The sequence below is a fragment of the Pseudomonas sp. R4-35-07 genome, from assembly GCF_003852235.1.
Taxonomy (GTDB): domain Bacteria; phylum Pseudomonadota; class Gammaproteobacteria; order Pseudomonadales; family Pseudomonadaceae; genus Aquipseudomonas.
Map to the genome: position 1 here is coordinate 631828 of NZ_CP027732.1, position 230686 is coordinate 862513.

199 protein-coding genes, 6 tRNA genes, 3 rRNA genes and 4 pseudogenes (1 of these 212 cut by a window edge) are annotated in these 230686 nt (G+C 61.1%); 99 read left to right on the forward strand and 113 right to left on the reverse strand.

Features of this window, described 5'->3' with window-relative positions:
- From hflC to C4J89_RS27370, 5 genes and pseudogenes are all read left to right on the forward strand, one after another.
- Positions 1-829, forward strand: partial view of a protease modulator HflC gene (gene hflC / locus C4J89_RS02680; RefSeq protein WP_003188064.1) — the 3' portion only. The gene continues 38 nt to the left of window position 1, outside the view; the window shows 829 of its 867 coding nt (coding positions 39-867); the start codon falls outside the window, past its left edge; the stop codon is at positions 827-829.
- A gap of 293 nt (positions 830-1122) precedes the next feature.
- Positions 1123-2310, forward strand: a complete 1188-nt coding sequence (locus C4J89_RS02685) for an ATP phosphoribosyltransferase regulatory subunit (RefSeq protein WP_124369391.1) — start codon at positions 1123-1125, stop codon at positions 2308-2310.
- Between the two features lie 54 nt (positions 2311-2364).
- Entirely contained in the window at positions 2365-3654 is a 1290-nt protein-coding gene (locus tag C4J89_RS02690; RefSeq protein ID WP_124413686.1) for an adenylosuccinate synthase, read from the forward strand.
- Positions 3655-4769: 1115 nt separating this feature from the next.
- Positions 4770-4823 (forward strand): annotated as a pseudogene (locus tag C4J89_RS27365) (hypothetical protein); the annotation flags it as partial.
- 201 nt (positions 4824-5024) lie between these two features.
- On the forward strand, positions 5025-5729 hold the full coding sequence (locus tag C4J89_RS27370; RefSeq protein WP_372238008.1) for a methyl-accepting chemotaxis protein: 705 nt from the start codon (positions 5025-5027) through the stop codon (positions 5727-5729).
- Positions 5730-5822: 93 nt separating this feature from the next.
- Here the strand turns inward: C4J89_RS27370 and C4J89_RS02700 are convergent, their stop codons facing one another.
- From C4J89_RS02700 to C4J89_RS02715, 4 genes are all read right to left on the reverse strand, one after another.
- Positions 5823-7376 carry an iron ABC transporter permease gene (locus C4J89_RS02700; RefSeq protein ID WP_124361028.1) on the reverse strand — a complete coding sequence of 518 codons (1554 nt, stop codon included), beginning with the start codon at positions 7374-7376 and terminating at the stop codon, positions 5823-5825.
- Positions 7376-8401, reverse strand: coding sequence for an iron ABC transporter substrate-binding protein (locus C4J89_RS02705; protein WP_124369395.1), 1026 nt, complete (start codon positions 8399-8401; stop codon positions 7376-7378). The genes C4J89_RS02700 and C4J89_RS02705 overlap by 1 nt, the downstream gene beginning before the upstream one ends.
- A gap of 141 nt (positions 8402-8542) precedes the next feature.
- Positions 8543-8629 (reverse strand) — tRNA-Leu (locus tag C4J89_RS02710).
- Positions 8630-8782: 153 nt separating this feature from the next.
- Positions 8783-8869: transfer RNA gene (locus C4J89_RS02715), tRNA-Leu, on the reverse strand.
- Between the two features lie 225 nt (positions 8870-9094).
- Between C4J89_RS02715 and rnr the strand changes: the two genes are divergently transcribed.
- From rnr to dnaB, 7 genes are all read left to right on the forward strand, one after another.
- Positions 9095-11728: a ribonuclease R gene (gene rnr / locus C4J89_RS02720; RefSeq protein WP_124413687.1), complete on the forward strand. Its 2634-nt coding sequence runs from the start codon at positions 9095-9097 to the stop codon at positions 11726-11728.
- The gene (rlmB, locus tag C4J89_RS02725; RefSeq protein WP_124365632.1) at positions 11725-12486 is read left to right on the forward strand and encodes a 23S rRNA (guanosine(2251)-2'-O)-methyltransferase RlmB; all 762 of its coding nucleotides are present in this window, start codon (positions 11725-11727) and stop codon (positions 12484-12486) included. The genes rnr and rlmB overlap by 4 nt, the downstream gene beginning before the upstream one ends.
- Positions 12487-12793: 307 nt before the next feature.
- Positions 12794-13216, forward strand: a complete 423-nt coding sequence (gene rpsF / locus C4J89_RS02730) for a 30S ribosomal protein S6 (protein ID WP_003236224.1) — start codon at positions 12794-12796, stop codon at positions 13214-13216.
- Between the two features lie 28 nt (positions 13217-13244).
- Positions 13245-13475, forward strand: coding sequence for a 30S ribosomal protein S18 (gene rpsR, locus C4J89_RS02735; RefSeq protein WP_002551829.1), 231 nt, complete (start codon positions 13245-13247; stop codon positions 13473-13475).
- 36 nt (positions 13476-13511) lie between these two features.
- On the forward strand, positions 13512-14405 hold the full coding sequence (locus tag C4J89_RS02740; protein ID WP_124361031.1) for a hypothetical protein: 894 nt from the start codon (positions 13512-13514) through the stop codon (positions 14403-14405).
- Between the two features lie 18 nt (positions 14406-14423).
- Positions 14424-14870, forward strand: a complete 447-nt coding sequence (gene rplI, locus C4J89_RS02745) for a 50S ribosomal protein L9 (protein WP_003171376.1) — start codon at positions 14424-14426, stop codon at positions 14868-14870.
- A gap of 111 nt (positions 14871-14981) precedes the next feature.
- Positions 14982-16379 carry a replicative DNA helicase gene (gene dnaB / locus C4J89_RS02750; protein ID WP_003188079.1) on the forward strand — a complete coding sequence of 466 codons (1398 nt, stop codon included), beginning with the start codon at positions 14982-14984 and terminating at the stop codon, positions 16377-16379.
- Positions 16380-16385: 6 nt separating this feature from the next.
- Here the strand turns inward: dnaB and C4J89_RS02755 are convergent, their stop codons facing one another.
- Positions 16386-20192 (reverse strand): dermonecrotic toxin domain-containing protein, encoded by a 3807-nt coding sequence (locus C4J89_RS02755; protein ID WP_256681772.1) that lies wholly within the window; start codon positions 20190-20192, stop codon positions 16386-16388.
- Positions 20193-20558: 366 nt separating this feature from the next.
- Here C4J89_RS02755 and C4J89_RS02760 point away from each other — a divergent pair, with 366 nt between their 5' ends.
- The 8 genes from C4J89_RS02760 (at position 20559) to C4J89_RS02795 (ending at position 33130) form a co-directional block, all read left to right on the forward strand.
- Positions 20559-22862 (forward strand): YgiQ family radical SAM protein, encoded by a 2304-nt coding sequence (locus C4J89_RS02760; protein WP_012721927.1) that lies wholly within the window; start codon positions 20559-20561, stop codon positions 22860-22862.
- A 209-nt stretch (positions 22863-23071) separates the two neighbouring features.
- The gene (locus C4J89_RS02765) at positions 23072-24004 is read left to right on the forward strand and encodes an NAD synthetase (protein WP_124413689.1); all 933 of its coding nucleotides are present in this window, start codon (positions 23072-23074) and stop codon (positions 24002-24004) included.
- Positions 24001-24450 carry a hypothetical protein gene (locus C4J89_RS02770; protein ID WP_124413690.1) on the forward strand — a complete coding sequence of 150 codons (450 nt, stop codon included), beginning with the start codon at positions 24001-24003 and terminating at the stop codon, positions 24448-24450. The genes C4J89_RS02765 and C4J89_RS02770 overlap by 4 nt, the downstream gene beginning before the upstream one ends.
- 300 nt (positions 24451-24750) lie before the next feature.
- A complete protein-coding gene (locus tag C4J89_RS02775; protein ID WP_124413691.1) occupies positions 24751-25680 on the forward strand; it encodes an NAD synthetase in 930 nt (309 codons plus the stop codon).
- The gene (locus C4J89_RS02780; protein WP_124413692.1) at positions 25668-26117 is read left to right on the forward strand and encodes a hypothetical protein; all 450 of its coding nucleotides are present in this window, start codon (positions 25668-25670) and stop codon (positions 26115-26117) included. Before C4J89_RS02775 ends, C4J89_RS02780 begins: the two co-directional genes overlap by 13 nt.
- 187 nt (positions 26118-26304) lie before the next feature.
- On the forward strand, positions 26305-29595 hold the full coding sequence (locus C4J89_RS02785) for a DUF2126 domain-containing protein (protein ID WP_124413693.1): 3291 nt from the start codon (positions 26305-26307) through the stop codon (positions 29593-29595).
- Positions 29596-29753: 158 nt separating this feature from the next.
- Complete coding sequence (locus C4J89_RS02790; RefSeq protein ID WP_124413694.1) at positions 29754-32240, forward strand: circularly permuted type 2 ATP-grasp protein; 2487 nt, start codon at positions 29754-29756, stop codon at positions 32238-32240.
- The gene (locus tag C4J89_RS02795; protein WP_124413695.1) at positions 32240-33130 is read left to right on the forward strand and encodes a transglutaminase family protein; all 891 of its coding nucleotides are present in this window, start codon (positions 32240-32242) and stop codon (positions 33128-33130) included. Before C4J89_RS02790 ends, C4J89_RS02795 begins: the two co-directional genes overlap by 1 nt.
- A 115-nt stretch (positions 33131-33245) precedes the next feature.
- Here C4J89_RS02795 and C4J89_RS02800 read toward each other — a convergent pair whose 3' ends face one another.
- Positions 33246-33428, reverse strand: a complete 183-nt coding sequence (locus C4J89_RS02800) for a hypothetical protein (protein ID WP_057724239.1) — start codon at positions 33426-33428, stop codon at positions 33246-33248.
- A 333-nt stretch (positions 33429-33761) separates the two neighbouring features.
- Here C4J89_RS02800 and azu point away from each other — a divergent pair, with 333 nt between their 5' ends.
- Positions 33762-34208 carry an azurin gene (azu, locus tag C4J89_RS02805; RefSeq protein WP_124413696.1) on the forward strand — a complete coding sequence of 149 codons (447 nt, stop codon included), beginning with the start codon at positions 33762-33764 and terminating at the stop codon, positions 34206-34208.
- A gap of 126 nt (positions 34209-34334) precedes the next feature.
- Here azu and nadE read toward each other — a convergent pair whose 3' ends face one another.
- From nadE to C4J89_RS02820, 3 genes are all read right to left on the reverse strand, one after another.
- On the reverse strand, positions 34335-35162 hold the full coding sequence (nadE, locus tag C4J89_RS02810) for an ammonia-dependent NAD(+) synthetase (protein WP_124413697.1): 828 nt from the start codon (positions 35160-35162) through the stop codon (positions 34335-34337).
- A 3-nt stretch (positions 35163-35165) separates the two neighbouring features.
- Complete coding sequence (gene pncB / locus C4J89_RS02815) at positions 35166-36380, reverse strand: nicotinate phosphoribosyltransferase (protein ID WP_124413698.1); 1215 nt, start codon at positions 36378-36380, stop codon at positions 35166-35168.
- A 208-nt stretch (positions 36381-36588) separates the two neighbouring features.
- Positions 36589-37479, reverse strand: coding sequence for a LysR family transcriptional regulator (locus C4J89_RS02820; protein WP_124413699.1), 891 nt, complete (start codon positions 37477-37479; stop codon positions 36589-36591).
- 154 nt (positions 37480-37633) lie between these two features.
- Here C4J89_RS02820 and C4J89_RS02825 point away from each other — a divergent pair, with 154 nt between their 5' ends.
- The 9 genes from C4J89_RS02825 (at position 37634) to C4J89_RS02870 (ending at position 48707) form a co-directional block, all read left to right on the forward strand.
- On the forward strand, positions 37634-39124 hold the full coding sequence (locus C4J89_RS02825) for an aldehyde dehydrogenase family protein (RefSeq protein WP_124361044.1): 1491 nt from the start codon (positions 37634-37636) through the stop codon (positions 39122-39124).
- A gap of 176 nt (positions 39125-39300) precedes the next feature.
- Positions 39301-40584 carry an FAD-binding oxidoreductase gene (locus tag C4J89_RS02830; protein ID WP_124413700.1) on the forward strand — a complete coding sequence of 428 codons (1284 nt, stop codon included), beginning with the start codon at positions 39301-39303 and terminating at the stop codon, positions 40582-40584.
- Between the two features lie 374 nt (positions 40585-40958).
- Positions 40959-42095 carry a branched-chain amino acid ABC transporter substrate-binding protein gene (locus C4J89_RS02835; protein ID WP_124361046.1) on the forward strand — a complete coding sequence of 379 codons (1137 nt, stop codon included), beginning with the start codon at positions 40959-40961 and terminating at the stop codon, positions 42093-42095.
- 201 nt (positions 42096-42296) lie between these two features.
- The gene (locus tag C4J89_RS02840; protein WP_048727385.1) at positions 42297-43211 is read left to right on the forward strand and encodes a branched-chain amino acid ABC transporter permease; all 915 of its coding nucleotides are present in this window, start codon (positions 42297-42299) and stop codon (positions 43209-43211) included.
- Positions 43212-43213: 2 nt separating this feature from the next.
- On the forward strand, positions 43214-44491 hold the full coding sequence (gene livM, locus C4J89_RS02845) for a high-affinity branched-chain amino acid ABC transporter permease LivM (RefSeq protein WP_124361047.1): 1278 nt from the start codon (positions 43214-43216) through the stop codon (positions 44489-44491).
- Positions 44488-45363 carry an ABC transporter ATP-binding protein gene (locus C4J89_RS02850; protein WP_124413701.1) on the forward strand — a complete coding sequence of 292 codons (876 nt, stop codon included), beginning with the start codon at positions 44488-44490 and terminating at the stop codon, positions 45361-45363. Before livM ends, C4J89_RS02850 begins: the two co-directional genes overlap by 4 nt.
- Positions 45360-46076 carry an ABC transporter ATP-binding protein gene (locus C4J89_RS02855; RefSeq protein WP_124361049.1) on the forward strand — a complete coding sequence of 239 codons (717 nt, stop codon included), beginning with the start codon at positions 45360-45362 and terminating at the stop codon, positions 46074-46076. The genes C4J89_RS02850 and C4J89_RS02855 overlap by 4 nt, the downstream gene beginning before the upstream one ends.
- Positions 46077-46850: 774 nt before the next feature.
- Positions 46851-47615, forward strand: a complete 765-nt coding sequence (locus tag C4J89_RS02865; RefSeq protein ID WP_124413703.1) for an SDR family oxidoreductase — start codon at positions 46851-46853, stop codon at positions 47613-47615.
- A gap of 186 nt (positions 47616-47801) precedes the next feature.
- Positions 47802-48707: a cation diffusion facilitator family transporter gene (locus C4J89_RS02870; RefSeq protein WP_124365650.1), complete on the forward strand. Its 906-nt coding sequence runs from the start codon at positions 47802-47804 to the stop codon at positions 48705-48707.
- A gap of 109 nt (positions 48708-48816) precedes the next feature.
- Here the strand turns inward: C4J89_RS02870 and C4J89_RS02875 are convergent, their stop codons facing one another.
- From C4J89_RS02875 to ureE, 5 genes are all read right to left on the reverse strand, one after another.
- The gene (locus C4J89_RS02875) at positions 48817-49917 is read right to left on the reverse strand and encodes an AGE family epimerase/isomerase (protein WP_124413704.1); all 1101 of its coding nucleotides are present in this window, start codon (positions 49915-49917) and stop codon (positions 48817-48819) included.
- Between the two features lie 155 nt (positions 49918-50072).
- On the reverse strand, positions 50073-50645 hold the full coding sequence (locus C4J89_RS02880) for a HupE/UreJ family protein (protein WP_124413705.1): 573 nt from the start codon (positions 50643-50645) through the stop codon (positions 50073-50075).
- 20 nt (positions 50646-50665) lie between these two features.
- Complete coding sequence (gene ureG / locus C4J89_RS02885) at positions 50666-51280, reverse strand: urease accessory protein UreG (protein ID WP_017849719.1); 615 nt, start codon at positions 51278-51280, stop codon at positions 50666-50668.
- A 22-nt stretch (positions 51281-51302) separates the two neighbouring features.
- Positions 51303-51977, reverse strand: a complete 675-nt coding sequence (locus C4J89_RS02890; RefSeq protein WP_124413706.1) for an urease accessory protein UreF — start codon at positions 51975-51977, stop codon at positions 51303-51305.
- Positions 51974-52474: an urease accessory protein UreE gene (gene ureE, locus C4J89_RS02895; RefSeq protein WP_124365654.1), complete on the reverse strand. Its 501-nt coding sequence runs from the start codon at positions 52472-52474 to the stop codon at positions 51974-51976. The genes C4J89_RS02890 and ureE overlap by 4 nt, the downstream gene beginning before the upstream one ends.
- Positions 52475-52813: 339 nt before the next feature.
- Here ureE and C4J89_RS02900 point away from each other — a divergent pair, with 339 nt between their 5' ends.
- Positions 52814-53311, forward strand: a complete 498-nt coding sequence (locus C4J89_RS02900) for a C40 family peptidase (protein WP_124413707.1) — start codon at positions 52814-52816, stop codon at positions 53309-53311.
- Between the two features lie 4 nt (positions 53312-53315).
- On the opposite strand, the gene C4J89_RS02905 is transcribed toward C4J89_RS02900, so the two are convergent.
- Positions 53316-53948 (reverse strand): TetR family transcriptional regulator, encoded by a 633-nt coding sequence (locus tag C4J89_RS02905; RefSeq protein ID WP_124361057.1) that lies wholly within the window; start codon positions 53946-53948, stop codon positions 53316-53318.
- 151 nt (positions 53949-54099) lie between these two features.
- Complete coding sequence (locus C4J89_RS02910; protein ID WP_124361058.1) at positions 54100-54471, reverse strand: hypothetical protein; 372 nt, start codon at positions 54469-54471, stop codon at positions 54100-54102.
- Positions 54472-54829: 358 nt separating this feature from the next.
- Here C4J89_RS02910 and C4J89_RS02915 point away from each other — a divergent pair, with 358 nt between their 5' ends.
- A complete protein-coding gene (locus tag C4J89_RS02915) occupies positions 54830-56896 on the forward strand; it encodes an AsmA family protein (protein ID WP_124413708.1) in 2067 nt (688 codons plus the stop codon).
- Between the two features lie 134 nt (positions 56897-57030).
- Here C4J89_RS02915 and C4J89_RS02920 read toward each other — a convergent pair whose 3' ends face one another.
- On the reverse strand, positions 57031-57561 hold the full coding sequence (locus tag C4J89_RS02920) for a bacterioferritin (protein ID WP_124361060.1): 531 nt from the start codon (positions 57559-57561) through the stop codon (positions 57031-57033).
- Positions 57562-57794: 233 nt separating this feature from the next.
- Between C4J89_RS02920 and C4J89_RS02925 the strand changes: the two genes are divergently transcribed.
- Both C4J89_RS02925 and C4J89_RS02930 read left to right on the forward strand, forming a co-directional pair.
- Positions 57795-58094 (forward strand): PsiF family protein, encoded by a 300-nt coding sequence (locus tag C4J89_RS02925; protein WP_124361061.1) that lies wholly within the window; start codon positions 57795-57797, stop codon positions 58092-58094.
- Between the two features lie 176 nt (positions 58095-58270).
- Positions 58271-59284 carry an AI-2E family transporter gene (locus C4J89_RS02930; protein WP_124361062.1) on the forward strand — a complete coding sequence of 338 codons (1014 nt, stop codon included), beginning with the start codon at positions 58271-58273 and terminating at the stop codon, positions 59282-59284.
- Between the two features lie 126 nt (positions 59285-59410).
- On the opposite strand, the gene C4J89_RS02935 is transcribed toward C4J89_RS02930, so the two are convergent.
- Positions 59411-60679 (reverse strand): Hsp70 family protein, encoded by a 1269-nt coding sequence (locus tag C4J89_RS02935; RefSeq protein ID WP_124365657.1) that lies wholly within the window; start codon positions 60677-60679, stop codon positions 59411-59413.
- Between the two features lie 236 nt (positions 60680-60915).
- Here C4J89_RS02935 and C4J89_RS02940 point away from each other — a divergent pair, with 236 nt between their 5' ends.
- Positions 60916-61854 (forward strand): DnaJ C-terminal domain-containing protein, encoded by a 939-nt coding sequence (locus C4J89_RS02940; protein ID WP_124413709.1) that lies wholly within the window; start codon positions 60916-60918, stop codon positions 61852-61854.
- A gap of 128 nt (positions 61855-61982) precedes the next feature.
- Here the strand turns inward: C4J89_RS02940 and ureC are convergent, their stop codons facing one another.
- The 18 genes from ureC to C4J89_RS03030 form a co-directional block, all read right to left on the reverse strand.
- Complete coding sequence (ureC, locus tag C4J89_RS02945; protein ID WP_124413710.1) at positions 61983-63683, reverse strand: urease subunit alpha; 1701 nt, start codon at positions 63681-63683, stop codon at positions 61983-61985.
- Positions 63684-63806: 123 nt separating this feature from the next.
- A complete protein-coding gene (locus tag C4J89_RS02950) occupies positions 63807-64115 on the reverse strand; it encodes an urease subunit beta (RefSeq protein WP_124413711.1) in 309 nt (102 codons plus the stop codon).
- A complete protein-coding gene (locus C4J89_RS02955) occupies positions 64112-64645 on the reverse strand; it encodes a GNAT family N-acetyltransferase (RefSeq protein WP_124361067.1) in 534 nt (177 codons plus the stop codon). Before C4J89_RS02955 ends, C4J89_RS02950 begins: the two co-directional genes overlap by 4 nt.
- Before the next feature lie 5 nt (positions 64646-64650).
- Positions 64651-65163 carry a GNAT family N-acetyltransferase gene (locus C4J89_RS02960; RefSeq protein ID WP_124413712.1) on the reverse strand — a complete coding sequence of 171 codons (513 nt, stop codon included), beginning with the start codon at positions 65161-65163 and terminating at the stop codon, positions 64651-64653.
- A 9-nt stretch (positions 65164-65172) separates the two neighbouring features.
- Positions 65173-65475, reverse strand: coding sequence for an urease subunit gamma (gene ureA, locus C4J89_RS02965; protein WP_003171437.1), 303 nt, complete (start codon positions 65473-65475; stop codon positions 65173-65175).
- A gap of 144 nt (positions 65476-65619) precedes the next feature.
- Positions 65620-66459 (reverse strand): urease accessory protein UreD, encoded by an 840-nt coding sequence (locus C4J89_RS02970; protein WP_124413713.1) that lies wholly within the window; start codon positions 66457-66459, stop codon positions 65620-65622.
- Between the two features lie 31 nt (positions 66460-66490).
- Complete coding sequence (gene urtE, locus C4J89_RS02975) at positions 66491-67189, reverse strand: urea ABC transporter ATP-binding subunit UrtE (RefSeq protein ID WP_124413714.1); 699 nt, start codon at positions 67187-67189, stop codon at positions 66491-66493.
- 77 nt (positions 67190-67266) lie between these two features.
- Complete coding sequence (gene urtD, locus C4J89_RS02980) at positions 67267-68100, reverse strand: urea ABC transporter ATP-binding protein UrtD (RefSeq protein WP_164487586.1); 834 nt, start codon at positions 68098-68100, stop codon at positions 67267-67269.
- Positions 68097-69164: an urea ABC transporter permease subunit UrtC gene (urtC, locus tag C4J89_RS02985; RefSeq protein WP_124413716.1), complete on the reverse strand. Its 1068-nt coding sequence runs from the start codon at positions 69162-69164 to the stop codon at positions 68097-68099. The genes urtD and urtC overlap by 4 nt, the downstream gene beginning before the upstream one ends.
- Positions 69164-70666 (reverse strand): urea ABC transporter permease subunit UrtB, encoded by a 1503-nt coding sequence (gene urtB / locus C4J89_RS02990; RefSeq protein ID WP_124413717.1) that lies wholly within the window; start codon positions 70664-70666, stop codon positions 69164-69166. The genes urtC and urtB overlap by 1 nt, the downstream gene beginning before the upstream one ends.
- 136 nt (positions 70667-70802) lie before the next feature.
- A complete protein-coding gene (gene urtA / locus C4J89_RS02995; protein WP_124361074.1) occupies positions 70803-72068 on the reverse strand; it encodes an urea ABC transporter substrate-binding protein in 1266 nt (421 codons plus the stop codon).
- A gap of 196 nt (positions 72069-72264) precedes the next feature.
- On the reverse strand, positions 72265-73626 hold the full coding sequence (locus tag C4J89_RS03000) for a PepSY domain-containing protein (protein ID WP_124413718.1): 1362 nt from the start codon (positions 73624-73626) through the stop codon (positions 72265-72267).
- 155 nt (positions 73627-73781) lie between these two features.
- Positions 73782-75842, reverse strand: a complete 2061-nt coding sequence (locus tag C4J89_RS03005) for a TonB-dependent copper receptor (protein ID WP_124413719.1) — start codon at positions 75840-75842, stop codon at positions 73782-73784.
- A 93-nt stretch (positions 75843-75935) separates the two neighbouring features.
- Positions 75936-76325 carry a DUF2946 domain-containing protein gene (locus C4J89_RS03010; RefSeq protein WP_124413720.1) on the reverse strand — a complete coding sequence of 130 codons (390 nt, stop codon included), beginning with the start codon at positions 76323-76325 and terminating at the stop codon, positions 75936-75938.
- Positions 76326-76335: 10 nt separating this feature from the next.
- On the reverse strand, positions 76336-76818 hold the full coding sequence (locus C4J89_RS03015) for a copper chaperone PCu(A)C (RefSeq protein ID WP_124413721.1): 483 nt from the start codon (positions 76816-76818) through the stop codon (positions 76336-76338).
- Between the two features lie 47 nt (positions 76819-76865).
- Positions 76866-77258, reverse strand: a complete 393-nt coding sequence (locus C4J89_RS03020; RefSeq protein ID WP_124413722.1) for a DUF2946 domain-containing protein — start codon at positions 77256-77258, stop codon at positions 76866-76868.
- A 97-nt stretch (positions 77259-77355) separates the two neighbouring features.
- A complete protein-coding gene (locus C4J89_RS03025; protein ID WP_124413723.1) occupies positions 77356-77643 on the reverse strand; it encodes an addiction module antidote protein in 288 nt (95 codons plus the stop codon).
- Between the two features lie 3 nt (positions 77644-77646).
- Positions 77647-77949 carry a type II toxin-antitoxin system RelE/ParE family toxin gene (locus C4J89_RS03030; RefSeq protein WP_124415989.1) on the reverse strand — a complete coding sequence of 101 codons (303 nt, stop codon included), beginning with the start codon at positions 77947-77949 and terminating at the stop codon, positions 77647-77649.
- 570 nt (positions 77950-78519) lie between these two features.
- Here C4J89_RS03030 and C4J89_RS03035 point away from each other — a divergent pair.
- Positions 78520-78768, forward strand: a complete 249-nt coding sequence (locus C4J89_RS03035) for a DUF6124 family protein (RefSeq protein WP_124361082.1) — start codon at positions 78520-78522, stop codon at positions 78766-78768.
- Between the two features lie 118 nt (positions 78769-78886).
- Here the strand turns inward: C4J89_RS03035 and C4J89_RS03040 are convergent, their stop codons facing one another.
- Complete coding sequence (locus C4J89_RS03040) at positions 78887-79606, reverse strand: cobalt-precorrin-6A reductase (RefSeq protein ID WP_124413724.1); 720 nt, start codon at positions 79604-79606, stop codon at positions 78887-78889.
- Positions 79603-80808 carry a precorrin-6y C5,15-methyltransferase (decarboxylating) subunit CbiE gene (gene cbiE, locus C4J89_RS03045; protein ID WP_124413725.1) on the reverse strand — a complete coding sequence of 402 codons (1206 nt, stop codon included), beginning with the start codon at positions 80806-80808 and terminating at the stop codon, positions 79603-79605. Before cbiE ends, C4J89_RS03040 begins: the two co-directional genes overlap by 4 nt.
- A gap of 38 nt (positions 80809-80846) precedes the next feature.
- Between cbiE and cobG the strand changes: the two genes are divergently transcribed.
- The 5 genes from cobG (at position 80847) to C4J89_RS03070 (ending at position 86197) form a co-directional block, all read left to right on the forward strand.
- Positions 80847-82193 carry a precorrin-3B synthase gene (cobG, locus tag C4J89_RS03050; protein WP_124413726.1) on the forward strand — a complete coding sequence of 449 codons (1347 nt, stop codon included), beginning with the start codon at positions 80847-80849 and terminating at the stop codon, positions 82191-82193.
- The gene (locus C4J89_RS03055) at positions 82186-82812 is read left to right on the forward strand and encodes a precorrin-8X methylmutase (protein ID WP_124361086.1); all 627 of its coding nucleotides are present in this window, start codon (positions 82186-82188) and stop codon (positions 82810-82812) included. The genes cobG and C4J89_RS03055 overlap by 8 nt, the downstream gene beginning before the upstream one ends.
- Positions 82812-83543: a precorrin-2 C(20)-methyltransferase gene (locus C4J89_RS03060; protein WP_124361087.1), complete on the forward strand. Its 732-nt coding sequence runs from the start codon at positions 82812-82814 to the stop codon at positions 83541-83543. The genes C4J89_RS03055 and C4J89_RS03060 overlap by 1 nt, the downstream gene beginning before the upstream one ends.
- On the forward strand, positions 83543-85180 hold the full coding sequence (gene cobJ, locus C4J89_RS03065) for a precorrin-3B C(17)-methyltransferase (protein WP_124413727.1): 1638 nt from the start codon (positions 83543-83545) through the stop codon (positions 85178-85180). The genes C4J89_RS03060 and cobJ overlap by 1 nt, the downstream gene beginning before the upstream one ends.
- Positions 85181-85417: 237 nt before the next feature.
- Positions 85418-86197, forward strand: a complete 780-nt coding sequence (locus C4J89_RS03070; RefSeq protein WP_124413728.1) for a hypothetical protein — start codon at positions 85418-85420, stop codon at positions 86195-86197.
- On the opposite strand, the gene C4J89_RS03075 is transcribed toward C4J89_RS03070, so the two are convergent.
- The 13 genes from C4J89_RS03075 to C4J89_RS03140 form a co-directional block, all read right to left on the reverse strand.
- Positions 86194-86790 (reverse strand): MarC family protein, encoded by a 597-nt coding sequence (locus C4J89_RS03075; RefSeq protein WP_065883442.1) that lies wholly within the window; start codon positions 86788-86790, stop codon positions 86194-86196. The two genes, C4J89_RS03070 and C4J89_RS03075, sit on opposite strands and share 4 nt — an antisense overlap.
- A 203-nt stretch (positions 86791-86993) precedes the next feature.
- Positions 86994-89765, reverse strand: coding sequence for a hybrid sensor histidine kinase/response regulator (locus tag C4J89_RS03080; protein WP_124413729.1), 2772 nt, complete (start codon positions 89763-89765; stop codon positions 86994-86996).
- A 100-nt stretch (positions 89766-89865) separates the two neighbouring features.
- Positions 89866-91158, reverse strand: coding sequence for a phosphoribosylamine--glycine ligase (gene purD / locus C4J89_RS03085; RefSeq protein WP_124413730.1), 1293 nt, complete (start codon positions 91156-91158; stop codon positions 89866-89868).
- A 129-nt stretch (positions 91159-91287) separates the two neighbouring features.
- Positions 91288-92895 (reverse strand): bifunctional phosphoribosylaminoimidazolecarboxamide formyltransferase/IMP cyclohydrolase, encoded by a 1608-nt coding sequence (gene purH / locus C4J89_RS03090; protein ID WP_124408966.1) that lies wholly within the window; start codon positions 92893-92895, stop codon positions 91288-91290.
- Between the two features lie 81 nt (positions 92896-92976).
- Entirely contained in the window at positions 92977-93297 is a 321-nt protein-coding gene (gene fis, locus C4J89_RS03095) for a DNA-binding transcriptional regulator Fis (RefSeq protein WP_003221275.1), read from the reverse strand.
- Complete coding sequence (gene dusB, locus C4J89_RS03100) at positions 93294-94307, reverse strand: tRNA dihydrouridine synthase DusB (protein ID WP_124413731.1); 1014 nt, start codon at positions 94305-94307, stop codon at positions 93294-93296. Before dusB ends, fis begins: the two co-directional genes overlap by 4 nt.
- Positions 94308-94492: 185 nt before the next feature.
- Positions 94493-95713: a DUF3426 domain-containing protein gene (locus tag C4J89_RS03110; RefSeq protein WP_124413732.1), complete on the reverse strand. Its 1221-nt coding sequence runs from the start codon at positions 95711-95713 to the stop codon at positions 94493-94495.
- A 30-nt stretch (positions 95714-95743) separates the two neighbouring features.
- Positions 95744-96622, reverse strand: coding sequence for a 50S ribosomal protein L11 methyltransferase (gene prmA / locus C4J89_RS03115; protein ID WP_124413733.1), 879 nt, complete (start codon positions 96620-96622; stop codon positions 95744-95746).
- 282 nt (positions 96623-96904) lie between these two features.
- Positions 96905-98266 carry an acetyl-CoA carboxylase biotin carboxylase subunit gene (gene accC / locus C4J89_RS03120; RefSeq protein ID WP_124361096.1) on the reverse strand — a complete coding sequence of 454 codons (1362 nt, stop codon included), beginning with the start codon at positions 98264-98266 and terminating at the stop codon, positions 96905-96907.
- Positions 98267-98283: 17 nt separating this feature from the next.
- Complete coding sequence (gene accB / locus C4J89_RS03125) at positions 98284-98745, reverse strand: acetyl-CoA carboxylase biotin carboxyl carrier protein (protein ID WP_012721998.1); 462 nt, start codon at positions 98743-98745, stop codon at positions 98284-98286.
- Between the two features lie 24 nt (positions 98746-98769).
- Entirely contained in the window at positions 98770-99225 is a 456-nt protein-coding gene (gene aroQ / locus C4J89_RS03130) for a type II 3-dehydroquinate dehydratase (protein ID WP_065951442.1), read from the reverse strand.
- 282 nt (positions 99226-99507) lie between these two features.
- On the reverse strand, positions 99508-101469 hold the full coding sequence (locus C4J89_RS03135) for a methyl-accepting chemotaxis protein (RefSeq protein WP_124413734.1): 1962 nt from the start codon (positions 101467-101469) through the stop codon (positions 99508-99510).
- Between the two features lie 53 nt (positions 101470-101522).
- A complete protein-coding gene (locus C4J89_RS03140) occupies positions 101523-103193 on the reverse strand; it encodes a PleD family two-component system response regulator (protein ID WP_124361098.1) in 1671 nt (556 codons plus the stop codon).
- A gap of 297 nt (positions 103194-103490) precedes the next feature.
- On the opposite strand from C4J89_RS03140, the gene C4J89_RS03145 reads away from it, so the two are divergent.
- From C4J89_RS03145 to speA, 4 genes are all read left to right on the forward strand, one after another.
- A complete protein-coding gene (locus C4J89_RS03145; RefSeq protein ID WP_124361099.1) occupies positions 103491-104558 on the forward strand; it encodes a DUF2333 family protein in 1068 nt (355 codons plus the stop codon).
- A gap of 2 nt (positions 104559-104560) precedes the next feature.
- The gene (locus C4J89_RS03150) at positions 104561-105097 is read left to right on the forward strand and encodes an NUDIX hydrolase (protein WP_124361100.1); all 537 of its coding nucleotides are present in this window, start codon (positions 104561-104563) and stop codon (positions 105095-105097) included.
- Positions 105098-105185: 88 nt separating this feature from the next.
- Positions 105186-105557: a translation initiation factor Sui1 gene (locus tag C4J89_RS03155; protein WP_124361101.1), complete on the forward strand. Its 372-nt coding sequence runs from the start codon at positions 105186-105188 to the stop codon at positions 105555-105557.
- Between the two features lie 142 nt (positions 105558-105699).
- Positions 105700-107613: an arginine decarboxylase gene (gene speA, locus C4J89_RS03160; RefSeq protein ID WP_124361102.1), complete on the forward strand. Its 1914-nt coding sequence runs from the start codon at positions 105700-105702 to the stop codon at positions 107611-107613.
- A gap of 129 nt (positions 107614-107742) precedes the next feature.
- Here speA and C4J89_RS03165 read toward each other — a convergent pair whose 3' ends face one another.
- Complete coding sequence (locus C4J89_RS03165) at positions 107743-109086, reverse strand: MATE family efflux transporter (RefSeq protein ID WP_124413735.1); 1344 nt, start codon at positions 109084-109086, stop codon at positions 107743-107745.
- Positions 109087-109383: 297 nt separating this feature from the next.
- Here C4J89_RS03165 and C4J89_RS03170 point away from each other — a divergent pair, with 297 nt between their 5' ends.
- On the forward strand, positions 109384-114279 hold the full coding sequence (locus tag C4J89_RS03170) for an alpha-2-macroglobulin (protein ID WP_124413736.1): 4896 nt from the start codon (positions 109384-109386) through the stop codon (positions 114277-114279).
- 138 nt (positions 114280-114417) lie between these two features.
- On the opposite strand, the gene C4J89_RS03175 is transcribed toward C4J89_RS03170, so the two are convergent.
- Positions 114418-114711, reverse strand: a complete 294-nt coding sequence (locus C4J89_RS03175; RefSeq protein ID WP_124413737.1) for a hypothetical protein — start codon at positions 114709-114711, stop codon at positions 114418-114420.
- Positions 114712-114801: 90 nt separating this feature from the next.
- Between C4J89_RS03175 and pbpC the strand changes: the two genes are divergently transcribed.
- The 6 genes from pbpC (at position 114802) to C4J89_RS03205 (ending at position 121600) form a co-directional block, all read left to right on the forward strand.
- Positions 114802-117132, forward strand: a complete 2331-nt coding sequence (pbpC, locus tag C4J89_RS03180) for a peptidoglycan glycosyltransferase PbpC (RefSeq protein ID WP_124413738.1) — start codon at positions 114802-114804, stop codon at positions 117130-117132.
- A 106-nt stretch (positions 117133-117238) separates the two neighbouring features.
- Complete coding sequence (locus C4J89_RS03185; protein ID WP_048723087.1) at positions 117239-117547, forward strand: MazG-like family protein; 309 nt, start codon at positions 117239-117241, stop codon at positions 117545-117547.
- Positions 117540-118289: a methyltransferase gene (locus tag C4J89_RS03190; protein ID WP_124413739.1), complete on the forward strand. Its 750-nt coding sequence runs from the start codon at positions 117540-117542 to the stop codon at positions 118287-118289. The genes C4J89_RS03185 and C4J89_RS03190 overlap by 8 nt, the downstream gene beginning before the upstream one ends.
- A 24-nt stretch (positions 118290-118313) precedes the next feature.
- Positions 118314-118916: a DUF4136 domain-containing protein gene (locus tag C4J89_RS03195; protein WP_124369448.1), complete on the forward strand. Its 603-nt coding sequence runs from the start codon at positions 118314-118316 to the stop codon at positions 118914-118916.
- A 45-nt stretch (positions 118917-118961) separates the two neighbouring features.
- Positions 118962-119519, forward strand: a complete 558-nt coding sequence (locus C4J89_RS03200) for a DUF4136 domain-containing protein (protein ID WP_124413740.1) — start codon at positions 118962-118964, stop codon at positions 119517-119519.
- 98 nt (positions 119520-119617) lie between these two features.
- Positions 119618-121600 carry a pilus assembly protein TadG-related protein gene (locus C4J89_RS03205; RefSeq protein WP_124413741.1) on the forward strand — a complete coding sequence of 661 codons (1983 nt, stop codon included), beginning with the start codon at positions 119618-119620 and terminating at the stop codon, positions 121598-121600.
- On the opposite strand, the gene C4J89_RS03210 is transcribed toward C4J89_RS03205, so the two are convergent.
- Both C4J89_RS03210 and C4J89_RS03215 read right to left on the reverse strand, forming a co-directional pair.
- On the reverse strand, positions 121597-124329 hold the full coding sequence (locus C4J89_RS03210; protein WP_124413742.1) for an ATP-binding protein: 2733 nt from the start codon (positions 124327-124329) through the stop codon (positions 121597-121599). The genes C4J89_RS03205 and C4J89_RS03210 overlap by 4 nt on opposite strands.
- Positions 124326-124766: a TadE/TadG family type IV pilus assembly protein gene (locus tag C4J89_RS03215; protein ID WP_124413743.1), complete on the reverse strand. Its 441-nt coding sequence runs from the start codon at positions 124764-124766 to the stop codon at positions 124326-124328. Before C4J89_RS03215 ends, C4J89_RS03210 begins: the two co-directional genes overlap by 4 nt.
- 75 nt (positions 124767-124841) lie before the next feature.
- Here C4J89_RS03215 and C4J89_RS03220 point away from each other — a divergent pair, with 75 nt between their 5' ends.
- Positions 124842-125312: a prepilin peptidase gene (locus C4J89_RS03220; RefSeq protein ID WP_177413022.1), complete on the forward strand. Its 471-nt coding sequence runs from the start codon at positions 124842-124844 to the stop codon at positions 125310-125312.
- A gap of 125 nt (positions 125313-125437) precedes the next feature.
- Positions 125438-126211, forward strand: coding sequence for a response regulator transcription factor (locus C4J89_RS03225; RefSeq protein ID WP_124413745.1), 774 nt, complete (start codon positions 125438-125440; stop codon positions 126209-126211).
- Positions 126212-126360: 149 nt separating this feature from the next.
- Here the strand turns inward: C4J89_RS03225 and C4J89_RS03230 are convergent, their stop codons facing one another.
- The 8 genes from C4J89_RS03230 to cpaB are packed head-to-tail and all read right to left on the reverse strand — an operon-like array spanning position 126361 to position 133776.
- On the reverse strand, positions 126361-126630 hold the full coding sequence (locus tag C4J89_RS03230; protein ID WP_124413746.1) for a DUF3613 domain-containing protein: 270 nt from the start codon (positions 126628-126630) through the stop codon (positions 126361-126363).
- Positions 126631-126632: 2 nt separating this feature from the next.
- Positions 126633-127355 (reverse strand): tetratricopeptide repeat protein, encoded by a 723-nt coding sequence (locus C4J89_RS03235; protein ID WP_124413747.1) that lies wholly within the window; start codon positions 127353-127355, stop codon positions 126633-126635.
- A gap of 10 nt (positions 127356-127365) precedes the next feature.
- Complete coding sequence (locus C4J89_RS03240; RefSeq protein WP_124413748.1) at positions 127366-128259, reverse strand: type II secretion system F family protein; 894 nt, start codon at positions 128257-128259, stop codon at positions 127366-127368.
- 1 nt (position 128260) lies between these two features.
- Complete coding sequence (locus C4J89_RS03245; RefSeq protein ID WP_124413749.1) at positions 128261-129142, reverse strand: type II secretion system F family protein; 882 nt, start codon at positions 129140-129142, stop codon at positions 128261-128263.
- A gap of 19 nt (positions 129143-129161) precedes the next feature.
- Positions 129162-130424: a CpaF family protein gene (locus C4J89_RS03250; protein WP_124361119.1), complete on the reverse strand. Its 1263-nt coding sequence runs from the start codon at positions 130422-130424 to the stop codon at positions 129162-129164.
- Complete coding sequence (locus C4J89_RS03255; RefSeq protein ID WP_124413750.1) at positions 130421-131617, reverse strand: pilus assembly protein; 1197 nt, start codon at positions 131615-131617, stop codon at positions 130421-130423. Before C4J89_RS03255 ends, C4J89_RS03250 begins: the two co-directional genes overlap by 4 nt.
- Positions 131614-132834 carry a type II and III secretion system protein family protein gene (locus tag C4J89_RS03260; protein WP_124413751.1) on the reverse strand — a complete coding sequence of 407 codons (1221 nt, stop codon included), beginning with the start codon at positions 132832-132834 and terminating at the stop codon, positions 131614-131616. The genes C4J89_RS03255 and C4J89_RS03260 overlap by 4 nt, the downstream gene beginning before the upstream one ends.
- Before the next feature lie 15 nt (positions 132835-132849).
- Positions 132850-133776: a Flp pilus assembly protein CpaB gene (gene cpaB / locus C4J89_RS03265; RefSeq protein WP_124413752.1), complete on the reverse strand. Its 927-nt coding sequence runs from the start codon at positions 133774-133776 to the stop codon at positions 132850-132852.
- A 325-nt stretch (positions 133777-134101) separates the two neighbouring features.
- Here cpaB and C4J89_RS03270 point away from each other — a divergent pair, with 325 nt between their 5' ends.
- Positions 134102-134293 carry a Flp family type IVb pilin gene (locus tag C4J89_RS03270; RefSeq protein ID WP_124361123.1) on the forward strand — a complete coding sequence of 64 codons (192 nt, stop codon included), beginning with the start codon at positions 134102-134104 and terminating at the stop codon, positions 134291-134293.
- A gap of 31 nt (positions 134294-134324) precedes the next feature.
- A complete protein-coding gene (locus tag C4J89_RS03275) occupies positions 134325-134738 on the forward strand; it encodes a response regulator (RefSeq protein ID WP_124415990.1) in 414 nt (137 codons plus the stop codon).
- Positions 134739-134797: 59 nt separating this feature from the next.
- Here the strand turns inward: C4J89_RS03275 and C4J89_RS03280 are convergent, their stop codons facing one another.
- The 4 genes from C4J89_RS03280 to C4J89_RS03295 form a co-directional block, all read right to left on the reverse strand.
- Positions 134798-136480 (reverse strand): ShlB/FhaC/HecB family hemolysin secretion/activation protein, encoded by a 1683-nt coding sequence (locus C4J89_RS03280; RefSeq protein WP_124413753.1) that lies wholly within the window; start codon positions 136478-136480, stop codon positions 134798-134800.
- Between the two features lie 186 nt (positions 136481-136666).
- Positions 136667-138415 (reverse strand): collagen-like triple helix repeat-containing protein, encoded by a 1749-nt coding sequence (locus tag C4J89_RS03285; RefSeq protein ID WP_124413754.1) that lies wholly within the window; start codon positions 138413-138415, stop codon positions 136667-136669.
- 299 nt (positions 138416-138714) lie between these two features.
- Positions 138715-139563, reverse strand: a complete 849-nt coding sequence (locus C4J89_RS03290) for a MaoC/PaaZ C-terminal domain-containing protein (RefSeq protein WP_124413755.1) — start codon at positions 139561-139563, stop codon at positions 138715-138717.
- A 2-nt stretch (positions 139564-139565) separates the two neighbouring features.
- Positions 139566-140918 (reverse strand): 3-oxoacyl-ACP reductase, encoded by a 1353-nt coding sequence (locus tag C4J89_RS03295; protein ID WP_124413756.1) that lies wholly within the window; start codon positions 140916-140918, stop codon positions 139566-139568.
- A 105-nt stretch (positions 140919-141023) separates the two neighbouring features.
- Here C4J89_RS03295 and C4J89_RS03300 point away from each other — a divergent pair.
- A pseudogene (locus tag C4J89_RS03300) lies at positions 141024-142300 on the forward strand (acetyl-CoA C-acetyltransferase).
- A 135-nt stretch (positions 142301-142435) separates the two neighbouring features.
- Positions 142436-143332: a PA4780 family RIO1-like protein kinase gene (locus C4J89_RS03305; protein ID WP_124361130.1), complete on the forward strand. Its 897-nt coding sequence runs from the start codon at positions 142436-142438 to the stop codon at positions 143330-143332.
- A 163-nt stretch (positions 143333-143495) separates the two neighbouring features.
- On the opposite strand, the gene cueR is transcribed toward C4J89_RS03305, so the two are convergent.
- The 3 genes from cueR to C4J89_RS03325 form a co-directional block, all read right to left on the reverse strand.
- Positions 143496-143897 (reverse strand): Cu(I)-responsive transcriptional regulator, encoded by a 402-nt coding sequence (gene cueR, locus C4J89_RS03310; RefSeq protein ID WP_124413757.1) that lies wholly within the window; start codon positions 143895-143897, stop codon positions 143496-143498.
- Entirely contained in the window at positions 143894-146086 is a 2193-nt protein-coding gene (locus C4J89_RS03315) for a cation-translocating P-type ATPase (protein WP_124413758.1), read from the reverse strand. Before C4J89_RS03315 ends, cueR begins: the two co-directional genes overlap by 4 nt.
- A 202-nt stretch (positions 146087-146288) precedes the next feature.
- Positions 146289-146660, reverse strand: a complete 372-nt coding sequence (locus C4J89_RS03325) for a hypothetical protein (RefSeq protein ID WP_124361134.1) — start codon at positions 146658-146660, stop codon at positions 146289-146291.
- Between the two features lie 147 nt (positions 146661-146807).
- On the opposite strand from C4J89_RS03325, the gene C4J89_RS03330 reads away from it, so the two are divergent.
- Together C4J89_RS03330 and C4J89_RS03335 are read left to right on the forward strand one after the other, a co-directional pair.
- Positions 146808-146999 carry a heavy-metal-associated domain-containing protein gene (locus C4J89_RS03330; protein ID WP_124361135.1) on the forward strand — a complete coding sequence of 64 codons (192 nt, stop codon included), beginning with the start codon at positions 146808-146810 and terminating at the stop codon, positions 146997-146999.
- 85 nt (positions 147000-147084) lie between these two features.
- Positions 147085-148278 carry a multidrug effflux MFS transporter gene (locus C4J89_RS03335; RefSeq protein WP_124413760.1) on the forward strand — a complete coding sequence of 398 codons (1194 nt, stop codon included), beginning with the start codon at positions 147085-147087 and terminating at the stop codon, positions 148276-148278.
- An 8-nt stretch (positions 148279-148286) separates the two neighbouring features.
- Here C4J89_RS03335 and C4J89_RS26865 read toward each other — a convergent pair whose 3' ends face one another.
- The 3 genes from C4J89_RS26865 to C4J89_RS03345 all read right to left on the reverse strand — a co-directional run bounded on the left by C4J89_RS26865 (position 148287) and on the right by C4J89_RS03345 (position 149938).
- Positions 148287-148460: a hypothetical protein gene (locus C4J89_RS26865; RefSeq protein WP_164484509.1), complete on the reverse strand. Its 174-nt coding sequence runs from the start codon at positions 148458-148460 to the stop codon at positions 148287-148289.
- A 144-nt stretch (positions 148461-148604) separates the two neighbouring features.
- Positions 148605-149618, reverse strand: a complete 1014-nt coding sequence (locus C4J89_RS03340; RefSeq protein ID WP_124413761.1) for a zinc-binding alcohol dehydrogenase family protein — start codon at positions 149616-149618, stop codon at positions 148605-148607.
- Between the two features lie 26 nt (positions 149619-149644).
- Positions 149645-149938 (reverse strand): putative quinol monooxygenase, encoded by a 294-nt coding sequence (locus C4J89_RS03345; protein ID WP_124365704.1) that lies wholly within the window; start codon positions 149936-149938, stop codon positions 149645-149647.
- Between the two features lie 118 nt (positions 149939-150056).
- Between C4J89_RS03345 and C4J89_RS03350 the strand changes: the two genes are divergently transcribed.
- From C4J89_RS03350 to C4J89_RS03360, 3 genes are all read left to right on the forward strand, one after another.
- A complete protein-coding gene (locus tag C4J89_RS03350; RefSeq protein WP_124413762.1) occupies positions 150057-150983 on the forward strand; it encodes a LysR family transcriptional regulator in 927 nt (308 codons plus the stop codon).
- Positions 150984-151120: 137 nt separating this feature from the next.
- Complete coding sequence (locus C4J89_RS03355; RefSeq protein WP_124413763.1) at positions 151121-151807, forward strand: helix-turn-helix transcriptional regulator; 687 nt, start codon at positions 151121-151123, stop codon at positions 151805-151807.
- A 99-nt stretch (positions 151808-151906) separates the two neighbouring features.
- On the forward strand, positions 151907-153277 hold the full coding sequence (locus tag C4J89_RS03360) for an MFS transporter (RefSeq protein WP_124413764.1): 1371 nt from the start codon (positions 151907-151909) through the stop codon (positions 153275-153277).
- A 128-nt stretch (positions 153278-153405) separates the two neighbouring features.
- Here C4J89_RS03360 and C4J89_RS03365 read toward each other — a convergent pair whose 3' ends face one another.
- Entirely contained in the window at positions 153406-154359 is a 954-nt protein-coding gene (locus tag C4J89_RS03365; protein ID WP_043051475.1) for an adenosine deaminase, read from the reverse strand.
- A gap of 194 nt (positions 154360-154553) precedes the next feature.
- Here C4J89_RS03365 and C4J89_RS03370 point away from each other — a divergent pair, with 194 nt between their 5' ends.
- Positions 154554-155645, forward strand: a complete 1092-nt coding sequence (locus C4J89_RS03370; protein ID WP_124361142.1) for a calcium:proton antiporter — start codon at positions 154554-154556, stop codon at positions 155643-155645.
- A gap of 136 nt (positions 155646-155781) precedes the next feature.
- On the opposite strand, the gene C4J89_RS03375 is transcribed toward C4J89_RS03370, so the two are convergent.
- From C4J89_RS03375 to C4J89_RS03400, 6 genes are all read right to left on the reverse strand, one after another.
- A complete protein-coding gene (locus C4J89_RS03375; protein ID WP_124413765.1) occupies positions 155782-157140 on the reverse strand; it encodes an 8-oxoguanine deaminase in 1359 nt (452 codons plus the stop codon).
- A 238-nt stretch (positions 157141-157378) separates the two neighbouring features.
- On the reverse strand, positions 157379-158065 hold the full coding sequence (locus tag C4J89_RS03380) for an SDR family oxidoreductase (RefSeq protein ID WP_124361145.1): 687 nt from the start codon (positions 158063-158065) through the stop codon (positions 157379-157381).
- Between the two features lie 58 nt (positions 158066-158123).
- The gene (locus C4J89_RS03385) at positions 158124-158705 is read right to left on the reverse strand and encodes a YigZ family protein (RefSeq protein ID WP_124361146.1); all 582 of its coding nucleotides are present in this window, start codon (positions 158703-158705) and stop codon (positions 158124-158126) included.
- A 12-nt stretch (positions 158706-158717) separates the two neighbouring features.
- Entirely contained in the window at positions 158718-159377 is a 660-nt protein-coding gene (locus C4J89_RS03390) for a TetR/AcrR family transcriptional regulator (protein ID WP_124361147.1), read from the reverse strand.
- 87 nt (positions 159378-159464) lie between these two features.
- Positions 159465-160859 (reverse strand): uracil-xanthine permease family protein, encoded by a 1395-nt coding sequence (locus C4J89_RS03395; RefSeq protein WP_124413766.1) that lies wholly within the window; start codon positions 160857-160859, stop codon positions 159465-159467.
- Positions 160860-160946: 87 nt separating this feature from the next.
- Entirely contained in the window at positions 160947-161864 is a 918-nt protein-coding gene (locus C4J89_RS03400) for a LysR family transcriptional regulator (protein ID WP_124413767.1), read from the reverse strand.
- A 126-nt stretch (positions 161865-161990) separates the two neighbouring features.
- Here C4J89_RS03400 and C4J89_RS03405 point away from each other — a divergent pair, with 126 nt between their 5' ends.
- The 10 genes from C4J89_RS03405 (at position 161991) to C4J89_RS03455 (ending at position 174401) form a co-directional block, all read left to right on the forward strand.
- Entirely contained in the window at positions 161991-163340 is a 1350-nt protein-coding gene (locus C4J89_RS03405) for an aspartate aminotransferase family protein (protein ID WP_124413768.1), read from the forward strand.
- Positions 163341-163379: 39 nt separating this feature from the next.
- Positions 163380-164873, forward strand: a complete 1494-nt coding sequence (locus tag C4J89_RS03410; protein ID WP_124413769.1) for a CoA-acylating methylmalonate-semialdehyde dehydrogenase — start codon at positions 163380-163382, stop codon at positions 164871-164873.
- A gap of 571 nt (positions 164874-165444) precedes the next feature.
- Positions 165445-166981 (forward strand): 16S ribosomal RNA (locus C4J89_RS03420).
- A gap of 82 nt (positions 166982-167063) precedes the next feature.
- Positions 167064-167140: transfer RNA gene (locus tag C4J89_RS03425), tRNA-Ile, on the forward strand.
- Positions 167141-167170: 30 nt separating this feature from the next.
- Positions 167171-167246: transfer RNA gene (locus tag C4J89_RS03430), tRNA-Ala, on the forward strand.
- A 249-nt stretch (positions 167247-167495) separates the two neighbouring features.
- Positions 167496-170387 (forward strand): 23S ribosomal RNA (locus C4J89_RS03435).
- A 171-nt stretch (positions 170388-170558) separates the two neighbouring features.
- A 5S ribosomal RNA gene (gene rrf / locus C4J89_RS03440) occupies positions 170559-170674 on the forward strand.
- Together the 16S, 23S and 5S rRNA genes with 2 tRNA genes alongside form the textbook arrangement of a ribosomal RNA operon.
- 161 nt (positions 170675-170835) lie before the next feature.
- The gene (locus tag C4J89_RS03445) at positions 170836-171495 is read left to right on the forward strand and encodes a paraquat-inducible protein A (RefSeq protein ID WP_124361152.1); all 660 of its coding nucleotides are present in this window, start codon (positions 170836-170838) and stop codon (positions 171493-171495) included.
- Entirely contained in the window at positions 171482-172105 is a 624-nt protein-coding gene (locus C4J89_RS03450) for a paraquat-inducible protein A (RefSeq protein ID WP_124361153.1), read from the forward strand. Before C4J89_RS03445 ends, C4J89_RS03450 begins: the two co-directional genes overlap by 14 nt.
- Positions 172098-174401 (forward strand): PqiB family protein, encoded by a 2304-nt coding sequence (locus C4J89_RS03455; protein ID WP_124413770.1) that lies wholly within the window; start codon positions 172098-172100, stop codon positions 174399-174401. Before C4J89_RS03450 ends, C4J89_RS03455 begins: the two co-directional genes overlap by 8 nt.
- A gap of 169 nt (positions 174402-174570) precedes the next feature.
- Here C4J89_RS03455 and mksF read toward each other — a convergent pair whose 3' ends face one another.
- From mksF to mksB, 3 genes are read right to left on the reverse strand one after another with little or no spacing between them, the layout of a single operon-like run.
- Complete coding sequence (gene mksF / locus C4J89_RS03460) at positions 174571-177411, reverse strand: Mks condensin complex protein MksF (RefSeq protein ID WP_124413771.1); 2841 nt, start codon at positions 177409-177411, stop codon at positions 174571-174573.
- Positions 177408-178115: an Mks condensin complex protein MksE gene (mksE, locus tag C4J89_RS03465; RefSeq protein WP_124361156.1), complete on the reverse strand. Its 708-nt coding sequence runs from the start codon at positions 178113-178115 to the stop codon at positions 177408-177410. Before mksE ends, mksF begins: the two co-directional genes overlap by 4 nt.
- Positions 178105-179382, reverse strand: a complete 1278-nt coding sequence (gene mksB / locus C4J89_RS03470; RefSeq protein ID WP_124361157.1) for an Mks condensin complex protein MksB — start codon at positions 179380-179382, stop codon at positions 178105-178107. The genes mksE and mksB overlap by 11 nt, the downstream gene beginning before the upstream one ends.
- 187 nt (positions 179383-179569) lie before the next feature.
- On the opposite strand from mksB, the gene C4J89_RS03475 reads away from it, so the two are divergent.
- Both C4J89_RS03475 and rimI read left to right on the forward strand, forming a co-directional pair.
- Positions 179570-180313: an energy transducer TonB gene (locus tag C4J89_RS03475; protein WP_124415991.1), complete on the forward strand. Its 744-nt coding sequence runs from the start codon at positions 179570-179572 to the stop codon at positions 180311-180313.
- On the forward strand, positions 180306-180758 hold the full coding sequence (gene rimI / locus C4J89_RS03480; protein ID WP_003188286.1) for a ribosomal protein S18-alanine N-acetyltransferase: 453 nt from the start codon (positions 180306-180308) through the stop codon (positions 180756-180758). The genes C4J89_RS03475 and rimI overlap by 8 nt, the downstream gene beginning before the upstream one ends.
- A gap of 56 nt (positions 180759-180814) precedes the next feature.
- Here the strand turns inward: rimI and C4J89_RS03485 are convergent, their stop codons facing one another.
- Positions 180815-181219 carry a serine kinase/phosphatase gene (locus C4J89_RS03485; protein ID WP_124413772.1) on the reverse strand — a complete coding sequence of 135 codons (405 nt, stop codon included), beginning with the start codon at positions 181217-181219 and terminating at the stop codon, positions 180815-180817.
- Between the two features lie 139 nt (positions 181220-181358).
- Between C4J89_RS03485 and can the strand changes: the two genes are divergently transcribed.
- Positions 181359-182003 (forward strand): carbonate dehydratase, encoded by a 645-nt coding sequence (gene can / locus C4J89_RS03490; RefSeq protein WP_124361159.1) that lies wholly within the window; start codon positions 181359-181361, stop codon positions 182001-182003.
- On the opposite strand, the gene C4J89_RS03495 is transcribed toward can, so the two are convergent.
- From C4J89_RS03495 to acpA, 3 genes are all read right to left on the reverse strand, one after another.
- Positions 182000-182524, reverse strand: coding sequence for an SET domain-containing protein-lysine N-methyltransferase (locus C4J89_RS03495; RefSeq protein WP_124413773.1), 525 nt, complete (start codon positions 182522-182524; stop codon positions 182000-182002). The two genes, can and C4J89_RS03495, sit on opposite strands and share 4 nt — an antisense overlap.
- A gap of 139 nt (positions 182525-182663) precedes the next feature.
- Entirely contained in the window at positions 182664-183833 is a 1170-nt protein-coding gene (locus C4J89_RS03500; RefSeq protein WP_124413774.1) for a hypothetical protein, read from the reverse strand.
- 122 nt (positions 183834-183955) lie between these two features.
- Positions 183956-185656, reverse strand: a complete 1701-nt coding sequence (gene acpA / locus C4J89_RS03505; RefSeq protein ID WP_124413775.1) for an acid phosphatase — start codon at positions 185654-185656, stop codon at positions 183956-183958.
- A gap of 156 nt (positions 185657-185812) precedes the next feature.
- On the opposite strand from acpA, the gene C4J89_RS03510 reads away from it, so the two are divergent.
- Positions 185813-186103: a nucleotidyltransferase family protein gene (locus C4J89_RS03510; protein ID WP_124361163.1), complete on the forward strand. Its 291-nt coding sequence runs from the start codon at positions 185813-185815 to the stop codon at positions 186101-186103.
- On the forward strand, positions 186100-186441 hold the full coding sequence (locus tag C4J89_RS03515; protein ID WP_124413776.1) for a DUF86 domain-containing protein: 342 nt from the start codon (positions 186100-186102) through the stop codon (positions 186439-186441). The genes C4J89_RS03510 and C4J89_RS03515 overlap by 4 nt, the downstream gene beginning before the upstream one ends.
- Before the next feature lie 38 nt (positions 186442-186479).
- On the opposite strand, the gene C4J89_RS03520 is transcribed toward C4J89_RS03515, so the two are convergent.
- The gene (locus C4J89_RS03520; RefSeq protein ID WP_124365724.1) at positions 186480-187898 is read right to left on the reverse strand and encodes a short-chain fatty acid transporter; all 1419 of its coding nucleotides are present in this window, start codon (positions 187896-187898) and stop codon (positions 186480-186482) included.
- 185 nt (positions 187899-188083) lie between these two features.
- Here C4J89_RS03520 and C4J89_RS03525 point away from each other — a divergent pair, with 185 nt between their 5' ends.
- Positions 188084-189373, forward strand: coding sequence for an MFS transporter (locus C4J89_RS03525; RefSeq protein ID WP_124413777.1), 1290 nt, complete (start codon positions 188084-188086; stop codon positions 189371-189373).
- 147 nt (positions 189374-189520) lie between these two features.
- Positions 189521-190837 carry a PAS domain-containing methyl-accepting chemotaxis protein gene (locus tag C4J89_RS03530; RefSeq protein WP_124361167.1) on the forward strand — a complete coding sequence of 439 codons (1317 nt, stop codon included), beginning with the start codon at positions 189521-189523 and terminating at the stop codon, positions 190835-190837.
- Positions 190838-191011: 174 nt separating this feature from the next.
- Here C4J89_RS03530 and C4J89_RS03535 read toward each other — a convergent pair.
- From C4J89_RS03535 to ggt, 3 genes and pseudogenes are all read right to left on the reverse strand, one after another.
- Positions 191012-191247, reverse strand: a pseudogene (locus C4J89_RS03535) (hypothetical protein).
- Positions 191248-191712: 465 nt separating this feature from the next.
- Positions 191713-192522: an AraC family transcriptional regulator gene (locus C4J89_RS03540; protein ID WP_124361169.1), complete on the reverse strand. Its 810-nt coding sequence runs from the start codon at positions 192520-192522 to the stop codon at positions 191713-191715.
- A 141-nt stretch (positions 192523-192663) separates the two neighbouring features.
- The gene (gene ggt, locus C4J89_RS03545; RefSeq protein ID WP_372238968.1) at positions 192664-194475 is read right to left on the reverse strand and encodes a gamma-glutamyltransferase; all 1812 of its coding nucleotides are present in this window, start codon (positions 194473-194475) and stop codon (positions 192664-192666) included.
- Between the two features lie 197 nt (positions 194476-194672).
- On the opposite strand from ggt, the gene C4J89_RS03550 reads away from it, so the two are divergent.
- Complete coding sequence (locus C4J89_RS03550) at positions 194673-198989, forward strand: AvrE-family type 3 secretion system effector (RefSeq protein WP_124413779.1); 4317 nt, start codon at positions 194673-194675, stop codon at positions 198987-198989.
- A gap of 58 nt (positions 198990-199047) precedes the next feature.
- Here C4J89_RS03550 and C4J89_RS03555 read toward each other — a convergent pair.
- Positions 199048-199124: transfer RNA gene (locus C4J89_RS03555), tRNA-Met, on the reverse strand.
- Between the two features lie 212 nt (positions 199125-199336).
- On the reverse strand, positions 199337-199885 hold the full coding sequence (locus tag C4J89_RS03560) for an RNA polymerase sigma factor (protein ID WP_124361172.1): 549 nt from the start codon (positions 199883-199885) through the stop codon (positions 199337-199339).
- A gap of 264 nt (positions 199886-200149) precedes the next feature.
- Between C4J89_RS03560 and C4J89_RS03565 the strand changes: the two genes are divergently transcribed.
- The 11 genes and pseudogenes from C4J89_RS03565 to sctU all read left to right on the forward strand — a co-directional run bounded on the left by C4J89_RS03565 (position 200150) and on the right by sctU (position 210291).
- Positions 200150-201214 (forward strand): HrpJ domain-containing protein, encoded by a 1065-nt coding sequence (locus C4J89_RS03565; protein WP_124413780.1) that lies wholly within the window; start codon positions 200150-200152, stop codon positions 201212-201214.
- Entirely contained in the window at positions 201211-203304 is a 2094-nt protein-coding gene (sctV, locus tag C4J89_RS03570; RefSeq protein ID WP_124413781.1) for a type III secretion system export apparatus subunit SctV, read from the forward strand. The genes C4J89_RS03565 and sctV overlap by 4 nt, the downstream gene beginning before the upstream one ends.
- A gap of 37 nt (positions 203305-203341) precedes the next feature.
- On the forward strand, positions 203342-204241 hold the full coding sequence (locus tag C4J89_RS03575) for an FHA domain-containing protein (RefSeq protein ID WP_164484576.1): 900 nt from the start codon (positions 203342-203344) through the stop codon (positions 204239-204241).
- Complete coding sequence (locus C4J89_RS03580; protein ID WP_124403009.1) at positions 204238-205596, forward strand: FliI/YscN family ATPase; 1359 nt, start codon at positions 204238-204240, stop codon at positions 205594-205596. The genes C4J89_RS03575 and C4J89_RS03580 overlap by 4 nt, the downstream gene beginning before the upstream one ends.
- Positions 205583-206011, forward strand: a complete 429-nt coding sequence (locus C4J89_RS03585; protein ID WP_124413782.1) for a YscO family type III secretion system apparatus protein — start codon at positions 205583-205585, stop codon at positions 206009-206011. The genes C4J89_RS03580 and C4J89_RS03585 overlap by 14 nt, the downstream gene beginning before the upstream one ends.
- Positions 206008-206466, forward strand: coding sequence for a type III secretion system HrpP C-terminal domain-containing protein (locus C4J89_RS03590; protein ID WP_124413783.1), 459 nt, complete (start codon positions 206008-206010; stop codon positions 206464-206466). Before C4J89_RS03585 ends, C4J89_RS03590 begins: the two co-directional genes overlap by 4 nt.
- Complete coding sequence (locus tag C4J89_RS03595) at positions 206463-207476, forward strand: FliM/FliN family flagellar motor switch protein (protein WP_124413784.1); 1014 nt, start codon at positions 206463-206465, stop codon at positions 207474-207476. Before C4J89_RS03590 ends, C4J89_RS03595 begins: the two co-directional genes overlap by 4 nt.
- A pseudogene (gene sctR / locus C4J89_RS03600) lies at positions 207473-208127 on the forward strand (type III secretion system export apparatus subunit SctR). Before C4J89_RS03595 ends, sctR begins: the two are co-directional and overlap by 4 nt.
- Positions 208128-208134: 7 nt before the next feature.
- Positions 208135-208398 carry a type III secretion system export apparatus subunit SctS gene (gene sctS, locus C4J89_RS03605; protein WP_124361181.1) on the forward strand — a complete coding sequence of 88 codons (264 nt, stop codon included), beginning with the start codon at positions 208135-208137 and terminating at the stop codon, positions 208396-208398.
- A 10-nt stretch (positions 208399-208408) separates the two neighbouring features.
- On the forward strand, positions 208409-209197 hold the full coding sequence (sctT, locus tag C4J89_RS03610; RefSeq protein WP_124361182.1) for a type III secretion system export apparatus subunit SctT: 789 nt from the start codon (positions 208409-208411) through the stop codon (positions 209195-209197).
- Positions 209194-210291, forward strand: a complete 1098-nt coding sequence (gene sctU, locus C4J89_RS03615) for a type III secretion system export apparatus subunit SctU (RefSeq protein WP_124413785.1) — start codon at positions 209194-209196, stop codon at positions 210289-210291. The genes sctT and sctU overlap by 4 nt, the downstream gene beginning before the upstream one ends.
- Here sctU and C4J89_RS03620 read toward each other — a convergent pair whose 3' ends face one another.
- From C4J89_RS03620 to C4J89_RS03710, 19 genes are all read right to left on the reverse strand, one after another.
- Positions 210292-210657, reverse strand: coding sequence for a transcriptional regulator (locus C4J89_RS03620; protein WP_256658910.1), 366 nt, complete (start codon positions 210655-210657; stop codon positions 210292-210294).
- Between the two features lie 2 nt (positions 210658-210659).
- Positions 210660-210863 (reverse strand): HrpT family type III secretion system protein, encoded by a 204-nt coding sequence (gene hrpT, locus C4J89_RS03625; RefSeq protein ID WP_124361185.1) that lies wholly within the window; start codon positions 210861-210863, stop codon positions 210660-210662.
- Positions 210860-212992 (reverse strand): type III secretion system outer membrane ring subunit SctC, encoded by a 2133-nt coding sequence (gene sctC, locus C4J89_RS03630; RefSeq protein ID WP_124413786.1) that lies wholly within the window; start codon positions 212990-212992, stop codon positions 210860-210862. The genes hrpT and sctC overlap by 4 nt, the downstream gene beginning before the upstream one ends.
- 14 nt (positions 212993-213006) lie before the next feature.
- Positions 213007-213399, reverse strand: a complete 393-nt coding sequence (locus C4J89_RS03635; protein WP_124361187.1) for a type III secretion protein — start codon at positions 213397-213399, stop codon at positions 213007-213009.
- Position 213400: 1 nt separating this feature from the next.
- Complete coding sequence (locus C4J89_RS03640; protein ID WP_124361188.1) at positions 213401-213619, reverse strand: type III secretion protein; 219 nt, start codon at positions 213617-213619, stop codon at positions 213401-213403.
- 87 nt (positions 213620-213706) lie between these two features.
- The gene (gene sctL, locus C4J89_RS03645; protein ID WP_124413787.1) at positions 213707-214300 is read right to left on the reverse strand and encodes a type III secretion system stator protein SctL; all 594 of its coding nucleotides are present in this window, start codon (positions 214298-214300) and stop codon (positions 213707-213709) included.
- An 11-nt stretch (positions 214301-214311) separates the two neighbouring features.
- Positions 214312-214884, reverse strand: a complete 573-nt coding sequence (locus C4J89_RS03650) for a type III secretion protein (protein ID WP_256681773.1) — start codon at positions 214882-214884, stop codon at positions 214312-214314.
- Entirely contained in the window at positions 214874-215674 is an 801-nt protein-coding gene (gene sctJ / locus C4J89_RS03655) for a type III secretion system inner membrane ring lipoprotein SctJ (protein WP_124361190.1), read from the reverse strand. Before sctJ ends, C4J89_RS03650 begins: the two co-directional genes overlap by 11 nt.
- Before the next feature lie 5 nt (positions 215675-215679).
- Complete coding sequence (locus C4J89_RS27075; protein ID WP_256681774.1) at positions 215680-216045, reverse strand: EscI/YscI/HrpB family type III secretion system inner rod protein; 366 nt, start codon at positions 216043-216045, stop codon at positions 215680-215682.
- Between the two features lie 114 nt (positions 216046-216159).
- Entirely contained in the window at positions 216160-216357 is a 198-nt protein-coding gene (locus C4J89_RS03665; RefSeq protein ID WP_124361191.1) for a hypothetical protein, read from the reverse strand.
- Between the two features lie 181 nt (positions 216358-216538).
- The gene (locus tag C4J89_RS03670) at positions 216539-217471 is read right to left on the reverse strand and encodes a sigma 54-interacting transcriptional regulator (protein ID WP_124361192.1); all 933 of its coding nucleotides are present in this window, start codon (positions 217469-217471) and stop codon (positions 216539-216541) included.
- A gap of 303 nt (positions 217472-217774) precedes the next feature.
- Positions 217775-218875, reverse strand: a complete 1101-nt coding sequence (gene ychF, locus C4J89_RS03675) for a redox-regulated ATPase YchF (RefSeq protein WP_057725888.1) — start codon at positions 218873-218875, stop codon at positions 217775-217777.
- 21 nt (positions 218876-218896) lie between these two features.
- Positions 218897-219481, reverse strand: coding sequence for an aminoacyl-tRNA hydrolase (gene pth / locus C4J89_RS03680; RefSeq protein WP_003188350.1), 585 nt, complete (start codon positions 219479-219481; stop codon positions 218897-218899).
- Between the two features lie 168 nt (positions 219482-219649).
- Positions 219650-220255 (reverse strand): 50S ribosomal protein L25/general stress protein Ctc, encoded by a 606-nt coding sequence (locus tag C4J89_RS03685; RefSeq protein ID WP_124361194.1) that lies wholly within the window; start codon positions 220253-220255, stop codon positions 219650-219652.
- A 138-nt stretch (positions 220256-220393) separates the two neighbouring features.
- On the reverse strand, positions 220394-221335 hold the full coding sequence (locus tag C4J89_RS03690) for a ribose-phosphate pyrophosphokinase (protein WP_003208392.1): 942 nt from the start codon (positions 221333-221335) through the stop codon (positions 220394-220396).
- 46 nt (positions 221336-221381) lie between these two features.
- A tRNA-Gln gene (locus C4J89_RS03695) sits at positions 221382-221456 on the reverse strand.
- A gap of 37 nt (positions 221457-221493) precedes the next feature.
- On the reverse strand, positions 221494-222297 hold the full coding sequence (gene ispE / locus C4J89_RS03700) for a 4-(cytidine 5'-diphospho)-2-C-methyl-D-erythritol kinase (protein ID WP_256681682.1): 804 nt from the start codon (positions 222295-222297) through the stop codon (positions 221494-221496).
- 49 nt (positions 222298-222346) lie between these two features.
- Positions 222347-222964 carry a lipoprotein insertase outer membrane protein LolB gene (lolB, locus tag C4J89_RS03705; RefSeq protein WP_124361196.1) on the reverse strand — a complete coding sequence of 206 codons (618 nt, stop codon included), beginning with the start codon at positions 222962-222964 and terminating at the stop codon, positions 222347-222349.
- 4 nt (positions 222965-222968) lie between these two features.
- Positions 222969-224693 (reverse strand): tetratricopeptide repeat protein, encoded by a 1725-nt coding sequence (locus C4J89_RS03710; protein ID WP_124413788.1) that lies wholly within the window; start codon positions 224691-224693, stop codon positions 222969-222971.
- A 182-nt stretch (positions 224694-224875) separates the two neighbouring features.
- Between C4J89_RS03710 and hemA the strand changes: the two genes are divergently transcribed.
- From hemA to C4J89_RS03740, 6 genes are all read left to right on the forward strand, one after another.
- A complete protein-coding gene (hemA, locus tag C4J89_RS03715) occupies positions 224876-226165 on the forward strand; it encodes a glutamyl-tRNA reductase (protein ID WP_124361198.1) in 1290 nt (429 codons plus the stop codon).
- The gene (prfA, locus tag C4J89_RS03720; RefSeq protein ID WP_124361199.1) at positions 226162-227244 is read left to right on the forward strand and encodes a peptide chain release factor 1; all 1083 of its coding nucleotides are present in this window, start codon (positions 226162-226164) and stop codon (positions 227242-227244) included. Before hemA ends, prfA begins: the two co-directional genes overlap by 4 nt.
- Positions 227245-228075: a peptide chain release factor N(5)-glutamine methyltransferase gene (gene prmC / locus C4J89_RS03725; RefSeq protein ID WP_124413789.1), complete on the forward strand. Its 831-nt coding sequence runs from the start codon at positions 227245-227247 to the stop codon at positions 228073-228075.
- A complete protein-coding gene (locus C4J89_RS03730) occupies positions 228069-228824 on the forward strand; it encodes a molybdopterin-synthase adenylyltransferase MoeB (RefSeq protein ID WP_124413790.1) in 756 nt (251 codons plus the stop codon). Before prmC ends, C4J89_RS03730 begins: the two co-directional genes overlap by 7 nt.
- Positions 228817-229611, forward strand: coding sequence for a glutamate racemase (gene murI, locus C4J89_RS03735; protein ID WP_124413791.1), 795 nt, complete (start codon positions 228817-228819; stop codon positions 229609-229611). The genes C4J89_RS03730 and murI overlap by 8 nt, the downstream gene beginning before the upstream one ends.
- Positions 229612-229710: 99 nt before the next feature.
- Positions 229711-230229 (forward strand): acyloxyacyl hydrolase, encoded by a 519-nt coding sequence (locus C4J89_RS03740; protein ID WP_065891717.1) that lies wholly within the window; start codon positions 229711-229713, stop codon positions 230227-230229.
- A 137-nt stretch (positions 230230-230366) separates the two neighbouring features.
- Here the strand turns inward: C4J89_RS03740 and C4J89_RS03745 are convergent, their stop codons facing one another.
- On the reverse strand, positions 230367-230672 hold the full coding sequence (locus C4J89_RS03745) for a YkgJ family cysteine cluster protein (protein ID WP_124361204.1): 306 nt from the start codon (positions 230670-230672) through the stop codon (positions 230367-230369).
- Between the last annotated feature and the right edge of the window lie 14 nt (positions 230673-230686).

A 230686-nucleotide genomic window follows, 5' to 3' on the forward strand; every position in this document is an offset into this window, starting at 1 on the left:
CGTCGTGGTCATCGCTGCCTGGAACTGCTTCTACATCGTGGCTCAGACCGAGCGTGCGGTGCTGCTGCAATTCGGTCGCGTGGTCCAGGCGGATGTCCAGCCGGGCCTGCATGTGAAAGTCCCCTACGTCAACCAGGTGCGCAAGTTCGACGCCCGCCTGATGACCCTGGATGCACCGACACAGCGCTTCCTGACCCTGGAAAAGAAAGCCGTGATGGTTGACGCCTACGCCAAGTGGCGCGTCAAGGACGCCGAGCGCTTCTACACCGCGACTTCCGGCCTCAAGCAGATTGCCGACGAGCGTTTGTCGCGCCGTCTGGAATCGGGCCTGCGCGACCAGTTTGGTAAGCGCACCCTGCATGAGGTGGTATCCGGTGAACGTGATGCGCTGATGGCTGACATCACCCGTTCGCTGAACACCATGGCGGAGAAAGAGCTGGGTATCGAAGTGGTCGATGTGCGGGTCAAGGCCATTGACCTGCCGAAGGAAGTGAACCGCAGCGTGTTCGAACGCATGAGCACTGAGCGTGAGCGTGAGGCCCGTGAGCACCGCGCCAAGGGTAACGAGCTGGCCGAAGGTATCCGTGCGGATGCCGATCGTCAGCGCCGTGTACTGCTGGCAGAAGCCTATCGCGAGTCTGAAGAGGCCCGTGGTGATGGTGATGCTCAAGCCGCGGCGATCTACGCCAAGGCTTACGGCCAGGACCAGGAGTTCTACGCGTTCTACCGTAGCCTGCGTGCCTACCGTGAAAGCTTCGCGAACAAGACCGACGTGCTGGTGCTGGACCCAAGCAGCGACTTCTTCCGCTACCTGGAAAAGTCCAAGTAACAGGCCTGTGATTCGGTAGGAACCACTCCGTCGGGCGGCTAAAATGCCTGGCGGGGTGATCCTTTCAGAAAACGGGTGTATGATGCGGCAGCCGGGAAATTCCCGGCTTTTTTGCGTCTGCATGTTCGATTCGGCAGGCGTGACAGGTTTTTCGAGGAAAGTGCCCGACGAGGCCGGTTACAGGTCGTTCGTCACGTCGCTCTTGCGCGTGGTTTATGCAGGCGGCGGGTATTTTCTGCTTCACTCAAGGCTCGGCCGAGGGCTGGCCGCCCGGATCATAGGGGAATGGCGTAATGGCAACGGTAGACCGCTGGCTGCTGCCAGATGGCATCGAAGAAGTACTGCCACCAGAAGCTGCGCGCATTGAAATAGCGCGTCGCCAGGTGTTGGATCTGTTCCAGAGCTGGGGTTACGAGTTTGTCGTGACTCCCCATATCGAGTACCTGGAATCCCTGCTGACCGGCGCGGGCCAGGACCTGGATCTGCGCACCTTCAAGGTTATCGACCCACAATCGGGCCGGCAGATGGGGTTCCGTGCCGACATCACGCCGCAAGTGGCGCGTATCGATGCGCACACCCTGCGCCGCGAAGGCCCGAGCCGCCTGTGCTACGCCGGCAGCGTGCTGCACGCCCAGCCGCGAGCCTTGTCATCGTCCCGCAGCCCGATCCAGTTGGGCGCCGAGCTGTATGGCGATGCGAGCCCGAGCAGCGACGTCGAAGTGATCAGCCTGATGCTGGCCATGCTGCAACTGGCTGACGTGCCGGATGTGCACATGGACCTGGGCCACGTCGGTATCTACCGTGGCCTCGCTCGTGCCGCTGGTTTGTCCGGTGAAGCCGAGCAACAGCTGTTCGACGCCCTGCAACGCAAGGCGATTGACGAAGTGATCGCCCTCACCGAAGGCGTGCCGGCTGACCTCGCGCAGATGTTGCGCGCGTTGGTCAACCTGTGCGGCGGCCGTGAAGTGCTGGTGGCTGCGCGTGAGCGCCTGGCCAATGCGCCAGCGCCGGTGTTGGCGGCGTTGGACGATGTGCTGGCGATTGCCGAGCAGTTGTCGGCGCGCTTCCCGCAATTGCCGCTGTATTTTGACCTAGGCGAGCTGCGCGGCTACCACTACCACACCGGTGTGGTGTTCGCGGTGTTCGTTCCGGGTGTTGGCCAGGCCATCGCCCAGGGCGGTCGCTACGACGATATCGGCGCCGACTTCGGTCGCGCCCGTCCGGCCACTGGCTTTTCCACCGATTTGAAAACCCTGGTGACCCTGGGGCGTGCTGAGGTCGAGCTGCCGTCTGGTGGCATCTGGATGCCCGACAGTACGGACGCGGCACTCTGGCAGCAGGTTTGCCAGTTGCGCAGTGAGGGTCAGCGTGTCGTCCAGGCCTTGCCTGGGCAGCCATTGGCCGCCGCCCGTGAAGCGGACTGCGACCGGCAATTGATTCAGCAGAACGGGCTTTGGCAAGTATCGCCACTGGCTTCTTGAGTTTTCCTGCCGGCCATCGCCGGCACCAAGTTTGCGTGAATGAGGACAAGTGTTATGGGTAAGAATGTCGTAGTCCTGGGCACCCAATGGGGTGATGAGGGCAAAGGCAAGATCGTTGATCTGCTGACCGAACATGCTGCCGCCGTAGTGCGCTACCAAGGTGGCCACAACGCGGGTCACACCCTGGTCATCGATGGCGAAAAAACCGTCTTGCACCTGATCCCGTCGGGCGTCCTGCGCGAAGGCGTGCAGTGCCTGATCGGCAACGGCGTGGTGGTTGCACCGGACGCCCTGTTGCGCGAGATCACCAAGCTGGAAGAGAAAGGCGTACCGGTGCGTGAGCGCCTGCGTATCAGCCCATCCTGCCCGCTGATCCTGTCCTTCCACGTGGCGCTGGACCAGGCCCGTGAAAAGGCCCGTGGCGAGCTGAAGATCGGCACCACCGGTCGCGGCATCGGTCCGGCCTACGAAGACAAGGTGGCGCGCCGTGGCCTGCGTGTGGGCGACCTGCTCAACATGCCGCGCTTTGAAGACAAGCTGCGTGAACTGGTGGATTACCACAACTTCATGCTGGTGGGTTACTACAAAGAACCGGCCATCGAGTTCGAAAAGACGCTGGCCGAGTGCAAGGAATACGCTGAGCTGCTCAAGCCGCTGATGCTGGATGTGACGGCCGAGCTGCACGACCTGCGTCGCGCCGGCAAAGACATCATGTTCGAAGGCGCCCAGGGTTCGTTGCTCGACATCGACCACGGCACCTACCCGTACGTGACCAGTTCCAACACCACCGCTGGTGGCGTTGCTACCGGTTCGGGCGTTGGCCCGATGTTCCTGGACTACATCCTGGGCATCACCAAGGCTTACACCACCCGTGTAGGTTCGGGCCCGTTCCCGACTGAGCTGTTCGACGCAGTCGGCGCGCACCTGGCCAAGCAAGGCCACGAGTTCGGCGCAACCACCGGCCGTGCCCGTCGTTGTGGCTGGTTCGATGCCGTTATCCTGCGTCGCGCTATCGATGTGAACAGCATCTCGGGCATCTGCCTGACCAAGCTGGACGTACTCGACGGTCTGGAAGTCATCAACATCTGCACCGGTTACAAAGACGCCGCAGGTAATGACGTCGCTCCAACGGACGCCGACAGCTACGTGGGCCTGCAGCCTGTGTACGAAGAAGTGCCGGGCTGGACCGAGTCGACCGTGGGCGCCAAGACCCTGGAAGAGCTGCCAGCCAATGCCCGTGCTTACATCAAGCGCGTTGAAGAGCTGATTGGCGCGCCGATCGACATTATTTCGACGGGCCCGGACCGCAACGAGACCATCGTTCTGCGTCATCCGTTCGCTTAATAAGCTGTTGATGTAAAAAGCAAAGGGCTCCTTCGGGAGCCCTTTGTCGTTTGTGTCTGGCAAGCGGCACGACCCTTGCTGTGTTTCCTTCTTTCCGAGGTGCTATCAATTTAATGGCACCCGTGGTGGAGGGATTCCCAGTGTCTGCCGTTCTCTCGTTGTTACAAAGTCGTCTGTTGCGGCCAGTGTTCGTTACCCTAGGTATCGCTCTTTTGGTGCAAGTGCTGGTCGCCGTCGCGCTGACGCGGAGCACTGTCACCGCCCTGGAGGCAGATTTGGGTAATCGCCTGGGCATCGACAGCCAGAAACTATCCGGCGAATTGGCCCAGGCCGGCAAGGAAGTCACGTCCAGCCTGGACAGTTTGTCCACCAGCACCCGTCAGCGTCTGACCGCAGGGCTTTCCACGCGCCTTCAGCAAGAGCAGAAGCAATTGCGTGCGACCCTGGAAAAAGATCTGCAGGACTCTGCCAATGACATGGCGCAGTTGCTGGCGTCGGTGGCGCCGCGAGCCATGTGGGACAGCGATGTGCCGACCTTGTCGGAGTTCGCCCGGCGAGCGCAGCGTAATCCCAACGTGCTGTTCGTGGTGTATGACGACGCGGCGGGCGAGCACCTGACCCGTTACCTGAACCGTGAAAACCCGATCAACCAGGCCCTGTTGGCAAAGGGCGCGGGGGAGCGGGCCTTGGATAAAGTGTTGGACGCGGCCAAGACTGATCCTGCGGTGTATTACGTCGAAGCCTCGATCAGCCCCAACGGCGTGGAGATCGGCAAGGTCCGCATGGGGGTTTCCACCGCGTCGGTCGAGGCCGATCTGCAAGCACTGGACAAGCGTTTTGCCGCGCTGATTGCCAGCGGTGATCAACTGGTCGGTGACAGCCTCAAAGGCGCAGCGGCGGATAGCGCTGCGGCCATGGGCGCGCGCCTGCAATCAGCGCAAGCCACGGCCACCCAGATGACCGCCAACACCACCAGCGCGGTTCAAGAGGCCGCCGGCACCCTGCGCTGGCGCATCGGCATGGGCTTGGCGCTGGTCGGTCTTGGCGTATTACTGCTGATCGCCATCGTGCTCGGTCGCCGCGTCGTCAACCGCTTGAAGCTGCTGATCGCTGCCATGGATGATTTGGCGGCGGGCGAGGGCGACCTTACCAAGCGGGTGCAAATCAGCAGCAAGGATGAGATCGGCGACATGGCGTCGGCGGTCAATCGCTTTGTGGATAAGTTGCAGCCCATCGTGCGCGAAGCGGGCGAGGTGGCCCAGCGCACCGGTGTGGAAATCGGCGCGATGACCTTACGCAATGCCGGCGCCGACAAGGCTGCCGGTTTGCAGCGTGATGAAGTCGCCGAGAGCCTGCGCGCACTGTCGCAGATGGCCGATGAGGCCCAGGCCGAAAGCCATGCCATGCAGGCGGCGCTGCAACAGGTGGTGGAGATTCGCCAGGCGACGGATGAGAACTCACGCACGTCGGCCGAAGTCGGCAGTTTGATCGAGGCGTTGGCGGGGCAGGTGCAGGCGGGGTCCCAGGTTATTGAGCGTCTGGCCCAACAGAGTGAGCAGATTGAAGTGGTGCTGACGGTGATCCATGGTATCGCCGAGCAAACCAACCTGCTCGCCCTGAACGCCGCCATCGAAGCGGCGCGCGCCGGTGAAACGGGGCGCGGTTTTGCGGTGGTTGCAGACGAGGTGCGCGCACTGGCCAGTAAAACCCAAAGCTCCACCGGTGATATCCAGGCGCATATCGTGGCGTTGCAACAGGGCGCGCGTGAGGCGGTGGACACCATCGGCAAAGCCGGGCGCCAGGCCAGTGAGGGCTTGCTGGTACTGCGCGAGAGCGTACGTTTGCAGCAGACGGTGCAGGCTTCGGTGGAGCAGGTGCATGCGGCAATCGGCCTGGCGACACGCGCGGCCGAGCATCAGGCCCAGGGCGCGCATGCGGTGCGTGGGCGCGTCGAGGTGATCCACGCCCAGGCCGAGCGTGCTGCGCAGGCGGTGGTGGAAACCACGGCCAGTGGCAAGGTGCTGGACGGGTTGGCGGCGCAGTTGAAGGCGAGTTTGGGGCAGTTCAGGGCTTAGCGTCGCCTGGACTGGCGCTATCGGGGGCAAGCCCCCTCCCACAGGTTGAAACGCATTCAAAATGTGGGAGGGGGCTTGCCCCCGATAGCAATCTCAACGACTCAGATACATCCGCGTCGTCAGCAAATAGACCGGCAACCCCGACACCAGGATCAACAACGCCGCATAAGGCGCCGCCGCCGCAAACTCCACATTCGACGTATGCGCCCACACGGCAGTCGCCAAGGTATTCAGCCCGGTCGGACTCAGCAGCAAGGTCGCCGTCAATTCCTTCATCGCATCCAGAAACACCAGGGCAAACGCCGCGCCCAGTGCCGGGAAGATAATCGGCAGTGTCACCCGGCAAAACGCACTGAAGGGCGATGCCCCCAGCGTCCGCGCTGCCTCTTCCAGCTGGGGAGCGGCCTTGTTCAATGCCGTGCGTATCGGCGCCTGGGCCAGCGGCAGAAACAACAGCGCGTAGGCGATCAGCAGCAGCGCCGACGTTTGATACAGCGCCGGCACGTAATGCAGGGCGAAATACACCAGGGTCAGTGCAATCACCAGGCCGGGCAGGGCGTGCAGCAGGTAGGGCAGGCGTTCAGCCCAGATCGCCAGTCGGCCTTTATAGCGCACCACCAGCAATCCCACCGGCACCGCCAACGCCAGGCACACCGCTGCGCCACCCAGGGACAGCGCCAGGGACGATAACAACGCTTCACTGATCTCGGCCACCGGAAACGCCGCCGACGAACCCACGGCCAGCCAATAACCGAGCATCCCCAGCGGAATGCCGCTGCCGATGACTGCCAGCGCCAGGCAATACAGCTGACCGAGCGGCGCCCACTTGCCCAATTTCACTTGTTCGGCATGCCGCGCCGCGCCCTGGCCGATACGCACATGGCGGCCCTTGCCACGCATGCGCAGCTCAAGCCACAACAGGGTCAGGCACATCGCCAGCAGCACCGCCGAGAGCATCGCCGCATTGGCGTTGCTGAACTCCAGTTCGAATTGCTGATAGATCGCGGTCGTGAAGGTCTGCAAGCCGATGATCGACAAAGCGCCGAATTCCACCAGCATGTGCAGCGCAATCAGCAGAGCGCCCGCCACCAGCGAGGGCCACAGCAGCGGCAAGGTAATGCGCCGGAATACGCCCCAGCGGTTCAGGCCCAGGGTACGCGCCGATTCTTCCAGGGCGGGATCAAGATTGCGCAGTGTCGCGGCCACCGGCAGAAACACCAGCGGGTATTTGGACAGGCTCATCACCAGGATCGCGCCGCCGAGGCCTTCGAAGTCGGCGCTCAGCGACACCCAGGTGAAGCTGCTGACAAACGCCGGCACCGCAAACGGTAGACACAGGACCACCCCCCAGAGGCGTCGCCCAGGCAGGTTGCTGCGCTCCAGCAACCAGGCCAGGGACAGGCCGACCACGCCGCACACCACCGTCACGCCCACCATCAGCGCCAGGGTGTTGCGCAGCAGCCCGAAGACATAAGGTCGCCACAGCAGATGCACCGCCTGCGCCCAACCGGCCTGCCAGGTCTTGAGCCCGACATAGGCCAGCGGCAACAGGCTCAGGCCAACCAGCAACAGCACCGGCAACAGCAGCCAGATCGAAGGGCGTTTGCGCCGGGGGCGAAAACCTGCGGCGCTGAGCGATGGGTTCATCAGTTCAAGCCAACGTCACGTTCCAGGTCCAGGGCCTCTTCGGCATTGCCCAGGTCGGCGGGGGTGACTTTCGGCGGCTGCAGTTCGTTGAAAGGCTTGAGGCCACGATTGGACTGCATGCCTTTGCGCAGCGGGTATTCAGCCGAGGTGTTGGTGATCACGCGCTGGCCTTCTTCACTGGCCATGAACGCCAGCAGTTGCTGGGCTTCCTTGGGGTGTTTGCTGGATTTCAGCGCTGCAGCCGAAGACACGGTAATCAGACCGCCCGCATCGCCGTCGGTGAAGTAGTGCAATTGGGAGTCGAGGTTGGTTTTCTCTTTTTTCAGGGCAAACCAGTAATAGTTGTTCACCAGTACCGTAGCCACTTCGCCGTTTTCCACGGCTTTGAGCGCAACCATATTGTTGCTGTACACCTTGCCGAATGCGCGCAGGCCGGTCAGCCATTCTTCTGCGGCTTCACGCCCGTGCAGCTTGATGATCGCCACCGCCTGTTCCTGGAACGCACCGCTGGTGGGCACGAAGCCAACCTTGCCTTGCCACTCGGGACCGGCGAAATCCAGCACCGATTTGGGCAGGTCTTTTTCGGCAATCAGCTTGGGATTGAAAGCGACGACGCGGGTGCGTGCGGTCACGCCCATCCAGTCACCGTTACTGCCGACGTAGTCCTTGGGCAATACATCGAGGGTGCTGGCGTCGATCCTGGCCAGCAGGCCTTGCTCGCCCAACTTGTTCAGCGGCGGTGATTCTTCGGTGTAGATCACGTCGGCAGGCGAGCGGTCGCCTTCTTCGACGATTTGGCTGGCCAGTTGATTGCTGCTGCCTTTGCGGACATTGACGTGAATGCCGGTCTTGGCTTCGAAGGCTTTGGCGAGCTCATCGCCGACTTCCTTGTGCTGGCCGTTGTACAGGGTCAGGGAGATCTTTTCGGCGCTATGGGCGGCGGGCGAGAGCAGGGTCAGGCCGAGCAGAGTGATGGTCAGGCCACGCAGAAGGGAGGTCTTGAGACGGGTATCGCGGATCATCATCCGGGGTTTTCCTCACTTGTAAGCTACAAATTCTTACAAGGATAAACGATAAACCTTCTCAAGTGCGCATGAGCAGCCCCGATCACCAAGTTTTAAACCCCAGAAACGAAAAAACCCGCTTTCGCGGGTTTGATCTGAATTTGGTGCCCAGGAGAAGACTCGAACTTCCACGACCTTGCGATCACCAGCACCTGAAGCTGGCGTGTCTACCAATTTCACCACCTGGGCATTATCAAGCAACGTTGCCGCTGTTGATGGGGCGAACTATACGGCGGGCTTTTTGATCTGTAAACCCCTGATTCGAAAAAATAAATCAGGTTTTACGTTAAGAATCAAAGGCCTGAAACGAAAAAACCCGCTTTCGCGGGTTTGATCTGAATTTGGTGCCCAGGAGAAGACTCGAACTTCCACGACCTTGCGATCACCAGCACCTGAAGCTGGCGTGTCTACCAATTTCACCACCTGGGCAGCATCAACAACGTTGCCGTCGTCGATGGCGCGCACTATACGGAGCCCTTTTTCAGCTGTAAACCCCTGGTATGAAAAAAGCCTGGAAAATTCCCTCAGTGGTCGTGCAAGGTATGCGTTGGTGGGCTACAAAGGGCTTTTAAACACTTGTTGATGCCTGAAATTTCCCGTTTCAATACGCGTATGCCAAACTAACCCGCATATAGACAAGGTGAAAACTCTCTAATGGCCGATTGGCAGTCCCTCGATCCCGAGGCCGCTCGTGAAGCGGAAAAATATGAAAACCCTATTCCTAGCCGCGAACTGATCCTGGCGCACCTCGCCGATCGTGGTTCGCCTGCTAGCCGTGAGCAGCTGGTTGAAGAATTCGGTCTGACCACCGAAGACCAGCTCGAAGCCCTGCGCCGCCGTTTGCGTGCGATGGAGCGCGACGCTCAGCTGATCTACACCCGCCGTGGCACCTATGCGCCGGTCGACAAGCTCGACCTGATCCTCGGCCGCATCGCCGGTCACCGGGACGGCTTCGGCTTCCTGATCCCGGATGACGGCAGCGACGACCTGTTCATGAGCCCCGCGCAAATGCGCCTGGTGTTCGACGGCGACCGTGCCCTGGCGCGTGTTTCCGGCCTGGACCGTCGTGGTCGTCGTGAAGGCGTGATCGTCGAAGTGGTGTCCCGTGCCCACGAGTCCATCGTCGGCCGTTACTTCGAAGAAGGCGGTATCGGCTTCGTCGTGCCGGATAACCCGAAGGTCCAGCAGGAAGTGCTGATCACCCCGGGCCGCAATGGCGCCGCCAAGGTTGGCCAGTTCGTCGAGGTGAAAATCACCCACTGGCCAACTGCGCGCTTCCAGCCCCAGGGCGATATCGTTGAAGTGGTCGGTAACTACATGGCGCCGGGCATGGAAATCGACGTCGCGCTGCGCACCTACGATATTCCTCACGTCTGGCCCGACGCTGTGCTCAAGGAAGCCGCCAAGCTCAAGCCGGAAGTCGAAGACAAGGACAAAGAGAAGCGCATCGACTTGCGCCATCTGCCGTTCGTCACCATCGACGGCGAAGACGCCCGCGACTTCGACGATGCGGTCTACTGCGAAGCCAAGCCTGGTAAACTGCGCCTGTTCTCCGGCGGCTGGAAGTTGTACGTCGCGATTGCCGACGTGTCCAGCTACGTGAAGATCGGTTCGGCCCTGGATAACGAAGCCCAGGTGCGCGGCAACTCCGTGTACTTCCCTGAGCGCGTGATCCCGATGCTGCCCGAGCAGCTGTCCAACGGCCTGTGCTCCCTGAACCCGAAAGTCGACCGTTTGGCCATGGTGTGCGAGATGACCATCTCGAAAACCGGCGAAATGACCGACTACCAGTTCTACGAAGCGGTGATCCATTCCCAGGCGCGCCTGACCTACAACAAGGTCAGCACCATCCTGGAAACGCCGAAGACCAGTGAAGCCAAAGCCCTGCGTACCGAGTACGCCGACGTGGTGCCGCACCTCAAGCAGCTGTACTCGTTGTACAAAGTGTTGCTGGGTGCCCGTCATGTGCGTGGCGCGATCGATTTTGAAACCCAGGAAACTCGGATTGTCTTCGGTTCCGAGCGCAAGATCGCCGCGATCACCCCGACGACGCGTAACGACGCGCACAAGCTGATCGAGGAATGCATGCTGGCCGCCAACGTGGCCACCGCTGAATTCCTGAGAAAACACGAGATTCCTGCCCTGTACCGGGTGCACGACGGCCCGCCGCCGGAGCGCCTGGAAAAACTGCGCGCCTTCCTCGGTGAGCTCGGCCTGTCCCTGCACAAAGGCAAGGACGGCCCGACGCCGAAGGACTACCAAGCTCTGTTGGCCAGCATCAAGGACCGTCCGGATTATCATGTGATCCAGACCGTCATGCTGCGCTCGTTGAGCCAGGCGGTGTACAGCGCCGACAACCAGGGCCACTTCGGCCTGAATTACGAAGCGTACACCCACTTCACTTCGCCGATCCGTCGTTACCCGGACCTGCTCACGCACCGCGCGATCCGCAGCGTGATCCATTCCAAGCAGAACACCCCGCACGTCAAGCGCGCCGGCGCCATGACCATTCCGAAGGCACGGATCTATCCGTACGACGAAGCGGCCCTGGAACAGTTGGGCGAGCAGTGCTCCATGAGCGAGCGCCGCGCCGATGAAGCCACCCGCGATGTGGTGAATTGGCTCAAGTGCGAATTCATGAAGGATCGCGTGGGCGAGTCGTTCCCGGGTGTGATCACCGCCGTGACCGGTTTCGGCCTGTTCGTCGAGCTGACCGACATCTACGTCGAGGGTCTGGTGCACGTCACCGCCTTGCCGGGCGACTACTATCACTTCGACCCTGTGCATCACCGCTTGGCGGGCGAGCGCACCGGGCGCAGTTTCCGCCTGGGTGACACGGTGGAAGTGCAGGTCATGCGCGTCGACCTCGACGAACGCAAGATCGACTTCGGTATGCCTGACAAGCCGGCTGAGCCTGCGGGTCGCAAAAAGCGTGGCGGCGAAACCACCGCGCCGGCCAGCAAAGGCAAAGGGGCTCCTGCGAAAGCGGTGGCCGCCGAGCCAGCGCCGGCCAAGGCTGGTCGTCGTTCTTCGGCCAAGGAAAAGGCCCCGGAAGCCTATCGCCCGAGCGACGCCGCGGCGAAAAATGCCGAGCTGCGCAAGAGTCGCGAGTTGAAGCAGCAGTTGCTCAACGAAGCCAAAAGCGGTGGTAAAGCGGCGTCTGGGGGAAAGTCCCAAGGGGCGGAAAAACCGTCGAGCAAGCCCAGTAAACATCGTAAAGGCCCGCCCAAAGCGGGTTCGGCCCCCGCGAAAAGCGGCGGGTCGCGCAAACCTAAGGCCAAGCCATGAGTCTGGAAAAAATCTACGGCGTGCATGCCGTAGAAGCACTGCTGCGTCACCACCCCAAGCGCGTCAAGCAAGTGTGGTTGGCGGAAGGTCGCAGCGAGCCACGCGTGCAGGCGCTGGTCGAGCTGGCCAACCAGAACAAGGTTGCCATCGGCCAGGCTGAACGCCGTGAAATGGACGTATGGGTAGAAGGCGTTCACCAGGGCGTGGTTGCCGACGTCAGCCCGAGCCAGGTATGGGGCGAGGCCATGCTCGACGAGCTGCTCGACCGTACCGAAGGCGCGCCGTTGCTGCTGGTGCTGGACGGCGTGACCGACCCGCACAACCTCGGCGCCTGCCTGCGTTCGGCGGATGCCGCCGGCGCGCTGGCGGTGATCGTGCCTAAAGACAAGTCGGCGACCCTCACGCCGGTCGTGCGTAAAGTCGCCTGCGGCGCGGCGGAAGTGATTCCGCTGGTGGCCGTGACCAACCTGGCGCGCACCCTGGAAAAGCTCCAGCAACGTGGCTTGTGGATTGTCGGCACGGCGGGGGAGGCTGAAGTCAGCATCTATGACCAGGACCTCACCGGCCCGACCATCCTGATCATGGGCGCCGAAGGCAAGGGCATGCGTCGCTTGACCCGTGAGCATTGCGATTACCTGGTGCACTTGCCGATGGCCGGTAGCGTCAGCAGCCTGAACGTTTCGGTGGCAACGGGCGTGTGTCTGTTCGAAGCCCAGCGTCAGCGCGGTGCCAAGGCGAAGGCCAAGCCCAAGAAGTAAGCCAGGCCTGGCCTGGATCAAAATGTGGGAGGGGGCTTGCCCCCGATAGCGGTAGATCAGTTACAGATTATGTGGCTGACCCACCGCATCGGGGGCAAGCCCCCTCCCACATTTGTTTGGGGTGCCGGCAAGGATTGTTCAAATAATCACCAATCACCTTGCGCCGCTCCTTCCCCTTCTCTACAATTGCGCCCCTTGCCCACCTGGCAGGCACGCATGTGCCTCCCCTGCGGCAAGATCCATAAGTGTCATTCACTCCTTGTCTGACCGTTTTTGAGCGGCAGGCTACAACCCGTAAGGAGCATTCATGCGTCATTACGAAATCATCTTTTTGGTCCACCCGGATCAAAGCGAGCAAGTCGGCGGCATGGTTGAGCGTTACACCAAGCTGATCGAAGAAGACGGCGGCAAAATCCACCGTCTGGAAGATTGGGGCCGTCGTCAACTGGCCTACGCAATCAACAATGTTCACAAGGCTCACTACGTGATGCTGAACGTTGAGTGCACTGGCAAGGCCCTGGCCGAGCTGGAAGACAACTTCCGCTACAACGATGCAGTGATCCGTAACCTGGTCATCCGTCGCGAAGAAGCCGTTACCGGCCAATCCGAGATGCTCAAGGCTGAAGAAAACCGCAGTGAGCGCCGTGAGCGTCGCGACCGTCCTGAGCACGAAGGCGCTGATAGCGCTGATAGTGATGACAGCGACAACAGCGATAACGCTGACGAGTAATCCACGGACCTTTTAAGGAGCCTATCAAATGGCACGTTTCTTCCGTCGTCGTAAATTCTGCCGCTTCACCGCTGAAGACGTGAAAGAGATCGATTACAAAGATCTCAACACTCTGAAAGCCTACGTATCCGAGACCGGCAAAATCGTTCCAAGCCGTATCACCGGTACCAAAGCACGTTATCAGCGTCAGCTGGCCACCGCTATCAAGCGCGCCCGCTTCCTGGCCCTGCTGGCCTACACCGACAGCCACGGCCGCTGAGACCGGGCAGTCGACAAGTAGTAAGGGATTGAATGCATGCGCGCCTTAGCTGAGTTCATCATGCGCGGTCGTATGCAGGCCACTCTGGTAGTGGCTGGCTGTGCGGCATTGCCGTTGCTTTATTGGTTGGGTGCTGCCGCAGGTTGCCTTGTGCTCCTGCGGCGCGGTTTGAAGGACGCTCTTGGCGTTCTTGCCCTGGGTTTGTTGCCGGCCTTGATCTGGTGGCTGCAAATGGGTGATCCACGGGTACTTCTGGTACTGCTGGGGTCATCGAGCCTTGCGTTGGTTTTACGCGCAAGTGAGTCCTGGGTCCGCACGCTGCTGGTCAGCGTAGCATTGGGGTTGGTGTACTCAGTGATGCTTGGCGCGGCTTTCCGCCCGCAAATCGAGGCGCTGGCGCAGGAAATCGTCAAGATCCTGCCGCTGGCCCTCGGGGATCTCTACCAGCAATTGTCGGTAGATGAGCGAGCGCGGTTTGCGTCACTGATTGCGCCGGTCTTGACCGGCCTGATTGCGGCTTTGTTGCAGGTTGTCAGCGTGCTGAGCCTGATTCTTGGGCGTTATTGGCAGGCGTTGTTGTACAACCCGGGTGGTTTTGGTCGCGAGTTTCGCAGTATCAGAATTCCTGCGGGGCCGGCGATGTTGCTGCTGGCGTGCATGGTTGTCGGACCGAACTTCGGTCCACAGATGGCCTTGCTGGCGCCGATTTGCAGTGTACCGCTGGTGTTTGCCGGGCTGGCCCTGATTCATGGGCTGGTTGCGCGCAAGCGCCTGGCCAGGTTCTGGCTGGTGGGGTTGTACGTCACGCTGTTGCTGTTCATGCAGCTGATCTATCCGTTACTCGTGGTTTTGGCCATTGTCGACGGCCTGATTGATTTTCGCGGACGTCTGGCGTCGAAAGATGCCGATAGCGCGAACGGTGAAGGTTAAAAGTTAGAGGATTTTCACATGCAACTGATCCTTCTGGAAAAAGTCGCCAACCTGGGCAACCTGGGCGACAAAGTGAACGTTAAGGCCGGCTACGGTCGTAACTACCTGCTGCCATACGGCAAAGCCACCGCTGCAACCGCTGCCAACCTGGCTGCGTTTGAAGAGCGTCGTGCCGAGCTTGAAAAAGCAGCAGCAGACAAAAAAGCTTCGGCCGAAACTCGCGCTGCCCAACTGGCTGAGCTGGAAGTGACTATCACTGCCACCGCCGGTGACGAAGGCAAGCTGTTCGGTTCGATCGGCACCCACGACATCGCTGATGCACTGACCGCCTCCGGCGTTGAAGTGCAGAAGAGCGAAGTTCGTCTGCCGAACGGCACCATCCGCAACGTAGGCGAATTCGACGTAGCCGTGCACCTGCACGCCGAAGTTGAAGCCACCGTACGCGTTGTCGTGGTAGCAGCTTAAGCGGCACCTAACTGACTGGCACCTCGCGTGTCAGCCAGTTAACATCGGGCACGATCCTGTTTACAGGTCGTGCCTTTTGTTTTTCTACACACCCTTAAATTCCAAGTGGCCATGAACGAAATCTCCGCTCCTGAGCAATACGATCTGCAAACCGCTGCCCTGAAGGTGCCGCCGCATTCCATCGAGGCCGAACAGGCCGTGCTCGGTGGTTTGATGCTGGACAACAACGCCTGGGAACGCGTGCTGGATCAAGTCTCGGATGGGGATTTCTATCGTCATGACCACCGCCTGATCTTCCGTGCCATCGCCAAGCTGGCCGACCAGAACTCACCAATCGACGTGGTGACACTGGCCGAGCAACTGGACAAGGAAGGCCAGACCTCCCAAGTCGGCGGCCTGGGTTACCTCGGCGAACTGGCGAAAAACACGCCATCCGTCGCCAACATCAAGGCCTATGCGCAGATCGTCCGCGAGCGCGCCACCCTGCGTCAGTTGATCGGCATCAGCACCGAAATCGCCGACAGCGCCTTCAACCCCGAAGGCCGCACCGCCGCCGAGATCCTCGACGAAGCCGAGCGCCAGATCTTCCAGATCGCCGAAGCCCGCCCGAAAACCGGCGGCCCGGTCAGCGTCAACGACCTGCTGACCAAGGCCATCGACCGCATCGATACCTTGTTCAACACCGATGCGGCGATTACCGGTATTTCCACCGGCTACACCGACCTCGACGAAAAGACCAGCGGCCTGCAGCCGTCCGACCTGATCATCGTCGCCGGCCGTCCTTCGATGGGCAAGACCACCTTCGCAATGAACCTTGTGGAAAACGCCGTACTGCGCAGTGACAAGGCGGTGCTGGTGTACTCCCTCGAAATGCCAGGCGAATCGCTGATCATGCGTATGCTTTCGTCACTCGGCCGTATCGACCAGACCAAAGTGCGTTCTGGCCAGCTCGAGGATGACGACTGGCCGCGCCTGACCTCGGCGGTCAACCTGCTCAACGACCGTAAGCTGTTCATCGATGACACCGCCGGTATCAGCCCGTCCGAAATGCGCGCGCGTACCCGTCGTCTGGTGCGTGAACACGGCGACATTGCGTTGATCATGATCGACTACCTGCAGTTGATGCAGATTCCGGGTTCCAGCGGCGACAACCGCACCAACGAGATTTCCGAAATCTCCCGATCCCTCAAGGCCCTGGCCAAGGAATTCAACTGCCCGGTGGTGGCGCTGTCCCAGCTCAACCGTTCCCTGGAACAACGTCCCAACAAGCGTCCAGTGAACTCCGACTTGCGTGAATCCGGCGCGATCGAGCAGGATGCCGACGTGATCATGTTCGTGTACCGCGACGAGGTGTATCACCCCGAGACCGAGCACAAGGGCATTGCCGAAATCATCATCGGCAAGCAGCGGAACGGGCCGATCGGCTTTATCCGCCTGGCGTTCATCGGTAAGTACACACGCTTTGAGAACCTCGCGCCGGGCAGCTACAACTTCGATGACGATGAGTAATCGGCTTCAGGCGTTTGCCTGAGGGAGCGCACCGAACAGCGCCCTCACCGTGGGCTCGTTGTATTGGTAATTCCAACGCAACTCGGTACCGGCAGGGATATCTTCACTGGCAAAGAATGCACTGAGGAAAAAGTTGTCCCTGGGTTGCTCAGCAATCTGTGTCGTGACGTTGAACCGCGCAACCTCTACGTTATAGCCCGTGGATGCCTGCCTGACCGGCAGATTTGCTTCGTACTCAAAAATCGTATTTATTCGCGAAAGTACGTTGTCACCCGACAAAATGACCGGCTGTGGTGCAGCGGGAATGGGTTCAAAAGGTTTGACGTCGATCAAATAGGGATCCTGCCGATAAGCCGCCACATAATACGGCACCAGTTCCCCGCCATAGACGCCGAGCGCCTCACCTTTTATCAACGGCTTCCTGCTTATGACGGTCTGCTCGCCGATCATCACTGCCTCCTGCACACACTTTTGGTGGGCCGCAGTGAAGGGTGTCACTTCTAGTTTGTCTTCATAGAGGCGTGCAACCCGTTCATACCCTTCCCACTGCAAAAAAGGCAGGATCAATTCCTTGCTGAAAGTTTGATCGGACGTAAGCGATTTGCTGCGGATTTGTATGCTTCTGATCCGCAATGGGCGACCTGTTAAATCGCGCAGGGGGTAGCGGCCATTGTTGGCGCGATCATAAATGCGTCGATAGTTCTGGCTGTGTTGATAGCTTCGTGTGGACCGCATGGTCTCCATCTCCTTCGGCGTATACAGGCTGTTGACCGTGCCTTCTTCTGCTGAGTCGTATTCGCTGGATGAGTGCGCCGACTCAAACTCGTCGCTAAGCTCCATCGGCTCTCCCGATGGCAAAGCAGCCGCTTGCATGCCACCCATCAACCCCTGGCTGCTCGGATCGATATCCCAGCCACCGGAGGTTTTTGCGCGCAGGTAGGGCCGGTAAGCCCTGAACGGGCTGCGGGCATCGATCAGTCGCCATTTCTGCCCTTCGGCTTTGACCTGAAAGTAGTTCCCGCCCTCCAGGACGTAATAGTGATAGCCACCGTTGGGCAGCGGGGCTGACTGATGGATACCATCAGCGCGCAGCGTCAGGCCTGCCGGGGCGGTTTGCGTGGCGAACAGTGGATCAAGCGCAATCCCGGGGGCCTGCACGGGCGCCGTTGGGGCTAGCCTGGCGAGCGGCGGCAGCGGCGGTTTGGCGATCATTGCCAGGCTATGCTGATGGATGGCTTGTTTGAGCGTGCCTGCATTCGACTCACGCAAAAGCGCGCTGCGCTCGGCCTCGGTCAGCGTATGTTCCAGCGCGCTGAACAGCGTGCTCGGTGCATGCAGCTCTGTCGCCTCGGCGTCCTGCACGGCGTACTGTTCGCCCTGGCGGATCAGGATGTGACGCAGGCTGTCCTGTTCGCTGCCAATATGTCCCAGCAGCGGGCCGCTGTTATCATTTTCGTACACCTCGATGCGGCGTGCGCCTGGCCAGCCTGGCAACTGTTCCAGAGTGTGCAACACCAGTGGCACGCTCTCATGACTGCTCATCGAATCGAGAAAAATGCCTTCGTGGATGCGTGCGCTGCGCGCCACGTCGCGGTATTGGGTGGCTTCCCACTCTTGTGTTGACGGCAGTTTTTTCTCCTGGTGCAGGTGTTGCCGTTCCTGCGGGCTGAGGGTGGCTTCCATTTCTTCAAGGTGACGCTTGGACAGTTCGGGCATGGTTGGGCGAAGGTCCTGTTCAACCTGGCTAACGGGTTCCTCGCCGTGGCTATCGAGCAACGAAAACAGGCGCTGGCGTTGTGCCGGAACGCTTTCCAGCAGGCGTGAGGCAAGGTTTTCGACCGGGGTGAAATAGTCGATGTACAGCGCAGGTAGCAATTGATTGAATTCTTCCCGCGGCATCTGCTGCTCCAGTGCATGCAGCAGTTCGCCTTTTCTGAAGCGTGAAGCGCTCACCTCGATCGCGTTGGCGCCGCTACCGTGGCTGATCAGTACCTGTTGCCGTTCGTCGACGATTTTCAGCCGCCGGGTCGCAGGCCATTCCGGCAATGCACACACCAGGTGGAACTGGATGAAGGGGGACTGCGGTGTGACCGTAGTGCCTTCGGCGCGATCGAGGTTGAAGTCGGCGATCTCCTGGTCCAGGCTGAAGTGCTTGATCGTGTCCCGCAGCAATGGCGGCGGCCTCAGCATGTCCTGGTGGAGCTCGCGCAGGCCGGTGCTGTCCATGCCGCCGAGCAGGAGGATCGGCTCAACGGCGGGCTGTTTGATCGAGGCCCCGTCCGGGCCCAGGCGTTGGACCAGCTTGAGGTCATCCCAGTCGGCGGGCGTCTCATGCTCGGCGCGCCATCCGCCGACAGAGTTGCCCCGCACGGGCGGCGCGTAGGCGTCGGGGTCGGTAGGGTGGGACAGCTGCCATTGCTGGCTATCGGGCGCCCGTTGCAAGGCATGAATCTGATCATCAAGCTTCAGGTAATACCGCTGCGCATGTTTATACAAACCCTGCTTATCCGCGACCAGGCCGTCGGGCAGCATCTTGGGATGCCGATAGGGGGTCAGGTCGGGGTTCCACAGGCGCAAGCCCTTGTTGGCCACGTGCACTTTCAGCAGTTTTACACCGAAGCCGGCGGTCTTGACCACGCCTGCGGTGGCGACTGCCATCGCGGCGTCGTCCACCGCGTCGAGAAAGTCATTCAAGGCCTCTTCGCTATCGCCGCGGCTCCAGGCGGCGAAGCCGTCATAGACGGTATTGAGCAGCTGCAAGGCGCTGACGGCCAACAGCACTTCACCGACGATTGGAATGAATGACGCGGCAAAAAACAACAGTGACTTACCCAGTTCCAGATAGCCCTGCAGACGCTTTTGCCGGCTCATCAGGTCGGCATCGGCAGTGGGCACGGCCAGGATGCGCGCGTCATTCCTGATCTGGATGATGCGTTGCGTAGCCATGTCCTGAAACACATGCGTACGGACCGGGGTCAGGTTGAGCCTGCTCTCCAGGTTCGGGCGCGCACTGGGTGACGGTCGAGGGGCCAGCTTCAACAGGCTTCCCTGATGTTGCAGCGGTACCAGGCGAGTGAAAAAAGCCAGGTATTGCGGCTGTTCCAGGCGTTCGGCCAGGCCGTGGTGGAGATCCTCCCAGGTTGGATGCAGGCGAAACGCCGCGCTGGGGTCCTGGGGTGTGTAGAGAACCATCGGCAGCCCGATCGCCGACGCCTGAATCACCATGACATTGGGCAGAACAACATCCTGGAGGGTCAAAAGGCTGCACCGTATGTCGATGTTATTTCCAGTGGTCTGGAGGCTGCGCAGCTGCAGAAACTGCCAGGTGGTGAACGCCTTCTGCAGGTAGGCGATATGCAGTGCGACCCCAAAGGCAAGCTGCTCTTTACTGGACAAGAGTTGCATGACCTCGGCGGCGGTACGGGACGTGCCGGAGTTGGGCGTGGGTTCAAGCGCGTTATCGATATGCGCGAGGTACTGGCCGCCGATATCCAGGTTGCGGCAGACGCTGGCGAAGCGTGTCGCAGCAATAATGCTCAGCACTTCGCCGCTGGGGCCGGGATTATAGATGGCGGTGCCAGTTTCCATGCCGCCGGTCTCGGCTTCCGCTGCTTCGAAATTCTGCAAGGCCGCTTCCAGCAGCGTTTGCCGGGTGGTGCGGGCGTGATTACGGATCAGGCCCAGCAGATGATGGTTTTTCCATTCGCGGGACAGGATGGCGTTCTCGTCGTCCTGCAAACCGAAGAACTCGGTCCGCAGGGCTTGGCGTAACAATGGCCTGGCAAACTCCTCGGGGCTTTGCAGTTCATCCATCAGCGCCTTTAGCGCTTGCCTGGCCTGATTGCTGCTGATGAGGTCACTGCGAAAGTCTGCACGCTGCGAAGCCGAAGCCTGGGTCAGCCAGGCAGGCAATCTGGACGCGATGAATGCCCTGTGGGGCGATTGTGGCAAGGGGGTGCTCATGGGCTAGGCCATCCGAAGTGATGATTGACCTGCCGCAGATTACCCATGAAATTTTCGATCAACGGTTAGAAGATTAGCCCCCGCACCCCTATAAAGGAGGGTGGTCTGCAGCCTCGCGAGCCTCTGGCTTAAAAGCCGACCACTGCCGTCGGAATTGGTCAAAATTTGTGCTATATTCCGCGCCCGCGATTTTTCATCTCAACACCGGTCACCGTCATGCAAACAGCCAAGCCGTTATTTGACTATCCCAAGTACTGGGCCGAATGTTTCGGTCCTGCGCCATTCCTGCCGATGAGCAGGGAGGAGATGGATCAGCTTGGCTGGGATTCATGCGACATCATCATCGTCACCGGTGATGCCTACGTTGACCATCCGTCGTTCGGCATGGCGATCATCGGCCGGCTGCTGGAGTCCCAGGGCTTTCGCGTCGGGATCATTGCCCAGCCGAACTGGCAGTCCAAAGACGACTTCATGAAGCTCGGCGAGCCGAACCTGTTTTTCGGCGTCGCGGCCGGTAACATGGATTCGATGATCAACCGCTACACCGCCGACAAAAAAATCCGTTCCGACGACGCCTACACCCCAGGCGGCATGGCCGGCAAACGCCCGGACCGCGCCAGCCTGGTGTATAGCCAGCGCTGCAAGGAAGCCTACAAGAACGTGCCGATCGTGCTCGGCGGCATTGAGGCCTCCCTGCGCCGCATCGCCCACTATGACTACTGGCAGGACCGCGTGCGCAACTCGATCCTGATCGACGCCACTGCCGATATCCTGCTGTACGGCAACGCCGAGCGCGCGATTGTCGAAGTCGCCCAGCGCCTGTCGTGGGGCCACAAGATCGAAGACATCACCGATGTGCGCGGCACCGCGTTCATTCGCCGCGACACCCCGGCCGGCTGGTACGAAGTGGACTCCACGCGCATCGACCGTCCGGGCAAGGTCGACAAGATCATCAACCCGTACGTCAATACCCAGGACACCCAGGCTTGCGCTATCGAGCAAGAGAAAGGCCCTGTCGACGATCCGGAAGAAGCCAAGGTCGTGCAGATCCTGGCAAGCCCGCGCATGACCCGCGACAAGACCGTGATCCGCCTGCCCTCGGTGGAAAAAGTCCGGGGCGACGCGGTGCTCTATGCTCACGCCAACCGCGTATTGCACCTGGAAACCAACCCAGGCAACGCCCGCGCCCTGGTGCAGAAGCACGGTGAAGTAGACGTGTGGTTCAACCCGCCGCCCATTCCCATGACCACTGAAGAAATGGACTACGTGTTCGGTATGCCGTACGCCCGCGTACCGCACCCTGCGTATGGCAAGGAGAAGATTCCGGCCTACGACATGATCCGTTTCTCGGTGAACATCATGCGTGGCTGCTTCGGCGGCTGCACCTTCTGCTCGATCACCGAGCACGAAGGTCGCATCATCCAGAACCGTTCCGAAGAGTCGATCATTCGCGAGATCGAAGAGATCCGCGACAAGGTCCCGGGCTTTACCGGGGTGATTTCCGACCTCGGCGGCCCGACCGCGAACATGTACCGCATCGCCTGCAAGAGCCCGGAAATCGAATCCGCGTGCCGCAAGCCGTCGTGCGTGTTCCCCGGCATCTGCCCGAACCTGAACACCGACCACTCGTCGTTGATCCAGCTGTACCGCAGCGCCCGTGCGTTGCCGGGTGTGAAGAAAATCCTGATTGCCTCCGGCCTGCGCTATGACTTGGCCGTCGAGTCGCCGGAATATGTGAAAGAGCTGGTCACCCACCACGTCGGTGGCTACCTGAAGATCGCCCCGGAGCACACCGAGGAAGGTCCGCTCAACCAGATGATGAAACCGGGCATCGGCAGCTATGACAAGTTCAAGCGCATGTTCGAGAAGTACACCAAGGAAGCGGGTAAGGAGCAGTACCTGATCCCGTACTTCATCGCCGCCCACCCCGGCACCACCGATGAAGACATGATGAACCTGGCCCTGTGGCTCAAGGGTAACGGCTTCCGCGCCGACCAGGTGCAGGCGTTCTACCCGTCGCCGATGGCCACCGCCACCGCGATGTATCACTCGGGCAAGAACCCGCTGCGCAAGGTCACCTACAAGAGCGACGCGGTGACCATCGTCAAGAGCGAAGAGCAGCGCCGTCTGCACAAGGCGTTCCTGCGCTACCACGACCCGAAAGGCTGGCCGATGCTGCGTGAAGCGCTGACCCGCATGGGCCGCGCCGACCTGATTGGTCCGGGCAAGGACCAGCTGATCCCACTGCACCAGCCGAGTACCGACAGCTACCAGAGCGCCCGTCGCAAGAACTCGACGCCGGCCGGCAGCCATAAGGTCGCCAAGGAAACCACCACCAAAATCCTGACCCAGCACACCGGCCTGCCACCCCGTGGCAGCGACGGCAGCAACCCGTGGGACAAGCGTGAACAAGCCAAGGCAGCGGCCCAGGCGCGAAACAAGCAGGCGGCGAAGGAACGTACCGATGCGGCGAAGGGCAAAGGCGGCAAGCCTGCGCGTAAGCCGGTTGTGCCGCGTTGATTGCAGCCTGACATGCAAAACGCCAGCCTCGTGCTGGCGTTTTGCTTTCTGGCCGGTGGTGAGCCTGTTTGGTAAGGTGGCGCCCATTGAAGCGCTATCGGGAGCAAGCCCCCTCCCACATTTTGAATGTATTCACACATCCAAGTGTGGGAGGGGGCTTGCTCCCGATAGCGTCAGTCCAGTCACCCCCTTCAAGGAAGAGCACCTCCATGAGCAACCCCCTGCTCAGCATCGGCATGGACTCCAACCGCTCCCAATTCATGGCGCGCCAGCGTATTGAAAGCCAGATCAACCTGCCGCGCCTGTTCGCGGCCATCGACGCCGACCCAGGCATCGTTGGCGCAGGCGTTGTCTACATCGACGCCGACTTCAACGTCATTACCCTGCGCGAATTCAAGCCGATTTGCAGTATCAAGCCCAAGCGCATCATTTTACGCGAGGCGCAGAAGTACATTTCGCCTGCCCAGTTTGTGGAACAGGTGAAGACAGATCCCCGTGAAGGGCGCCTCCAGAAGGAGGCATTTGATATGGGTCTTTCCTGCGGCGCAGCGGTGATCGGTTGGATCGTGGTGTTCAGCGGCAGCGTCGCCGTTCCGTTCACAGCCGGTGCCAGCGCTTTTGTCGTGGGCATTGGCATTACGGCGGCGCTGGCTAGCAGCGCCCAATGCGGGTTTGGTGTTGCGCGTACCTATAACGAAGTGCTTGACCCAGATGCCAACGACCGCATGGACGACGCCGAATGGTATGGCGCGGTTTCACCCATCCTCGATGCGGCCTCGCTGGTGGGTATCGGCACGGGGGCCTTGACCACGATTAGGCTGCTCAAGGCCAACAAGGCCGCCGCGTTGGGTAAGAGTTGGTATGAACTGCTCAAGGGCCTGAGCCGTCAGGAGCGCAAGAAGTTGACCAAGGAGTTGCTCAGCCTGCGCGATCCGAGCCTGACGCCCAAGTTGCTCAAGCTGCAGCAGCGCGCCGGCAAGCTGACCAAGAGCTACAGCTCCACCGAAATCCGTCACGCCACCCTGACCCAATTGAAAGATGCGCTGGACGGCCTATTGGGCATCACCGGTAGCTATCGAACAGGGCATGTCGGTACGGCCAGCACCATTGCGATCGGCTTGTACGAGGATTTGACCGAATGAGCGGCTTCCCCGATATGCGCAGTTTTCTCGCCCGTTATTTTCCGGTGTTCATGGGTACTGTTTTCATGGCGATCTTCTCCGGCTCAGTTGCCGTTTCCACGGCGGGCGTGACCTATTTGCGTGGGGTAGAGCCAGCGCTCAAGTCCAATTATTCCGGGGCTGCGATCCTGCTGCTGGTGGCGGTGCTGGTGTTTGGCAACGTGATGATCGCGCGTGGCTATCCCTGGGCGGCCAAGCTGGTGGCGGGATACCTCGGCGCATGCCTGTTGTTCGTCTTGCCGATGATTCAGTACGACCTCAATCGCCTGGTGTACGGCTCGGCGGTGTTATTCCCACTGCTGGGGTTGCTGTTGCTCAACAGCAAGCGCCATCGCGAAATGCGTCAGCGGCTACTTGAAATACGGCGCCTGCGACAAGCCGTCGTTGCCCAGCGTAAAGCCCTTTAATTGGGTAGATTCACCACCTGTGTTCGCGCTTTCATCAGAAAGTCTGGCCCGCGCTGCGATCTCGCGTTGGACTGACGTGAGTAAACCAACCGGCCGCCCAGGTTGGTAAAACGCCAGCCTCGTGCTGGCGTTTTGCTTTCTGGCCGGTGGTGAGCCTGTTTGTTAAGGTGGCGGGCATTGGATCGCTATCGGGAGCAAGCCCCCTCCCACATTCTGACCTGTGAATACATTCAAAATGTGGGAGGGGGCTTGCTCCCGATAGCGTCAGTCCAGTCACCCCCTTCAAGGAAGAGCACCTCCATGAGCAACCCCCTGCTCAGCATCGGCATGGACTCCAACCGCTCCCAGTTCATGGCGCGCCAACGTATTGAAAGCCAGATCAACCTGCCGCGCCTGTTCGCGGCCATCGACGCCGACCCAGGCATCGTTGGCGCAGGCGTTGTCTACATCGACGCCGACTTCAACGTCATTACCCTGCGCGAATTCAAGCCCATTTGCAGCATCCAGCCCAAGCGCATCATCCTGCGGGAGGCGCAGAAATACGTTGCACCGACACAATTCGCTCAACATGTGACGAGCAACCCCAGAGAGTCCAGGCTGATCGGCGAGGCCGTGAACACCGGGATCTCTTGTCTGGGCGCTGTCATCAGTTGGGCTGCGATTGCCAGCGGCACCCTTCTGGTGCCGTTCAGTGCGGGCGCCAGTTCCGTCGTTGTGGTGATAGGGTACGCGGCGGCGGGCGCGAGTTCGCTGCAATGCATCAATGGCCTTGCCCGCACGACGCTTGAGGTGGCCAAGCCCGAGGTCAACGATTGGCTCGACAGTGAAGGCTGGTACCAGAATGCTTCCATTGTGCTCGACGCAGCGTCGCTGGTCGGCGTGGGCGCTTCGACCCTGACGACGATCAAGCTGGTCAGGGCCGCCAAAGCCTCGACGGGCAAGAGCCTGCGGGATGTGCTGCGCGGTTTGAATCGGCAGGAAAGAGCCAGGCTGACGAAAGAGCTGCTGAGCATCAACCATCCCAGCTTGACCGCGAAGATGCTCAAGTTGAGGCAGGCGTCGGGTGAACTCACCAAGCGTTTCACCCCTACGCAGCTCAAGCACGGCACAACGACCCAGATCAAGGACGCCCTGAGCGCAGTCGTAGGGTTCGGCGGGAGCGCCTACTCCGGAAACGTCAATACCATCGCGATCGGGCTGTACGAGGAAGTAAAAGAATGGGCGAATTGATGACGCTCCGGGACTTTTTCCGGCATTACTTTCTGATATTTCTGGGCGGCGTATTTGCGGCGTATTTTTCATTGGCGTTGGCCATGGCGCTGGCGTTCGTCACCTATTTTGATGATGCGCCCCTTGCTCAAGTCGGGCTCAAGATCATGCTGGCCGGGGCGGTGTTCACGCTGCTGACGGTGCATAGTAACTTTATGATTTTGCGCGGCAAACCCTCTTGGACATGGTTGATGGTCGGTATCTACGTCGCTTGCCTGCTGTTTGTGTTGCCGATGATCCAATACGACCCTCATCGTGTTCTTTATGGGTTGGCGCTGGTTTTTCCACTGTTCGGGCTGCTGATACTCAACAGCAAGGGGCAGCGCGAGATGCGGGCCAAACTCGTTGAAATTCGCCACCTGCGCCAAGCCCTTGGCGCTCGGCACAAGGCCCCATGACTGGGTAGATTCACCACCTCCCTCCAAGGGTTCGCCACAAATATGTGCGGCGGTTGCACCATGGCACGTACGATGGCGTCGTTTTGGTGCTGTACTGCACCGGGCTCCACGATAAAGCGCAATGACTGCCGCTCTGGCATAAGTCTTGCGCGCGTTGTGCCCATGCCCTGGCTCGCAGGAGGCCGCCGTGTCGATTCATGTCGCGTTGCACCACGTTACGCATTACCGCTACGACCGCGCTGTCGAACTCGGCCCGCAGATTGTGCGCTTGCGCCCGGCTGCCCACAGCCGCACGCGGATTTTGTCCTATGCGCTGAAAGTGCTGCCCGAGCAGCATTTCATCAACTGGCAGCAAGACCCCCAGGGCAACTACCTGGCACGCCTGGTGTTTCCCGAAAAGACTGACCAACTGCGCATCGAAGTCGATCTGGTCGCCGAGATGGCGGTATTCAACCCCTTCGACTTTTTCCTCGAGCCCTACGCCGAGAACATCCCTTTCAGCTATGCCGCCGATGAGCAGCGCGAGCTGGCGCCTTACCTGGAAACCTTGCCACTGACGCCGAAGTTTGCCGCCTACCTGGCCGGCATCGACCGTACGCCGTTGCCGGCCGTGGATTTCCTGGTCGGGCTCAACCAGCGTCTGGCTGCCGATATCGGCTACCTGATCCGCATGGAACCGGGCGTGCAAACCCCGGAATTCACCCTGGAAAACGCCTCGGGCTCGTGCCGCGATTCGGCCTGGCTGCTGGTGCAACTGCTGCGCAACCTGGGGCTGGCGGCGCGGTTTGTCTCTGGCTACCTGATCCAGCTCACCGCAGACGTCAAGGCCCTGGACGGCCCCTCCGGTACCGAAGTGGACTTCACCGATCTGCACGCCTGGTGCGAGGTGTATTTGCCTGGCGCCGGCTGGATCGGCCTGGATGCCACCTCCGGGTTGTTCGCCGGTGAGGGGCATATTCCGTTGGCCTGTAGTCCAGATCCGTCGTCCGCCGCACCAATCAGTGGGCTGGTGGAACCGTGCGAGTGCGAATTCACCCACGAAATGTCGGTAGAGCGGATTTGGGAGGCCCCGAGGGTCACCAAGCCCTACACCGAAGAGCAGTGGCTGGCGATCCAGGCCCTGGGTCGGCAGATCGATGGTGACCTGCTCAGGGACGATGTGCGCCTGACCATGGGCGGCGAACCGACATTCGTGTCCATCGACGACCCCGACGGCGCCGAGTGGAACACCGACGCCCTGGGGCCGGACAAGCGCCGCCTGTCCGCTGAACTGTTCCAGCGCCTGCGCAAGCACTACGCGCCGCAGGGCCTGGTGCACTTCGGCCAGGGCAAGTGGTACCCCGGCGAGCAACTGCCGCGCTGGTCGCTCAACTGCTACTGGCGCCGCGACGGGGTGCCGATCTGGCACAACAGCGCGCTGATCGCCGATGAGCAAGCAGACTGCGGCGCGGATGGCCTATTGGCCGGGCGCTTCCTGGCCAGCGTCGCCGAACGCCTCAAGCTGCCGGCGAGCTTTGTGTTCCCGGCGTTCGAAGACAACTTCTACTACCTGTGGCGCGAGGGGACGCTGCCGCAAAACGTCAGCGCCCAGGACCCGCGCCTGAGTGACGATCTGGAACGCGAACGCCTGCGCAAAGTCTTCGGCCAAGGCTTGGATAAAATCATCGGCCAGGTGCTGCCGCTGGCGCGCACTGCCGCCAATGATCGCTGGCAGAGCGGGCGCTGGTACCTGCGCGACGATCACTGTCGCCTGGTGCCCGGCGATTCGCCGTTGGGTTATCGACTGCCGTTGGCCTCGCAGCCTTGGGTGACGGCAGCGGAATATCCGTTCGTGCATCCGACCGACCCGAATCAGGATCAACCGCAACTGCCCAGCACAGCGCAATTGCAAAGCCATGGCGAGCCCGCGCCGAGTGAAGAGCGTGAGCCACAGCTGGATGAATCCGCCGACTGGCTGACCCGCACCGCGCTGTGTGCCGAAGCACGGGAAGGGCGCCTCTATCTGTTCATGCCGCCGCTGGAGCGCGTGGAAGACTATCTGGAGCTGGTGACGGCCATCGAGGCCACCGCTGAAGAACTGCAATGTCCGGTGTTGCTGGAGGGCTATGAGCCGCCGGCCGATACGCGTCTGAGCAACTTTCGCGTCACGCCGGACCCTGGCGTGATCGAGGTCAACGTGCAGCCGTCCGCCACCTGGGACGAGTTGGTGGAACGCACCGAGTTTCTTTACGAAGAAGCGCGGCAAACCCGCCTGACCACGGAAAAATTCATGATCGACGGCCGCCACACTGGCACCGGCGGCGGCAACCATTTCGTGTTGGGCGGCGCGACACCCAAGGACTCACCGTTCCTGCGCCGGCCCGACCTGCTGCGCAGCTTGATCAGCTACTGGCATAACCATCCATCTCTATCCTATCTGTTTTCCGGCCTGTTTATCGGCCCGACGTCCCAGGCACCACGGGTGGATGAAGCGCGCAACGACGCACTGTATGAGCTGGAAATCGCCTTTGCGCAAATGCCCGCGCCGGGCGAAGAATGCCCGCCCTGGCTGGTCGACCGGCTGCTGCGCAACCTGCTGATCGACGTGACGGGCAATACCCACCGTGCTGAGTTCTGCATCGACAAGCTCTATTCCCCCGACGGCGCCACCGGCCGTCTGGGCCTGTTGGAACTGCGCGCGTTTGAGATGCCGCCCCATGCGCGCATGAGCCTCACCCAGCAGTTGCTGTTGCGGGCGCTGGTCGCGCGTTTCTGGCGTGAACCTTACGCGCCACCGAAGCTGGCGCGCTGGGGCACCGAACTGCATGACCGCTTCCTGCTGCCGCATTTTATCGAACAGGATTTCGCGGATGTGATCGCGGAGCTCAACGCCGCCGGTTATCCGCTGCGCGCCGAGTGGTTTGCCGCGCACCTGGCGTTCCGTTTCCCCAAGGTCGGCGACTATGCCGTCAGTGGTATCGAGCTGGAACTGCGCCAGGCTCTGGAACCCTGGCATGTGCTGGGCGAGGAGGGCGCGGTGGGCGGCACGGTACGGTATGTGGATTCGTCCCTGGAACGCCTGCAGGTGAAGTTGAGCGGCTTGCCGGCGCAACGCTATCTGCTGACCTGCAACGGCATCCCGGTGCCGCTGCAGCCCACCGGCCGCGTCGGCGAGTTCGTCGCCGGCGTGCGTTACCGCGCCTGGCAACCGTCCAACTGCTTGCAACCGACCATCGCCGTGCATGCGCCGCTGGTGTTCGATCTGCTGGACACCTGGATGCAGCGTTCGCTGGGCGGTTGCCAATACCACGTGGCCCATCCGGGCGGGCGCAATTACGACAGCTTGCCGGTGAATGCCAATGAAGCCGAGAGCCGGCGGATGGCGCGGTTTTTCCGCTTGGGGCATAGTCCAGGCAAGCTGGACGTACCAACTGTAGTTATCAACGATGAATTGCCAATGACTCTCGATCTGCGGCGTTTCCCCAATAAAAATGATTGAGTGCGATCCAAATGTGGGAGGGGGCTTGCTCCCGATGGCGGTCTGTCAGTCAGAATATCTGTTGCTGATGCACCGCAATCGGGGGCAAGCCCCCTCCCACATTGGATCGCGGTGAATTTGAGTTAACCTGAGCCCCCCTTGCCTCTGCCGAGCGTTCCATGTCCGATTTGCTCGACCGTTACCCCCTGACCCCAGGCACCTATCACGAACTGCTGGATGCCAGCGGCGCAGTGCGTGCCCATTGGCAGCGCCTGCTCGACCACCTGCAACGCAGCACGCCGGCCCAACTGGCCCAGCGCCAGGCATTGCTGACCCGGCAGATTCAGGAAAACGGCGTGACCTACAACGTCTACGCCGACCCCAAGGGCGCCGACCGTCCATGGGAACTGGACCTGTTGCCCCATGTGCTGGCCGCTGATGAGTGGCAGCACCTGTCGGCCGGTATTGCCCAGCGGGCGCGTCTGCTCAATGCCGTCCTCGCCGACCTCTATGGCCCGCAGCGCCTGATCAAAGAAGGCCTGCTGCCCGCCGAGCTGGTCTTCGGCCACAACAACTTTCTCTGGCCGTGCCAGGGTATCCAGCCGCCGGACGGGACCTTTCTGCACCTGTTCGCCGTTGACCTGGCCCGCACGCCGGATGGTCGCTGGTGGGTGACCGCCGACCGAACCCAAGCCCCCTCGGGCGCCGGTTATGCCCTGGAAAACCGTACCATCGTGTCCCGCGCCTTCCCGGATTTGTATCGTGACCTGCAGGTGCAACACCTCACCGGTTTCTTCCGCACCCTCCAGGACACCTTGGCCCGCCAGGCGCCCGGCGATGACCAGCCGCCGCTGATCGTGTTGCTCACGCCGGGGCGCTTCAACGAAAGCTATTTCGAACATCTCTACCTCGCCCGTCAGCTCGGTTACCCGCTGGTGGAAGGCGGCGACCTCACCGTGCGCGACAGCACGGTATTCCTCAAAACCCTCAGTGGCCTGCGCCGCGTAAACGCGATCATGCGTCGCCTGGACGACGACTTTTGCGACCCCCTGGAGCTGCGCACCGATTCGGCCCTCGGCGTACCCGGCCTGCTCGATGCCGTGCGCCAAGGCAACGTACTGGTGGCCAATGCCCTGGGCAGTGGCGTGCTGGAGTCGCCGGGGTTGCTCGGTTTCCTGCCGAAGATCAACGAATTTTTATTTGGTGAAGCACTGATCCTGCCGTCCATCGCCACCTGGTGGTGCGGCGAGGCGCCGGTGCTGGCCGAGGCGCTGGAAAAGCTGCCGCAGTTGCTGATCAAACCGGCGTTCCCTTCACAAAGTTTCGCTCCGGTATTCGGTCGCGACCTGAACGCCGAACAACGCCAGGCCCTGGCCGAACGCATGCGCGCGCGGCCCTACGCCTACGTCGCCCAGGAGTTGGCGCAGCTGTCTCAGGCGCCGGTGTGGCACACCGTGGATGACCACTTGCAACACCGCGCCATCGGCATGCGCGTATACGCCGTGGCCAGTGACGACGGCTACCGCGTACTGCCCGGCGGCTTGACCCGCGTGGCCGCTGACGCCGACGCCGAAGTGGTGTCGATGCAGCGCGGCGGTGCGAGCAAGGACACCTGGGTGCTCGGTGAACGTGCCCCCGGTGGCGAGCAATGGCGCGCCCAGCGCGCGATAGGCGCACACGACCTGGTGCGCCGCGATCCGTATCTGCCGTCACGCGTGGTAGAAAACCTGTTCTGGTTTGGCCGTTATTGCGAGCGCTGTGATGACAGCGCGCGCTGGCTGCGTATCGTGCTGGCGCGCTATGTCGACGGCGACGATCCGTTGGCGCTGCAGGCGGCGGTAGAGCTGGGTGAGAGCCTGCGATTGTTGCCGGATGAAGGGGCGCTTCCCGAACGCTTGCTGGCCGCGTTGCTCGGCGATGATTGGCCGTCGAGCCTGCGCGCCAATTTGCAGCGTTTGCAGTGGGCGGCGTCCCAGGTGCGCGGCAAGTTGTCCCGGGAAAACTGGCAGGCCCTGGTGGAACTGCAACGCGAAGCCATGGAGTTGGAGAGCGAAACCCCAGACTTCGGTCAACTGCTGGATTTCCTCAACCGCCTGGTGATGTCCCTGGCGGCGCTGTCGGGGTTTGCCCTGGACGACATGACCCGCGATGAAGGCTGGCGCTTCTTGATGATGGGCCGGCGTATCGAGCGCCTGCAGTTTCTCAGCAGCAGCCTTGCCGCGTTCCTGCGCGGTGTGGCGGTATTCGATCAGGCGGGGTTGGAGTGGTTGCTGGAGCTGGGCAACAGCAGCATCACCTACCGCTCGCGTTACCTGGCAGTGCCGCAACTGATTCCGGTGCTCGACCTGCTGTTGCTCGACGAGCAGAACCCCCATGCGGTGCTGTTCCAGCTGAAACTGGTGAGTCGTACCTTGCGGCGCTTGAACGATGATTTCGGCGTGCCACGGGAAACCGGCCTCGGGCCGTTGGTGGAGCAGTTGGCGCGCTTTGACCTGGGTTGCCTGGAGAACCCGCTGTTCGGCGAATCCAGCGTGCGTGCCGCGCTGGATGGCCTGGCCGACCTGCTGCAAGCGGTGGCCGATGAGAGTGGGCAAGTGTCGGATCGCCTGGCCTTGCGTCACTTTGCCCATGTGGATGATGTCAGCCAGCAAACGGTGTCGGTGTGATGAGTGCGCGCTATCAGATTTTCCATGACACCCATTATCACTACGACAGCCCGGTGTCCCTGGCCCAGCAGCTGGCGCATTTATGGCCACGGCCCTGTGCGTGGCAGCGCTGCACCTGGCAAACCCTGGATATCAGCCCGCAGCCTTCTTCACGCCGCGATGAACTGGACGTGTTCGGCAACCCGATCACGCGCCTGGCGTTCGAGCGGCCCCATGATGAACTGCTGGTCAATGCCGGGCTGACCGTGGAAGTGCTGACGCGGCCCGCATTGGATTTCCAGCAATCGCCGCCGTGGGACCGCACCCGTGACAGCCTCACCTACAGCAGCCAATCGCTGTCGCTGGAGGTGATCGAAGCCTGCCGCTACCGCTTCGAATCGCCTTACGTGCATCTGAAAAAAACCTTCGTCGAATTCTCCGAAAGCTGCTTCCCGCCTGGCGCGCCTTTGTTGATGGGCGTGCAGGCGCTGATGCAAAAGATCTTCAGCGAATTCACCTTTGATGCCGAAGCCACGCAGGTCGCCACGCCGCTGGTGGAAGTACTGGAGCGCCGTCGCGGCGTGTGCCAGGACTTCGCCCACCTGATGCTCGCCTGCCTGCGTTCGCGGGGGCTGGCGGCACGCTATATCAGCGGCTACCTGCTGACCCAGCCACCGCCCGGCCAGCCACGGCTGATCGGCGCCGATGCGTCGCACGCGTGGGTGTCGGTGTTCTGCCCGGAGTCGGGCTGGGTGGATTTCGATCCAACGAATAATGTGCAGCCGGCGCTGGAGCACATCACCCTGGCGTGGGGCCGGGATTTTTCCGATGTGTCGCCGTTGCGAGGGGTGATCCTGGGAGGAGGGAGCCATGACCCGGAGGTGCGGGTGACGGTGATGCCGCTGATGTAACGGGATCGTTCCCACGCTCTGCGTGGGAACGCCTGCGGTGACGCTCAGCGTCACTGTGCGCCGGGACGCGGAACGTCCAAGGCTGCATTCCCACGCAGAGCGTGGGAACGATCAATTATTCAGCCGGGTCTTTCGGTGTTTCAGTCTCGTCTGCTGCCACTTCACCTTCCGCATCCGGGTTCAGTGCTCCAGCCTCTTCATCTGCAGCGGCTTTCTTGCGTTGCAGCTTTTCCTCTTTCTTCTGTTCCTTGGCCAAGTCTCTCTGACGTTTGGCGAAGGAGTAATTAGGTTTGGCCATGGGCGATCCTCTAGGGTACGAAGGTGAGGGTGGGCGGCGCGCGGCTGCCTTGGGTCGCTATGGTAGCAGCTTAGCAGCGCGCTTGGCCTTCACTTACCGTTGGCGTAAGCGGCCAGCAGGCCGTTGAACAGTTGGTTGAGGTGCATGGCTCAGGCTCCAAGGGGGGATGGGCCGATCATATTCGGTTGCCGCGACGTTGGCTGGTAGATTGTATTGATCAGTCTGATAGCCTAAAGTTGTATACAATCTGTTGATGCAGATCATAAGAACTCACGCCTGATTGAGGCACCCTTGTCGCCATACGCGTTATTCAACCCTGCCTTGGAGATTCACATGTTCGCCAAACTCGTTGCTGTTTCCCTGCTGACTCTGGCTAGCGGCCAGTTGCTTGCCGCAGAGTGCAAGGTCACTGTCGACTCCACCGACCAGATGTCGTTCAACACCAAAGAAATCACCATCGACAAGAGCTGCAAGCAGTTCACCGTTGAGCTGACTCACTCTGGCAGCCTGCCGAAAAACGTCATGGGCCATAACTGGGTGCTGACCAGCGCCGCCAACATGCAGCCAGTTGCAACCGACGGCATGGCCGCTGGTATTGACAAGGACTACCTGAAAGCCGATGACGACCGCATCATTGCCCACACCAAAATCATTGGTGCCGGCGAGAAAGATTCGGTGACCTTTGATGTGTCCAAACTGACGGCGGGCACGGACTACATGTTCTTTTGCTCGTTCCCAGGCCATATTTCAATGATGAAAGGTACTGTGGTCGTCAAATAAGACCGCGTTATCGTTCATCGGGGGCAAGCCCCCTCCCACATTTGAATGTATTCACAAATCAAAGTGTGGGAGGGGGCTTGCCCCCGATGGCATTCTGACAATCAACGCAAAACTACCTGCCTCACCTCAAGGCGCAAACGGCATCACGCGCTTGTGCTCAGTCTTGCGGTACGTCTCGCAAATAATCCTGAACGCCTCCTCCCGCAACGGCTCGCCGTGCAGGAACGCATCGATCTCGGCATAGGTCACGCCATGTGACGCTTCGTCCGGCTTGCCCGGCGACAGGTCTTCCAGGTCGGCGGTCGGCACTTTCTCCACCAACGACTCCGGCGCGCCGAAATGCCGCGCAATCGCCCGCACCTGGTTTTTCACCAGCCCGCTCAGCGGCGCCAGGTCGCAGGCGCCGTCACCGAACTTGGTGAAAAAGCCCATGACCGCTTCCGCCGCATGGTCGGTACCGATCACCAGCCCACCGGCCGCGCCCGCGATTGTGTACTGCGCGACCATACGCATGCGCGCCTTGGTGTTGCCCAGCACGAAGTCGCGGGATGCTACCGGTTTGCCCTCGAACGCCGCGACTTCATTGGCCAGGGCTTTGACCGCCGGGCCGATGTTGACGGTATGGCGCTCGTCCGGTTCGATGAAGTCCACCGACGCCTGGGCTTCGAGTTCGTCGAACTGGGTTTCGTAGGGCAGGCGCACGGCGATAAACCGATAGGCCTCGTCGCCGCTGCTGGCGCGCAGTTCCTGCACGGCGCGCTGGGCCAAGAGGCCTGCGGTCAGGGAGTCGACACCGCCACTGATGCCCAGTACCAACGACTTGAGCCCGGAATTGCGCAGGCAGTCCTGAATAAAAGCCACGCGCCTGGCGACTTCTGCCTCAAGGGCGGCCTGGTCTTTGAACGGCGCTTGCACCTTGAGCTGCTGCGCAATCTCACGCTGTACGGCTTGCATGATTCACTCCTTGCTGGATAGGGCAGGTACTTTGAAAACGTGACGCAAATAGGCGACGAAATTGGGGTCGGTGCAGTGGGTCTTGCCCGCTTCATCGGAAATCTTCGCGACGGGCTGGCCATTGCAGGCGGTCATTTTAAGCACGATGCTCATCGGTTCCACCCCTGGAATATCGCAGGTCAGGTTGGTGCCGATGCCAAAGCTCACATTGATGCGACCGCGCAACGCACGGAAAATCTCCAGGGCCTTGGGCAGTGTGAGGCTGTCGGAGAACACCAGGGTCTTGCTCATCGGCTCGATGCCGAGCTTGTGGTAATGAGCGATGGCTTTTTCAGCCCACTGCACCGGGTCGCCGGAGTCGTGGCGCAGGCCATCGAACAGCTTGGCGAAGTACAAATCGAAGTCGCCCAGGAACGCATCGGTGGTGATGCAGTCGGTCAGGGCGATGCCCAGCAGGCCGCGGTACTCGCGGACCCAGCAATCGAGGGCGGCGATCTGGCTGTCGATCAGGCGCGGGCCGAGTTGCTGGTGGGCCATGATCCACTCATGGGCCATGGTGCCCAACGGCTTCATATCGAACTCGCGGGCCAGGTGCACGTTGCTGGTGCCGACAAAACGCCCAGGGAAGTCGTGCTTGAGCACGCTGACCACTTCCTCCTGCACCCGGTACGAGAAGCGCCGACGCGTGCCGAAGTCGGCCACTTGCAATTCGGACAGCTCATCGCGGCTGGCGTTGGCGGTCAGCCAGTCGAACTTGCGGTACAGCTGCTCGCGGGCCTGTTCCAGGATCACGGTCTGGTAGCGGTAGCGGTTACGCACTTCGCTGACGATGGCCAGCATCGGCACTTCAAACAAAATCACATGCAGCCACGGCCCGCGCAGGCGGATAAACAGCTCGCCGTTCTCGATACCGGTCTGCACGTAGCGCAGGTTGAAGCGGAACAGCCCGAGAAAACGCAAGAAATCCGGCTTCATGAAGCTGATGCGTTCCAGGAAACCCAATTGGTCCGGGCTCAGGCTCAGCTCGGCGAGGCGTTCGATCTGGTAGCGGATCTCCGCCAGGTAAGGGCGCAGGTCTTCGCTGTTGCGGCAACGAAACTCCCATTCAACCTCCACGTTCGGGTAGTTGTGCAGCACCGCCTGCATCATGGTCAGCTTGTAGAAGTCGGTGTCGAGCAGGTTCTGCACGATGCGATCGGCAAACACACTCTCGCTCATAACGGGAATCTCCAGACGGGTCGGCGAGGGGCGCCGGCCTTTACGCTCAATTGAGGAAGGGGGCTAGTGGCGCATAGACCTGGGTCGGTTTGCCAGTGATTTTTTTGCCAAGGCCACTGGCGCCATCGGGGGCAAGCCCCCTCCCACATTTTGAAATGCATTCCAACCTGTGGGAGGGGGCTTGCTCCCGATAGCGGTATTTCAGGCACTACACAACTTGCTCCAGCATCCATTTCACAAATTCGCGCACCTTGGGCACCTCCGCCGAATGCTCCGGATATGAGAGGTAATAAGCATCCTGGCTCGGCATTGCATGCTGCCAGGGAATCACCAGCTTGCCGTCGGCCAATTCCTCTTCCACCAGAAAGCGTGGCAGCAGCGCCACGCCGCAGCCGACTTGCGCCGCGCGAATGCACATATAAAAGGTGTCAAAGCGCGGCCCGTGGTAACTGTGCTCGGTGTGGAAGCCCTGGCTGGCGAACCAGTCATGCCAGCCTTGGGGGCGTGAGGCGTTTTGCAGCAGCACCAGCTCACTCAGTTGGGTGGGGTCGGTGAACGGCGCTGTCGGCAGGCTCTCCGGGGCGCACACAGGGATGAGTTCTTCGCTGAACAACTTCAGGCTTTCGGTGCCGGGGCGTGAACCCTGGCCGAAGTAGAACGCCATGTCGGCCTTGCCTTGCAGCAGCTCATCCGGTTCCTGTTCGTTGCACAGGTCCAAATGAATCTGCGGGTGGCGCAGGCGCCAGCCCTTGAGGCGCGGCACCAGCCAGCGCGCGCCGAAGGTGTAGGGCGTGGACACGCGCAGTACTTCGGTTTCGCCGCCGTAGGAACGCAGGTAGTGGGTAGACATCTCCACTTGGGTGAGGATCTTGCGCACCTCTACTAGGTACAGATCGCCCGCCGGGGTCATCTGCAAGCGGCGCCGCACCCGGCGAAACAGCAGGTGTTGCAGCAACTCTTCCAGCTGCGCCACCTGTTTGCTCACCGCGCTTTGCGTGAGGTTCAGTTCCTCGGCGGCGCGGGTAAAGCTCAGGTGGCGGGTAGCGGCTTCGAAACACTGCAGGGCGGTGATCGAAGGCAAATGTCTTTTGTTCAGCACGGCATGCCTCTTTTTATTCTTTGCATGAATAAACGGAATGATATCTCGCCTAATCGTCGTTTGTTGGCAAGTCTTGGGCCAGCTACAAATGAGGCCTGGATCGCCGCGCCGGTTGCGGCGCGCATTTTTCTGTTTTTGTTTGAAGGAGTGACCCATGGTTGCCGCATTGCTTGACCGTCTCGGGGTAGACCCGGCGCTGTACCAGGCGGGTACACAACCCGTGCATTCGCCGATCGATGGCAGCCGTATCGGCAGTGTGCACTGGGAAGGCGCGGCCGAGGTGGAGCAGCAGGTCAGTCGCGCCGAGCATGCATTCGACGCCTGGCGCAACGTGCCGGCCCCGCGTCGCGGCGAGCTGGTGCGCCAGTTGGGCGACATGTTGCGCCAATACAAGGCCGACCTTGGCGAGCTGGTCTCCTGGGAAGCCGGCAAGATCACCCAGGAAGGCCTGGGGGAAGTGCAGGAAATGATCGATATCTGCGACTTCGCCGTCGGCTTGTCGCGCCAGCTCTACGGCTTGACCATCGCCTCCGAGCGTCCCGGCCACCACATGCGTGAAACCTGGCACCCGCTGGGCGTGGTCGGCGTGATCAGCGCGTTCAACTTCCCAGTGGCCGTGTGGGCGTGGAACACAACGCTGGCGCTGGTGTGCGGCAATGCGGTGATCTGGAAACCGTCGGAAAAGACCCCGCTCACCGCGCTGGCCTGCCAGGCGCTGTTCGAACGGGTGTTGAAGAACTTCAAGGATGCACCGCAGTACCTCAGCCAAGTGATTATTGGCGGTCGCGATGCCGGCGCCGCGCTGGTGGATGACCCGCGTGTGGCGCTGATCAGCGCCACCGGCAGCACGCGCATGGGCCGCGAAGTGGCGCCGAAAGTTGCCGCGCGCTTTGCCCGCAGTATCCTCGAACTGGGCGGCAACAATGCGATGATCCTCAGCCCCAGCGCCGACCTGGACATGGCCGTGCGTGCCATCCTGTTCAGTGCGGTCGGCACCGCCGGCCAGCGGTGCACCACCCTGCGCCGGCTGATCGCCCATGAATCGGTCAAGGCCGACATCGTCACCCGTCTCAAGGCCGCCTACGCCAAGGTGCGCATCGGCCATCCGCTGGAAGGCAACCTGATCGGTCCGCTGATCGACAAGCACGGCTTCGACAACATGCAGGACGCCCTCGAGCAAGCCCTGAGCGAGGGCGGCAAGGTGTTCGGCGGCAAGCGCCAGTTGGAAGAGCAGTTCCCCAACGCCTACTACGTGTCGCCGGCGATTGTGGAGATGCCCGAGCAGAGCGACGTGGTGTGCACCGAGACCTTCGCGCCGATTCTGTATGTGATCGGCTACACCGACTTCGCCGAGGCCCTGCGTCTGAACAACGCGGTGCCACAAGGCTTGTCGTCATGCATCTTCACGACCGATGTGCGCGAAGCCGAGCAGTTCATGTCGGCAGTGGGCAGTGACTGCGGCATTGCCAACGTCAACATCGGCCCCAGTGGCGCGGAAATCGGTGGGGCGTTCGGCGGTGAGAAAGAGACCGGCGGCGGGCGTGAGTCGGGCTCGGATGCCTGGCGCGGGTATATGCGGCGCCAGACCAATACCGTGAACTACTCGCTGGAGTTGCCGCTGGCACAGGGCATCACCTTCGACTGAAGCCCCCTCAAGTCGAAGTGAGAGCAAAAATGTGGGAGGGGGCTTGCTCCCGATAGCAGTGCTTCAGTCAGCGAATCTGTAGCTGACCCACCGCTATCGGGAGCAAGCCCCCTCCCACATTCGGCCGGATTTTCAATTCTGAAAAGTTGTTTGTTAGGTCTCATCGGAGTCTGGCAATGGCATTACGCGAAACATGTTTGTGGGAAGACCTCACCCCGAGCCGGCCGGATCGCGCTGCGCTCAAAGGCGAAATCAAGGTGGATGTGTGCGTGATCGGTGCCGGCATCACCGGTTTGTCGGCGGCCATTCACTTGCTGGAACAGGGTAAAAGCGTCGCGGTGCTGGAGGCTCACCGCACCGGCCATGGCGGTTCGGGGCGCAACGTCGGGCTGGTCAACGCCGGTATGTGGATCCCGCCGGACGAGATCGAAGCCGGTTTTGGCGAGGCCGTGGGCAGCCAGCTCAACCGCATGTTGGGCGCCGCGCCGTCGCTGGTGTTCGGCCTGATCGACAAATACGCCATCGATTGCCAACTGCGCCGCGAGGGCACTTTGCACATGGCGCACAACGCCCGTGGCGAGGCGGACTTGCGCAGCCGTGAAGCGCAATGGAGGCGCCGGGGTGCGCCGGTCGAGTTGCTGACCGGGCAGGCATGCGAGCAGGCCACCGGCACCACGAAAATCGCCGCCGCGTTGCTGGACCGACGCGCCGGCACCTTGAACCCGATGGCCTACACCAGCGGCCTGGCGAATGCGGCGGCCGGGTTGGGCGGGCAGTTATTCGATCATTCTCCGGTGACCCAGCTTGAACGCCAGGGCGCAGACTGGCTGGTGCAGACCGCCCAGGGCGCGGTGCGGGCCGCACAGGTGGTGATCGCTTCCAATGCCTACACTGAAGGCGAATGGACCGAGCTGCGCCGCAATTTCTTCCCCGGTTATTACTATCAGGTCGCGTCGGCACCGCTCACCGACGACGCTGCCTCACGCATCCTGCCGGGTGGCCAGGGTTCATGGGACACGCGCCAGGTGCTGAGCAGCATCCGTCGCGATGCCGATGGCCGCCTGTTGCTCGGCAGCCTGGGCAACGGCAACCAGAAGCCGGCCTGGTTCCTCAAGGCGTGGGCCGATCGAGTGCAGCAGCACTACTTTCCGTATCTCAAATCGGTGCAGTGGGAATACACCTGGACCGGCTGCATTGCCTTTACACCCGACCATTTGATGCGTTTGTTTGAGCCGGCGCCTGGGCTGGTGGCGGTCACCGGCTATAACGGTCGCGGGGTGACCACCGGCAGCGTGGTCGGCAAAGCGTTTGCCGACTATTTGTGTCACCAGAATCCCCATGTGCTGCCGATTCCCTTTACACCGATGCAACCGCTGGCGGGCGCAGGCCTGCGCAGTTGCCTGTATGAAGCGGGATTCTCGCTGTATCACGCCGGGCAATGCCTGCGGATCGTGATCTGATCCGCGAAACAGCGCGCGGAGGCCGGCATTTTCTTAGCCGGCTACCCATCTGTATTGGTGCAAGTCGTAGCAATCGCGCACTGTAAATGTGCAGTTCCGTTACGCACTTGGTTACAACTAGCGGAGCGGTCGTTTATCCCTCCGGTTGCAGGTGCCACCGTTCGGGGTTGTACTTTTTTTGCTTGCCGGTTGCACCTGTCGGGGCTAGACGGTTGCACGTCCTGGCGAAAGGACTCGAAACGCCAGCAATAACAATGACACCGTGTCTTTTTGAAGAATAAAAAAGTAATGGCACGCGGCTTGCTCTGAGCTTTCAGTGAAAAGTTTGAATGCAAGTTGTCGTGCCAAAAATCAAAAATATCGGAGCACCACTCATGTCCCAGACGTTTTACAAGAAAGGTTTTCTGGCCCTCGCCGTTGCAGCGGCGCTGGGTGTTTCTACGTTTGTTCAAGCTGATGTGAAAATTGGCGTGGCAGGCCCGATGACGGGCGCCAACGCCGCTTTCGGTGAGCAGTACATGAAGGGTGCCCAGGCGGCAGCCGATGAGGTCAACAAGGCGGGTGGCGTCAACGGCGAGAAGATCGTGCTGGTGGCCGGCGATGACGCCTGCGAGCCAAAACAAGCGGTGGCCGTGGCCAACCGCTTGGCCGACCAGGACAAAGTGATCGGCGTGGTCGGGCACTTCTGCTCCTCCAACACCATCCCGGCCTCCGAGGTGTATGACGAAGCGGGCATCATCGCAATCACCCCCGGCTCCACCAACCCACAGGTGACCGAGCGCGGCCTGGGCGCCATGTTCCGCATGTGCGGGCGTGACGACCAGCAGGGCATCGTCGCCGGCGACTACATCGTCGACGTGCTCAAGGGCAAGAAAGTCGCGGTCATCAACGACAAAGACACCTACGGCAAGGGCCTGGCCGACGCCACCGCTGCCCAGTTGACCAAGCGCGGCGTGAAACCGGTGCTGGAAGAAGGCCTGACCCGTGGCGAGAAAGACTTCAGCGCCCTGGTCACCAAGATCCGCTCCCTGGGCGCCGACGTTGTGTACTTCGGCGGCTTGCACCCGGAAGCCGGCCCGCTGGTTCGCCAGATCCGTGAAGCCGGTTTGAAAGACGTCAAGTTCATGTCCGACGACGGCATCGTAACCGACGAACTGGTGGCGACCGCCGGTGGTGCGCAGTACGTGGACGGCGTCTACATGACCTTCGGCGCCGACCCGCGCCTGCTGCCGGACAGCAAGGCGGTGGTGGAGCAGTTCCGTAAAAACGGCACCGAGCCCGAAGGCTACACCCTGTACGCCTACGCCTCGATCCAGGCCCTGGCCGCCGGCTTCAACGGCGCCAAGTCGAACAAGGGCGAGGACGCGGCCAAGTGGCTGAAGGCTCACCCGGTTAAAACCGTCATGGGCGAAAAGGCCTGGGATACCAAGGGCGACCTGAAAATCTCCGACTATGTGGTTTACCAGTGGGACAAAGACGGTAAATACCACCAGCTGGAAAAGCAGAAGTAAGGCTCTGCACCACAGTCCCAATGTGGGAGGGGGCTTGCTCCCGATAGCGGTGGATCAGGTTCAAATCTATTGACTGGCACACCGCAATCGGGAGCAAGCCTCCTCCCACAAGGGGACTGGGTTGTGATCAAGATCTGTCTTTTCCTCCAGAAGAACCGCACGCCCACCGGTGTGCAGGTTCTCACCGCGTGAGATTGCGTTATGGATGGTATTTTCCTGCAGCAACTGGTCAACGGCCTGACCCTCGGGTCGGTCTATGGCCTGATCGCCATCGGCTACACAATGGTCTATGGCATCATTGGCATGATCAACTTCGCCCACGGCGAGGTTTATATGATTTCCGCTTACCTCGCGGCGATCAGTCTGGCACTGCTGGCTTACTTCGGCATCGAATCCTTCCCGCTGCTCATTCTCGGTACCCTGGTCTTCACCGTCGTCGTCACCGGCGTGTACGGTTGGGTCATCGAACGTGTCGCCTACAAACCGCTGCGTAACTCCACCCGACTGGCTCCGCTGATCAGCGCCATCGGTATCTCGCTGATCCTGCAGAACTACGCGCAGATCGCCCAGGGCGCCAAGCAACAAGGCATTCCCACCCTGCTGGCCGGCGCCTGGCGCGTCGATATCGGCACCGGGTTCGTGCAACTCACCTACACCAAAGTGTTCATCCTCGTGGCGGCATTCGCCGGCATGGCGTTGCTTACCTACATCATCAAATACACCAAGCTCGGCCGCATGTGCCGCGCCACCCAGCAAGACCGCAAGATGGCCTCGATTCTGGGCATCAACACCGACCGTGTGATCTCCTACGTATTCGTCATCGGCGCCGCCATGGCCGCCCTGGCCGGCGTGCTGATCACCCTCAATTATGGCACCTTCGACTTCTATGCCGGCTTCATCATCGGCATCAAGGCGTTTACCGCAGCGGTACTCGGCGGCATCGGCTCCCTGCCTGGGGCGATGCTGGGCGGGATCATCCTCGGTATCTCCGAGTCGCTGTTCTCGGGGTTGATCAACTCCGACTACAAAGACGTGTTCAGTTTCTCCCTGCTGGTGGTGATTCTGATTTTCCGTCCCCAGGGCCTGCTTGGTCGCCCACTCGTGGCGAAGGTGTAAACATGTCTGCTGCCAAATCTATCGATATCAAGAAAAGTGTGGTCGATACGGTCCTCGCCGGGCTGATTTCGCTGATCGTGTTCGGCCCGATCGTCGGCGTGGTGCTCGACGGCTACAGCTTCAACCTGGAACCGGCGCGCGTGGCCACGTTGGTCGCCATCGTGATGGCCGGGCGCTTTGCCCTCAGCCTGTTCCTGCAAACCCCCAAGGGCGTGAAGATCCTGCAGGGTTTCGAAAGCAGCGGCTCCGGCGTGCACGTGCGGGCGCCGGACTACAAGTCGCGGCTGCGCTGGATCATTCCGGCGCTGATCGTGATCGCCATCGTGTTTCCGATCTTTGCCAACAAGTACCTGCTGACCGTGGTGATCCTCGGGCTGATCTACGTATTGCTCGGCCTGGGCCTGAACATCGTGGTGGGTCTGGCCGGTCTGCTCGACCTGGGTTATGTGGCGTTCTACGCCATCGGCGCCTACGGCCTGGCGCTGGGTTACCAATACCTCGGCCTGGGTTTCTGGACGGTGCTGCCGCTGGCCGCCATCGCGGCGGCGTTGGCGGGGTGCATACTCGGCTTTCCGGTATTGCGAATGCATGGTGACTACCTGGCCATCGTGACCCTGGGCTTCGGTGAAATCATTCGCCTGGTGCTCAACAACTGGCTGTCCTTCACCGGTGGCCCGAACGGCATGCCGGTGCCTTCGCCGACCTTCCTCGGCCTGGAGTTCGGCAAGCGTGCCAAGGACGGCGGCATTCCGTTCCACGAGTTCTTCGGCATCGATTACAACCCCAATATCAAGTTCATGTTCATCTACATCGTGCTGTTCCTGGTGGTGCTGGCCGTGCTGTACATCAAGCATCGCCTGACCCGCATGCCGGTCGGGCGTGCCTGGGAAGCCCTGCGCGAAGATGAAATCGCCTGCCGCTCCATGGGCCTGAACCACGTACTGGTCAAGCTCTCGGCGTTCACCATCGGTGCCTCCACGGCCGGCTTGGCCGGGGTGTTCTTTGCCAGCTATCAGGGCTTCGTCAACCCGTCGTCGTTTACCTTCTTCGAGTCGGCGTTGATCCTGGCCATCGTGGTCTTGGGCGGCATGGGCTCGACGGTTGGTGTGGTGATCGCGGCGTTCGTGTTGACCGTTGCCCCGGAACTGCTGCGCAGCTTCTCTGAATACCGCGTGCTGCTGTTTGGCGTGCTGATGGTGGTGATGATGATCTGGCGACCGCGCGGCTTGATCCGCATCAGCCGTACCGGTGTGACACCACGTAAAGGAGTGGCGCCATGAGCAAGGAAGTCGTCCTTTCCGTTGAACACCTGATGATGCACTTCGGTGGCATCAAGGCCTTGAGCGACGTGAGCCTCAAGGTAAAGCGCAATTCTATTTTCGCCCTGATCGGCCCCAACGGCGCCGGCAAGACCACCGTGTTCAACTGCCTCACCGGTTTCTACAAGGCCAGTGGCGGCAAGATCGAACTCAACGTGCGCGGCCAGCAGACCAATGTGATCCAGTTACTGGGTGAGCGCTTCCAGGCCACCGATTTTGTCTCGCCGAAAAGCTTCCTCAGCCGGGTGTACTACAAGATGTTCGGCGGCACCCATTTGGTGAACCGCGCGGGCCTGGCGCGGACCTTCCAGAACATTCGCCTGTTCAAGGAAATGTCGGTGCTGGAAAACCTGCTGGTGGCCCAGCACATGTGGGTCAACCGCAACATGCTCGCCGGTATCCTCAACACCAAGGGCTACCGCAAAGCTGAAAGCGATGCCCTCGACCACGCCTTCTACTGGCTGGAAGTGGTCGACCTGGTGGACTGCGCCAACCGCCTCGCCGGCGAGCTTTCCTACGGCCAGCAGCGCCGCCTGGAAATCGCCCGCGCGATGTGCACGCGGCCGCAGATCATCTGCCTGGATGAACCGGCTGCGGGCCTCAACCCTCAGGAAACCGAAGCCCTCAGCGCGATGATTCGCCTGCTGCGCGACGAACACGACCTCACAGTGGTGCTGATCGAACACGACATGGGCATGGTGATGAGTATTTCCGACCACATCGTGGTGCTCGACCACGGCAACGTGATCGCCGAAGGCGGGCCGGACGCGATCCGCAACGACCCGAAAGTGATCGCCGCCTACCTGGGCGCAGACGAAGAGGAACTCGTATGAACGGGCCTATCCTCGAAATGAAGGACCTGGACGTGTTCTACGGCCCGATCCAGGCCCTGAAAAAAGTCTCGCTGTACATCAACGAAGGCGAAACCGTCAGCCTGATCGGCTCCAATGGCGCGGGCAAATCCACGCTGCTGATGTCGATCTTCGGCCAGCCGCGGGCTGAGTCGGGGCAGATTCTCTACAACGGCGTGGACATTACCCACAAGTCGTCCCACTACATCGCCTCCAACGGCATCGCGCAATCGCCGGAAGGGCGGCGGGTATTCCCCGACATGACCGTCGAGGAAAACCTGCTGATGGGCACCATCCCCATTGGCGACAAGTTCGCGCAGGAAGACATGCAGCGCATGTTCGAGCTGTTTCCACGGCTCAAGGAGCGGCGTAATCAGCGCGCGATGACCATGTCTGGTGGCGAGCAGCAAATGCTCGCCATCGCCCGCGCGCTGATGAGCCGGCCCAAGCTGTTGCTGCTCGATGAGCCCAGCCTGGGCCTGGCGCCGATCGTGGTGAAGCAGATCTTTTCCACCCTGCGCGAGCTGGCCTCCACCGGGATGACCATTTTCCTGGTGGAGCAGAACGCCAACCACGCTCTGCGCTTGTCGGACCGGGCGTATGTGATGGTCAACGGCGAGATTCGCCTGACCGGTACGGGCAAGGAACTGCTGGTGAATGAAGAAGTGCGCAACGCCTACCTGGGCGGTCACTAATCTAAACAACAACGCAGCACCCCTGTGGGAGGGGGCTTGCTCCCGATAGCGGTGTATCAGTATCAGGTGTACTGACTGAGCCACCGCTATCGGGAGCAAGCCCCCTCCCACATTTGTTTTTGGGTGTCTTTCGAAATTGTGGAAAACAAATTCAGCTCCCCTCCAAAGCGCGACATATAGCCGCCGCAAATCCCTGTTTTGTCACAGTTTTGACTTGTCCCCATCCGCTGTGGAACCGGCTGTGGGTAAGGTGGGAGTAGCTGCCTGCAGGCCTCTGAAACCGTGGCTTGCAGCGGTGTGGTTAGTATTTGACCAGCCACTTTTTCGGGAGCCGTCGAGGGGTTTGTCAACCTGTTTAAAGACACAGGTATATGACCGTTGCGTGTCACTCCTGCCTGTGGATAAGTCTGTGACTAAACTCTGGAAAGACTGCCGCAGAGGCCGGAATGACTGGCCTGGAGCCATCGTCTAGATGTTCACCGGGGAAAATACCTACATACGCCTCTGTTCAGGTCAAGCAAAAAACTTTCTAAAACCATCTGCAGGCCTTGTATAACGTGGCTCAAGGCGATTTGCACTTGCCCCCAAAGACTGTGGGCGCAGTTGTGGATAACCTGCGCGTATGTGGCTGTAGGCCTTGATCTGCATAGCTCTGCCCGGCGTGGTTAAAAAATGATCAGATGAGTATGAAAGTGCGCGCATAGCGGTTGCCGCGAAGCCAGCGTAAGGGCATTCTGCTGGCAACTTTTTCCCGTTGCCCGCAAGGAGACCACCATGTCCGACACGCTGTTTATTACTGGCGCCACTTCAGGTTTCGGTGAAGCCTGTGCCCGCCGTTTTGCCGAAGCTGGCTGGAAACTGGTGCTCACCGGCCGGCGTGCCGAGCGCTTGAATGCGCTGGTCGAAGAGCTCTCCAAGCAAACCGAAGTGCATGGCCTGGTGGTGGACGTGCGTGATCGCAAAGGCATGGAAGACGCCATCGCTAATTTGCCGCCATCGTTCGCCACGTTGCGCGGGCTGATCAACAACGCCGGCCTGGCCGTGGGCGCCGACCCTGCGCCCAAGTGCAACCTCGACGATTGGGAAACCATGGTCGACACCAATATCAAAGGGTTGCTGACCACCACCAACCTGCTGCTGCCGCGCCTGATCGCCCATGGCCGTGGTGCCGGGATCATCAACCTGGGTTCCATCGCCGGTAACTACCCTTACCCGGGCAGCCATGTGTATGGCGGGTCCAAAGCGTTCGTGAAGCAGTTCTCGCTGAACCTGCGCTGCGATCTGCAAGGCACCGGTGTGCGGGTGACTAATATCGAGCCGGGCTTGTGCGAGAGCGAATTTTCCCTGGTGCGTTTCGGCGGTGATCAGGCGCGTTATGATGCGACCTACGCGGGCGCCGAGCCGATCCAGCCGCAGGATATTGCCGACACGATCTTCTGGGTGCTGAATACGCCGGCGCACGTGAATATCAACTGCTTGGAGCTGATGCCGGTGAGCCAGACCTGGGCTGGGTTTGCGATTGAGCGTGGGGCCAAGTAAGGCTCAACTGATTGTTCCCACGCTCCGCGTGGGAATACCGCCGGGGACGCTCTGCGTCGCGCTTTGCTGGTGACGCAGAGCGTCACACCATGCATTCCCACGCAGAGCGTGGGAACGATCAAAGGTACACTCCGCTCCTGAAAACCCTCCGCACTGTGCGGTTTAAAGGTTTTGACGGGAGGAAATGTGAGTAACCGAGGTGAGCAGGCACTGCTCAAACAATCGACCATCCTGATGTTCGCAGTCGCGATCGCCGGGATTGTCACGGGCGTGATATCCGGCGCCCAATCCATTCTGTTCGATGGCTTTTTCTCGCTGATCGCCACCGCCATCAAGGTGTTGATGCTGATCACGGCCAAGCTGATCGCCAAGAAAAGCAACGAGCGGTTCCAGTTCGGCTACTGGCACCTGGAGCCCATGGTGCTGTTGATCGAAGGCAGCTTTCTGCTGTTGATCGCCATCTATGCGTTTCTCAACGGCGTGTTCGGCATCATCAATGGCGGGCGCGAGATCGAGTTGGGGCTGGTGATCATTTATGCGGCGGTGTTTACCGTGGTGGAGTTCGCCTACTTCTTCTATGTGCGCTACCGTAATCGCACGCTGAAATCCTCGCTGATCCAGTTCGACAACATCAGCTGGCTGGTGGACGCGATGCTGTCAGTGGGCCTGTTGATCAGCTTTCTGGCGGCACTGCTGCTCAAGTCCCAGGGGTATGGCGAGTGGGCGGTGTATGTCGACCCGCTGATCCTGATCCTGTTGGCCCTGAGCATGCTGGCGCCGGCCTTCAAGATCCTGCGCCCGGCGTTGCGTGAGGTGCTGGGGATCGCCCCGGATCACCTGGACGACACCGTGCGTGAAGTGATGGACGCGGCCAAGGCCAGGCATGGTTTCGATGACTACGTGTCCTATGTGCAAAAGCACGGGCGGGCGCGGTTCATCGAAATCCATGTGGTGTTGCCGGCGGATTACCCGGTGGATAACGTCGCGACCCTCGACAGACTGCGCGAGGAGATATCCACAGGGCTCGGCACGCCGGATGCGGCTCGTTGGCTGACCATCAGTTTTACTGGGGATCGCAAGTGGATTGCGTAGTGGGCCGTTGGACCGAGGTGAGGCTATCGGGGGCAAGCCCCCTCCCACATTTGAATGCATTCACAATCAAAGTGTGGGAGGGGGCTTGCCCCCGATGAGGCCCTGAAGGTCAGCCCTGGTGCTGGATCAGCCCCTGATAGCAGGTCGCCAAGTGATACGGCGTGGTCGAGGGCATGTCCCGTCGGCTCACCGCACCCTGGGCATCCAGGCATTCGTGCCAGCCTTTGTCGTGCAGGAAGTGCTGTTGCAGCGCCAGCAACTGGCGTTGCACCACCGTTTCGCTGCCGGGGCGCAAGGTCAACGCCCGCAGGTATTCAGCCTGCGCCCAGATACGCTGGGTGCCGTCGCGCACCGTGCCATCCACAGACAGCATGCCACTGACCGCACCGCTTAACTTATCCACACCCTTTTGCTCAGCATAGGCAAACGCTCGCGTCAGTGAGGCATGCAGCGCTGTACCGCGCAGCACCTGCGACGACTCGAGCAAAAAGAACCACTCGAACTGATGCCCTGGCTCGAACCAGTTATCCACAGCGCCCAGCGGTTTTTCCATCATCACGCCGTGCTGGCGGTCGATAAAGCGCTTTTGCAGGGCGCCGGCCAAGTCCAGCAATGCTTCACGCGTGAGGGCGTCTTCACGCACCGCCAGTGTGGCGAGAAAGCCTTCGGCCAGGTGCATCAGCGGGTTCTGCAAGGGGCCCGACTTGAGGCTTGACCAGTTGCGCTCCAGCACCGCTTCGTACAGGCCGTCGCCAGTGGCAAAGCGTTCGGCGACCACCGCCAGCGCGGCATTGAGCACCGATTCCACCAACGGTTCACGTACTTTGGCCCAGTAATGGGCGCAGGCAAAGATGATGAAGGCGTGGGTATAGAGGTCTTTGCGTTTATCCAGCGGCTGCCCGGCCGGGTCGATGCTGTAGAACCAGCCGCCGTGTTCGGCGTCGTGGAAGTGCCGTTGCAAGGAGCGGAACAGGGTGGCGGCGCGTTCCTCGGCAAAGGCTGCACCGGGTTCGCCGATCAGGCTGGCGAACAGGTACAACTGCCGGGCGCAGGCCATGGCGCGGTAGCGTTGTGGAGGCAACGGCTGGTGATCGGCGTCCAGTGCCTCGTAAGGCAACGCCAGGTCGGCATTCCAGCCCGGGCCCTGCCAGAGCGGCACGATCAGGTCGTGGAAGTGCGTGAGCACTGAATTCAAAAGAGGTTGGGGCATCGGCTGGCGTCGTCACGGCAGGGGTGTGGCGCGCATGGTATCAGGCTGATCGTTCCCACGCTCTGCGTGGGAATGGTTTCATGACGCTCCGCGTCATGCGTAGGAACGCGGAGCGTCCCCGGCGGCATTCCCACGCGGAGCGTGGGAACGATCTATCAGCCCGCCAGCAACCAGACCCCAGTTGCAGCGGAAGCAGCCCCGGCCACCCGCACCAACGGTGCCGCCGCCGCTGGCAGCAAACGTACCACCGCATAGCCCGCCGCGTGCAGCGCCGCAGTTGCGCCGACAAACCCCGCCGCATACGCCCAGGGGCTGGACATGTCCGGTAACTCCAAGCCATGGGCCACGCCGTGAAACAGGGCAAACAACGCCGTCACACCCACCGCCACGAACAACGGCGGCCGTACCGCCAGCGCCACCGCCAGGCCCAGCGCCAGCACCGACGCAGCAATCCCGCTTTCCAGCGCCGGCAATTGCAGGCCTTCAAACCCCAGCATGCCGCCAATCAACATGGTGCCGACGAAGGCGCAAGGCAGGGCCCAGCGTGCATTGCCTTTTTGCTGCGCCGCCCACAGCCCGACCGCAACCATGGCCAGCAAGTGATCGAGACCGCCCAGCGGGTGGCTGATGCCGGCAACCAGGCCATTGTCGCCGTGACCCGGGTGAGCAAACGCGAGGGCGGGGGCCAGCAGCAACGCGGCGGCGGCGAACAGTTTCTTGAGGTTCATATACAGGCTCCGTAGGGGGATCAGGCAGCGGTCAGCAGGCCTTGGCGTTCGATAAAGGCGACGATTTCATCCAGGCCGACGCCGGTTTTCTGGTTGCTGAACACAAAAGGTTTGCCATTGCGCATGCGTTGAGTGTCGCTGTTCATCAACTCCAGCGAGGCACCCACCAGCGGCGCGAGGTCGATCTTGTTGATCACCAGCAGGTCGGATTTGCAAATACCGGGCCCGCCCTTGCGCGGGAGTTTGTCGCCGGCGGACACATCGATCACATAGATGGTCAGGTCTGACAGCTCGGGGCTGAATGTCGCCGACAGGTTGTCGCCGCCGGACTCCACCAGAATCAGGTCCAGGCCGGGAAAACGCCGGTTGAGTTGGTCCACCGCCTCCAGGTTGATCGAGGCATCTTCGCGGATGGCGGTGTGCGGGCAGCCGCCGGTTTCCACGCCGATGATGCGCTCCGGCGCCAGGGCCTGGTTGCGCACCAGGAAATCGGCGTCTTCGCGGGTGTAGATGTCGTTGGTGACCACCGCCAGGTTGTAGCGGTCGCGTAGCGCCAGGCACAGGGCCAGGGTCAGGGCCGTCTTGCCGGAGCCTACCGGGCCGCCGATGCCGACGCGCAGGGGTTGTGTGTTCATGTCAGGTTCTCCAAAAACAGTCTCAGGAACGGAACAGGCGGCTGTACTGGCGTTCATGAGCCATGCACGCCAAAGACAGGCCAAAGGCGGCGCTGCCCAGATGATCGGGTTCGATGCGGTCGGCCTCCTGCTGTGCCTGTTGCAGCAGCGGCAGCAGCTCGCTGGTCAGGCGCTGCGCGGCTTGCTGGCCCAGGGGCAGGGTTTTCATCAGCACGGCCAGTTGATTTTCCAGCCAGCTCCATAGCCAGGCGGCGAGCGCGTCGTCGGGGCTGATGGCCCAGGCCCGCGCGGCCAGCGCCCAGCCAAGGGCGAGATGGGGTTCAGGGTGTTGGGCAAGAAAGTCACGGGCGGCGGCGTCCAGTTCCGGCAAGCCATTGAGCAGTTGCTGCAGGGAGTAACCCATCTGCCGGCTCTCCTGATACAGCTCGCGGGTTTCGCGGCTGGCACGGTGTTCTTCACACAGCTGCGCCAGGCGTGGCCACGCCTGTTCAGTGGCCGCGCGGCAATGGGCGAGCAGCAACGGCGCTTCGAAACGCGCGAGGTTGAGCAGCAATTGATCGCTGATCCAGCGCCGCGCGCTGGCGGCATTGTTGACGCGGCCGTTGTCCACGGCCATTTCCAGTCCCTGGGAATAGCTGTAGCCACCAATCGGCAACTGCGGACTGGCCAGGCGCAACAGCGCCCAGGCTGGGTTCATAGACGCACGCCGAACTGATGCAGTTTGGGCGCATAGTTGAAGGCTTCATCGCCATGCCGCGAATGATGATGGCCACCGCCGTAGGCCCCGTGTTCAGGCTGGAAGGGCGCCTCAATGGTGTGCACGTCGGCGCCCAGCTGCTCAAGCATGGCCTTGAGCACGTAGTCATCGAGCAGGCGCAGCCAGCCATCGCCGACCTGCAGGGCCACATGGCGGTTGCCAAGGTGATAGGCGGCGCGGGTCAGTTCAAACGCGTTGCGGCAGGTGACATGCAGCAGTTGTTCAGGGCGCGCGCAGACACGTACGACGCGTCCGTCTTCAGCTTGTAGGAATTCGCCATCATGCAGCGGCGGTTGCCCACGCTCCAGAAACAGGCCGACGTCTTCACCCTCGGCACTGAAACAGCGCAGGCGGCTTTTGCTGCGGGCTTCGAAGTTCAGCAGCAGTTCGGCGGCCCAGAGGGCTTGCGGGGCGATTCGGCGGTGGATCACCAGCATCAGAAAGCTTCCGGCTATGAGCGATAAGGGAGCTAGAGCAAGGGGCTTGCCAACCCGGCAAGCGCGTAGGAATTTCCTGTCAGCAGGGCGCTAGCGCCACAAGGCAGGGCACTCGCCGAGTGCATCTGTGTTGCGATTTGGTGCGCTTAAGCTGGTTTTAGCACCGAAAAAGGGCATTTTGCGTGGTGAACGGTCGTGTGTTGCATGAAACTTCTTTCATCCAATTCTTCGTTGCGTTTTTAAGGATTTATCCCACAAGGCTACGGGAATCGGCCTTCGCGGAGTTACATGGGGGTTGTTTAAGATTCGCGCCGTGTTTAATTCACTGCGATGTTCATCATGTTCAAGTCACTTATCTGTTCCGTCATTGTCAGCCTGTCGTGCCTTGTCTCGTCAGCCTCGGCCACTCTTCAACAGCCGCCCACCTTTGTTTCCAAGCCCGCATCGTCCTCGGTCGACGATGTGATCGACCGGGCCCATCAATTGCTCGGCACACCCTACAAGTGGGGCGGTACGTCTACCGAGCAAGGGTTCGATTGCAGCAGTTTCCTGGTCTATCTGTTCAAGACCGAAGCGAATATTCAGCTTCCGCGCACCACGGCTGCGATGCACCGTTCCACCGCCGCGACCATCAAGCGCACTGCGTTGAAGCCGGGCGACGCGGTCTTTTTCAAAGGCAACGGGCAGGGGCGGGTGAGTCACGTCGGGCTGTATATCGGCGAAGGCAAATTCATCCATTCACCGCGTACCGGCAAAAATGTGCGTATCGATTCGTTGAGCAATACCTATTGGAGCAAGAACTACACCACGGCCAAGCGCTTTCATACGGCCGGCTGAGGCATTACTCGGTGCTGCCCAGGCCTTGCCAATGCTTGAGGCCGATAAAGATGAAGCGCAATTGCTGGGTGATCTTCGCCTGGGGCGTGAGATGGGCAGGCAACGCGTGGGCGGGTGGGTCGATGATGTCGGGCAGGGTGGCGAACACGCTTTTGACGATGAGGTCAGCCATTACGTGCAAACCTTCGGCATCCAGGTGTTGCAGCTTGGGCATCAGCGTGAGGTCGGCCGCCAGGTCGCGGGTGATGTCTTCGCGCAGGGCGCCGATGGCTTGGCGCACTGCCAGGCAACCGCCATATTGTTCGCGGGCCAGGAACAGGAATTGGGAACGGTTGGCCGAGACCACATCGAGAAAGATCCGCACGGACGCATCGATGATCCCGCCCATCACGAATTCATTGTGGCGCACCAGTCGAATCGTGGCGCGGAAGGTCTGGCCGACTTCACTGACCAATACGAGCCCAAGCTCGTCCATGTCGGCGAAATGGCGATAGAACCCGGTGGGTACGATACCCGCGGCCTTCGCCACTTCGCGCAGGCTCAGGCTGCCAAACCCACGGCCACACTCCATCAGATGGCGGGCAGCGTCCATCAAGGCGAGGCGGGTCTGTTGCTTCTGTTCGGCGCGGGGCAGCATGAGCGGATGGGCTTTGTCGGCGAGTACAGCGACGCACTCTAGCAAAACCGCTTTGCCGGCGTCGAACTTGGCGGGGGCGAGACGTGACGCGGTCTATATAAAAGCGAAAGCCCGATCGACAGACCGGGCTTTTTTATGGGCCACCATGGGCTTAGCTCTGTGCTTGATGCAGTTCTTCCAGACGGTCGGCACCGCCTTCAGCAAGACCTTGGGTGTAGGCGCGATCATTGGCTTGTTCAGCACCGCCTTCTACCAGACCTTTTTCTTGCAGGCGGTCGTTGCCACCTTCGGTCAGGCCTTCGGTGTAGGCGCGTTTGTTGGCCTGTTCCGAACCGTTTTCAGCGACAGCGCCTTTGGCGTAGTCACGGTTTTCGTCTTCTTGCGAACCGCTGCGCGCCAGGGTCTGGCTGGACTGCACGGCTTGAGCTTTGTTCTGTGGGGTGGCCTGTTCGGCGGCTGGCAGGGCAAAGGCACTGGAAGCCAGGATGGATAACAGGACGGTAGCGAGTACTTGGCGTTTCATGAGGGTTGCTCCTTGGGAGGGCGATAAAGTGGGTACAGGGCTAATGCTACTCTTGATAAGTCGATATAAAAGTTCATAAAGACAATGGTAATAATCAACAGAATTGATTGTTCCCACGAGAGGCTCTAGAACGCGCCTCTCAAGCACGCGGTTTTGCACCGGGGTGGGTATTTTCGACACGAACCTGGGTAACAATGGTGCGTCGTTGATGATCAACCTTGTCTGTTTGATCAGGAAAATCGCTTTTTTCGGCTAAATCGGCCGTTGCGTTAAACCCCCCGGGCACTTTGCCAGTCGTAGTCCTATAAGCTGTGTCAAAGGCTGTTGCCCAGCCAGTCGTATTCAGGAGTCCTGTGCAATGACGCGCACTCGAAAAATTGTCGCTTGGAGCTGCGCCAGCTTCGTTCTGTTGATTGCCATCGCGGTATTGGTCCTGGTGTTCTTCGACTGGAACCGCATCAAGCCCCCCCTCAATGCCAAGGTCTCCGAAGAGTTGCACCGCCCGTTCGCCATCAATGGCAACCTGGCGGTGGTGTGGCAGCGTGAGCCCGACGAAGGCGGCTGGCGCGCGTGGGTGCCGTGGCCCCATGTGATTGCCGAAGACCTGAGCCTGGGTAACCCCGACTGGTCCAAGCAGCCGCAGATGGTCACGCTGAAGAAAGTCGAGTTGCGTATTTCGCCATTGACCTTGCTGGCACAACGCGTGGTGATCCCGCGTATCGACCTCACCGAACCGAGCGCCGACCTGCAGCGCCTGGCTGACGGCCGGGCCAACTGGACCTTCAAGTTCGACCCCAAGGACCCCGACGCCGAGCCTTCCAGCTGGGTGGTGGACATCGGCGCCATCGGCTTCGACAAGGGCCACGTCACCCTCGACGACCAGACCCTCAAGACCCGCCTCGATGTGATCATCGACCCGCTGGGCAAACCGATTCCTTTCGGTGAAATCGTCGGTGACGCCGATGCCAAAAAGGTCTTGGAGAAAGGCTCGGCGCCGCAGGACTATGCGTTCGGCCTCAAGGTCAAAGGCCAGTACCATGGCCAGGCGCTCGCCGGCACCGGCAAGATCGGCGGGTTGCTCGCCTTGCAGGACGCGGCCAAGCCTTTCCCGCTGCAGGCCCAGGTTCAGATCGCCGACACCCGCATCGCCCTGGCCGGCACCCTGACCGACCCGCTTAACCTCGGCGCCCTCGACCTGCGCCTGAAGCTGTCGGGCAGCAGCCTCGGCAATCTCTACCCGTTGACTGGCGTGACACTGCCCGATTCGCCGGCGTACTCAACCGACGGTCATTTGATCGCCAAGCTGCACGAAGCCAGCGGCGCTTCATTTCGTTATGAAAACTTCAACGGCAAGATCGGCAACAGCGACATCCACGGCAACCTCGCCTACGTTGCCAGCCAGCCACGGCCCAAGCTCAGCGGCGCGCTGGTATCCAACCAACTGCTGATGGATGACCTGGCACCCTTGATCGGCGCCGACTCCAACGCCAAGCAAAAAGCCCGTGGCGGCGAAAGCAAACAACCGGCCACTAAAGTGTTACCGGTGGAAGAGTTCCGCACCGAGCGCTGGCGCGAGATGGATGCCGACGTGGAATTCACCGGCAAACGCATTGTGCACAGCGCCGACCTGCCTTTCACCGACCTCTATACGCACCTGGTGCTCAATGATGGTGAGCTGAGCCTCGAGCCCCTGCGCTTCGGCGTGGCCGGCGGCAAGCTCGATGCGCAGATCCGCTTGAACGGCCGCACCACGCCGATGGAAGGCCGCGCGAAACTCACGGCGCGTAACTTCAAGCTCAAACAGCTGTTCCCGACCTTTGAGCCGATGAAAACCAGCTTTGGTGAACTCAACGGCGACGCCGATATTGCCGGGCGCGGCAACTCCGTGGCGGCGCTGCTGGGCACGGCCAACGGTGACCTGAAGATGCTGATCAACGACGGCGCCATCAGCCGTGGCCTGATGGAAATCGCCGGCCTTAACGTGGGCAACTACGTGGTGGGGCGCCTGTTTGGCGACAAGGAAGTGAAGATCAACTGCGCGGCGGCGGACTTCGGCATCAAGACCGGTTTGGCGACGACACGCTTGTTTGTGTTCGATACCGAGAACGCGATCATCTACGTCGATGGCACAGCAAATATGGCGACCGAGCAGTTGGACCTGACCATTACGCCGGAGTCCAAGGGCTTTCGTCTGTTCTCCCTGCGCTCGCCGTTATATGTGAACGGGCCGTTCATCAAGCCCAATGCCGGCGTGAAAGCCATCCCCCTGGCGCTGCGCGGCGCGGGCATGGTCGCCCTGGGTGTAATCGCCGGCCCGGCTGCCGGGTTGCTCGCACTGGTCGCCCCAAGTGGCGGCGAGCCGAATGCGTGCGCACCATTGTTGCAACAGATGCGAGAAGGCAAGGCGCCGAAAACCGTGAAGTAATAACCGACTGCACCTGAAACCAAATGTGGGAGGGGGCTTGCTCCCGATTGCGGTGTATCAGCCAATCAATCTTTGACTGAGACACTGCCATCGGGGGCAAGCCCCCTCCCACAGTGGTATTGCGGTGTTACGGGTTACAGACCCTGCAGAATATCCGCCATGTCATCGGCGTGTTCTTCTTCCTGGGCCAGGATGTCTTCGAAGATGCGACGGGTAGTCGGGTCTTTATCGCCGATGTACTGAATGATCTCGCGATAGCTGTCCACCGCGATGCGCTCGGCCACCAGGTCTTCGTAGACCATTTCCTTCAGCGAGTTGCCCGCCACGTATTGTGCGTGGGAGTTCTTCGACAACAGGTCGGGGTTGAACTCCGGCTCGCCGCCCAGTTGCACGATGCGTTCGGCGAGTTTGTCGGCGTGTTCGGCTTCCTGGGTGGCGTGCTCCAGGAACTCGTCGGCGGCGACGCTGGCTTTCAGGCCGCTGGCCATGAAGTAATGACGCTTGTAGCGCAACACGCAGACCAGCTCTGTGGCCAACGATGCGTTGAGCAGGCGGATGATTTCTTCGCGGTCGGCGTCATAGCCTTCGGTCACGGCACCGTTTTCGACGTTCTGGCGGGCGCGGCTGCGCAGGGTCGCAACGTCAGTCAAGTGTGCTTCAGTCATCTCAATCTCCTGGGGCTAATCCGGTACGCCACGCTCTGCCGGCGTGATCGCTCCAGGTTGTGAGTCGCGCAAGGGGCGAAAAGTTTTATCGGATTTAACCGGATGTGTCATGAGCACTTCATGTACTGGCATCGCGGCGACTGGAATATCCATGGCCGGTGAAGTTGTAACGAGTTTTGACTACACTGCGCTGTAGGCCGCGCCCTTCGGCACGGTAACCGGGAGAAAACTCCATGAAGATGCTGCGTATTCCGTTGATCATGATGAGCCTGCTGCTGTGTTCCCAAGGTTTTGCCGCCACCGCCCAGCAAAACAAAATGACCACCTGCAATGCCGAAGCCTCTACCAAGACCCTCAAGGGCGACGAGCGCAAGGCCTTCATGAAGACCTGCCTGTCGGCCCCGGCGGCCAATGACGCCAAGACCCTGACCCCGCAGCAGCAGAAGATGAAGGATTGCAACGCGTCGGCGAAAACCAAGGCGTTGGCCGGTGATGCGCGTAAAACCTTCATGAGTACTTGCCTGAAGAATTGATAGCCCCAGGCCATAGAAGGCTGCGACACTCGTACACAGCCCCCTGTAGGAGCGAGCTTGCTCGCGAAGAACTCAATTACCCCCGCGTTTATTCAGAATAAACGCGCTATCGTTGGCGACCTTCGCGAGCAAGCTCGTTCCTGCACATCCTTTAACGCCGTTCGTTTTGAGGCTGTATGCCAACGTTTTCTCAGCGTCATGTGTTGTTGCTGTCCAGCTACATCATCATTTTCGGCGGGTTGCTGCTGGTGCTGCCGCTGAAACTGCTGCCCAGCCTGCTGGCTGGCCTGTTGGTCTATGAACTGGTCAACATGCTTACGCCCCAGCTGCAGCGGCTGATCGAGGGGCGGCGTGCGCGCTGGCTGGCGGTGGCCTTGCTGGGTACCTTGATCGTCAGCGTGCTCACGCTGATCTTCGCCGGCGCGATCAGCTTCCTGCTGCACGAAGCGGAAAACCCCGGCGCCTCGCTGGATAAATTCATGCACGTGGTCGATCGCGCACGCGGCCAGTTACCGCCGTCCATCGATGCCTATCTGCCCGCCAGCGCCGCCGAATTCCGCGTGGCCATCGGCGACTGGCTGAGCAAACACCTGAGCGAACTGCAACTGGTCGGCAAAGACGCGGCCCACATGTTCGTCACCTTGCTGATTGGCATGGTGCTCGGCGCGATTATCGCCTTGCAGCGCGTGCCCGACCTGACCAAGCGCAAACCCCTGGCCGCCGCGTTGTTCGACCGCCTGCACCTGTTGGTCCAGGCCTTTCGCAACATCGTCTTCGCCCAGATCAAGATCGCCGCGCTCAACACAGCTTTCACTGCCGTGTTCCTCGCCGTAGTGCTGCCGCTGTGTGGCATTCACCTGCCGCTGACCAAAACCCTGATCGTGTTGACCTTCCTGCTCGGCCTGCTGCCGGTGATCGGCAACCTGATGTCCAACACCCTGATCACGATTGTCGCGTTGTCGCTGTCGATTTGGGTCGCGGTGGCGGCGCTGGGGTATCTGATCGTGATCCACAAGGTCGAGTACTTTCTCAACGCACGCATCGTCGGTGGGCAGATCAGTGCCAAGTCGTGGGAGTTGCTGTTGGCGATGTTGGTGTTTGAAGCGGCATTTGGGCTGCCGGGGGTGGTGGCGGGGCCGATTTATTATGCGTATCTGAAGAGTGAGCTGAAGCTCGGTGGGATGGTTTAGGTTTTGTGTTGCCTGGGCTGACGCCATCGGGAGCAAGCCCCCTCCCACATTTCTGAATGTATTCACAAATCAAAATGTGGGAGGGGGCTTGCTCCCGATGGGCGCGCCGCGGATTCAAGTTACAACTCAGTTGCCGTAGCGCTTGCTGGCCTCAATCGCCAACCCACTGCCAATACTGCCAAAGATATTGCCTTCCACATGCCGCGCATTCGGCAGCATCGCCGAGATGCTGTGGCGCAGTGCCGGGATCCCGCTGGAACCACCGGTGAAGAACACCGTGTCCACCTGAGCCACATCCACCGAGGCGTCGTTGAGCAGTTGGGTCACGCTGTTGCGCACACGCTCCAGCAGGCCATCGATGGCCGATTCAAACAGGTTGCGGCTCAGTTCCACGCTCAAGCCAGGCTCAACCCGGTCCAGCAACACCAGGCGGCTGTCTTCATGGGTCAGCTGGATCTTGGTCTCTTCCACTTCCATCGCCAGCCAGTGCCCGGCACGCTGTTCGATCAGCTTGAACAGGCGGTCGATGCCGCCGGTGTCTTCGATGTCGTAGCGCATGCTGCTCAGGGCCAGCTGGGATTTCTGCGAGTACACCGAGTTGATGGTGTGCCAGGTAGCCAGGTTCATGTGGTGGCTGGTCGGCATGTAGGCGCCGCTTTTCATGCGGCTGCCGTAGCCGAACAGCGGCATCATGCCTTGCAGGCTGAGCTGCTTGTCGAAGTCGGTACCGCCGATGTGCACGCCACCGGTGGCGAGGATATCGCTCTGGCGGTTGTCGTTGTGACGACGGTCCGGTGACAGGCGCACCAGGGAGAAGTCGGAGGTACCGCCGCCGATATCGACGATCAGCACCAGTTCTTCTTTTTCGATGGTCGACTCGTAGTCGAACGCGGCGGCAATCGGTTCGTACTGGAACGAGATGTCCTTGAAGCCGATTTTGCGGGCCACGTCGACCAGGGTGTTTTCCGCTTCCTGGTCGGCCATCGGGTCGTCATCGACGAAAAACACCGGGCGCCCCAGCACCACTTCTTCGAACTCGCGGCCGGCGGTGGCTTCGGCGCGGCTCTTGAGCTGGCCGATGAACAGCGCCAGCAGGTCGGTGAACGGCATCGCCGTGCCCAATACGCTGGTGTCGTGCTTGATCAGCTTGGAACCCAGCAGGCTCTTGAGCGAGCGCATCAAGCGGCCTTCGTAGTTCTCCAGGTATTCGTGCAGCGCCAGGCGACCGTACACCGGGCGGCGTTCCTCGAAGTTGAAGAACACCACCGACGGCAGGGTGATCTTGTCGTCCTCCAGCGCGATAAGCGTCTCCTCGCCGGGGCGGATCCAGCCGACGGTGGAGTTGGACGTGCCGAAGTCGATGCCGCAGGCACGGGCTGGGGATGGGTTTTTCATGTCGATCGGGTTCCGGTTGCAAAACGGCCGCGCAGTGTATGCCAGTCGACGCCGGATGCGTAGGCCGACCATCCGTTAAATAGCGCTTGAAAGCGCGCGATTCGCCCCCACATCTGGTGCATACGGCAAGTGCCTGTAAAACTCCGACGCACCCCAGGCCGCAAGACTCAACACGTGCAAACCAGCGCACCTTGTGTCCGGGCTGTGCGATCTCGTTTAAGGATGGTGAACCACCGATGGATTTCAAAGACTACTACAAGATTCTGGGTGTCGAGCCGAGCGCCGACGACAAGGAAATCAAAGCCGCCTATCGCAAGCTCGCGCGCAAATATCACCCGGACGTGAGCAAGGAAAAAGACGCCGAAGCCAAGTTCAAGGACGCGTCCGAAGCCTATGAAGCCCTCAAGAGCGCGGACAAGCGGGCCGAGTACGACGAACTGCGCAAATATGGCCAGCACGGTCAGCCGTTCCAGGGGCCACCTGGCTGGCAGAGCCGTGGCGGTTTTGGCGGTGGCGCGGGCACTGAGGATTTTTCGGACTTCTTCAGCTCGATCTTCGGCGCGCGCAGCGACGGCTTCGGCGGCGGCCAACGCCGCCCTGCCGGACGCAAGGGCCAGGACGTTGAGATGCAGCTGTCGGTGTCCCTCGAGGAGACGCTGTCCACCGAGTCCAAGCAGATCAGCTTCCAGGTGCCTCAGTACGATGCTTCGGGCCGGCACGTGAGCAATACGGTCAAGAGCCTGAACGTGAAGATCCCGGCCGGTGTGGCCGACGGTGAACGCATCCGCCTCAAGGCCCAGGGCGCGCCCGGTATTGGCGGCGGTGCCAACGGTGATCTGTACCTGATCATCAAGTTCGCGCCCCACGCCAAGTTCGAAGTGGATGGCGAAAACCTGGTGATCAACCTGCCGCTGGCGCCGTGGGAATTGGCGCTGGGCACGGAAGTCACGGTGCCGACGCTGACCGGCAAGATCAACCTCAAGGTGCCCGCCGGCAGCCAGAACGGCCAGCGCATGCGCGCCAAGGGCCATGGGTTGCTGAACAAGGCTGGCCAGCGAGGTTTCCTGTTCGTGCAACTCAAGGCGGTGATGCCGCCGGCAGGTAGCGACGAGGTGAAAGCGTTGTGGCAGGAGCTGGCCAAGAAAGCCAACTTCAATCCGCGCGAGAGCTTCTAAGCTGCCTTAATGTAGGAGCGAGCTTGCTCGCGAAGAACGTCAACGATAACGCGTACAACCTGAATAAACGCGGCGTCCTTGAGTGCTTCGCGAGCAAGCTCGCTCCTACAGTTACAGTGAGGCGGTTGTTAGAACAGGAAATAGCGCTGCGCCATCGGCAGTACTTCAGCCGGTTCACACCACAGCAATACACCATCGGCCTTGACCTGATACGTCTGTGGGTCCACTTCGATATCCGGCAGGTAATCGTTATGGATCAGGTCGCTCTTCTGCACCTCGCGACAGCCCTTGACCACCGCAATCTGTTTTTTCAAACCCAGGGCCTCGGGCAGGCCGGCCTTCTGCGCTGCCTGGCTGATAAAGGTCAGGCTGGTGGCATGCAGTGCGCTGCCGAAGCTGGCGAACATCGGCCGGTAGTGCACCGGCTGCGGTGTGGGAATCGAAGCGTTGGCATCGCCCATCAGGCTGGAGGCAATCGCGCCGCCCTTGAGGATCAGCGTGGGTTTGATCCCGAAGAACGCCGGGCGCCACAGCACCAGATCGGCCCATTTGCCAACTTCGATGGAGCCGACAATATGGCTGATGCCATGGGTGATCGCCGGGTTGATGGTGTACTTGGCGATATAGCGCTTGGCGCGAAAGTTGTCGTTGCCCGGGCCGTCACCGGGCAGGGCGCCACGCTGTTTTTTCATCTTGTCGGCGGTCTGCCAGGTGCGGGTGATCACTTCGCCGACGCGGCCCATGGCCTGGCTGTCGGAACTGATCATCGAAAACGCACCGAGGTCGTGCAGGATATCTTCGGCGGCAATGGTCTCGCGACGGATGCGGCTTTCGGCGAAGGCCACGTCTTCGGCGATGCTCGGGTCCAGGTGGTGGCAGACCATCAGCATGTCCAGGTGTTCGTCGATGGTGTTGCGGGTGAACGGCCGCGTCGGGTTGGTGGAACTGGGCAGCACGTTCGGCAAGCCGCAGGCCTTGATGATGTCCGGCGCATGTCCGCCACCGGCACCCTCGGTGTGATAGGTGTGAATGGTGCGGCCCTTGAGCGCGGCGAGGGTGGTTTCGACGAAGCCGGATTCGTTGAGGGTGTCGCTGTGGATTGCCACCTGCACGTCGTATTCATCGGCGACGCTCAGGCAGTTATCGATGCTGGCGGGCGTGGTGCCCCAGTCTTCGTGCAGCTTCAAGCCAATGGCGCCGGCCTTGACCTGTTCGATCAACGGCTCGGGCAGGCTCGCGTTGCCCTTGCCGGTAAAGCCGATGTTCATCGGGAACGAATCACTGGCCTGCAGCATGCGCGCCAGGTGCCAAGGCCCTGAGGTGCAGGTGGTGGCGTTGGTGCCGGTGGCAGGTCCTGTGCCGCCGCCAATCATAGTGGTGACGCCGCTGGTCAGCGCCTCTTCGATCTGCTGCGGGCAGATGAAATGCACATGGGAGTCGATACCGCCGGCGGTGAGGATCATGCCTTCGCCGGCGATCACTTCGGTGCTGGCGCCGATGGCCATGGTCACGCCGGGCTGGATGTCGGGGTTGCCGGCTTTGCCAATGGCGTGGATGCGGCCGTTCTTCAGGCCCACGTCGGCCTTGACGATGCCCCAGTGGTCGATGATCAGCGCGTTGGTGATCAGGGTGTCGACCACTTCATGGGCGAGCAACTGGCTTTGGCCCTGACCGTCACGGATCACCTTGCCGCCGCCGAATTTCACTTCTTCGCCATAGACGGTGAAGTCCTGCTCCACTTCGACGAACAACTCGGTGTCGGCCAGGCGGACCTTGTCGCCAACGGTGGGGCCATACATGTCGGCGTAGGCTTGTCTGGAAATCTTCATGTGTGTGTCCTCGATCGTTCCCACGCTTTGCGTGGGAATGCATCCTGTGACGCTCTGCGTCACGATGTTAAGAGCGGACGCGGAGCGTCCATGACGGCATTCCCACGCGGAGCGTGGGAACGATCAGTCGAGGTCGCCCATGATCCGACCGGCAAACCCGAACACCCGCCTTACACCGCTCAAATCCACCAACTCCACCTCCCGACTCTGCCCTGGCTCAAACCGCACCGCCGTGCCCGCCGGAATATTCAGGCGCATGCCACGGCTCGCGGCGCGGTCGAAGGTCAGCGCATCATTGGTCTCGAAAAAATGATAATGCGAGCCCACCTGAATCGGTCGGTCGCCACTGTTGGCCACGCTCAGGCTGATGGTGCGCCGGCCCACGTTCAGTTCGATCTCGCCAGGCTGGATCTGGAATTCGCCAGGAATCATGCAGGTTGCCCCAGGGTCTTGAAGTAAATGGCGGTCGGGCTGTAGCGCCCGTCCGGGCTTTGGCAGTAGTCGGGCAATTCGCCGACCTTGGTGTAGCGCAGCGACTGGTAGAAGGCCTCGGCGCCGGAGCCGGCTTCGGTGTCGAGGTAGAGCAAGCCGCGCTTGTGCTGGCGTGCGGCGAGTTCCAGGGCATTCATCAATTGCTGCCCCAGGCCGTGGCGCCGCGCACGGCTGTGCACCAGCAGCTTCTGCACCTCGGCACGGTTCAGGCCATTGGCTTTCTGGCACAGCGCCAACTGCACGCTGGCGACCACCTGTTCATCGCGCACCACCACCCACAGCAACAGGCTGGCGTCTTCGATGCCGGCTTGCACACCGCTCAGGTACGCGCGGGCCTGGGTCTCATCGAAGTCGGCCATGAAGCCCACCGAGGCGCCATGTCGGACCGCGTCCAGCAACAGCTCGATCAAGCCGAGGCGGTAATGGGCAAAGCTTTCAGCATTGACTCGACGCAGTTGCGCAGCGCTCATCGATCTCACTCCTTGGGCGGTTCGGCGCCCGGGTTCAAGGCCAGTTGCATAAAGGTCAGGTCGAGCCAGCGGCCGAACTTGATACCCACTTGCGGCATCTGCCCGGTGGTGATGAAACCCAGGCGTTCATGCAGGTGGATCGAGGCCAGATTGCCGCTTTCGATGGCCGCCACCATTACCTGTTTGCCGCCGCTGCGCGCGCGTTCGATCAGGGCCTGCAGCAACCGCGGGCCGAGGCCCTTGCCGCGCTGGTCGTTGCGCACGTACACCGAGTGCTCGACGCTGTAGCGAAAGCCTTCAAAGGGCCGCCAGTCGCCGAACGAGGCGTAGCCGGTGACTTCGGTGTTTTCCACGGCCACCAGAATCGGATAGCCCTGGGCCTGGCGGGCAGTGAACCACGCCTGGCGGTTAGCCAGGTCGACCGGTTGTTCGTTCCATATCGCCGTGGTGTTCAACACCGCGTCGTTATAGATATCGCGGATTGCCGGCAGGTCTTGCTCGGTTGCATCACGAATCATTGCCGCGCCTCACGCAATGGGTTGATGAACGGTGACCAGCTTGGTGCCGTCCGGGAAGGTGGCTTCCACCTGGATGTCCGGGATCATTTCCGGGATGCCTTCCATCACTTGCTCACGGCTGAGCAGGGTCGTGCCGTAGTGCATCAGGTCGGCGACGGTGCGGCCATCGCGGGCGCCTTCCATCAGCGCGGCGGAAATATAGGCGATGGTTTCCGGGTAGTTAAGCTTCACCCCACGCGCCAGGCGGCGTTCGGCTACCAGGCCGGCGGTGAAGATCAGCAGTTTGTCTTTTTCCCGTGGGGTCAAATCCATGGTTCAGTCCGTCGTGAAATACATTCATAAATACAAGGAGATCAAGTGTGGGAGGGGGCTTGCTCCCGATAGCGGTGGGTCAGTAGCAGATGCATTGCCTGACACTCAGCTATCGGGAGCAAGCCCCCTCCCACAGTTTGATCTTCATGTGCTCCAGATTCTGGGTGATACCGCTTCGCGGCCCAATACGGCGGGGCGCAACAGCCGCCACAATTCAATCAACCATCCCCGCGCCAGCAGCGCTTCACTGGCCAGGCAGCGCGCAACCAGCAAACCGGGCAGTTGGGTCAAATCGCCGCGCACCGCGTGGGGCAGTGAGCGGCAGTGTTCGAGCAATTGAGCATCGATTTCACCGGTCACCAGGAGTGTGGCAAACACCGGTTGCCCATCCAGCCCGATAGGCGAATCCAGCAACCCATCGCCGCCCACAATGCGCTGGCGCTCATGCCAGAGCAACTGGCCGTCGCGACGGATATCAAGGTGCGATTGAAAGTGGCCGAGGTCGAACCGCTCGCCGCTGGCCGGGCGCCCGAGGGCGACCACGTCCCAGTAGAACAACCGCGCATCGCCGTGCAGGTCGATGCGCGTGCTGAGTTCGGCCTGGGCAGCGCTGAATACGATGGTTTCCTGGGGCAGCCACTCCAGGGTCGCGCCGGCCTCCACGCGCAAATTCAACTGTTGAAACGCCGGGCCGCTGGCGCGGTACCACTTGGCCGCGCCGGGGCTGGTCAGTTGCGCCCAGGCGCCTTGGGCAACCTGCGCGCTGATGTCGAGGCGATCACCGCCGGCAATGCCGCCCGGCGGGTGCACGATGATGTGCTGGCACACCTCGGGGCCTTCGGCGTACAGGTGTTTTTGCACGCGCAGCGGGCCGAGGTGGCGGCGCAGCACCGGGCGTGTGGTGTCGCCGAAACGCGCATAGCCGAGTTCCAGCTCGGCGCGCCAGCTGGGGGTGAACAGGGCAGGGGTAACGGGCAGGTTCATGGTTTTGTGCTTATCGTTAGGACGCTACAGATTAGATGGTTACCAGCCCGCGTACACCTTCGCTTTGCATATTTTCACCCCGGCCCTGCTGCACGATTTCTCCACGGGACATCACCAGGTACTGGTCGGCCAGTTCAGCGGCGAAGTCGTAGAACTGCTCCACCAAGAGAATCGCCATGTCACCGCGTGCCGCGAGTTTCTTGATCACCGCGCCGATTTCCTTGATCACCGAGGGCTGAATGCCTTCGGTGGGCTCATCGAGAATCAACAACCGCGGGCGACTCGCCAAGGCGCGGCCGATGGCCAACTGTTGCTGCTGGCCGCCGGACAAATCCCCTCCGCGCCGGTGCTTCATCTGCAGCAACACCGGGAACAGCTCGTAGATAAAGGCCGGCACTTCCTTGGCTTGGGCACCGGGGAAGCGCGAAAGGCCCATCAGCAGGTTTTCTTCCACCGTCAGCCGGCCGAAAATTTCCCGGCCCTGGGGCACGTAGGCAATGCCAGCATGTACGCGCTGATGCGGCTTGAACCCGGTGATCGGCTTGCCCTCCCAATTCACCGCGCCTTCCTTGGCCGGCAGCAGGCCCATCAGGCACTTGAGCAGGGTGGTCTTGCCCACGCCATTACGCCCGAGCAGGCAGGTGACTTCGCCGATCTGCACGTCAAACGACAGACCGCGCAGGATATGGCTACCGCCGTAGTACTGGTGCAGCTTGTCGACTTGCAGCATTCTCAAACCTCCTAATGAAACGACGCGGAGCGTCCAGGGCGGCATTCCCACGCGGAGCGTGGGAACGATCAGCGCGCTCAGCGACCGAGGTAGACCTCGATCACCCGCTCATTTTCCTGCACCTGCTCCAGCGACCCCTCGGCCAACACGCTGCCCTGGTGCAACACGGTGACGTGGTCGGCAATCGAGCCGACAAAGCCCATGTCGTGCTCCACCACCATCAACGAATGCTTGCCCGCCAGGCCCTTGAACAGTTCGGCGGTGAATTCGGTTTCGGCATCGGTCATGCCCGCCACCGGTTCGTCCAGCAGCAACAGTTGCGGGTCCTGCATCAGCAGCATGCCGATCTCCAGGAACTGCTTCTGCCCGTGGGACAGCAACCCGGCCGCGCGCTGTGCCGAGGCCGTGAGGCGGATGGTGTCGAGCACCTCATCGATGCGGTCTTTCTGTTCGCCGCTCAAGCGCGCGCGCAGGCTGGCCCAGACGGACTTGTCGGTCTTCTGCGCCAACTCGAGGTTTTCGAACACCGTGAGGGCTTCGAACACCGTGGGTTTCTGGAACTTGCGGCCGATACCCGCCTGGGCGATCTGCACTTCGCTCATGCCGGTCAGGTCCAGGGTTTCGCCGAACCAGGCCTTGCCGTGGCTGGGCCGGGTCTTGCCGGTGATCACATCCATCAGCGTGGTCTTGCCTGCACCGTTGGGGCCGATGATGCAGCGCAGCTCGCCGACGCCGATGTACAGGTTGAGGTCGTTCAAGGCCTTGAAGCCATCGAAGCTGACGCTGATGTCCTCCAGGGTCAGGATGGTGCCGTGGCGGGTGTTCAGGCCTTTGCCCGCAGCCTGGCCGATACCGATGGCCTCGCGGCCGCTGCCCGCGTCGAAAATAGGTTCAAGCATGACGTTCCTCATTTCTTCAGCAGGCCGATAACGCCCTTGGGCAGGTACAGGGTGACGAGAATGAACAACGCCCCGAGGAAGAACAGCCAGTATTCCGGAAAGGCCACGGTGAACCAGCTCTTCATGCCATTGACCACGCCGGCGCCGAGCAACGGGCCGATCAAGGTGCCGCGCCCGCCCAGGGCCACCCACACGGCGGCTTCGATGGAGTTGGTCGGCGACATTTCGCTGGGGTTGATGATGCCCACTTGCGGCACATACAACGCCCCCGCCAAGCCGCACAACACTGCGCTCAATACCCACACGAACAGCTTGAAGCCGCGCGGGTCATAGCCGCAGAACATCAGACGGTTTTCCGCATCACGCAACGCGGTGAGCACCCGGCCGAACTTGCTCTGGGCCAGGCGCCAGCCGAGGTACAGGCTCGTCACCAGCAGCAGCACCGTGGCCACGAACAACACCGCCCGCGTGCCCGGCTCGGTGATGCCGAAGCCCAAGATGCTGCGGAAATTGGTAAAGCCGTTGTTGCCGCCGAACCCGGTCTCGTTGCGAAAGAACAGCAGCATCCCGGCAAAGGTCAGGGCCTGGGTCATGATCGAGAAATACACGCCCTTGATCCGCGAGCGGAAGGCGAAGAAGCCGAACACCAGGGCCAGCAGCCCTGGCGCCAGCACCACCAGGCACAGCGCCCACCAGAAGTGTTGGGTACCCGCCCAGTACCAGGGCAATTCGGTCCACGACAAAAAGGTCATGAACGCCGGCAACGCATCGCCGGACGCCTGGCGCATCAGGTACATGCCCATCGCATAACCGCCTAGGGCGAAGAACAAACCGTGGCCCAGGGACAACATCCCGGCGTAGCCCCACACCAGGTCGAGCGCCAGGGCGACGATGGCATAGCAGAGGATCTTGCCCACCAGCGTCAAGGTGTAGGCGGAGATATGAAAGACGTTTTCCGCCGGCAACAGCGACAGCAACGGCAGCGCCAGCAGCACCGCGAGCAGGATCGCGCCGACGGTGATCGTCACCTTGGGGCCGGCTTTCTGTGCGGCCGTAAGCATCAATGGCTGGTTCATCAGTCGATCACCCGTCCTTTCAGTGCGAAGAGTCCTTGCGGGCGTTTCTGGATAAACAGAATGATCAGCGCGAGGATCAGGATCTTGCCGAGCACGGCGCCGATCTGCGGTTCAAGAATCTTGTTGGCGATGCCCAGGCCGAAGGCCGCCGTGACGCTGCCGGCAAGCTGGCCCACACCGCCAAGCACCACCACCAGGAACGAGTCGATGATGTAGCTCTGGCCCAGGTCCGGGCCGACGTTGCCGATCTGGCTCAGGGCGACGCCGCCCAGCCCCGCGATGCCGGAGCCCAAGCCAAAGGCGAGCATGTCCACCCGCCCGGTCGGCACACCGCAGCAGGCGGCCATGTTGCGGTTCTGGGTGACGGCGCGCACGTTGAGACCCAGGCGCGTCTTGTTCAGCAACAGCCAGGTCAGCAGCACCACGAACAGCGCAAAGGCAATGATCACCAGGCGGTTGTACGGCAGCACAAGATTGGGCAGCACCTGAATACCCCCGGACAGCCAGGCGGGGTTGGACACTTCGACGTTCTGTGCGCCGAATACCAACCGCACCAGTTGGATCAGCATCAGGCTGATGCCCCAGGTGGCGAGCAGGGTTTCCAGCGGGCGGCCATACAGGTGACGAATCACCGTACGCTCCAGCGCCATGCCGATGGCGGCCGTGACAAAGAACGCCACCGGCAGCGCGATCAGCGGGTAGAACTCGATGGCCTGGGGCACGTAGCGCTGCATCAGCAACTGCACGACATAGGTGGAATAGGCGCCGAGCATCAGCATTTCGCCGTGGGCCATATTGATCACCCCCAGCAGGCCGAAGGTGATCGCCAGGCCCAGGGCCGCGAGCAGCAGAATCGAGCCCAGCGACATGCCGCTGAAGGCTTGGCCGAGGATTTCCCCGACCATCAATTTGCGTTTGACCTGGGCCAGGCTGGTTTCGGCGGCGGTGTGCACGGTGGCATCGGTTTCGACGCCGGGCGCGAGCAACGTCTCCAGGCGCGTGCGGGCCAACGGGTCGCCCGTGCTGCCGAGCAAGCGCACGGCGGCCAGGCGCACCACCGGGTCGCTGTCGACCAATTGCAGGTTGGCCAGGGCCAGGCTGAGGGCGCTGTGCACTTGCTCATCGGGCTCGGTGGCGAGCTGCTGGTCGAGGAATTTAAGCTGGGCCGGCACCGCGCTTTTTTGCAGGGTACGCGCCGCATCAAGGCGTACCTTGGGATCGGCCGCGAGCAGTCGCTGGCTGGCCTGTACATTCTCGATCAGGCCGCGCAGGCGGTTGTTCAGGCGTACGGTCTTGGTTTCACCGTTGACGGTGAGTTGGCCTTGTTGCAGGGCGTCCACCAGTTCGATGCGCGCCGGGTCTGGCTGGGCGGCCCAGTCCTGAAGGCGCTTGGCTTGCTGCGCCGGGTTGGCGTTGATGAAGTCTTCGGCATCGCTGGCGTGTGCGGCCAAAGGCAGCAACAACAGCAAGGCGAGTAAATAGCGATTGAGGGCAGCGGGCATAAACAAGTGTCCTAGTCATGCACGGACAGTGTGGGAGGGGGCTTGCTCCCGATAGCGGTGGTTCAGTGCCAGATGCATTGCCTGGCACACTGCTATCGGGAGCAAGCCCCCTCCCACATTTGGCCTGTGGTGGGGCTTAGTTGCTCTTCACGGCGTAATCGGGCTTTTTGTCATTGCCCGGAATGTACGGGCTCCACGGTTGTGCACGGATCGGCTCATTGGTCTGCCACACCACCGAGAACTGCCCGTCAGCCTGGATTTCGCCGATCATCACCGGCTTGTGCAGGTGGTGGTTGGTCTTGTCCATGGTCAGGGTGAAACCGGACGGTGCGGCGAAGGTCTGGCCGGCCAGGGCTTCACGCACTTTGTCGACATCGGTGGACTTGGCCTTTTCCGCCGCCTGCGCCCACATGTGGATGCCCACGTAGGTGGCTTCCATCGGGTCGTTGGTCACGGCCTTGTCTGCGCCTGGCAGGTTGTGTTTCTTGGCGTAGGCTTTCCAGTCGGCCACGAACTTCTGGTTCACCGGGTTCTCCACCGACTGGAAGTAGTTCCAGGCCGCGAGGTTGCCCACCAGTGGCTTGGTGTCGATGCCGCGTAGCTCTTCTTCACCCACGGAGAACGCCACTACCGGTACCTCGGTCGCCTTCAGGCCCTGGTTGGCCAGTTCCTTGTAGAACGGCACGTTGGAGTCGCCGTTCACGGTGGAAATCACTGCGGTCTTGCCGCCGGCGGAGAACTTCTTGATGTTGGCGACGATGGTCTGGTAATCGCTGTGGCCGAACGGGGTGTAGACCTCTTCGATGTCTTTGTCCGCCACGCCTTTGGAATGCAGGAACGAGCGCAGGATCTTGTTGGTGGTGCGCGGGTACACATAGTCGGTGCCCAGCAGGAAGAAGCGCTTGGCGCCGCCGCCTTCTTCGCTCATCAGGTACTCCACCGCCGGGATCGCCTGCTGGTTCGGCGCCGCGCCGGTGTAGAACACATTCGGCGACATCTCTTCGCCTTCGTATTGCACCGGGTAGAACAGTAGGCCGTTGAGCTCTTCGAACACCGGCAAGACCGATTTACGCGACACCGAGGTCCAGCAACCGAACACCACGGCGACCTTGTCCTGGGTCAGCAACTGGCGGCCTTTTTCAGCGAACAGCGGCCAGTTGGACGCGGGGTCGACCACCACCGGCTCAAGCATTTTGCCGTTCACACCGCCCTTGGCGTTGATCTCGTCGATGGTCATCAGCGCCATGTCCTTGAGCGAGGTTTCGGAGATCGCCATGGTCCCGGACAACGAGTGCAGGATGCCGACCTTGATGGTCTCGGCGGCCTGGAGGGTCCAGGTCATGCCCATGGCGGCAATGGATGCCGACAAAGTGAAAGCCTTGATCAAGCTGCGACGCTTCATGGTGCGATCTCCGTAAAACCGATAGTTTTTGTTGGGCAGATACACACGACTTTGCAAGGGCTGTGCCTGCTACGCGAGGCACAGGATTACAGGCGGGTTCGGGAGGCGCTCAGGCACAGTGGCGCACCAGCATGGCGCCACATTCCGTTGTGGAGTGCACGGCAAGCTTCAAAACAGGGCGTTGCGCAATCCACTACTAAGCGGTGACGCTGACCCGAGACAGGAGCAGGCGGTCCAGCACCCACACCACGATCAGCGAAGCGCCCACCAACGGGAAAATGATTGCCAGGCCGAGCATGATCGCCATGGCGGTTTTCCATCTGGGCAAATCATGACGCAGGGGCGGCACACCCAGCCCGCCCTGCGGCCGACGCTTCCACCAGATCACCACGCCACTCACCGCGCTGAGCAGGATCATCAGGCAGATCACCAGCACGATCAGCTGGTTGACCCAGCCGAACATCTTGCCTTCGTGCAGCATCACGCCGGTTTCGGTGGCGCGTGCGACGCCGTTGTAATGGTCCCAGCGCACGTCGGCGAGCACCTTGCCGGTGTACTGGTCCACATGCAGCGTGGCGTCGTTACGTGGGTCGTCGGCGAACACCGCGACAGTGAACACGCCCGTGGCCGTGGTGGGGAAGGTGATGCTGTAACCGGGCTCGACCTGGCGCGCCGTGGCCAGGTCGACCACCTGTTGCAGGCTGACGATGGGCGCGGCGGGGCCTGCATGCATGGCGCCGTGGTTCATGTGTTCGGCATGATCGCCCGACATCGGCATCGGTGTGTTTTCCATCGCCCAGGGCACGGTTTGCTGGCTGGCGGTATTGAGGCTGCGCGCCTGCTGGTCCGATTGCGGCACGTTGTTCCACATCGCTGACGGGAAGGTGTTCCACAGGTCGGCGTATTGCTTGCCCCAGAACCCTGTCCAGGTCATGCCGCTGAGCAGCATCACCAGCAGGAATGCCGCGCCCCAGAAACCGGCGACGGCGTGCAGGTCGCGCCAGAACAACCGTCCTCGGCTGCCCAGGCGTGGCCATAACACGCCCGCCGATGACTGACCGCGCGGCCACCACAGGTACAGGCCGGACACCACCAGCATCACGCCCCAACCGGCAGCGAGCTCAATCAGGCGGTCACCCGTGGTGCCGATCATCAGCTCGCCATGCAGGGCGCGGGCGATGGCTTGCAGGTTGTTCTTGGCGTCCTGCTCACCGAGCACGGTGCCGCGATACGGGTCAACGAATACAGTGATTTCGCGGCCTTGGTGTTGCATCACGAACTGCGCGCTGCTGGTGGCGTCGGCGGGCGGCAGGTATTTGCTGATCGCGGCCTGAGGGTAAGCGGCCTTGGCCCGTTGCAGTTGCTCGTCGGCGCTCAGTGCCTGCGCGGCGGCGGGCACTTTGAGCAGGTCGCCGTACATCAGGGGATCGAGCTGGGGTTTGAACAGGTAGATGATGCCGGTCAGGGCCAGCAGCACCATGAAGGGGGCGACGAAGAGCCCGGCGTAGAAGTGCCAGCGCCAGGCCAGGTTGTAGAAGGAGATTTTTTGAGTGGTCATCGAGGGCTCCGCAAGGCTTTGGTTTATTTGTGTCAGTTACACCGCCATCGGGGGCAAGTTGAATCGTCGCACCGCCCCTCCCACACTTGACTGTGTTCACAAGGCTCAATCTGTGAACCCGATCCAATGTGGGAGGGGGCTTGCCCCCGATGCTTTTAGAAGCTCATATCCACCTTGGTCCAGAGGGTGCGCCCCGGCTCCTTGATGGCTTGCGGGTCGCTTGCCGGGTAACCGAACCCGGCGTTGCCGGCCAGGTTCAAATGCTCGGCGTACGCCTTGCCGAATAGGTTGTCGACACCGGTACTGACCTTGAAGTTTTTATTGATGCGGTACGCCGCGTTCAGTGAGAACACACCAAAGCCGCCGCTCTTGTCGAAGTCCTTGCCGACCACATTGCCCTTGTTCGGGTCGATACGGTTTTGCGCCGCGACCACGCGCCACAAGGCCCCGGCGCTCCAATCAGCTTCGCTGTAGGTCAGGCCCAGGCGCGCATCCAGCGGCGGCATCTGTGGCAGTGCCTTGCCGTCGCTGCTGTTCTTGCCCCAGGCGTAGGCGAGGCTGGCGTCGGCTTTCCAGTGTTGCGTCAGTGTGTAGGCCGCACCCAGTTCACCGCCCATGATGCGCGCGTCGACATTGCGCGCCTGGGAGGTGGTGCCCATCATGCCGGGCCGGTAGTCGAACAGGATGAAGTCGCGCACCTGGCCGACGTAAGCCGAGGCCCAGGCTTGCAGGTCGGCGGTTTTGTATTGCGCGCCGACATCCAGCTGGGTGGTCTTCTCGGGCTTTACGCCGTCGAAGGCATTGTCCGAGCCGACCGCGCCGGTGTTGGGGGAAAACAGCTCCCAGTAATCCGGGAAGCGTTCGGCGTGACCCACGCCTGCATACAGCGTGGTGGGGGTGTCCGCCAGGTCGTGCTCGTAGCGCACAAAGCCGGACGGCAAGGTATCGGCGCGGGTGTCGCCGGCGGTCGGGTTGGGGCGCGACATCATTCCCGAGCCAGTGCGTTGGCGAAAATCCTTGGCCGAGGCGCGGTCCAGGCGTGCGCCGGTGATCAGGCGGTCGCGGTCGGCGGCGTACCAGGTCAGCTCGCCAAATACGCCGTAGTTGTGGAAGTTGGCGTCCTTGTCGCGCGGCAGGTCCTTGTAGGTGTCGACGCCCATGCTGCTGCGCGCGCGGTGTTCGTTGGTCTGCGCGTCCAGGCCGCCGATCAACTGCACATCGGCCCAGCGCCACGTGGCCTTGACCCTTGCACCGAGGGTGCGGCGGTCGACGTTGGAGGCCATGGGCCCGGCCATCATGCCGGTGCCGGACGGTACGCGCAGGCTGTAGTTGTCCATCACGTGGTCGGCGTAGTTGTAGTAGACCTGGGCCTCAAGCTTATCCAGCACCTCGCCGAGGTTGGACTTCTCGAAGCGCAGCCCCAGGCTTTCGCGCAGGAACTGCGACCCGTCCATGCCGCGCCCGGCGTAACGTGCCTCGCCATCGCCACGGCCGGCGGTGAGCTCGAGCAGCGTATCCGCGTCGGGGGTGAAGCCGACAGCGACGTCGCCGTTCCATTTGTCATAGCGCGACGCGACCGTGTCGTTGTTGCCGTCCTTGTAATCGTCGGCATGGGCCTGGTTGCCGATCACCCGCACATAGCCCAGCGGCCCGCCGGCAGCGGCATCGATGACCTTGTCGAAACGGCCGTTGGAACCGGCCAATACGCTGGCGTTGAGCCGCGTGCCCAGCTCGCCGAAGTGTTCCGGTTCACGCTCGAACAGCACGGTGCCGGCCGACGCACCGGGGCCCCACAGCACGGTTTGCGGGCCCTTGATCACGGTGAGCTTGTCGTAGGTTTCCGGCGAGATGTACGAGGTGGGCGCATCCATCCGGCCTGGGCAGGCACCGAGCATCATGCCTCCGTTGGTGAGGATATTCAGGCGCGAGCCGAACATGCCGCGCAGCACCGGGTCGCCATTGGTGCCGCCGTTGCGTACCAGGGCGAAACCGGGGATGGTCTTGAGGTAGTCGCCACCATCGCTGGCGGGCACTGGCTGGCGTGGGTCTTTCGGGTTGGTGACCACGGTGAGTGGCGAGCTGGGGGCGATCGCGGTGATCACCGTAGGGCTCAATTCGTGTTCGTCCGCGTGGGCCTGCGGAGCAAGCAGTGCGCCGCACAGTACGGCAAAAGCAGGGGCAACCCCCAAACGGGTGTCGGCAGAAAACCTGGACATGAAAAATTCCATCAATCAATCGTAAACGACACGGCCAGCAGCCTGCGGCTGTCTGTTTAAAGTCGGCCGGTGTGAAGTAACGCGATGTTGGGCTTACGAGGCGATGGGCGGCGCGCGACTGCGGGCGCCGGGGAAGATGCTTTGCCGGGCATGGCCCAGGCGCGGGGCGGGGGGAAGGGCGTTGGCGGGCGGCGGGGCGTCGAGGGCGATGAAGGACACGCCGCCGGGCAGGGCCGGGCAACTGAAGAGCAGGCTGCAATAGCCGCACTTTTCCCAGAGCACGTGGTGCTCGTCGGGGGGGTTGGTGGGCTTGGGCTCGCCATGGCAGCTCGGCATGTCCATCGACATACCGGCGTGATGATCCATCGGCATCGCTTGGGAAATCAGCGGGCCGATAAAGATCATCAGCATGGCGAACAGGCTGATCCAACTGCCACGCATCAGGCGTGGGCGTGGAGACAACCTGGCGCGAGAGGCGCCCATCGAGGTCAGCCTATTGGGCGTGCTGATGCGCGTGGGCGGCCACCGGCGGCGTTTTCTGCACCGATACGTTCACGTCGACCTTGCCGGCCTTCTCAAAGGTCAGGGTCAGCGGGAACTGCTTGCCGTCGGCCAACAGGCTGCGGTCCTTGAGGCCCAGCAGCATGACGTGGTAAGCCATCGGCGCGAAGGTCAGCTCGCCCTTGGCCGGCACGGCGACGCTGGGCACTTGTTGCATCTTCATCAGGTCGCCTTGCATCACATGCTCGTGCAACTCGGCTTTTTCGGCGACGCTGGTTTCGACGCTGAGCAGGCGGTCCGGGGAAGCGCCGGTGTTATGAATCACGAAGTACGCCGCAACGGTGGGCGCATTCGGCGGCAATTCCTGGGACCAGGGATCGCTGACCAACAGGTCGCCGACCTTGTAGTCATCGGCATTGGCGGCACTGAACACCGGCAGCAGCAACGCCGCCAGAAGCAGGGAAGATTTGAGCATGGCAGTTCTCCAGAACAGTTCTAAACGCAGTTCACTTGCGAAGCAGATCAGACCGTTGGAGAGGCGCGGGGGTTGAGGCTCGGCCATTGCTGGCGTGGCGTGGGGTTTTGCAGTGCAGGCGCCGGCAGGCTGCGCAGGGCCTCGAACCGTGTGACATACAGCTGCGGCACATGCCCCGGCAACGCTACCCACGATGCCGAACCTGAGCAACACCAGCAATGCTGCATGGCAGAGTGATCATCCGGCGCCGGGGGAACCTCCAGCGTGCTTAGGGCTAGCGTCTTCAAGCTGGCGCCGTTGGAAGAGCAGAAACTGCCCCACATCAACCGCTTGACCGGGTCATCCACCTGCTGCATCGCACCGGCTAGCGGCATGGCAAACGCATTGAACAGCACTGCAAGGCAGGCGATCCAGGCAATTGCAAAGCGTTGACGGGCCATGGCGGATAATCCGTAGGGTTAAACGATCAGGCGGGTATTTAGCCTGATCGGGGGGGATAAGTAAAAAGGGGCGGTGTGGTTTGGTGTCGCAGTGCTATCAGATCGCCGTGGCGTGAAGCTTGAGGCCCAACGCCTTCATGACCTTCATGATAGTCGCGAACTCGGGATTGCCGGCGCTGGAGAGGGCTTTGTACAGACTTTCTCGTCCGAGGCCGGCATCGCGGGCTACCTGCGTCATGCCTTGGGCGCGGGCGATGTTGTTAAGAGCTGAACGAATCAGCACACCGTCACCGGCATCTTCTTCGAAGGAGGCTTCAAGATATTCAGCCATGTCCTCCGGGGTCTTGAGATGCTCGGCTATGTCAAAATCCTTAAATTGAGTCATGAGTCACTGCTCCTTTCCAAATTGATCTGCAATGTGTTTTGCACGCTGGATATCGCGTTTTTGCGTCGATTTATCGCCACCTATCAACAGCAGGTAAACCAGCTCACCTATGCGCGTGAAATACACCCGGTAGCCTGGGCCATAGTGGATGCGCATTTCCGATACGCCATGCCCTACGGTTTCGCAGTCTCCAAAATTGCCCCTCATCGCGTTATCCAATCTGACCAGCACACGACCACGGGCGGGTCTGCCGCGTGACGAATCTAGCCACTCCTGAAACTCGTCGGATCTCTTGAATCGAATCATCTTTGATCGTATTTCTTGGGATACAAGATGGCAAGTTGCGACGCGCTGCAAAGGCAGTGCATCCCCATCGCGGGCGCTGAGGCAAAGCCGCGAGAGCGGAGGGTAGAGCGCAGGGTTTTGGCTGAGCCAGCCAGCGGGTTCGGAAGGGTTTGTAAGATGAATCGACTTATTGATGGCGTAGACAAACAACCAGAGTTTTTCCAATAAGCGTTCGATCGTTCCCACGCTCTGCGTGGGAATGCCGCCCAGGACGCTCTGCGTCTGCTCAAACAGAAATTTCCGACAAGGATTTGAGGTTGTCTCTAGGAAACTCAATCTCTAGTCTCCGTACACCGCTGCAAACTCAGCGGTCGGGCGTCGCGGCTCGGATTTCTATGGACGCTGAGCGTCATCGTCTGCTTTCAGTTGGCGCTTTTTTATCGTCTACTGTGCAGCGCTATGGCGGCTGTGCGCGGGATACCTTCGGGTATGCCGGGTTTCCTTAGGTCCGGTCCGCGAACCTGCGTACAGCTGCCACCCCATCGCGTCGCGGCGATCAATGGCAGCTCCACTTTCCTAAGGAGCTTCACAATGATCAAACCCACCCCCAATCCCCCCATCCGGCTGTTCACCGTGGCCGACGGCATCAGCACCGAAGACCTGCTGGTCAACCTCAGCGAAACACTCGCCTCGGCCAATGCGCTGAGTTGCGACATTGCCTTTAACCTGGAAGGCGCACCACGCGAGGAATTGCTGGGCGTTGCGCAGTTGATCGAGCTGGCGCAGTTGTTGGCTGATCGTGTGAACGATGTCGGGCAGGCCACAGCGGCAGGCAGCTGATAACCCAGTCCAAATGTGGGAGGGGGCTTGCCCCCGATTGCAGTGGATCAGCCAATAAGTCTGTGTCTGACACGCCGCACTCGGGGGCAAGCCCCCTCCCACATTGGACCGGTGTGGTTCAGTGAGCGTGGATGGCCTCTAAGGCCGCTGCCACTGTGATGAACTCCCGATCCACCGCCGCCAACATCGGCCGCTTCAACACCAACACCGGCACCCCCCGTTCCCGCGCCACTTCCAGCTTCGGCTCGGTGGCTGTGCTGCCACTGTTCTTGCTGATCAGCACATCAATCCGGTGCCGTTCAAACAGCGCACGCTCGTCTTCAATCAGGAACGGCCCACGTGCGCCAATCACTTCACAGCGCGCATTGCCCGGATACACCTCCAGCGCGCGCAGCGTCCAGAACTGTTCGGCGGGGATTTCGTCGAGATGCTGCAACGGTTCGCGACCCAAGGTGAAGAGGGGACGATTGAACGGTTTGAGTGCTTCGGTCAGCTCGGCCCAATCACTGACCTCACGCCAATCGTCACCGGCCTGCGGCCGCCATGCCGGTCGGCGCAACGCCCAGCAGGGCACACCGCACAACTGCGCCGCCCGCGCCGCGTTCTGGCTGATCTGCGCTGCATAAGGATGGGTCGCGTCGAGGATCAGGCTGATCCCCGCATCCTGAACAAACTGCGCCAAGCCCTCAGCGCCACCGTAACCGCCGACCCGCACTTGGCAGGTCAGATCGGTCGGCACACGTCCCACGCCCGCCAGGCTGTAGATATGTTCCGGCCCTAACGTTCGCGCGATGGCCAGCGCTTCGGTCACGCCGCCCAGCAGCAGAATCCGTTTCATAGCGGCTTGACCACTTCCAGCAAGGTAATCGGCAATGCCTGGCGCCAGGTATCGAACTCGCCCAGCGGCTGGGCCTGGGCCACATGGATGCGCGTGAGTTCGCCGCCATGCTCGGCGCGCCAGTTCATCAGGGTCATTTCACTTTGCAGGGTTACGGCGTTGGCGACGAGTCGACCGCCGGGGCGCAGCTGTTGCCAACAGCTGTCGAGCACGCCGTCGCGGGTGACGCCGCCGCCGATGAAGATGGCGTCGGGTGTCGGCAAGCCATGCAAGGCGTCCGGGGCGGTGCCGCGTACCAGGTGCAGGCCGGGCACGCCGAGGGCGTCGCGATTGTGTTCGATCAAGTTTTGGCGGCCTGCGTCGGCTTCAATCGCCAGTGCGCGGCAACTGGGATGAGTGCGCATCCATTCGATACCGATGGAACCGCTGCCCGCACCTACATCCCACAGCAGCTCGCCCGGCATGGGGGCCAGGCGCGCGAGGGTCATGGCGCGCACATCGCGCTTGGTCAGTTGGCCGTCGTGCTTAAAGGCGCTATCCGGCAAGCCTGCCAGGCGCGACAGGCGTGGCGTGTCGGGCGAGGCCAGGCACTCGATGGCGACCAGGTTCAGATCGGCGGCCGAGTGGTGCTGCCAATCCTCGGCCAGGCCGTCGATACGTCGCTCACTCGCCCCGCCCAAGTGTTCAAACACGCTCAATCGGCTCGGCCCGAACCCTGCCTCGGTCAACACAGCCGCGATCAACGCAGGGCTGCCACCGTCATTACTCAGCACTAACAAACGCACACCGCTGGCCAGATGCGCGTTGATTGCCGCGACGGGCCGAGCCACCACGGATAACGTCACCACGTCCTGTAACGGCCAGCCCAAACGCGCGGCTGCAAGGGATACCGACGACGGCGCGGGCACAATCAGCAACTCTTGCGCCGCAATCTGTCGCGCCAGGCTGGCGCCCACGCCATAGAACATCGGATCGCCACTGGCCAATACGCACACCGGTTCTCCGCGCCGCGCCAGTACCGGTTCCAGGGAGAACGGGCTCGGCCACAACTCGCGCTCACCGCGAATGCACACCGGCAGCAGGTCCAACTGGCGCTGCGCCCCTATAATCCGCGTGGCGCGCAACAAGGCGTGCCGGGCGTTTCTGCCCAGGCCCTTGAAGCCGTCTTCACCGATGCCTATTACCGTCAGCCAGGGCGACATATCAATTCCTTGAGCGACATCCGACGGGCAGGCTTTTCATGCCGTCGGACAAAGCAGGCATAATACCGCGCCTTTACCCGTCAACCGGAAGCCCCGTGAAGCCAACGCCCGCTCTGAATACCTTGCGCCCCTCGGCTTGTCCGGGGTTGTTGCGCATCGTCCAGGCGTTGGACGGCGGTATTTGTCGGATCAAACTGGCCGGTGGCTCGATCACCGCGGCCCAGGCCAACGCCGTGGCGGACGCTGCCCAGGCGTACGCGGGCGGGGTGATCGAGGCGACCAACCGCGCCAACCTGCAGATTCGCGGGATCGGCGCCGAGCAGGAGGCCTTGATCGCGATGCTGCTGGCGGCAGGCCTCGGCCCGAGCAATGCGGGCGGTGATGACGTGCGCAACCTGATGCTCAGCCCCAGCGCCGGCATCGACCCACAGATGCTGTTCGACACACGCCCCCTGGCCGGGCAGATCCTCGCCACCCTGGAAAACCATCCACGCTTTCATGAGCTGTCGGCCAAATTCGCCGTGCAGCTGGATGGCTTCGAGGCCTTGGCGATGCTCGAACATCATCACGATCTGTGGCTGTCGGCCTTCGAACAGGCGGGTGAAACCCTGCTCGCGTTCGGCCTGGCCGGCTGTCCTGGCCTGAATGCACCGTTGGCCGCTGTGCGCTTGGACCAAGGCCATGCGCTGGTGGTGGCCGTGCTCGAAGCCTTTCTCGACCTGGCCACGCCGGAACAAACGCGCATGCGCCATCTGGCTGTGGATAACTTACTGAGCCGCCTGCGCCTGCCGCTACTGCCTGCGGATGGCTTCAACCGCCCGGCCAGCAGCGCTTCGGGCCATCTGGGCAGTTATCCACAGCGCCAGCAAGACCGGTTCTATGTCACCGCCGCCGCGCCATTGGGCCGCCTGGATTCGGCGATGCTCAAGGGCGCCGCACAGCTGGCCTGCGAGTATGGCGACGCCACCTTGCGGTTCACCCCTTGGCAGGGCGTGCTGCTGCCTAACCTCACACAGCCAGGCGTGGTGACCGAACAGTTGGTGCAACTGGGCTTTCTCTGCGCCGCCGACCAACCCCTGGCGCGCCTGATCGCCTGCACCGGTTCCAGCGGCTGCGGCAAAGGCTTGTCGGATACCAAAACCGACGCCGTGCAATTGGCCGGCCTGCGACCGGGTCACGCTGTTCACTTGTCCGGCTGCCCGCGCTCCTGCGCCGCCGCACACACTGCGCCGGTCACCTTGCTGGCGGTGAGCCCCGGCCACTACGACCTCTATTTTCGCGACGCTGCTCATCCAGGTTTTGGCCGGCTGCACGCGCGCACTCTTTCTATTGACGCGGCGGGCGCCTTGCTGCGCGCTCGCCCACGGAGCAACACCGATGATTGATTACATCCGCGACGGTCAGGAGATCTATCGCAACTCCTTCGCCATCATTCGCGCGGAGGCGAACCTGGCGCGTATCCCGGCGGATCTGGAGAAACTCGCGGTGCGGGTGATTCATGCATGCGGCATGGTCGAGGCCATCGACGGCCTGCAATTTTCCGACGGCGCAGGCAAGGCCGGGCGCGACGCGCTCGCGGCGGGCGCACCGATTTTATGCGATGCGCGGATGGTCTCCGAAGGCGTGACCCGTGCGCGCCTGCCGGCCAACAACAAGGTGATCTGCACCCTGCGTGACGACAGCGTGCCGGAGCTGGCGCGCGAGCTTGGCAACACACGCTCCGCCGCTGCCCTGGAACTTTGGCGCCCGCATTTGGCCGGCAGCGTGGTAGTGATCGGCAACGCACCGACCGCCTTGTTCTACCTGTTGGAAATGCTCGACGCCGGCGCGCCGAAACCGGCGTTGATCCTTGGTTTTCCGGTGGGTTTCGTCGGTGCCGCCGAATCCAAGGCGATGCTCGCCGCCGACAGCCGGGGTGTGCCGTTCGTGATCATGCAGGGCCGCCTGGGTGGCAGCGCCATGGCCGCCGCCGCCGTCAATGCGCTCGCCACGGAGGTTGAATAATGCCTGCACGCGGACGTCTGATCGGCCTGGGTGTAGGCCCCGGCGACCCGGAACTGATCACCCTCAAGGCCCTGCGCCTGCTGCGCGAATCGCCGGTGGTGGCGTACTTCGTGGCCAAGGGCAAGAAGGGCAATGCCTTCGGCATCATCGAAGACCACCTGGTGCCCCAGCAAACCCTGATGCCGCTGGTGTACCCGGTGACCACCGAGGCGCTGCCGGCGCCGCTGTCCTATGAGCAAGTGATCAGCGATTTCTACGACACGGCCAGCGTCGACGTGGCCGCGCACCTGGATGCCGGCCGCGATGTGGCGGTGATCTGCGAAGGCGACCCGTTCTTCTACGGCTCCTACATGTACCTGCATGACCGCCTCGCCGAACGCTATGAGGCGCAGGTCATCCCGGGCGTGTGTTCGATGCTGGGCGGTGCTTCGGTATTGGGCGCGCCGCTGGTGTATCGCAATCAGAGCCTGTCGGTGCTCTCTGGCGTGTTGCCCCACGATGACCTAAAACGCCGGCTGGCGGATGCGGATGCGGCGGTGATCATGAAGCTGGGGCGCAACTTTCCCAAGGTGCGCCAGGTATTGGAAGAACTCGGTCTGGCCGGGCGCGCGCTGTACGTGGAGCGCGCCACTATGGCCAATCAGAAAATTGTGCCGCTGGATCAGGTGGAGCCGATGTCGTCGCCGTATTTCTCGTTGATCATCGTGCCCGGTGAACGGTGGCAAGGTTGATGAGCCCGGCGATTGTCATTCTGGGCCAGGGCAGCCTGGCGACCGCGCGCAGGATCCAGCAACTTTACCCGGCTGCGCTGATCCATGGCCTGGACGGTCGGGTTGAGGGTGCAGACCAACGCTACAGCGAATTCGGCGCCACCCTGCGCCAGCTCTACCAGCAAGGCACGCCGCTGATTGCGCTGTGCGCCGCCGGTATCGTCATCCGCACCCTCGCGCCGCTCTTGCTCGAAAAAGGCGCGGAGCCGGCCGTGCTGGCCGTCGCCGAAGACGGCAGCGCCGTGGTGCCGCTACTGGGCGGCCTGGGCGGCGTGAATGTGATGGCGCGGGAGATTGCCGCCGCGTTGGGCGTGGCAGCGGCGATCACCACCAGTGGCGAGTTGCGGTTCGGCACCTGCCTGCTCAACCCGCCCACGGGCTATGCGTTGGCGGACCTGGAGCTGGGCAAGCGCTTTGTCTCGGACCTGCTGGCCGGTGAAAGCGTGCGCATCGAAGGCGCGGCGCCCTGGCTGGAGCAGGCCAATTTGCCGCAGGATCCGCAGGCACGCCTGGCGATTCATGTGGGCAGTGCCGAGCGTACGCCTGCCGCCAACGAATTGCTGATCTACCCGAAGACGGTGTGCGTCACCTGCAAGCCCGGTGCGCACCTGGCGGCACGTGTGCGCACGGCCTTGCAGGAGGCGGGCGTTGCCGTGCAAGCGCTGGCGTGCCTGCTGGCGAGCGACACGCAGATGGCCGAAGCCTCGTTGCATGAGGCCGCGTCGGAGTTGGGTGTGCCGCTGCGGTTTGCCAAGCTTGAGCCGCACGCGGACATCACCCTCAGCGTGGCCGAGCAGCCGGTGGATGTGTCACAGGTAGGCCGCCCGCGTGGCCGTCTCGCCGTGATCGGCCTTGGCCCTGGCGCCGCTGACTTGATGGTGCCGGCCGTCAAGGCCGAGTTGGCGCGCTGCACCGATGTGCTGGGCTACGAAACCTACGTGCGCATGGCCGGGCCGTTCCGTGACGACCAGGTGCAGCATTGCACGGACAACCGCGAAGAAATGCAACGCGCACGTCACGCCTTCGAACTGGCCGCCCAAGGGCGCTCGGTGGTGGTGGTGTCGTCTGGCGACCCCGGTGTATTCGCCATGGCCGCTGCGGTGATCGAGGCGTTGCATGAGTCCAGTGACCCAGCCTGGCATCAGGTCGACCTGCAGATCCTGCCTGGCGTCTCGGCTTCCCTGGCCACCGCTGCCCAGGCGGGCGCGCCGCTGGGGCATGATTTCTGTGTGATGTCGCTGTCGGATAACCTCAAGCCCTGGTCGATCATCGAAAAGCGTCTGGAGCTCGCGTCCCAGGCCGACCTGGCGCTGGCGTTCTACAACCCGATTTCCCGTGCGCGCCCGTGGCAACTGGGGCGTGCGCTGGAGATCGTCGCGCAGCACCGCACGCCTGAAACACCGGTGGTACTGGGCCGTGATATCGGTCGCCCCGGCCAGACACTGCGCGTCACCACGCTGGGCCAGCTCACCCCGGACCAGGTGGATATGCGCACCATGGTGCTGGTCGGCTCGTCCACCACCTGCACCTTTGCGCGTGCCGGCGGCGGGGAGTGGGTGTACACACCGCGCTGGTACGGCGGTAAACCCGCCTCCTGAAAACACCTCGGCGGTGGTCCGAAAGCTCCGAATGACTCAAGGATTTTCCTGTAGTCGTCCGGGGCTTTTTCTTTTTTTCACGGCGAAACCATGAAGCCCTTCGTGCATGCCGCGCTATTGCTGGACGGCGCGCTTAGCCGAGCCGCGCCAAGGGATGTTTGTCGTCTGGAAAGCCTGTCGGTCAGTGGACTAGTGTGGTTACAAGCCCCGAGTCGGGGTGTACGTGGAGAATTGGAAATGGAGCGACATCACAGAAGGATCAACAGTACCAAAAGGCGCAAGTTGATTGCCGCCTACAAATTGCCGGGTGCGCCAGGCACGCACGCGGCTTTACCGCTGGACACCGAAGATGACTGCAATGCGGCGGTGGTCAACAACGGCGTGATTTCCTTTGCCGAGGGGTTGTCCGGGCTTAACCGCGAGTACATCCGCAAAAGCTACCTGTTGGCCAGCAGTTATGTGAGCGATGTATTAAAGGTTCATCGGGGCACCGAGGCCTGGTACGACGAATTTATCAAGGTCATGGTCAGCCTCGGCTGGTTGCCGTTGCGTAGCAGTTTTGAGCGAGTTTCACGCGTCGGCGAGGGGCTGACGGTGCAACTGGCAGCACTGAATATCATCGGCGCGGTGCTCGCTTCGATGTCGTTGTCGGGGCCGCTGCTCAGCCTGCTGCCGAAACTGGCTGCGGATGCGCTGGAAGCCTTGAAGCAACAGCCGGCGTCGTTCGATTTGTTCAAGCGCAACAGCAGCGTGCACCAGGGCGGTGACTTTGGCGTGGCGTCCTGCGCGCAAACCAATGGCGAAGTGATGATGGTGCTGGTGACCTACAGCAGCCGTGGCGTGAGTAAACAGGTGGGTTTGCCGTTCCTTGAATGGGACAGCTCATCGTTCGAGGCCTTCAGCGGGCAGACCTGTCTGGTGCTGAATACCTCGGTGGTCAACGAGAAGACCCTTCAACTGATGCGTGACAGCGCGGGCGACAAGGTGCAGTCGGCCATTGCCAAATACCGGATCTAGGTCACCAGATAACCGCGCACCCCGGTAAAGATAATTTGCGCGGCCAGGGCACACACGAACAACCCCATCAACCGGCTGACAATCTGCAAGCCCTGGTCGCCGAGAATGCGTTCGATCCGATTGGACAGGTACAGCACCACGCCCACGGTAAGGCTGGCCAGGGCGATGCTGAGGATGGCGGTGAGCTTGTCGTCCCAGTGGGGCTGGCTTACCCCCATCACCAGCAGCGCGCCGATGGTGCCGGGGCCGACCGTCAGCGGGATGGTCAGCGGTACGATGGTCACGTCCTGCTGCACGTTATCGGTCTGCACCGCCGACTTGCCTTGGGCCATGCCCAGGGCAGAGATAAACAGCACGCTGCCGGCACCGATGCGGAAGGCATCCACGGTGATACCGAACACACTGAAAATCACCCGACCGAACAGGTACAGCAGCACGCTCGATACCAGCGTCGCCAGCGCGACTTTCCACGCCAGGCGCCGCCGCTCCTTGCTGGAATAACCACGGGTCAGGCTGATAAAGCAGGACAGCACAAAGAACGGGCTATAGAGCACCAGCATCTTCAGGTAAACGCTGAACAACACATGGAGCATGAGGGGCGGCTCGCGGGTGGTGGAAGTGTGGAGGAGTCTATCAGGCGCCAGAGATCAAATGTGGGAGGGGGCTGATCGTTCCCACGCGCTGATCGTTCCCACGCTCCGCGTGGGAATGCATCCGGTGACGCTCCGCGTCACGCCAGGAGCAAGACGCAGAGCGTCCCCGGCGACGTTTCCACGCGGAGCGTGGGAACGATCAGTCAGGAGGGCGCGTGCTCTGGCCGTTGTTGGCGCTGCGCCACCCAGAATTCCACCAGTTCACGCAACTGCGACAGCTCCACTGGCTTGGCCATATGCCCATCCATCCCGGCCTGGCGCGCACGTTCCTTGTGTTCCGAAAGAATGTGCGCGGTCAGCGCTACCACCGGCGTGCGTACGCGTTGGTGGCTGACTTCCCACGCGCGCAGTTGCTGGGTGGCGGAGAAACCATCGAGGATCGGCATTTCACAGTCCATCAACACCAGGTCATAGCGCTGGGCTTTCATCGCTTCCAACGCTTCTTCGCCGTTGCTGGCGGTGTCCGGGTTGAGGTTGAGCTTGCCGAGCATGCCACGTATCACTTTGGTGGAGATGCTGTTGTCTTCGGCCACCAGGATGCGGAAGTCGCTGGGCACCGTAATCACTGCCGGGGCGGCTGGAGCGGGGCGAGGGTGGGTCAAGCCTTTGCTGCGTTGGGCCAGTTCGTCGGCCAGGGTGGTCTTGAGCGTATAGCCGGCCACCGGTTTGGCCAGGATGCGTTTGATCCCGCAGTTGCGCGCGATGATCTTGCTCGGCGCGTTGCTGATGCCCGTGAGCATGATCAGCAGGATATCGTGGTTCAGGCTCGGGTCTTCCTTGATCTTCGCCGCCAGTTGCATGCCGGTCATGCCGGGCATGTTCTGGTCCAGGAGCACCACGTCGAAGTAATCGCGCAGGTGCGCCTTGGTACGCAACAGGGCCAGGGCCTCCTTGCCGGAAGCCACGGCGCTGACGTTCAGGCCCCAGGCCGAGCATTGCTGCAACAGCACCTTGCGGCAGGTGTCGTTGTCGTCCACCACCAGTACGCGTGCGTCCTTGAGCGGGCCGTCGAGATCGGAGGTCGGGTGCTCGAGGCGTTCCGGGTCCAGCGGCAGGGTCAGCCACAGCGTGCTGCCTTGGTGACTGCCGCTCTTGATACCGAACTCGCCGTTCATCAACAGGATCAACTGACGCGCGATAACCAGGCCCAGATGGCCACTCAAGCGTGTCGCCGAGAGGAAGTTCTTGCTGTGCAGTTCACTGTGCAGCAGGGCGTCGCGTTCGGCGGCTTCCATCGGTACGCCGCTGTCTTGTACCGCAATGCGCAGGCGCGGCACGGTGCTGCGTTCGTCGAGGGCCACGACGATCAGCACTTCGCCCTCGTCGGTTTTGTGCAGGGCGTTTTCCAGCAGGCTCAGCAACGCCTGGCGCAGGCGTGTCGGATCACCGCTGATCACGCGCGGCACCTGGGGCTGGATGAAACTGATCAGCTCGACATTCTGCTGCTCGGCCTTGGCGCGGAAGATGCTCAGGCAGTCGTCGATCAGCGCGTTGAGGTCGAACTGCACATCATCGAGTTCGATCTGTCCCGACTCGAGCTTGGAGATGTCGAGGATTTCGTTGATCAGCGTGAGCAACTCGTTACCGGCGCTGTGGATGGTCTGCACATAGTCGCGTTGTTTCACCGACAACGGCGTGCCCAGCAGCAACTCAGTCATGCCCAGCACGCCGTTCATGGGGGTGCGGATTTCGTGGCTGATCTTCGCCAGGAATTCGGCCTTGGCGGCAATTTCGGCGTTGCTGGCGGCCAGGTCGCGGCTGAGGCTGAAGCGGGTTTCGACAATAGCGCGCTGGCGCTCGCCGAGGGCCAGGCTCATCAACAGGCCGCTGAGGCAGATAAACGTGAGCAGGGTCACGATCAGGCCTTGCGGCGCCACCAGCGTGAGGCCGAGCAGGGCGGGCAGAATGATCAGCGTGCCGATGTTGAACACCACCATGCCGGCCACGAACAGGCGCGCCGGGCGATAGCCTCTTTGCCAGTGATAGGCCGAGACGAACAGCATGCTCAGGCCGGCCAGCGCGACCAGGGCGTAGGTGATGATGTTCAGTGGCAGGGTGTTGACGAACAACAGCAGCAGGCCACACAGCACGATCAACAAGATGTCGGCCATCAACAGTTTGTTCAGCGGGTGTGGGCCCAGGGGCATGAAGAAACGGTAGGCAAACATCAGCCCGCACGGCGCGGTCAGCAGCAGCGCGAGGTAGGCGCCTGGGGTCTGGATCGCATGCCAGTTCGGCAGCCACGGCCCCACCACGTTGAGCAACAGCGCCAGGCTGAGCATCAACAGCACTTCGCAGGCCGCCAGCCACAGGCTGCTGCGCGAGCGGTGGTAGGCGAAGCGTGTGAGGTTATGCAGGATCAGCATCAGCAGCACGCCGAACAACAGGCCATAGAGCAGCGTCTGGTTCTGGTTGGCGGCGGCCAGTACGGCGGGTTCCAGCGTGATGTAAGGGCGTAGCTCGTGCTCCGACACCAGGCGCAGGTACACCTCGAGCGGGCGCTGGCTCTGCGGCATCGGGAGCATGAAGTCACTGCTCGGCAGCGGGCGCTCGGCCTGGGGCTGGCGCGTGCCGGTGGTTTGTTGTTCCACCAGGGTATCGCCATCCAGCACATACAGGCTCAGGTGCGACAGGTCCGGCGCGAACACCCGCAGCACTTGTTCATGCTTGCCGGGTTGCAGCTTGAAGCGTACCCACAACGCACCGTCCGGCTGCGCGGCGGTAATCCGGTCCAGTTCGATGGGGCTGAATTGATTGGTGTAGCGGGCGGAGCGGATATCGCTCAGTTGCAGGTCGGCCTGTTCATCGAGCAATACTGCCCAACCACTGCCTTGCGCAGCGGCTTGAGCCGGGGCCAGGCAGAGCAAGGTCAGCAGGCTGACTGTAAAAGCTAAGGCGATCCTGAGCCAGCGCAAGGCGAAGTCCCTTCGTAGGTGAATGCACGGGTTAACTATGCGCGGGGGGCATGAGTACGGCAAGGGCCAGAGGCCCTTACCTACCCGAACGGATAGCTACTCAGTTGCTCTCGCCACGTTCACGGGCAATGGCGCGGTAACCGATGTCGGTGCGATAGAAGCAGCCTTTCCAGTCGATTTTCGCGGCCAGCTTGTACGCCTGTTGCTGCGCGGCGTCGACACTGGCGCCCATGGCGGTGGCGCACAGCACGCGGCCACCGGCGGTGACGACCTGGCCGTCCTTCAGCGCAGTGCCAGCATGGAACACCTTGCCTTCCAGCGCTGCCGCCGCCTCCAGGCCCTCGATCACATCGCCCTTGGCGTAATCGGCAGGGTAACCGCCGGCCGCCAGCACGATACCGACGCTCGGGCGTGGGTCCCACTGCGCTTCGACCTTGTCCAGGGCCTGGGCCAGCGCGGCTTCCACCAGCAGCACCAGGCTCGACTGCAGGCGCAGCATCACCGGCTGGGTTTCCGGGTCGCCAAAGCGGCAGTTGAACTCGATGACTTTCGGGTTACCAGCTTTGTCGATCATCAGGCCGGCGTAGAGGAAGCCGGTGTAGACGTTGCCTTCGTCGGCCATGCCGCGCACGGTCGGCCAGATCACCAGGTCCATGACGCGCTGGTGCACGTCGGCGGTGACCACCGGCGCCGGGGAATAAGCTCCCATGCCGCCGGTGTTCGGGCCGCTGTCGCCGTTGCCGACGCGCTTGTGGTCCTGGCTGGTGGCCATTGGCAGTACGTTCTTGCCGTCGACCATCACGATGAAGCTGGCTTCTTCGCCGTCGAGGAATTCTTCGATTACCACGCGCGAACCGGCGTCACCAAAGGCGTTGCCGGCGAGCATGTCGCGCACGGCATCCTCGGCTTCCTGCAGGGTCATGGCGACGATCACGCCTTTACCCGCAGCGAGGCCGTCGGCCTTGATCACGATCGGCGCGCCTTTTTCACGCAGGTAAGCCAGGGCCGGCTCGATCTCGGTGAAGTTCTGGTAGTCGGCAGTCGGGATCTTGTGGCGCGCCAGGAAATCCTTGGTGAAAGCTTTCGAACCTTCCAATTGAGCGGCGCCGGCGGTCGGCCCGAAGCAATCCAGGCCACGGTTGCGAAACAAGTCGACGACGCCGGCCACCAGCGGCACTTCCGGGCCGACGATGGTCAGGGAGACATTGTTCTCGGCGAAATCTGCCAGTTGCTCAAGGGCCAGCACGTCGATAGCGACGTTTTCGCACTTGGCTTCAATGGCGGTACCGGCATTACCCGGTGCGACGAAAACTTTCTGGACGCGTGGGTCCTGGGCAACTTTCCAGGCCAGGGCGTGTTCACGGCCACCGCTGCCAATGATCAAAACATTCATTTCAAAAACCTCGTTAGCATGATCGTTCCCACGCTCTGCGTGGGAATGCAACACGGGACGCTCCGCGTCCCAAAGCGTGACGCAGAGCGCCACAAGAGGCATTCCCACGCGGAGCGTGGGAACGATCGATCAGTGGCGGAAGTGGCGCATGCCAGTGAAGACCATGGCGATGCCAGCTTCGTCGGCAGCAGCGATGACTTCAGCATCACGCATCGAACCGCCCGGTTGAATCACGGCGGTCACACCGGCTTTCGCGGCGTTATCCAGACCATCACGGAACGGGAAGAACGCATCGGAAGCCATTACCGAACCGGCTACCTGCAAGCCGGCGTGTTCGGCCTTGATCGCAGCGATACGTGCCGAGTTCACGCGGCTCATCTGGCCGGCGCCGACACCGATGGTCTGGCGGTTCTTGGCGTAGACGATGGCGTTGGACTTAACGTACTTGGCGACTTTCCAGGCGAAGATCAGGTCGTTGATCTCCTGCTCGGTCGGCGCGCGTTTGGTCACGACCTTAAGGTCTTGGCTGCCGATCATGCCGATGTCGCGGCTCTGCACCAGCAAGCCGCCATTGACGCGCTTGTAGTCCCAGGCTGCGGCGCGTTCAGCCGACCATTCGCCGCAGGCCAGCAGGCGCACGTTGGCCTTGGCGGCGACGATGGCGCGGGCTTCTTCACTGACGGACGGGGCGATGATCACTTCGACGAACTGACGCTCGACGATGGCCTTGGCCGTCTCGGCATCCAGTTCACGGTTGAAGGCAATGATGCCGCCGAATGCCGATTCGGTGTCGGTGGCGTAGGCCAGTTCGTACGCCTGGCGGATCCCGCCTTCCGCGTCCGGGCTCACGGCCACGCCGCACGGGTTGGCGTGCTTGACGATCACGCAGGCCGGTTTGACGAAGCTTTTCACGCATTCCAGCGCGGCGTCGGTGTCGGCCACGTTGTTGTAGGACAGTTCTTTGCCTTGCAGCTGGGTGGCGGTGGCGATGCCCACTTCGGCCGGCTTGGCCTCAACGTAGAACGCCGCGCTCTGGTGCGGGTTCTCGCCGTAGCGCATTTCCTGGGCCTTGATGAACTGGCTGTTGAAGGTGCGTGGGAACTGGCTGCGGCCTTCGGTGCTCAGGACGTCGGCGGCCTGGTTCACGGTGCCCATGTAGTTGGCGATCATGCCGTCGTAGGCGGCGGTGTGTTCGAACGCCTTGAGCATCAGGTCAAACCGCTGGGCGTAGGTCAGGCCACCGGCTTTGAGGCTGTCGAGCACTTGGGTGTAGTCGCTGGCGTTGACCACGATGGCCACGTCTTTGTGGTTCTTGGCTGCCGAGCGAACCATGGTCGGGCCGCCGATATCGATGTTTTCGATGGCGGTCGGCAAGTCGCAGCCTGGCTTGTTGATGGTGGCTTCGAACGGGTAGAGGTTAACGGCGACCAGGTCGATCGGCTTGATGCCGTGCTCGTTCATGATGGCGTCGTCGATACCGCGACGGCCAAGGATGCCGCCGTGGATTTTCGGGTGCAGGGTCTTGACCCGACCGTCCATCATTTCCGCGAAACCGGTGTAGTCCGCGACTTCTACTGCGGCCACGCCGTTGTCCTGCAGCAGTTTGAAGGTCCCGCCCGTGGAGAGGATTTCCACGCCAAGGAGCTGCAAGCTCCGGGCAAATTCGAGGATCCCGGTCTTGTCGGAAACACTGATCAAGGCGCGGCGGATCGGCAGGCGGGTAGTCTGGTCGGTCATCTCAATTTCCATCAAAAGCAAAGGAGTCAGCAAAAAAGGCGACCGTTTTTACGCGGGCGCCTTTCTGGTTTGATTGAATGCTTACAGCAAATCGTATTGCTTGAGCTTTTTGCGCAACGTGCCCCGGTTGAGGCCCAGCAGCTCACTGGCTTTGGTCTGGTTGCCCTTGACGTAGTTCATCACGCTTTCGAGCAGGGGCGCCTCGACTTCGGAGAGCACCAGGTTGTACACGTCCGTGACGGAAGCGCCCTCGAGGTGGGCGAAATAATTGTGCAGCGCCTTCTCGACACTCCCGCGAAGGGTCTGGCCTTCTTCGCTCGGCGTGTTGAGGTGCTGTTTCAAATTGACGTTGTCGCTCACGGGTGCTGTTCCACTCACTAAAGTCTCGGTCATCATCGTCATGCGGCCACCCCTTCTCCATCCCCTGTTCCCAGGCTCTTGTCACGTTCGGCGAAGAACTCACGAACGGTGGCGACCTGTGCCTGCGTTTCATCCAAACGGTTGAACTGAGCGCGAAATTCCCTGGCGCCCGGCAAGGTGGCGAGGTACCAGCCGACATGCTTGCGAGCAATGCGTACGCCCATCACATCCCCATAGAAGGTGTGCAGGGCGGCCAGATGCTCTAGCAGAATACGTTCCACCTCGGTCAGTCCCGGTGCCGGCAATACGTCGCCGGTACGCAGGTAATGCTCGATCTCACGGAAAATCCATGGCCGCCCCTGGGCGGCCCGGCCGATCAACACGCCGTCGGCACCGGTTGCGTGCAGAACGCGCCGGGCTTTCTCGGCTGAATCGATATCGCCATTGGCAAACACCGGCATCGACACCGCCTGCTTGATTGCGGCAATGGTGTCGTACTCGGCTTCCCCGGTGTAAAGGTCGGCGCGGGTGCGGCCATGCACCGCCAGCGCTGCAATACCTGCCTGTTCGGCGATCTTCGCCACCGTCAGGCCATTCTTGTTGTCCCGGTCCCAGCCGGTCCGAATCTTCAGGGTCACCGGCACATCGACTGCGGCGACAACGGCCTGCAGGATCTCGGCAACCAACTGCTCATCTTTCAGCAGGGCGGAGCCTGCGGCCTTGTTGCAGACCTTCTTGGCCGGGCAGCCCATGTTGATATCGATGATCTGCGCGCCCAGCTCCACATTGGCCCGAGCCGCATCCGCCAGCATCTGCGCATCACCCCCGGCGATCTGCACCGAGCGTGGCTCGGGATCACCTTCGTGGATCATGCGCATCCGCGACTTGCGGGTGTTCCACAAACTCATGTCGCTGGTGACCATTTCAGAGACTACTAGACCCGCGCCCAAACGTTTGCAGAGCTGACGAAAGGGCTGGTCCGTGACGCCCGCCATCGGGGCGAGGATCAAGCCGTTGTGCAATGTATATGGGCCGATGCGTACCGCCGACATAGGACTTCCCTGTTGTGGGGCCGGATCATTAGAGTTCGAAAAAGGGTTGGCATGATACCCGCTCTCGATGACTGGATAAAGGCTGAATTGGATAAAATCTGAACAGTTATTTTTTTATCGCCAGTGGTTTGGTTGACGTCGGCGCAGTCAATAAACCGCCGTCAAACCTCGGTGCTGGCGCAGCTTCACTCGGGCGAATGGAAGCTCAGGCTGTAGTTCACCGCTTTGCTGCCGGGGTCAAGGATGTCCAGGGAGATGTGGATCGGTGTCTGCGACGGCATTTCACTGACCCCGGCCAACTCGCCGCTGAGGTACTCGGCGGGCTTGAAGCGCCGACTGGCGATCAGGCCGCCGTTCAAGTCGGCAAAGCGCAGCTCCAGCTGCGGAAAGGGCTGGGAGAATGTCGCGCGGTTGTAGATGATCGCATCCACCACCAGCGCCCCAGCGAACTCCGGATGGCTGCGCACCACCAGGTTGCTGCTCTTGATGTGGGCGATGTCGACCCGTGATGGCACAGTGCAGCCCAATTTCGGGCACAGTTGCTGGAACCACGGACGGTAGGCGTCCTGGCGGGCCAGTTCGTCGAATTGGTAGGCGATGTACTGGCCTGCCAGGCCTGCGGCGGCGAGCAGTACCAGCACGATCCAGGTCAGGCGGCGGCCCAGGCCTGACGGACGCTTCTGCGCATACAGGTGCAGCGGGTCGTCTTCCAGGTCCTGGAACACCTCGTCGACATTGGCCTCGGCACGCGCCCGCTTGCGCCGGGCGTGGGGGCGGTCGTCGGTGGCTTGCGCCGCTGGCGTCAGGGGCGTGAAGGGTGGATCGGGATCGTCGTCCGGATTCGAGCGCAGCGGCGGTTCGTCGTCATCGAGATCGTCGCGGTGAAACGACAGGGACGGCTCGGTGCGCTCGCTCGGCTCCGGCTCCGGCTCGGCTTCGGCGGGCAGGGCGCGCTCTTGCGGCGGCTCGCTGAATAGGCTGGCGGCCCACTTTTCTTCCTCGGCCTTGACTGTATTGCGGCTGGCGCTGAGGGCATCTTCCTTGTGCCGACGCTCGGCACCGGGCTGGCGGCGGTCCGCGCCGGCGGGCTGGGTGTGCTGAATTTCGCGGCGCTCGAGCTTGGCCAGTTCCTCGTCCAGGTCCAGGTTGTCCAGGTCCAGCTCTTGGGCTGTCCACTGTTTCTGGCTGATTGCGCGCGGCGGCTCAGACGTGGGTTCATCAGCGCCGAACTGTTCAGGTTGCGCTGCCGGCACCGAGGCTCGCTGCTCCAGCAACTGGCGCGCAGCGTTGAACACCTGCAGGCAGGAGCCGCAGCGCACCACGCCACGGGCCACGCTCAATTGAGCGTGGTTGACGCGAAAGCGTGCTTGGCAATGCGGGCACTGGGTGACGAAACTGTCGCTCATGCGGCCATCCGATTCAGACAAGCGCTCATTCTAGCGCCGACGACCGCTGATGCGTACCCAGCCGTCACGGTTGGCGATGGGGTCCAGCTCGAAATCCCTGGCGTAGGCGGCGGCGACCTCTTCACCTTGCTCGGCGAGAATGCCCGACAGTGCCAGGCGCCCGCCTGGCTTGACCAGGCTCGACAACTGCGGCGCCAGCGACACCAACGGCCCGGCGAGGATGTTGGCGACCAGCACATCGGCCTGTACCTGGGGCAGGTCCTCAGGCAGATAAAGTGGGAATTTGCCTTCAAGAATGTGGTTGCGCCCGGCGTTATCGCGGGAGGCTTCCAGGGCCTGCACGTCGATATCGGTGCCCACGGCCTGCTCGGCGCCCAGCAGCAGCGCGGCGATGGCCAGGATTCCCGAGCCGCATCCGAAGTCGAGCACGTTGCAGTCGCTCAGATCCTGGCCGTCCAGCCATTCCAGGCACAGCGCGGTGGTGGGGTGAGTGCCGGTGCCGAACGCCAGGCCCGGGTCCAGCAGCAGGTTGACCGCATCCGGCTCGGGGGCGGCGTGCCAGCTGGGTACGATCCACAGGCGCTGGCCGAAACGCATGGGCTGGAAATTGTCCATCCAGCTGCGTTCCCAATCCTGGTCTTCGATCACTTCGCTGTGATGCTCCGGCAGCGGGGCGCCGGTGAGCAACTCCAGATGGGCCAGTACGCTGGCGGCCTCGGTGCCGTCTTCGAACAGGGCCAGCAAGTGGGTGTGGGACCACAGCGGGGTGGTGTTGAGTTCCGGTTCGAAGATCGGCTGGTCTTCAGCGTCCATGAAGGTCACCGACACAGCGCCGACTTCGAGGAAAGCGTCTTCGTAGGTTTCGGCTTGTTCTGGGCTGATGGCGAGACGGACTTGCAGCCAAGGCATGGCGGGCACCTTTGAAAAAATGAGTGTGCAGCGGGATGGGGCTGCGAAAGCGCGCAAGTTTACGCGAGCGAACAGCAGAAGACGACATTACTGACGATCGTTCCCACGCTCGGCGTGGGAATGCTGCTCTGGACGCTCCGCGTCCGTGACGCGGAGCGTCACAAGATGCGTTCCCACGCCGAGCGTGGGAACGATCAGTCAAGCCCCCCTCCCACAGGTGGTTGGTGTGTGGCTGCCAGAAACAACAAAGCCGCCCGAAGGCGGCTATGTTGGGTGGAGCACTTACTGGTTGGCCAGCTTGTGTTCCAGGTAGTGAATGTTCACACCACCTTCGCAGAAGCCTTCATCACGCACCAGGTCCCGATGCAGCGGGATGTTGGTCTTGATGCCGTCGACCACGATTTCGTCCAGGGCGTTGCGCATGCGGGCCATGGCCTCGTCGCGGGTCGCGCCCCAGGTGATCAGCTTGCCGATCAGCGAGTCGTAGTTGGACGGAACCTTGTAGCCGCTGTACAGGTGCGAATCCACACGTACGCCGTTGCCGCCGGGCGCGTGGAAGTGCTTGACCAGGCCTGGGCTCGGCATAAAGGTTTGCGGGTCTTCGGCGTTGATCCGGCACTCCAGGGAGTGGCCGTGGATCTTCACGTCTTCCTGGGTGAAGGACAGCACGTTGCCGGCGGCGATGCTGAGCATCTCCTTGACGATATCGATACCGGTGACCATCTCCGACACCGGGTGCTCTACCTGCACGCGAGTGTTCATCTCGATGAAGTAGAAACGGCCGTTCTCGTAGAGGAACTCGAAAGTACCGGCGCCACGGTAGTTGATGTCGATGCACGCCTTGACGCAGCGCGCCAGGACTTCCTGGCGGGCTTTCTCGTCCAGGCCGGGTGCCGGGGCTTCTTCCAATACCTTCTGGTGACGACGCTGCAGCGAGCAATCGCGGTCGCCCAGGTGGATCGCATGGCCCTGGCCGTCGGACAGTACCTGCACTTCCACGTGACGTGGGTTGGTCAGGTACTTCTCCAGGTAGACCATCGGGTTGCCGAACCAGGCAGCCGCTTCGGAGCGGGTCTGCTTGGCGGCTTCGATCAGTTCTTCTTCCTTGTGCACCACGCGCATGCCGCGACCACCACCGCCACCGGCGGCCTTGATGATCACCGGGTAGCCGACTTCACGACCGATGCGCAGAGCGGTTTCCTCGTCTTCCGGCAGCGGGCCGTCGGAGCCGGGAACGGTAGGCACGCCGGCGGCGATCATGGCGTCCTTGGCCGAGACCTTGTCGCCCATCAGGCGAATGGTTTCGGCTTTCGGGCCGATGAAGGCAAACCCGGATTTTTCCACCTGTTCGGCGAAATCGGCGTTTTCCGCGAGGAAGCCGTAGCCTGGGTGAATGCCATCGGCGCCGGTCACTTCGGCGGCAGCGATGATGTTCGAGACTTTCAGGTACGAGTTGGTCGCCAGGGGCGGGCCGATGCAGATGCTCTCGTCCGCCAGTTTCACGTGCATCAATTCGGTATCGGCCGTCGAGTAAACAGCGACGGTCTTGATGCCCTCTTCCTTACAGGCGCGCAGGATACGCAGCGCGATCTCGCCGCGGTTGGCGATCAGGACTTTTTGCAGTTTCTTCGCAGGTTTCAACATCGAAGGCGCTCCGCGGTTCAAACGATGGTGAACAGCGGCTGGTCGTACTCAACCGGCTGACCGTTTTCTACCAGGATGGATTCGATGACGCCGGCTTTTTCAGCCGTGATGTGGTTCATCATCTTCATCGCTTCAACGATGCAGATGGTGTCGCCCACTTTCACGGTCTTGCCCACTTCAACGAAGGCTGGCGAGGTCGGTGCCGGGGTGCGGTAGAAAGTACCGACCATTGGCGACTTGACCACGAAACCGTTCAGCGCAGGGGCTGCTGGCGCCGCAGGCGCGGCGGCGGCTGGAGCGGCTGCAGGTGCGGCAGCGGCCGGAGCCGGCGCTTGCATCTGTGGCGCGTAGAACTGTTGAGCCGGGGTCTTGCTGTGACGGCTGATCCGTACGGACTCTTCGCCTTCCTTGATTTCTAGCTCGTCGATACCGGATTCTTCCAGCAGTTCGATCAGTTTCTTAACTTTACGGATATCCATGAATCATCAACTCCCAAGGGTCGGTCAGGGGCGTTTAGCCTGTTCTTCAACGTGTTCCAGGGCGGCCTCCAGGGCCAGTCGGTAACCGCTGGCGCCAAGGCCGCAGATCACTCCTACCGCTACATCGGAGAAGTAAGAGTGATGGCGGAAAGCTTCGCGTTTGTGCACGTTCGATAAATGCACTTCGATGAATGGGATGCTCACCGCCAGCAGCGCGTCACGTAATGCAACGCTTGTGTGCGTAAAAGCGGCGGGATTGATCAGAATGAAATCCACGCCTTCGCCACGCGCGGCATGGATGCGATCAATCAATTCATACTCGGCATTGCTTTGCAGGTAGAGCAAATGGTGGCCGGCGACACGGGCCCGCTGTTCCAGATCGAGGTTGATCTGATCCAGGGTCACTGCCCCGTAGACGCCCGGTTCACGGGTGCCGAGCAGGTTCAGGTTGGGTCCGTGAAGAACCAGTAAGGTCGCCATCGGCTGTTCCTTGTTATTGGTGGGGTACGGCAGAACCCGGCGACTATGCCGCAAAGCCTTTGTGACTGTCCAGTTCTATGCAGTAGCCAGCACGATTAGCGAGGATTGCGCGAAATTTGTGACTGAGGCCTGATATCTGGTCATGAAGCCCATGGAGATCAAATGTGGGAGGGGGCTTGCTCCCGATTGCGGTGTATCAGTCAACACATGCAGTGGCTGACACACTGCTATCGGGGGCAAGCCCCCTCCCACATTTCGATCTTCACTGGGCGCAAGGTCCGGTCAGACCCGGAAGGCTTTCACAGCCGTATTGAGCTGCCCACCCAGCACCAGCAGATGCTCGCCCTGGCTGCGTCCCTGGCCGATACGCCGCAGGTTGTCTTCACCCAGTTGGTGAATTCTTTCGCTGTTGTCGCGAATCTCACTCACGGCCCCGCTTTGCTGTGCTGTCACGTCAGCGATGCGTACGGCGGTCGCGGAGATGGTCTGGATCGCCCCGACGATTTTATCCAGCGCGCCGTCGGCGGCCTGGGCTTGCTCGGCGGTGGCTTCGGCGTGTTCGACCTGCGCCCGCATGCCTTGCACCGATTGGTGGGCGGCGGTTTGCAGGCCGGCGATCAGGCCCTGGATTTCGGCGGTGGCGCCGGCGGTACGCTGGGCCAGGGAGCGCACTTCATCGGCGACCACCGCAAAACCGCGTCCGGCCTCACCGGCGCGAGCCGCTTCGATCGCTGCGTTGAGCGCCAGCAAGTTGGTCTGGTCGGCGATCGAGCGGATCACCGTGAGTACGCCGCCGATGGTCGCGGACTCTGCGGCGAGTTTCTCGATCATCTGCGCATTTTGCTGCACTTCACCCACCAGGGCATGCAACCCGGCCAGGCTCAGGCCGATCACCCGCTGGCCTTGTTCCACGGCGACGCCGGCACTGCGACTCGCGCCTGCAGCCTGGCTGGCATCACCCGCCACTTGCTGGATGGTCGCCTCCAGTTCGCCCAGGGAGTCACGAATCTGCGCGGTGTCCCCGGCCTGGCGTTCGGCGCCGTCGTGCAAACCGCTGCTCAGTTCGGCCAGGGTGCGGCTGCTGCCGGCGACTTCTTCGGCATTGCCGCGGATCGTGCCGACGAGGTCCACCAGATAAGCGCGCAGGCGATTCAGCGAGGCTTCGATGTCGCGCAGTTCGCGGTTGGTCCTGCCCAAGGCGATCGGCTGGCTGAAGTTGCCTTCGGCCCAGGTGGACAGCGCCGGGGCGAGGTGGGTCAGCACCCGCGCCAGGCGGCGTTGCAGGGTATCGATCAACAGTGCGATCAGCAGGATCAGGCCAATCATCAGCCCCTGCATCAGGCGCACTTCGCCCTGGATGTTGGCGTGCTGTGCGCGCACCACCGGCTCCAGGCCGGCGATGGCTTGTCGCACGCGGGTGATCTTGATGTGTGTGGCGGCGGCGAGGTCGGTGCGTTGCTGGATCTGTTCGCGGGTGCGCTTGAGTTCGGCGGGGTAGCGAGTCAACAGGCTGTTGAGTTCACGCTTGAGGTCGACGCCGGTGTCCTGGGCTTCGGTTTTTTCAGCGTTTTCCAGGCCCATCAACGCGGAAAAATCGTCGCTGCTGGAGTCGGCACTGGCCTTCACCCCGAGCAAAGGCAACTGCGCCAACAGGTCGGCCTGGGTACGAATGTTGGTGATTTCACGCTCGACATCATCCGCCAATTCGGCGCGACCGCTGCTCACCAGTTTGTCCCGTGCCAGGGACAGCTTGCCCAGGTGTTGCGCGGCGGCCAGCAGTGGCGGCAGATAGCGCGCCGCGTCCGGGGCATTCACGGCGCTGGCGTACTGGCTCAGTTGCTCCAGGTTCGCCCCCAGCTCGCGTTCGGCCTGCAATAACAGCGCTTGCGGGTCGCCGGCCAGTTTGCCGGCGGCGAGCAGGTCGGTTTTGCTGAAAGCGTCCAGGTCCGTAAGACTGGGGCGCAGGTTCTGGGCCAACTCTGGCGGCAATGAATCGAGCTGCTGCTGCAGGCTTTCCAGGCTCTGGCCGGCGCTGCTCAAACGCAGGGCATCGCCGCTGGCCAGGTAGTCGTCGATATTGCGTGCGACCTGATTCTCGAAGGCCTGGGACAGCCCCAGATAGCGCTCCATCAACAGGTACGGGCGCTCCAGTGCTCGTTGCGACCACCACAGCGTCGCCCCAAGTGCCAGGCACACGGCCACCAACAAAAGGGTATTGAGATTGGTCAGCAGCTTCAGGCGCATGCGTGGTTTCAACCGACAGCAAAAGATAAGTGCCTGAAGTTATTGCGTTTACATTACAAAGTTATGACCGAATCAGTGGATTCCGGTGAAAAGATGGCACTTTGCTTTGATGTGCGAGCGGCTTGCACGCGGTTACGTCCGGCATGCTTGGCGCGGTACAGCGCCTCATCGGCCTGGGCGGCCATCGTCAGGCTGTCGGAACCGTCGCACAGCTCCACCAGCCCGGCGCTGAAGGTGCACCATAAATCCTGGGGTTGGGCCGGGTAGTGGATTTCCGCAAAACGCCCACGAATTTCGTCCAGCACTTTGCAGGCCGATTCGAGGTCGGTGTCGGGCATCACGATGGCGAATTCTTCACCGCCATAGCGGCCAATATAGTCGCTCTTGCGCAAACGCTGCTTGAGAAACAACGCCAGGCTTTTGATCACGCGGTCGCCCATGGGGTGACCGTGGCTGTCATTGACCCGCTTGAAGTGGTCAATATCGAGCATGGCAAAGCTCAGCGGCTTGTTCTCGCGGCGGGCGCGGAAGCTGCAGTCTTCGAGCAATTGCAGGATATGCGTGTGGTTGTACAGCCCGGTCAGGCTGTCGCGCACCATCCGCGCTTTCAAATTGCGCGCACGCGCCGCACGGTTGCGCACGGTGGTGATCAGGTGGCGCGGCTTGATCGGCTTGGTCAGGAAGTCGTCACCGCCTTCGCTCATTGCATCCAGCTGTTTGTCCAGGTCGTCTTCGGCCGACAGGTAGATGATCGGTACGCTGACATAACGGTCGTTGTGACGAATCACCTTGGCCAACTCGGTGCCGGTGCAGGCGGGCATGTACATGTCGAGGATGATCAGGTCGGGCTGGAAGTCGGCCAGTTCGGCCATGGCCCGGATCGGCTCGATCAACGTGCGGGTGACGATGCCGGCGCTGTTGAGCAGACGCTCGGTGTGCAACGCCTGGGCGCGGGAGTCGTCAATGATCAGCACTTTATACGGCTCATATTGAGCCACGCAGGTCAGCACTTCGATCTTTTCCAGCAGGCTCGAGGCCTCCAGCGTGCCGGTCAGGAATTCTTCACCGCCGGCGCGCACGGCGGCCAGGCGGGTCGGGGTGTCGGTTTCATGCAGGCTGAAAAACAGCAGCGGCAGCTTTTGCTCCAGGCCTTCCTGGGCTTCGGCAGCCAGTTTCAGGCCTAGGCCGGTGCCGCAGAAATCCACGTCCATTACGATGGCCGACGGCAGGCGCTCGGCCATGGCGGCGCGAAAGGCTGCGACGCTGTCCAGGGACTGGGCGCTCATGCCAAAGAATTCCAACTGCTTGGCCAGGCGCTCGGCGCGGTTGTGGTCGGCCAGCATCACGTAGATCGGCTTGCGCATCGGCGGCAGCAGGGTTTGTTCCAGCTGATCGCCCTGGCGCAGCCCGGTGCGCGACAAGCGCTGCATCAAGCGATTGAGCTCGGTGATCAATTGGCTGCTCAGGCGCCCGCGGTTTTCATCCACCGCTTTGAGGGACTCGCCAATGTGCTGGGCCAGTTGGCGGTGTTCGGGCTGTTCGAAACGCTCGGCAAAGCGTTGCAGGCGCAGATTGGCTTCATTGAGCTCGGAGAAATCCGCGTTGGACCATTCGCTACGCTGCAGGCGCTGCCAGATCTCAAGAATTTGACGTGCCTGATGAATTACCCGCTGGGCAAAGTGCTGCTTGAGACGCTCGCGGCTGGGGTCTTCTGACTCGGTCATATCCTGACTACTGTGCGGGTGCATGCTGAGGTCGACTGATGGCTCTATGCTAGCATCTCTTTTCTGCTGCATGAGTGTCATACGTCAATTAAGTACGTGTCTGCGGTATTCATTTTTTGACCTCGTGGTCGCGCTGTGTAAAAAGCGTGCATCCTTTATAGTCCAACCTTCGGTATGCGCCAATTTGGTTTAAAAGCCCGCACCGATGGGCACGATGGGGTAGGGTTGTGGTCGGAATGTTTGACCGCACCCGGACAATTGATGTGCATGAACTCAAGTGATTGAAAGGATATCGCCATGCTGGACTGGAAAAACCGCGAAGGCAGTGCCAAAGGCCCCGCCCCTGAGCCCAAGTCGGCCAACCGCAGCTACGTTCGCAACCTGCTGATGAGCCGCGCCTTGCTCAGCGTGATCTGCTTGTACTTGCTGGTCACCGGTGGCCTGGGTTGGTATTGGAGCCAGGAACCGGCGCTGTTCCCGGTCCAGCAAAACGCCCAGCTGGCCGCCGAGAAGGAAGGCAAGCAGATGGTGATCGGCTACACCACCGTCGAAACCCTGAAAACCGTGGTCGGCACTTTGCTGAACAAGCCAGGTGGCTACATTTCTAATGACCGTTTCCCGCCAGGCCTGTGGATGGACAACATGCCCAGCTGGGAGTACGGCGTGCTGGTGCAGGTGCGTGACCTGACCCGTGCCCTGCGCAAAGACTTCGCCCGTTCCCAGTCGCAGTCGGCAGAAGACGCTGACCTGGCCAAGGCCGAGCCGCGTTTCAACTTCGACAACAAGAGCTGGGTGCTGCCGTCCAGCGAGTCGGAATACCAGGAAGGCATCAACTCCCTGAATCGCTACGAAGCACGCCTGTCCGACCCGAACCAGAAGGGCGCGCTGTTCTATTCCCGCGCCGACAACCTGAATAACTGGCTGGGCGATGTCGCCACCCGCCTGGGTTCGCTGTCGCAGCGCCTGTCGGCCAGCGTGGGCCGGGTCAAGCTGAACACCGCGCTGAAAACTGAAGCGCTGGCGCCGGGTGAAGTGCCGCAGGTCGATGAGGAAGTGGTGGAAACCCCCTGGATGCAGATCGACAACGTGTTCTACGAGGCCCGTGGCCAAGCGTGGGCGCTGTCCCACCTGCTGCGCGCCATCGAAGTCGATTTCGCCGATGTGCTGGCCAAGAAAAACGCCACCGTCAGCGTGCGCCAGATCATTCGTGAGCTGGAGGCCTCGCAGGAACCGGTTTGGAGCCCGATGATTCTCAATGGCAGTGGCTTCGGGGTACTGGCGAACCATTCGCTGGTAATGGCCAACTACATTTCCCGGGCCAACGCTGCGGTGATCGATTTGCGTCAGCTTCTCAACCAGGGTTGATGATGGACGCTACTCAAAGGGAGGCCGCCCACCGGGTAGCCTCCGATGCTGAACTGATCTGTTGGGTCGACGAGCAGGACAACCTGCTCGGCCACCTGGTCAGGTCCGATCTTCGCCGGCGTGGCTTGATCGGCCGTTGCACCTTCATATTCCTGTTCAATACCAAGGGTGAGTTGTGCGTGCATCGGCGCACCCTGAGCAAAGCGCTGTATCCAGGGTTCTGGGACACGGCCGCGGGCGGGATGGTCGCGGCAGGGGAAACCTATGCCGATTCGGCGGCCCGTGAGCTTGCAGAAGAACTCGGCGTCAGCGGCGTGGAATTGACCGAACATGACCATTTCTATTTCGAAGACGGCGACAGCAGGCTTTGGTGCACCTCCTACTCTGCGGTATGGGACGGGCCACTGTGCCTGCAGCCCGAAGAAGTCATGGAAGCGCGCTTCCTGCCGGTTGAAACGGTGTTGAGCGAGGCGAAACACAAGTCTTACTGCCCGGACGCTCAAGAGGGCCTGCGGCGCTATCTGGCGTTGCGTCGCTAAAGTTGCATGAAATGGCGCCATTTGGCCCTTAGCAACTTGGCTTTTTGCCGTTACACTGCGCCACTTTTCATCCCCTAGAGGATTGCCGGTGGCCAAGAAAGCCGCATCCTTCGCCGCCCTGGGTGGCCTGGTATTTTCCACCGACGCAGGTCGACACTGCCCGGACTGTCGTCAGCCCGTGGATTCGTGCACCTGCAAAAACACCCTGATTCCCGAAGGCGACGGCATTGCCCGCGTACGCCGCGAGAGCAAAGGCCGTGGCGGCAAGACGGTGACCACCATCACCGGCGTGCCGCTGGCCGAAGACGCGCTCAAGGAGCTTGCCACCGCGCTGAAAAAGCGCTGCGGCACGGGTGGCGCGTTGAAAGACGGGGTCATCGAAATCCAGGGCGATCACGTCGAACTGCTGTTGGCCGAGTTGATCAAGCTCGGTTACAAGGCCAAGAAGTCCGGCGGCTGAAAGCCTCTTCCCAACCTGTGTCTAAACTCTGTCCTGCAAGCGAGGTCTACCTCCCTCACAGGCAAATCGTCATTTTCATTCTTTAGACTGCGCCAGCCTCCGCTTGAGGTGGCGCCTTCGCCTTCATTTATAGGGGACTTCGATGTCCGTACGACGCACACGCAAAGACGATGGCAGCCAATGGACAGTTGCGGACAGCCGCAGCGTTTATGGGATTCGCCATTGGGGGGCCGGTTATTTCGCGATCAATGAAGCCGGTCGCGTAGAAGTCCGTCCGAACGGTCCGAACAGCACGCCTGTCGATCTGTACGAGCAAGTCGACGCGCTGCGCAAAAGCGGCCTGTCGTTGCCGCTGCTGGTGCGCTTCCCCGATATCCTGCAAGACCGTGTCCGCCAGCTCACCGGTGCCTTCGATTCAAACATCGAGCGCCTGGAATACCAGAGCCAATACACCGCGCTGTACCCGATCAAGGTGAACCAGCAGGAAGCGGTGATCGAGAACATCATCGCCACCCAGAACGTCTCCATCGGCCTGGAAGCCGGTTCCAAGCCTGAGCTGCTGGCCGTATTGGCCCTGGCGCCGAAGGGCGGCACCATCGTCTGCAACGGTTACAAGGACCGTGAGTTCATCCGCCTGGCGCTGATGGGCCAGAAGCTCGGCCACAACGTGTTTATTGTGATCGAGAAAGAATCCGAAGTCGGGCTGGTGATCGAAGAGGCTGCCAGCCTCAAGGTCAAGCCACAGGTTGGCTTGCGCGTGCGCCTGTCGTCGCTGGCCTCGAGCAAGTGGGCTGATACCGGCGGTGAAAAGTCCAAGTTCGGGTTGTCGGCGGCGCAACTGCTGTCGGTGGTCGAGCGTTTCCGCGCGGCGGGCCTCGACCAGGGCATCCGCCTGCTGCACTTCCACATGGGCTCGCAGATCGCCAACCTGGCCGACTACCAGCACGGGTTCAAGGAAGCCATTCGTTACTACGGCGAACTGCGCAACCTCGGCCTGCCGGTGGACCACATCGACGTCGGCGGCGGCCTGGGCGTGGACTACGACGGTACCCACTCGCGTAACGCCAGCTCGATCAACTACGACATGGACGACTACGCCGGCGTGGTGGTGGGCATGCTCAAGGAATTCTGCGACGCGCAGAGCCTGCCGCACCCGCACATCTTCTCCGAAAGCGGCCGTTCCCTGACCGCCCACCACGCCATGCTGGTGGTGCAGGTAACCGACGTCGAGAAACACAACGACGAAATCCCGACTATCGAAAACAAGGAAAGCCTGCCCGAAACCGTGCAATGGCTGGTAGACCTGCTCGGCCCGACCGATATCGAGATGGTCACCGAAACCTACTGGCGCGCCACCCACTACATGAGCGACGTGGCTACCCAGTATGCCGACGGCAAACTGACCCTGGCCGAGAAAGCCCTGGCCGAACAGTGCTACTTCGCCGTGTGCCGCCGCCTGCACAATTCGTTGAAAGCCCGCCAGCGCTCGCACCGCCAGGTGCTGGACGAACTCAACGACAAGTTGGCCGACAAGTACATCTGCAACTTCTCGGTGTTCCAGAGCCTGCCGGACACTTGGGCCATCGGCCAGGTACTGCCGATCCTGCCGCTGCATCGCCTCGACGAAGAGCCGCTGCGCCGCGCCGTGCTGCAAGACCTGACCTGCGACTCCGACGGCAAGATCAAGCAGTACGTCGACGAGCAGAGCATCGAGACCAGCCTGCCGGTACATGCCCTGAACGAGGGCGAAGACTACCTGCTGGGTATTTTCCTGGTGGGGGCTTACCAGGAAATCCTTGGTGACATGCACAACCTGTTCGGCGACACCGACTCGGTGAACATCTACCAGCGTGAAGACGGTTCGGTGTACAGCGCCGGTATCGAGACCCACGACACCATCGAAGACATGCTGCGCTATGTGCACTTGTCGCCGGAAGAGTTGATGACGCATTACCGTGACAAGTGCGCGAGCGCGAAGATCTCAGCGTCGGAGCGCACCCAGTTCCTGGATGCCTTGCGTCTGGGGCTGACCCGTTCTTCGTACCTGTCCTCGTAATAGCAGCTGATATAGCTCTAAAAATGTGGGAGGGGGCTTGCCCCCGATAGCAGTGGATCAGTCAGAGCATTAGTGGCTGACACACCGCAATCGGGAGCAAGCCCCCTCCCACATTTGGATTGCATTTCTTCAGTTGGCGCCCAGCCACAGTCCTTGCCGATTCAACCGCCACGCAATCGCCCACAGCGTCAAACTGCGCACTGCCATGAACACCAGGAAGGTTATCCACAACCCGTGGTTACCCAACCCCTGCAGTGCCCAGGCGATCGGCAGCACCAACAGCACCGTCAGCAACATCCCATTGCGCATTTCCCGCGCCCGCGTTGCGCCGATAAACAGCCCATCCAGTAAATAACTCCACACCGCAATCAACGGCAATACCGCGAGGTAGGGCAGGTAGATATCGGCGGTTTCGCGCACGCTGGGGATATCCGTCTGCATGGCGATAAACACATGGCCGCCGAAGGTAAAGAGCAATGCGAAGCCCAGGCTGGCGATCAATGACCAGCCACAGGCCACCACCAATGAACGTCTCAACGCCTGGCGATCATGCGCACCGATGGCGTGGCCGCACAGGGCTTCCACCGCGTGGGCCAGGCCGTCCAAAGCGTGAGCAGTCAGCAGAAGGCCGTTGAGCAACAGCGCATTGGCCGCCACGGTGGCATCGCCCAGGCGCGCACCTTGTACGGTGATCATGAAAAACACCGATTGCAACGCCAGGCTGCGGATAAAGATGTCGCGGTTCACCGCCAGCAGCGGGCGCCAGCTTTCCCATCGCTTCAATGCGGCCCAGGCGATATAACCGGGGTAGGCGCGCAGGGCTTTTTGCGTGAGGGCCAGGCCGAGCAGGGCGCCGGTCCACTCGGCGATCACCGAGGCCCGGGCCGAACCGACCACGCCCCAGTCCAGGCCGAGTACGAACCACAGGTTCAGCGCGATATTGACCAGGTTGGTGGTCAGCAGAATCGCCAGCGGCGCACGGGCGTTCTGGGTGCCGAGGAACCAGCCGACCAGCGCATAACTGGCCAGTGCCGCAGGCAGACCAAACAGGCGCGTATGGAAGAATTCGCGGGTCAGCTGGTTCAGTTCGGCGGAGGGCTGCATCCACTCCAGGGCCAGGTGGCTCAGCGGAATACCCACGGTGCCGAGCAACATCGCCAACCCCAGCGCCAGCAACAAACCCTGCAGCAGGATCTGGCGCAAGGCCGCGCCGTCATTACGCCCGGCGGCCTGGGCGGCAAAACCGGTGGAGCCCATGCGCAGGAAACCCATGGCCCAGGCGAGAAAGGTATACAGGCTGGCCCCGACGGCCACGGCGCCCAGTTGGTGAGCGTGGGGCAGGTGGCCGATGACCATGCTGTCGACCAGGGCTACCAGCGGCACGGAGATATTCGACAGGATCATCGGCGCGGCCAGGGCCCAGACACGGCGATGGGTGGGGCGGTGGCGCCAGTCGGCGAGCAGGGTGGTCATGAAGGCTCCTTGGTGGAGCGGCATTGTACCCGGCCCTTAGTCGCACAGCAGATCCAATGTGGGAGGGGGCTTGCCCCCGATGGCGGTATATCAGCAAAAAATTTGTTGCCTGACACTCTGCTATCGGGGGCAAGCCCCCTCCCACATTTTGATCACCTATGTGTGAGATTTGGCTGGAGCTTGAGTCCGTCGAGAACCCGCCCCACCCTCTGTCGGTCAATGTGATCGCCGCCACAGCGGCCTGGCCGGCGCTGATATATAGTTCACCCCCCGGTTTCCTCTGACGACGAGTGCCCCATGCTTAACAAAGGATTGTTCCTGGCCTGCGCGCTGGCCCTGCTGAGCGCCTGCGATTCTTCCGATAAACCGTCTGCGCCCTCCGCCCCAGCGGCGAGCGTGGCGTCCAAGCCGGCCAAGGCGGCGGTGGATGTGGCGGCGTTGAAGCAGCGCTACGCCGGGCGCGAGTTGAGTGTGGTGGACGTGTCCGAGGTGCAGTTGGATGGGGCCAGCACCTTGTCGGTGAGTTTCTCCATTCCCCTGGACCCGGATCAGAAGTTCGCCGACAAAGTCCATCTGGTGGACAGCACCTCGGGCAAGGTCGATGGCGCCTGGGAACTCTCCGACAACTTGATGGAATTGCGCCTGCGTCACCTGGAGCCGCAGCGCAAGCTGGTGCTCACGGTGGACCCCGGTGTCAGAGCGGTGAATAACAACCTGCTGCCCGCCGAGTACAGCGCCCGCCTGGAAACCCGTGACCTGCAAGCTACCGTCGGCTTCGCCAGCCGCGGCACGTTGCTGCCCACGCGCCTGGCCGAAGGCTTGCCGGTGATCGCGCTGAACGTCGACAAGATTGACGTCGAATTCTTCCGCATCAAGCCCGAGTCCCTGCCGTCGTTCCTGGCGCAGTGGGGGCGCAATACCAGCCTGCAAAGTTACGAGTCCCGCGAATTGCTGCCGATGGCCGATCTGGTCTACGGCGGGCGTTTCGACTTGAACCCGGCGCGCAACACCCGCGAAACCCTGTTGCTGCCGATTGCCGGCCTCAAGCAATTGCAGCAGCCCGGTGTGTACCTGGCGGTGATGCGCGCCTCAGGCACCTACAACTATTCGCAACCGGCCACGTTGTTTACCTTGAGCGATATCGGCCTGTCGGTGCACCGCTACGCCAATCGCCTGGATGTGTTTACCCAGGCGCTGGAAGGTGGCAAGGCGCTGAACGGCGTCGAGCTGGAAATTCTCGATGCCGAAGGCCGTGTGCTCGGCCAGGGCAAGACCGAAGACGGTGGCCACGCCGAGTTGCCGCTGCCGAAAAAAGCCCAGGTGCTGCTGGCCAAGCAAGGCGAACAGACCAGCTTATTGCGCCTCGACAGCGCCGCGCTGGACCTGGCCGAGTTCGACATCGCTGGCCAGCCGTCCCATCCGCTGCAGTTTTTTGTGTTCGGCCCGCGTGACTTGTACCGCCCCGGCGAAACCGTGCTGCTCAACGCGCTGTTGCGCGACAAGGACGGCAACGCCGTCAAGCCGCAACCGGTGAGCGTCGAAGTGCGCCGCCCGGATGAGCAGGTCAGCCGCAAGTTCGTGTGGGACGCCGACGCTTCCGGCCTCTATCAATACGCGCTGCAACTGGCCGGCGAAGCGCCGACCGGGCGGTGGCAGTTGGTGTTCGACCTGGGCGATGGCAAGCCGCAGCTGTATGAATTCCTCGTCGAAGACTTCCTGCCCGAGCGCCTGGCGCTGGAACTCAAGGGCAGTGACACCGCGCTGAGCCCGGCGGATGACCCGGTCATCCAGGTCAACGGCCGTTATCTGTACGGCGCGCCGGCCTCGGGCAACCGGGTCAGTGGGCAGGTTTATGTGCGCCCGCTGCGTGAGGCGGTCAAAGCCCTGCCGGGCTTCCAGTTCGGTTCGGTCACCGAAGAAGAGCTGAGCCAGGATTTCGAACTGGACGAAAGCACGCTCGACGCCAAGGGCCAGGAAGAACTGACCCTGGAAAGCAAATGGGCCGAGGCCAAGTCGCCGCTGCAACTGATCGTGCAAGCCAGCCTGCAAGAGTCGGGCGGGCGGCCGATCACCCGGCGCCTGGTACAGCCGATCTGGCCGGCCGAGCAGTTGCCGGGCCTGCGCGGGCTGTTTGACGGCACTGAAACCAACGGCGACGGCCCGGCGGAATTTGAAGTCGTGGTGGCCAACCAGGACGGCCAGAAACTCGCCGCGCAGAACCTCAAGGTGCGTCTGGTGCGTGAGCGCCGCGACTACTACTGGAACTACTCCGACAACGATGGCTGGAGCTATCACTACAACGAGAAATTCCTCAACCTCGACGAACAGACCCTCGACATCAAGGCCGGCGATACCGCCAAGGTCAGCTTCCAGGTGGAGTGGGGCCCTTATCGCGTGGAGGTCGAAGACCCGCAGACCGGCCTGATCAGCAGCCTGCGCTTCTGGGCCGGCTACCAGGCCCAGGACAACACCGAAGGCGGCGCCGTGCGCCCCGACCAGGTCAAGCTGGCGCTGGATAAACCCGCCTATGGCGATGGCGACACCGCCAATGTCACCGTCACCCCGCCGGCTGCCGGCAAAGGCTACTTGCTGGTGGAGTCTGCCGAAGGGCCGTTGTGGTGGCAGGAAATCGACGTGCCGGCCGAAGGCAAAAGCTTCGCCGTGAAGCTCGACCCGAAATGGTCGCGGCATGATTTGTACGTGAGCGCACTGGTAATCCGTCCAGGCGAGCGCAAAGCCAATATCACCCCCAAGCGCGCGGTGGGCCTGCTGCACCTGCCTTTGGATCGTACCCAGCGCAAGCTTGGCCTCACGCTGACCGCGCCGGAAAAAATGCGCCCCAAACAACCGCTGACGGTGAAGATCGCCGCCAGGAATGCCGACGGCAGTGTGCCCAAGCAGGTGCATGTGCTGGTGGCCGCGGTGGACGTGGGCATTCTCAATATCACCGAATACCCCACACCCGATCCGTACGCCAGCCTGTTCGGCCGCAAGGCCTACGGCGTGGACCAGTTCGACATCTACGGCCAGTTGATCGAAGCCGGGCAGGGCCGCCTGGCCAGCCTGGCGTTCGGTGGCGATGCGGCACTGGCCAAGGGCGGCAAGCGCCCGGACACCAGCGTGACCATCGTCGCCCTGCAAAGCGCGCCGGTCACCCTCAACGAAAAGGGCGAGGGCGAAGTCAGCGTCAATATTCCGGATTTCAACGGCGAACTGCGCCTGATGGCCCAGGCCTGGAGCGATGATCGCTATGGCATGGCCGAAGCCAAGACGGTCATCGCCGCGCCGCTGATCGCCGAGCTGTCGGCGCCGCGCTTCCTGGCCGGGGGTGACCAGACCACCTTGGCGCTGGACCTGTCTAACTTGTCCGGCAAGGCGCAGAAACTCGAGGTGCAACTGACCGCCGAAGGGCAACTTGAACTGGCCGGTAACGGCGCGCAAACCGTCGAGCTGAAACAAGGCCAGCGCACCACCCTGCGTATCCCGGTGAAAGCCTGGGGCGGCCTGGGGCAGGGCAAAGTGAAGGTCACGGTCAATGGCCTGGACCTGCCCGGTGAAAACCTGCCGCCGTTCAGCCGTGAATGGACCCTGGGCGTGCGCCCTGCTTACCCGGCGTTGCTCAAGCATTACCGCGCCGTGCTCAAGGACCAGCCGTGGAGCTTGCCGGCAGGCACCCTAGAGCAGTTCGACAGCTCGGGACGCGAGGCGTTGTTGAGCCTGTCCAGCCGGCCGCCGTTGAACCTCGGCGCGCAGATCAGTGCGCTCAAGGCTTACCCCTACGGCTGCCTGGAACAAACCGCCAGCGGTCTGTACCCCTCGCTCTATGCCGACGACGCGCTGCTCAAACGCCTGAGTATCAAGGGCGAGCCGGATGCCGAGCGTAAACGCAAGATCGAGCTGGGCATCGAACGCCTGCTGGGCATGCAGCGCTACAACGGTAGCTTCGGTTTGTGGGGCGCTGACGGCGAGGAAGAATATTGGCTGACCGCCTACGTCACCGACTTCCTGCTGCGCGCCCGCGACCAGGGCTTTGCCGTACCGGCCGAGGCGCTGAAGAAAGCCAGCGAGCGTCTGCTGCGCTACGTGCAGGAGCGCAACCTGATCGAAGTCGACTACAGCGACAACGCCGACCACACCCGTTTCGCCGTGCAGGCCTACGCCGGCATGGTCCTGGCGCGCAGTCAGCAGGCGCCGCTGGGGGCCTTGCGCAGCATCTTCGAACGCCGCAGCGATGCGCGTTCCGGCTTGCCGCTGGTGCAGCTGGCCATCGCCCTGCAGAAAATGGGCGACCAGCCGCGTGCGGACCAGGCGTTGCTCGCGGGCCTGGCGGCGCAGCGCAGCGCCAAGGAATGGTTGGCCGACTACGGCAGCCCATTGCGCGACCAGGCGATGATCCTGGCCTTGCTGGAAGAAAATGACCTGGCCAAGGGCAAGCGCGAGGAACGTTTGTTTACCCTGGCGGACCAGTTGGCGGCCAGCCCGTATCTGTCGACCCAGGAGCGTAACTCACTGTTCCTCGCTGGGCGCCTTGGGCTCGCCCAGCCAGAGGCGAGCTGGCAGGTGTCGCTGACCGGCAGTGGCGCGGTGCGCGAACTGAACAATCAGCAATCGACGCTGCAACTGGATGACAAGCTGCTGTCCAGCGACTTGACCCTGAGCAACCAGGGCGAAACGCCGGTGTACCAGCAACTGACCCTTTCCGGTTATCCACAAGTGCCACCGGCAGCGGGCGGCGAGAATCTGAGCATCCGTCGCGAATACCTGGGCATGAACGGCCAGCCGCTGAACCTGCACAGCCTTAACAGCGGTGATTTGGTGTTGGTGCACCTGGCGGTCAGCGCCAAGCAACGGGTGCCGGACGCCCTGGTGGTCGACCTGCTGCCCGCCGGCCTGGAACTGGAAAACCAGAACCTGGCGCAAAGCGCGGCCAGCCTGGAGAACGCCAGCAGCCAGGTGAAGGAATGGCGCGAATCGATGCAGAACGCCTCGCTCAAGCATCAGGAGTTTCGTGATGACCGTTATGTGGCGGCCATGAACCTGAATGGCTATGGGACGACGCACTTGCTCTATCTGGCGCGGGCTGTAACGCCGGGCACCTACCGTGTGCCGCCGCCGCAGGTGGAGTCGATGTACCGGCCGAACTGGCAGGCGGTGGGCGAAACCCCGGCAGATATGGTGATCAAGGGCCGCTGATCGCTCGGCCTGGAATCGAAACTAATGTGGGAGGGGGCTTGCTCCCGATAGCGGTGTATCAGTCAATGTATCCGGCAACTGACCCACCGCTATCGGGAGCAAGCCCCCTCCCACATGGGATCGGGGACATTCTCGGGCTTAGTGCACAACCCAACTGAGCAGCCACAACCCCAGGATCAACCAGATAATCCCCATGATGATCGACGCGCGCATGAACGCCCGCACGGCCGAGTACAGCAGCAACAGCCCGACGATCAGGGTAAGGATGCTGATGATCGAGGTGTCCATGCCCAGGGTGCGCGACAAGCCATCGATAAAGTTGCCGCCGGCGTGGGTCAGGGCTCCGAACAAGCCGCTCAGACCGTCGACGATAAAGCGGATGACGGCGCCGAGCGCCTGGCCCAACCACTCGAAAAAGCTTTCTACCTGCATGTGCGTGTCCTGATAAGAAGGTGGGCGTAACTGTGCCTTTGGTCGTTGTTGCGACAGGCGAGTTCCCTACAAGCATAGAGGTTTGCCCGCTTGAATTTGCGTTTTGTTGCCCGCTGGACACTGCTGAGCCTGTTGTTGGCGATTGCCCTGCTATGGCTGGCCGACCGTATCTGGCCTTTGCCGTTGCCCCAGGACGACCTGGCTCGGGTGGTGTTGGCCGAGGATGGCACACCACTGTGGCGCTTTGCCGATGCCAATGGCGTGTGGCGCTATCCAGTGCAAACCAGCGAAGTCTCACCGTATTATCTGGACGCGTTGCTGACCTACGAAGATCGTTGGTTCTATCGGCACCCCGGGATAAATCCGTTGGCATTGGCGCGGGCGACGTGGCAGAACCTGAGCGGTGCGCGGGTGGTGTCGGGCGGCAGTACGTTATCGATGCAAGTGGCGCGTTTGCTCGATCCGCATTCGCGTACCTTCCTCGGCAAGTTGCGTCAGCTGTGGCGTACCGCGCAGTTGGAGTGGCACCTATCCAAGGAGCAGATCCTCAACCTGTACCTGAACCGCGCACCGTTCGGCGGTACGCTGCAGGGCGTGGCGGCGGCCAGTTGGGCTTATCTGGGTAAATCCCCGGCGCAATTGACCCACGCCGAAGCGGCCCTGCTCGCGGTATTGCCTCAGGCACCGAGCCGCTTGCGCCCGGACCGTCACCCGCAGCGCGCCCAGCAGGCCCGCGACAAAGTGCTGCGCCGCCTCGCCGAGTTCCAGGTATGGCCGCAATCGGCGGTGGATGAGGCGCTGGAAGAACCGCTGCTGCTCGCGCCGCGCCTGGAACCGAGCCTGGCGCCGTTGCTCGCGCGGCGCTTGAACCGTCCCGACAGCCCGCCGCTGATCCGTACCACGGTGGATGCCACGTTGCAGCGCCGTCTGGAGGACCTGCTGTTGGGCTGGCGCGCACGTTTGCCCGAACACACCTCCGCCGCGATCCTGGTGGTCGAGGAGGAGACCATGGCCGTGCGTGCCTACCTCGGCTCGGTGGATATCAATGACGCCAAACGCTATGGGCATGTGGACATGATCAGCGCGCTGCGCTCGCCCGGTTCCACCTTGAAACCCTTCCTCTATGGCATGGCGCTGGACGATGGCTTGATTCATTCCGAATCCCTGCTGCAGGACGTGCCGCGACGTTACGGCGATTACCGGCCGGGCAATTTCTCCATGGGCTTTACCGGGGCGGTGCCGGCGAGTACGGCGCTGTCCAGCTCGCTGAACCTGCCGGCAGTGCAATTGCTGGAAGCCTACGGGCCGAAACGCTTCGCCGCGCAGATGCGCATCGGCGGCATGCCGCTGGCGTTGCCGGCGTTGGCCGAACCGAACCTGGCGCTGATTCTGGGCGGCGCGGGCAGCCGCCTGGAAGACCTGGTCAGCGGCTACAGTGCGTTCGCCCGCGACGGTAAGAGCGCCACCCTGCGCTTGCAGCCGGATGACGCGCTGAGGGAGCGGCCATTATTGTCGCCGGGAGCGGCCTGGATCGTGCGGCGTATCCTCAGCGGCCAGGCGCGCCCCGACCGCGACCCACGGGCCGAACTCGTGCAACGCCCGACGCTGGCCTGGAAAACCGGCACCAGTTATGGCTTTCGCGATGCCTGGGCGATTGGTGTCGGCCCGCGTTACCTGATCGGCGTCTGGATCGGCCGACCGGACGGCACGCCGGTGCCGGGGCAGTTTGGCCTGGCCTCGGCAGCGCCATTGATGTTGCAGGTGCATGACGTGCTGGCCAACCGCGACAGCCAGCGCGGCATCAGCGCAGCCGTCAAACCGGTGCCGGCCAATGTCGGCGTGGCGGCCATCTGTTGGCCGCTGGGCCAGCCGATGAGTCGCAGCGATCCCAATTGCCGTCGCCAGCGCTTTGCCTGGACACTGGACAACACCACGCCGCCGACCTTGCAGGCGCTGGACCAACCCTTGAGCGTGGGGTTGATGGAAAACCTTTGGGTCAACGCCAAAGGGTTACGCGTCGATGCCCATTGCCCCGGCGCAGAAGCGAACAATATCGCCCTGTGGCCGGCGCCGCTGGAGCCTTGGTTGCCCAGGGCGGAGCGCCGCGAAGCGCGCATCCCGGCAGCCGACCCGGATTGCCCGCCGCCGGCCTTGGCCGCCGCTTCGCCGTTGTCTATTGTGGGCGTGCGCGAGGGCGATCAACTGCGTCTGCCCGCTGCCAGTCAACAGGCGCTACGCCTGAAAATCTCCGCCCTGGGCGGTAGCGGGCGGCGGTGGTGGTTTCTTAACGGGGCGCCTTTGGGTGACAGTGCCAACCAGGATTTCATCAATGCCAGTTTCGAGCGATTGGGCCGTTATCAACTGAGTGTTCTGGATGAGGCGGGGCAAACTGCCAGGCTTGAGTTCAGTGTGGTTGATTAGGGCCTCATCGGGGGCAAGCCCCCGATGGCATCCTCAAGCCCACCACCGCTATTCACTTGCCTTCAATCTCCATCCCCCTGAAGCTATACCCATTCAGGAGCCCCCAATGAACCTCGAACACCTCACCGAACGCCTGCACCGCATCCGCGATACCAACGATTGGAAGCAGTTCCACAGCCCGAAAAACCTGGCTATGGCCGCCAGTGTGGAAATGGCCGAACTGGTGGAGATCTTCCAATGGCTGAGCGAAGACCAGTCGCGCCAATTGCCCGCCGATAAGCTGGCTCACGCCGGCCAGGAAGTCGGTGACATCGTGCTGTACCTGCTGTTGCTGTGCAGTGAGCTGGGCCTGGACATGAACGAGGTGGTGCGCGCCAAACTGGCCGACAGCGAACGGCGGTTTGCCCATGAGTGATCGGCATTTCGACCAGTTGGCCACGCGTTTCGCCGAGAAGATCTATGGTGGCGCCAAGGGCGCGATTCGCCTGGCAGTGTTGCAGGCCGATCTTACCGAGGCCCTGCCGGACCGCCCGTTGCGCGTACTGGATATCGGCGCGGGGTTGGGGCACATGTCGTTGTGGCTGGCCGAACGCGGCCATCAGGTAACCCTGGCCGAGCCCGCCGAGCCCATGCTCGAAGGCGCACGCCAGCGTTTCGCCGACGCCGGGCAGAGCGCCACGTTCATCCACGCGCCCTGGCAAGACCTGCTCGGCCAACTCACCGAGCCCTACGACCTGGTGCTGTGCCATGCGGTGCTCGAATGGCTGGCCGAACCCCACGCGATCCTGCCGGTGCTGCACCAATTGACGCTGCCCGGCGGCTGGCTGTCCCTGGCGTTTTACAACCGCGACGCGCTGATCTACCGCAACCTGCTCAAGGGCCACTTTCGCAAGATGCGCAAGAACGACATGGCCGGCGAAAAGCAGAGCCTCACGCCGCAGCAGCCACTGGACCCGCGGGAATTGGCTGCGCAACTCGAAGGGCTCTGGCAGGTCGAAAGCCAGAGTGGCGTGCGCGTGTTCCACGACTACATGCCGGTGGAATTCCAGGCACGCGCCAATCTGCAGGATTTGCTCGAGATGGAGCTCGCTCACCGTCGTCACCCAAGCTTTGCCGGACTTGGGCGTTATTTGCACTGGGTGTGCCGTCCGGTTTAAGCGGCCCAGCCTGCGGAGGTCGAAATGCGTCGTCTCGGTTTGCTACTGTTGTCTCTCGGGTTAGGCGCCTGTTCCAGCCCTAACCCTTATGTGGCCGCTTCGGCGCCGATGCCACCGGCCCCGGCGCAAGCGGCCACGACCTTCGATGCCAGTGCCTACCCGGCGCCGGTGCGCGACTATGGTGCCTACCGCAATTGGGCTTGGCGTAACGGCCAGTTGCCGGCCGGCACCGCGTGGGCGGATTCGGCCCAGGTGGCCGAAGCGGTCAGCGGCGCACTGGACCAGCGCGGCCTGCGCCCGTTGCACGACAATCGCGCGCCCGACCTGTTGGTCAGCGCCGATGTGCGCCTGGAGAAACGCCTGCGGCAAGTCCAGGATGACTATGGCTACGGCTATGGCGGCTACAACCGTTATGGCAATGGCTACGGCATGTACAACTCGGTGCCGATGGTGCGTACCTATGAAGTGCAGGTCGTGGTGGTGCGGGTCAATCTGTTTGACGCCCGCAGCGGCCAGCCGGTGTGGAGCGCCAGTGCGGAAACGGGCAGCCAGGGCAGCCTGAGTGAGCGCGCGGATGCGCTGCGCCAAGCGGTACAGAAGGCACTGACGGCGTATCCTCCGCGTTAACCGCTATTCTGATTTAAAGCCTGGACCGAACGTTGGAGAGCCATCATGTTTCGTCGTATCGCTACGCTTGCCGTTGTGCTGCTGCTGGGCGGTTGCCAGAGCAACCAGGTCAACCACGATTTTGACGCCAGCCGCGACTTTGCCGCCTACCGTCACTGGGCCTGGAAGGAGCCGGCGCTGCAATACCGCCCGGATGACCCGCGCATCAAGAGCGACCTCACCGAGCAACGTATCCGCCAGGCCGTGGGCGAGCAGCTTGACCAGCGCGGCCTGCGCCCAGCAGCGCCCGGCACCAAGGCTGACCTGAATGTGCAGGCCTACCTGATCGTCGAAGACCGCCAGCAACAAGTCACCACCAACTACGGCGGTGCCTGGGGCGGGCCATGGAATGGCTATTGGGGCGCGCCGATGTACAACGAAACGCGCAACATCACTTACAAGGTGGCGACCCTGCAGATCGACCTGCTCGACGGCAAGGACGGCAAGCTGGTGTGGCGTGGCAGTGACGAACAAATCATGGCCAGCTCGCCGAACCCCCAGGACCGCAGCGCGGCCATTCGCAACACCGTGAGCAAAATCCTCGCTAACTACCCGCCGCGCTGATCCTGCCCTTTAGCAGCGCTGCGCCGACAGCGCGTCTACACTTATCGATACCCTAAGGAGAGTAAGCGCACGGCAACTCGCCGGCACAGGAGTGCTCGATGTCTCCCCGACTTCATGGCAAGCAACGCGGCGCCATCGGCTTGATGGCGGTCGGTGTGTTGGCAGTGGTGTTGGCGTTCACGTTGCTGGCGGTCGACAGCGGACGGCTTTACCTGGAAAAGCGCAGGCTGCAAGGGGTGGCGGACACGGCAGCGCTGGAAGCTGTCAGCCGCGACGGCACTTGCGCGGCCGGCCTGAGCGCAGCGGCGTATGCGGCGCAAAGCGTGGCTCGTAATCAATTCGTGGTGGGTAACGGCAATACTTTGGTCATCCGTTGTGGCGCCGTGACCACCGGCGCGTCCGGCCAGCGCGTGTTCGCGGCCAATCCGGCGCTGTCAGCGGCGATCGAAGTGGTGGTCAGCAAAACCGTCACCACCAGTGTCGCCGGCGGCGTGTGGTCGTTGTTTTCCGGTACCCCGGTCAGTCTCAATACCCAATTGACCGCTAAGGCCGTGGCGGCGAAGCCCACGCCACCGATGGCCCAGTTGAGCATCAAAAGCACCCTGACCAGCGTCGATACCGCCAGCGCCGGCTCGTTGAACGCGGTGTTCAGCGGGTTGCTCGGCGGCGCGGTCAATGTGTCGGTGCTCGGCTGGAATGGCTTGCTCGACAGCAACATCAATATGCTCAGCTACCTCGACCAGTTGGCCCTCGACCTGCACGTGGCCGCCGGTGACTACACCCAGTTGCTCAACACCACAGTGACCGCCTCGCAGTTGCTTCAAGCCGCCATCAGCGTGCTGGGTAACAGCCCGTTGACGGCGAATGCCGTGACCGCGCTGGGCATTATCAAGGTCGCGGCGACCAACCCGGTGCCGCTGACCGTCGGCACAATCCTGCAGGTGCAGACCGGCACCACCGCTGCTGCGCTGAATGCCAACCTGCAGGTGTTCCAACTGGTCCAGGGCGTGGTGCAGTTGGCCGGCAGCCAGAGCGGGACGGCGGTGACCTTACCCATCAACGTGTTAGGGCTGGCCAATGTCACCACGCAGGTCAAAGTGATCGAGCCGCCGCAGCTGTCGGCCATTGGCAATCCGATGCTCGCGGCGGCCAACCCATTGGGCCCGAACAGGATTTTTGTGCGCACTGCGCAACTGCGCACGCAGATAACGGTGAGCTTGCCGGTGCTCAACAGCGTGGCCGGCTTGACCACGGCGGTGAATGACCTGGTGGGGCCGCTGACGCCGCTGCTCAACGGCCTGCTGAGCCTGAACCTGGTGACCACGATCAACTCGGCATTTTGCCTGCTGGGCGCCGGTTGCCAACAACTGGACATCATTGCGGTGCCGGGTAACGTGCCGCTCAAGATCGTGCTGGATGCCGGCGGCGCCAGCACTTATGTCACCGGCTACACCTGCCCTACGGGCAGCGCGGGCACCAAAAGCCTGACCGCCCACACCATCAGCTCGATCGCGTCGTTGAATGTCGGCAACATCAGCAACGCATTTTCTTCCACCCTGCCGATGAGCGTGGCGCCTCTGCCGCTGGTCGATATCGGCATCAAGACCTGCCACAAGATCCTTGGCATCGGCAGTTGTGACCCGCGTGTGGCGTTTGCTGGCGGCGGCATCGCGATCAACCTGCAAAGCACTGTGGCGGGCAGCAACAGTGAGCAGAACCTGGTGTTTTCCAGCACCACACCGTTCGCCACGCCGCCTGATGTGGGGCTTGCGCCCAGTTATCAATCGGCTGTGCCGGCTGCAAATTTGGTGAGTGGCCTTTCCGCCGCGCTCAATGGCGTCGGCATCACGGCTTATCGACCCGTGGGGAGCAACCCTTTGGGAAGCGTGATCGCAAGCACGGTGTCGTTGCTCAGCGGTGTCTCCGCCCTTGTGACGCCCGTGTTGAATAATGCCCTGAGCCCATTGCTCAACCCGGTCCTCAACAACCTGTTGAACAGCCTGGGCATCAGCCTGGCAAGCGTGACCGTGGGCGCCAACCTGAGCTGCGGCCAGGCCGGCGAAGCTTACCTGGTGATTTAAACGTCGCTGGCCCTGGGCAGTTCCACGCAAAACCGCGCGCCGTGCTCGCCGTTGCTGACGCTGAGGCGTCCGCCCATGTTTTCGACGATGCCGTAGCTCACCGACAAGCCCAGCCCGGTGCCCACGCCAATCGGCTTGGTGGTGAAGAACGGCTCGAAGATGCGTTCCAGCAAACGCGGGTCAATGCCACCGCCGTTATCTTCGACCCAGATGCGTACGTGGCGGCTGTCGTGTTCGGTGTGCACTGCGATCCAGGGGCGCAGGTCCGGTTGCTTTTGCTTCAGGCTCAACAGCGCATCGCGGGCATTGACCATCAGGTTGATCAGCACTTGCTCCAGCTGGTCGGCGTAACCTGTGACCTGCACCGAACCGTCCGCCTGGGTCAGTTTGACCTCCACGCCTTTGCCGCGCAGGCCTTCGCTGAGCAGCGACAGGGTGCCTTCCACCGCGTGCGCCGGGTCGAAGGGCTGCTGCTCGACTTCCGAGCGGCGGCCGAACACGCGCATATGGTCCACCACGCGCGCCGCGCGTTGTACCTGCGCGTCAATGCGCTGGAGTTTTTCCGTCAGGTAGTCGACCTGCACGTCGCCATTGCCCAGGCGCTTGAGCACGTTGACGACGGCCATGCGCATCACGTTCAGCGGCTGGTTGATCTCATGGGCCAGGCCGGTGGCCATTTCGCCGAGGGTGGCCATTTTCGCGCTTTGCGTCAGCTGCTGCTGGGCGCGTCGCACTTCGGTGTTGTCGCGGCCCACGGCCTGCACTTCAACCAGATGGCCGTGCTCGTCGAACACGCCACGGTCCGACCACACCCACCAGGCATGTTCGCGCCCCGGCAGTTGCAGGCTGATTTCCGCCGTGCTCACGGGAAATTCCGGGGTCAGTTGCTGGATGCGCAGCACAAACGCCGCGCGTTGCTCGGCCGACAGCCAGTGCCCCAGGTTCAGTCCCGGCAATTGCCCGGGCCGGCATTCCAGGTAATTGGCCAGGGGCGTGTTGCCAAAGGTCAGGGTCAGGTCCGGGCGGTAGCGGCAGATCATCGCCGGGGAGTCTTCCACCAGGATGCGGTAGCGCTCTTCGCTGGCCTTGACCTGTTGCGCAGCCAACGTGGCTTCGGTGACGTCCAGCCACAGGCCAACCGCCTCCACCGGCAGGCCGAGGTCGTCGCGCAGCAATTTGGCCTCGTCGAGCAGCCAGTGGTAGTCGCCCTGTTTATCCTGGACCCGATAGCGACTGCGCACGCTGCCTTCGCGCAACAGTTGGCGCGTGCGCTGAAAATACAGGTCACGGTCTTGCGGGTGGACCCATTGCACCAGGCTGTCGTGGCTGCATTCGGCGAGGGTGCGGCCCAGCAGCGGCAGCAGGCTGTCGCTGAAAAACACCGGCTGCAAGGCACCGTTCACGTAGCGCTGTACGTAGATCACCGCCGGCGAACTGGCGATCAGGTTATCCAAACGGGCATGGGCTGCGTCGGCTTGCAGTTGCTGGTTTTTGATGTCGCTGATGTCGAGCATGAAGCCGATCCAGCGGCGCTGCTCACCCGCGCCCAGCACCTGGCCCTGCACGCGGTACCAAGTGGGTGGTTGGTCGCTGTCGCCACGGTTGAGGCGTACGCTGGCGAGCAAGGGTTTGCCAAGGGCTTGCAGGTCGCGCAGGCGGCTGTGCAATTCCTCGCGATCAGCGGGGTGGATGAGGTTGAGCCAGGTGTCCAGGGCTTGCCGGGTCGGGCCGTCTTCGGGGCCCAGGTTGCGCAGCAATTGCGGCGCCAGCTGGATCTCGTCGCTGGCGGGCAGCAACTCCCACCAGCCGGTGCCCAGCAAGCCCTGCAGGGCTTCCTGGCGCTCCAGTTGCAGATGATGGCGGTGTTCGCGCAGGCGGCTGAGCAGCGGGGCGGCGAGGGCGGCGGCGAGGTTCAGCCAGTCACGCTCGCGGGTGTCGGGTTCACCGCTGTAGGCCCCGCACAGCAACCACGCGGCGACGCCCTGGCTATCGCGGTAGGGCACGAGGAACCCATCTGCATTGCCAAACACGCTGTGCAAGCGTGGGTGTTCACCGCGCCCGTAAAGTGCCTGCAGGCTCAATGGGGTGGTGCCGTTGAGGCTGTCCAGGCAGGTCCCGAGGCGCTGGCCGGGGTGCCAGAACAGCGGCGCGTCATGCTGGGCGTATTGGCTGTAGATCATCCAGCCCTGGTCCTCTTGATCGAGCAGCGCCAGGGCGATACAGGGGATTTTCCAGCGCTGCGCCACACTGCACAGTTGTTCGTTGAACACATCGGGCAGTCGGCTGAGGCTGCACACGCGCAGTTGCTCGCTGACCTGGCTGGCCAATTGCTGATTCTGTTCGCGCTGCTCGGCCAGTTGCCGCCCGTGAAGCAAATCGCCGATATCCACCGCATGCAGGCGCCAGCCCTGGTCGTCAGGCTCAAGGCTGCCACGGGTGTGCAGCACCTGCCCGGCGCTGCCCTGGAAATCCAGGTCAAGGCTATGGCGCTGCCAGTCAGCGGGAACGCCCTCCACTGCCAGGGCGCTATGGGCCCACAGCAAAGCGTGCAACGGCGTCCCTGCGGCAAAGGGCGCCAGGTGTGAGCGCAGTGTGCCGCTGATATCGAGCACTCGACCTTGGGCATCCAACAGCACCTGCAAACCGGCCGAGGGCGCCGCCGCAGGCGCGATCGCCAGCGCGCTGCCCCGGCCGAGCAAGCGCCCGAACAGTTTGTCCCCGGAGGTCAAAATTGCAGGCTCGACTGTGCCTGCAGCGTCACCGGCAACTGCGGCACGCTGCCAATGCCGGGCAGCACAATGAACGGCATCACCGCCTGCAGATTGGCCGAGGGGTAGTTGATCTGCACCTTCAGCAGGCCACCCACGAAGGTGGTGCTGACCTGCGTCGCCGCGTTGAAGTTATAGGCGTTTGGGATCCAGCGCAGACGTTCGCTGATCGCGCTCTTGGCGGTGCTTTGTACCGCAGCGCTGTAGCCCGGCATGGCCGGGTCCAGCCCCACGCTCAGGCGCACGGCCTCGGCGGTGGCCTGGTTGAACGACTGCAATAACAGCAACGGCAGGCTATAGCTGACCATGCCGTAGAACACGGCGAAGAACATCACGAACACCGCGACGAACTCAATCGCGGCCGTGCCTTTCTGTTTGTGGGGGAGGCTAGTTTTCATCACCGCGTCTACCCTGACGGCTACTACTTGATATCAGCATAGAATCAATCGGCAAAAAGGGATGTTTTTTACGTGATCCAAGGTGCGGTGGTGCTGTTGTGGTTGGGGCTTTGCGCAGTGCAGGACACGCGGCAGCGATTGCTCGCCAATCGCCTGACGCTGGGCGTTGCGGTGTTGGCGGGGATCTACCTGTTCTGGACCGGCAGCACCTGGCTCGGTGCCTCCGTCGGCGAAGGTCTGTGGGCGTTTATTCTGGCGCTGCTGTTGACCTTGCCGGGGTACGCCTTGGGCCGTCTTGGCGCTGGGGATGTGAAGCTGCTCGCGGCCTTGGCCCTGGTGTCGGATGCCGAGTATTTGTTGGGCTCGTTTATCGGCGCAGCGGTGGCGAGCGGGCTGTGGCTGTTGCTGGCGCCAAGGCTCTGGCCGCTTATGAGTCAACGGCTTGCGGCTTGCCTGGGGCACCTTGCGCCCGCACCGTCAAAAAAACTGCCGTTTGCGCCGTTTTTGCTGGTCGGATTTGCGCTTGTCTGGTTTTGGATTCATTGAATGACGGAAGGGATTAACGCTATGTACATAGTTGGAAAGTACGTCTACGTTTAATAAAGCGTTGTATAGGAATATTCGTGGTTAAGGATGGGTCAATCTTTTGGCTGCCAGGCATGGAGTAGCGTGTGGACAAGCTTAATTCTGCGGTAAAAGTGCTTGTGGTCGACGATCAGCCGTTGATCGTGGAAGAGCTTTGCGAATTTCTTGAAAGCAGCGGGTTGCGTTGTGTGCCGTGTGAGTCCAGCCAGCAAGCCTTGACACGTTTCAGCGAAGACACCGAGATCGGCCTGGTGCTGTGTGACCTGCATATGCCGGAGATGGATGGCATCGAACTGGTCCAGGCCCTGCAAAAAGTGGCCGGCCGGCAGCGGGTCTTCGAGGCGATCATGCTGACCGGGCGCGCCGACAAACAGGACGTGATCAAGGCCCTGCGCGCCGGGATCGCGGACTACTATCAGAAGCCGATCAATCTGGACGAGTTGCTGGAAGGTTTGCAGCGCCAGCTAGCCGCGTTGCAAGAGCGCAAGAGCGACCTGCAACTGGGGAACCTGAACCAGAAGCTGCAATTTCTATCCGAGTCGATCAACGACCTGTACCAGGACCTCGATAAAGTGCGCCGCAATCCTAAGGGTGAAGAGGCCACGACGGAAGAAACCGGGCCGGTGGAAATTCCGGCGATATTCAACCAGCTGTCACCGCGTCAGCTGGATGTGGCCAGGCTGGTTGGCAAAGGGCAGACCAACTATCAGATTGCCTGCGAGCTGGGCATCACGGAGAACACCGTCAAGCTGTATGTGTCGCAAGTGCTGCGGCTGACGCATATGCACAACCGTACGCAGTTGGCGCTGGCGTTATCGCCGAGTAATTCGACGCTGCGCCAGCGGGTGACGGCTCACTGAGTGATCGTTCACACGCTCTGCGTGGGAATGCCTCCTGCGACGCTCCGCGTCGCGCCCACCTCGGTAATGCGCACAGCTGACGCAGAGCGTCACGGGCTACATTCCCACGCGGAGCGTGGGAACGATCACCACGTAGGCACCCTCACCACTCAGTTGTCCCCTTGGGTTTTCCCGCCGATCTTCTGCTCGAAAAACTCCGGAATCTCATGCTTGAAACTGTCCACCCAGCGCTGGGCGGCCACGTCGCGTTCGGTGGCGGAGGCTGACTGTGGCGTCGCCGACGCGGCTGTCCCGCTGACCTGCAACGCCAGCCAGTTCTCCGTGGCGGCCTGCTGCGGCGAGGATGGGCCGGGCTCGATGGCCATGACACCGAGCGGCAAGGCCAGCACGGCCAGGCTTGCGAGATAAGGCAGTTTCATCATCAATTCCTCGGGTTGCTGTTGGCGTCGCTGACTCTGGCGATCTGGTCCTTGGCCTTGGCGGCGGTCGCGCTTGAAGCCTTGAGTTTTTCGGCGCGGGCCTGGGCTTCGGTGACTTGTTCGGGCCCCAGGCCCATCTGGCTGACCACCTGCGCGGCCTGCTTCCAGTTGTCTTGATAGATCAGCAGCGTCACCAGGTTGATCGCTGCCAGTGGGTCGCTTTGCTTGAGTTCCATGGCGGTCATGAATTCAAACCGCGCGTCGTCCAGGCGCAGTTGGTTGAGGTACACCACGCCCAGGTCATTGCGGATTTTCTCGTCGGTGGGCGCCAGCCGCGCCGCGCGCTGCAAGTGGGCCATGGCCTGGGCGTTGTCGCCTTTGGCCGAGGCCAGTTGCCCCAGGCCGTGTTCGCCTTCGGCGGCCATGCAGGTGCCGAGCAGGCTGCGGTACAGCGGCTCTGCCTCGCTGCGCCCGAGCAAACGATAAGCCTTGGCCTGGCGCAGACGCACCTGGGGCAGACTGGCCGGCAAACTCTGCAGGTTGGCCAGGCTGGCGTGCAGTTTGCCGTCGTTGGCCATTTCATCGGCCAGGCTCAACGACAACTCGTGTTCGGCGCCAGGCTTGGGGCAACTGCCGGGGGCCGTCAGGGCGCCCCATGGGGTTTGGCCATTGGTGGCGCACCCTCCCAGCAGCAACAGGCTCAAAGCAGCTATCAAGGCTTTCATCGGGCGCTCCTCATAGGTTACTCAACGCCCGGGTGATACCGATGAAGGCCGGCCCCCCGAGCACGATCAGCAAGGCGGGAAACAAAAACACCATCATCACCACCGACATTTTCGCCGACATCTTCGACACGAATTCCTGGATGCGTGTCAGGCGTCGGTCGTCGAGCAATTGCTTGAGCGCCAGCAATGACTTCATCGCGCCGCCGCCCTGCTGGATCAGTTGCTGAAGGATGATGCAGGTGTCGGTGAACTCATCCACGGCCAGCAGCCTGGCGGTCGTGCCCAGTTCCTCACTGAGTTCCAGGCCGGAGTCGACCCGGTTCAGGATCAGCCGCAGCTCATGGGTCAGGGTCGGCAGCAGGTGTTGCGCTTCAATGCTCAACACGCGCAACGCCTGTTCGACCGCCATGCCCGATTCGAACAGGATCCGCAGTAACGGAATAAAGGTCGAGACTTCCTGGGAGATCCGCAGCTGACGCGCCTTGGCCACGCTGGCCAGGATGCGCTTGGGCAAGAGGTAGCCGACGCCCAGCGCGATCAGGGGCAGCAGCCACGGCGAGCCACTTTCAGGAAACAGCAACGGCTGAGCGATCAGGGCCACGACCAACAGCAGCACCGGCGTGCCGATCTGGAAGGCGGCGAACATCGAGCGCTGGCTGGCGGTGCGCCAACCTATGCGGTTGAGCAGCGTCTGGGTTTCGTTGTCGAGGCTGACCGAACGTTGCGCGAGGGGGCTGTTGCCCAACTGGCGCATCATCGCCCCGAGGCGGTGTTCGCGGCCCAACTGGCCCTGCAGGCGTTGGGCAACCAGGCGCTGACCACGCCGATGTTTGACCAGGTTGGCCAGGAGCAGCGCCAGGGCGGCCAGCAACAACACGGCGCTGATCAGCAGCGAAATAGCCATCTCATACGCTCCGCAACATGCGCCACAGGGCGAAGCAGCCGAGCACCTGCATACCCAGGGCCACGAATAACAGCATGCGGCCAGTGCCGTCGTTCCACATGGTCATCAGGTAGGCGGGGTTGACCGCCAGGAAGTAGCCCACCATGGAAATGGGCAGCGCGGTGAGCACGTAGGCGGTCACCCGGGTTTCGCCGGTCAGAGCGCGTAACTGGCGCGCGGCTTGCTCGCGCTCGCGGATCATCTTGATCAGGTTTTCCAACAGCTCGCTGGCATTGCCGCCATAGCGGTGGTTGACCTTCAAGCCCAGGGCGAACAAGCGCAACTCGTCGCGCTCATAGAATTCGGCGAAGTCGTGGGCGGACTCCGGCAGGCTGACTCCCAGTTGCACGTTGCGCTGGATTCGGCCCATGGCGTTTTTCAGCGGGTCTTCGGCCACGTCGATCCCGCCCAGCACCGCATCGGCCAGGGTGCGCCCGGCCTTTAGGCTGCGCACGGTGTGGTCGAGCAATTGCGGCAGCTGTTCGATCATGCGCGTGATGCGGCGTTGATAACGCCAGGCGATGTACAAGCGCAACAGCACCGGCGGCAGCACCAGCATCACCAGCAGGCCGACCCAGCTGACGACGATCAACCCGAGCACCGCGCCCAGGCCCCACACCGTCAGCCACAGCCCCAGGCTTTCGCTGGGTTTGCCCAGGCCTGCGCGCAGGAACATGCGTTCCACGCGATTCCACGAATCGTTTTCTTCGGCGAGCTGCGGCTGGCCTTCGGCGAGGCGGCCCAGCACGCGTTCGGTCTGGGCACGGCGCAAGCCATGCTGGAACGAGCGGATCGACAGGCCGATCAGGATCAGGCAGATGAGTAGCAGGATGGCCCCGGTCATGCTTGATTCCCCCTCAAGGCTATACCGGTTCGCGGCGCAGTTTGTCGCCGGCCGGGTTGAGCGCTTCACGCACGAAGCCGAAGCCGGTGCGCCGGTCATGGCGAAACAGGGTGTTGGTCACGTACACGTCTTCGCGGATGCCCACCACTTCGACTACTTCGCTGACGCAACGACGTCCGTCCGGCAGGCGGGTCAGTTGCACCACCACATCCAGCGCCGCGCAGATCATTTGCCGCAGGGTTTTTTCTGCGATCATGCGGCCGGTCAGGCCCACCAGGGTTTCCAGACGCAGCAGGGCGTCGGCGGCATTGTTGGCGTGCACGGTACTCATGGAACCGTCATGGCCGGTGTTCATGGCGGTCAGTACGTCGAGCACTTCCACCCCGCGAATCTCGCCGAGAATGATGCGGTCGGGGCGCATCCGCAGGGCGTTGCGGATCAGGTCGCTGGCCTTGACCTCGCCATGCCCCTCGGCATTCGGCGGGCGGGTTTCCAGGCGCACCACATGGGGATGGCCCAATTGCAATTCGGCCACGTCTTCGATGGTGACGAGGCGTTCATGGGGGTTGATCAACTGGCTGAGAATATTCAGCAGTGTGGTTTTACCGGTGCCGGTCCCGCCGCTGATGAGGATATTGCAGCGCTTGCCTACCGCTTCCTGGAAGAAGTCGAAGATGTTCTGGTCGATGGTCTGCATGGCCACCAGATCGCTGCTTTTGAGCATGTCCTTGCGAAACTTTCGGATCGACAGGCAGGGGCCGTCCAGGGCAATCGGCGGGATGATCGCATTGACCCGGCTGCCATCGGGCAAGCGCGCATCGACCATCGGCGATGACTCATCCAGGCGCCGCCCCAGCGGTGCGAGAATGCGTTGCATGACGCGCTCCACATGGTGGGCGTCGATAAAGCGCAGGTCGCTCTGATGCAGCAAGCCGTCACGTTCGATAAACACCCGGTGCGGCCCATTGACCAGGATTTCGGTGACGGACGGATCGCGCAGCAACACTTCCAGCGGGCCGAAGCCGGTCAGTTCGTCGACGATTTCTTCGGCCAGGCGCTCCATCTCGTAGCGCGAGATCGCCAGGTGCATGCGGTTGATGTATTCGGCCACTTTGTCGATGACAAATTGCGCCAGGGACTGGCGCGAGCCTTCCAGCAGGTTCAGCCCCGATTCTTCGATGGCATCGATGATGTAGCGATGCAGCACCAGCTTCAAACCGTCGTGATCGGTGTTGCCAGCCGCGCCGCGTGCGGGTGCGCCGAAGAGTTTTTCACTGCTCATTTAGCGGCTCCCAGCAAACGCTCCAGCCAACGGCTGGGCGGTTTTGCGGTGGGGTCATGTGAGCGTTTTGCCAGGCGCTCGCCGAGGGTTTTGAGCCCTTGCGTCAGGGCTTCGCGCGGCGCCAGCGCAAACAGGGTTTGCCCTTGGTTCTTGGCGTTCAGCCGTAGCTCCGCGCTCAATGGCAACACCGCAATCACTTCCAGGCCGAAGCTTTTGCCCAGCGCTTCGGCGTCAGGCGCGCAGCCTTTGAGGTAGCCATCGATCAAGAGCTTGGCGTGTTCGAGCTTCATGCCTTTTTCGCGCCAATGGTTCAGCACCGCCAGGTTGCGCCGGCAGTCCAGCACGTTCTGGTCGGTGCACCACAGCAGCTTGTCGCAATGGCTGACAAAGGTGCGCAGGGCGTCGCTGTCCGGCTGGCCGACCAGGTTCACCACAATGTGCTGGAAGTGCTGGCGCAGTGCGCTGAGCAACATATACAGCTCGGCGGCGCTGGTGTGCTCCAGCAGCTCATCGTTGGGCGCGTAGGCAAGCATGCGCAGGCCGTCTTCAGCTGAGGTAAAGGCGCTGTTGATCAGGGTCGCGTCCAGCCGCCTCAGGTGGCGCAGGGCATCGCCGAAGTTGAACGAGCTTTCCAGGCCCAGCAGCGCCAGGCTGTCACCGCGTGGCAGGCCGAGGTCGAGCAACAGCGTCTGCTGGCCGCTCTTTTGCACCACCAGCGCCAGATGGCTGGTGAGCAGCGCGCCGTCGGAAGTGCCCTGGGTGCCGTACAGCACCGAGAGGCCGCCCAGATGGGTGTGAGTGGTGACCGCGGGCAGGCGCTTGCTCAGGCGGCGCACCAGCCCGGCGACTTCACTGGAGCGCGAGCCGTAGGCGACGAAGTCCCGCGCGCCGGCGCGCATCGCGTTGAGCACCAACTGATTGTCCATACCGTCGCCGAGGGCGACGATCGCCAGCATCGGCTTGGCTTCCAGTGCGCCTTCGATCAGCGCGCTCTGGGCCACCAGATGCTCGCGATCGAGGCCGATGAACACCAGGTTGGCGAAGGTCACATCGACCAGGGCCAGCAGCTCATCCAGGGTGCCGCTGCCGGCGCTGACCACCTGGCCGAGGGGCGCCAGCGCGCCCTGCAGCCATTCGAGGTCGGTGGTATTACGGGTAATTGCCAGGAAGGTCTGGCTCAGGTGATCGCTCATTGGGACAACCCGTTGAGGCGGTCAAAATTACCGTTTTCCAGGAAGAACAGGCGGTACCAGTTCGGGTCGTAGTTGCGCATTTTTTCACCGGGCAGCGCCGGCAGTCGGGCATTGGCCGCCAGCGGTTGCACCAGGTGCGGCGTGACGATCATCAGCAGTTCCTTGTCCTCGCGCTGGACCGACGAGTCGCGAAAGAACGCCCCCAGGATCGGGATGTCCCCCAGGCCTGGGAACTTGGCGATGCTGGTGGTGGTGTTGCTGCTGATCAGGCCGCTGATCACGAAGCTTTCGCCGTCGGCCAGGGACACGCTGGTATCGGTGCGGCGAATGGTCAGGGCCGGCACGCGGATGTTTTCGATGACCACGGCGTTGGTGTAATCCAGTTCGCTGACCTCCGGCGCCACCTTGAGGGAAATGCGATTGCGGTCGATCACGGTCGGGGTGAGGGTCAGGCGAATGCCGAATTCCTTGTATTCGATCGAGATGGTATCGCTGCCGCTGCTCGGCACCGGCACCGGTATTTCGCCGCCGGCGAGGAAGGTTGCGCTTTGCCCGCTCATGGCCACCAGGCTCGGTCGCGCGAGGGTGTAGGCAAAGCCGCTGCTTTCCAGGGCGTTGATCATCGCCGAGACGCGGCCGCCGCCAAAACCGATGTTGAAGTTGTCGGTGCTCACCGGCAGCTTGAACGTGCCGGGCGTGGGTGACAGCAAGTTGGGGCTGCCGAGGAAGAAGTTGTTGCCGATGCCGAGAATCTTGGTGCTGGCCTCCTTGAGTTTGGTGCGGCTGACTTCGACGAAGCGGATATCGGTCTGTACCTGGCTGGGCAGCAAAGGATCATCGGCGGGCGACAGCGAAAGACTGGTCAAGGCGGTATTGGCCTTGCCCTTGACGAACACCATGCTCTGGCGCGGGGTGGTCGAACAGGCGGTCCACACCATCAGGCTGGTGGTGCCGGGGCCGACGCCGGTCAGCAGGAAACCCCGATCGCCATTGAGATGAACGTCAGCGATTTTCGGATCGCCAATGGCCAGGCGTGTTATGGCCACCGGCGATTGCAGTTCCTGTTGCAGGCCCTCGCCTACGGACAACGCGGCGGGCAGTTGAGCCAGGTTGGCGCAATTGCTCGCAGCCGCCATGGCCAGCCCGATGGACAGGTGCGACAGCAGCAACGCACAGGTAATTCTCAGCGTGAACACCGGTATGAAACGTCGGTTCATGCACAGCATCCTTGTTCAGTCGGGGGTTTGTTGAGTTGCTTGATTGCCGCGTATCACCTCGACGCCAGCACGGCGCGGGGCGCTGCTCTGGGCCACTTTCCTGGGGGTCTGGGCGAAGGCCAGTTGGGTGAACTGATAGAGGTCGCGGTTAGCGTTCTGCAGATTGCCCGGCGCGTCGTCTGCGCCGGCCCAGTAGTGGCTCAACAGGCGTTCGTCGGCGCTGCGCACGGCCAGGCGCAAGGTGCCGGCCTGGGTGGCCAGCATCAACCGGCTCAGCAATTGTTCGGGCACGGCCAGCACCACCGTGCGCGAGGGCGCATGGCGTTGGGCTTTTTCTTCGGCGGTCAGCGCGGGAGGGGCGGCGGGGGTGCCGTCGTTGGTCAGGCCCATCTGGTCGCCGACGCTGAGCAGGCGCACGGCGGGGATCACCACCTGGGCCGATTGTTCAAGGTTGGCCGCGTCCTGACGCAGGTACAGCAGCACGTCCACATAGTCGCCAGGGCTCAACTGGCCGGCGGCGCCAATCACTTCATCGACGGCGACGGCCAGGGCGCGTTCATCGGCGCGGATCATCCGCGCCAGCGGCCCGCCCGGGGTGAAACTTTCCTCGTTGAGCCAGGTGCCCGCGCCGAGCGCCCGCCACGGGGTACGGCCAACCGCCTGGTCGATACGGCTCATGCTGCCGGCCGGGACCGTGCGCAGTTTTTCGAGGCTCAGGTCAGCAGCAGTCAGGGCAACGAAGGGAGGCACATCGTGGGCCAGCACGACCACCGACTGGCGGGTCGGGTCTTCCACCACAGCGACGGCTTTTTCGACGGGAGCAGCCTGTGGCGGTGGTGGCGCCGCAGCAGGCTCACGGCTGAGGACCAACCCCCAGTAACCGGCAAACAACGCACCGACCAACAACACAGCGGCCAGTACCATGCTCAGACGCGTGTTCATGACGGCTCTCCTTTTCCCGTTGCCCCACAGCCCGTCTGTCCAACAGGCTACTTGCGCAACCCGGCTGAACGGTGACTAACTATTTCGCTATTTGACGGTAGTTGAGCTAGGACAAAATGCCATTACTGAGAGAAAGTTTTCTTCAGGGAGCAGGACGTGTCCTTTAAAAACACACATTTACGGCGTCAGAAGAGCAACTACTACTTTAGGACTAATCAGTTCTTACAGTTGTGAGGCTGGGCTTTGTTGGCAATGCTTTGGATGGCACATCGCAATCACTGTGCGTTACCGGGATACGGCGCTTGGTCGCCTGAGGAGAAGTGTTATGGTCCTTGCTCTGCTGATGAAGCTTCACGTTCAACTCCAATTGCTGTTCCATCGTAAAGACGGCGCGACAGCCATCGAGTACCTCATACTGGTGGCGATTGTGGCGCTGGTGGTACTCGCCGCCGGAACGACGCTGGGGCCTCAGATCACGGCCTTCTTTACCAGGATCGGTACTGCCATTTCCCCATGAGTTGCCGTTGTTGATTGATCAGGTCGTGCTCATGAATGCTGCTGTCTCTCCCCGCCAACAAATCCTGTTGGTGGACGACGAAGAAGATGCCCTCGTTGAACTGGCGGAGTCGCTGGAGAACGAGGGCTTCGTTTGCTTTACCGCCACCTCCGTGACGTTCGCGCTGCAGGAACTCACCTTGCATCCCGATATTGCTCTGGTCATCACTGACCTGCGCATGCCTGAGGAAAGCGGTATCTCCTTGATCAAGCGCCTGCGCGAACACACCTCCCGCTCCCATCTGCCGGTGATCGTCATGTCGGGGCATGCGGAGATGGATGACGTCAGCGACATGCTGCGCCTGCAGGTACTGGACTTGTTTCGCAAGCCCATCTACCTCGCGCGGCTGCTCGATACGTTGAACAGTTTGTTTCCCCTAAGAGCAGCTACGAGCTTCAAGCCTTAAGCGGCAAATGGTGCACCTTGCCCCTCTTGCAGCTCGAGGCTTGTAACTTGACGCTCTCGTTACAGCTGATAACTGAAACTCAACGTATACCGCGGCCGCCGGTTGAAACTGTCCATAGCGATGTCCGACATCGGCTTGGCGGCTTCCAGGGCGATGTTGTAGTACTTGTTATCGCCAAAGCGCAGACCCACCGCCGCCGAGGACATGTCGCTGGCCTTGACCGGCAGTTCGTTGAACCAGGCCTTGGCGCGGTCCAGTACCACGTAGGGTTGCAACACCTTCACCCAATCGCCGGCCCGGTTGAAGCTGTAGTTGACCTCATACGCCACGCCCCAGCCCTTGTCGCCCGAGCCTTGGTCATCGGGGTAGCCACGGCCGAAGTTCTGCCCGCCAAACGTGGCGCGCTCGCTGTCGGGCAGGGTGTTGTTGCTCCAGTAGAGCGCACTTGAGAGCACGCCTTGCCAGTTGTCGAAGAACTTGTTGCTTTGCACGCCGGACAGGCGCAGGCGAAAGAAATCGAGATCGGGTTTGGCCACGTCCAGGTCGCTGCGGGCCTTGGCGCCCAGACCGTCGATACCTTGATACAAGCCGCCGCTGAGGATGCGTAACTGCCTGGCGTCGGCCTTTCGCCAGTCACCCTCGAAGGCCAGGGCGCGCAGATTGGATTCGATATCGAAGCGCAGCGGGTAGCCCACCAGTTTATAGCGGGTGGTCTGGTCTACCGCGTACAGGCGCGTGCCCAGGGTGAGCGACTCGGTGGGTGAGGCAATGAAGGGGTGGCTCAGGCCGATGGAGTAGCGATCGATCGACTGGTGTGGCTTGAGTTCGAAGCCGCCGTCCAATTGCACGCTGCTGCTGGGGTCGGCGCGATAACGCTCGGCGGCCAGGGCCAGTTGGGTGCCCTCGGTATTGATGAACTGGTTGTAGTCCACGCGGTAGTAGTGCTCTTTGTCTTCGCCGGGTGGGAACAACCCGCTGAGGCTGAGCTGTTCGCCCATTGAAGTTTGAGCGTTACTGGTTGCGCTGAGTAACGCCTGGGTGCCGCCACGGCTTTTCTGCACCAGGCTCATGCTGGTGGTGAAGGGTTTGCGGCTGGCCTGGATCTGCATGTGCGTGGCGCCATCGGTGGTGCCCGGCGGCGGCACTTGTGCCTGTACCGTGAGGCCGGGGATGCGGCTCATCAGCGTGGTGTAGCGTTCGAAGGTCTTGCGCGTGAGTGGGCGTTCGGCGAGGAGTTTTTGCGCGAGTTTGTCGACGTAGGCCGACACCGAGCCGATCTCACCGGTTTGTTGATAGTCCTTGATGTAGCCTTCTACCAGCACCACGCGGACCAAGCCGTTTTCGAAGGTCTGCTGCGGCAGGAACGCGTAGGACAACAGGTAGCCGTCCTGCTGGTAGCGACGAGTGATGCCACGGGTGGCCTCGATCAGTTGCGCGAGGTTGGTCTCATGGCCAATCAACGGCGCGTAGACCTGGGCCGTCTCGGTGAGCGGGTACACCGTGCCGCCTTCGATCTGCAGCTTGCCAATGGTGACCTTGGTGTCCATCAACAACGGCTGGCCCGCAGTGGGTGGCGTTTCTGGCACCTGGGTTTGCGGCGTGGACGGTCGATAGGCGTCGGCGGGCAGGTTGGGGACCGGCAGGGTGCGGATGGTGTCGTTGCTGTTGAGGAAGCTGGGAAGGGCCTCGGCCTGGGCATAAGTGCTGAGGGTAAGCAATAACAACGGGGTCAACACGCGCATAGGACACTCCATGGTCAATTGCAGCAGCGTTTCGGGCCTGCCGGGCTCTGGGGCGCGGTTCGGGAGGCGCTGGGTATCTATATCCAGCAGCGGCCCCTAAAAAAGACGAGAGACTTAGTCAGGGTCTCTCGTCTCAACCAAGCGTAGGCGCTGTAGGGGAGGCCGTCTAATCGGCCAGGTGCATTTCTATTTGCCGCTCAGGCCGTTCAGCAAGCCGCCCAGGCCTCCCGTTGTTGCCGTGCCGCCAGTGGTGGGTGCAGTGCCTGTGGCGGGGGCTGTGGCGCCAATATTCAGACCGCCGAGCAGGCCACCGCTGGTACCGCCGGTGCCGCCGGTGACCAGGCCACCAACCGAGCTTACGGTATTGCCGACGGCGGTTACCGTGGTGCCCAGGGTCGTGGTGACCGGGTTGGCGTTGGCGGTGGTGAGGTTAGTGCCCAGGCTGCTGACGGCGCCGCCGACTTGGGTCACCAGGCCGTTGACCGGAGTACCGACGCCGGTGGTGGTGCCGATGTTTTGCGTCAGTGCGGTGACGCCCGATGTCACTGGGTTCAGCGCAGCGCCTACGTTGGCTGCAACCGTTGCGACCGGTGCAGTGGCTGCCGTGTTGGCGACACCCGTGCCACCGAGCACGGTACCCACGGAGGCAATGGTGTTGCCCAATGCGCCGCCGGTCACCCCGGCTGCACTGACCGTGCCGTTGGTGTTGCCGACGTTCAGGCCGGTCCCGACGTTGTTCACCAGGCCGCCGACCAGTTCCGGTATGCCGGGTGCTGCGGCGCCGCCGGTTGGCGCGACATAGCCGCCGGACTTGTCGAGTGTGCCGCCTACGCCTGTCAGCACGCTGCCGACAATCGTGGTCACAGGGTTGCCTGCGCCGCCGGTGCTGGCGACTTGGGTGCCGAGGCCGGTGACGGTGGCGCCCAGTTTATCCACCAGGCCGTTGACGGGCGTGCCCAGGCCGGTTGCGTTGCCGAGGTTGCCGGTGGTGTTTTCCACCAGCGACACCACCGGCACCAGCACTTTGCCGCCCAGGGTGCCGGTCAGGGAACCCAATGGGCCGGTGGTGCTGGCCGTGCTGAGGGTATCGCCGAGCATGGTCACCGTAGTGCCCACTTTATCCACTACACCACCGACTGCACCGCCCACGCCTGCGGTCAAGCCGCCGACGACGGGAACCCCGCCGAGGGTGGTCGACAGCGATTTGCCAGTGACCGACAAGCCGTCGCCCAAATCGGCGACGCCAGTGCCGACACCCGCGACCGTGATGCCCAGGGAGTTGCTGTTGGTGCCCAGGGAGCCCAGGCCCGCCGTCACGCCAGTGCCGATGCTGGTCACGGCGGTGCCGGCCGAGGTGACCAGGCCGCCAGCGGTTGTGCCGACGATGGGAACACCGTTCAAGGTCGAACCGAGGTCACCCACCGCTGCGCCTACATTGCCCACGGTGGTACCGAGGGTACCGGCGATCTGGCCAGTGACGAGTGGGGTGGTTGTCGAACCGGTGCCGCCGCCAGTGCCGCCGCCAGTGCCGCCACCGGTACCGCCGCCGGTTCCGCCACCAGTGCCACCGCCAGTGCCGCCGCCGGTTCCGCCACCAGTGCCACCGCCAGTGCCGCCACCGGTTCCGCCACCAGTGCCCCCGCCAGTACCTCCACCGGTACCGCCGCCAGTGCCACCGCCAGTACCGCCACCGGTGCCATCGCCAGTACCGCCGCCAGTGCCACCGCCGATACCGCCACCGGTTCCACCGCCAGTGCCGTCGCCGCCGCCAGTGCCACCACCCGTACCGCCACCAGCACCTGCACCAGCATCCGGCGAAGACGCCGCCACGTTTGATTTATGCCCGCCACCACCGCTGCTGCAGCCGCCGAGGCTCATGGCCAGAATCAACGCCAGCGCGGTACTTGCTTTCCAAAACACGACTTGAGTTTTCATGATTGAGTTCCTTGCACCTGGTACAACCTTGGTTGTTTCAAACATTCGCTATTTCTTTGGCTAGCGATACGTTTGTCCGTGTGGCTATCACAGACCCGGGCCGGTTTTCTCGCAATCTCAACTTGGTATTAACGATTTATATACATAAGGTCTTGGTCGTCTTAAGCGCTAATACGAACGTTATAAATTAAAATAACGCTGGCTGCCTTTTAGTTGTAAATCAAAGGGTTAAATAAAGTAGCGGACCCGGTCGGGTCCGCTATAACTTAAGGTGTATATATACAATTAATCAGTGTCTCTCAGGCAATCGGTCGCCACTCTCCAAGCATATGCTGGATGTTACCGGCGCCGTTCAACACCAACTCGCCAGTTAAACCGGCGCCGCTGGTCATCAGAATCACTTCGCTGGGCAGGCGCACGGGTTTCTTGAATTCAACGGCTATTTCGACATTGGCCACCGGCAGTTGCTCGCCCAAGGCCGCCAACGTGCGGGCCTTGTTCCACAACCCGTGGGCAATCGCCTGGGGAAAGCCGAAGAGCTTGGCGGTCATTGCGCTGAGATGAATCGGGTTGTAATCGCCGGATACGTGAGCATAGCGGCGACCGATATCGGCGGGGGCTTTCCAGCGCGTGAGTTCGGTGAGGGCTGCGTCAATTACCAACGTGCGTTCCTCGGTCTCGCCCTCGAGCTTTACGCCCCGGCACAACATTGTGCTTTCAGCTTCCCAGAGCAGCCCAAGGGCATCCTCGACCACGGTCACCACATCGAAGGTCGCGCCTTTGGCATGGGGCTTGAGGTTGCCGGTGTACACCCCGACGCTCAGCTCACTCACACTGCCCAGGGGCCGATGCAGGCGAATGCAGTTGCTCAGGTGGATCAACCCCAGCAACGGAAACGGGAACGCCTGGTCGGTCAGCAGTTGCATCTGCAGGCCGAACGCGAGGATATGCGGATAGGTCGCCGGCAGCATCGGGCTGTCAGCAAAACCGCAAACCTTGCGGTACGCCGCCACAGCCCTGGGGTCGACGCGAACCTGGCAGCGCAGGCCGTGCTCGGGCAGTGCGCTGCCGGTGATCTTGCGCTTGAGCGCCGCACGCCAGTACAGCGGCGGTAGATACGGCGTGCTGTCCAGTGTCTGCCATTGCATATTCACGCTCCCAGAAGACTTTGCCCACACACCCGCAGCGCCTGGCCGCTGACGGCACCCGAACCCGGCTGGCTCAGCCAGACCACGGCTTCGGCCACGTCCTGCGGCACACCGCCCTGGCCCAGGGAACTCATGCGTCGTCCGGCCTCACGCAGGGCAAACGGAATATGCGCGGTCATCTGGGTTTCGATAAAACCGGGGGCGACGGCATTGATGCTGATCCCACGCGTTTGCAGCAGCGGTGCCCATGCCTGGGCCAAACCGATCAGCCCGGCCTTGCTCGCCGCATAGTTGGTCTGCCCGCGATTGCCGGCAATGCCGCTGATGGAAGCCAGCAGCACCACGCGGGCATTGTCGCGCAGGGTGCCGCTGTCGAGCAGCGCCTTGGTCAGCACCTGCGGCGCATTGAGATTGACCGCCAGCACCGCGTCCCAGTATTCCGGGGTCATGTTGGCCAGGGTCTTGTCGCGGGTGATGCCGGCGTTGTGCACCAGAATATCGAGGCCATCGGGCAGGTGTTCGATCAACTGGGCGGCGGCGTCTTCGGCGCAGATATCCAGCGTGAGAGTACGCGCATTCAAGCGGGCGGCCAGGGCGTCGAGGTCGGCCTTGGCTTGGGGCACATCCAGCAGGATCACCTCGGCGCCATCGCGGGCCAGGGTCTCGGCGATGGAGGCGCCGATACCACGCGCAGCGCCGGTCACCAGGGCTTTGCGCCCGGCCAACGGACGTGTCCAGTCTTCGACCGGCGTGGCGCAGGCCTGCAGGCGAATCACCTGCCCTGAGATATAGGCGCTTTTGGGCGACAGGAAAAACCGTAGTGCGCCTTCCAGCTGATCTTCGGCACCTTGGTCCACCAGCAGCAACTGCAGCACGCCGCCGCTGCGCAGTTCCTTGGCCAGCGAGCGGCTGAACCCTTCCAGGGCGCGCTGGGCGCTGGCGGCGAACGGGTCACTGAGGCTTTCCGGCGTGCGGCCAAGGATCACCAGGTGGGCGCTGTGAGCGAGGTTTTTCAGCAAGGGCTGAAAAAATTGACGTAGCTGCTTGAGTTGATCGGTGTGCTGCAAGGCGCTGGCGTCGAAGACCACAGCCTTGAGCTTGGGACCGTGGCCTGGAATCCACGCCGGCGCGTCCAGCGCTTCGGCACCGTAGCTGTAGACGGCATCGGTGAGTTTGTTGGCAAACGGCAACACTTTAGTTGCCAGCGTGCCACCGCCCAGCAGCAGTGCACCTTCCACCGGGCGCAGGCGCCCGGCTTGCCAGCGTTCCAGGCGTACCGGCGACGGCAGGCCAAGGGCGGCGACCAGGCGATGGCCGAGGCTGGAGTTGGCGAAGTCGATATAACGGTCTGACATGGAACGCTCTCCGAAGACTGGGGTTCAAAAGGTGGACCATCCCAGGGTAGCAGTCGTTCGACTAGGCTCACTGATCAAGCCCATAACAGACAGAGGGAGCTTTCCATGACTCAATTGCGCCGTGTGGCGATCATTGGCGGTAATCGCATTCCTTTCGCCCGCTCCAACGGCCCCTACGCCACGGCAAGTAACCAGGCGATGCTCACTGCTGCCCTGGAAGGCCTGATCGAACGTTTCAACCTGCACGGCCTGCGCCTCGGCGAGGTGGCCGCTGGCGCGGTGCTCAAGCATTCCCGCGCTTTCAACCTCACCCGCGAATGCGTACTCGGCTCGCGCCTGTCACCGCAAACCCCGGCCTACGACGTGCAGCAGGCCTGCGGCACCGGGCTTGAGGCGGCATTTCTGGTGGCCAACAAGATTGCCCTGGGCCAGATCGAATGCGGTATTGCCGGCGGGGTGGACACCACCTCCGATGCGCCGATTGGCGTCAATGAAGGCCTGCGCAAGATTTTGCTGCAGGCCAACCGCAGCAAGTCCATGGTGGATAAGCTAAAAGTTTTGTTACAGCTTCGTCCGCAGCACCTCAAGCCAGAACTGCCGCGCAACGGTGAGCCGCGCACCGGCTTGTCCATGGGCCAGCACTGCGAGCTGATGGCGCAGACCTGGCAGATTCCTCGCGCCGAGCAGGACCAGCTTGCCCTGGAGAGTCATGAGAAAATGGCCGCCGCCTACGCCGAGGGCTGGCACAACGATTTGCTGACGCCGTTTCTGGGGCTGACCCGCGACAACAACCTGCGCCCTGACCTGACCCTGGAAAAACTCGCCGCGCTCAAGCCTGCTTTCGAGCGCAGTGAAAAGGGCACGCTCACCGCCGGCAACTCGACGCCGCTGACTGATGGCGCCTCGCTGGTGCTGTTGGGCAGTGAAGCCTGGGCCAACGAGCGCGGCTTGCCGATCCTCGCGTATCTGCGCGATGGCGAAGCGGCGGCGGTGGATTTCGTCCACGGTGCCGAAGGCCTGCTGATGGCGCCGGTGTACGCCGTACCGCGTTTGTTGGCCAGGAACGGACTGACGCTGCAGGACTTCGATTACTACGAGATCCACGAAGCGTTCGCCGCTCAGGTGTTGTGCACGCTCAAGGCCTGGGAAGATGCCGACTATTGCCGCACGCGCCTGGGCCTGGATGCGCCGCTGGGCGCCATCGACCGCAGCCGTCTGAACGTCAAAGGCAGCTCACTGGCCGCCGGGCACCCGTTTGCCGCGACCGGCGGGCGCATCGTCGCCAACCTGGCCAAGTTGCTGGATGCAGCAGGGAAAGGGCGTGGTTTGATTTCGATCTGTGCGGCGGGGGGCAGGGTGTGACGGCGATTATCGAACGTTGATTGCCGGGTAAAATTGGCATATTGAATGCATTCTTCGTGGGCCAGAGGTCGGTAGCCTCTCCCACCGGCGCGCCGATTGCCGTATAACGAGTGCCACACGCGTGTTTGGTAATACAGGACCCACAATAAAAGCTGATGAAGACTCCTAAACGCATTGAACCCCTGATCGAAGACGGTCTGGTCGACGAAGTGCTGCGCCCACTGATGAGTGGTAAAGAAGCAGCTGTTTATGTGGTGCGCTGCGGCAACGAATTGCGTTGCGCCAAGGTTTACAAGGAGGCGAATAAACGAAGCTTTCGTCAGGCGTCCGAATACCAGGAAGGCCGCAAGGTCCGTAATAGCCGCCAGGCCCGCGCCATGGCCAAGGGCTCCAAGTTCGGCAAGAAAGAAACCGAAGATGCCTGGCAGAACGCCGAAGTAGCGGCGTTGTTCCGCCTGGCCGGTGCGGGCGTTCGCGTGCCCAAGCCGTACGACTTTCTTGAAGGCGTGCTGTTGATGGAACTGGTCGCCGACGAGTATGGCGATGCGGCGCCACGCCTGAATGACGTGACGTTGGAGCCGGACCAGGCGCGTGAATACCACGCCTTCCTGATTTCCCAGATCGTGCTGATGCTGTGTACCGGGCTGGTGCACGGTGACCTGTCCGAGTTCAACGTACTGCTCACGCCAACGGGCCCGGTGATCATCGACCTGCCCCAGGCGGTGGATGCGGCGGGCAACAACCACGCGTTCAGCATGCTGGAGCGGGATGTGGGCAACATGGCTTCCTACTTCGGGCGCTTTGCTCCGGAGCTGAAGAAGACCAAGTACGCCAAGGAAATGTGGGCGCTGTACGAAGCCGGTATCCTGCACCCGGCCAGCATCCTGACCGGTGAGTTCGACGAGCCGGAAGAGCTGGCGGACGTAGGCGGTGTGATCCGCGAGATCGAAGCGGCGCGGCTGGATGAAGAGCGCAAGCAAGCGAATCGCGCGGCAGATGATGCCCCACCCACCAAGACCGCCGAAGAACCGCCGCCGCCTTGGATGCAGTGATCTTTCGGCACATGATCGTTCCCACGCTCCGCGTGGGAATGCCTCCTGGGACGCTCCGCGTCCCGCCAATTGCTGCACGTTTAGGCTAGGTGACGCAGAGCATCACGGTCTGCATTCCCACGCGGAGCGTGGGAACGATCTTTATGTTGAGTCAGTTGGAATATCAGGCGCAGCCACTGCCGGAGGCCAATTCCTTGAGGATCGGGCAATCCGGTCGGTGGTCGCCCTGGCAGTGCTCCACCAGGTCTTGCAGCGTGTCGCGCAGTTGCGCCAACTCGCGGATTTTTTGATTCAGCTCATCGATATGCTGGCGCGCCAAGGCTTTCACGTCGGCGCTGGCCCGTTGTCGGTCCTGCCACAAGGTCAGCAGTTTGCCGACCTCTTCCAGTGAAAACCCCAGGTCGCGCGAGCGTTTGATGAACGCCAGGGTGTGCAGGTCGTCGGCGCCATAGATGCGATAACCGCTGTCGGTGCGGTGGGCTGCCTTGAGCAGACCGATGGATTCGTAGTAGCGAATCATCTTCGCGCTCAGCCCGCTCTGGCGAGCGGCTTGGCCGATATTCATGGGCGTTGATCCTCCAAGTCCTTGGGTTTCCAGGTTTTCAACAGCAATGCATTGCTCACCACACTGACGCTGGACAACGCCATCGCCGCACCTGCCAGCACCGGGTTGAGCAGGCCGAAGGCCGCCAGGGGAATGCCGATCACGTTATACACAAAGGCCCAGAACAGGTTCTGGCGGATTTTCGCGTAGGTCTTGCGGCTGATCTCCAGGGCGGCCGGCACCAGGCGCGGGTCGCCGCGCATCAGGGTGATGCCGGCGGCGTGCATGGCCACGTCGGTGCCGCCGCCCATGGCGATGCCGATATCGGCGGCGGCCAGGGCCGGTGCGTCGTTGATGCCGTCGCCGACCATGGCCACCACGCCGGTTTTTTTCAGTGCGGTCACGGTGGCGGCTTTGTCGGCGGGCAGCACTTCGGCGTGTACATCGTCGATGCCCAGCGCCTCTGCAACCACCCGCGCGCTGCCGCGATTGTCGCCGGTAAGCAGGTGGCTGCTGATGTGCTGCGCCTTGAGTTGCTGCACGGCCTGCTGCGCGCCGGGCTTGAGCGTGTCGCCGAATGCGAACAGCCCCAGCACGCGAGGGCTTGCGCCTTGCTCGATCAGCCAGGACAACGTACGCCCCTCGGCTTCCCATGCCGTCGCGCGCTGACTCAACTGGCCCGCGCTAAGGCCGGCCTCTTCCAGCAGGCGCCGATTGCCCAGAGCCAATTGCCGGCCGTCAAGGGTACCGGCGATGCCGCGCCCAGTCAGGGACTGGCTGGCACTGACATCGGCCACGCTCAGCCCGCGTTCGTCGCAGGCGTCCAGCACGGCCTTGGCCAGCGGGTGCTCGCTGCCACGCTGCAAGGCGCCGGCCTGTTGCAGCAGTAACGATTCATTGCCATCCAGCGCCGCCAAATGGGTGATCTTCGGTGTACCCGAAGTGAGGGTGCCGGTTTTATCGAAGACTACGGCGCTCACCCCATGGGCATGCTCCAGGACTTCGGCATCCTTGATCAGAATGCCATGGCGCGCGGCGACGCCGGTGCCGGCCATGATCGCCGTCGGCGTCGCCAGGCCCAGGGCACATGGGCAGGCGATCACCAATACCGCGACCGCATTGATGATTGCGCTCTCCAGCGGCGCGCCGTACAGCCACCAGCCCGCCAGGGTGAGCAATGCCAGTACCAGCACGGCCGGGACGAATACCTGGCTGACTTTATCCACCAGTTTCTGGATCGGTGCCTTGGCGGCCTGGGCGTCTTCGACCAGGCGGATGATCCGTGCCAGCACGCTTTCCGCTCCCAGGGCCCGGGTACGCACCAACAGGCGGCCTTCACCGTTGATCGCGCCGCCAGTAACCGTATCGCCGGGCCGTTTCGGCACCGGCAGGCTTTCGCCGCTGATCAGTGCCTCGTCGGCATGGCTTTGGCCGTCGACCACTTCGCCATCCACCGGAAAACGTTCGCCTGGCTTGACCAGCACCAGGTCACCGAGCGTAAGCGTATTGATGGCGACTTCTTCCTCGCGCCCCTCCAGCACGCGGACCGCCCGCTCGGGGCGCAAGGCTTCGAGGGCGCGTATGGCGCTTGCGGTTTGGCGCTTGGCGCGGCTCTCCAGGTATTTGCCCAGCAGCACCAGGGCGATCACCACGGCCGAGGCTTCGAAGTACAAGTGCGGAGCGGGTTGGGTGAGCCATTGATAGACGCTCAAGCCGTAACCGGCACTGGTGCCGATCGCCACCAACAGGTCCATATTGCCCGCACCGGCGCGCACGGCTTTCCACGCGGCACTGTAAAAACGCGCACCGAGGATCAATTGCACCGGCGTCGCCAGCGCGAACTGAACCCAGGCGGGGAGCATCCAGTGAAAGCCGAAGGGTTCCACCAGCATCGGCAGTATCAGGGGCAACGCCAGCATGATCGCCAGCATCAGCGCCCAGCGCTCGTGGTGCAGGCGTTGGGCTTGATTGGCCTGGGTGGCGGTTTCGCTCTGGGGCAGGGTGGCGGTGTAGCCGGCTTTTTCGACAGCGGCGATCAATACGCCGGGATCCAGTTGGTGGAGTCCTTCAACGTGGGCACGTTCGTTGGCCAGGTTGACGCTGACGCGTTGCACCCCCGGCACCTTGCCCAGCGCACGCTCCACACGGCCGGCGCAACTGGCGCAGGTCATGCCGCTGATGGGCAGGTCAAACGTGGTGGGTCCATTCATGGGGCAGTCCTCCAGAAGACGATGCTCCTAGGATCAACCTTGACCTGTGGGTAAGGTCAAGCGCGATCGTTCCCACGCTCTGCGTGGGAATGCATCCCCATGACGCTCCGCGTCACCCTTGCGCCGAATCAAAGGCTTGTACGCGGGACGCGGAGCGTCCCATGAGGCGTCCCCACGCGGAGCATGGGGACGATCGGCGGCTTCAGTATTCCAGCGTGGCGGCTTTGAGGTACATACCGTCCGGGCCTTGGGCGATACGCAGTTTGCGTACATCCCCGGCTTTGAGCGTAATGTTCTGCGCCGGCGGTGCCAGCATGCCCGGCAAGCAGCCCGGTGTCTGGCCCGGCAGCAGCTTGAGGCGCAATGACACATCGCCCGGCGGCAAATTGAAGGAGGTGGCTTGTTCCTGGAACAGGCGCCCGGCCAGTTGGTCCTGAATGTAGAGGCCGATCTCACAGTTGGTCGGCACTTCCAGGCGCTCGCGGGAAATGATCAGCACTGCATAGTCTTCAGCGGCGGGCGCAACGGCAGAAAAACTCATCAGGCCGGCAAGGGCAAAAATCGACCAGCGCATGGCGAATGCTCCGTGGTTCACTTCTATTGAAGGTGAAGCTTGGCCGACGTCGCCACCGAATACCAGCCCGGCCGACGTTTCTGAAACTTGACCTTGCCATCGTGGCAAGGTCGAGACTGCGTTCAACCTCATCAAAGGAGACATGTCATGCAAGTATTCAAGGTGCAAGGAATGACCTGCGGCCATTGCGTTCGTGCGGTGACCCAGGCGGTGCGCAGCCAGGATGCAGATGCCGAGGTCACGGTGGACCTTGCGGCCAAGCAAGTCAGTGTCCAAAGCAAACTGGACCGTGAAGCGATCGCGGGCCTGATCAAGGAAGAAGGCTACACAGTCGTCTGATTCTCGATAGTTAGCGAGCTATCTTAATGTTCAAGACGCCCAAGCGCGGCTAGACTATCGGGCTGCCGACTCACTTGGGTGTCTGATGAACCTCCGCATAATTCTGATCCTGGGCGCCTTGAGCGCCTTCGCGCCGTTGGCGATCGATTTTTACCTGCCGGGTTTCCCGGCGATGGCAGCCGCTTTTGCAACCGATGAAAAACACATCCAGCTGACCCTGGCGGTGTATTTCGGTGGGCTGGCCATCGGCCAATTGATCTACGGCCCCTTGGCCGACCGCTTTGGCCGGCGCGTGCCGCTGCTCAGCGGCGTCACGCTGTTTACCCTTGCGTCCTTCGCCTGTGCGTACGCGCCCTCCCTGGAATGGCTGATCGGCGCGCGTTTCGTGCAGGCCCTGGGCGGTTGCGCGGGCATGGTGATCTCACGGGCGGTGGTGAGTGACAAATGCGATGCCGTGGGTTCGGCCAAGGTGTATTCACAACTGATGTTGGTGACTGGCCTGGCGCCGATTCTCGCACCGCTGGCGGGCGGGATAATGGTAGGCGTGTGGGGCTGGCAGTCGATTTTCCTGGCGCTGTCGCTGTTCAGCGTGATGGCGGCGGTTGCGGTGGCGGTGGGCTTGCCGGAAACGTTTCCGGCGCATCAGCCGCGCCAGCCGTTGTCCGGCTCGCTGCGCCGCTACGGCGCGCTGTTGTCAGACCGGGTTTACCTCGGCTACGCCTTGACCGGCGGCATCTCGATTGCCGGGATGTTTGCCTACATTGCCGGTTCGCCGTTCGTGTTCATCAAGCTGTATGGCGTACCCGCCGAGCATTACGGCTGGCTGTTTGGCTCCAACGCCGCCGGTTTTATCCTGGTGGCGCAGTTGAATGCGCGGTTACTGGCCAAGCGCGGCCCGGCGTTTTTGCTCACGCGTACGGTGTGGGTTTACGTAGCGGCGGCGTTGGCCCTGCTGGGCATTGCAGCGCTGCGCACCGAAGCCCTGTGGCCGTTGCTGGTGCCGCTGTTCATCTGCATCGCCAGCCTGGGCTGCATTTTGCCTAACACCTCGGCGTGCGCCATGAACGGGCAAGGCGCCCGTGCCGGCAGCGCGTCGGCATTGCTCGGTTGCATTCAGTTCGGCGTGGCGGCGGGGGCGGCATCGTTGGTGGGCGTGTTGCATGACGGCACGGCGATGCCGATGGCGATGGTCATCAGCCTGTGCGGTGTGCTGGCGGTGACGATTGCGATGTCGACCCAGCGCCTGCAACGGGCCAGGGCCGCGCAGGCGCAGGTCTGAAGAGCCGATCAGCCAGCGGCGGCGCGTTGCTGGCTGAGTGGGAAGCGGTGGGGAGCCTGGATGCGGGCTTGCAAGGTGTCGGCAAAGGCACGGGCCTCGGCTTCGGTGTGGAAAATAATCGACTTCTGGTCCAGGCGGACCTCCCACTGCGATTTTGCTAACGCTTTTATCAGGATCTTCATTGCTGACTTCCTCACGTAAAAGAATCGTGGCAAAGGCGGCCAATATAAACCCGTATGCGCGCACAAATATGACAAACGTCAACTCTCGGACTAATGGTGTCGTCCTTACCTACATCAGTGACAGACGACACTGATAGCCGTTTTTTAGAACCCTTCTAAAACGATCTTGCCCTTGGCCTTGCCGCTTTCCAGCAGCGCGTGCGCACGTCGCAGGTTCGCCGCATTGATCACGCCGAAGTGCTCGCCTACCGTGGTTTTCAGGGTGCCAGCGTCGATCAGCGTGGCCACGCGGTTGAGCAGGTGATGCTGCTCGATCATGTCCGGTGTCTCGAACATCGAGCGGGTGTACATGAACTCCCAGTGCAGCGACAGGCTCTTGCGCTTGAGCTTGCTGACGTCCAGCGCCTTGGGGTCGTCGATCAGCGCCAGCTTGCCTTGGGGCTGCAGGGCTTCCACCAGTTGGTCGAGGTGATGGTCGGTCTGGGTCAGGCTGGCGACGTGGGTCACGTGCGGGTGGCCGGCGTGTTTCAGCGCTTCGCTCAGCGGCTGGCTATGGTCGATCACCAGGTCGGCGCCGAGGTTCTTGGCCCATTCTTGAGTCTCCGGGCGCGAGGCGGTGCCGATGACCTTCAGTGCAGTGAGCTGGCTGGCCAGCTGGGTCAGGATCGAACCCACGCCGCCCGCTGCGCCGACGATCAGCAGGCTCTGGCCCAGGTCCGCTTTGCCCTCGGGGACCTGCAGGCGTTCGAACAGCAGCTCCCAGGCCGTGATGGCGGTCAACGGCAGCGCGGCGGCTTCGGCAAAACCCAGGGTCTGTGGCATATGGCCAACGATGCGTTCATCCACAGTGTGCAATTGACTGTTACCGCCAGGGCGCACCAGGGAGCCGGCGTAGAACACCTTGTCACCGGCCTTGAACAGCGTGACTTCGCTGCCGACCGCCTTGACCACACCGGCCACGTCCCAGCCGAGCACCTTGGCGGCGCCGTGTTCCGGGGCGACGTTCTGGCGCACCTTGGTGTCCACCGGGTTGACCGAGATGGCTTTGACTTCCACCAACAGGTCGCGCGGCCCGGCCACGGGTTCGGGCAGTTCGATGTCTTGCAGGGCGTTCGTGTCGGTGATGGGCAGGCAGCTGTAGTAGGCGATGGCTTTCATGTTTTCTCCGGGTAAAGGGTTGGTGGTCAGGCGAGAAACTTCAGGCGCTTGAGGTCGAAGTGTTCAATCACCTCGGCGGCCTGGGCCCGGAAGCTCTGGATATGCGCGCTCTGATCGTGGTCGGCCAGGGCCGCCTCATCGCTCCAGCGCTCGAGCATGTAGAACGTCTCGGGATGTTGCAGGTCCTGATGCAGGTCGTACTGCTCACAGCCAGGTTCCAGGCGGGTCGGTTCGAGCAGGCCGCGCAGCAGGGTTTCCAGAGTGGCTTGTTGGCCAGGCTTGGCGATCAGTGTGGCGATGACGTTAAAAGCAGTGGACATACTCGACTCCTGGTCGAAAAGGAACGGCGTGGGCAGATGATTGGCTATTTCCAATGCAGATAAAAGCCGATAAAACAGCGTTCTGTTTCAATAAAAAATTGATAATTGGCGGGAATGCATGCTTCGCTTTGATGATTTGCAGTTATTTGTGCGGGCGGCAGACCTGGGCAGTTTGTCCGCAGCCGCGCGGGTGATGGACCTTTCCCCCGCAGTGGCCAGTGCCGCGTTGAAGCGTATAGAGCAGCAACTGGGCGCGCGCTTGCTGGCCCGCTCCACCCGCAGCCTGCGCTTGACCGCCGAGGGCGAAGGTTTTCTCACCTACGCCCGCGCCGCGTTGAGTTCACTGGATGAAGGGCGGCGCTTGTTGGCCAGTGGGCAGGACCACGTGAGCGGCCTGCTGCAACTGTCGGCGCCTTCGGATTTCGGGCGCAATCAGCTGTTGCCCTGGCTGGATGATTTCCAGCGTGAATACCCGCAACTAAGCGTGCGCCTGTTGCTGGGTGATCGCATAGCCGACCTTTTCCGCCAGCCGGTGGACATCGCTTTGCGCTATGGCGAACCCGAGGATTCAAGCCTGGTGGCGTTGCCCATCGCCCCGGAGAATGTACGGGTGCTGTGCGCAGCACCCAGTTATCTGGCCCGTTATGGCGAGCCGCGACACCTTGAACAACTGGCCCAGCATAATTGCTTGCTCTATATGCTCGCCGGTCGCGTGCATGATCACTGGCGTTTTTTTGATGGCAAGCGCGAGGTCAGCCTGACCGTCTCGGGGGATCGGGTCAGCGACGACGCCGACGTGGTGCGCCGCTGGGCGGTAGCGGGTGTGGGCATTGCCTATAAATCCTGGCTGGATGTGAGTACCGACGTCGTGGCTGGGCGTTTGCGCTTGATCCTGCCGGAGCTGCGCGGTGAGCGCACGCCGCTTAACCTGCTGTGCGCGCATCGTGCGCAGTTGAGCAAACCCGTCAACTTGCTGCGGGAGATGCTCGTGTCCCGTTGTGCGACATTGACGGCGCAACGGTCGGAGCGATTCGCGGCTAAGTAACGGCCGGCAGAAAAGCAGGAAATTTCGCTCAAGTGCTGTCCCTGTCCAGGCTGTAAGACGCCATGGAACCAGCTGTTTTGGCCCCTATACTTTGGCGCCAACCGCAGCAGAAAAACGCGTCAACAGGGAGTCGAGAGATGGAACAGGCACCATGCATCAGTCATATCGCCAGCTTGCTTGCCGAGCCCAAGCGCACCGCAATGCTGTGGGCATTGATGGACGGTTCGGCAAAATCTTCAGAGGAGTTGGCGACGTGCGCCGGGTTGTCTACGGCGTCGGCCAATGCCCATTTAGCCAGGCTGACCGGCAGCGGCCTGCTGCGGGTCGAAGCGCGACGGGGCAAGCGGCTGTTTCGTGTGGCGGCTGCGGACGTCAGCGCCGCCATCGATGCCCTGGCGACGACGACCATGGCCAGTGTCGGGCGCAGCACGCCGGATACTCAGCCAGCGGCGTTGCGGGTACCGCCGCTGTTGCGTCGCGCCCGTGTGTGCCAGGACCACCTCGGCGGTGAATTGGCGGCCGGCCTGTACGAGCGGATGATGGAGGCAGGGTGGATCCAGCGCTACGAACAACGTACCGAAGTCACGGTCAAGGGCACCCAGCATTTGGCGAGCCTGGGTATTTTTGTCCAGGCCTTCTCGTCGCCGTTGGTGTGTGACTGTTTCGACTGGAGCCAACAGCAACCGCATGTGGGCGGTGCGCTCGGCGCGGGGTTGTTGCAACTGTTCCTGCAGTCGAACTGGGTCAATGCGATCGATGAATCCCGGGCCTTGTCGGTCAGCGACGCCGGGCTTGCGGAAATCAACCGGCTGGCCACAGCGTAGGCGCGTCGCTCCTGGTTTCGGTCAGGTCGCATCCAGCAATCGCCAGGGCAGACGATGCCGCACACTCTTTGGGGGACTTTTCAGACAGGGGGCGGCGGCATGGGTATGCAAGGCTATAGCGCAGCAGAGCGGCTGGAACGGTTGCCCATCAGTGGTTACCACCGAATCATTTTCATCATCATTGCCCTGGCGTTCTTCTTCGACTCCATGGATCTGGCAATGATGACGTTTCTATTGGGCTCGATCAAAGCCGAGTTCGGCCTGAGTACGGCCCAGGCCGGCTTACTCGCCAGTTCGAGCTTTTTCGGCATGGTGATCGGTGCGTCGCTCTCGGGGATGCTCGCGGACCGCTTCGGGCGCAAGCCGGTGTTTCAGTGGAGCATCGTGTTGTGGGGCGTCGCCAGCTACCTGTGCTCCACGGCGCAGACGGTCGAGACGCTGACGCTGTTTCGCATCTTGCTGGGCATTGGCATGGGCATGGAATTTCCCATTGCACAGTCGATGTTGTCGGAGCTGATTCCGGCAAAGCGACGTGGGCGGTATATCGCGTTGATGGATGGTTTCTGGCCGCTCGGGTTTGTCGCCGCCGGGGTGCTGTCGTATTTCCTGCTGCCGGTGGTGGGCTGGCGCGACATCTTTCTGGTGTTGGCGGTGCCGGCGGTATTTGTGCTGGCCATCCGGTTTTTTATTCCGGAATCGCCGCGTTGGCTGGAACAGGCCGGGCGCCACGAGGCGGCGGACAAGGTATTGCTTGGCATCGAACACAAGGTGCGCGACTCCCTGGGATGCGCCGACTTGCCCGAACCGGTGGCCTTGCCGCGAGTGGCGAGTACGCCAGGCACGTTCTTCTCGGCCTTCCAGCAATTGTGGTCGGCGCAGTACCGTCAACGCACCCTGATGATCTGGAGCGTGTGGTTCTTTGCCCTGCTCGGGTTCTACGGGCTCACCTCGTGGTTGAGTGCGTTGTTGCAGCAGTCAGGCTTTGCGGTGACGCAATCGGTGTATTACACGGTGATCATTTCCCTGGGCGGAATACCGGGTTTCCTCATGGCCGCGTGGCTGGTCGAGCGTTGGGGGCGTAAGCCGGTGTGCGTGGTGACGTTGCTCGGTGGCGGGGTGATGGCGTTTCTGTATGGGCAGAGTGCGGTGTTTGGCGGCAACGTCGGGCTGCTGATTGCGTCCGGCTTGTTGATGCAGTTCTTTCTATTTGGCATGTGGGCGGTGTTGTACACTTATACGCCCGAGCTATATCCCACCTCGGCGCGTGCGACCGGGTCCGGCTTCGCTTCGGCGATTGGGCGGGTGGGGTCGTTGCTTGGGCCTCTGGTGACCGGGCTGGTGTTTCCGATTACCGGGCAGGGCGGGGTATTTGCCTTGGGCGCGCTGTGTTTCGCCGTGGCGGCGCTGGTGGTGTGGGTGTTCGGGATGGAGACCAAGGGCAAGACGTTGGAAGAACTCACCGAAATCTAGGGTTACCGCAAAAACCATGTGGGAGGGGGCTTGCCCCCGATGGCGATGGGTCAGCTACAAATAAGCTGGCTGACATACCGCAATCGGGGGCAAGCCCCCTCCCACATGTCTGGACTGCGTTTATTCAGTTATGGCTTTACCAGTCGCGCATCCAGGCTGTTCTGCGCCAGGCGTTTGGCCTGGTCCTGGGTCATGCCCAGGGAGGTGTACAGCGCGTGGAAGTTCTCGGTGACATAACCGCCGAAATAGGCCGGATCGTCCGAGTTCACGGTGACTTTCACGCCACGCTCGAGCATGTCGAGGATGTTGTGCTGGGCCATGTCGTCGAATACGCACAGCTTGGTGTTGGACAGTGGGCAAACGGTCAGCGGGATCTGCTCGTCGATGATGCGCTGCATCAGGCGCTCGTCTTCGATGGCGCGCACGCCATGGTCGATACGCTGGATTTTCAGCAGGTCGATGGCTTCCCAGATGTACTCGGGCGGGCCTTCTTCGCCGGCGTGGGCCACGGTGAGGAAGCCTTCGTGACGGGCGCGGTCGAACACACGCTGGAACTTGCTCGGCGGGTGACCCATTTCTGAACTGTCCAGGCCCACGGCGACGAACGCGTCACGGAACGGCAGCGCCTGGTCGAGGGTTTTCTCGGCTTCGGCTTCGCTCAGGTGGCGCAGGAAGCTTAAGATCAGGCCGCTGGTGATGCCCAGTTGCTGCTCGCCGTCTTTGAGGGCGGCAGCGATGCCGTTGAGCACCACTTCGAACGGCACACCACGGTCGGTGTGGGTTTGCGGGTCGAAGAAGGGTTCGGTGTGGATCACATTCTGGGCTTTGCACCGCAGCAGGTAGGCCCAGGTCAGGTCGTAGAAATCCTGGGACGTGCGCAGCACATCGGCGCCTTTGTAGTACAGGTCGAGAAACTCTTGCAGGTTATTGAACGCGTAAGCCTTGCGCAGGGTTTCGACGTCGTTCCACGGCAGGGCAATCTTGTTGCGTTCGGCCAGGGCGAACAGCAGCTCGGGCTCCAGCGAGCCCTCCAGGTGCAGGTGCAGTTCAGCCTTGGGCAGGGCGTTGAGCCAATCGTACATGTCTAAAAATCTCATCAGGTGCAATGGCGGCATTCTACAGGCCATGGCCGAAATAATCGGCATAACCTGACCAGCAGGAGAGTATTTGATTTTTTCGCGCAAGAGCGGTGTGAACTAAGGTGTAACGAAACGTTAGCGGCTGGGCGCAGTCTGTACCCCAACGATGACTGATTTGCTGCACATAAAGGCCTCCCATGCTCACTTCCCTCAAGCAAGAAAAATTCATGCTGCTGGCGCTGATTGCCGCCATTGCCGCCTACCCGCTGGAACACTGGATGCTCCACAGCGGGCAGATTGTGGCGTTGCTCGCGGGCCTCGGTTTGATCGCGTTTATCGTGATGGCATCGATGCGTGTGGCCCATCATGCCGAGCAGCTGGCGGAAAAGGTCGGCGACCCCTATGGCACCATGATCCTGACCTTGGCGGCCGTGTTGGTGGAAGTGGTGATCCTGGCGATCATGATGAGCAACGAGCCCTCACCCACACTGGTGCGCGACACCATCTATTCGGCGGTGATGCTCGATATCAACGGCATCCTCGGCCTGGCCGCGCTGATGGGCGGCATCAAGCATGGCGAGCAGTCCTACAACGATGATTCTGCGCGCACCTACAGCGTGATGATCCTCACCGCCATGGGCGTGTCGATGGTGGTGCCGGAATTTATCCCCGAGGCTGACTGGAAAATTTACTCGGCCTTCACCATCGGCGCCATGGTAGTGCTCTACACCTTGTTCCTGAGAATGCAGGTCGGCCCACACAGTTATTTCTTCAGCTACAGCTACCCGGAAAAACGCCGCAAGAAATTGCCGGAAGATGAGCAAGCGCCGCCCGTGAACCTCGCGTTCTCGATCGGCACCCTGGTGTTTGGCGTGATTGTGATTGGCGCGTTGGCCGAGGTCATGTCCAAGACCCTCGACCTGGGCCTGGAAGGCACGGGCGCCCCACCGGTGATCACCGCGATTGTAGTGGCGGCTATTTCCGCCGCGCCGGAAATCCTCACCGCATTGCGCGCCGCCTTGGCCAACCGCATGCAGTCGGTGGTGAACATCGCACTGGGTGCCTCGTTGTCGACGGTGATTCTGACGGTGCCGGTCATGGAAGCGATGGCGCTTTACAGCGGCCAGCCGTTCCAGATGGCAATGACGCCGGTACAGACGGTGATGGTATTTATTACGCTGATCGTCAGCGCGATCAACCTCAATGATGGTGAAACCAATGCCATTGAAGGGATGACGCATTTTGTGTTGTTTGCGACGTTTATCATGTTGTCGCTGTTGGGGTTGTAACCCGATTTCAAGCACACCATAAAGCCAAATGTGGGAGGGGGCTTGTTCCCGATAGCGGTGGGTCAGCCAGCTTATATAGGACTGACACACCGCCATCGGGGGCAAGCACCCTCCCACATTTTTAACTATGTTGGGCTCAGGTTCCGGCGATCAACTGCCGGGCTGCCTGAGTGTGATCGGCGATCAGGCCTTTCAGGTCGAGGCCCTCCACTTGGCCGTCGATTACCCGCCATTGACCTGCAATCATCACCCGGTCCGCTCGATCGGCACCGCACAGCAACAGTGCGGAAATGGGATCGTGGCTGCCGGAGAAGCGCAGTTCATCCAGCTTGAACAGTGCCAGATCAGCCTGTTTGCCCACAGCCAATTCTCCAATATCCGTACGGCCCAACAACTGCGCCGAGCCTTTGGTCGCCCAGCCCAACACACCTTCGGGCGTGATTTTTTCTGCCCCATAACGCAGACGCTGGATGTACAGAGCCTGGCGGGTTTCGAGGATCATGTTCGAGGCGTCGTTGGAAGCCGAGCCGTCCACGCCCAGGCCGATGGGAGCACCAGCGGCGAGCAGGTCGAGGGTCGGGCAGATGCCGGAAGCCAGGCGCATATTCGAGCTCGGGCAGTGGCAGATGCCCGTGCCGGCGGCGCCCAGGCGGGCGATTTCATCCGGGTTGAAGTGAATGCCGTGGGCCAGCCAGGTGCGTGGGCCGAGCCAGCCGACGCTGTCGAGATAATCCACGGTGCGCAGGCCGAAACGTTGCAGGCAGAAGTCTTCCTCGTCGAGGGTTTCCGCCAGGTGCGTGTGCAGGCGCACGTCCAGCGAGGTGGCCAGTTCGGCACTGGCGCGCATGATCTCCGGGGTGACGGAAAACGGCGAGCAGGGTGCGAGGGCAATCTGGATCTGCGCACCGTTGCCGCGCTCGTGGTATTCACGGATCAGGCGTTGGCTGTCGTCGAGAATGACCTGGCCCTGTTGCACGGTTTGCTGCGGCGGCAGGCCACCATCGGCTTCGCCCAGGCTCATGGAACCACGGGTGAGCATGGCGCGCATGCCCAGCTCGCGTACGCTGTCGACCTGCACATCAATGGCGTTTTCCAGGCCGTCGGGGAACAGGTAGTGGTGGTCTGCCGCTGTGGTGCAGCCGGAGAGCAGCAATTCGGCGAGTGCCACCTTCGACGCCAGGGCGAGTTTTTCCGGGGTCAGTCGGGCCCAGACCGGATACAGGGTTTTCAACCAGGGAAACAGCGGCTGGTTGACCACCGGCGCCCAGGCGCGGGTCAGGGTCTGGTAGAAGTGATGGTGGGTGTTGATCAGCCCGGGCAGGACCACATGCTCGTGGGCATCGAACACCTGCGCACAGGGTTGCGCGGGTTCTTGCCCCTGGGCCAGCACTTCGGTGATGACACCGTCTTGCAGTACCAGGCCGCCACGGGCATCGAGGCCATTGGCAGTGAAAATAGCGAGGGGGTGTTTTAACCAGATACGGGTCGCAGGCATTGGCCGGCTCCTCTGAATGATGGGTTCAGGTTTGCCAGCTCAGTGTTGCCCTGTCTGCTGATCCAGGGTCGCCGGGGAAGGCGAGGCGGGTAGATTACGTGTTGGTCCACATGCAGGCAAGCGGACGCGGTCAGTGTGGGAGGGGGCTTGCTCCCGATAGCGGTGGATCAGCCAACTTATATATGACTGAAATACCGCCATCGGGGGCAAGCCCCCTCCCACAGGGTGACCAGTGTACTTACCAAGCGATGGTGTCGCCTTTGTAATCCACGAAATGATGACCGCCTTTGCCGGTGTAGGCATTCACTTGATCCACCAGGCCACGCACGCTGGTTTCGACGTCGATGTGCGCATTCTCGCCGCCCATGTCGGTTTTCACCCAGCCTGGGTGCAGCGATAACACCGTCGGCTTGTGTTCGCCCAGTTGGGTGACAAAGCTGTTGGTCATGGAGTTGAGCGCCGCCTTGCTGGCTTTGTACAACGCCATGTCCGAACCATCAGGAATGGTGACGCTGCCCAGCACCGAACTCATGAAGGCCAGCACGCCGGTGTCCTTACGGATCTGCCCGACGAAACGCTGGGCCAGGTTGATCGGGGCCACAGCGTTAGTGAAAAACAGTTGGCCGACTTCCGCCAGGGTCGCGTGGCCAGGTTCCTGGTTCGCCGGGCCCTTGACGCCGGCGTTGACGAACAGCAGGTCGAAGGTGCGGTCTTTCAGGCGCTGGGCCAGGGCGATCACGGCTTGCTGATCGTCCATGTCGAGTTTCTCGATCTGCACCGGGCCCACGGCTTTCAGGGCGTCAGCCTTGTTCGGGTCGCGCACGGTGGCAGTCACGTCCCAGCCGTCCTGGAGCAGTTGCTTGACCAGGCCAAGGCCCAGCCCGCGCGAGGCGCCGATGATCAGTGCGGTTTTTGGCGTAGGCATGAAAAGCTTCCTTTTAGAGTCGCGGTTCAGGGAATTCAGCAAATAACAGTAACAGTTTTCAGCGTTGCAGCAGGATACGTCCACGGCTCAGGTCGGCCAGTTGGGCCTGCAGGGTATCGACCTGCTCTTCGCCCAAAGCCAGTTGCAGTTCGACACCGTTGGCGGTGAAGGTTTCCTCCACCACCAACCCGCCGAGGTCGGCAACACGCAGTTTTACCAGGTTCAGCTCGGCGAATGCGCAGGCGCAGCGCAAGGGTATGCGGCTGATCAGCTCGATGCGCTCGGCGTTCTGCAGGCACTTGTTGGCGCCGCCGCCATAGGCCCGGGCCAGCCCACCGGTGCCCAGTTGGATACCGCCGTACCAACGAATCACCAGCACCGCGACCTGATCGAAACCCTGGGCTTCGATGGCCGCAAGGATTGGCCGCCCGGCGGTGCCGCCGGGTTCGCCGTCGTCGTTGCTGCGGTATTGGTCGGCGAGTTTCCAGGCCCAGCAGTTGTGTGTTGCGTTGAGGTCGCTGTGCTGCTCGAAAAACGCCTGGGCGTCGTGCGGGCTGGTAATGGGCGCCGCCAGGGTGATAAAGCGGCTTTTGCGGATTTCTTCACGAAATTCGCAAAGGCCTGTAAGCGTGAATGGCATAAGTCGCTTCGTTTATTGGGCCGGCTTGATGCCACAGCCTTTGAGAATGATGTGGATCAGGTTGGTGCCGGCGTCTTCCATATCCTGCTTGGTCAGCTTGGTGCGCCCCGTGACGCGGCAGATCTGGGTGGCGAAGTCGGCGTAGTGCTGGGTGCTGCCCCACAGCAGGAAGATCAGGTGTACCGGGTCGATGGGGTCCATCTTGCCAGCATCGATCCAGGCCTGGAACACGGCCGCCCGGCCGCTGAACCAGGCGCGGTAGTCCTGGCTGAAATATTCGGTAAGGCATTCGCCGCCGCTGATGATCTCCATGGCGAAGATTCGTGAGGCCTGTGGCTGGCGTCGTGAGAATTCCATCTTGGTGCGGATGTAACGGGAAAGGGCCACGGCCGGGTCGTCCTCGGCGGTCAGCGCGTTGAACGTGCTGTCCCACAATTCCAGGATATTGCTCAGTACGGCAATGTACAGGCCAAGCTTATTGGTGAAGTAATAATGCAAGTTGGCTTTGGGCAACCCGGCACTGGCAGCGATGGTGTTCATGCTGGTGCCCTTGTAGCCGTGGCGCGCGAACTCATCTTCAGCAGCCTGGAGAATCGCTTGTTCGTTCTTTTGCCGAATGCGGCTGGCGGGTTTACCGGCGTGGTTGCTGTGGGCAGGAACTTCGAGGCTCATGGAGGTTTCCGTGCTGATCGATAGAGGCGACGTGTGCACAGATAACCCACCCTCAAGCCTCAGACAAGTGTTGATGCAATAAAACCGTCAAAGCGATTCCAGGGAGTCACTTTCGGGCGTGTGGTTTGCAACGGCATCGGTGGTTTTGGCCTCGGGCAATAGCAGGCACAACACAATGGCAGTCAGGCCGCCGCTGGTGATGGCGGAGTCGAACAGGTTCTGCACCAGGGCCGGCATCAAGTGCAGCAAGTTGGGTTGGGCGGCGATGCCCAAGCCGACCCCGAACGAGGTGGCGATGATCAACATGCTGCGTCGATCCAGCGGCGCCTGCGCCAGGATGCGCACACCTGCCGCAGCGACGCTACCGAACATCACCAGGGTCGCGCCGCCCAGCACCGGTTTGGGGATTTGCTGCAATACCGCGCCGATCATGGGAAACAACCCGAGACAAATCAACACGGCGCCGATGTACAGGCCGACGTAACGGCTGGCCACGCCGGTGAGTTGGATCACCCCGTTGTTTTGCGCGAAGGTGGTATTGGGGAAGGCGCTGAACGTCGCGGCGATCATGCAACTGACCCCATCACCCAGCACGCCGCCTTTGAGTCGGCTTATATAAGACGCACCGCTGATGGGCTGGCGGGCGATCATGCAGTTGGCCGTAAGGTCACCAACGGTTTCGATACTGCTGATCAGATAAATCAGCGCGATTGGCAGGAAGGCGCTCCAGTCGAAGTTGAAACCAAAGCGAAACGGCGTAGGCAGGCTGATCAGCGGCAGGTCGGGCAAGGCGTGGGGCACCAGCTTGCCGCTGAACCAGGCGGCCAGGCTGCCGAGGGCCAGGCCGATGATGATGGCCGAGAGGCGTACCCAGGGTGTGTTCGAGCGGTTGAGCAGGATGATCGTCAATACCACGAACAGGCCCAGGGCCAGGTTGGTGGGGGCGCCGAAGTCGGGAGCGTTGAACCCGCCGCCGAGATCGGTGATGCCCACTTTTATCAGGCTGATGCCGATCAGCGTAATCACGATCCCGGTCACCAGGGGCGTAATGACCCGGCGCAGTTGGCCGATACAGCGGCTCAGCACGATTTGCACCAAGGCGCCGAAAAAGCACACGCCGAAGATCATCGCCAGGATGTCCTCAGGGCTGCCGCCGCGTTGCTTGACCAGAAAACCGGCGGACAATACCGCCCCCAGGAAGGCGAAGCTGGTGCCTTGCAGGCAAATCATCCCGGCGCCGATACCGAACGGCCTACGCGCCTGGATGAACGTGCCGACGCCGGAGACCATCAGCGCCATGCTGATCAGGTAGGGCAGGTGCGCGGTGAGGCCCAGGGTGGAACCGATGATCAGTGGCGGGGTGATGATGCCGACAAACGCGGCCAGCACATGTTGCAGGGCAGCCAGCAGGGCGGGCAGTGGTTTGGGGCGATCATCGAGGCCGTAGATCAGGTCGTTGGGGCTGGAGGATTGTGCTGGCATGGCGAGTCAACTCGGGGCGGACGGTTCAAGGTTCTTGTGCCTTGCAAAAAACTGTCCACCTGCTCAGCTTTTTTTGCGGGGCCCGAACTAGCGCGTTGCTGCCAGGCTTTCCAGGAAGCTTTCCAGCACCAAATGGGGGCGGCGGCCCTTGCGCGTGACCGATGCCAGGCTTAAATCGTAAAACCGTGTGGCCGATTTCAGCGCGCGGAGTCGGCCTTGTTGTACCCATAGGCTGGCGTAATGATCGGGCAGGTAGCCGATATAGCGGCCGGTGAGGATCAGGAATGCCATGCCTTCGCGGTCCGAAGCACTGGCCGTGCAATTGAGCGCCTGGTAGTGGGCCTGGATCTCGGCGGGCAGGCGGAAGGTCGGGGCGATGGCGTCCTGGCCGTCGAGGCGCGCGTCGTCCAGTTGCTTGTCGTCGGCATAAAACAGCGGATGGCCGACCGCGCAATAGAGCAGCGAGCGCTCGCTGTACAGCGGTTGGTATTCCAGGCCGGACAACGCGCTGGCCTGGGGCACAACGCCAACGTGCAGACGGCCGTCGAGCACACCTTGCTCCACTTCATTGGGGGCGATCATGCGGATCTGGATCTGCACGTCCGGGCCGCGCTCCTTCAACTGCGCCAAGGCGTGGGTAATGCGCATATGGGGCAGGGTAACGAGGTTATCGGTGAGGCCGATGATCAGCTCTCCACGCAAGTGCTGGTGCAGGCCATTGACCTCGGTGCGAAAACTTTCCAGGGCACTCAACAGTTGCAACGCCGACTGATAGACCTCGCGGCCTTCTTCAGTCAGTGAGAAGCCGGCGCGGCCGCGTTGACAGAGCCTCAGCCCGAGGCGCTGCTCCAAGTCGCTCATTTGCTGGCTGATGGCCGAACGCCCAATCCCCAGTGCGGTTTCCGCTGCGGAAAACCCGCCGCACTCCACCACGCTGCGAAAGATGCGCAGCAAGCGGATATCAAAGTCGCTGACCTGGGCCAGGGGGTCGGGACGACGGCTCATAGTTTAGTGAAGTCCTGACTGAAGGTTAGAAAAGTTGAATTTCACCGACTTTATCTCCGTGGCAATTTAGCTGCAACAACGCTTTTTCAATCCCGACGCTGCCTTTTGCCTTGCGAGGTTTTGCTGATGAACATGCCGGAAAACGCCCCATCGTCCCTGGCCAGCCAACTCAAGCTGGATGCTCACTGGATGCCTTATACCGCCAACCGTAACTTTCAGCGCGATCCGCGCCTGATCGTGGCCGCCGAAGGCAGCTGGTTGACCGATGACAAGGGGCGCAAGGTCTACGACTCGCTGTCGGGCCTTTGGACCTGCGGCGCCGGGCATACGCGCAAGGAAATCCAGGAAGCGGTGGCCCGGCAGTTGGGCACCCTGGACTACTCTCCGGGCTTCCAATACGGTCATCCGCTGTCCTTTCAACTGGCGGAAAAGATTACCGACCTGACCCCTGGCAACCTCAACCATGTGTTCTTCACCGACTCCGGCTCCGAGTGCGCCGATACCGCCGTGAAGATGGTGCGTGCCTACTGGCGCCTGAAGGGCCAGGCCACCAAGACCAAGATGATCGGCCGCGCCCGTGGGTACCACGGGGTGAACATTGCCGGTACCAGCCTTGGCGGCGTCAACGGTAACCGTAAGCTGTTTGGTCAGTCGATGATGGACGTTGACCACCTGCCGCATACCTTGCTGGCGAGCAACGCGTTCTCCCGTGGCATGCCGGAGTTGGGCGGTATTGCGTTGGCCGATGAGTTGCTCAAGCTGATCGAGTTGCATGATGCTTCGAACATTGCTGCGGTGTTTGTCGAGCCAATGGCCGGTTCTGCGGGAGTGCTGGTGCCGCCACAGGGGTACCTCAAGCGCCTGCGTGAAATCTGCGATCAGCACAACATTCTGTTGGTGTTCGACGAAGTGATCACCGGTTTCGGCCGCACCGGCTCGATGTTCGGCGCTGACAGCTTTGGCGTGACCCCGGACTTGATGTGCATTGCCAAGCAAGTCACCAATGGCGCGATTCCCATGGGCGCGGTGATTGCCAGCAGCGAGATCTATCAGACCTTCATGAACCAGGCGACGCCCGAGTATGCGGTGGAATTCCCCCACGGCTACACCTATTCGGCGCACCCGGTGGCCTGCGCGGCCGGCCTCGCGGCACTCGACCTGCTGCAGAAGGAAAATCTCGTGCAGAGCGTAGCCGAAGTCGCACCGCACTTTGAGAATGCGCTGCATGGCTTGAAGGGCAGCAAGAATGTGCTTGATATTCGTAACTACGGCCTGGCCGGAGCCATCCAGATTGCCCCGCGCGACGGAGATGCGATCGTGCGTCCGTTCGAGGCCGGCATGGCACTGTGGAAAGCCGGTTTCTATGTGCGCTTCGGCGGTGACACCCTGCAGTTCGGGCCAACTTTCAATAGCAAACCGCAGGACTTGGATCGCCTGTTCGATGCGGTCGGTGAAGTGCTGAACAAGATCGACTAATTTCTCCTTCTATATAGAACAACTTTTCAGGAGCCCTGCATGAGCCTTATCCAGCATTTGATCAACGGTGAACTGGTCAACGACAGCGGTCGCAGTGCCGACGTGTACAACCCGTCTACTGGCCAGGTGATTCACCAAGTGCCGTTGGCCAGTCGTGAAACCATTCAACAGGCGATCGACGCGGCCAAGGCGGCGTTCCCGGCCTGGCGTAATACGCCGCCGGCCAAACGTGCGCAGGTGATGTTCCGTTTCAAGCAGTTGCTGGAGCAGAACGAAGCGCGTATTTCGCAGTTGATCAGCGAAGAGCACGGCAAGACGTTGGAGGATGCCGCCGGTGAGTTGAAGCGTGGCATCGAGAATGTGGAGTACGCCTGCTCGGCGCCGGAGATTCTCAAGGGCGAATACAGCCGCAACGTGGGGCCGAACATTGATGCCTGGTCGGATTTTCAGCCGCTGGGCGTGGTGGCGGGGATTACGCCGTTCAACTTCCCGGCGATGGTGCCGTTGTGGATGTATCCGCTGGCGATTGTGTGCGGTAACTGTTTCATCCTCAAACCGTCGGAGCGTGACCCGAGTTCGACGTTGTTGATCGCGCAATTGTTGCAGGAAGCGGGTCTGCCTAAAGGCGTGCTGAGCGTGGTGCACGGTGACAAGGGTGCAGTGGACGCTTTGATCGAGGCGCTCGAGGTAAAGGCGCTTAGCTTTGTAGGATCGACGCCGATTGCCGAATACATCTATGCCGAAGCGACCAAACGCGGTAAGCGTGTGCAGGCACTGGGCGGGGCGAAGAACCACGCGGTGCTGATGCCGGACGCGGATCTGGATAACGCCGTCAGTGCCTTGATGGGCGCGGCATATGGTTCCTGCGGCGAGCGTTGCATGGCGATCTCGGTGGCGGTGTGTGTGGGTGACCAGGTGGCGGATGCGTTGATCGCCAAGCTGGTGCCGCAGGTCAAGGCATTGAAGATCGGCGCGGGCACCACCTGTGGCTTGGACATGGGGCCGCTGGTGACTGGGCAGGCGCGGGACAAGGTCAGTGGCTATATAGAGGACGGTGTGTCGACGGGGGCCGAGTTGGTCGTCGATGGTCGCGGCTTGAGCGTTGCCGGGCATGAACATGGGTTCTTCCTCGGTGGCAGCCTGTTTGATCGCGTGACCCCCGAGATGCGTATCTATAAAGAAGAGATCTTCGGCCCGGTGTTGTGCGTGGTGCGGGTGGAGAGCCTGGAAGCGGCGATTCAGCTGATCAACGATCATGAATACGGCAACGGCACCTGCATCTTCACCCGTGACGGTGAGGCGGCGCGTCTGTTCTGTGATGAAATCGAAGTGGGCATGGTGGGAGTCAACGTTCCGCTGCCGGTGCCGGTGGCTTATCACAGCTTCGGGGGCTGGAAGCGTTCGCTGTTTGGCGACTTGCACGCCTATGGGCCGGATGGGGTGCGGTTCTATACCCGCCGCAAGGCGATCACTCAGCGTTGGCCGCAGCGGGCCAGTCATGAGGCATCGCAGTTCGCTTTTCCGAGCCTGTAAGGCTAGGTGAATAGAAGGCCGGCCCTTGGGGCCGGCCTTCGCGTTTCCTGGGTTTTTTGACCTATATGACAGAAATGTGAAAAAGAAGGTTGACGGCAGATTCTGTGCGCCTATAATTCGCCCCACTTCCGGCGCAGTCGAAACGGAAAACTCCTTGGTAAACAATGAGTTAAGTAAGTTTTGACAGTAAGTTGCTTCAGTCCATCGAAGCCAAAAGGAAGTTGAAAAAGAGGTGTTGACAGCAGCGTGTAACGCTGTAGAATTCGCCTCCCGCTTACGAGAGATCGCAAGCGCAAGTGGTTGAAGTTGTTGAAGAAATCTTCGAAAACTTCTGAAAATAACCACTTGACAGCAAATGAGGCTGCTGTAGAATGCGCGCCTCGGTTGAGACGAATAGCTCTTAACCAACCGCTCTTTAACAACTGAATCAAGCAATTCGTGTGGGTGCTTGTGGAGTCAGACTGATAGTCAACAAGATTATCAGCATCACAAGTTACTCCGCGAGAAATCAAAGATGTAACCAACGATTGCTGAGCCAAGTTTAGGGTTTCTTAAAAACCCAAAGATGTTTGAACTGAAGAGTTTGATCATGGCTCAGATTGAACGCTGGCGGCAGGCCTAACACATGCAAGTCGAGCGGTAGAGAGAAGCTTGCTTCTCTTGAGAGCGGCGGACGGGTGAGTAATGCCTAGGAATCTGCCTGGTAGTGGGGGATAACGTTCGGAAACGGACGCTAATACCGCATACGTCCTACGGGAGAAAGCAGGGGACCTTCGGGCCTTGCGCTATCAGATGAGCCTAGGTCGGATTAGCTAGTTGGTGAGGTAATGGCTCACCAAGGCGACGATCCGTAACTGGTCTGAGAGGATGATCAGTCACACTGGAACTGAGACACGGTCCAGACTCCTACGGGAGGCAGCAGTGGGGAATATTGGACAATGGGCGAAAGCCTGATCCAGCCATGCCGCGTGTGTGAAGAAGGTCTTCGGATTGTAAAGCACTTTAAGTTGGGAGGAAGGGCAGTTACCTAATACGTGATTGTTTTGACGTTACCGACAGAATAAGCACCGGCTAACTCTGTGCCAGCAGCCGCGGTAATACAGAGGGTGCAAGCGTTAATCGGAATTACTGGGCGTAAAGCGCGCGTAGGTGGTTTGTTAAGTTGGATGTGAAATCCCCGGGCTCAACCTGGGAACTGCATTCAAAACTGACTGACTAGAGTGTGGTAGAGGGTGGTGGAATTTCCTGTGTAGCGGTGAAATGCGTAGATATAGGAAGGAACACCAGTGGCGAAGGCGACCACCTGGACCAACACTGACACTGAGGTGCGAAAGCGTGGGGAGCAAACAGGATTAGATACCCTGGTAGTCCACGCCGTAAACGATGTCAACTAGCCGTTGGGAGCCTTGAGCTCTTAGTGGCGCAGCTAACGCATTAAGTTGACCGCCTGGGGAGTACGGCCGCAAGGTTAAAACTCAAATGAATTGACGGGGGCCCGCACAAGCGGTGGAGCATGTGGTTTAATTCGAAGCAACGCGAAGAACCTTACCAGGCCTTGACATCCAATGAACTTTCTAGAGATAGATTGGTGCCTTCGGGAACATTGAGACAGGTGCTGCATGGCTGTCGTCAGCTCGTGTCGTGAGATGTTGGGTTAAGTCCCGTAACGAGCGCAACCCTTGTCCTTAGTTACCAGCACGTTATGGTGGGCACTCTAAGGAGACTGCCGGTGACAAACCGGAGGAAGGTGGGGATGACGTCAAGTCATCATGGCCCTTACGGCCTGGGCTACACACGTGCTACAATGGTCGGTACAGAGGGTTGCCAAGCCGCGAGGTGGAGCTAATCCCAGAAAACCGATCGTAGTCCGGATCGCAGTCTGCAACTCGACTGCGTGAAGTCGGAATCGCTAGTAATCGCGAATCAGAATGTCGCGGTGAATACGTTCCCGGGCCTTGTACACACCGCCCGTCACACCATGGGAGTGGGTTGCACCAGAAGTAGCTAGTCTAACCTTCGGGAGGACGGTTACCACGGTGTGATTCATGACTGGGGTGAAGTCGTAACAAGGTAGCCGTAGGGGAACCTGCGGCTGGATCACCTCCTTAATCGACGACATCAGCTGCTCCATGAGCTCCCACACGAATTGCTTGATTCATTGAAGAAGACGAAAAGAAGCAGCCCGAAATTGGGTCTGTAGCTCAGTTGGTTAGAGCGCACCCCTGATAAGGGTGAGGTCGGCAGTTCGAATCTGCCCAGACCCACCAATTTTGTGTGGGAAACGCCTGTAGAAATACGGGGCCATAGCTCAGCTGGGAGAGCGCCTGCCTTGCACGCAGGAGGTCAACGGTTCGATCCCGTTTGGCTCCACCACTACTGCTTCTGTTTGTAGAAAGCTTAGAAATGAGCATTCCATCGTTGTGATGGTGAATGTTGATTTCTAGTCTTTGACTAGTTCGTTCTTTAAAAATTTGGGTATGTGATAGAAAGATAGACTGACCGTTACTTTCACTGGTAACGGCTCAGGCTAAGGTAAAATTTGTGAGTCGCTCTTAATTGAGTATGATCGAATTTTCGGCGAATGTTGTCTTCACAGTATAACCAGATTGCTTGGGGTTATATGGTCAAGTGAAGAAGCGCATACGGTGGATGCCTTGGCAGTCAGAGGCGATGAAAGACGTGGTAGCCTGCGAAAAGCTTCGGGGAGTCGGCAAACAGACTTTGATCCGGAGATGTCTGAATGGGGGAACCCAGCCATCATAAGATGGTTACCTTACACTGAATACATAGGTGTATGGAGCGAACCAGGGGAACTGAAACATCTAAGTACCCTGAGGAAAAGAAATCAACCGAGATTCCCTTAGTAGTGGCGAGCGAACGGGGACTAGCCCTTAAGTGGCTTTGAGATTAGCGGAACGCTCTGGAAAGTGCGGCCATAGTGGGTGATAGCCCTGTACGCGAAAATCTCTTAGTCATGAAATCGAGTAGGACGGAGCACGAGAAACTTTGTCTGAATATGGGGGGACCATCCTCCAAGGCTAAATACTACTGACTGACCGATAGTGAACTAGTACCGTGAGGGAAAGGCGAAAAGAACCCCGGAGAGGGGAGTGAAATAGATCCTGAAACCGTATGCGTACAAGCAGTGGGAGCCTACTTTGTTAGGTGACTGCGTACCTTTTGTATAATGGGTCAGCGACTTATTTTCAGTGGCGAGCTTAACCGAATAGGGGAGGCGTAGCGAAAGCGAGTCTTAATAGGGCGTCTAGTCGCTGGGAATAGACCCGAAACCGGGCGATCTATCCATGGGCAGGTTGAAGGTTGGGTAACACTAACTGGAGGACCGAACCGACTACCGTTGAAAAGTTAGCGGATGACCTGTGGATCGGAGTGAAAGGCTAATCAAGCTCGGAGATAGCTGGTTCTCCTCGAAAGCTATTTAGGTAGCGCCTCATGTATCACTGTAGGGGGTAGAGCACTGTTTCGGCTAGGGGGTCATCCCGACTTACCAAACCGATGCAAACTCCGAATACCTACAAGTGCCGAGCATGGGAGACACACGGCGGGTGCTAACGTCCGTCGTGAAAAGGGAAACAACCCAGACCGTCAGCTAAGGTCCCAAAGTTATGGTTAAGTGGGAAACGATGTGGGAAGGCTTAGACAGCTAGGAGGTTGGCTTAGAAGCAGCCACCCTTTAAAGAAAGCGTAATAGCTCACTAGTCGAGTCGGCCTGCGCGGAAGATGTAACGGGGCTCAAACCATACACCGAAGCTACGGGTATCACGTAAGTGATGCGGTAGAGGAGCGTTCTGTAAGCCTGTGAAGGTGAGTTGAGAAGCTTGCTGGAGGTATCAGAAGTGCGAATGCTGACATGAGTAACGACAATGGGTGTGAAAAACACCCACGCCGAAAGACCAAGGTTTCCTGCGCAACGTTAATCGACGCAGGGTTAGTCGGTCCCTAAGGCGAGGCTGAAAAGCGTAGTCGATGGAAAACAGGTTAATATTCCTGTACTTCTGGTTATTGCGATGGAGGGACGGAGAAGGCTAGGCCAGCTTGGCGTTGGTTGTCCAAGTTTAAGGTGGTAGGCTGGAATCTTAGGTAAATCCGGGATTCTAAGGCCGAGAGCTGATGACGAGTTGTCTTTTAGACGACGAAGTGGTTGATGCCATGCTTCCAAGAAAAGCTTCTAAGCTTCAGGTAACCAGGAACCGTACCCCAAACCGACACAGGTGGTTGGGTAGAGAATACCAAGGCGCTTGAGAGAACTCGGGTGAAGGAACTAGGCAAAATGGCACCGTAACTTCGGGAGAAGGTGCGCCGGTGAGGGTGAAGGACTTGCTCCGTAAGCTCATGCCGGTCGAAGATACCAGGCCGCTGCGACTGTTTATTAAAAACACAGCACTCTGCAAACACGAAAGTGGACGTATAGGGTGTGACGCCTGCCCGGTGCCGGAAGGTTAATTGATGGGGTTAGCTAACGCGAAGCTCTTGATCGAAGCCCCGGTAAACGGCGGCCGTAACTATAACGGTCCTAAGGTAGCGAAATTCCTTGTCGGGTAAGTTCCGACCTGCACGAATGGCGTAACGATGGCGGCGCTGTCTCCACCCGAGACTCAGTGAAATTGAAATCGCTGTGAAGATGCAGTGTATCCGCGGCTAGACGGAAAGACCCCGTGAACCTTTACTATAGCTTTGCACTGGACTTTGAATTTGCTTGTGTAGGATAGGTGGGAGGCTTTGAAGCGTGGACGCCAGTTCGCGTGGAGCCAACCTTGAAATACCACCCTGGCAACTTTGAGGTTCTAACTCAGGTCCGTTATCCGGATCGAGGACAGTGTATGGTGGGTAGTTTGACTGGGGCGGTCTCCTCCTAAAGAGTAACGGAGGAGTACGAAGGTGCGCTCAGACCGGTCGGAAATCGGTCGTAGAGTATAAAGGCAAAAGCGCGCTTGACTGCGAGACAGACACGTCGAGCAGGTACGAAAGTAGGTCTTAGTGATCCGGTGGTTCTGTATGGAAGGGCCATCGCTCAACGGATAAAAGGTACTCCGGGGATAACAGGCTGATACCGCCCAAGAGTTCATATCGACGGCGGTGTTTGGCACCTCGATGTCGGCTCATCACATCCTGGGGCTGAAGCCGGTCCCAAGGGTATGGCTGTTCGCCATTTAAAGTGGTACGCGAGCTGGGTTTAGAACGTCGTGAGACAGTTCGGTCCCTATCTGCCGTGGACGTTTGAGATTTGAGAGGGGCTGCTCCTAGTACGAGAGGACCGGAGTGGACGAACCTCTGGTGTTCCGGTTGTCACGCCAGTGGCATTGCCGGGTAGCTATGTTCGGAATAGATAACCGCTGAAAGCATCTAAGCGGGAAACTAGCCTCAAGATGAGATCTCACTGGGACCTTGAGTCCCCTGAAGGGCCGTCGAAGACTACGACGTTGATAGGTTGGGTGTGTAAGCGCTGTGAGGCGTTGAGCTAACCAATACTAATTGCCCGTGAGGCTTGACCATATAACACCCAAGCAATTTGACTACTCCTGACTTTAAAAAAGCAGAAGCATCAGATTGCGGTGTGTGAAGACGCAATGAACCGAAAGTTCGATACTCACAAAACACCAATTTCTATTACATACCCAATTTGCTGAAGCGAGGCCATCTGGCCACGACTCAGTACCCGAATTTCTTGACGACCATAGAGCATTGGAACCACCTGATCCCATCCCGAACTCAGTAGTGAAACGATGCATCGCCGATGGTAGTGTGGGGTTTCCCCATGTGAGAGTAGGTCATCGTCAAGATTAAATTCCGAAACCCCATTTGCGAAAGCAGATGGGGTTTTGTTTTGGGCGGTCGAAAAGTGCCAATACTCCCCCAACACCTCTGACAAATTTGCACAGTTATTTCTGAACCAGACCACTAGAATAGGCACCTAACCTTTTTTAGAGCCCGAGCCCTATTTATGCCCGATCCGGTTGATGCCCTTGAGGTGTCGGACTTGCCCCTGGACGACTTGGTGGCATGCCATGAGTGCGACCTGCTGATGCGCAAACCCTCGCTCGCCCTCGGTGAGAAGGCTGAATGCCCGCGTTGCGGTTACGAGCTCTACGCTCATCGTCACAATGTCGTCGAGCGCAGCCTGGCGTTGGTGCTGGCAGCACTGCTGCTGTATATCCCCGCGAATTTTTTACCCATCATGCAGCTCAATCTACTCGGGCAGTCCTCGGAGGACACCGTGTGGACCGGCGTAGTTGGCCTGTTCAACACCGGTATGCAGGGCGTTGCTGCTGTGGTTTTCTTGTGCAGCATGGGCATTCCCCTGCTCAAATTGTTGTGCCAACTGGCTGTGCTGCTCAGTATCCGCTGGAGCATCGGTCGCAGTTATGGACTGCTGTTCTACCGCATCTACCACCATATGAAAGATTGGGGAATGCTGGAGGTCTACTTGATGGGCGTACTGGTGGCACTTGTGAAGCTGGCTGACATGGCCTCCATTACGCTTGGCTTGGGTCTGGTCTGCTTTGTAAGTCTGTTAATGGTTCAGATTCTGCTCGAGGTGGTGATGTCACCCCACCAGATCTGGCAAGCGCTGTCAGGAGAGGATGACCATGCGGGCAATTGATGCAGGCATTCTGATTTGTACCGAATGCCATGAGTTGAACAAGCAGCAAGCCGATGCCGATGAGCAGCTCTGCACCCGTTGCGGCGCGCTGATTCACCCACGTCGTCCCAATAGCCTCATACGCACCTGGGCACTGCTGGTGACTGCGGCGATCCTGTACATCCCGGCCAACCTGCTGCCGATCATGACCGTCAACTCTCTCGGCCAAGGCGACCCGAGCACCATCATGTCCGGCGTGATCCAACTGGTACAGCACGGCATGTTTCCGATTGCCGCCGTGGTGTTCATCGCCAGTATCCTGGTACCGACGTTCAAGCTTGTGGGCATCGGCCTGCTGCTGTTTTCGGTGCAGCGCCGGCAACCGCTGTCTGCGCAACAACGCATTATCATGTACCGCTTTATCGAATTCATCGGTCGCTGGTCCATGCTGGATATCTTCGTGATCGCCATCCTGGTGGCGGTCGTAAACTTTGGGCGGCTTGCCAGTGTCGAAGCCAATCTCGGCGCTGCAGCGTTTGCCAGTGTGGTGATCTTGACGATGTTTGCCGCAGTAACCTTCGATCCCCGACTGATTTGGGATAACACGGAGTCGGATGACGACCATGAGTGATTTGCCTAAAGCTAAAACCCGCCCCGCGTCCAACTGGTCGGCCATCTGGGTGTTGCCCCTGATCGCCCTGATCATCGGTGGCTGGCTGGGGTGGCGTGCCTACTCCCAGCAAGGTATCGAGATCCAGGTCCGCTTTGAAAGCGGCGAAGGCATTCAAGTCAACAAGACCGAAGTGGTCTACAAAGGCATGACGGTGGGCAAGGTCAAGGCCTTGGCGCTGGATGACGAAGGCAGCAATCGCGGGGTGATTGCCACCATCGAGATGAACAAGGACGTCGAACAATACCTCAAGACCAACACCCGCTTCTGGCTGGTCAAGCCCAGCGTCAGCCTCGCCGGCATCACTGGCCTGGAAACCCTGGTTTCGGGCAACTACATCGCCGCAAGCCCGGGGGATGGTGAGCCCACCCGCAAATTCAAGGCGCTTTCCGAGGAGCCGCCGTTATCCGACGCCAAGCCCGGCCTGCACCTGACCCTCAAGGCTGATCGCCTGGGTTCGCTGAACCGTGGCAGCCCGGTGTTCTACAAGCAGATCCAGGTGGGGCAGGTCAAAAGTTACTTGTTGTCTGAAGACCAGAGCACCGTCGAGATCAAGGTTTATATCGAACCGACCTACGCCAACCTGGTGCGCAAACACACGCGTTTCTGGAACGCCAGCGGCATCAGCATCGACGCCAATCTGTCCGGCGTGAAAGTGCGCAGTGAATCCCTCTCCAGTATCGTCGCCGGTGGTATTGCCTTCGCCACACCGGAAAACCGCAAAGACAGCCCGCCAACCGACCCGAGCCTGCCTTTTCGCTTGTACGAGGATTTCGACGCCGCCGCCGCGGGCATCAAGGTCAAGGTCAAGCTCACCGATTTCGAAGGCCTGCAGGCTGGACGCACTCCCGTGATGTACAAAGGTATCCAGGTCGGCAGCCTGAAAACCCTGAAGATCGACCCGGACCTGACCAGCGCCAGCGCTGAATTGACCCTCGACCCATTGGCCGAAGACTACCTGGTTCAGGACACGCAATTCTGGGTGGTCAAGCCATCCATCTCCCTGGCCGGCATTACCGGGCTGGAGGCCCTGGTCAAAGGGAACTACATCGCCATCCGCCCCGGCGACAAAGGCACCCCGCCACAACGTGAATACGTAGCGCGCGCCAAGGCGCCACCGTTGGATCTGCGCTCCCCAGGCCTGCACATGGTGTTGCTCACCGACAACCTCGGCTCGCTGGATGTCGGCAGCCCGATTCTGTACAAGCAGGTCAAGGTCGGTTCGGTACAGAGCTACCAGTTTTCACGCAAGAAAAAGCAATTGGTGATCGGCGTTCATATCGAGAAAGAGTATGAAAGCCTGGTCAACGGTTCGACACGTTTCTGGAATGCCAGCGGTGTCACCCTCACTGGTGGGCTTACCGGCGGTATCCAGGTAAAAAGTGAATCCCTGGCCAGTTTGATGGCCGGCGGTATCGCCTTCGAAACGCCGGAACCGAATGTGCCGCTGAAACGACGCATCCCCCGTTTCCGCTTGTTTGCTGATCGGGACGCTGCCAATCAGCATGGCACCCTGGTCACCATCAAGGTCGATCGCGCCGACGGCTTGAGCCCAGGCACGCCGGTGCGCTTCAAAGGCCTGGAAGTGGGCAAGCTCGAGAGCGTGGACCTGAGTGCCGACATGCAATCGGTGCTGCTCAAGGCGCGTATCACCCAGGTTGCGGACCGCATTGCGCGGGTTGGCAGCCAGTTCTGGGTGGTCAAGCCTGAATTGGGCTTGATGAAGACGGCAAATCTGGAAACCCTGGTCACCGGTCAATACATCGAAGTGCAACCGGCCGCGAAAAACGCCGGCCCGCAAAAGAGCTTTGTCGCCCTTGCCCAACCGCCTGAAGCCGCCCGCCAGGAGGCCGGCCTGAGCCTGACACTCAGCGCCGCACGCCGTGGTTCGCTCAAGGAAGGCGTGCCCGTCACCTACCGTGAAGTCACCGTGGGCAAAGTTACCGGCTATGAGTTGGGACAGACCGCCGACCGTGTCTTGGTGCACATCCTGATCGAGCCCAAATACGCGCCGTTGGTACGCAGTGGCAGTCGCTTCTGGAACACCAGCGGCTTCGGGCTCGACTTCGGCTTGTTCAAGGGCGCGACGGTGCGTACCGAGTCCCTGGAGACGTTGGTTGCCGGCGGTATCGCCTTTGCCACGCCTGAAGGCGAGCGCATGGGCAACCCGGTACGGCCGCAGCAGACCTTTGCACTGTTCGACAAGTTCGAGGATGAGTGGCTGACCTGGGCGCCGAAGATTCCACTCGGCAAATAGACCGAGGCGCGGCTATCGGGAGCAAGCCCCCTCCCACATTCCGATGTGTGAATACATTCAAGTGTGGGAGGGGGCTTGCCCCCGATGAGGCCTTGAAAAACACTGCAAAACCCACAAAAAAGGCCGCGATCCAAACGATCGCGGCCTTTCTGCCTTTCAGCGCTACACGTCAGACGGCATCCAACTCCGGCTCGTCCGCCTGCATGTTCAGGGTGGCCTTCACCGCATCGTGACGACGGATATATTTCCAGTCGGCCTCATCAATGTAGATCCCGTTCGGCCCGCTGCCGCCTTCCAGGTCGATCGCTACCTGGGCAGACACCTGCGGCTTCACGCTGGCCAGGATCGGCACGAAGCCCAACTGCAGGCTGGTTTCCAGCAACGCTGCCTGGTTCTTCTCATCGATATCCGCCGCCTCGTCGAGGTAGTACGGCAAGCGCACGCGACCGGCCTGGTCGCGGTCCATCAGGTGCAGCAACAAGTACATGTTGGTCAGCGCCTTGATGGTCATGGTGGTGCCGTTGGACGCGGCGCCGTCGATGTCGGTATGAATCACCGGTTGGCCGTTCACCTTGGTGATCTCGAACGCCAGCTCGAACAGGTCCTTGAGGCCCAGTTGGTTATGGTTGGCCGCCACGAGGCGGGCCAGGTATTCCTTGGCTTCTTCGTTCTTGTTGTCCTGCTCGGCGCTCTGGCTGAGGTCGAACACCGACAACGTTTCGCCTTCTTCATACTGACCGGCGCTGTGGATGATCTGGTCGATATGCTTGAGGGCTTCCTTGTTCGGCGCCAGCACGATGCGAAAGCTCTGCAGGTTGGAGACCTGGCGCTTGTTGATTTCGCGGTTGAACAACGCCAGTTGGTGTTCCAGGCTGTCGTAGTCGGTACGGATATTGCGCAAGGTTCGCGCAATATCGGTGACGGCCGCGCGGCGCGCCTTGCCCAGGGTCAACGCCTCATCGGTACGGTGCGCATAGGCGTTGATCAGCAGTTGCAGACGCCGCTCCATGTCGTCCTCGCTGTCGAACTTGGCTACGCCCTTGAGGCGCACCTGCGCATACAACGCTTCGATCTGGCCATCGGCGCGCAGTAAGCCTTGCCAGCTGTCCTGGTAGTCGTTGAGCAGCGGCAGCAGGTTGTCCATGGAGTCGTCGACCGGGTCCATGAACGGCGTGCCGAACGGCAGGTCCGCCGGCAATAGCTGGCGCCGGCGCAACGCGTCGTCCAGCGTACGCTGCTTGGCTTCCATATCGCCGATCTGGCGGCCGACCAATTGCAGCTTGGCCGACAGCTGCTGGACGCGCTCGGTGAACGCATCGCTGGAGCGCTTCAGTTCGTCCTGGGCCGCTTCCATCTGCGCGAGATTTTCCAGCTTCTCGCCTTCCTCCGCGCTCAGGGTCTGGGTGCGGCGGAAATCTTCCAGCGCCTTCTGCGCGTCCAATACCTGCTGGTACAGCGCTTCGGTCTGGGTCTTGCTCGCCGCTCGGTCGGAAGCGACCGCATGTTGGGTTTTCAGTTGCTTGAGTTCTTTTTCCAGGCGTTCTTTCTGGTCGCGCAACGCCGCGCGATCCGCCAGGGCCTGCAAAGCCGGTGGTTCGATGTGCGAGAGGTCGATGGACAGCCCCGGCACTTCGAAACGCTCGCCCTTGAAACCCTCGAGGATCTGTTCCAGGGATTTGACCCACTGGCCTTGCTCATCCAGCGTGATGCCATGTTCACCCAGGGGCAGGCTGAACAACGCGCTGTTGAACAGGCGCATCAAGCGCTCGACATCCTGTTGCGAGAATTCTTCGCGCAGCTTGGCGTAGCTGTTGTTGTCCGCGTGATCAAGCTGCTGCTTGACCGATTTCAAGCGTTTTTCCAGGTCGCGCAGACGCTCGTCCAGGTCCTCGGCGCTGAACTGACGCGACTGCGCCAGCGCACCCGCCAATTCGTCGTGAGCGTCCTTGGCCGCGAGCAATTGCTGCTCCAGCACCCGCACATCATCGACCAGCGCGAAGCGATGCTTGAGCACCGACAACTCGCCCAACCAGCGTTGGATGCCACTGATCTCGCGCTCCAGGCGCATCAGCTCCTGGGTGCCGCCACGCTGGTCGTTCTGCAGCGCATCCTGCTCGTTGCGATAGTGTTCGGCCTGGATCGTCAGCTCTTCCTTGCGCGCACTGGCGTAATCCGACCAGGTGCCCAACAGCGAATCGAGCAACGGCGACAGGCGATGCAATTTGCCGCGCAAAATGTCGCGCTGTTTCACGCCATTGGCGAGTGCTTCGACCAACGGCCCGGCGGCCACCAAGGAGTTGTAGTCCTGCTCCATGCGCCGTACATCGCGGAAGGCTTCTTCGCACGCGGCGATGTAATCGACGCTGCCGGAGCGCAGGCTGTGTTCAAACGCATCGAGGAACAATTGCTTGAGCTTGGCGGCGGTGATTTCGCGCATGTGCAGCAGGTTGATGAACAACGCACGGAATGTCTTCAGGCTCTGTTCGCTGGTGGAGCGCAGTGGGATCAGCGTCAGGTCCAGCGGGACCGAGGTGTGGCCGCCCACCAACAGGCGCCGCAGTTCGTCGGGCTTGAGCTCATAGGCCTTCAGGCCTTCGCGCTCAAGGTTGGTGAACAGCTCTTTCTGGCGCAGGCAGGTGTCGTTTTTCTGATAGTGGGCCAGGTCCAGCTTGCCGGCATAGGCGAAGAACTGATGACCGAAACCACCGCCCGGGCCGCGCCCGACCACGCCAATCACATGCGGGCCGTGGGGCAGCGAGACTTCCACGAGGATGTAGCTGGTGTCGGTGGCAAAGTAGAAGCGCCGCGATTGCTCCAGGGTGTACTTGCCGAAACTCATGTCCGACATGCGCGCCAGGATCGGGAACTGCAAGGCGTTGATCGACGCGGATTTACCCAGGTTGTTCGCGCCATACACCGACAACGGTTCTTCCAGCGGGAACAAACCCAGGCTGTAGCCCGCGGTATTCAACAGGGCGAAACGGCGTATGCCGTAGCGTTCCTTACTCATGCGTCGGTCTCCTGTTCTTCGGCAATGGCGCGGGCGAGGGCGTCTTCTTCGCTGTCTTCGGCGAAGTCACTCAAGTCCAGCGGGTCATCGGTCTTCAGCAGTTTTTCATCGCTGTCTTCGTCGATGATCACCGGCGCCGGCAACGGCAAGACGCTGTGCACACTGGCGGCGAGGTCGCGGTCCTGCTGGACCGACAGGCACACATCAAGGAAACGATGCATCGGCGGCAGGAAGCGATAGATGCCGTTGTCTTCGCTGGCAAAACCCAGCTGAGTCATACGGCGCATGATTTTTTCTTCGAGTTCTTCCTGGGTCTGCACTTCGGCCTGGATAAACAGGTCGCGGTATTTCTCCAGCAACGACGGCAGTTCATCGCGGCCCAGGCTGCCGCCATCGAGCACGGCAACCGGGTCGCGGCCCTGGTCGGCCAGGTGTTCGACGATGATGAAGGTGAACAACGCCAGGCGCTGGGCGGTCTTGTTCACCTGCGCGGCAGCCACGGCGGTGTCCGGCACGAAGTAGTAGAAACCCCGCGTATCGCACACCAGCTCAAAGCCCAGGGCCTTGAACAGCGTGCGGTACTGGTCCTGGAAATTCGACAGTTGTGCGTACAGCTCCGGGTCGCGGCGGCTGACGTGGTAGCCCTTGAACAGCTCGCGAAAGATCGGCGCCAGCTGGGACAGTTCGGATAGATCAAGATGCATTTGGGATGCTCGCAGAGTGCTCGGCCGCGTCAGAGCTGGCCGGGAGCAGGGCGAAGGAGCGCAGGCTGACCTGGTGCTCGTGGGTGTGGTAATCGCGGCGTTCCAGGCGCTCGCGCTTGAAGCGTTTTTCCCGCGAGAGCCGCGAGAACCAGTACAACAATTCGTCGGTGGCACCGTCCGGTTCCTGCTCGAGCAGCCAGGTCATCAGGTCCGGCATCGGCAGCGCGTCTTCGCAGCGTTCGAGCATTTCCTTGACCGTTCGCGGTGCGCGCGGGGCTTCGCCCTTGTGGGTTTTGTGGGCCTTGGGGAAACGCGCCGGTTTCGGCTCGAAATTCGCCAGGGCATACACATACGCCTCGACCTGGCTGGCACTGCCGAGGAAGGTGCTTTGCGGCCGGCTGAACATTGGCATGGCAGCCTGCGGCACCGCGTCCAGGCCTTTGCGGCGGATGGCCGACAGGGCCAGCGCCGCGCCACGGGTCACGGCGTTGTGCCGGCGTGCTTCTTCGCGCAGCGGCAACAACAGCTCGCGCGCATGGCGCAGGGTCAGCTGGGCGCTGGTCTGCATCTCGAGGATGCGCGCGTGGGTGCGCAGCAGCATGTCGTCGTCCACCAGGTGGCCGAGACGCTGCTGCTCGGTGAGCATGCGCAGCAGCACGTTTTCCACCTTGCGCACGCCTTGCTCGAACGCGCCGTCGGCGTTCACCAGTTGGATCATCGGTTCAACGTATTCGTCCCAGGTGGCCAACACCTCGGCGTAACGCTGGCGCAACGGGATCTGCCGGTCGCTGGTCTTGGCGCGGTCGGCCACGGCCGCGAGGGCCTGTTCGTCGTTGGCGAGTTTTTTCAGCACATCCCGTACGCGCATATCCAGCAGGCGCAATTGCCGGGCCAGGTCGTGGCCGTCACGGATGTCAAAAGCGTCCTGGATATAACCGGCCAGGCGCTCGAGGTGACGCAGGTAAGCTTCGATTTCCAGGCACAGGCCAAGCCGGTGCTCCTTGCGAAGATACGCCAGGAAATCGTGAATCTGCGCGTTGAGCTCGAACCGGTTCGGGCTCTTGGCCACCGGCACCAGGATATCCAGGCGGATCCACACGTCCAGCAAGCTGGTGATGTCCTGGGGCGTGCTGTCCAATTGTTGGGCGGCCAGTTGCGCGCGCAGTTCGCCCAGGCTCAGGGTGCCTTGGTCGAAGTGTTCGCACAGTGGCTCAAGTAAGGCCCAGTGTTCGGCGAGGGCGCGCAGGACGCGCTTGGGTTCGATCATGGGAAAGGCCGGCTGGTTGGCGATTAAAAGTCGCGATTGTACTGCATCGGGCGCGGGATTTATCCACAGCCGGTCAGTGTGCAGTGGGCGATTGTTGCCGAACAGCGGTAGAATCCCCGCTCTTTAGTTATCCACAAGTGGCTGAGCTGTGCTTACCGAGTCCCGACGTCGCGCTTACTTGAGCGCCATGCAGGTGGTCAACTGGCTGCCCCGCACCGAACTGCCGTTTGCCGCGCCGTCGCGGCCCGAGCTGTTGCAGGCGCCGGAGCCCTATGAGGCGTTCGCACCTTCAGGCGAGGAAGCCGCCGCGCCGGTGGCGGTCATCAAGCCTGTGCCCGAAACGCGGCCGACGCTGGAGCGCACGAAGATCGAGGTGCCGCGCCCGTCACCGGTGATCAAGCCGGTGGTTGCCGAGGAGGCGGCCCCGGTGGCCAAGGCCCCGGTCGTGCCGCCGCCACGCTTTGCCCTGCAACTGCTGCGCGCCGGGCGTTGCCTGCTGCTGGTGGAATTACCCACCGGCGAACGTTTCCAGTCGCGCGACCCGGCCTACCTGCTGCTCAAAGACATGCTGCGCGCCGCCGGCCTGCCCGACAGCCCGCAAATTGTCGGCGACCCGGTGCGCTGGCCACTGCTGGTGCGCGGCACCATGGACCAGGGCCCGGACGCTGCGCGGGATTTTGTACAGAGTTTTGTTGCGGCACGCCTGGAAGACGAGCCTTGCGTCTGCCTGTGGCTGATCGGCCTGCCCGCCGTGCGCTTTGCCGGTGAGGCGGATGCCGAAGCCTGGTACCGCGAACTGCAGGTTGAAGGCCTGGGTTCGGTATGGGCCCTGCCGGGCCTGGAATTATTAATGGAAGAGCCACAGCGTAAGGCTGATATCTGGCAAGCCATGCGCCGGCTGATGGCGCGCTGGAAAACAACCGATGAGTGAGGCTTTATCCTTCCGCCCGATGACCGAGGCAGACCTCGATGCCGTGCTGAAGATCGAATACGCAGCGTTCAGCCATCCATGGACCCGGGGCATCTTTCTCGACGGGCTGGGCAAATACCAGATCTGGCTGATGTTCGAAGGTGAGCAGCAGGTGGGCCATGGCGTGGTGCAGATCATCCTCGATGAGGCGCATCTGCTCAATATCACCGTGAAGCCGGAGAATCAGGGCCGAGGTTTGGGGTTGGCGCTGCTGGAGCATCTGATGTCCCGCGCGTATGCGGCCAATGCTCGTGAGTGTTTCCTGGAAGTGCGTGACAGCAATACCGGGGCGTTCCGCCTGTATGAGCGCTATGGCTTCAACGAGATTGGCCGTCGTCGCGATTACTACCCAGCCGTGGGCGGCCGCGAAGACGCGGTCGTGATGGCCTGCACCCTGGTCGACTAAACACCGAAATCCATGTGGGAGGGGGCTTGCCCCCTCCCACATTTTGAACTGCGTCGTCAGCGTTTGCCGTTGAGCGGATCCAGATCGGCCAGTTCGGCCTCATCCAACCCGTTCCCACCGCTAATCTCATCTTCATCGACGATGCTCAGGTCATAATCCGCCGCGCTATCTTCACCTTCCTCCCGTGCATCCCGCGCGCCGTCCTCATGGATCAGCGTTTCCGGGCTCATGTCATCATCGGTCGACTCATGGTCATCCGTCGAAGCACCGGTCAGCCCGGCTTCGCGTACCCGTTCGTCGGGCATCAGGTGCTCACGTTCGCCGCGGGGTATTTCGTCGCCGATTTCCGCTGTCTGGTCTTCTTCATCAAAATCCAGCTCGCGCATCGAACCCATGCGGTCTTCGTTATCATCAATGGGTTCGGGCTGCGTAGCGCCGTAGGGACGTCGTGATTCAGTCATGGCCAATCCTCATACTGTGGGGCTTATAGTGTGTGGACAGGCTTTGCGCCGCAAAGATTCAAGCTAATTTGCGCAAGGCGTGACCTGGACGAAGGCTTGTCAGTCACAAAACTGCGCATCATTCCTGAGGCTTTCCCTGATGAACGAACTACAAGACCTGCTAGACAACAACGAACGCTGGGCGGATGCGATCAAACAGGAAGATCCCGAATTCTTCGCCAAGCTCGCCCGCCAGCAAACTCCGGAATACCTGTGGATCGGCTGCTCCGATGCGCGTGTACCAGCCAACGAGATCGTCGGCATGTTGCCCGGTGATCTGTTCGTGCACCGCAACGTGGCCAACGTGGTGCTGCACACCGACCTCAATTGCCTGTCGGTGATCCAGTACGCGGTCGATGTGCTCAAGGTCAAACATATCCTCGTCACCGGCCACTATGGCTGCGGCGGTGTGCGCGCCGCGATGCAGGACCGTCAGTTCGGCCTGATCGACGGCTGGCTGCGCACCATTCGTGATCTCTACTACGAAAACCGCGACGTGTTGGCCCAGTTGCCCACCGAAGAAGAGCGCGTCGACCGCATGTGCGAGTTGAACGTGATTCAGCAAGTGGCCAACGTCGGCCATACCAGCATAGTGCAAAACGCCTGGCACCGCGGGCAAAGCCTGTCGATCCATGGCTGTATCTATGGCATCAAGGACGGCCGCTGGAAGAGCTTGAACACCACCATCAGTGGCTTCGAGCAATTGCCGCCGCAGTACCGTCTGCGGCCGTTGGGCGAAGTCTAAGTCCGTTTACGCTCGCGCCACCGGGCCATGAAGGCCTGGCCTTCGGCATTCAACGGCTCCTTGCTGCCGGTGATCCAACCCCGGCAGTTCAGCTCGCCGCAATGGCAGGCGAACTGCCGGAACAGCGTGTCTTCGGTGGTGGCATAGTCGAGGGTCAACCGGGTGTCGACGGCGATGGGCTGGACGGTCCAGAGTTCCAGGTAAGTGGTGTCGAGGAACACGTTCGGGTTGCAGGAATGCTGCAACAGGCCGCAGAACCAGGCGTCGTACAAGTGTATGCGTGGCGATAGCTGCAGCGTATGCGGGCGTTGTTCGATGACGGCGTAGCCGGAAATCCTGGCGATGCGCGTGCGACTGTCGAACGAGACGCGGGCCTTTATTCCGGTTGTCCTCCCACCCGTGCCTTGCACGATCTGGAAGTGACCGGTCGAGGGGTAACCCTGATCGACGAGCAGCGTCTTGAATGGGTAAAAGCATTCGGTCACAGCCGCTTTGGCCTTATCCATGGCTCGGGTTTTCATGACTCTCCTGGGAGCGCTGCATGGACCTGCGGGGGTGGATCGACGGCCAGTCTTGCAGCAAATGGGCGCTGCTCAAGACTCGCCGAAGTCAGAGCCGATTTCTACTGTCAAATCTGACAGTAGAAATCCTGGGTGCTCCTCACAGCGCGGGCGGTGCGAGGGTTGGGGCAGGGGCTGCATTGCGCAGCTGCTTCAGCTGGTCTTTGATAGCGGGCGTGGCGCATTTGGCGTTGGCCTGCTCCGGGGTCAGGTTGCGCACCGAGGTGTAGAACAGTTCGCAGGTCTGCTCCTTGCGCGTGACCTGCCAGGTGTTCATGCACGCCTTGAGCAATACATTCGCGTCGCTGGCGGGTTTCTGGCCCATGCCGGCTTGCCAGCAGGCTGCGCTCAGGTCTTGGCCCATCACTTTCAAGCCGGCCTCATCGGCCTTCTGCTCATTGCCGTCATACGTGTCCGGGCTGGCGGCGTACCAGATGTAGCTTGGGTGGTTGGCGCCGAGCACCGAGACCGGTCTGCCCGGCTCCGGGTTGATCTGCGCCAGGCCCAGCACCGCCACCGTTTGCCCGTATTGTTGCTTGATCCAACTGCGCACCGGCGCGCCGAAGGCCACCATCGGCAGCGAATCGCTGGGGCGCAGGCTCAGCTCCTTGACCATGCGGGTCTGGTAGTCGGTGAAGTAGCCGTAGACGGCTTCCAGGTCTTTACCCGCGTTGGACGGCGCGGCGATGGGGGCGATATCGATGATGGTCTGGTAGGCCGGGGTTTCGCTGGCAGGAATGCCATTGCTGGTGAGCAAGGTCGCCCAGCGGTCGGTGGTAGCCGATTCCAGGTAATCCTGGGCCTGGGTCAGCGAATAATCTGGCGGAAAGTGCAGCAGCTCGATGCTTTTGCGGTTTTCCAGGGCCATGCCCAGCGGCAGGAACAAGTACCAGTTATAGGCCCACTTGCCGTCTCTGTTGAGCTGGCTGGCACCTTGGTAAGCCAGGTCTGCGGTATCGAGCAGCGTGGTCAGGGGCTGGCCGTAACCGTCCGGCACGCCGCTGAAGGTTGCCGCGACCTGGCCGTCATGCACCTTGACGCTGACCTTGGCGCGGCTGTAGCCGTCACGTTGCAGGCTCTGGTTCAAATAATGCTCGGCGGTCTGCTCCAGCGTCCAGGACCGAAAACAGATCACGTTGCAGTTATTGGGAAACGCGAACAACTGGGTGACACGCTGTGTACTGCCCAACGGCACTTCGATGTCGGCCTGTACGACCGCACTGGCCAGCAGCGCAGCCAGGGTCAAGCACAGCCTGGTCGGTTTGAACATAATTGGTTCCTTGTCAGCGAAAGCCCGTCTGCGCGGGATGAAAGCCCACCCTCACACAGTAGCGGCTGACCGGGAAAACCGCGTGCTAAATCGCCACATGTGTCGCGATTGGATAAGTGAACCTACACGCTGAACTGCAAGGCATTGCTCAAATCCCCCATGGGTTTCTGGCCGCGCGCGATCATCGCGGCATCCCTTTGCTTGAGGCCGTCCAGGGTCTCCAGCTGAAACACGCGGGTGATCAAGCGCAGGATCGACGCGGTGTCGTAGAGCGTGTGGTCAACCGTGCCTTTGCGTGCGAACGGCGACACCACCAGGGCCGGAACCCGTGTGCCCGGGCCCCAGCGGTCGCCCTTGGGCGGTGCCACGTGGTCCCACCAGCCGCCGTTTTCATCGACGGTCACCACCACCACCATGTTGTTCCACTGCGGGCTTTCCTGCAGCAGCTTCAAGGCGCGGACGATATGGCGGTCGCCCGAGGCCACATCGGCATAGCCGGCGTGCATGTTCAGGTTGCCCTGGGGCTTGTAGAAGGTCACGGCGGGCAGCTTGCCCGCTTGGGCGTCGGCGAAGAACCTGTTGGTGCTCGACTCATCGCCCAACCCGCCGTCGCGCAGGCGTTTGTCGCGCTCGGCACGGTTCTCGGGGCCCTGCTGCTTGAAGTAATTGAATGGCTGATGGTGGTACTGGAAGTTCGGAATCTTGGGGATACCGCCCGAGTCCTTGAATTGCTCCAGGGTGGCTTGCCAGGCGCCAGCGTACCAGGCCCAGTCGATGTTCTTTTTCGAGAGCTTGTCGCCAATGTGTTCATGGGTTTGCGGCACCAGCACATTGGGCAGGTCCGGTTTGGCGTAGTCCGGGTTCTGCGGGTCGCGGATCCAGGTCGGCCAGTAGGGCGGAGCCAGCGTGTTGACGGCGTACCCGTCCGGCGTCAAGGCGCTGGGGCCGAACTGCGGCGGGCCAGTCATGGCGCTGGCCGGCGATGTGTCCAAGGGTTTGAGGCGCGTGTCTGTAGGGTCGTCGCTTTGCAGCGTGGCGATCTGCGCCTTGGCCACCGATTGCGCGGCATTCGGATAGATCGGTGCCGTGGCGCTGATCAGGTACTGATGGTTGAGGAACGAGCCACCAAACGCACCCTGGAAAAAGTTATCGCACAGCACAAACTCCTTGGCCACGTCCCACAGGCGCAGGGAATAGCGGCTCTGGGCGTAATGGCCCATCACCAGGCCACCGGAATCGCCCCAGGCAACGAAGCCGTCATTCTTGCCGCTGTTGATCTGCATCTGGTTCTGGTAGAACACATGCCACAGGTCGCGGGTCACCAGGCTCAGCGGCAAGTCCTGCGCATCCGGACCCTTGAGGGCGAACGGGGCGTTGGGCAGGTTCTCCTGGAATTGCACGGCGCTCGGGTAGGTCACGCCATCCACGCTTTGCGGGCTCACCTGCAACACGCCGCCCCAAGTCGGGGGAAGGGTGGTCAATACGCTGCCATCGCGGTCGCGTTGTTGAACGTCAGCCGCTGAAAGCGCCGAGAGAGGTTTCTCCAGCCCGGGGAAGTCTGCAAACAGATTGTTGAAGCTGCGGTTCTCGGCGTAGATCACCACGACGGTTTTCACATTGTCGCGTAAGGCTTTATCCAGCTCCTGCGAGGTGAGTGGGCGCGGCATCGGTTTTCCCGGTGCTTCGCCGGTATTGCCGCACGCACTCAGGGTCGCGCCCACGCCCAGTACCGCAGCGCCCCCCAGGAAGCGCCGGCGACTGCTGTCGACCGGCGGTTGGCCGACGGAATCCGTGGAAGGGCGGTCTACGTGCTCGTCACTCATTGCGCGGGAGTCCTTGGCGAGATGTTGCAAGATGTTTCGCAGGACGGTAGCAATGGAATGTGACGGAACAAAGACAGACCTATGATGAGTGGGCCGTGTCTACACCGCATAAGCGCTGCTAGACTGGCTTCCTGACACAGGCCGCCGAGGTGAACCGTGAAACCATCAATTGCACTTGATCTACAAAGAGCCGCTGTTAGAGAAGTGGTCGGGCGTTTTCGTATATCAAATCCGAGAGTGTTTGGGTCTGTATTACTGGGGACCGATCACGAAGGCAGTGACCTGGACCTGCTGGTCGACGCGCCGCCGGGAACGACACTTTTTGATCTCGGTGGGTTGCAGGTAGAGCTTGAAAGCTTGCTGGGCGTCAATGTGGATCTGCTGACCCCCGGTGATTTGCCTTTGAAGTTTCGCGCGAAGGTGTTGGCTGAGGCTCGTCCGGTATGACGGAAAATCGCCTTGGGGATTATCTGGAACACATCAAGCAAGCTTGCACTGACGCGATTACCTTTGTTGAGGGGTTAAGCAAAGAAGAGTTCTTGGAGGACAGGCGAACGCAACAAGCAGTGGTCATGAGCCTGATCATCATTGGTGAGGCGTCGACGAAAATCATGGACCGGCACCCCGACTTCGCTACAGAACATTCATACATTCCCTGGCGCAATATGCGCGCGATGCGCAATCGAATTGCTCACGGTTACTTCGATATCAACTTCGATGTCGTTTGGGACACGATACAAAGCGCATTGCCCGATTTGCTGGAGCGCCTTCCCCTCACTGAATGACCGTACCTATGTAATAGCAGGTACCGTCGGTCGCTATTTTATGGCATCACCGGCGGCAAATACGTCAACGTCGTCCCCAACGCCCACAGCAGGAACAACACCAGCGGCGTGTGCACCAGCAATTGCACGAACGAAAACCCGATCAGGTCCCGCGCCTTCAACCCCAATACCCCAAGCAACGGCAGCATATAGAACGGGTTGATCAAGTTCGGCAACGCTTCGGCCGCGTTGTAGATCTGCACCGCCCAGCCCAGGTGATACTGCAGGTCATTGGCCACTTGCATCACGTAAGGCGCTTCGATGATCCACTTGCCGCCGCCGGAGGGGATGAAGAAGCCCAGCACCGCCGAGTACACGCCCATCAGCAGCGCGTAGGTGTCGTGGGACGCAATGGAGGTGAAGAATAGTGAGATATGGTGCGCCAGGGTCTGGCCGTCGCCGCCCTTGACCACGGTCATCAGCGCCGCAATCGAGCCGTACAGCGGGAACTGGATCAGCACGCCCGTGGTGGTCGGCACGGCGCGGGCCACGGCATCGAGGAAGCTGCGCGGGCGCCAGTGCAGGAGCGCGCCGACCATGATGAACAGGAAGTTATAGGTGTTGAGCCCCGAGATGGCGCTGATCGCCGGTTTGGTCGAGAACTCGTGGAACAGCCAACCGGCCGCCAGCAGCGCCAGCAGAATAGTCAGCAACGGGCTGTGCTCCAGCCATTCGCCGGGTCGGGTCGGCGCCTGCGGCTTGGGCAGGTTGAATGCCGGGTCGACACCGCAGGCCTTGGCATCCCGCGCACTGTTCGGGCCCGGCGCGGTGGCGTAGGCGATGATCAGCGACACGATGATCAGCGCCAGCAACAGCACGCCGGATTGCCACAGGAAGATGGTCTCGGTAAACGGGATCATCCCGGTGATCGCCAGGATCGACGGCGGCAAGCTTCCCGGGTTGGCCTGCAACTGCGCGGCCGACGACGACAACCCCAGCGCCCACACGGCACCCAGGCCCAGGTAGGCCGCAGCGCCAGCGGCGCGGTAGTCCATGCGCAAATCCGTGCGACGGGCCAGCGCACGTACCAGCAGACCGCCGAACACCAGGGACAGGCCCCAGTTGAGCAAGGAGGCCACCATGGAAATCAACGCGACCCAGGCCACCGCCGAACGGCCGTTCTTCGGGATGCGCGCCAGGCGGTCAATCAGCTTTACCGCAGGCGGCGAACTGGCGACCACATAACCACCGATCACCACAAAGGCCATCTGCATGGTGAACGGGATCAGGCTCCAGAACCCGTCTCCAAAGGCTTTGGCGGCTTCGCTGGGCGCAGCACCCATGCCCAGGGTTGCCACGGCAACGATGATCACGGCGAGGGCGGCGAACACCCAGGAGTCGGGGAACCAGCGCTCGGCGAAGTTGGAGCAACGCAAGGCAAATCGGGCATAGCGGCTTTCTTCGATAGCATCGGCCACGAGTCTTTCCTCTTGTATTTATTATGGGGATGGCAGTTTTTCGGCATGTTCCTCCAAGGTCATTGATTTGGGAATGTAGTTATCTTCATTGATCAATGAGTAAAACAAATATATCCGTCGCGATTGCCATCATCCGGTTCAACTCATAACCTGCACGCCATTTTGTTTGTCTGCCGAGCCCGTACATGACTGCCACCTTTTCGTCACAGGCGCAGCGTTTTTCCCGCTCCGACTACAAAACCCTGGGCCTGGCCGCCCTCGGTGGCGCCTTGGAAATCTACGATTTCATTATCTTCGTGTTCTTCGCGCTGACCCTCAGCCAACTGTTTTTCCCCCCGGAAATGCCCGAGTGGCTACGCCTGCTGCAGAGCTTTGGCATCTTCGTCACCGGCTATCTCGCGCGCCCGTTGGGTGGCATTCTGATGGCGCACTTTGCCGATCACCTGGGACGCAAGCGCGTGTTCAGCCTGAGCATCCTGATGATGGCCTTGCCCTGCCTGCTGATCGGCATCATGCCGACCTACGCGCAAATCGGCTATTTCGCACCGCTGATCCTGCTGGCGCTGCGCGTGTTGCAAGGCGCTGCGGTGGGCGGTGAAGTGCCCAGCGCCTGGACCTTCGTCGCTGAACACGCCCCGCGCAGCCATCGCGGTTATGCCCTTGGTTTTCTGCAAGCCGGCCTGACGTTCGGCTACTTGCTCGGCGCACTCACGGCCACCCTGCTTGCACAGGTTTTTACCCCGGCCGAGATACTCGACTACGCCTGGCGCTTGCCCTTCCTGCTCGGCGGCGTATTCGGCGTGATTGGCGTATGGCTGCGCCGCTGGCTCAGCGAAACCCCGGTATTCCTCGAAATGCAGGCCCGCCGCCAGGCCGCTGCCGAACTGCCGCTGCGCACCGTATTGCGCGACCACCGCGCCGTGTTGCTGCCAGCGATGATCCTCACCTGTGTGCTCACGTCGGCGGTGGTGGTCCTGGTTGTCATCACCCCGACCATGATGCAGAAAACCTTCGGCATGAGCCCCAGCCACACCTTCGCCTTGAGCGCGTTGGGAATTGTGTTCCTCAACATCGGCTGCGTGCTGGCTGGCCTGCTGGTCGACCGCATTGGCGCCTGGCGCGCGGTGCTGGTCTACAGTCTGCTGCTGCCGGTGGGGGTGTTTATCCTGTATGCCAGCCTGATCAACGGCGGCGTCTGGCTGGGCGCGGCGTATGCCGTGGCCGGCTTGAGCTGCGGGGTGGTGGGCGCGGTGCCGTCGGTGATGATCGGACTGTTTCCGGCGCATGTGCGCGTATCGGGAATTTCCTTCACCTACAACATCGCCTATGCGCTGTGGGCGAGCACTACGCCGCTGATGTTGATTGCGTTGATGCCCACTAGTCCGTGGATTTGCGTGGGCTATTGCGTGGTGATGGGGGCGGTGGGGGTGGGGAGCGTGGCGCTGTTCGGCAAGCGCCACACCTTGGCGGGCTGAGGTTCAGGTCAGAAAGTGCCAGAGCAACAACGTGCCGACCATCATCAAGAGCGGAATATAGTTCGGCCAATGCCGCAAGCCCTCTTCAGAAAAGGCCAGCTGCGCCGATGCAGGTTAGACACCCACCTCACTTGCCATCGGTGCCCCATGTTCAATACCCGCCTGAAGCAGGAGCTGTCGGCTCTTCGCGAAGAATTGTCGAGCTTGCTCCAGGTCAAAGAGAGCCTGGAAAACGAAATGCTGTGTCTGACGCTCGGTCCTGATGGGCGGGTGGAGTGGGCGAATGCCAACTTCCTGAGGGAACTGGCCTACCCGTTGGGCGAGATTGTGGGGCGGCCGATCGAAGACCTGACGCCCGCCCACATCCGCCAGAACGAATTCCAGTTGCGCTTCAAGCATGCGCTGGCGCGTGGCGAACATTTCGCGGGTGCCGTGCGCCTGATGCGTGGCACTGGCAAAGAGGCGTGGCTACGCTCGATCCTACAGCCGGTGCGCAGTTCGGACGGGCGCCTCCTGCATTTTGCGATGTATTCCAGCGACCTCACGCGCACCATCGAGAGTTCGCGTGAACATGAAAACCTGATCACCGCGCTGATGCGCTCCACTGCGTTGATCGAGTTCGACCTGGACGGGCAGGTGCTCACCGCCAACGACCGCTTCCTCAACGCCATGGGTTACAGCCTGGCGCAGATCCAGGGTAAACATCACCGTATGTTTTGTGAACCGCAGGAATACAACAGCCCTGAGTATCAACAATTCTGGAAGCGCCTGAACGCCGGCGAGTTCGTCGCGGCGCGCTTCAAACGCGTGGACAGTCATGGCCGCCTGGTGTGGTTGGAAGCCACCTATAACCCGGTGGTTGACGCCAATGAGCGGCTGTACAAAGTGGTCAAGTTCGCCACGGTGATCACCGACCAGGTCAACCGCGAGCTTGCGGTGGCCGAGGCCGCCAACATTGCCTACAGCACCTCCCGGCAAACCGATGACAGCGCCCAGCGCGGCACCACTGTGGTGACCCAGGCGGTGGAGGTAATGCGTGACCTGGCCGAGCATATGCAGCGGGCCGGCGAAGGTATCGAGGCGTTGAACGCCCAGTCGCAAGTGATCGGCAGCATCGTCAAGACCATCAGCGGCATCGCTGAACAGACCAACCTGCTGGCGCTCAACGCGGCCATTGAAGCTGCGCGGGCCGGTGAGCAGGGACGTGGCTTTGCGGTGGTGGCCGATGAGGTGCGGCAATTGGCTTCTCGGACCAGCAAAGCCACCGAAGAAATAGTCGGCGTCGTGCGTCAGAACCAGGACATGGCCCGCGACGCAGTAGCCTTGATGGTAGGCGGCCGCCAGCAAGCCGAGCAAGGCCTGGCGCTGGCGGCGGAGGCGGGCACGGTGATCGTGGAGATTCAGGATGGCGCGCAAAAAGTGGTGAGTGCCGTCGGGCAATTTGCCAACCAACTGACGAACTGACTGATTAGGTTTTGTCCCTCAAAGCGCGCTCCAGCGCCGTGCGCGGTTTTGAATACAACAGCACTCAAATGTGGGAGGGGGCTTGCTCCCGATAGCAGTGTGTCAGCAGCATATCTGTCGCTGATACACCGCTATCGGGGGCAAGCCCCCTCCCACATTGGTTTTGTAGTGTTTTCAGGTTCGTGGCATGCAGTCGATGGTGCGATTTAGAACGGTTTGGCGATCTCCAGCAAATGCCACACGGCGTGGATCTTGGCTCGGTCGTGGGGTTGCAGATGGTCGCAACAGTCCCACACCGTGGCCGATGCGCTATGGATCAGATGGGAAATATAAAGTTGGGCATCTTCGAAGCTGAGTTCTTCATTGACGACGAGGCAATCCATGGGTGGATCGGGAAGTGCTTTGGTCATGGTGTGGCTCCTATTGAACAAGGGAGCGACCACCAACGCTGCTAAACGTAGGGTGGCAGCTGTACGCGGGTTAGCAGACCGGTCAATAGGAAACCAGCGCACCCGAAGGTGCCCCACGCACAGCCGCCATAATGCAGTGTGAACGTGTGCCTATTGAACTCAGGCTGCTAAACCCGATCACTGAAATTCAGCGACGGACCGAAGACTAGCCATCGATTCCAACAGGCACAAGGCGGCGGGGATTGTCTCGGAAACGTCCTGCAATTTAAAGGGACACGGCTTGCTGGCCCTTTACAAACCATGACCAAATGCCAACAACGCCACATTTTTGAATGCATTCCAAGTCAAGATCGTTCCCACGCTCCTGCGTGGGAATGCAGCCCGTGACGCTCCGCGTCACCTGTGCGCTGGCGGGACGCGGAGCGTCCCAGGAGGCATTCCCACGCAGAGCGCGGGAACGATCAATCAGCGCCCGAGCATCTTCACCCAGCGCGACGGCGGCATGCCGTAGGCGCTGCGAAACTGCCGAGTCATGTGGCTTTGGTCGGTGAAGCCGGCGGTCATTGCCGCATCCACCAGTGGCAGGCCCTGGGCCAACAATTGGCGCACCAGGTCCAAGCGACGCATGGTCAGGTAGCGGTAGGGGCTGGTGCCGAACAGCAGGCGGAAATCCCGCGACAATGCCCAGCGGTCGCGCTCGGCGTGCTCGGCCATTTCATCCAGGGTGATGCTGCGGCCCAGGGCGCTGTGGATAAATTCCCGGGCGCGCTCGGCGGCGATGTAGTCAAAGGATTTGCGGCTGGTGATTGCGCCGCACGCGTCGCTCAGCGTTTGGGCCAGGTCGAACATCGCGTCCTGCTCCTGCATCGCGTCGATCGGGCAATCCAGGCTTTGCAGCAACACTTCGCTGGCGCGATGCAGCCGAGGGTCGGTGGACACACCGCCGGGTATGAAGGGCAACGGCTTACCGCCGAGGATCTGCTGGATCAGCGCCGGCTGCACATAAATCATCCGGTACTTGAAGCCCTCCGCGCTGCCTGCGCGGCCGTCATGGACTTCATCGGGGTGAATGACCATGGTGGTGCCGGGCAAGCTATGGGTCATGCCGCCGCGATAATGAAAACTCTGCACGCCGAACAACGTGCGGCCGATGGCGTAAGTGTCATGGCGATGAGGGTCGAACGCAAAGCCGGCAAAGTACGCCTCGATACGGTCCAGGCCGCTGGCGTGCGGGGCGCGGTGCAGCCAGTCGAGGGTGTGGGTAGGGTTGCCCATGGTGACTTGTCACAAAAGGAGGTGGAAACACGTTAACCCAGTCTGTATGCCTTGTCTGCCGAGGTCTTGTACGATCGTGCAGAGGCTGGCGAGCCTTGGCAAGAAGCCTTGCTTTGAACTCGCCGCGCCACACAGGGCGGGTCAATCGCCCAGTGCTTCGCCTTCGCGCCGTGGGTCTGCACCGCCGCTGAGTGACACCTTGCCCTGAGCATCCCGTGTGCGAACGATCGCCTGGACGCCGCTGGTCATATCGATCTCGCTCAGCGCATGGCCCTTGCTCTTCAATGCCTGCTTCACGCCCGGGCTGAACAACCCGGCTTCCAGTTCGGTGGCGCCGTTGCGGCTACCGAAATTGGGCAGGCTGATGGCAGCTTGCGGGTCGAGTTTCCAATCGAGCATGGCCACCAGTGATTTGCTCACGTACTCGATGATCTGCGAGCCGCCCGGCGAACCCACCGTGGCCAGCAATTCACCGCTCTGACGATCGAACACCAGCGTCGGTGCCATGGCCGAACGCGGACGCTTGCCGGGCTGCACGCGGTTGGCGACGGGCTGGCCGTTTTCCTCGGCAATGAACGAGAAGTCGGTCATCTGGTTATTGAGCAAAAAGCCCTGCACCATCACATGGGAGCCGAACGCTGCTTCCACTGTGGTGGTCATCGAAACGGCGCCGCCCTGGTCATCCACGGCCACCACTTGTGAGGTGGAGATGCGCAGCGGCGATCGGTCTGGCGCGTAGGCTACCTGGATGCCCGCCGGTTGGCCTGGCTTGGCCATGCCCATGCTGCGTTCACCGATCAGTGCGGCGCGCCGGGCCAGGTAATCAGGGGCGGTGAGACCTGCGGCCGGCACCGGCGTAAAGTCCGCATCGGCCACGTAAAGTGCACGGTCAGCGAAGGCCAGGCGCCCGGCTTCGGCGATCAGGTGCACGGCTTCGGGCGTCGGCTCAAGCCCGGCGGGCGAGGTGCTTCGGATCGGCGTCATCGGCGCGATGGCCAGGCGTGGATCGCGGGCCTCCAACGCCTGCAACGTCCCGAGGATTTGCGCAACGGCGATCCCACCCGACGATGGCGGCGGCATGCCACACACCTTCCAGTGTTTGTAGTCGGTACACAGCGGTGTGCGCTCCCTGGCGGCGTAGCCCGTAAGGTCGGCCTGAGTCAGGCTGCCAGCGTTGCGATTGCCTTGCACCTTGCGCGCGATCTCATCGGCTATCGGGCCGTGATACAGCGCATCCGGCCCTTCCTTGGCGATGCGTTTGAACACCTTCGCCAGCGCCGGGTTCTTCAACAGCGTGCCGGTGGCTTTTGGCGACCCATCGGCGTTCAGAAAGTAAGCGGCCATGTCCGGCGATTGCGCGATAAAGCGGTCGGCCGCGATCAAGCTGTGCAAGCGCGGGGAAATCGCGAAACCCTGTTCGGACAACCGAATCGCCGGTTCGAACAGCTTGGCCCATTGCAGATGGCCGTGCTGCTTGTGCGCCATTTCCAGTGCCCGCAATACCCCTGGCGTACCCACCGAGCGCCCGCCAATCTGCGCATCGGTGAACGCCATCGGCGTACCGTCGGCGTTCAGGAATAGCCGCTCTGTCGCCCCGGCCGGGGCGGTTTCACGGCCATCATAGGCGTGCACGTTTGCGCCGTCCCACAGCATGATAAAGGCGCCTCCGCCGATGCCGGAGGACTGCGGTTCCACCAGCGTCAGCACCGCTTGCATGGCGATCGCCGCATCGATTGCCGAGCCGCCCTGGCGCAACATCTCGCGCCCGGCTTGGGCGGCCAGCGGGTTGGCGGCGGCGGCCATATGACGTTCGGCGTGGCGGGGGGCGAGGTCGGTGCGATAGCCCGAACCCAGCTCCGGGGCGGGCGGTGGTTCATTGATTGCGGTGTGGCAGCCGGCCAGGGCGAGGGTGGTGGCAACTATTGCCAATTGACGGCGGGAAATAAAAAGCACGCGCTGAACTCCGTTCATCTTGAGAATGATCTGGTCTTCCTGTCGGCAGACTTTAACGCACGAAAGACGGGGAGGGGCGGGCGGGCTGCTTTTTCTGGCTGAGCTTGTCGAGGCCTGGTTTTATTTCGCGACGCTGGAACCAAAGCCACGTAAACGCTCACAGCGTTACTGGTATTAAGCTATTTCTGGAGCCAGTTATGCACAGAAGACTAGACAATTTGCCCCACGCGCAGCTCAGTGTTATCAACTACTCCTCCACGCCCGACAAGGCCGCGGTGCCCACCCAGCAGTCACCTCGCTATCAATCGTTGACCCCCGCCTCAATGCTGTTTGATATCCGCCTAAAAGACGGACAGCTGGAACCTGACACGACCAGGGTGGCACGCGATATCGCTCTTCATCTCAACGCGCCAACCAAACACTTTGTCGCCGATGGCGCCTGCGCCGCAGGCTCCTTGCGTGTCAGGGATGGGCGAGATTACCTGTTTCATATTCAGTCTACGCCCGCTGTCGCGGCGGTATTCAAAAGCAGCGTGCCCGATCCTGTCGGCGGCGACGGGGGCGTTTCGTCTTTTGACAGCCCTGGTCGCGGGCATTTGGCAAGCGTCAGCGGTGTACAGACGACGGTCGACGGCAAGCAGTTTCGTCTGGACGAACAGCGCGTGTATCGCTTCGAACCTCTCACCCTGTCGTGGTTGCCCGCCCCCGACAACCAGGCCTACAGCCGTATTGGGCTGACCGGTGAGGGGCATTTGTCGAAAACACCCCAGGGGGCGCTGGACAGCAGTGCGCAAGGGCGCAGCTCGGTTGTATTGAGTCAGGTCCAGGGCGCGCCGGTGGTGCAGATTCAAGGTGCCGGGGCGGCGGATGTACGCCCGGTTGATGAGACCGGCGCGCCTGTGCAACTTACCCGAATCGGTTTGGCCGGCAGTACGCTGTATGGGGCCACGGTCGACGGCGAACTGCTGCGCGCGGACGTGCGCATGGCTCGGGACGGCGTGTTGCCGATGGCTGCGCAATCGCTCGAATCATTGGAGCAGGCGCTAAAGGGCGCTGTGCGTGTCGAAGGTTTCTTCCATGATGATGCCGGGCAGCTCAATGCCCAGGTTCGCGATGCCCGGCAGCAACTGCACAGTGTCCCCGTGAATAACGCAAGCGGGCTGCGCCCTCAGTGGAACCTGAGCGATGTGTGGGTCAAGGGCATCGAGAAAGGTCTGCCGTTGCCCAGCCAGCAGGCGTTGACGACCGCAGTCGACCTGGGCCCTCGCGGCAAGGTTGCGTTTGACGCAGGCGCGTTATTGAGCTGGGACGCGGCTGCGCAACGTTGGGATCACTCGGGGCTGCAGGGCGTCACACAGCTGGAGCGAGGGTTGGACGGACGTGCCTATGTACTGCAGGAAGGGCAGCTCAAAGCGGTGACCCTGCAAAAGGTGCGTGACCCTGTTTTCGAAGGGGCCAGCCATGAATTGAGCGCACTGCCCAAGCCGCGTCCTCAAGTGTCACTTGACGAGGTGCTGGCGGGCGATCCTCAGCGCCCTGTCACCGGATTCGCTATCGCTGACGGTCGCAACTTTGTAACCGTCGATAAAAACCATCAGCTTCAAGCCTGCGTGGATGGGGTGGTCAACCCGTTACGGCTTTCCCCCGCGCTCGCCATACAAACCCTGGCGCTTGATCATGAAGCGAGTCTTTATGCACACACCCAGGCGGGCGAATTGTTCAAGGCGGATCACCACGCCTGGCAGAGCCGCGACGGTGCCGCGCCAAGCTGGACCCAGATTGAATTACCGCAGGGCCAATCGCTGGACTCCTTGCGGATGGGAGCTGATAAGCATCTGGTTGGCGGATGGGATAAACAGTTCCATCGACTCGATAAGGCGGCCTTGGGCGCAATGGCGTGGGGGCCGTTGGCAGTGGCGGTGCAGCGGCCCTCATTGGCCGATACGTTATCGGCCGCTCAGATACGCACGCCGATGGCAGGAGGCGCGCTGACGGCCACAAGCACGGTCGTGGGGCAAACCCGTGAAGGTGTGCCGCTCCAGCGCAAGTTTTTCCAGGGACTCAATGCGCACTTTCATCCTCTGGAAGCCATCAGTGAGAAAGGCAAATCCATTCAACATCACGTAAACGGGCGCCGGGGGCTGGAGCACGTTTACGCTGACGATAAGCAACTGCACCAGCAGCTCGCATCGCTTTCCAAGAGCAAGCCGGTTGCCCCTGACCTGAATGCGCGTCTCGCCGCCCTGTGCGGGCCCGGGCCGCGCCAGGCATTGGCCATGCGGATCAGCCAGGCGTTGACGCAGGTAACAGAAAGCAGCCAGTCAAGCGCCCGCCTGTTAGGAGACGTACACGGGCTGGCGTTTGACCCACGGCCCACGCTGAGCCGAGCGCTGACGAGCCCTGAGTCGACGCTGCACCAACTGCATGAGGCATTCAAACGGGTCGCGCCTTCATCGGAGCCTTCAACGGCAGGCCTGCTGGCCAACTTCGAAGGTCAAGGATTGACGCTGCCCAAGTGGAAACCTGAGCGTAAACGCGATCTCGACCACCCTTCGGCCCTCGTCGAGGGCGACCTTATTCACCATGCCAATACGCTCAAGCAACTAAACGACCTGGCCCAGGAACTCGACAGCACTACTGGCCACAGCCCCAGTGCCTTGAAAAGAATCGAAGCGTCCATGGGCACTGTGATGAAAGGGTTTGATGACAGCCCTGTCCATAAACTGGCCAGCCAGAAAGTCGCCAGTTATAGCCAGGCGGAATCCCTGTATGACAATTTCAAGCTATTGGCCAAGGACCTTGGCACGCCGGGGTCTGCCTTGCATTGGCACCTTTCGGGCCTGCTGGGGTTGCCCGCCGAGGCGTCCATTACGCAGGCAATGACACAGCAAGTGCAGCAGATGGAAAGTGGTCAAACCCTTAACCCCAGCCGAACCCAGGGCGAAAGCCTGGGGCTGATGGTGACCGGTATAAAACCTGCGCCAGCCGTAGAGTTTTTTCTGGGAGCCTCCAAGTCTCATACGCATGGTGTGAGTATCACCCGTACCGACAAGGGAGCCAGGGTCCAGATCAGCCGCGACGATATGCGGCGCCTGGCCGGCTCCGTGGCCACGGGGGTGACGTTAGGGCGCGGGGGCGGTGCAGTGGGGCCCGGCCTGAGGGTTGCCGGTGAGTTGACGGCCGCCGTTGTGAAGAACACTGGATCGAACATCAGTTTCGATGTGAAGGAGTCGGACTTCGGCAAGATGATGTCGATATTGATGGGGCAGTCCGGGGGCTTTCACGACTTATTGGCGCTGGGAGAAAAAGGCGCAGCTGGCGAAAGCTCGAAACTCAGTGCTGACGTTAACCTGGATGGGCTCGCGCAACTGCGTTTGATGTACAGCCCGCAGGAAGACATCGCCGAGTTGGACTCAGTGATACGCGCCGGGATTGGAGTGATGGGTAACCTTAACCTTGCGCACACGGATAAAAGCCAAACCACCACGCGCTCTGCGACGGGCACCAGCCGTGACCAGGCAAGCAGCGCGCAGTGGCTGAGGCAGGGCGGCGTGGGGGCCAACTTTGTGCCGATCAGTGCGCTGGCGTTGGCGGGCAGTGCCGGGGCCGGCGGGCCGGCGACGGTGGTTGCGGCCTCGGCGGACGTATCGGTCATGGTGAAATTTGACCGTGGGCAGTCACAGGCCTTCAGCTTTTCTTTCAAGCCGCCGCAGCCAGTGACTCAATCTCAGGTCGATGAGATTCACAGCAGCCTGTCACTGTATTCCCCCCAGTTCAAACGGGACTTGGCCGCCGCTGACCCGTTGGGCGCGCAGGGCTCCCCAAAAGAACAACTGGCCAAGTTGCAGCAGTTTCTTTCCACTCATCCGGCATTGGCGACAAAGCCGGACGCTTATTACGCCATCAGTCAGTCGCTGGACACGTTGATGACCCAACAAGACTTGATGAACAAGGGGCTGCAGCAGTTGGCATCGGTCGAGTCTTCCGTCACGCGCGTGGGGTTACGCGATAACGGGCGGCATGACTGGTTGGACGATGTCGCGCCGGCCAACAAGGCCGCCATCGAACAGTGGCTCAAGGATGACCCGCAGTTTGCCCAGGTGATCGGTCAACTGCAGTGGGGTGAAGGGACTTCAGTGAGGCTTGGCATGGAACTCAAGCCAGAGGCTCTACGCACCATCGAGCGCAGCCTGCTTGCGGGCGCAGATACCGAGCCGCTGATCAAGCAGGCACTGGGAGGTCCGAACCACCTGCGAGTCAAAAGCATGAGCATGAGCTACACCGCGAGCCAGTCCCATGGCATGTCGGTGCCAGCCATGATGAATCTGAGTTTTTCCAGCAGCGCGGCCGTCAGCTATACGCAAAAACAGGTCAACGTCGACTTCGAGTACGGGGTGAATGCGGATAAACCGCTGCGGATGAACTTGAACGATACGCTGAGCAGCCTGCCTGGCCATGACCTGACGATCGACTTGGGGGACCTGCGCATAAGGACGCCGGCTTCCACCGCCTGAAAGGTAAACAGCGGGCATAAAAAAACGGCCTACCTTTCGGTAAGCCGTTTTTAGTACTTGGTGGCTACACAGGGACTTGAACCCCGGACCCCAGCATTATGAATGCTATGCTCTAACCAACTGAGCTATGTAGCCAAGTGGCGCGCATTATTCGCGTAGAACGGGAATGCGTCAAGAGGTTTTGTTAAGTTTTTTCTACGCTTTCAACTGTTTAACGAAAAACAGGCTGATTGGCGACGATCGGCGGGGGGCTCTTCAGGCTGCGATTCTCGTGCTGTCGCGCCCATCAAGCGTCAATCGCGTTGGGCAGATATCCCTTTCGCCCAACGGTGTTGCTGTGGCGAGACTTACGGCAACGGGTTGCGCGTCACGCGTTTGAGCTGTTCGCGCGCTCGCGACAAACGTGAGCGTACCGTGCCGATGGGGATGTCCAACGCATCGGCGGTATCCTGATAGCTACCATCGGTCTCGAGCGAAGCGTAAAGCGTTTTGCGCATTTCTATCGGCAGGTGGTCGATGGCGTTCAGGGTCTTTTCAAGCCGTCGGTTGACTTCAAACTCCCAGTCCAGGCTGTTGTGTTCTTCCTGGCCATGCCACAACGATTCATCGAACTCGCAATGCACCGGTTTGGCATACATGCGCCTGAAGTGGTTGCGGATCAAATTCTGCGCAATTCCGCACATCCAGGTGCTGAGTGTGGCCTGCCCGCTGAAACGCTCTCTGTTGCGCCATGCCTCCAGGTAAGTCAATTGCAGGAGATCGTCCGCATCTTCAGGGTTGAGCACGCGTTTATGAATGAAGCGTCGCAGTTTTTTTTGCTGGTCGTCCGTCAGCTGGACCATGAACTGAGGCGAATTGCCGACGAGGTGAACTAGATCGCCAATAGGTATTTTCATGTTGTTTTTCCTCCGGGAAGGCTCGATCGAAATGGTTTCGATAGGGACCCCTTTTGCACCGGCTGTGCCAAATGGGAAAAACACACAACTTATTGATTTATATGAATATATATTTTTTGTTAGGGGTTTTCTGTGCCGTAACTTGCAAAGAAGACGATCTGGGCGTGCGGGTATTTTCATACCCCTCGCCGTGAAATGTTTTGATGGAACTGAACCGCAGAGGCTTGCCACATAGGGACACAAACTTCCCATTCTGGCCCGCCCATGAAAGTCGAATCCTTCAACGATGTGCAGCAGATCCAACCTGCGGACAAACCCAGTGTGAGCACTGTCGATGTGCCAATCCGTTCGCAGGGCTTAGATGACATCGCGCAGATTTTCAGCGAAGAAGTGGCACTCAACGCACAGGCCCTGGGCCGGCGATCCATTGGCACAAAAGTTTCGCCTGTCGCAGAATTCGTGCAGCTCTATGAACAACTGGGTCACCCCGGCCTGGCCACGCTGGAAACCGTTGTTCGTCGGCTTCGGTTCGAGTTGCTGCGCAAGCCCACTGTCGAAAAATTGGTGAGCCATGCCGGGGGTGACCCCGCGCGTGCCTTCGTGGTGCTTCAATTCATCGCCCTCGAAGCGCAAAACAATGGGCTGACAGTAGAAGAGGGCCTGGCGCGCGGGGCCTTGAAAGCGCTGAGGCAGGATTTCGGCGGGCACATCCAGGCAGGCCTGAATATCGCCTTGGCATTGAAGGAGGCCAGCGCTGACCCGCAGGAGCGTCAGGACGTGCGTGCGCTTTATTACGCCTCCGTGGTCGTTCGCCAATCCTTGGCGTTGATGCTGCAGACGCTGTTGAAGATGTACGGCTTAACGGCGTTTTCCAAAGGCGTCGACCTGATGACTCAGGCGCTGAACGGCGATATCGCGGCGCACACCCAGTCGGTGCCCACGGAAAAATTGCACCTGCTGCTTAAGGGGTTGGCGCAGTGTCGTCAATTGCGCTCGGTGCTGGGCAACTGTGATGCGTTGATCCGGCGCCTGAACGTCAATCTGGAGGCGGTGGATTTATTGCAGCGTTTTCTGGGTTATGCCAGTACCGGTATCGATGCGGCCGAGGTGCAAAGGCTGGCCAGTGAGTTTGGGGGGACGCTGCTTGCCGCTCGTCTGCGCTCGCTTAATGAATTGGCCACGGAAGTAAAAAGTCTGCCCAAGGCCTGGTGGCTTGATGCGCAATCCCAGGCTTCTGCCGTGAAAGCGTTCAAGGACGTCATGGTTGAGTGGGCGCGCGAAGAGCGCGGCCATCAGACGTTTTCCGGCGAAACGAGGACGTCCGGGTGACACTGCTGTCATCGGTCAATGGCGTGCTGCTCAAGGTGGCGCGGCGTGCCGAAGTGCTCGGCGCGGTGGTGGTCCTGGCCATCGTGTTTATCTTTATCGTGCCGCTGCCCACATGGCTGGTGGACATTCTGATCGCGTTGAACATCTGTATTTCCTGCTTGTTGATCGTACTGGCGCTGTACTTGCCGGGGCCGTTGGCGTTCTCGTCGTTTCCATCGATCCTGCTGTTGACCACCATGTTTCGCCTGGCCCTGTCGATTGCCACCACACGCTTGATTCTGCTGGAGCAGGACGCGGGCGATATTGTGGAAGCGTTCGGTAATTTCGTGGTGGGCGGCAACCTGGCGGTGGGGCTGGTGATCTTCATGATCCTGACCATCGTCAACTTCCTGGTGATCACCAAAGGTTCGGAGCGGGTCGCCGAAGTGGCTGCCCGCTTCAGTCTGGATGCGATGCCGGGCAAGCAGATGTCGATCGACAGTGACCTGCGCGCCGGGTTGATCGATGGTATGCAGGCTCGCGACAAACGTGAGCAGTTGTCCCGCGAAAGCCAGCTGTTCGGGGCCATGGACGGGGCCATGAAGTTCGTCAAGGGCGATGCCGTTGCCGGCCTGATCATCGTGGTCATCAACCTGCTGGGAGGCTTTTCTACCGGCATGTTCCAGCACGGGATGAGCGCGGGCGAGTCGATGGCGCTGTATTCGGTACTGACGATCGGCGACGGCCTGATCGCACAGATTCCCGCGCTGTTGATCTCCCTGACGGCCGGCATGATCATTACCCGAGTGGCGCCGGACGGGCGCAAGGGCGTCACCAACATGGGCGCCGAAATTGCCCGGCAGATGACCAGCGAACCCAAGAGCTGGATGATCGCGTCGGTGGGCATGTTGGCCTTCGCCACGCTTCCCGGCATGCCTACCGTGGTGTTCATTCTGATTTCGCTGATGACCGGCTCCCTGGGGTACTACCTCATGCGCCAGCGTCAGCGCGAGGACTCCCCGGCGGCATCGGACGAAAAAGCGGTCCGTCCGGAAGAGAACGGCAGTGAAGACCTGCGTGGCTTCGACCCGTCACGGCCGTATCTGCTGCAATTCAACAGCCAGATGTACGGGGCCCCCGAGGTCATCGACATCGTGCAAAAAATTCGTCAGGCCCGAAATGCGCTGGTCGCCAATATCGGGCTGACGCTACCCCCGTTCGAAGCCGAGTTCAGTGAGACGCTGGCCGTCGACGAGATGCGCTTTTGCGTGCATGAAGTTCCGACCGTGACGGCGACCCTCAGCGACCGTGTTGCGGTTGAATACGCCTCCTTGGCGCAGCCCCCGGACAGGGGCGATAGAGGCCTGGCCGAGCGGGACGAGGCGGACTGGCTGTGGCTCGACCCTGATGATCCATTGCTCAATGACCCCCAGATTGAGCGTTTCAGCGCCCAGAGCCTGATCATCGAACGGATGAAGCGGGCGATGTTGCTTAGCGGACCGCGGTTTCTCGGCATCCAGGAATGCAAGTCGATCCTCAGTTGGCTTGAACACAACCAGCCGGAGCTGGTGCAGGAGCTGCAGCGCATCATGCCGCTTTCGCGCTTTTCGTCGGTGCTGCAGCGCCTGGCGAGTGAGGGTGTGCCATTGCGCGCCGTACGTTTGATCGTCGAGTCATTGATCGAGTACGGCCAGCATGAGCGTGAACCGGATGCCCTGGCCGATTACGCACGGATCGCCCTCAAGTCGCAGATTTTTCACCAGTACAGCGAAGCCGATGGCCTGCATGCGTGGCTGCTGTCGCCACAGACCGAGAACATCCTGCGCGAAGCGTTGCGCCAAACCCAGAGCGGGGTGTTTTTCGCCCTCGATAACGACAGCAGTGCTGCCTTGGTCGGGCTGCTCAACCAGGCCTTTGTGCTAAGACCGAAAACCAAGAGCGTGCTGTTGGTTGCCCAAGATCTGCGCAGCCCGTTACGGGCGCTTTTGCTGGACGAGTTCAACCATGTGCCGGTGATGTCTTTTGCCGAGCTGGGGAGCAACTCCAAGGTCAAGGTATTGGGCCGTTTCGACCTGGGCCAGGACGAACCAATGCGTGGGGCGGCGGCATGAGCGCGTTATTTTTATCCGGATCGAGGGTCGCCCCATGATGTTCGAGCTGCGGGTGCTGGATGGTATGCATCAAGGCGCCGCGCTGCCGTTGTTTGGTGAGCAGTGGGGCGTGGGTGCCAATTCGGACGCTGATCTTCTGTTGAACGATCCCGGGGTTGCCGAGCATCACGCACGTTTGCGCTTGGCCGATGGCCGGTGGTCGGTGCAGGCCGAGGCGGGGCTGCTTGAAAACAGCGATGGGCAAGTGCTGGCGCAGATCGGCGAGCTTGCGCTGAACACGGTCTTTTTGATCGGCCCCGTTCGCTTGTGCGTCAGCCCTGCCGATCAGCCCTGGCCACAGGCACCCGCGCCTGCACCTGCGGCGCCTGAGCCTGTGGAGCAGGCGCCGCTCGCGTTGAAACTGTCAGCAATTCCATCGTCCCAACAAAAGCGTTTGCTTAGCCTGGTACTTGCGTTCGCCGTGCTCATTGCGGCAGCCGGCATCATCTTTAGTGGCGAGCGCAAGGCCCAGGCATCGTTGATGCCGGTAGTGGTTCAGAAGCCCGAACTGGGCTCGCCCTTTGAGGTGCGCCAGCAATTGCTGAAGATGCTCAGCGAGCGGGAACTGACTTCACGGGTCAGCTTGCAAGTCATCAATGGGCAGATTTCCCTGAGCGGTGATGTTTCCCAGGAAGAGGCGGACTTGGTCGCGCGCATGCTCGACCGCTTTGCCGGGCAGTTCGAAACCGCTGTGCCAGTGATCAGCCGCGTACGCACGCGTGACGGAGCACTGCCGTTCAAGATCGTGCAGATCATCAGCGGACCGAACGGCCACGTTGTGCTGGAAGAGGGCACCCGGTTATTTGTGGGCGACGAAGTCAATGGCCTGCGTCTGGTGCTGATCGATAACAGCAAGGTGGTGTTCGACGGTGTGCAGCGCTATGAGGTGCGTTGGTGAGCGGCGCATGGCAAGAGCGTCTCGAGGCTTGGCAACGCAGTCAGTCGGCGGCATTGGACAGCTTTGCGCCGGTCACGATGCGCGGTCGCATACAGCGCGTCAACGGCATGCTGATGCAGTGTCGGCTGCCCCAGGCGCGCATCGGCGACCTGTGCCAGGTTGAAAAGCAACCGGGCGATTACATGCTCGCCGAAATCATTGGCTTCGATCAGCAGGATGCGGTGCTCAGTGCCCTGGGGAATCTGGAAGGCGTGAGTGTGGGCGCCAGCGTGGAGCGTCTTGGTGTGCCGCACAGGGTACGGGTGGGTGATGACCTGCTGGGCCAAGTGCTGGACGGTTTCGGCCGGCCGATTGCCGGCAACGGTCCCAGTGCGTTCGCCGAAGCGGATACGCCCGACGCCACCCCGGTGTTGTGCGAGGCGCCGTTACCCACGGAGCGGCCGCGCATCAACCGCGCATTGGCCACGGGGGTGCGTTCGATCGACGGCCTGATGACGCTGGGGGAAGGCCAGCGCGTCGGGCTGTTCGCGGGGGCAGGCTGTGGCAAGACCACCTTGTTGGCCGAGATCGCTCGTAACGTGGACTGCGATGTGATCGTGTTCGGTTTGATCGGCGAACGGGGCCGAGAGTTGCGCGAGTTTCTTGACCATGAATTGGATGACCAACTGCGGGCCAAGGCGGTGCTGGTGTGCTCCACCTCTGACCGTTCCAGCATGGAGCGCGCCCGCGCCGCCTTCACCGCGACGGCGCTCGCCGAAGGTTTCCGGCGCAAGGGCCAGCGGGTGCTTTTGTTGATCGATTCCTTGACGCGTTTTGCGCGAGCCCAGCGTGAAATCGGCCTGGCTGCCGGCGAGCCGCTGGGGCGGGGCGGTCTGCCGCCTTCGGTGTACAGCCTGTTGCCGCGCCTGGTGGAACGGGCGGGGTTGACGCGTGACGGCGTGATCACGGCCATCTACACGGTGTTGATCGAGCAGGACTCGATGAATGACCCGGTGGCCGACGAAGTTCGCTCGCTGCTGGACGGCCATATCGTGCTGTCACGCAAGTTGGCCGAGCGCGGCCATTATCCGGCCGTGGACGTGCTGGCCAGCCTGTCGCGGATTTTGACCAATGTCTGCGAGCCCAGGCATATCCAGGCCGGTACGGCGTTGCGACGCCTGTTGTCGGCCTACCAGCAGATCGAGCTGATGCTCAAGCTGGGTGAGTACCAGGCAGGCAATGATGCCCTGACTGACATGGCGGTAAGCAGCCGCCAGGCGGTGGATAGCTTCCTGCGCCAAGATTTGCGTGAGCCTTCTGCGATCGACACGACGATGGACCAACTGACGGAGCTGACTGCCTATGTCCCATTCTGAAACGTTGCCCGGTGAGATCGAAACCCTGCGGCGCTTGCGTCGGTACCGGGCCGATCGTGCCGAACGTGCGCTGCGCGAGGCCAAACGATCACAGCAGGCATTGGTGGCGCACATCCAGCAGGCCCAAGACCTGCTGGAGAAAACCCGTCAGGAAGAGCAGCGCCAATGTGCACAACTGTTGAGCGAGCACCAGGGGCAGGTTGTGAGCGTTCAGGCGCTGAAGTCGTGGAATCGCAAGGAACAAAGCCTGTCTGCCGGTACCCGGCGTGAAGAAGGCCAGGTACAACAACTGCAAGGGCAGCAGGAACAGCGTGAGGTGGAGGTAGGTATCGCGCAGAAGCACGTCACCCAGTGCCTTCGCCAAGTAGAAAAACTGCAGGAATTGGCCAATTTACTCACGCAGGAACCGCTATGAACGCTATTTCAGCCAACACGCCTGAACGCCAACGCCGACGCGACCCTCGCGAGGACCGTGTCCACGAGGTGGGCGCCCCAGTGCCTTGGGAGCAACGGCAGCTCTTTAGCCAATTGTTCGGTGATGACGAACAGGATTCGGGCCGTAGCGCGTCACAGCCCGGAACCCGGGCCGGCGGCGATCTCGCCATGGTCGAGGCGTTGTCGGAGCAGTTGATACCTCGGCTGCAAAGCGGCTCGACGTGGCCGCTGACAGTGGCCATGTACTTGCCACGCCTGGGGCGGATCAATGCCCGTATTCGTCGAGAAGGGGCGGGGTGGAATATCGAGCTTGAAGCGCAGCAGGAAGCAACAGCACGCTGGCTCTACGGCGTACGGCACCAATGTGAGCACAGGCTCGCCGCGAGCCTGGCGTTACCGGTGGCGCTGTGCGTGGCGAATTCGGCGCCGGCATGATGTTGCCCTCTCTGGCCTTGCGCACTGTGAGGGCTGATGCAGTGGCTGCCCGGCGACGGCTGGGGCGTGGGTTGCGCATGCCGTTCCAGGTGGCCGAACAGCGCGGTGAATTACGCCTGGAGCCTGGCACTGAGCCGGTTGGCGCTCAGTCGCTGTGCTTTGAAACCACCAGTGGGGTATTGGCGTTCAGCGAACCGGGGCCGCAATTGAGCTTGATGGGTGAGTGCCCGGTGACGTTGGCCCAGGCCGGCAACGATCCGGACTCCTGGTTCTGGGCATTGTTTCAGCACTACTTGAGCCCGCAGATACGTGACCTGTTCGGCTATATGCGGCTGCTGGAGACGGATCGCCCCGAGGGGTTCGGTTGCCGGCTCAGCGTGTCCCTGGGCGCCTCACGGGTCATGGGCTACCTGTGGCTGAGCGCTGGAAGCTTCCTCGCGTTGTGCGAGGCCGCCCCATGGCGCTCTATCGCTGCACCGCTGCCGGGGCAGTTTCAACTGGCGATTGCCGTCACCCTGGGACGCATGCGCCTGACCATTGCACAGGTACGCAGCCTGCGCGCCGGTGATGTGCTGGTCCCCGAGCTCGCGCTGTTCCAGGCGCAGGGCAGCGGTTATGTGCAGGTTGGCAGGCATCGGCTGCGGGGCAGTATTGACGATGAAAACGGGACTCTGTGCCTGACCCTTTCTTCTATCGAGGACACGTCTGTGGACGAGAATTTTGCGGCGCACGCCTACTCCGAGGATGCGCAGGATGAACCTGTGGTGGATATCTTTGGCCACGAGCCATTCGATGAGTTGAGCATGGCGCTGAATGTTCGCTGCGGCACACTCAACCTCACGCTGGGCGAGTTGCGCAATCTGGGGCCTGGTTCCGTGCTGGGCGTTACCGGCTACGCACCTGGCCTGGCAGGCCTGTATTACGGCGATCGGCCGATTGGGCAGGGCCAGTTGGTGGAAGTCGACGGCCGCCTGGGCTTGCAGTTGTCCCGCGTGCTATTCGGCCGATGATACTCCAAGGGCTGGATCCCCTCGTTCTCGCACTGTTTCTCGCCACGCTGACGCTGATGCCGATGCTGTTGATCATCTGCACATCGTTTTTGAAGATCGTGATCGTGCTGATGATTACCCGTAATGCCATCGGCGTGCAGCAGGTGCCGCCGAGCATGGCGATTAACGGCATCGCATTGGCTGCGACACTATTTATCATGGCTCCGGTGGGCTATCAGATCGCTGAAAATCTAAAAAATTTCTCCGCTGGACACGAGCAATGTGCAGACGGTGCTGCAGACAGGCGCAGAGGCCATCAAGCCGTTGCGTGCATTCATGCTGCGCAATCTCGACCCCGACGTGCTCACCCACCTGTTGGAGAATACCCACCGCCTCTGGCCCGCGCAGATGGCGCAGGAGGTGCAGCGTGAAGACCTGATCCTGCTGATTCCTGCCTATGTATTGTCACAACTGCAGGCGGGGTTCGAGATCGGTTTTCTGATCTACATCCCCTTTATCGTGATTGACCTGATTGTCTCCAACCTCTTATTGGCGCTGGGCATGCAAATGGTTTCACCCATGACCATTTCCCTGCCGCTCAAATTGCTGCTGTTTGTAATGGTGTCCGGCTGGTCGCGGCTGCTCGACAGCCTGTTCCTTTCTTATCTCTGAGCTGAATATGGAACCGATCGTACTGTTCAAACAGGGCATGTTGCTGGTGGTGGTGTTGACCGCCCCGCCGCTGATCGTAGCGGTGGTGGTGGGCGTACTGACCTCGTTGATTCAGGCGCTGATGCAGGTGCAGGACCAGACCCTGCCGTTTGGTGTCAAGCTGGTGGCGGTGGGTGTCACGCTGATCATGACTGGGCGCTGGATCGGCGTTGAGTTGATCCAACTGATCAACCTGACGTTCGACATGATCGGCCGTTCGGCCCTTAACTGAGGGCACGCCGGTGCTGCATTATTTCGAGTTGCTGCCAAGCCTGGTGATCGGCATGGCGCGCATTTATCCCTGTGCCTTTCTGGTCGCTGCATTCTGTTTTCAACATATTCGTGGCATGCCCCGGCACACGATCGTGATGGTCATGGCATTGATCCCCGCGCCGGGTATCCATGCAGCGTTGGAGGGGCTGGATTACTCGGGCCTCATGCTCGCCGCATTGGCGCTCAAGGAGTTGGCCCTTGGGGTAGTGCTGGGCGTGTTGCTGTCGATGCCGTTCTGGATGTTCGAGTCGGTGGGCGCGCTGCTGGATAACCAGCGAGGCGCGTTGGCCGGGGGCCAGCTCAACCCGTCGCTGGGCCCGGACGCAACGCCCATCGGGCATATGCTCAAGCAGTTGGCGATTTTTCTGTTGATGGTCACCCTGGGGCTTGGCGCACTGACCCAGGTGATCTGGGACAGCTACCTGATCTGGCCACCGACGGTGTGGTTCCCGTTGCCGGGGCCCAACGGATTCGGTGTATTTATCGCGCTGCTCGGGGATACGTTCACCCACATGATGCTCTACGCCGCGCCCTTTATCGCCGTGCTGCTGTTGCTGGAGTTCGGCATCGCGCTGCTGGGTGTTTACAGTCAGCAGTTGCAGGTGAGCACACTGGCTCCGCCACTCAAGAGCCTCGCAGGTATCGGTGTCCTCTTGCTGTATTTTGCGTTATTGCAGGATCTGATCGTCGGGCGTATGAGTTTGCTGGGTGACCTCAAGCATTCCCTTGGGCTGCTGTTCAAGGTGGCGATGCCATGAGCGACTCGGGAGAGAAAAAACACCCCGCCTCCGCTAAAAAGCTGCGTGACCAGCGTAAGAAAGGCCAAGTCTCCCAGAGCCAGGATGTAGGCAAGTTGCTGGCGCTGACCGCCATCGGCGAAATCGCGCTGTATACCGCACAAAGCAGTTTGCAACGTTTCGAACAATTGATGGTGTTACCGATTTCACGCATGAATCAGCCCTTCGTGCGGGCGCTGGAAGAAGTGCTGTTCGATGGGGTGGTGGTGTTTCTATCGTTCGCCTTATTGATGGTTGGAGTGGCGATTGCCACGAAGCTGATCAGCAGTTGGTTGCAAGTCGGGTTTCTGTTCGCCCCGGAAGCGCTCAAGCTCGATTTCAATCGGGTCAATCCCATGAGCCAACTCAAGCAAATGTTCTCCGCCCAGTCGGTGATGAACCTGCTGATGAGCGTGGCCAAAGCGTTTCTCCTGGGCTTGATCGTGTATCTGGTGGTCTGGCCCTCTCTGGGCACGCTGATTAACCTGGCCAACAGCGATCTGCAAAGCTACCTGCTGGCGCTGATTGCGCTGTTCCGCTATCTGCTCCATGCCTGCCTCGGATTGCTGTTGGTGTTGGCATTGACCGACCTGACCCTGCAAAAGTACTTCTTCGCCAAGCGCATGCGCATGACCCAGGTCGAAGTGGTCAAGGAATACAAGGACATGGAGGGTGACCCGCACGTCAAGGGGCAGCGCCGCTCGTTGGCATACCAGTTGGCGCAGGAGGAACCCAAGGTCAAGTTGCCCAAGCTGGAAGAGTCGGACATGTTGGTCGTCAACCCGACCCACTTTGCCGTCGCCCTGTATTACCGTCGCGGCAAGACGCCATTGCCGCAGTTGGTGGCCAAGGGCACGGATGCGCAGGCGCGCAAACTGATCGATCGCGCCAAGGCAGCTGATGTTCCGGTCATTCAATGCGTATGGCTGGCCCGCACGATTTACGAGAAAAAGCTCGGAGCGCCGATTCCTCGAGAGACGTTGCAGGCCGTGGCGTTGATCTACCGTACCTTGCGTGAGCTGGACGATGAAGCCAAGCGTGAAACCCTCACGTTGCCAGAGCTGGAGCGGCGCTGATCAGCGTGTCACTGAGAGGTCCAGCGCTTGCAGGTTGGCCAGGGACAGCATCCGGCTGAGGATGTTGTCCAGTGCCTGGCGCTGGGTGGGCAGGGCGTGCCAGATAACCAGTGCGCCCTGTTTGTCCAGATAGATATAGCAGCCGTCAAACGCCAACGCCTGTTCAAAACGACGCTCCAGTACCCGTTCCAATTGCCCAGCTTGCAGGGCCATGCTCGCGATTTGCAATGCAACGCCCTTGCGGGCGCCGGCATCGCAGGAGCCGAACGTGATCCCCTGACACAACTGCTGGTGAGCGGACGCACCGCTCACCAGGTTGTCGATGAGCATCTGGCGTTTCAGATAAGCGTCTGACGCTGCCTCCATGCTCATCGTTCCAGCGAGATCGTTTGGTAGTCTGAACGTTCGCCGGCGGGGCCGGGTTCGACGCGCATCTGGGGCGGCCACCAGACCACCATCTTGTCCTTGCTCGATTGCGGGCGTGAGCAGGAGTCGCCTTTGCAGGTAGGCGTGCAACCGGTGGCAAGCAATACGATGCCCAGCAGTGTGGCGTGCAACAGTTTGTGGTTCATGGTGAGGTTGTCCGGGTTGGGGTGAGCAGGGAAGGGCGTGGCTCGCTCAGATGTTCATCCTTGATGACCGGACGCATGGCGATAAACACTTCAGCTTCTTCACCAGGCTTGAGCCAGGCACGCGGCCACACGGTGACCGCCAGCGTTTGCGAATTGCTGCATTCCTTCTCATCGATGCGCACATTGCGCTTGAACTGATTGCGCAGCACCACCACCGCCACGTTGTAGTGCGGGCCTGCATACCATTGGCTGCGCTCGGTATTCAGCGCCAGCAAGTCGCGGGTGCTGCACAACGTGCTCAGTCCCAGGGGCATTGGCTCGGCCTTGAACGCCTTGGGCACTTCGCCACTGACCAGGTGCGCCAGGGTGCTGGTGATATCGCTGCGGTTAATCACCGGCTGATGGGGGGCGTAGCGCCGTGCCAATGGCTTGAGCGCAGCTTGCAGTTCGGCCTGATCGTCCTTAGGCAAATAGCGCGAAGGATCCGACTGATCGCCGATCACCCGTGGGGTCAGGATAAACAGCCGCTCACGCCGGTTATTCTGCCGTTCGGTCGAGGAGAACAGCGCCTTGCCCAGTAACGGTATGTTCCCCAGCACGGGGACCTTGTTTTGTTTGTCGGTGCTTTCGGTGACGTGGAACCCACCCACCACCAGCGAGCGCTTTTCCGCCATCACGGCTTGGGTGCTGACCTTGCCCCGGCGTACATCCGGGCCGATACGTTCGGGGTTGGATTCGTCAAAATTACCGTCTTCGATGTCTATCGCCAAATGAATCTGATGGCCGCCCCGGCTGGTGATCACCCGGGGAACCACCTGAAAACTGGTACCCACGGTAATGGGAAGGATCGTTGCGTTTTCAGTGCCGGCGGTCAGGTACTGAGTGCGGTTGAAATCGATGATTGCCGGTTGGTTTTCCAGGGTCAGCACCGAGGGATTGGAGACCATGGTTGCCAGCCCGCGGGATTCCAGCGCGCGGATATCGGCATAGAAGCGATCAAGGCGTCCGATCGATAGTTGGGAAGCGGTACCGGGCGCCATGTTGACGCCGCCACGGAAGCGACTGTTCTGGAAGCCCCATTTGATGCCGAATTCGTTTAGCTGCGTGCGCTCGATGTCGAGGATGATCGCGTCGATTTCCACCAATTTGCGTGCGACATCAAGTTGGCTGATCAACTCGCGATACATCGCTTGCCGCTCCGGCAGGTCATAAATCAGGATGGCGTTGTTGCGCACGTCAGCCTCAACGCGGATTCGGCTGGTGCCCACTGGCGCCCGAGGCGTAATCGACATGCCGGCATCCGTAGATGCCGGTGGGCTGAGCAGTTGCCCCAGCAGCGGGTTACCCAGGCGCGGGAAGCTGGGTGTGACCGGCGCGGGCTGGGACTGGGACGCGGAGCGTTGCGCCAGGCCGGAAAGCGTCGACGCGGAGCGCGGCTCCAACAGCCCGCGCAGCATGCTGGCGACGCCAGGGATGACGATCTTTTCGCTGCGGTACTCTATTTGACGGTCTGCGGCATTGGCGAACTTCAGCGGGAACGTCAGCACGCTCTGTTTTTCATCCGCAGAGCGCCGCTGGCTGCTGAATTGCTTGATCTGTTCGATATAGCTCTTGGGGCCGGAAACCAGAACGATACCGTCTTCGGGCAACTCACCCCAGCCGAATCGGCTATCGAGCAACCCGATATCAGTGAGCGCCTGCTTAAGGTCGGAAACCGTCTCCGAAGAGACTTCCAGGCGTGCGGACTCCTGTTGATCCAGGGTGCTGACGAATAAGGTGTTGTTGTAGAGATACCACTGGAAGCGGTGCTCTACGCCCAGTCTGTCCAGCAGTGACTGCGGCGTGTTCGCTCGAATCTTGCCGTTGACATCGCCCTCCAGCAGGCCTTCGATTTGCAGTTGCGTGCCAAAGGTCTGGGCAAAATCCTCAAGCACTTCCCGTAGAGGCTTGTGTTCGGCTTCATAGGCGTAGGCCGTGTTTTTCCATTCAGAGGGAATAGCGGCCAGCGAGTTTTCTACTGGAGCAAACAGGCAGGAAAGCAGGAGCATGCTGTACCAGGATGTACGTCTGCTTGGAGCACCCGGCGAATCCTGGCGCAAACTGTGGCATTTGTGGTTCTTGTTATACATAGCGAGTTCTCTGGTTAATACGGCAGTGACCGTAGCGAGCTGGGTCTGAGAGGCTGGGCAGGGCGGGCCAGGCGCGTGAACGTGGCACGCCATATGTCGCGTTGGTTGAGCAGGGTTTCTAGGCACGCGAACATGTGGGCCTCTGCTATTCCATCCCGCAGGGTCTGGATGAGCCAAAGTTCGCCACTGTCCGCTTTTCGAACCAACGCGCCCTGGAAAAGACTCAAGCTGGCGGCGCCCAGGCGCAGCCAACTTAGTGGTGTCGTGTTATCTGAAGGTCTCGACGTCAGCTGAGCCGCCACCAGAATAAAAGCGTCTTGGCGCTTCAGAGTGATCTCGTCGTCGCCTTCCACTAACGTGAGTTGTGGCTCGCGACGGTTTAACCAGTCACGGATGAGCGCTTCCATTTTATTGAAAACTTTCGATAGCTGTTTTCAGAGACTGATGCTCAATCCGCAGGTTTTCAGTAAAGAGCGCGTTGGTCACAGTCATCTGCTTCATTAAGTTATAGAAGAACTCGGCATCTTGTTCACCCTGCATGTCTTCGATAGGAAATGAGTCATAATTTTTATACGCAGAGTCGGCATTTTTTAATGCTTGAGAAGAGAGCGACTTAGGTGTGCTCATACTTATTCCTCTAATTAGCGTTGCTCAGATGGTTATTCGTCAGGCCGTGCTGTTGACCGAGGGTGGTTAAAACAGAGTCGTGTGTAATTAGACGTCTGGAGCCATCGCTTCGCCGCGTTTAAAAAAGGCAGTGAGCATGGAGTTCCAGCTGATACGAAAATCTCCCTCATCTGTTTTCAATACCAGCGTTTGGGGCGCTGTTGTCTCGTCAGCGTGAAGTTTCCAAACAACGGCTTTCTGATAGGCAAGGTGTTGTTTTATCTCGTTCATATCATGGGGGTGGCAGAGCAGGGTTGCGCTGACCTCTGGAACTTGGAGTGTCATTAATTGGTTAAGAAGGGCGACCAGCCTGGCGGGCGCTACCGTCTCATCAAGCAGACGACGAATAGCCTCATTGGTAATTGCACTGGCATGTTGTTCGAGCTTGTCGCACATGGCTTGACGGTCACGCTCCCATCGCTTGAGTTGCGCATCGGCGCGTTGCCAGACTTCCACAGACGCCTTCTCGCGCAGCGCTTCGCATTTTTTTTCCGTCAGGCTCAGCAGTTGTTCAGCCTGTTCATTGGCGTCCTTCAACAGCAGTTCTGCCTGCTTCCAATTGGCAAGCTCCTCTCGAGGAATCACGCTGCGTGGGACCCCGGGCGCGTTTTTGAATAGCTCAATGGTACGTCGGCATAGCATGACTTATCTCCTTACCCGTTCAAGCCATGGGCTATCGTTTCACCAGGCAGTGACATGACGCGCCAGACTACCGCCTGCCACAGCGTATCCAAACGGCTGCTCGCGTTTTCAAGGCACAGCTGCCTCTTTTCAACTTCACTCGCGCGTTCACGGGCGAAGCGCAACCTGATGCGCTGCCAGATAATGGGATCGAGCCAGCTATGCAGAAGTCGCAACGGATCGTCTTGGGGTGACAGCATGGCAGGGGGCAGCGCCTTGGAGAGACGTATGCACCACAGGTGGTGCGTGTCGCTCAAGGAGGGGCAGGCCTCAGGGTTGAAGGTGTCGTGAATCAGCGTCAACGCCAGGTCGAGTTGTTCATTTGAAGAGAGTGCCAGGTGCAACACGGTGGGTTGGGGAGCCGGGGGTAAACAGGCTGCCACACCTGTCAGGTCGCCCGGCACCCGACGTCCACGCTGATAAAGCGCTTCAATCGTGGCGTACTGGTTACCCCTCCAGTCTTCATGGGCATATTTCCAGGGAAATGCCCACCAGTGAGCCCAGGCCAGGTGCTCACGCATTGAGAGTTCGGCGCTAAGCGTCATGAGCCGTACCGCTCAATTCGCTGACTACCGTTGGTTTAGGCACAAAACGCTGACGTCTACGGTATAAAAACACCGTGACGCCCATAGCGGCCATCACACCTAGCAGGAAAATGGTTACGCTGTTTCGCCATAAACCGAGGTCCTCATCGGGTACCAGGAACGGGCCAAAATACACCAGGCGTTGTTGTTCCTGATAAGCCGCGGCGGGTACGAATATCACGGTCAGTTTTTGCGGATTGTCGATGGCTGTGGCCATGCCTGGGATGCTGCTTGCCACCATTCGGCGAACGCGCGCGGTGATGTTATCGGGATCAAGCCGTGGATCATGTTTTATGAATACTGAGGCGGAAGCGGGTTGGACCGGCTCACCGGGCGCGATGCGTTCCGGCAATACCACGTGAACCCGGGCAACGATGACACCGTCAATATTGGACAGCGTGGCCTCAAGTTCTTGCGACAACGCATAGATGTAGCGCGCTCGCTCTTCCAGGGGCGTGGAAATGACACCCTCTTTACGAAACGTATCGCCCAGCGTGGTTCTGGCCACTTTGGGCAGGCCGGCTGCCTCCAACGTGCGCACTGCGCGACCGATGTCGCTGGCGTTTATCGTCACGACGACGCCATCTTTAGCGGGGACCTTTTGGGCGCGAATATGCTTGTCTGCCAATTCTGCGATGACCTCATTAGCTTCTTGTTCTGAGAGTTGGCGATGAAGTTCGACACGGTCGCTGCACCCGTTCAACAGGAGTGCAACCACCAAGAGCAATGCAATAGGCAGGAGATTCGTCATGATCACTATTGCAGGTTGGATATTTTTTCGATGCCTTGAGTTGTCTTGGCAAGGCATTTGACTAACAGCTGGGACGTCAGCTGAATATTGGATAATACACTTGGAAATTTCCTGAATTTTTCTATATCAAGCTCTTGGTTGGTTGACTTCAGTAAAGTCGCCATGCGTTTTTTCGAGTCTTTCAAGGGGGCGACAGCTTCTGCCAGTACGGGAGAACTATACGCTTCGCCAGCGAACGTACTCGTCGTGGAGGCGGGGTCTAGCATTGATGTAAAGAAACAGGCGTCTCCCTGACACGTCGACGGGGCTCGTGTGATGTCGGCGGAATCGAAACCTGCATCTTCTTCGGAGAGCTTGCGGGTTATTTGCATGAGATGCCCATTGAGTTAACGGCTATATATTGGTTTTGAAGGGAGTCGCCACAACCACCCTTTGTATCGAGAGGGTTACCTCTCGGGCTGATAGGCCGGAGAGGTAAGTCGTTCTTATTGGAAACCTTTAGCAGCTTGGTTGATACCCGATATCAATTTAGCTTCAAGTTGCTTCTTGGTGGTGTAGTCGTTGATTTGTTCTCCTTTTTCGAAGTTGTCTTCTGCCTGGCCGGCGCCGCTTGCGCCAGAGCCTGTAGGGTTTTGAGCGTTGTAGTAGCCGTATTGTGGGGAAGAATTATTGACTGGACCCATAACATTACTCCATGTGTCAGTTTTAATGGAAAATTGCGCCAGCGTGAAATTGAAAGGTGTTCAGGTTTCCTTACAAATTACCGCTGGCACTGAATGTGTGGCATGTAAGTGCAGGGCGTTCCATATGACACTGAATTACAGGTTTCTAAATATTTCCATGGCAGCAAAGGTGCGCGGAATGTCATCGACTTTCTCCGAGCGCTATTTCCAGCTGTTTCATCCGGTAGTACAGCGTACGCTTGGCAACCCCCAGTTCAACCGCCACCCTGTCTACGCAGTGCTGATGACGGCGCAACGACTCTTCAATCAAGGCTTTTTCAATTTGCTGCATGCGCGCCTTCAGGTGGGTCTGGGTATCAGCCCCCTCGTTTATGGGGGGTGAAAGCGGCGGCAAACCCAGGACGAAACGTTTTGCTGTCGACCGCAGCTCGCGGACGTTTCCCCGCCAAGGGTGGCACAGCAGTTGTTGCAGCAGGGCTCCCGAAGGCACAGGTGCAGTGCATTCGAAGTGCTCCGCTTCCTGCTGGATCATCTTCAGGAACAAAGGGATGACGCGTTCACGTTGATCTCGCAACGCCGGAAGTTGGATGTTGACCACATTCAGGCGGAAATACAGGTCGCGCCTGAAAGCGCCTTGATCGACCATTTCACATAGCGAGTGCTGGGCAGACGCGATGACACGCATGTCCACCGGGATAAATCGCGTCGAGCCCAGCCGCTCCACTCCACGCGACTCCAGCACGCGCAGCAGTTTGGCCTGCAGGTTCAAGGGCATGCTGTCGATCTCGTCCAGGTACAGTGTGCCCATGTGCGCGGCTTCGACAGAACCTGCCCGTGATTGAATCGCTCCCGTATAGGCCCCGCTGTTAACGCCGAACAATTGGCTTTCCGCCAGGCTTTCGGGGATGGCTGCGCAGTTCAAGGCGACGAAGTTGCCTCGTCGTCCCGACAGGCGATGAATCCGTTGCGCCAAGGTATCCTTGCCGGTGCCGGTTTCTCCGAGCAGCAAAATATCAATGTTGAGGGCGGCAGTGCCGCTCAACATATGTTCAATATCCGGGTCTTCAACAAGTGAAATAGCCGTTTCATTGTCCATGGGGTCGAAGGCCGACATTGAATGATTACTCCCTTATCAGATTGCTTCACTGCTGACAGTACGGCGCGCAGGCTTAGTTCAGTTAACCGAAGTCTATAGGGATCGTCGCGTGGTTAATTGCTGAAGTGGCGTAGGATAAGTTCTGTTGTGTTTGTCCTGAAGTGTATTCAGTAAACAAAACTGTTTTGCAGTAAGAGTTTTCTGAGTGTGTACGGGATTAAGTTGAGAGCGTACTAAAAAAGTGGGCAAACAGACGTCCACAAAAAAGCCGATGCAATGCATCGGCTTTTTATTGACTGCGAAAGATATCGCTGGTGATGTTTACACGTTGAAACGGAAGTGCATCACATCACCATCCTTGACGATGTATTCCTTACCTTCAAGACGCCATTTACCCGCTTCCTTGGCACCCGCTTCGCCCTTGTACTGGATGAAGTCGTTGTAGGCGATCACTTCAGCGCGGATAAAGCCTTTTTCGAAGTCGGTGTGGATCACGCCGGCGGCCTGTGGCGCGGTGGCGCCAACCTTGACGGTCCAGGCACGGACTTCTTCGACACCGGCGGTGAAGTAGGTCTGCAGGTGCAGCATTTCGTAGCCGGCGCGGATCACGCGGTTCAGACCAGGCTCTTCCAGGCCCAGGGCCTCAAGGAACATGTCTTTTTCTTCGCCGTCATCCAGCTCTGCGATTTCCGCTTCAATCTTGTTGCACACCGGGACCACGATCGCGCCTTCTTCGTCGGCAATGGCCTTGACCACGTCCAGCAGCGGGTTGTTCTCGAAGCCGTCTTCAGCGACGTTGGCGATGTACATCACAGGCTTGGTGGTGAGCAGGTGGAAGCCCTTGATCACGGCTTTTTCGTCGGTGCTCATATTCTTCATCAGGCTACGCGCCGGCTTGCCTTCGGTGAAGTGAGCGATCAACTGCTCCAGCAGGCCTTTCTGGACGACTGCGTCCTTGTCACCGCCCTTGGCGTTGCGCGCGACTTTCTGCAGTTGTTTCTCGCAGCTGTCGAGGTCGGCGAAGATCAGTTCCAGGTCAATGATCTCGATATCACGCTTGGGGTCAACGCTGTTGGAGACGTGAATCACGTTCTCGTCTTCAAAGCAGCGGACCACGTGGGCGATGGCATCGGTCTCACGGATGTTGGCCAGGAACTTGTTGCCCAGGCCTTCACCTTTCGAGGCGCCCGCTACCAGGCCGGCGATGTCGACGAATTCCATGGTAGTCGGCAGGATGCGCTTGGGGTTGACGATGGCCGCCAGTGCAGCCAGGCGTGGGTCGGGCATGGCCACGATGCCGCTGTTGGGCTCGATGGTACAGAAGGGGAAGTTCTCCGCTGCAATACCGGACTTGGTCAGGGCGTTGAACAGGGTGGATTTGCCGACGTTGGGCAGGCCGACGATGCCGCAATTGAATCCCATGGTGTTTCCCCTCGGTAAAAGTCAGGCCTTCTGGCTGTGCAGGTTTTTCATCGCACGGTTCCATTCACCGGCGAAGATATCCGGCAGCACGCCGAGGGCAAAGTCGATGCTGGCATCGAGTTTTTCCTGTTCGGCGCGTGGCGCACGACCCAGGACGAAATTTGAAACCATACTGGCAACGCCTGGGTGGCCAATGCCGAGCCGCAGACGGTAGAAATTATTCTGATTCCCCAACTGCGCGATGATGTCGCGCAGGCCATTGTGCCCGCCATGCCCGCCGCCCAGCTTGAGCTTGGCAACGCCGGGTGGCAGGTCCAGTTCGTCATGGGCCACCAGGATTTCCTCGGGTTTGATCCGGAAGAACCCCGCAAGCGCCGCGACAGCCTGGCCGCTGCGGTTCATGTAGGTGGTGGGAATCAGCAGACGAACATCCTGACCCTGGTGCGAGAAGCGCCCGGTCAGGCCAAAATATTTGCGATCGGCCACAAGATTGATGCCTTGGGCGTGGGCGATGCGCTCAACAAAAAGGGCCCCCGCGTTATGCCGGGTCTGTTCGTATTCGGCGCCTGGATTTCCCAGGCCAACGATCAGTTTAATGGCGGTCACGACAGGGGCCCTTCCTTTGGAGTTGTGGATAACATCGCCGCAGCCAACGTGCGGCGAAAGTGGACGACAGGAGCTCACTTATCCAGAGATAAACTTCGCGTTATCGCCCGCTTTCTCGCTACGTTTCGGTCCGCGATGTTTCCTCAAGCTCCGACGCTGCACAGAGCATTACTCGGCAGCGGTTTCGCCTGCTTCATCTTCTGCTACAACACGTGGCGCGTGGACGTTGGCAACAGCCTTGTCGTCGTTGTGAGCCAGTGCAACGAACTCAACGCCTTTAGGGGCCTTGAGGTCGGACAGGTGAATGATGGTGCCGATTTCAGCAGCCGACAGGTCGACTTCGATGAACTCAGGCAGGTCTTTCGGCAGGCAGCTTACTTCCAGCTCGGTAGTAGTGTGGGAAACAACGCCACCTTTCTTGACCGGAGCTTCTTCACCAACAAAGTGCACTGGAACGATGGCGGTCAGTTTCTGACCGGCAATAACGCGTACAAAGTCAGCATGCAGCACGTGGCCTTTGGCCGGGTGACGTTGCAGGGCTTTGATGATCACGTTCTGCTTGGTGCCACCAACGTTCAGTTCGATAACGTGGCTGTAGGCAGCATCGTTTTCGAGCAGTTTGGCAACTTCTTTAGCCAGCATGCTGATGGATTCAGGGGCTTTGTCGCCACCGTAAACTACAGCTGGAACCAGGCTTGCGAGACGACGCAGGCGGCGGCTCGCACCTTTCCCCAGGTCGGAACGCACTTCAGCATTCAGAGTAAAATCGTTCATGTTGTATCTCCAAAATAACCACATTCGCCCCAGCGTTTGCGACCAGCGCTAAAGGCGATATGGGCAAAAAAGCCCCGCCCCAGCGAAATGCTGGGGCGGGGCGCTTTTCGTCAGTGAAATGATCCGCAGGTTTGACCCTTAGCGGAACATCGCGCTGATCGATTCTTCGTTGCTGATGCGGCGAACCGCTTCGGCAACTACCGGTGCGATATCCAGTTGACGGATACGCGAACAGGCTTGAGCTGCAGCGGACAACGGGATGGTGTTGGTCACCACCAGTTCGTCCAGCATGGAGTTCTCGATGTTCTCGATCGCTCGGCCCGACAGCACAGGGTGTGTGCAGTAGGCGAAGACTTTTGCGGCACCGTGCTCTTTCAAGGCTTTCGCCGCGTGGCACAGGGTGCCGGCGGTGTCGACCATGTCATCAACCAGAATACAGGTACGCCCTTCGACATCACCGATGATATGCATCACTTCAGAGTGATTGGCTTTCTCGCGGCGTTTGTCGATGATACCGAGGTCCACGCCCAGGGATTTGGCGACAGCCCGTGCACGCACGACGCCACCAATGTCCGGGGACACGATCATCAGGTTTTCAAAGCGTTGGTCTTCGATGTCATCCACCAGGACGGGGGAGCCGTAGATGTTATCTACTGGAATATCGAAGAACCCCTGGATTTGGTCAGCGTGCAGGTCAACCGTGAGAACACGGTCAATACCTACCACGGTCAGCATGTCAGCAACGACTTTCGCGCTGATGGCCACACGTGCGGAGCGCGGACGGCGATCCTGACGGGCATAACCAAAATAAGGGATTACAGCTGTGATTCGAGTCGCTGAGGAGCGGCGGAAGGCATCAGCCATCACGACGAGTTCCATCAGGTTATCGTTGGTCGGAGCGCAGGTCGGCTGAATAATGAAGACGTCTTTACCGCGAACGTTTTCATTGATCTCGGCAGTAATTTCGCCGTCGGAGAATTTACCGACAGAGATGTCACCGAGAGGGATATGCAGCTGACGTACGACACGTCGAGCCAGATCGGGGTTGGCATTCCCCGTAAAGACCATCATCTTGGACACGCGCAGTACCTAGAGGCTGAGGGTAACCTGGATGAGTATTAGAAAATGGCAGGGGCGGCTGGATTCGAACCAACGCATGGCAGGATCAAAACCTGCTGCCTTACCGCTTGGCGACGCCCCTGTATCTGTTGCAACGAGTGCCTAACACTCGATTCCTTTTAGAGCAGATTTTGCAGCTTGCGATGCAACATCGAAACGTTGCTTCCTTTTGCTACAAACCCTGTAAGGGTCTCTGTAAGAAGGGCCGAGACTTTATCAGCTTCAGCTTTGCTTGGGAAGCCCCCAAACACACAACTTCCAGTTCCGGTTAATTTTGCTTCGGTAAATTTACCTAACAAATTCAAAGCGTTACGTACTTCTGGATAACGCCTTGCTACAACCGGTAAGCAGTCATTTCGACTGTTTCCCTTGGGAACGGGGCGCACTTTAATGGGAGAAGAGTTACGTGTCAACAACGGATCTGAAAAAATTTCTGCTGTACTTACAGATACTTGCGGCACCAGCACGAGATACCACGGCTCTTCGGGCTCCACGGGGGTCAGTTTCTCCCCCACACCCTCGGCAAATGCGGCATGCCCATGCACGAAAACCGGGACGTCGGCGCCAAGTGTGAGGCCCAGTACGGCCAGGCGATCAGGGTCCCAGCCCAGTTGCCACAAGTGGTTGAGCCCGAGCAGGGTGGTCGCGGCATTTGAGCTGCCGCCACCGATACCGCCGCCCATGGGCAGGACCTTATCAATCCAGATATCGATGCCGAGCGGGCAGCCGGATTGCTGCTGAAGTTTCTTCGCGGCCTTCACGATCAGGTTGCTGTCGTGGGGCACGCCTTCGAACGCGGTGTGCAGCTTGATCACGCCATCGTCGCGCACGGCGAAGGTCAGTTCATCGCCGTAGTCGAGGAATTGAAACAGCGTCTGCAACTCGTGGTAGCCGTCTTCACGACGGCCCAGGATATGCAGCATCAGATTGAGTTTGGCGGGAGAGGGCAGCGTGAGTTTTGCGACAGTCACGTTATTGCCCCAATTTACGCGGTTGCCAGTCCTTGATCACCAGCGTGACGTCAAGGTCGGTGCCGTGCAGTTTGATGCGCTCGGGCAGCCAATAGCCGTTCTGCTGCACGTAGCTCAGGTATTCGACCTGCCAACCGTCCTGCTCCAGGGAGGCCAGGCGACTGTCGCCATTGAGGCTCAAGCGGCTTTTGCTGTCCGGCGCCGGCAGGCCGCGCACCCACCAGACCAGGTGTGAGACAGGCAGCTTCCAGCCGATCTGCTGCTCCAGCAGTTCTTCCGGCGAGGCCGCTTCGTAGCGGCCCTGGTTGGCCACTTCAAGGCTGACTTGTCCCGGTCGACCGGTCAGGCGGGCTGCACCGCGACCCAGCGGGCCGGAGAGGCGAATATCGTAGTAATCCTGGCGTTGCAGCCAGAACAAGGTGCCGCTGCCGGAATCTTTCGGCGCGCGCACCCCGACCTTGCCTTCGATCTGCCAGCCGTCAATGCTGCTGAGCTGGTCCTTGTGCTGTTGCCATTGTGCCGGGTTGCCCTGGCCTTCAACGGATTCGCGGTTGCCTACGCCCGCGCAACCGGCGAGCAGGGCGATGAAGCTGAAAACGATAACGTGGCGCAAGAACATAAGCTTATAGGGTCTCGGATCCGGTCAGGCGTTTGATGGTGCCGCGCAGGATGGGGCTTTCGGGTTGTTCCTTGAGGAATTTTTCCCAGATTTGTCGCGCTTCGCGTTGCTTGCCGTTGGCCCACAGCACTTCGCCCAGGTGGGCGGCGACTTCCTGGTCCGGGAAGCGCTCCAGCGCCTGGCGCAGCAGGCGCTCGGCCTCGTCGAGGTTGCCCAGGCGGTAGTTGACCCAGCCCAGGCTGTCGAGCACGGCCGGGTCTTCCGGGTTGAGCGTGTGGGCCTGCTCGATCAGCACCTTGGCTTCGGCGTAGCGCGTGGTGCGGTCGGACAAGGTGTAGCCCAGGGCGTTGAGGGCCATGGCGTTGTCCGGGTCGCGCTTGATGATCAGGCGCAGGTCTTTTTCCATCTGCGCCAGGTCGTTGCGTTTTTCTGCCTGCATGGCGCGGGTGTAGAGCAGGTTGAGGTCGTCGGGGTATTGCAGCAACGCTTGTTGCAACAATTTCCAGGCGCGTTCGCCCTGGTTATTGGCCGACAAGGTCTCGGCCTGGATCAGATACAGCTGGATCGCGTAGTCCGGTTCGGCATCGCGGGCCGCGGCCAGGCGCTTCTCCGCTTCGTCGGTACGGCCATTGCTCATCAGAATATCAGCCTGGCGCAACTGGGCCGGCAGGTAATCATTGCCTGGGCCGACCTGGGCGTACTCGAGCAAGGCCGCCTGCGGGTCGTTGCGTTCCTCAGCGATGCGGCCCAGGTTCAGGTGCGCCGAGTCCACATGGCTTTCGCGCGCGACCAGCTCTTCAAGATAACCCTTGGCCTCGTCCCAGGCCTTGGCCTCCAGGCACACCAGCGCCAGGGAATAACGCAGTTCGTCATCGTCCGGGTATTGCTGGACCAGATTGGCGAACTGCACCTTGGCGTCTTCCATGCGATCCTGCTCAACCAGCATCCGCGCGTAAGTCAGACGCAGGCGCTTGTCGTCCGGATATTTCTTGATGCTTTTTTCCAGCAGTGGAATCGCTTCCTTGCCGCGGTTGAGGTTCTGCAGCAGGCGGGCGCGTAGCAGGATCGGTGCAATCTCACCGTCTTCCGGCGGGTTCTGCTCCAGCAGCTTGAGGGCGGCGTCGGCTTCATCGTCCTGTTGCAGCAGCAAGGCTTTGCCGAAAATCAGCTGGCTGTTCTTCGGATGCTTTTGCAGCAGGCGGTCGAAACTTTTCATCAAGCCATTGCGTGTGTCCTGATCGGTATCGGCGGCCGACAGCGCAAGGAAGTCGAAATGCGTGTCGCCCTTGCCCTGCAAGACTTTTTCCATGTAGACCATGGAGTCGTCATAGCGCCCGGCGCGTGCCAGCTGCACAGCTGCCGCTCGTTGGGCTTCCAGGTCGTCCGGGGCGTTTTTTGCCCAGATCAGCGAGGCATCCAGTGCGGCCTGGTCGGCGCCCAGGTACTCGGCGATGCGAAACGCGCGTTCCGAGATACCGGGGTCTTGAGTATTGATGGCCTGGGTCACGTAGTTATCCAGGGCAATATCGAAGCGATTGCGCTGGCCGGCCAGTTCTGCGGTCAGCAGGCTGTAGACCGTTTCTTCGCTGAACGATGAATAAACCTTGGGCTTTTCAGGGGCGGGGGTGCTGTCTTCCACCGGCGCTGTAGCGTCCGGCGACACGGGTGCCATGGCCTGGCAGCCGCTGAGGAAGACAAAAGCAAGGAGCAACGCGGAAGATCTATTCATATAGGAAGAGGACGACTAACCTGCGGTCGGATCATCATGACACAAGCCTTCGGCCAAACATAACCGAGTCTCAATGGATGCCTTTATAGGCACAACGTATAGGGACAATAGACGACGGTGGTTGTTCTGGATCTTTCGAAGTAGGACAATTGTCGGCTTCCCGACATCATCAGCGATAGTGAATGGCCTTTCTCGCACTCGGTATTAACCACAAGACTGCCTCGGTAGACGTGCGCGAGCGCGTAGCGTTTACGCCAGAGCAGTTGGTTGAGGCCTTGCAGCAGCTCTGCCGGCTTACCGACAGCCGCGAAGCTGCAATCCTTTCGACCTGCAATCGCAGTGAGCTTTATATAGAGCAGGAACACCTGTCTGCCGATGTTGTGCTGCGCTGGCTGGCCGATTACCACCATTTGAGCCTCGATGACCTGCGCGCCAGTGCCTACGTGCACGAAGACGATGCGGCCGTTCGTCACATGATGCGCGTGGCGGCCGGTCTCGATTCGCTGGTGCTGGGCGAACCGCAGATTCTTGGCCAGATGAAATCAGCCTATGCCGTGGCCCGCGAGGCCGGCACTGTCGGCCCGCTGCTGGGCCGCCTGTTCCAGGCCACCTTCAATTCCGCCAAGCAGGTGCGCACCGACACGGCCATTGGCGAGAACCCGGTTTCCGTGGCGTTTGCCGCCGTCAGCCTGGCCAAGCAGATTTTCAGCGACTTGCAGCGCAGCCAGGCGTTGCTGATCGGTGCCGGCGAAACCATTACCCTGGTCGCTCGTCACCTGCACGAGCTGGGTGTGAAGCGTATTGTGGTGGCCAACCGCACCCTTGAGCGCGCGAGCATCCTCGCCGAGCAGTTCGGTGCCCATGCCGTGCTGCTGTCGGATATCCCGGCCGAACTGGTACGCAGCGACATCGTCATCAGCTCCACCGCCAGCCAGTTGCCGATCCTGGGCAAAGGCGCGGTCGAGAGCGCGTTGAAGCTGCGCAAGCACAAACCGATCTTTATGGTGGATATCGCCGTTCCCCGGGATATCGAACCAGAAGTCGGCGAGTTGGACGACGTTTACCTGTACAGCGTCGATGATCTGCACGAAGTGGTCGCCGAAAACCTCAAGAGTCGCCAGGGCGCCGCCCAGGCCGCTGAGGAGATGGTCAGCACCGGCGCTGAAGATTTCATGGTGCGCCTGCGTGAACTGGCGGCGGTGGATGTGCTCAAGGCGTATCGTCAGCAGGGCGAACGCCTGCGCGATGAGGAGCTGATCAAGGCCCAGCGTTTGTTGGCCAATGGCAGCAGCGCCGAAGACGTGTTGATGCAGCTGGCCCGTGGCCTGACCAACAAGCTGCTCCACGCCCCCAGCGTACAGCTTAAAAAATTGACTGCCGAAGGCCGCCTCGATGCGCTGGCCATGGCTCAGGAACTCTTTGCCCTCGGTGAGGGCGCGTCAGACAGCTCTTCGGATAAAAAACCGCAATGAAAGCGTCACTGCTCAATAAACTGGATGTGCTCCAGGACCGTTTCGAAGAACTGACCGCCTTGCTCGGCGATGGCGAGATCATTGCCGATCAAACCAAGTTCCGTGCCTATTCCAAGGAATACGCCGAAGTCGAGCCCATCGTGGCCACCTACAAAAACCTGCTCAAAGTGCAGGCCGACCTCGAGGGCGCCCAGGCGCTGCTCAAAGACAGCGACCCGGACATGCGCGAAATGGCCGTGGAAGAAGTGCGCGAGGCCAAGGAAAAGCTCGTCGAGCTGGAAGGCGACCTGCAACGCATGTTGCTGCCCAAAGACCCTAACGACGGGCGCAACGTATTCCTCGAAATCCGCGCCGGCACCGGTGGCGACGAGGCGGCGATTTTCTCCGGCGACCTGTTCCGCATGTACTCGCGTTACGCCGAGCGCCGCGGCTGGCGCGTGGAAATCCTCTCCGAGAACGAAGGTGAGCACGGCGGCTATAAGGAAGTCATCGCGCGGGTCGAGGGCGATAACGTCTACGGCAAGCTGAAGTTCGAATCCGGCGTGCACCGTGTGCAGCGTGTTCCGGCGACCGAGTCCCAGGGCCGTATCCATACCTCGGCGTGCACTGTGGCGGTGTTGCCCGAGCCGGACGAGCAGGAAGCGATCGAGATCAACCCGGCGGACTTGCGCGTCGACACCTACCGCTCCTCGGGCGCGGGCGGCCAGCACGTCAACAAGACCGACTCGGCGATCCGCATCACTCACTTGCCGTCCGGCATTGTGGTGGAATGCCAGGAAGAACGTTCCCAGCACAAGAACCGTGCGCGGGCGATGTCCTGGCTGTCGGCCAAGCTCAATGACCAGCAAACCAGCGCCGCCGCCAACGCGATCGCCAGCGAGCGCAAGCTGCTGGTGGGGTCGGGCGACCGCTCCGAGCGAATCCGCACCTACAACTTTGCCCAGGGCCGGGTCACCGACCACCGAGTCAACCTCACCCTGTATTCCCTGGATGAAATTCTCGCCGGTGGCGTCGATGCCGTGATCGAGCCGCTGCTCGCCGAATACCAAGCCGATCAATTGGCGGCGATAGGTGAATAAATGACCATCATCGCCAGCCTGTTGCGTGCCGCCGACCTGCCCGACTCGCCCACCGCGCGCCTGGATGCCGAATTGCTGCTGGCCGCTGCGTTGGGCAAGTCCCGCAGCTACCTGCACACCTGGCCGGAAAAGATCGTCAGCAGCGAGCACGCCCTGGCCTTTGCCGGCTACCTGCAACGCCGTCGCGGCGGTGAGCCGGTGGCCTATATCCTCGGCCAGCAAGGCTTCTGGAAGCTGGACCTGGAGGTCGCCCCCCACACGCTGATTCCGCGTCCGGATACCGAGTTGCTGGTGGAAGCCGCCCTGGAATTGTTGCCGGCCAAGCCCGCCGAGGTCCTGGATTTGGGCACCGGCAGCGGCGCCATCGCCCTGGCCCTGGCCAGTGAACGGCCGATGTGGCAGGTCACGGCCGTCGACCGCGTGCTTGAAGCGGTGGCTTTGGCCGAGCGCAACCGCCAGCGGCTGCACCTCAATAACGCCGTGGTGCTCACTAGCCATTGGTTCGGCGCGTTGCAAGGCCACACCTATGACCTGATCATCAGCAACCCGCCGTATATCGCCGCCAACGATCCACACCTGGCAGCCGGCGATGTGCGCTTCGAGCCGGCCAGTGCGCTGGTGGCCGGCGATGACGGGCTGGACGACTTGCGCCTGATCATCAAACAGGCCCCGGCTCACTTGAATGCCGGTGGCCGCCTGTTGCTGGAGCATGGTTACGACCAGGCCTCGGCCGTGCGCGAGCTGTTGCTCGGTGAAGGCTTTGAAGAGGTGCACAGCCGCATCGACCTCGGCGGCCATGAGCGCATCACCTTGGGACGCCGCCCGTGCTGAGCGACCAGGAGCTGTTGCGCTACAGCCGACAGATTCTGTTGCAGCATGTGGACATCGACGGCCAGTTGCGCTTGAAAAACAGCCGCGCCCTGATCGTCGGCCTGGGCGGGCTGGGTGCGCCGGTTGCGCTGTACCTGGCCGCCGCTGGCGTAGGTGAGTTGCATCTGGCGGATTTCGACACGGTCGACCTGACCAACCTGCAGCGCCAGATCATCCACGACAGCGACAGCGTGGGGCAGACCAAGGTCGATTCGGCCATGGGGCGGCTGAGCGCCCTCAACCCCGAGGTCGCGCTGCTCGCTCACCGCGCCGCGCTGGATGCCGATTCGTTGGCGGCAGCCGTCGCCGCCGTCGACGTGGTGCTCGATTGCAGCGACAATTTTTCCACCCGCGAAGCGGTCAACGCGGCCTGTGTGATGGCCGGCAAACCCTTGATCAGCGGCGCGGCGATTCGCCTTGAAGGGCAATTGTCGGTCTTCGACCCACGTCGCCCCGACAGCCCGTGCTACCACTGCTTGTACGGGCATGGCAGCGATACCGAACTGACCTGCAGCGAAGCCGGCGTGGTCGGCCCTCTGGTGGGGCTGGTCGGCAGCCTGCAAGCGTTGGAAGCCCTGAAGCTACTGGCCGGCTTTGGTGAGCCGCTGGTGGGGCGCTTGTTGTTGATCGACGCGTTGACCACGCGCTTTCGTGAGTTGCGCGTCAAACGCGACCCTGGTTGCAGCGTGTGCGGGACGCAACATGGTTAACGACGCGCCCATCGGTGTGTTCGATTCCGGGGTCGGCGGCTTGTCGGTACTGGACGAAATCCAGCAGTTGTTACCCCACGAGTCACTGCTGTACGTGGCCGATTGCGGGCACATTCCCTATGGCGAGAAAACCCCGGCCTTCATCCGCGAGCGCGCGCGGCGGGTCGCCGAGTTCTTTCGCGGGCAGGGGGCCAAGGCGTTTGTGATCGCCTGTAACACCGCGACGGTCGCCGCTGTTGCCGATTTGCGCCAGGACTACCCCGATTGGCCCCTGGTCGGCATGGAGCCTGCGGTAAAACCGGCGGCTGCTGCGACACGCAGCGGCGTGGTCGGCGTGCTGGCCACCACCGGTACCCTGCAAAGCGCCAAGTTCGCCGCCTTGCTCGACCGTTTCGCCACCGACGTGCGGGTGGTTACCCAGCCCTGTCCGGGCCTGGTAGAGCTGATTGAGACCGGCGACCTGAACAGCCCGGCGCTGCGCCAGTTATTGCAGGGTTACATCGAACCGCTGCTCAGCGCTGGCTGCGACACCATCATCCTCGGTTGTACCCACTACCCCTTCCTCAAACCACTGCTGGCGCAGATGCTGCCCCCGAGCATCATCCTGATCGACACCGGCGCCGCCGTCGCGCGCCAGCTCAAGCGCTTACTGGGCGAACGCGGCTTGCTCGCCAGTGGTTCCCCGCTGCCTGCGCAGATCTGGACCAGCGGCGATGTGTATCACCTAAGAAATATCCTACCGACACTATGGAAACATCCTGGAGTTGTGCGAAGCTTCGCTTCGTGAAAATTTCGTGAAATCTCGCTGAACTTCTGGCTCTACGTCAGCTTCTATAGCGAGATGGCCTGTAAATAACCAACAACTTCGTTCGCAAAGGTAGTTTCTATGAAGCGCTTGTTCTGTATGGCTGCTATTGCGGCTGTGATGGTGGGACACTCTATTACCACCCAGGCCGCCGGCCTGGAGTTCGGGCTGGGCAGCACCAGCGATTCAACGCTGACCTACCGTCTGGGCCTGACCTCGGATTGGGACAAAAGCTGGATGCAGAGCAATGTCGGTCGCCTGACAGGCTACTGGAGCGGCGCTTATACGTATTGGGAAGGTGATGACCGTGCAGGCGCCAGCAGCCTGTCGTTCTCGCCGGTGTTTGTGTATGAGTTTGCCGGCGAGTCGGTCAAACCCTACATCGAGGCCGGGATCGGCGTGGCGTTGTTCTCCCGCACCCAACTGGAAGACAACAACATCGGCCAGTCCTTCCAGTTCGAAGACCGCCTGGGTTTCGGCCTGCGGTTTGCCGGCGGGCATGAAGTGGGCATTCGCGCCACGCACTATTCCAACGCCGGGATCAGCAGCAACAACGATGGGGTAGAGAGCTACGCGCTGCACTACACCATGCCGTTGTAACGTTCAAGAACACCGAAAAACCAATGTGGGAGGGGGCTTGCCCCCGATGACGGCCGGTCAGTCAAATTATAGGTGACTGACACAACGCTATCGGGAGCAAGCCCCCTCCCACATTTGGATTTGTACTTATCGCCGTATCAGCGGTAGACCGTAGCAATACCTGCACGCTCTTCCAGACACTCCGGCGCCCCCATCTCGAATTCCCGGCAAATCAACGGCCGAAGCTCATAGATCGTGCACATCATCGTGTTCCGGTCCAGCGCCGCACACCAGCCGTCATCCAGGCGCAGCATCACTTCGCCGCCCCAGTCGTCGGTATCGATATAGCGCTGCGGCACGCCGGTGTCGGTGATCAGCATGACTTCCAACTGGCAACAGCAGGCCGCACACGTCGAGCAGGTGACGGCGGGTTCGGTAATTTGAATGTGAGGGATGTTGGTCATAGGCGCGCAGTGTA

What these genes read in the sequence shown, in the direction of transcription:
- C4J89_RS02685 (WP_124369391.1), top strand. Translation starts at nt 1,123, where the DNA reads ATGGCAACGGTAGACCGCTGGCTGCTGCCAGATGGCATCGAAGAAGTA.
- C4J89_RS02690 (WP_124413686.1), top strand. Translation starts at nt 2,365, where the DNA reads ATGGGTAAGAATGTCGTAGTCCTGGGCACCCAATGGGGTGATGAGGGC.
- C4J89_RS27370 (WP_372238008.1), top strand. Translation starts at nt 5,025, where the DNA reads ATGGCCGATGAGGCCCAGGCCGAAAGCCATGCCATGCAGGCGGCGCTG.
- C4J89_RS02700 (WP_124361028.1), bottom strand. Translation starts at nt 7,376, where the DNA reads ATGAACCCATCGCTCAGCGCCGCAGGTTTTCGCCCCCGGCGCAAACGC.
- C4J89_RS02705 (WP_124369395.1), bottom strand. Translation starts at nt 8,401, where the DNA reads ATGATGATCCGCGATACCCGTCTCAAGACCTCCCTTCTGCGTGGCCTG.
- rnr (WP_124413687.1), top strand. Translation starts at nt 9,095, where the DNA reads ATGGCCGATTGGCAGTCCCTCGATCCCGAGGCCGCTCGTGAAGCGGAA.
- rlmB (WP_124365632.1), top strand. Translation starts at nt 11,725, where the DNA reads ATGAGTCTGGAAAAAATCTACGGCGTGCATGCCGTAGAAGCACTGCTG.
- rpsF (WP_003236224.1), top strand. Translation starts at nt 12,794, where the DNA reads ATGCGTCATTACGAAATCATCTTTTTGGTCCACCCGGATCAAAGCGAG.
- rpsR (WP_002551829.1), top strand. Translation starts at nt 13,245, where the DNA reads ATGGCACGTTTCTTCCGTCGTCGTAAATTCTGCCGCTTCACCGCTGAA.
- C4J89_RS02740 (WP_124361031.1), top strand. Translation starts at nt 13,512, where the DNA reads ATGCGCGCCTTAGCTGAGTTCATCATGCGCGGTCGTATGCAGGCCACT.
- rplI (WP_003171376.1), top strand. Translation starts at nt 14,424, where the DNA reads ATGCAACTGATCCTTCTGGAAAAAGTCGCCAACCTGGGCAACCTGGGC.
- dnaB (WP_003188079.1), top strand. Translation starts at nt 14,982, where the DNA reads ATGAACGAAATCTCCGCTCCTGAGCAATACGATCTGCAAACCGCTGCC.
- C4J89_RS02755 (WP_256681772.1), bottom strand. Translation starts at nt 20,192, where the DNA reads ATGGATGAACTGCAAAGCCCCGAGGAGTTTGCCAGGCCATTGTTACGC.
- C4J89_RS02760 (WP_012721927.1), top strand. Translation starts at nt 20,559, where the DNA reads ATGCAAACAGCCAAGCCGTTATTTGACTATCCCAAGTACTGGGCCGAA.
- C4J89_RS02765 (WP_124413689.1), top strand. Translation starts at nt 23,072, where the DNA reads ATGAGCAACCCCCTGCTCAGCATCGGCATGGACTCCAACCGCTCCCAA.
- C4J89_RS02770 (WP_124413690.1), top strand. Translation starts at nt 24,001, where the DNA reads ATGAGCGGCTTCCCCGATATGCGCAGTTTTCTCGCCCGTTATTTTCCG.
- C4J89_RS02775 (WP_124413691.1), top strand. Translation starts at nt 24,751, where the DNA reads ATGAGCAACCCCCTGCTCAGCATCGGCATGGACTCCAACCGCTCCCAG.
- C4J89_RS02780 (WP_124413692.1), top strand. Translation starts at nt 25,668, where the DNA reads ATGGGCGAATTGATGACGCTCCGGGACTTTTTCCGGCATTACTTTCTG.
- C4J89_RS02790 (WP_124413694.1), top strand. Translation starts at nt 29,754, where the DNA reads ATGTCCGATTTGCTCGACCGTTACCCCCTGACCCCAGGCACCTATCAC.
- C4J89_RS02795 (WP_124413695.1), top strand. Translation starts at nt 32,240, where the DNA reads ATGAGTGCGCGCTATCAGATTTTCCATGACACCCATTATCACTACGAC.
- C4J89_RS02800 (WP_057724239.1), bottom strand. Translation starts at nt 33,428, where the DNA reads ATGGCCAAACCTAATTACTCCTTCGCCAAACGTCAGAGAGACTTGGCC.
- azu (WP_124413696.1), top strand. Translation starts at nt 33,762, where the DNA reads ATGTTCGCCAAACTCGTTGCTGTTTCCCTGCTGACTCTGGCTAGCGGC.
- nadE (WP_124413697.1), bottom strand. Translation starts at nt 35,162, where the DNA reads ATGCAAGCCGTACAGCGTGAGATTGCGCAGCAGCTCAAGGTGCAAGCG.
- pncB (WP_124413698.1), bottom strand. Translation starts at nt 36,380, where the DNA reads ATGAGCGAGAGTGTGTTTGCCGATCGCATCGTGCAGAACCTGCTCGAC.
- C4J89_RS02825 (WP_124361044.1), top strand. Translation starts at nt 37,634, where the DNA reads ATGGTTGCCGCATTGCTTGACCGTCTCGGGGTAGACCCGGCGCTGTAC.
- C4J89_RS02830 (WP_124413700.1), top strand. Translation starts at nt 39,301, where the DNA reads ATGGCATTACGCGAAACATGTTTGTGGGAAGACCTCACCCCGAGCCGG.
- C4J89_RS02835 (WP_124361046.1), top strand. Translation starts at nt 40,959, where the DNA reads ATGTCCCAGACGTTTTACAAGAAAGGTTTTCTGGCCCTCGCCGTTGCA.
- C4J89_RS02840 (WP_048727385.1), top strand. Translation starts at nt 42,297, where the DNA reads ATGGATGGTATTTTCCTGCAGCAACTGGTCAACGGCCTGACCCTCGGG.
- livM (WP_124361047.1), top strand. Translation starts at nt 43,214, where the DNA reads ATGTCTGCTGCCAAATCTATCGATATCAAGAAAAGTGTGGTCGATACG.
- C4J89_RS02850 (WP_124413701.1), top strand. Translation starts at nt 44,488, where the DNA reads ATGAGCAAGGAAGTCGTCCTTTCCGTTGAACACCTGATGATGCACTTC.
- C4J89_RS02855 (WP_124361049.1), top strand. Translation starts at nt 45,360, where the DNA reads ATGAACGGGCCTATCCTCGAAATGAAGGACCTGGACGTGTTCTACGGC.
- C4J89_RS02865 (WP_124413703.1), top strand. Translation starts at nt 46,851, where the DNA reads ATGTCCGACACGCTGTTTATTACTGGCGCCACTTCAGGTTTCGGTGAA.
- C4J89_RS02875 (WP_124413704.1), bottom strand. Translation starts at nt 49,917, where the DNA reads ATGCCCCAACCTCTTTTGAATTCAGTGCTCACGCACTTCCACGACCTG.
- C4J89_RS02880 (WP_124413705.1), bottom strand. Translation starts at nt 50,645, where the DNA reads ATGAACCTCAAGAAACTGTTCGCCGCCGCCGCGTTGCTGCTGGCCCCC.
- ureG (WP_017849719.1), bottom strand. Translation starts at nt 51,280, where the DNA reads ATGAACACACAACCCCTGCGCGTCGGCATCGGCGGCCCGGTAGGCTCC.
- C4J89_RS02890 (WP_124413706.1), bottom strand. Translation starts at nt 51,977, where the DNA reads ATGAACCCAGCCTGGGCGCTGTTGCGCCTGGCCAGTCCGCAGTTGCCG.
- ureE (WP_124365654.1), bottom strand. Translation starts at nt 52,474, where the DNA reads ATGCTGGTGATCCACCGCCGAATCGCCCCGCAAGCCCTCTGGGCCGCC.
- C4J89_RS02900 (WP_124413707.1), top strand. Translation starts at nt 52,814, where the DNA reads ATGTTCAAGTCACTTATCTGTTCCGTCATTGTCAGCCTGTCGTGCCTT.
- C4J89_RS02905 (WP_124361057.1), bottom strand. Translation starts at nt 53,948, where the DNA reads ATGCTGCCCCGCGCCGAACAGAAGCAACAGACCCGCCTCGCCTTGATG.
- C4J89_RS02910 (WP_124361058.1), bottom strand. Translation starts at nt 54,471, where the DNA reads ATGAAACGCCAAGTACTCGCTACCGTCCTGTTATCCATCCTGGCTTCC.
- C4J89_RS02915 (WP_124413708.1), top strand. Translation starts at nt 54,830, where the DNA reads ATGACGCGCACTCGAAAAATTGTCGCTTGGAGCTGCGCCAGCTTCGTT.
- C4J89_RS02920 (WP_124361060.1), bottom strand. Translation starts at nt 57,561, where the DNA reads ATGACTGAAGCACACTTGACTGACGTTGCGACCCTGCGCAGCCGCGCC.
- C4J89_RS02925 (WP_124361061.1), top strand. Translation starts at nt 57,795, where the DNA reads ATGAAGATGCTGCGTATTCCGTTGATCATGATGAGCCTGCTGCTGTGT.
- C4J89_RS02930 (WP_124361062.1), top strand. Translation starts at nt 58,271, where the DNA reads ATGCCAACGTTTTCTCAGCGTCATGTGTTGTTGCTGTCCAGCTACATC.
- C4J89_RS02935 (WP_124365657.1), bottom strand. Translation starts at nt 60,679, where the DNA reads ATGAAAAACCCATCCCCAGCCCGTGCCTGCGGCATCGACTTCGGCACG.
- C4J89_RS02940 (WP_124413709.1), top strand. Translation starts at nt 60,916, where the DNA reads ATGGATTTCAAAGACTACTACAAGATTCTGGGTGTCGAGCCGAGCGCC.
- ureC (WP_124413710.1), bottom strand. Translation starts at nt 63,683, where the DNA reads ATGAAGATTTCCAGACAAGCCTACGCCGACATGTATGGCCCCACCGTT.
- C4J89_RS02950 (WP_124413711.1), bottom strand. Translation starts at nt 64,115, where the DNA reads ATGATTCCTGGCGAATTCCAGATCCAGCCTGGCGAGATCGAACTGAAC.
- C4J89_RS02955 (WP_124361067.1), bottom strand. Translation starts at nt 64,645, where the DNA reads ATGAGCGCTGCGCAACTGCGTCGAGTCAATGCTGAAAGCTTTGCCCAT.
- C4J89_RS02960 (WP_124413712.1), bottom strand. Translation starts at nt 65,163, where the DNA reads ATGATTCGTGATGCAACCGAGCAAGACCTGCCGGCAATCCGCGATATC.
- ureA (WP_003171437.1), bottom strand. Translation starts at nt 65,475, where the DNA reads ATGGATTTGACCCCACGGGAAAAAGACAAACTGCTGATCTTCACCGCC.
- C4J89_RS02970 (WP_124413713.1), bottom strand. Translation starts at nt 66,459, where the DNA reads ATGAACCTGCCCGTTACCCCTGCCCTGTTCACCCCCAGCTGGCGCGCC.
- urtE (WP_124413714.1), bottom strand. Translation starts at nt 67,189, where the DNA reads ATGCTGCAAGTCGACAAGCTGCACCAGTACTACGGCGGTAGCCATATC.
- urtD (WP_164487586.1), bottom strand. Translation starts at nt 68,100, where the DNA reads ATGAGGAACGTCATGCTTGAACCTATTTTCGACGCGGGCAGCGGCCGC.
- urtC (WP_124413716.1), bottom strand. Translation starts at nt 69,164, where the DNA reads ATGAACCAGCCATTGATGCTTACGGCCGCACAGAAAGCCGGCCCCAAG.
- urtB (WP_124413717.1), bottom strand. Translation starts at nt 70,666, where the DNA reads ATGCCCGCTGCCCTCAATCGCTATTTACTCGCCTTGCTGTTGTTGCTG.
- urtA (WP_124361074.1), bottom strand. Translation starts at nt 72,068, where the DNA reads ATGAAGCGTCGCAGCTTGATCAAGGCTTTCACTTTGTCGGCATCCATT.
- C4J89_RS03000 (WP_124413718.1), bottom strand. Translation starts at nt 73,626, where the DNA reads ATGACCACTCAAAAAATCTCCTTCTACAACCTGGCCTGGCGCTGGCAC.
- C4J89_RS03005 (WP_124413719.1), bottom strand. Translation starts at nt 75,842, where the DNA reads ATGTCCAGGTTTTCTGCCGACACCCGTTTGGGGGTTGCCCCTGCTTTT.
- C4J89_RS03010 (WP_124413720.1), bottom strand. Translation starts at nt 76,325, where the DNA reads ATGGGCGCCTCTCGCGCCAGGTTGTCTCCACGCCCACGCCTGATGCGT.
- C4J89_RS03015 (WP_124413721.1), bottom strand. Translation starts at nt 76,818, where the DNA reads ATGCTCAAATCTTCCCTGCTTCTGGCGGCGTTGCTGCTGCCGGTGTTC.
- C4J89_RS03020 (WP_124413722.1), bottom strand. Translation starts at nt 77,258, where the DNA reads ATGGCCCGTCAACGCTTTGCAATTGCCTGGATCGCCTGCCTTGCAGTG.
- C4J89_RS03025 (WP_124413723.1), bottom strand. Translation starts at nt 77,643, where the DNA reads ATGACTCAATTTAAGGATTTTGACATAGCCGAGCATCTCAAGACCCCG.
- C4J89_RS03030 (WP_124415989.1), bottom strand. Translation starts at nt 77,949, where the DNA reads ATGATTCGATTCAAGAGATCCGACGAGTTTCAGGAGTGGCTAGATTCG.
- C4J89_RS03035 (WP_124361082.1), top strand. Translation starts at nt 78,520, where the DNA reads ATGATCAAACCCACCCCCAATCCCCCCATCCGGCTGTTCACCGTGGCC.
- C4J89_RS03040 (WP_124413724.1), bottom strand. Translation starts at nt 79,606, where the DNA reads ATGAAACGGATTCTGCTGCTGGGCGGCGTGACCGAAGCGCTGGCCATC.
- cbiE (WP_124413725.1), bottom strand. Translation starts at nt 80,808, where the DNA reads ATGTCGCCCTGGCTGACGGTAATAGGCATCGGTGAAGACGGCTTCAAG.
- cobG (WP_124413726.1), top strand. Translation starts at nt 80,847, where the DNA reads ATGCCGTCGGACAAAGCAGGCATAATACCGCGCCTTTACCCGTCAACC.
- C4J89_RS03055 (WP_124361086.1), top strand. Translation starts at nt 82,186, where the DNA reads ATGATTGATTACATCCGCGACGGTCAGGAGATCTATCGCAACTCCTTC.
- C4J89_RS03060 (WP_124361087.1), top strand. Translation starts at nt 82,812, where the DNA reads ATGCCTGCACGCGGACGTCTGATCGGCCTGGGTGTAGGCCCCGGCGAC.
- cobJ (WP_124413727.1), top strand. Translation starts at nt 83,543, where the DNA reads ATGAGCCCGGCGATTGTCATTCTGGGCCAGGGCAGCCTGGCGACCGCG.
- C4J89_RS03070 (WP_124413728.1), top strand. Translation starts at nt 85,418, where the DNA reads ATGGAGCGACATCACAGAAGGATCAACAGTACCAAAAGGCGCAAGTTG.
- C4J89_RS03075 (WP_065883442.1), bottom strand. Translation starts at nt 86,790, where the DNA reads ATGCTCCATGTGTTGTTCAGCGTTTACCTGAAGATGCTGGTGCTCTAT.
- purD (WP_124413730.1), bottom strand. Translation starts at nt 91,158, where the DNA reads ATGAATGTTTTGATCATTGGCAGCGGTGGCCGTGAACACGCCCTGGCC.
- purH (WP_124408966.1), bottom strand. Translation starts at nt 92,895, where the DNA reads ATGACCGACCAGACTACCCGCCTGCCGATCCGCCGCGCCTTGATCAGT.
- fis (WP_003221275.1), bottom strand. Translation starts at nt 93,297, where the DNA reads ATGACGATGATGACCGAGACTTTAGTGAGTGGAACAGCACCCGTGAGC.
- dusB (WP_124413731.1), bottom strand. Translation starts at nt 94,307, where the DNA reads ATGTCGGCGGTACGCATCGGCCCATATACATTGCACAACGGCTTGATC.
- C4J89_RS03110 (WP_124413732.1), bottom strand. Translation starts at nt 95,713, where the DNA reads ATGAGCGACAGTTTCGTCACCCAGTGCCCGCATTGCCAAGCACGCTTT.
- prmA (WP_124413733.1), bottom strand. Translation starts at nt 96,622, where the DNA reads ATGCCTTGGCTGCAAGTCCGTCTCGCCATCAGCCCAGAACAAGCCGAA.
- accC (WP_124361096.1), bottom strand. Translation starts at nt 98,266, where the DNA reads ATGTTGAAACCTGCGAAGAAACTGCAAAAAGTCCTGATCGCCAACCGC.
- accB (WP_012721998.1), bottom strand. Translation starts at nt 98,745, where the DNA reads ATGGATATCCGTAAAGTTAAGAAACTGATCGAACTGCTGGAAGAATCC.
- aroQ (WP_065951442.1), bottom strand. Translation starts at nt 99,225, where the DNA reads ATGGCGACCTTACTGGTTCTTCACGGACCCAACCTGAACCTGCTCGGC.
- C4J89_RS03135 (WP_124413734.1), bottom strand. Translation starts at nt 101,469, where the DNA reads ATGCGCCTGAAGCTGCTGACCAATCTCAATACCCTTTTGTTGGTGGCC.
- C4J89_RS03140 (WP_124361098.1), bottom strand. Translation starts at nt 103,193, where the DNA reads ATGACCGAGTCAGAAGACCCCAGCCGCGAGCGTCTCAAGCAGCACTTT.
- C4J89_RS03145 (WP_124361099.1), top strand. Translation starts at nt 103,491, where the DNA reads ATGCTGGACTGGAAAAACCGCGAAGGCAGTGCCAAAGGCCCCGCCCCT.
- C4J89_RS03150 (WP_124361100.1), top strand. Translation starts at nt 104,561, where the DNA reads ATGGACGCTACTCAAAGGGAGGCCGCCCACCGGGTAGCCTCCGATGCT.
- speA (WP_124361102.1), top strand. Translation starts at nt 105,700, where the DNA reads ATGTCCGTACGACGCACACGCAAAGACGATGGCAGCCAATGGACAGTT.
- C4J89_RS03165 (WP_124413735.1), bottom strand. Translation starts at nt 109,086, where the DNA reads ATGACCACCCTGCTCGCCGACTGGCGCCACCGCCCCACCCATCGCCGT.
- C4J89_RS03170 (WP_124413736.1), top strand. Translation starts at nt 109,384, where the DNA reads ATGCTTAACAAAGGATTGTTCCTGGCCTGCGCGCTGGCCCTGCTGAGC.
- C4J89_RS03175 (WP_124413737.1), bottom strand. Translation starts at nt 114,711, where the DNA reads ATGCAGGTAGAAAGCTTTTTCGAGTGGTTGGGCCAGGCGCTCGGCGCC.
- C4J89_RS03185 (WP_048723087.1), top strand. Translation starts at nt 117,239, where the DNA reads ATGAACCTCGAACACCTCACCGAACGCCTGCACCGCATCCGCGATACC.
- C4J89_RS03190 (WP_124413739.1), top strand. Translation starts at nt 117,540, where the DNA reads ATGAGTGATCGGCATTTCGACCAGTTGGCCACGCGTTTCGCCGAGAAG.
- C4J89_RS03195 (WP_124369448.1), top strand. Translation starts at nt 118,314, where the DNA reads ATGCGTCGTCTCGGTTTGCTACTGTTGTCTCTCGGGTTAGGCGCCTGT.
- C4J89_RS03200 (WP_124413740.1), top strand. Translation starts at nt 118,962, where the DNA reads ATGTTTCGTCGTATCGCTACGCTTGCCGTTGTGCTGCTGCTGGGCGGT.
- C4J89_RS03205 (WP_124413741.1), top strand. Translation starts at nt 119,618, where the DNA reads ATGTCTCCCCGACTTCATGGCAAGCAACGCGGCGCCATCGGCTTGATG.
- C4J89_RS03215 (WP_124413743.1), bottom strand. Translation starts at nt 124,766, where the DNA reads ATGAAAACTAGCCTCCCCCACAAACAGAAAGGCACGGCCGCGATTGAG.
- C4J89_RS03230 (WP_124413746.1), bottom strand. Translation starts at nt 126,630, where the DNA reads ATGAAACTGCCTTATCTCGCAAGCCTGGCCGTGCTGGCCTTGCCGCTC.
- C4J89_RS03235 (WP_124413747.1), bottom strand. Translation starts at nt 127,355, where the DNA reads ATGAAAGCCTTGATAGCTGCTTTGAGCCTGTTGCTGCTGGGAGGGTGC.
- C4J89_RS03240 (WP_124413748.1), bottom strand. Translation starts at nt 128,259, where the DNA reads ATGGCTATTTCGCTGCTGATCAGCGCCGTGTTGTTGCTGGCCGCCCTG.
- C4J89_RS03245 (WP_124413749.1), bottom strand. Translation starts at nt 129,142, where the DNA reads ATGACCGGGGCCATCCTGCTACTCATCTGCCTGATCCTGATCGGCCTG.
- C4J89_RS03250 (WP_124361119.1), bottom strand. Translation starts at nt 130,424, where the DNA reads ATGAGCAGTGAAAAACTCTTCGGCGCACCCGCACGCGGCGCGGCTGGC.
- C4J89_RS03255 (WP_124413750.1), bottom strand. Translation starts at nt 131,617, where the DNA reads ATGAGCGATCACCTGAGCCAGACCTTCCTGGCAATTACCCGTAATACC.
- C4J89_RS03260 (WP_124413751.1), bottom strand. Translation starts at nt 132,834, where the DNA reads ATGAACCGACGTTTCATACCGGTGTTCACGCTGAGAATTACCTGTGCG.
- cpaB (WP_124413752.1), bottom strand. Translation starts at nt 133,776, where the DNA reads ATGAACACGCGTCTGAGCATGGTACTGGCCGCTGTGTTGTTGGTCGGT.
- C4J89_RS03270 (WP_124361123.1), top strand. Translation starts at nt 134,102, where the DNA reads ATGGTCCTTGCTCTGCTGATGAAGCTTCACGTTCAACTCCAATTGCTG.
- C4J89_RS03275 (WP_124415990.1), top strand. Translation starts at nt 134,325, where the DNA reads ATGAATGCTGCTGTCTCTCCCCGCCAACAAATCCTGTTGGTGGACGAC.
- C4J89_RS03280 (WP_124413753.1), bottom strand. Translation starts at nt 136,480, where the DNA reads ATGCGCGTGTTGACCCCGTTGTTATTGCTTACCCTCAGCACTTATGCC.
- C4J89_RS03285 (WP_124413754.1), bottom strand. Translation starts at nt 138,415, where the DNA reads ATGAAAACTCAAGTCGTGTTTTGGAAAGCAAGTACCGCGCTGGCGTTG.
- C4J89_RS03290 (WP_124413755.1), bottom strand. Translation starts at nt 139,563, where the DNA reads ATGCAATGGCAGACACTGGACAGCACGCCGTATCTACCGCCGCTGTAC.
- C4J89_RS03295 (WP_124413756.1), bottom strand. Translation starts at nt 140,918, where the DNA reads ATGTCAGACCGTTATATCGACTTCGCCAACTCCAGCCTCGGCCATCGC.
- C4J89_RS03305 (WP_124361130.1), top strand. Translation starts at nt 142,436, where the DNA reads ATGAAGACTCCTAAACGCATTGAACCCCTGATCGAAGACGGTCTGGTC.
- cueR (WP_124413757.1), bottom strand. Translation starts at nt 143,897, where the DNA reads ATGAATATCGGCCAAGCCGCTCGCCAGAGCGGGCTGAGCGCGAAGATG.
- C4J89_RS03315 (WP_124413758.1), bottom strand. Translation starts at nt 146,086, where the DNA reads ATGAATGGACCCACCACGTTTGACCTGCCCATCAGCGGCATGACCTGC.
- C4J89_RS03325 (WP_124361134.1), bottom strand. Translation starts at nt 146,660, where the DNA reads ATGCGCTGGTCGATTTTTGCCCTTGCCGGCCTGATGAGTTTTTCTGCC.
- C4J89_RS03330 (WP_124361135.1), top strand. Translation starts at nt 146,808, where the DNA reads ATGCAAGTATTCAAGGTGCAAGGAATGACCTGCGGCCATTGCGTTCGT.
- C4J89_RS03335 (WP_124413760.1), top strand. Translation starts at nt 147,085, where the DNA reads ATGAACCTCCGCATAATTCTGATCCTGGGCGCCTTGAGCGCCTTCGCG.
- C4J89_RS26865 (WP_164484509.1), bottom strand. Translation starts at nt 148,460, where the DNA reads ATGAAGATCCTGATAAAAGCGTTAGCAAAATCGCAGTGGGAGGTCCGC.
- C4J89_RS03340 (WP_124413761.1), bottom strand. Translation starts at nt 149,618, where the DNA reads ATGAAAGCCATCGCCTACTACAGCTGCCTGCCCATCACCGACACGAAC.
- C4J89_RS03345 (WP_124365704.1), bottom strand. Translation starts at nt 149,938, where the DNA reads ATGTCCACTGCTTTTAACGTCATCGCCACACTGATCGCCAAGCCTGGC.
- C4J89_RS03350 (WP_124413762.1), top strand. Translation starts at nt 150,057, where the DNA reads ATGCTTCGCTTTGATGATTTGCAGTTATTTGTGCGGGCGGCAGACCTG.
- C4J89_RS03355 (WP_124413763.1), top strand. Translation starts at nt 151,121, where the DNA reads ATGGAACAGGCACCATGCATCAGTCATATCGCCAGCTTGCTTGCCGAG.
- C4J89_RS03360 (WP_124413764.1), top strand. Translation starts at nt 151,907, where the DNA reads ATGGGTATGCAAGGCTATAGCGCAGCAGAGCGGCTGGAACGGTTGCCC.
- C4J89_RS03365 (WP_043051475.1), bottom strand. Translation starts at nt 154,359, where the DNA reads ATGTACGATTGGCTCAACGCCCTGCCCAAGGCTGAACTGCACCTGCAC.
- C4J89_RS03370 (WP_124361142.1), top strand. Translation starts at nt 154,554, where the DNA reads ATGCTCACTTCCCTCAAGCAAGAAAAATTCATGCTGCTGGCGCTGATT.
- C4J89_RS03375 (WP_124413765.1), bottom strand. Translation starts at nt 157,140, where the DNA reads ATGCCTGCGACCCGTATCTGGTTAAAACACCCCCTCGCTATTTTCACT.
- C4J89_RS03380 (WP_124361145.1), bottom strand. Translation starts at nt 158,065, where the DNA reads ATGCCTACGCCAAAAACCGCACTGATCATCGGCGCCTCGCGCGGGCTG.
- C4J89_RS03385 (WP_124361146.1), bottom strand. Translation starts at nt 158,705, where the DNA reads ATGCCATTCACGCTTACAGGCCTTTGCGAATTTCGTGAAGAAATCCGC.
- C4J89_RS03390 (WP_124361147.1), bottom strand. Translation starts at nt 159,377, where the DNA reads ATGAGCCTCGAAGTTCCTGCCCACAGCAACCACGCCGGTAAACCCGCC.
- C4J89_RS03395 (WP_124413766.1), bottom strand. Translation starts at nt 160,859, where the DNA reads ATGCCAGCACAATCCTCCAGCCCCAACGACCTGATCTACGGCCTCGAT.
- C4J89_RS03400 (WP_124413767.1), bottom strand. Translation starts at nt 161,864, where the DNA reads ATGAGCCGTCGTCCCGACCCCCTGGCCCAGGTCAGCGACTTTGATATC.
- C4J89_RS03405 (WP_124413768.1), top strand. Translation starts at nt 161,991, where the DNA reads ATGAACATGCCGGAAAACGCCCCATCGTCCCTGGCCAGCCAACTCAAG.
- C4J89_RS03410 (WP_124413769.1), top strand. Translation starts at nt 163,380, where the DNA reads ATGAGCCTTATCCAGCATTTGATCAACGGTGAACTGGTCAACGACAGC.
- C4J89_RS03445 (WP_124361152.1), top strand. Translation starts at nt 170,836, where the DNA reads ATGCCCGATCCGGTTGATGCCCTTGAGGTGTCGGACTTGCCCCTGGAC.
- C4J89_RS03450 (WP_124361153.1), top strand. Translation starts at nt 171,482, where the DNA reads ATGCGGGCAATTGATGCAGGCATTCTGATTTGTACCGAATGCCATGAG.
- C4J89_RS03455 (WP_124413770.1), top strand. Translation starts at nt 172,098, where the DNA reads ATGAGTGATTTGCCTAAAGCTAAAACCCGCCCCGCGTCCAACTGGTCG.
- mksF (WP_124413771.1), bottom strand. Translation starts at nt 177,411, where the DNA reads ATGAGTAAGGAACGCTACGGCATACGCCGTTTCGCCCTGTTGAATACC.
- mksE (WP_124361156.1), bottom strand. Translation starts at nt 178,115, where the DNA reads ATGCATCTTGATCTATCCGAACTGTCCCAGCTGGCGCCGATCTTTCGC.
- mksB (WP_124361157.1), bottom strand. Translation starts at nt 179,382, where the DNA reads ATGATCGAACCCAAGCGCGTCCTGCGCGCCCTCGCCGAACACTGGGCC.
- C4J89_RS03475 (WP_124415991.1), top strand. Translation starts at nt 179,570, where the DNA reads ATGCAGGTGGTCAACTGGCTGCCCCGCACCGAACTGCCGTTTGCCGCG.
- rimI (WP_003188286.1), top strand. Translation starts at nt 180,306, where the DNA reads ATGAGTGAGGCTTTATCCTTCCGCCCGATGACCGAGGCAGACCTCGAT.
- C4J89_RS03485 (WP_124413772.1), bottom strand. Translation starts at nt 181,219, where the DNA reads ATGACTGAATCACGACGTCCCTACGGCGCTACGCAGCCCGAACCCATT.
- can (WP_124361159.1), top strand. Translation starts at nt 181,359, where the DNA reads ATGAACGAACTACAAGACCTGCTAGACAACAACGAACGCTGGGCGGAT.
- C4J89_RS03495 (WP_124413773.1), bottom strand. Translation starts at nt 182,524, where the DNA reads ATGAAAACCCGAGCCATGGATAAGGCCAAAGCGGCTGTGACCGAATGC.
- C4J89_RS03500 (WP_124413774.1), bottom strand. Translation starts at nt 183,833, where the DNA reads ATGTTCAAACCGACCAGGCTGTGCTTGACCCTGGCTGCGCTGCTGGCC.
- acpA (WP_124413775.1), bottom strand. Translation starts at nt 185,656, where the DNA reads ATGAGTGACGAGCACGTAGACCGCCCTTCCACGGATTCCGTCGGCCAA.
- C4J89_RS03515 (WP_124413776.1), top strand. Translation starts at nt 186,100, where the DNA reads ATGACGGAAAATCGCCTTGGGGATTATCTGGAACACATCAAGCAAGCT.
- C4J89_RS03525 (WP_124413777.1), top strand. Translation starts at nt 188,084, where the DNA reads ATGACTGCCACCTTTTCGTCACAGGCGCAGCGTTTTTCCCGCTCCGAC.
- C4J89_RS03530 (WP_124361167.1), top strand. Translation starts at nt 189,521, where the DNA reads ATGTTCAATACCCGCCTGAAGCAGGAGCTGTCGGCTCTTCGCGAAGAA.
- C4J89_RS03540 (WP_124361169.1), bottom strand. Translation starts at nt 192,522, where the DNA reads ATGGGCAACCCTACCCACACCCTCGACTGGCTGCACCGCGCCCCGCAC.
- C4J89_RS03550 (WP_124413779.1), top strand. Translation starts at nt 194,673, where the DNA reads ATGCACAGAAGACTAGACAATTTGCCCCACGCGCAGCTCAGTGTTATC.
- C4J89_RS03560 (WP_124361172.1), bottom strand. Translation starts at nt 199,885, where the DNA reads ATGAAAATACCTATTGGCGATCTAGTTCACCTCGTCGGCAATTCGCCT.
- C4J89_RS03565 (WP_124413780.1), top strand. Translation starts at nt 200,150, where the DNA reads ATGAAAGTCGAATCCTTCAACGATGTGCAGCAGATCCAACCTGCGGAC.
- C4J89_RS03575 (WP_164484576.1), top strand. Translation starts at nt 203,342, where the DNA reads ATGTTCGAGCTGCGGGTGCTGGATGGTATGCATCAAGGCGCCGCGCTG.
- C4J89_RS03585 (WP_124413782.1), top strand. Translation starts at nt 205,583, where the DNA reads ATGTCCCATTCTGAAACGTTGCCCGGTGAGATCGAAACCCTGCGGCGC.
- C4J89_RS03590 (WP_124413783.1), top strand. Translation starts at nt 206,008, where the DNA reads ATGAACGCTATTTCAGCCAACACGCCTGAACGCCAACGCCGACGCGAC.
- C4J89_RS03595 (WP_124413784.1), top strand. Translation starts at nt 206,463, where the DNA reads ATGATGTTGCCCTCTCTGGCCTTGCGCACTGTGAGGGCTGATGCAGTG.
- sctS (WP_124361181.1), top strand. Translation starts at nt 208,135, where the DNA reads ATGGAACCGATCGTACTGTTCAAACAGGGCATGTTGCTGGTGGTGGTG.
- sctU (WP_124413785.1), top strand. Translation starts at nt 209,194, where the DNA reads ATGAGCGACTCGGGAGAGAAAAAACACCCCGCCTCCGCTAAAAAGCTG.
- C4J89_RS03620 (WP_256658910.1), bottom strand. Translation starts at nt 210,657, where the DNA reads ATGGAGGCAGCGTCAGACGCTTATCTGAAACGCCAGATGCTCATCGAC.
- hrpT (WP_124361185.1), bottom strand. Translation starts at nt 210,863, where the DNA reads ATGAACCACAAACTGTTGCACGCCACACTGCTGGGCATCGTATTGCTT.
- sctC (WP_124413786.1), bottom strand. Translation starts at nt 212,992, where the DNA reads ATGTATAACAAGAACCACAAATGCCACAGTTTGCGCCAGGATTCGCCG.
- C4J89_RS03635 (WP_124361187.1), bottom strand. Translation starts at nt 213,399, where the DNA reads ATGGAAGCGCTCATCCGTGACTGGTTAAACCGTCGCGAGCCACAACTC.
- C4J89_RS03640 (WP_124361188.1), bottom strand. Translation starts at nt 213,619, where the DNA reads ATGAGCACACCTAAGTCGCTCTCTTCTCAAGCATTAAAAAATGCCGAC.
- sctL (WP_124413787.1), bottom strand. Translation starts at nt 214,300, where the DNA reads ATGCTATGCCGACGTACCATTGAGCTATTCAAAAACGCGCCCGGGGTC.
- C4J89_RS03650 (WP_256681773.1), bottom strand. Translation starts at nt 214,884, where the DNA reads ATGACGCTTAGCGCCGAACTCTCAATGCGTGAGCACCTGGCCTGGGCT.
- sctJ (WP_124361190.1), bottom strand. Translation starts at nt 215,674, where the DNA reads ATGACGAATCTCCTGCCTATTGCATTGCTCTTGGTGGTTGCACTCCTG.
- C4J89_RS27075 (WP_256681774.1), bottom strand. Translation starts at nt 216,045, where the DNA reads ATGCAAATAACCCGCAAGCTCTCCGAAGAAGATGCAGGTTTCGATTCC.
- C4J89_RS03665 (WP_124361191.1), bottom strand. Translation starts at nt 216,357, where the DNA reads ATGGGTCCAGTCAATAATTCTTCCCCACAATACGGCTACTACAACGCT.
- C4J89_RS03670 (WP_124361192.1), bottom strand. Translation starts at nt 217,471, where the DNA reads ATGTCGGCCTTCGACCCCATGGACAATGAAACGGCTATTTCACTTGTT.
- ychF (WP_057725888.1), bottom strand. Translation starts at nt 218,875, where the DNA reads ATGGGATTCAATTGCGGCATCGTCGGCCTGCCCAACGTCGGCAAATCC.
- C4J89_RS03685 (WP_124361194.1), bottom strand. Translation starts at nt 220,255, where the DNA reads ATGAACGATTTTACTCTGAATGCTGAAGTGCGTTCCGACCTGGGGAAA.
- ispE (WP_256681682.1), bottom strand. Translation starts at nt 222,297, where the DNA reads ATGCTGCATATCCTGGGCCGTCGTGAAGACGGCTACCACGAGTTGCAG.
- lolB (WP_124361196.1), bottom strand. Translation starts at nt 222,964, where the DNA reads ATGTTCTTGCGCCACGTTATCGTTTTCAGCTTCATCGCCCTGCTCGCC.
- C4J89_RS03710 (WP_124413788.1), bottom strand. Translation starts at nt 224,693, where the DNA reads ATGAATAGATCTTCCGCGTTGCTCCTTGCTTTTGTCTTCCTCAGCGGC.
- hemA (WP_124361198.1), top strand. Translation starts at nt 224,876, where the DNA reads ATGGCCTTTCTCGCACTCGGTATTAACCACAAGACTGCCTCGGTAGAC.
- prfA (WP_124361199.1), top strand. Translation starts at nt 226,162, where the DNA reads ATGAAAGCGTCACTGCTCAATAAACTGGATGTGCTCCAGGACCGTTTC.
- prmC (WP_124413789.1), top strand. Translation starts at nt 227,245, where the DNA reads ATGACCATCATCGCCAGCCTGTTGCGTGCCGCCGACCTGCCCGACTCG.
- murI (WP_124413791.1), top strand. Translation starts at nt 228,817, where the DNA reads ATGGTTAACGACGCGCCCATCGGTGTGTTCGATTCCGGGGTCGGCGGC.
- C4J89_RS03740 (WP_065891717.1), top strand. Translation starts at nt 229,711, where the DNA reads ATGAAGCGCTTGTTCTGTATGGCTGCTATTGCGGCTGTGATGGTGGGA.
- C4J89_RS03745 (WP_124361204.1), bottom strand. Translation starts at nt 230,672, where the DNA reads ATGACCAACATCCCTCACATTCAAATTACCGAACCCGCCGTCACCTGC.